The organism is Microbacterium sp. CCNWLW41, from assembly GCF_037083505.1.
On record NZ_JBAOJP010000001.1, the window covers coordinates 286968 to 513848 of the forward strand.

Genomic DNA, 226881 nt, shown 5'->3' on the forward strand with positions numbered 1-226881 from the left:
TGTAGCGGATCGCCTCGTCGTCGCCCTCGAGCCGGGCCAGCCGGAGCATCTCGCGCCAGTACGACATGTTGTGCGACGGCATCCGCACCCGAGTCGGCGGCACCGAGAAGGGCTCGTCGAAGCAGGCCGGCCGCCGGACGCCGGCGATGTGGAGGGCCCAGTACGTCCGCACACACTTCTCGCAGCGTCCGCAGTTGCGCGACAGCCGCTCTCCCTGCCAGCACACCCGCAGCAGGGCCAGGACGTCCGGCTCGGTGGCGACCACCTTCGCCTTGGCGGTGCGGCTCAGCGCCGCTCCGTCGTGAGAGATCCGCATCGTGCCCGACGACAGGAACTGATCGGTCACCGGATTCGACCCCCACGGGACCACCAGGCGGAAGTACGGCGCGCTGCTGCCGATGAGCCCGACGCCGAACTCCGGGGCGAAGAGCTGCAGGGCGGCCGCGATCGCCAGGCCGTGCACCATCTCCCAGTCCTGGCCCAGGTCGCGCAGATTCGTCGAGACGGTGCGCAGCTCCAGGCCCAGCGCCTCCGCGGCGCGGCCGGCTCGAAGGCTCGCCCCCTCGAACTCGGCGGCCCGGTCCAGCGCGACGTCGAACCCGTGAACGAGCAGCAGTGCGCCCAGCGGCTCGGTGCGCCACCCGGCCAGGCCGCGCGTGTGCCGGATCGCGGTGCATGAGGAGTCCAGGCCGCCGGAGTAGGCGGCGATGGCGCGCGCGGAGCGATCCGGCTCGGCGTCCACCACCTCGTCGACCGTGAAGGTGACCGTGTCGTACACGTCGGGCAGCCAGGAGTGCAGCGCCGCCTGCCACTCGTCGAGGTTGCTCAGCAGCGTCCGGCTCACCGCGCCGTGCACGTGCACCGCACCGCCGCGGGCCATCCAGTGCAGGAGCGAGCCCAGCACGTACACGTCCGCCAGACGCGCGTCGAGCGGCCGGCCGTCGAGCTCGCGGAACCACAGCGTGAACGGTGATCCGCCGCTCTCGAGGGTCGCCGAGCGGAACCCGGTGAGCGCCTGACTCTCATCCGGGAGGATGTGCCCCTGCACGGTCGCGTCCGCCATGCCGTTCCCCTTCGAACCGAACCCCGCCCTGATTGAGACTACAACCGGCCCCATCCGCGACGTCGCACGGCGCGGGGGCCGTCGGTACAGTGAAGCGTGGTCCACATCGTCCAGCTCGCGCCCTTCATCGGGCCGGGAGCGGGCGTTCCGGGGGTCGCTCACAATCTCGACCGCCAGTTCCGGACGCTCGGCCATCAGGTCGAGAGCTTCACGTTCGCCACCGCCCGCCGCGGCAGACCGGATCCGTTCCGCGCCCGGGGGCGCTGGAGCGCTCGGGCGCTGCAGTCGTGGCGCACGCTCTGGTTCAGCACGGTCGGCACCCGCAGGGCGCGGGCGTTCCTCGCCGCGCGCCCCGACGCCGTCTCGCTCTGCCACAGCAAGGTGGTCGCGGGCGACGTCTACGTCAACCACGGCATCCTGCTCGCCGCCATGCACGCCCACGGATCGGGGATCGGCGGCTTCGTGCGCGACCCCACCCACCTGTTCAGCTTCGTCCGCGACCGCGCGCGGCTGCGCTCGGACACCCATCGCGTGGTCGTGTGCCTGACCGAGGACGAGGTCTCGACCCTCACCCGCACGTTCGGGCGGGTGCGCCCCCGCACCGTCGTGATCCCCAACGGCGTGGATCTGGAGCGGTTCCGTCCGCCGACCCCGCAGGAGCGCCGGGCCGCCCGCGAGCGGCTCCGGCTGGACGCCGAGCACCGTGTGGCGCTGTTCGTCGGGCACGAGTTCGAGCGCAAGGGCCTCCGGCTGGCGATGGAGGCGCTCGTGCACGCCACGACCGTGCTGCTGCTCGTCGTCGGCGGCACCCGCTCGATGGTCGCGCGGGCCCAGCGCGAGGCGGACGAGCTGGGGGTGGCCGACCGCGTTCTGCTGCTCGGCCAGCAGTCCAACCTCGCGCCGTACCTCGCCGCCGCGGATCTGTTCGTGCTCCCCAGCTCGTACGAGTCGAGCGGCCTGGTGTTCCTCGAGGCGCTCGCCAGCGGCCTGCCGGTCGTCGCGACACGCGTGGGGATCGCGCCCGAAGTCGTCGAGGACGGCCGAAACGGCTGGCTCGTCGACCGGGATCCGCTCGAACTCGCGCGGCGGCTGGAGCAGGTGGCCGCCGCCGAGCCGGGGAGCTTCACGGCGGCCGCCCGCCGCAGTGCCGAGCCGTTCGGCTGGCGCGCGATCGCGGAGCGGTACGTCGCACTGCTCGAGGACGTGCGCGCCGAGCGGGATGCAGAGGCGGCGCGATGACCGACCGCCCGCTGCAGATCCTCCACGTGGTGCGCACCCGCAGCTTCGCCGGCGTGGAGCAGTTCGTGCGGCGCCTCGCGATCGCCCAGGCAGGCGCCGGGCATCGCGTCGCGGTGATCGGGGGCGACCCCGCGCAGATGGCCCTCGCGCTGCACGCCGCGGGCGTCGGCTTCACGGCGTCGGGAAGCGGCATCCGCGACATCCTCCTCATCCGCCGCAGCGCGCGGGGCGCCGATGTCGTCGCGACGCACATGACCGCGGCGGATGCCGCCGCCGCGACAGCCCTCCTCGGCCGGGATGCTGCCCTCGTCGCGACCCGCCACTTCACGCGGCGACGCGGCAGTCGCGCCCCCCGGCCGGTGTATCCGGCGATCGAACGCCGCATCGACGCCGAGATCGCGATCAGCGAGGCCGTCGCGCGCTCGATCGGGATCCCGAGCACCGTGGTGCACTCGGGTGTCGCGGATGCCGCGGCGCCGGCTGACGCCACGCGATCCCGCACGGTCCTCATGGCGCAGCGGCTGCAGCCCGAGAAGCGCACGCGGATCGGCCTCGCGGCCTTCGCCGCGTCGGGCCTGGCGGACGACGGGTGGCGCCTGCAGATCGCCGGCGCGGGACCGGAGCTGGCGCTGCTCGAGGAGGATGCGGCGTCGCTCGGCGTGGACGGTGCGGTCGACCTCCTGGGATTCCGGGACGACGTCGCACAGCTCTATCGGCGGGCCGGGCTGTTCCTGGCCCCCTGTCCGGTCGAAGGCCTCGGGCTGTCGCTGCTGGAGGCGATGGCGACGGGGCTTCCCGCGGTGGCCGCGGACGCGGGCGGGCATTCCGAGATCCTCGCAGGTCTCGATCCGCGCGCGCTGTTCCCGCCGGACGACATCGCCGCCGCGGCGCGGTCGCTGCGTGACCTCGCCGACGACGAGGCCGCGCGGGCGGCCCTGGGTGCCGCCGGACGCGAGCGGCAGCGCGCCGAGTTCTCGATCGCCGCGCAGCTCGCCGGCACGGATGCCGTGTACCGTCGCGCGATCGCCGCGCGGCGGGGCGGCGACGCGGAGCGGCGGCAGCGCCGATGACCGACCTCGTGGTGGTGTCGCTGGAAGCATGGGACGAGGTGTGGCGCCGCAACCAGCACCTGGTCTCGCGCCTGCTCGACGGTGACCCCGCACTGCGCGTGCTGTTCGTCGAGCCGCCCGCGGATCCCCTCCACGACCTCGCGTCGCGGCGCCGGCCCTCGCGCCCGTTCGGCCCCCGCGCGGCCGGCTACGACGGGCGTCTGCTGCGCGTGCGACCTCTGAAGGCGCTGCCGCGACGACTGGACCGGCGCGCCGATCAGCGCCTCGCGCGCACCGTGCACCGGGCCGCCGGAAAGGCGGGGATGCGGCGCCCGCTGCTGTGGCTCAACGATCCGCGCGCCGCCGACCTCGCCCGGGCGACCGGCTGGCCGACGCTCTACGACCTGACCGACGACTGGCTGGCCGCCGAGCGGCCGGGGGCGGAGCTGGACCGCATCCGCCGCGGCGAGGAGTGGCTGCTGCGCAACGCCGCCGCGGTCGTCGCGTGCTCGGAGGAGCTGGTGCGACGCAAGGCATCGGCACGGGTCGGCATCGACCTCATCCCGAACGCCGTCGACGTGGCCGCGTACCGCGTGCCGCGGCCGCGACCGACCGACCTCCCGGCCGTCGCCGCGGTCTACGTCGGCACGCTCCACCGCGACCGGCTCGACCTCGACGTGTGCGTGGCGACCGCGCGACTCGTCGCCGGCCGCGGCAGCGTCGTGCTGGTCGGCCCCGACGCCCTGGATCCCTCCGACGCCGCACGGCTGCGCGCCGCCGGTGTGCTGCTCCTCGGCCCGCGCCGGCGCGAGGACGTCGTCGCCTATCTGCAGCACGCCGACGTGCTGCTGGTGCCGCACGTCGTCAGCCCGTTCACCGACAGCCTCGACCCCATCAAGCTGTACGAGTACGCGGCGGCCGGCCGCCCGGTCGTCGCCACGCCGGTGGCCGGGTTCCGGGATGTCTCGGATTCGCGGGTGCGGCTGGCGGAGGCATCCGCGTTCCCCGCCGCGGTCGCGTCGCTGATGCCCGCGGTGAGCCGCTTCCCCGACGGGGCAGAGGGGGATGCCCCGGATTGGGACGACCGCGCTGCCGCCATGCGCTCCGTGATCGACCGGATGCCGCCGCGCTGACGCCCGGTCGGCTGCGACGCCGTCACATCCGATCGAGCACGGTCTCCAGCTGCCGCCACGACCACGACCAGTCGCGCTCCTCGGCGCGCGCGCGAGCCGCCTCGGCCAACGCCGCCCGCCGCGCGCCGTCGCCGATCAGCCCGCGCAGGGCGACGGCGAGCGCCCCCGGGTCGTCGGGCGGGACGAGGATCCCGGCATCCCCCATCGCCTCGGGAATCCCGCCGATGCGGCTGGCGATGACCGGCAGCCCGGTCGCGAGCGCCTCACCGACCGTGAGCGGCGACGGGTCGGGCCAGCGGGACGGGACCACGAAGACGTCCGCAGTGCGCAGCAGGGCGGGAAGCTCCGCGCGGGGCACGAAGGTCTGGAAGCGCACCGCGGCGGCGGACGCCTCGGCGAGCCGGCGGAGCTCCCGCTCGTGGTCGCTGAGCGGGGCATCCGCCGCGAACCCCGGTCGTCCGACGATCACCACCTCGAGGCCCGCGGCGTCCAGCCGCTGCACCGCCTGCAGGAGGACGTCGGCGCCCTTGTCGGGGATCACGCGGCCCATGAACATGACGCGGACAGCCCCCTCGTGCCGGACTCCGTCGGGCTGGAACTGCGCGGTGTCGACGCCGTTGCCGATGACGTGGACGAGCCCGTGCAGCGCGCGAGGCAGACGCTCGCGGGTACGGTCGGCGAGCGACTCGCTCACGCACACGATCGCCGCGGCGGAGCCCAGCATCCGCCCCGCCTCACGGCGCGAGTACGTGCGCAGCAGGTCGTTGTGCGCGTAGAGCACCACCCGGTGCGGCGTGTCGCGCAGCAGCCGCACGAGGATGGGGGCGTTGTGCGCGAGGACGACCGACGCCGGCTGCACCCCCACGGCGTCGGCGATCGGTCGGTAGTACGCGGCGACAGCGGTGCGCGGCATCCCGAGGCGTCCGCGCAGCGCATCCGCGTACCGCGCGCGGCGGTCGGGGGCGCGCGCGCCGGTGTACTCGATCACATCCGCGCTGTCGTAGCGCGGATGCCACGTCGAGCGGTCCACGACGACCCGGTGTCGCGGCGCGCCGGCCTGCAGCGCCGCGCCGGCCAGCCCGTGCACCACCGTCGGGATGGCCGACCCGGTCAGCGGCGAGAAGTGGTCGCCGGGGGTGATGGCGTGGATCAGGCTGCGTTCCACTGCAATCCTCCGGGCCGGTCGAAGAGCGACCACTCGAGCGTAGCGGGGCCGTTCCCGGCAGCCCGCCTGATGCGACCGTGCGGGGCTGTCGTGCGGAAACGGCTGAGGCGCCGGGAACGAGTCCCGGCGCCTCAGGCGCTGTCGTGACTGAGCCTTACGCGGGCTCGTAGAACGGCGGCGTGCAGGTCGGCGCGCCGGTCGGGAACGGGATCCGCGACGAGCACGGCGGGAACGCGTCGATGTGCACGGGGCCGGCGACGACCGGAGTGTGGTCGTTGTCGGTGAGCGTGCAGGTGCCGCCCGTCGTGTCGACGGAGTGTCCCCACGTGACCGTCAGGGTGACGTCTTCCTCGGTGTTCGCGCTGTTGTTCGAGTTCGCGTACACGAAGATCGTCACCGTGGCGCCACCCGCGATCGGCGAGCAGTACGCCGGCGAGATGCAGCGGACGTCGAAATCGAGGTCGCCCACGGTCGTGATCTCGACATCGGTGATGTAGATGATCTGATCGTCGGTGTTGGTGATCTGGATCGGGAAGGCGTACGCCTTGTCGGTGTCTAGTCCGGGACAGTTGGCGTAGACGCCGGCACAGCCCTGGTTGCTGGCACCGGGCAGCTTGCACGCCTGTCCGATCACGACGTCGGGCGGCGAGCCCGAGATCGCGAAGGCCGGAGCCGGTGCGGCGATGGCGATGGCGGGAACCGCCCACGCCATGGCCTTGGTCACGGTCCGGCGGCTGACGCCGGACTTCTGCGGTTCGAGTTCGTCCATGTTCCCCAGTCCCTCCCAGAGCTGGTGCCGCCGGATTCCGACGTCGATATTCCCCTATTTATGGCGAGGCCCTGGGCCCCCCCAGCACCAGGCTTATCCCTTCCGGCGACGGACAGACCCCATCTCCTCGCGGAAGGCGATGGGGGGATCGTATCGCATCATCCCGTTCCGCGCACACCCCATACCAGGTCATGACGCGAATTGCGCCTGCCCCACGCCGTCGCGACCCGAGCCTGCGCCCGGTGCGCCCGGATAGGATGCGGAAGGCCTGCGATCCGAGCGCGCAGGCGGAAGGTCGTCATGACAGCCCCCGAGCCTCCCACCCGGCTGCTGCCGCAGCTGCGCTCGCTGCTGGAGCTCGCCGACGCGCGCCCGGCCGGCTGGGCGGCATCCACCGTCGGCGCATCCCTCGTCCTCGCGGTCCTCGACAGCCTCGGGATCGCGGCGATGATCCCGCTCACCCAGCTCATCGCCGGAGCCGACACCGACACCGGCGCACTGGGCTGGATCTCGGGAGTGACGGGCATGTCGACGCCGCAGGAGCTCATCCCTCTCGTCGCCGGCGCCGTCGCCGTCCTCTTCATCGGCAAGAGCGTCGCGGCGCTCCTGTTCCGCTGGTGGCTGCTCGGGCGCACGACGCGCGTCTCCGCGACGCTCTCGCGCGGGATGTTCCGGCGGTACGTGCTCGCCCCGTACGCCGACCACCGCACGCGGCGCCTCAGTGAGGTGTACCGCAACATCTCCACCAGCACGGCACAGGCCACGGGCGTGCTGCTGGCCACCATCAGCATGTGCACGGATCTGATGATGCTCATCGCCATCACCGCCGTGCTGGCGTGGACCGCGCCGGTCGTGACGATCGTGACCGTCGTGATCTTCGGGGGGTTCGTCGTCGGGCTGCAGCGGATCTTCCGCAAGCGCCAATCGCAGCTCGGCGAAGTCACCAGCGAGGCGGCCCTCGAGGCGTGGCAGTACCTGATGCCGGGACTCGACGGGTTCCGCGAGGCGCGGCTCACGTCGAGCTCGGAGAGGTTCGTGGACGGCTTCTACCAGGCGCGCCTGCGAGGCGCGAACGCCAGTCGCACGATGGGCATCCTCGGCGAAGCGCCCCGCTACGTGCTCGAGATCGGCTTCGTGGTGATGATCGGCGGCGTCTCCCTCGTGCTCTTCGCCACAGGAGAGCCGGGCGATGCCCTGACCGTTCTCGGCGTCTTCGCGGCCGCGGCGGTCCGTGCCCTGCCCACCCTGAACCGCGTCAGCTCCAACATGGCGACGATCCGCACGGGCCACGTGGGACTCGAGATCGTCCTGAACTCCACGGCCGAGCTCGACCAGCGCGGCGCCCACGTCGAGACGCCGATCGACGACACTCCCTACCGGGGCGACATCGAGCTGCGGAACCTCTCCTTCCGTTACGCGGATTCCGCCACCGACGTGCTCACCGACCTGTCGCTGACGATCCGCGAGAACGCGACGACCGCCTTCGTCGGCTCCAGCGGCGCCGGCAAGAGCACGCTGCTGGACCTCGTGCTCGCCCTGCAGGATCCGACGTCGGGCACCATCGAGTGCGGCGGGCGCTCGATCTTCGCCGACCGCGCCGCGTGGTACGCCGGTCTCGGCGTCGTGCCGCAGGACGTCTTCCTGGTCAACGACACGATGCGGTCGAACATCGCGTTCGGCGTCCCGGCCGATCGCATCGACGACGAGCGCATCGCCGAGGTCATCCGGATGGCGCAGCTCGGCGAGCTCATCGACGCCCTGCCCGACGGCCTCGACACGGTCGTGGGCGAGCGGGGCGTGCGGCTGTCGGGCGGCCAGCGCCAGCGCCTCGGACTCGCGCGCGCGCTCTACCGTCGCCCGCGGGTGCTGGTGCTCGACGAGGCGACCTCGGCGCTCGACAACGCCACCGAGTACGAGATCGCCGAGACCCTCCGAGGCCTTCAGGGCAGCATGACGATCCTCATCGTCGCGCACCGGCTCTCCACTGTCCGGGGCGCCGACACGCTCGTCTTCCTCAAGGACGGCCACATCGAAGCCACCGGCACCTTCACCGAGGTGCGAGACGCCAGCACCGAGTTCGCCCGACTGGTGGCGCTCGGCGAGCTGAACTGACGCCTACGGGTCGAGGCGCGCGAACGCCGGCAGCGAGGCGACCCGGTACCGCTCGAACGGCTTGCGCGCGAACGGCGCGGCCGCCGCGGTGAGGAACGGATGCCGCATCCGCCGCCGCCAGCGACCCAGCTCGCCGTCCCAGTCGCGGTCCCGCGCATGACCGGAGACGGTGCGCTTCTCTGCCATCTGGGCCTCGGTGCGCACCCAGCTCAAATGCAGGATCGACTGATCGCGGCGGATCACCCGGTGGACGGGCGTCGTCGCCGGGCGCGCGGGATCGGTGTTCCACGGCGCCACGTCGACGCGGTACACCGGCACCCCCGCCGCCTGGCGGGCATGGCTCAGCGTGGTTCCGGCCCGCACCGCGACGGGGCCGGGGTAGCTCGACTGCGTGGACCAGAATCGACCGCACGTCTCCAGGAAGCGCCCCGACCGGGCGCGGGCGTAGAGCACGCGCGCGGGATACTCCACGGCCGACGCGGCGCGCTCGTCGGCCGTCTCGATCGCGGCGAGGAACGCGCCGGGGTCAGCGACGACCTCGTCGGTGTCGAGCTGCAGCACCCAGTCGGCCCCCTCGGACGCGGCATCCAGCGCATCCTGCCGCTGCGCGGTCTCGGCCCACATCGCCATGAGCTCGGGGTTGCTGAAGCGGCCGGGGCGCAGGACGACCTTGCCGTCCGGGTCGGCGGCGGCGATGCGCGACAGCGACTCGGCGGTGGAGAGCGGATGCCCCGACCACGACAGGCCGTCCGCGTCGTACGAGACGACGATCCGGTCGACGAGCCCGTAGAACGAGCCGATGCTCTCGCCGATCCACGCGGGATCGCCGGCGAGCACGTACGCGTGGATCTTCACGATGCCCGCGTCTGGGCGCGCACGGCACCCACGCTCGCCACGAGGCCGGCGACGGTGCCGCCGACCCCGATCGCGGCGCGGCGGCATCCTCCCGCGACGCCCTTGAGCTTCGCGCGCCAACTCGGCCGCTTCAGCGCGGTCACGGCGCCGCGCAGGTCGCGACCCGCGGCGCGGAGCGCGGTGCCGAGGTAGCGGCGGAAGACGGGGGCGCGGTAGCCGAGCGTCGTGGCCAGCAGCACCACGTGGTTGCGGGCGCCGTAGTACCGGTAGCGGGAGTCGAAGCGCACGCCCTTGGCGTACTGCCCGGCGACGTGCCGCACGACCGCCCGAGGTGCGAACACAACGCGCCACCCGGCGCGCCCCAGCCGCAGCGGCATGTCGGCGTCCTCGCGCAGGCAGGTGCCGGGATAGAAGTCGTGCACACCGCCGACCTTGCGTGCGGCATCCAGCCGGTAGGACATGTTCGCGCCCAGCATGTGATCCGTCTCGACGACCCGGCCGGGATCCGCGGCGAAGTAGCCCGTCAGCCGGCCGTCGGGCAGCAGGAGTCCGATCTGGCCGATGCCCTCCTCGGCCTCGTCGGGCTGCCCGTTCAGGGCACGCCCGCCCACCGCTGCGACCGTCGGGTCGTCGTAGGGGCGCAGGAGCTCCTCGAGCCACTCCGGGAAGGCGTACGCGTCATCGTCGATGAAGGCCACGACGTCGGCATCCACGCCGTCGATGCCGATCGCGCGCGACGTCGCGAGCGTGCCGGCGCCGTGGTCGTTGCGGCGGTACTCGACGCCCTCGAAGTCGGCGACCACTGCCCGCGTGAGCTCGTCGGGCGAGGCGTCCACGACGATCGTCCGCGCGGGCTTCACGGTCTGAGCGGCCAGATGCTCCAGGCACGTGCGCACGTGGTCGGGTCGCCGGTAGGTGGCGACGACGACCACCGCTCGCAGGTCTGTCATTCGGCGATCTTCCCAACGCGGTCCGAGGCGACCTGATCGCCGCCGAGCACCCATTCAACTAGATTCGTGGGCGGATGCGCACCGTCCGCGTCCCCCGATCCTCCGGAGGCACCGCATCGCATCGCATCGACGCCTGAGCATCGCCACCATCGCGACCGACGCGCCGATGGGCGCGCAGGTGTACCAGGAGCAGGTGGCCGGGCGCGCCCAGGCCGCGTTGGATGCCACCGCGGACGTGCCCTGGGCCGTCCGGCGCGTCATCGTGCGATCCCTGCGGTCACCGCTCGCGGGGACGCGCCGGCTCCCGCTCGCCCGGGTGACCCGCGCCGACCCCCGCGTGCGCCGCGCGATCGGCCGCGTGCTCTTCGGCGCGGGCGACGTCACCCACCGGATGAACCTCGAGCTCCCGCCTGCGCCGGGTGCCGACGTCGTCACGCTGCACGACGTGGTGGCCTGGCGGTTCCCCGACGAGTCCGCCCCGGTGCCGGCCGCTCCCGAGGAGCTTCGACGGGCGGCCGCGGTCATCTGCGTCTCGGCGTTCACGGCGCAGGAGGCGCGCGACCTGCTCGGCCTGTCGGACGTCCACGTCATCCCGAACGGGGTCGACGAGCGCTTCTTCGACGCCGTGCCGTTGTCGGCGGGCGAGCTGACCGGGCTGGGACTGCCGGAACGGTTCGTGCTCCACGCCGGGGGCGCCGCGCAGCGCAAGAACCTCGACGCCCTCGCGGCCGCGTGGCCTGCCGTGCGGCGGGAGCGGCCGGGACTGAGCCTGGTCCTCAGCGGGCCGCCGCACCCGCGGCGCAGCGCCCTGTTCGCGGGACTCGAGGGTACGGTCCTGGCGGGGCGCCTGGCCGACGCTGTCATGCCCCGCGTGCTGGCGAGCGCGCAGGCCGTCGTCGTCCCGTCCACGTACGAGGGGTTCGGGCTTCCCGCCCTCGAGGCGATGGCCGCCCGCGTTCCGGTGGTGGCCGCGGCGACCAGCTCGCTTCCCGAGGTCGTCGGCGAGGGCGGTCTGCTGGTGGCGCCGGAGGGGCCGGCCATCGCCGACGGGCTCCTCGCAGTGACCTCGGGCGACGCCGACGTCGAGCGCATGGTCGAGGTCGCACGCGCCCGGGCCGCCGACTTCACGTGGGAGCGCTGCGTCGCCGCCCATGCCCGGGTGTGGGCCCGCGTGGGCTGAGGCATCCGATGCTCGCATTCATCACCTCGCTGCGGCACCCCCGCAACAGCACCGATTACGCCCGCGTGGAGGCGCTCCTCGCCGAGACGCTCGCATCGGTGTCGCGCCAGACCGCCCCGTACAGCGTCTGGGTGGTCGGCAACCGGCGACCGACGCGGCTGGCACCGGACGTGCACTGGGTGCAGGTCGACTTCGAGGCCCCCAGCACCCTCGGCGGGCCGCGCACCGGAGTCGCGGCGGTGCTGCGCGACAAGGGCTCCAAGCTCGCCGCCGGACTGCTCGCCGCCCGCGGAAGCTCGCCCGATCACGTGATGTTCCTCGATGCGGACGACCTCGTCTCGCGACGCCTCGCCCAGCTCTCGGCGGAGCAGCCGGATGCCCCCGGGTGGCGGATCGAGCACGGGTACCGCTGGGCCGGCGACCGCGGGGCCCTCCGCCGTCAGCCCGACTTCCACCGCCACTGCGGCAGCGGCTGCGTGGTCCGCACCGATCTGTACGATCTGCCGCGCGACCTGGACGCGGGGGCATCGCAGGCGGAGCTCGAGGACCGGCTGGGCGACCGTCTCGAGCGGTGGTTCGGATCGCACCTGCATGTCGCCGACGACCTCGCCGCGGCGGGCCACCCGCTCGCGCCGGTTCCGTTCGCTGGCGCGCTGTACCGGGTCGGCACGGGCGAGAACCACTCCGGCGTCTCGCTCGGCGGGCTCGGCCGCCCCGTCTCGAAGCGACTCGCGGCGGAGTTCGGCATCGCGGCGACCCCGCTCCGCCCCGGTCCGGTCGCTCGTGCGGTGCTGCCCAGCCGGCGCGCCGTCGTGGAGCGTCTCCCCTGGCGACGCTGAGCGGCGTCAGCCGGAGAGCAGCGCACCCAGCGGGAAGCGGCGCAGCCCCGGCACCTCGTCGTCCAGCCGCCCGATCGCGCGCACCAGGCCGTCAGCGAGGTGCGTCACCGTCTCGGCATCGGCCGACCATGCGGCTCCGGCGAGCTCGGCGGGTGCCATGGCGTCGTCCCAGGCGACCTGCCGCGTGCGGCCGGGCGTCACCACCGACTCGTAGTCGCGGAACTTGAAGTCTCCGCCGCCGAGGGGCGGGTCGAGGGTCGTCCACACCGCGGGGATGCCGAAGGCGTCCGCGGTCACCAGGCCGTGCAGCGACGTCGTGACGACGACCCGGCACGCCGCGATCTCCCGCACCGTGCGGCGGGCGCTCTGGTGCACGTTCACGACGCGCGAGCCGGGGGTCGCGGCCGCCACGGCGGCGAACCCCGCGTGGGAGCGATGATGGCCGTGCGGCACGAAGCCCACGTCCCATCGGGGCGCCGGTCGCCGTGTGCGGCGCGACACCAGCAGCCCGGGGTCGCCGAAAGCGGTCTCGCCGGTGGCGCCGATCAGGTCGCGGGTGAGCGCGCCGCGCACCGCCAGCACGCGCGCGTGCGGCAGCGCATGCGGCGCGTCGCTCATCAGCCCGCTCCCCCACACGACGCCGTCGAACTCGGGCGGGAGGAACTCCAGGACGCTTCCGACGCCGGCGAGACGCGCGTGCTGCGGCATCCGATGCACGGGCACCACGCCGTAGGCGGGAAGGAGCCACGGCGTGAGGTCGTCGCCGAAGTTCGGGTGGCCGTCCCACCAGTACGCCGGCACGACGCGGCCGTGCCGCCACACCTCCGGGACGAGGGCCGCCTGCGCCAGCCGCCGCGCCGCGCGCAGGCGCCGCGGCCAAGGATCGTGATAGCTCACCGCTGGGCTCCCGTCTTCGCGTCGACGATCTCGTCGAACAGCGCGGCGTAGGCGCGAGCCACCGCCGGCCACGCGAACTCGCCCACGCGCGCGTGGCCCGCCGCCGCCAGACGCGTCCGCAGCGCCTCGTCGGCGACCACGCGCCGCAGCGCGCCGGCAAGCTCGGCCCGGTCCAGCGGATCGACCAGCAGCGCATCCCGCTCGTCGTGGACGAACTCGACGGCGCCGCCGCGACTCGTCATCACCAGCGCGGTGCCGGCACGCCAGGCCTCCAGCGCCACGATTCCGAACGACTCGGCGCGGCTCGGCACCACGACCGCCAGCGCGCCGGCCATGCTCTGCGCCACCGCCGCGGGGTCGAGCGCTCCGAGCAGCGTCACCCGGTCGGCGACCCCGCGCGCCGCCGCAAGAGCGACGAGGTCACCGCGCTCCGGCCCGTCGCCGCCGATGATCAGCTGGACGGCGGGGTCCAGACCGGCATCGGCGAAGGCCTCGATGAGCAGGTCGAAGCCCTTCATCCGGCCCAGGCGTCCGACCCCGAGCAGGTACGCACCGCTGAGCGGCTGCCGTCCCGACGCGGGCGGGAGCGGGTCGACGCCGTTGCGCACGATCCGGCCGTCCAGCCGGCCCAGTCCGTAGTGGCGCCGGAGATCGTCGAGCACGTAGTCCGACGGCGCCGTGACCGACGCCGCCTCCCCGATCGCCCGGCGCAGTCCGTCGCGCAGCTGGCGGGAACGCTGGAACGCCCCGCGATCGTCGGCGAGCGTCTCGCCGTGCGAGGTCACCACCAGCGGGGTCCCCGTCCTGCGGGCCAGCCGGGCACCGTACAGCCCGTTCGGCCCGAAGCACTGGATGTTCAGGAGGTCGGGGCGGAAGGCCCGGTGCGCCCCGGCCCACGCCCGGCGCGCGGCTCCGCCCTCGCGGGCGAAGCGCGCCATGGCGGCGACGGAGCGCGCGGGCAGCGGCGTCGGCAGGTGGCGGATGCGGATGCCGTCCCGGTCGACCACGCCCAGAGCCTCACCGCGATCCACGGTCCAGACCTCCGCCGTCCACCCGCTGTCGCGCAGCGCCCGCGCCACGCGATCGACGTGCGTCTCGACACCCCCGACGTACGGCGCGAACGACGACGAGATCAGCGCGACTCGGCGGGCGGCTCGCGGCATCGAGCCGGTCAGCTCCGCCCCGCGCGACGGCGCGGCTCGCCCTGCGGGGTCCCGTCGATCCCGGCGATGAACGACTCGAAGTCCTGGTTCGCCGTGTCGGCGGAGGCCGGGGAGGAGGCATCCCCCTCACCCGCGGACGCCGCCGGTGCGGCGGACTTGGCGGCTGCCGACCGCTTCTTGGACGCCGGGCGCGCCGGACCGGCCTCGGCGGCCGGCGTCTCGGCGGCGGGCGCAGCCGTCGCAGCGGGCTCGGCCGATGTGGCATCCGTCCCGCCCCGCGAGCGGGTGCCGTCGTAGCCCTTGCGGTAGTCGTAGTACGGCGACGCGTCGGCGCCCTTGAGCGGCGCGCGGTTGAGCACGATGCCCAGCAGTCGACCGGACGCCTTGGCGAGGGCGTCCTCGGCCCTGGTGACGAGGTCGTACGTCGTCTTCCCGAGCCCGACGACGAGGATCGCGCCGTCGGCCTGATGAGCCAGCACCGCGCTGTCGGTGACGGGGAGCAGCGGCGGGGCGTCGACGATGACCATGGCGTGCTGGGCGAGGTCGTTCAGGACCGTGCGCATCTTCGCCGAGCCGAGCACCTCGCTGGGGTTCGGCGGAACGCTGCCCGCGGTGAGCACGACGAGGTTCTCGGAGACCGGCGTGCGGTGCATCACGTCGATGAGGTCCGCGCGGCCGGCGAGCACGTCGGTGAGCCCGGCGCCGTCGGGCAGCCCGAAGGTCTTCGCCACGGTCGAGCGCCGCAGGTCGCCGTCGACGAGCACGACGGGCCGCCCGCTCTCGGCGAGCGCCACCGCGATGTTCGCCGCGACCATCGACTTGCCATCGCCCGGCAGCGGGCTGGTCACGACGATCGTGCGGGGCGGATCGTCGACGTCCATGAACTGCAGGTTGGTCCGCAGCGACCGGAACGCCTCCGACACCGCGAACTGGGTGCCCTTCGCGTTCGGCTCGGCGCGCGCGACGATGCGCGACTCACGGGTGAGGCCGTCGGCGATCGGGATCGTGCCGACCACCGGCGCGCCCACGCGCGCCTCGATGTCGTCGTTGATGCGGATCCTGCGGTCCGACACGGTACGCACGAGCGCGAACGCCACGCCGAACCCGAAGCCGAGCACGCCGCCCACGACCAGCGCGGTGTTCACGTCGGGGAAGATCGGGCTCGTCGGCTTGCCGGCTGCTTCGTAGGCGACCACCGTCACGGCGGAGGAGCCGTCCGACCCGTCGCCGAGCACGTCGTCGGCGACGACGGCGAGGGAGCCGATCCACGCGGACGCCAGCTCGCTGGCCTCGTCGGGGGTGGCGGCCTGCGCGTTCACCTTGAGGATCGAGGTGCTGGTCGGGTTGGTCACCGTGATCCGGTTGATCACCGCGGCCGGAGTGGTGCTCAGTCCCAGCTCGTCGATCGCACCCTGGGCCACGCGCTCGGATTGCGCGAGGTCCAGGAACGTCGGCACCTTGGCGCGCGCCGCGGAGTCCTCCGCGACGGAGATGGTCGTGGTCGATCCGCCCTCGATGGCCACGGTCGTCTTCAGCAGGCCGCTCGCCGACCCCTCGTAGACGGGAGTCTGGATGAGCGTCCAGGCGTACCCCGTGCCGAGACCGATCAGGGTGATGAGCACGATCGCGAGCCAATGGCGCCGCAATCCGCGCATGTAGTCACGCAGTTCCATCGGCGCCTTCCCCCCACGTCTTCCCGGTCCGAGCGGGCACCGCCTGCCGGCCGCTCGGACGGATGCTCCATGCTAAGTCATCCGCCCGTCTGGCGTCCGACCCTTCTGAGGCGAGCAGCGCCTGCGCCCCGAGACAGATCCCGGCGACCACGAAGGGCACCGACACCTGAGCCGCCACCCAGAAGAGGTCGAACTGCGCCTGCACGATACGACTGAGCACCGCGGCGACCGCGAGCGTGCCGAAGACGGGATCCACCCGCCAGAGCACGACGATGAACCCCGCCCACATCACCAGGAACGCCAGGAGCCCGACCACGCCCGCGGAGGCGACCACCTCCAGCTCGGCCTGCGGCGGCTGGAAGAGCGCCCACTCATGGACGTACCAGTAGCGAAGGCCGTGTCCGAAGATCGGCGAGTGCTTCCACAGCGCGTAGACCTGCTGCATCCACTCGATCCGCACGTAGAACGAGTTGAACCGGTTCCCCGTCTCGATCTGGTCGATGACCATCGAGACCACGAACCACACGGCCGGCAGCACGAGCAGCAGGATCAGCCGCGAGCGCCGCGAGGCGCCACGCCGCAGCGTCACGACGAGGACGGCGACGACCAGCCCGATGATCGCCTGCCGGGACTGGGTGAGCACGACCGCGGTCGTGAGCGTCCAGAACGCCAGCCGCGCCGCGCCGTCGGACCAGCCCGCCCAGCGCGGGTTCACCAGCGCCACCACCGCGCCGATCGCCAGGAGGTCACCCGCGGCGTTCTTGTGCATCGGCAGCGGCCACTTGGGCGCGATTCCCACGAACTGTCCCTGCGCGAATGTGAGGACGGCCGTGACGAGCACGCCGACGGCCACCACGAGCATCGCGCCGATCAGCAGCCCGAAGGCGGCGCGTGCGAGCCCGGCTCTGCCCAGCGCCCATCCCACGAGCAGTGCGCCCGAGATGAGCAGCCACGCGTGGAACCACTCCACCGTGTTCTGCGGGAACGGGTTGACGATCACCGTCAGCAGCGTCGCGAACTGGTAGACGAGGTTCAGCGCGAGGAGCTGCTTCATGGGCCGGCTCAGCGGATAGGTCCCGAACAGCACCGCCGAGCCGAACGCCGCTGCCAGCGCCACGTCGGACACCGTCAGATCGGTCCCGCCGAGTCCGACGCGCTGCACGACGATGAGGCCCGGCGTGGCCAGCAGCGCGATCGCGAGCGGGAGCCGGGGCATGAGCGAGACGCCGATCACCAGGAGACCGATGATCACGGCCGAGATCACGCCGTCGCGCAGGCCTCGATCGAGCACCAGGTAGCTGCTGAGCGCCGCTCCGAAGGCGAGCAGGACGAACCGCCACGCCGCCGGCCACCAGCGGCCGAGCATGTCGCGGATTCGTTGCGTGCGCTCCGAAACCTGGACCACGGTCCTCCCGATCGTCGATTCAGTATCGCACTCGATCAGGGGACCAGCTGGGCGGGTTCAGCGGATGCCGCGACCGCCACCCATCCGGCGACGACGAGCAGCAGCATCCCGAGCATCACGCCGATGGCGATGCCGCCGCGGCGGGAGGGGATCGCCTGCGTGGCGCACCCGAACGCCAGGGCCACCAGCGGCAGCACGCCGTACCCCGTGCGGAAGGCGACGTGCCAGCCGAACGTCACCTGCACGAGCCAGGCCGCGACCGAGACCGCCCCGACTACGACCAAGAGCAGCACGGCACCGGGAGCGCAGTCGCGCCGCGCGCGCACGGCGAGCAAGACGCCGCCGGCTGCGATTGCCAGTCCGAGCACGACCACGACGGCGTCGATCCACCAGGGCGCCGAGATCGAGTTGCGCAGGTACTCCGTCGGGAGGAAGAGGTAGGTCAGCGCCGACCGCGCCAGGTGCAGCGGGCCGAGGGCACCCTGTCCGAACTCGTACCCGGCCTGCTCGACGCCGGCCTGGCCGGTCAGATCGCCGTAGAGCAGGAGGTTTCGCACGATCCACCAGCCGCACGCGGCGAGCACGACCGCGCCCGCGGTGAGCGCCATGACGATCCGGCGCCGCACCAGCAGCAGGACGAGCACGATCGCGACCAGCGGCGCGATGCTCAGCTTCGTGAGGATCGCCGCCGAGCCGAGGGCGCCCAGCAGCAGTCCCCACGCCCATGGACGGGGAGCGGGGTGCGACGGATCGACGAAGGGCAGCGCCGCCCACAGCAGCACGAACGCCCACACCAGGGTCCACGTGTCGTTCTGCACCGAACCCGCAATGACGGCGAACATCGGATTCAGCGCGATGAAGGCGGTGCCGGTCAGTATCACCATGGGACGGCCCGGGATGCTGCGCGCCAGGATCCCCGCCGTCAGCAGGGTCAGCGCGACGGCACCCGCGACCCCGAGCAGCCGGACCGCGAGGAATGCGGCATCCGCATCGCCGACCACGCGCACGAGGACCGCGGCGAGCGCGTAGTAGAGCGGCGTCTGCTGGCCCTGGTACGACACCCCGGGGTCTCCGAGCACCGGAGGTCCGAGGTGCTCGGCGTAGAAGAGGACGTTCGACCAGTGCGCCGGCTCGTCGTAGGGCAGCCCCGCCGGCACCACGAGGGCCGCCGTCATCGCGAGGAGGCCGGCCACGACCGCGAGGACGCCGATCGCGATCGCGGTGGCGCGCGCGGGCATCATGCCTCCCCGTCCTCGACCAGCAGCCGCTGCTGCAGCAGCGCGTCGACGAACGCCGACACCTCGGCCTCGACCGTCGCGGGGTCTCCGACGACCTCTTCCGCCAGCGCCGCCACCAGGCCGGAGCGCGGCACGGCGAGGGCATGCGTCCAGATCAGCGCGGCCGTGCCCTCGAGTACCCGGATCGGGCCGTCCGGCAGCTGCGCGATGAACAGCTTGCCTTCGTACGCGGTGGCCGCCACGCGAGGGCCGACGCGCATCACGGCCGGACCCGCCGTCGCACGCCTGCCACGAGCTCGCGCACCGCGCGCACGGGGCGCATCGCCGTCGCGCGCAGCACCTCGGCACGCGTGGGGCTGCGTCCGAGCTGATGCGTGAGTCGCTCGACGTTGGCCAGCGGTGCGCGCACCACGATGCCGAGCGCCTCCGGCAGCGTGCGGGCCGCCCGCACGCGCGCCCACCATTCCCCCGTGCGCGTGCTGCCCTGGGTGATGCCCTTCCACAGGCGGTAGTCGCGCTCGCCGCGATACCGCTCGAGATCGCCGGTCGCCGCGGCGAAGGCCACGCGCGCGTCGAGTCGCTCCACCAGCGCCGACACCTCCGAGCGATCCAGCCCCGGCCGGTCGACCCAGGTGGCGATCGCCCGGGCCGCCCTGCGGGAGCGCACGTCGTTGAGCACCAGGAGCACCGCCTGACCGGTCAGGGAGGGGACGGCGCCGTCGGTCCCCGCGAAATCGCGCGTGCCGTGGTCGCGCCAGAGCTCGTCGAACGCCGCCTCGGGGTCGAGCCGGATGCCGGGGAACATGCGATGAAGGTCCAGGTACCCCCAGTCGGGATGGCGATAGGTCTGCGCGTGGCCGAACGGGGACCCGTAGCGGAACGAGCTGTACACCACCCAGCCGTGCCGCACGAGCTCGTCGTGCAACCGGGGCACGTGGGTGGGTCGCGCCATGACGTCGATGTCGGTCCCCGGCGCCTCTCGCACCCGCAGCGACGTGTCGACGGCGTTCCCCTTGATGTGGAGCAGGTCCGCCCCGGCATCCGATGCGATCACCTGCACGGCCGCGCGTCCGAGCAGCAGCCGCACCGCGAGCGGCACCGAAATCTCGGCCGCCTCGGACTGCTTCACCGTCACACTCTATCCAGCGCCTCGCGCGCCGCCGGAGGGCGATCCGGCGGCGGGATCCTCACGCCCGTCGAAGCCCTCGAGCGCCGTCCATGCCGGGTCGAGCTGGTATGCGTCCCACCCGTCGTCCATCCGCGCGTGGAACCTCGGCATGACCACGTGCGCATCATCGTGGATCGCGTCGGTGACGTAGCCGCCCCAGTACGAGAACGTCGAGTTGGTCCCGATCAGCGTGGGGGCCGAGGCGATCGCCAGGAAGTTCCCGACCGGGTCGCGCTCGGCGTACGAGACCTCCTGCGCCGCGGCGCACAGCATCCCACCCAGATGGTCCCGGCACCACTGCGGATCGTCCGAGACCACGAGGATGGCGGAAGCCGGCCCGATCTCGGCGAGCGCCTCGCGGACGAAGCCCTCGATGTCCATGCCGTACATCGCCCGGAAGCCGTCGTAGGCGTAGTAGTCGCCCCGCCGGACGTTGACGGCGACGGGCGCCGGGGGTGTCGTCGGGATGCCGGGGGCCAGCACCTCGCGGACGAACCGCTGCAGCGCCTCGCGCGTGAAGTCGGTGCCGAAGCGCTGAAGCGCGGCGCCGCCCTTCCATTCGCGTCGATCGTGGAAGCGGAGATCCTGCGTGCGGATCGTGAGTGCGGACAGCGCGGGGAACCGCTCCAGCCAGGGAGTCATGCCCGGAACCTCGAGCACGAGCGTCGGGCGGCCTTCGGCGGTGCGCTGATGGGCGGCGAGCCAGAGGTACAGCCAGTTGCCGAAGCGCATGCCGCCCGGGGTGGCGATCACGGTGCGGTCGCCCCGGCGGAACCGGTCCACGACGTCCGCCGTCGTCCGCCGCGCACGCCAGCGGACATGGGCGATGGCCCTCCGCAGCGGCCGGGACGCCCGCCACACCGACTGCTTGACTGCACCCATCCGGTTCGTCCTCCCGTCTACACTATGCAGGACTCGCCGCGGGAGTCGCGCGAGGCGGGAGCAACCGGGGAGGACGCGTGGACTCGCGGTCGGTCAGCGTCATCATCCCGACGAACCGCGACGGCCGGTACCTGCGCGAGACGGTGGCCTCCGTGCGCGCGCAGACCGCGCCGGTGGGTGAGATCGTGCTCGTCGACGACGGCGCTCCTGCTCCGGGCCTGGCCGCCATCGCGGCGGAACTGGGCGTGACGTACGTGCGACAGGATGCCTCGGGCCTTTCCGTCGCCCGCAACACCGGCGTCGCGGCCGCGCACGGCGACTGGATCGCGTTCCTCGACGACGACGACGTGTGGCATCCCGAGCGCATCCGGAGCCAGCTCGATGCGCTCGCCGCGGCTCCGGAGGCCATCGCCGCATACACCGGCGGGTGGTACATGGACGCCGAAGGGCGGCCGTTCGGCGCGGGGTGGCCCGCGCCCGCGGCATCCGCTCGTGACATGCTCTCGGGCGCGGTGACCTTCCCCCGCATCACGACCCTGCTGATCAGCCGCAGCGCGTACACGGGCGTCGGCGGATGCCGCTCCGAGATGGAGCCCGCCGAAGACAACGAGCTCATCCTGCGGCTGCTGCAGCGCGGGGAGTTCGCCGCCGTCGACCGGCAGCTCGTCGGCTACCGCCGGCACAGCGCCAACGTCACCAACCGCGGGCTGCCGGGGAGGAAGGCCGCCGTGCGCGGCCTGCGCGGGCAGCTTCGCGCCGCGCGGCGCGGTGACCGCGAGCTGGCGACCCTGCTCAGGCAGAATCTCCGGCGCTATCGGCGTCATGCCGCGGCGGAGAACCTCGGCGAGCTCGCCGCGGCCGCGCGGGCAGGACGCGGGCGCTATGTCGCCGCGCTGTCCTGGTGGGCGGTCGGGAGCGCGCCGCTCGAGTCGGCCGAGGCGGTCGTGCTCCGGGTGCGCGGCCGCAAGGCGTCCGCGTGAGCGGCCGTCAGGTCCAGGAAGATCTCCAGCGGGATTCGCTGAGCGCACTCGGCGGCCTGCTCGAAGCGGGGCGTCCCGTGGCGCTGGTCGACTTCCCGCTGCACGACAACGCCGGCGACTCACTCATCTACCTGGGTGAGCGCGCCTACCTGCGACGGCTCGGCCTGCCGTTGCGCTACCAGACGACGGCCGGGAGATACCGGCCGGCCGATCTCTCGGCGCTGCACCCCGACGGGCCGATCCTCCTCCACGGCGGCGGGAACTTCGGCGACCGGTGGGCGCTGTTCCAGCACTTCCGCGAGCGGGTGATCGCCGACTTCCCCGGCCGTCGCATCGTCCAGCTTCCGCAGAGCATCGAGATGACCCCCGGCACCGCGGAGCGCGTGCGCGCCGCCTACCTCGCACATCCTGACCTCACGGTGCTCCTGCGGGACACGCGCAGCATGAGACGCGCCGCGGAGCTGCTCCCCGGTGTGAACGCGGTGTACTGCCCCGACCTCGCGTTCGGATACGAGCCGAGCAGGGCGCAGCGCCCGCGCGTCGACGTCCTGGAGCTGCGCCGCCGCGACGGCGAATCGACGGGTGAGACGCTCGTCGACTCCGTCGGGTCGTGGTCGCGGCGCACCGTCGACTGGAACTACTCGCCGCTCGAGAGGGCGACGTGGAGCCTCGCCAAGGCACCCGGGTCGGTGGCCAAACGCGTTCCCGCGACGATGCCCCGGTTCTACCGCGCGCTGGTCGACCCCGGGTACGCGCTGGCCGCCCGAACGCTTGTGCGCGCCGCCGAGCGCACCCTGCTGCAGGGCCGGGTGGTCGTCACCGACCGGCTTCACGCGGCCGTGCTCGCCACCATCCTCGGAAGACCGGTCGTGGCCAGAGACAATGCCAACGGCAAGCTGGCGGCCGCCTTCGGCGACTACCTGGCTCGGTTCCCGACGGTCCGGTTCGCCCGCAGCGCCGCCGACGCCGCCGCCGCCGTGGACGAACTGCTGCGCCGCGCCGGCTGATCCGCCGGATGCCGGCTACGTCGGGAGACGCCGCATCGTGCGCTCGAGCAGTGTCCGCTGCCACGCGGACAGGCCCGCCGATCGGGCCGTGAGGCGTTCGCGGAGCTCGCGGCCCGCGGCCTCGCTCTCGGGCGAGTCCGCGCCGAGGGCCGGAAGCCAGGTCGTGTCGAGATCGAGCGTCGTCCGCACGAACTCGCGGTAGGACTGCGCGAGTCTCGCATCGGCACTGACCTGTCGCGTGTACTCGCCCGACACCGACACCTGACCGGCGTGGCGCCGGTAGGCGAGGGCGGGCAGGGCCATCCGCCGCATCGGCACGCCGGCGGTCGCCGCGCGCAGCCAGAGGTCGTAGTCCTCGGCGAGGACGTCGCGGTAGCCGCCGGCCCGCTCGACCGCTCGCCGCGTGGCGAGCATCGTCGGATGCATCACCACGCACATGACGGCCAGGTGCAGGGGGAGCGCCGCGGTGGCGATCCCGACGGGCGCCGACGGCGACACCCGCAGCGGCGACGTGCGGAACCGCACGACGGACGAGAACAGGATGCCGCTGCGCCCTTCTCGGAGCGCCGCCGACTGCACGGCGAACCGCCACGGCAGGCAGATGTCATCGGCATCCATGCGTGCCACGAGTCGGCTGTCGGTGCGATCGGTCAGCTCGCGCAGCGCCGCGCCGACCCCGAGCGGGCGATCGCTGCGGATCAGCCGGACGCGCCGGTCCCGGATCCGCTCGATCACGCTCACCGTCGCGTCGGTGGACGCGTCGTCCCAGATCACGAGCTCCGCGTCGCGCGGCAGGGCCCGCAGGGTCGAGGCCACCGCATGGCTCACCGTGGCCTGGCCGTTGCGTACCGGCATGAGTACCGACAGTTCAGGCACTCGGCGGCCGATCTCCCCCGGCGGGACGCGGAGCATCGCCCGCGTCGCCGTCTGCAGCGATGTCGGTCGCAGAGGCTTCCGCCGCGCCGGGCGCCTCGACCACCGGGGCCGGGACGGGTGCCCGACTGGAGGGCACCCGCTTCGCCCACGTGATGCACGGCCGCTCCACGGTGACGAAGAGCAGCAGGCCGACCCCGAGCACCGCGGCGAAGCCGACGGTCCACAGCAGGATGAGCAGCAGCACGCCTTCGGGCACGCGGAGGAACTTCTGCAGGAACTCCGAGGCGTACCAGAGGGTCGGCTGGTGGATGAGGAAGAGGCTGTACGACCGGTAGCCGAGCCAGGACACCGGCCGCCATGCGAACGCCACCCCGAACGGGCGCACTGTGAGCACGAGGACGATGAGTCCGCCGAACAGCACCGACAGCCCGAAGTCGCGGATGGGCAGCACCGTCCCGCGGAAGAAGGGCTCGGTGGCGACGAAGTAGGCCGCGACCATGACGGCGAGCACCGCGACGGCGTGCGGCGGTCGCACGCGGCCGGCGACGCGGAAGCCCACCACCGCGGCGAGCATGCCGAAGGCGAACTCGGTCAGCCGGCCGAGGCCCGAGGCGGCCCAGAGGAACACGACGGAGAATCCGGCGTCCCCCAGGAAGAGGTCGACGCCGATGCGGAAGAGCACCGATACGACGATGGCGCCCACGATCGCGCGCAGCCCCCACCGGGCGGCGGCGAGCATCACCAGCGGGAAGAGCAGGTACAGCTGCATCTCGAGGGCCATCGTCCACAGGCTGCCGTTGATCGTCGACCAGTACTGAGGGAAGAACATGTGCGTGAAGGTGACGTGGCTCAGCACGTCGCCGATGCTCGGCCACGGCTGCCACGAGGCCTCGCGACCGAGCGCCTTCATCATCACGACCAGCGCCTGCGGCAGCAGGATCGCGTACGCGAGAGCGGCGTAGTAGGGCAGCACGATCCGGCGCAGGCGCCGATTCAGGTACGGCCGCGTCCGGAATCGCCCGAGGCGCGACGGATCACGGGCGAACGGCAGGAACAGCACGAAGCCCGTCAGGACCACGAAGAAGTCCGGACGGATGTTCTGGGCCACCACGGTGGAGATCACCGGGATGTCCGGCGCCCCCGCGAACTGCCACGAGTGGAACGCGAACACCAGCAGGAACGCCAACGCGCGCAGGCCGTCGATGGCCGCGATGCGCTCCGTTCGCTCCCCAGCAGGTGCGGATGTCACCGCACCAGCGTAGAGCACCGGTTTTTCGCGCCTGTTTCCGTCCGGGAAGGGCGGGATCGGCACGGGTCCGCCCTCGCCTACACTGCGAGGATGACCGCGATGCTTCACGTCAGCGCCATCGGCACGACGGTCGCTATCGACCTGTCGAGGCTCGACGCCGGCGACGCCGACGCGGTGCGGGCGGCGTGGGCGGATGCCGCCACCGACCCCGCCGACGAGCCCGCGGCGATCGTGGTCCCCCGCGCGGGGATCCGCACCCGCATGCTGCAGGCGCTGTCGCAGCAGGTCACGCGCGCCGCGATCGACGCCCGGCGGAGGGATCTGTGGATGCTGCACGCGGCGGGGATCGCGTCACCCGAGGGAGACGTCGTCGCCTTGGTCGGGCCGTCCGGGCGCGGGAAGACGACCGCATCGCGTCGGCTGGGGCAGCACTACGGCTACGTCTCCGATGAGACGATCGGCATCGCACGCGACGGCGGGGTGGTCGCCTACCGCAAGCCGCTGTCGATCATCGAGGAGCCGTTCGCCCCCAAGGTGGAGCGCTCCGCGTCGTCGGTCGGACTCGGTCCGATCCCCGGCGAGCTGCGCGTGCGCGCCATCGTCCTGCTCCACCGGGACGCCGCACACGACGGCGCCCCCGCTGTCCGCCGGGTCGAGCTGGCGGATGCGCTCGACGACCTCGTGACCCAGTCCAGCCACCTCGCCGAGCGCCCCGACTCGCTGCGGTTCATCGCCGCGGTCGCGGAGGCGACCGGCGGCATCCGCGCCGTGCGCTACCGCGAGGCCGGCGACCTGTCCGAGATCGTGCCCGGTCTCTTCGCCGGCGCAGCGGCCGCACCGGTGGTCGCCCCGGCCATAGTGCGGGAGCCGGCGGGTCCCCCGTCCATCCCGGGCGGCTCCCCCGGCGAGGTCCTCTTCTCGCGTGCGGCGTGCGTCGACGAGCTCGAGCTCGCGGGCGCCGACCGCATCGCCGTGCTGACGAGTGACGCGGTCGGCCGCGGCACCGTGCGCGTCCTGGACGGGATCGCGCCGACACTGTGGGCCGCGGCATCCGGCGTCCCCCTCGATGCGCTCGTCGCGGCCGCCACCGCGGCGCACGGCGCCCCCGACGGCGCCGATGCCAGCGCACTCGTGCGGGCGGCGGTGGACCGGCTCGTGGTCGAGGGGCTGCTGAAGGTCTCTACTGCAGCGCGGACGTGAGCCGCGCCAGGTTGTCGAGGATGGTGGAGCGCAGCGGCTGCTTCTCCCACTCCTCCAGCGTGAGCTCACGCGACTGCGACCGGTACATGTCCTCGACGCCGCGCATCTGACGCACGAACTCCTCGCCGCGCACCAGCATCGAGATCTCCATGTTGAGACCGAACGAGCGCATGTCCATGTTGCTCGAGCCGATGATGGCGACCTCGTCGTCGATGGTGAGGCTCTTGGTGTGCAGGATGTACGGCCTCTTGTACATCCAGATCTTCACGCCGGCACGCAGCAGCGCCTCGTAGTAGCTGCGCTGCGCGTGGTACACGATCGCCTGGTCGCCCTCCTCCGACACGAACAGCTCGACGTGGATGCCGCGCTGGCACGCCGTCGTGATCGCCAGCAGCAGCGCCTCGTCGGGCACGAAGTACGGGCTGACCACGATGATCTTGCGCTGCGCCGCGTAGAGCAGACCCGCGAACAGCTTGAGGTTGTTCTGGAACTCGAACCCGGGGCCCGACGGCACGATCTGGCAGTCGAGGTCCCCCGGACCGCTCCTGACGTCGAAGAGGTCGACGTCGTCGGTGAGCACCTCGTCGGTCTCGCTGTACCAGTCGCTCAGGAAGACGGCGTTGACGGATGCCACGACCGGGCCCTCGATGCGCGCCATCAGGTCGACCCAGTGAAGGCCGCGCCGGATGTTCTTGCGCAGGTTGTAGGTCGAGTCGGTCACGTTCTGCGAGCCGGTGAACGCGACCCGTCCGTCGACGACGACGAGCTTGCGGTGGTTGCGCAGGTCGGGTCGCTGATACTTGCCCTTCAGCGGCTGGACCGGGAGCATGAGGCGCCAGTGCGCCCCCATCGCGTCCAGGCGCTTGATCGTCTGCCGGTACTTCGGCTTGCCGCGGTTGGCCCAGTGGTCCAGCAGCACCCGCACCGGCACGCCGCGCGCCGCGACCTCCTCGAGCGCGCGGAAGAAGTTGTCAGTCGACTCGTCCGCCTGGAGGATGTAGAACTCGACGTGCACGTACCTCTCGGCCGCGCGGATCGCGTCGGCCATGGCATCCAGGCTCTCCTGGTAGTCGGAGATGATCTGCGCGGAGTTGTCGCCCGCGAGCGGCATCGCGCCGAGGTTGCGGTTGAGCGTGACCAGCGACGTGAACCACGACGGGGCGTGCGGGCGCAGCGTGCCGAAGTCCAGCGAGGCGCTGGTGTCGTGGATGTACTCGTTGATGCGCTCCTGCTTGCGCCGGCGTTTGCGCGGTAGCCGGGGGTTGCCGATCAGCAGGAACAGGAACACACCGATGATCGGAATGAAGTAGATCGCGAGGAGCCATGCCATCGCCGCGGTCGGACGCCGGTTGCGCGGCACGATGATGATCGCCGCGATGCGGATCGTCAGATCGAGCAGGAGGACGAGCACCGCCCACCACGTCGCATCGAACGTGATGGTGATCATCGGCGGAGGCCTCTCGCATCGCGGTCGGGACGGGTGAGGCCAGCGTATCGGGGGCCGGACGACAAGCCGTGCATCGGCAGTGGCGGCGGACGGGCCGGCCGCGACGGGTGCGGTCGCCGCATGTGCGAGGATCGCACCGTGACCGGAAGCGTACGCGCCCATCGCGCCGGAGAGCCCAGCCGGTGAGGGCGCCGTCCTACACGTCTCCGCTGCGCCGCCGAGTGCGAGCGGCCGGCGCATTCGCGAGCGCGGCGGCTCGTCCTCGGATGTGGCGGACCGGCCGGTTCGTGTCCGCCTACTGGTGGGAGGACGTGCAGAACTTCGGCGACGGCCTGACGTCGTGGCTCCTTCCTCACTACGGCTTCCTCCCGGTCCGGCAGCTCCTCCCGCGGGCCAGGCTCGTCGGCGTCGGCAGCCTGCTGCAGCGCCTCGACGCCGGCTACACGGGCGCGATCTGGGGCGCGGGCGCCATCCGCGACGACCCTCGCCCGCTGCCCGAGGCGCACGTGCTGGCCGTGCGGGGACGCCACAGCGCCGACGTGATCGGCGCCCGCGGCGCCTTCGCGCTCGGCGACCCCGGCGTGCTCGTCAGCCGCATCGCCCGGCGGCCACGGGTGCGGTGGGACGTCGGGATCGTCCCGCACTACACGCACCGGGACAGCTCGGTGATCGCCGCGCTGCAGCGCCGGGGCGGCGAGGCGGTGCGGGTGATCGACGTGCGCCGGAGCGCAGCGGCGGCGACACGCGAGATCGCCGCGTGCTCGGTCGTGCTCACGTCATCGCTGCACGGCCTGATCGTGGCCGACTCCTACGGGATCCCCGCCGCGTGGACGTCGCTGGAGCCGCCGCTCAACGGCGGCGACTTCAAGTTCCACGACTACGAGAGCGTCATCTCGCCGGGGACCAGCCGCTTCCTCGCCGTAGATCACGACACGACGGTCGAGTCGCTGCGTCGCCACGCGCGCCCGGCTGATGCCGGCATCGTCGCGGGCGTGGGCGACGCGCTCGAGCGGGCCCTCGGCGGCCTGGACGAGGCGATCGGGCCGCTGCCCCGGTTCCCGTTCGAGCTGGCGGGGGTCCGCCCGCGGGCGGCGGCGAACTCCTGACGCGGTGACGCGCCGAGCGGGCTCAGCGCGTCAGTGGTCGGCGGGGGCGCCGGTCGGAGCCGGCGGCAGTCCGCGCTTGGCGCGCTCCTGCGCCTCCACCTTGGCGTACAGACGCCGCTCGTTGCGGTCCGCGCGCATCGCGCTGCGCATGACGTAGAAGAAGATCAGCGAGACGACGACGGTCGGCAGGAGCGTCCACAGCACCGCGACCCAGTAATCCATGCCATCCAGGATACGCCGTCCCCCGCGGCCTCCTGCCGCCGGCCGACCGGGGCTCCTCCCCAGGCCTGTGCGCAGGCGGCACCGGCGCGGAGTTTCCTCGAACGGCGGATCCGGCTCCTGCCCGTCTGCGCGTCCCGCGAGAGTCGTCCGCATGACCCCCGCAACAGTCGTCAAGGCCGCCGACGCGGCGCAGTTCCTGTCGTTCGTTCCCCTCATGCTGGGCTACCACCCTTCCGAGAGCCTCGTCGTGATCCCGTTCCAGGGCGCCCGCAGCCTGGGCGCCATGCGATTCGATCTGCCTGCCGGGGGCGAGACCGACGGCGTCGCCGCCACCGTCATCGGCCTGGCATGCCGCCTTCCCGAGGCCGACGCCGTCGCCGCGATCGCGTACACCGGCGCACGGTTCGAAGACCGCGACAGGATGCCGCACCGCGAGCTCTTGGACGCCCTCGACCGCCGCGCGCATGCCTGCGGGCTGCGCGTCACCGACCTGCTGTGCGTGGCCGCCGACGGCTGGGGCTCGGCGCTCGACTCCCACCTCCCTGCGTCCGGACGGCCGCTGTCGGATCTCGAGGGCGCCGGCACGCAGCTGCAGGGGATGCGTGCGGCGGACGGCGATCAGGCGAGCGGCGCCGAGCTGCCGGAGTGTCCACCGGGCGAGCAGGAGCGGGTGGCGCGCGCGCTGACGGCGCTCGACGACGCGGTCGAGGTGCTGTGCGGGCCGGATGCCGTCGCCGGCGGTCGCCTCCGCGGAGCGCCCGGGGTGTCGACGGCACCCCTCCCGGAGGCGGCGCACGCACCCGAGGCGGCGCCCGCACGCGACGATCGCGCTCCGGCGGCCGGGCACGCGTGCGACCTCGGGCCGGTGCCCGGCCCGATCTTCGGCGACGCCGACGAGGGCGACCCGGCGCCGGAGTCGAACCCCCGGATCGACCCGCGCGCCCTCGGCACCGCATGCCGGCTCGACGACCTGCCGGGCCTCTTCGAGGACGCGCTCGAATAGCGGCCCGCAGGGCGCGACGCCTACGACTCCGCGGCCCTGGTGTGGTGCCTCGCACGGCCGTCGCTGCGGGATGTCGCGCTCGTGCAGTGGAGCGGGAACCTCGCCGACGGGGATGAGGCGCTGGACGCCCAGCTGCGGTGGGAGTCCGGCGAGGAGTACCCGGCGCACCTCGCGATGCGGATGTGGGGGGAGGGCGACACTCCCGACGTCGCCCGCCTGGAGGTGGCGCTGGAGGTGTGCCGTCACGCCGCGGCCGTGGCCCCGCGCGAGGCGCGACCCGGTGCGCTCGCCATGTGCGCGTGGCTGTCGTGGGCACTCGGCCGGTCTACGCACGCCGCGGCGTACGCGGGGATGGCGTGCGAGATCGAGCCGGAGCACGGCCTGTCGCAGATCGTGCTGTCGTTCGTGCAGGCCGGGCATCTGCCCGACTGGGCGTTCCGCCGTGGCGCACCCCGATGACGACGGCGACGCGACGCGCCGAGACCCGACGGATCTACTTGACCAGCGGGAAGAGGATCGTCTCGCGGATGCCGAGCCCCGTGATCGCCATCAGCAGGCGGTCGATGCCCATGCCCATGCCACCGGTGGGCGGCATGCCGTGCTCGAGGGCGCGCAGGAACTCCTCGTCGATGCGCATCGCCTCGAGGTCGCCGCGCGCCGCGAGCTTGGCCTGCTCCACGAACCGCTCGCGCTGGATGACCGGGTCGACGAGTTCGGAGTACCCGGTGGCCAGCTCGAAGCCGCGCGTGTAGAGGTCCCACTTCTCGACCACGCCGGGGATCGAGCGGTGCTCGCGCACGAGGGGGCTGGTGTCGAGCGGGAAGTCCATGACGAACGTGGGGCGGTCCAGACCCGGCTTGACGAAGTGCTCCCACAGCTCCTCGACGAGCTTGCCGTGGATGGCGTGCGGCGGAAGGTCGACGCCCTCCGCCTCGGCGAGCGCGACGAGCTCAGCGAACGACGTCTCGGGGGTGATGCTGCGCCCCGCCGCCTCCGACAGCGAGTCGTACATCGACAGGCGGTCCCACTGGCCGCCCAGGTCGTACTCCGTCCCGTCCGCCCAGGTCACGGTCGTCGAGCCGGCCACCGCCACCGCGGCGTTCTGGATGAGCTCCTGCGTCAGGTCGGCGATCCCGTTGTAGTCGCTGTACGCCTGGTAGGCCTCGAGCATCGCGAACTCGGGGCTGTGCGTGGAGTCCGCGCCCTCGTTGCGGAAGTTGCGGTTGATCTCGTACACGCGGTCGATGCCGCCGACGACGGCGCGCTTGAGGAACAGCTCCGGCGCGATGCGCAGGTACAGGTCGGTGTCGAACGCGTTGGAGTGGGTGATGAACGGGCGAGCGGATGCCCCGCCGTGCTGCACCTGCAGCATCGGCGTCTCGACCTCGAGGAAGCCGTGCGACCCGAACGTCTCCCGCAGACTGGCGTTCACCTTCGCGCGCGCCACCACGGTGTCGCGCGCACGGTCGCGCACGATGAGATCGAGGAAGCGGCTGCGCACGCGCGTCTCCTCGCTGAGCTCGGAGTGCAGGTTCGGAAGCGGCAGCACGGCCTTGGACGCCACGCGCCACTCCGACACCATGATCGACAGCTCACCCCGCCGGCTCGAGATGACCTCGCCCGACACGAAGACGTGGTCTCCGAGGTCGACGAGCTCCTTCCACGCCTGCAGGGACTCGTCACCGACGGCGGCGAGCGAGACCATCGCCTGGATGCGGCTGCCGTCGCCGGACTGGAGCGTCGCGAAGCACAGCTTGCCGGTGTTGCGGCTGAAGACGATACGACCCGCAACGGCTGCCGTGACGCCGGTCTCGGCACCCGCCTCGAGGTCGCCGAAGCGCTCGCGGAGCGCGGGGATGGTGTCGGTGATCGGAAGGCTCACCGGGTACGCGCCGCCCGAGGCATCCGTCCGCTCGGCGATCAGTCGCTCGCGCTTGGCCAGCCGCACGGCCTTCTGCTCGAAGACTTCGGCTTCGGTCGGCTCGGCGGTCTCGGCGGGCGAGGTCGTGTCGGTCACGGATGGGCTCCTCGGTGGGGATGTTCGCCGCAGAACGCGGACTCCCAAGTCTATCGAGCGCCACCTCCGCCCTGTCCGAGCGTGCCTCACGGCGGTGACGGGCCCCGCGGACGCCTGCCGCCCGCTCCCGCCCCCGTCTCAGCCCAGGTAGATGTCCGCGTTGTCGATGAAGCGGTGACCGGCCACCGTCGCGGCGATGAGCGCGACCGCCGGCCCGCTGCTGCCTTCGTCGACGGGGAGGAAGGTCGACGGGTCGACCACGCTGAGGTACTCGAGGCGGATGCGCTGCTCCCCCATGAGCGCCGACTGCGCGGCCGCGATGCAGGCGTCCACGCCCCGGTCGGCGTTCGCGGCGGCGGCGTCGAGGGCGGCGGGGAGCAGGGCCGCCGCGGCGAGGTCGCGCGGCTCGAGCATGCCCATGCGCGTGGACACCGGCAGCCCGTCGTCGCCTCGCACCGTCTCGACGGTCGCGACGTCGACGTCGAAGTAGAGGTCGCGGATCATGCGGCGCACCAGGAACACCCGCTGCCGGTCGCGCTCGCCGTAGACGGCGACGTCCGGCTGCACGAGGTGGAAGAGCTTCGCCTCGACGGTGAGGAGCCCGTCGAAGTAGAAGGGGCGCGCACGCCCTTCGTAGCGCAGGCCCAGGTCGCCGGCGCTGACCTTCGTCGTGGCGGACCCGTTCGGCAGCAGCTCGGACGCGTCCGGGGCGAACACGATCTCGACGCCGAGCGAGCGCAGCAGCTCGCCGTCCTCGTCGGGCGTGCGGGGGTAGGCGGCATACTCGGCCGGAGTGGCGAAGCGGAGCGGATTGACGAACACCGAGACCACGACGACGTCGGCGACCTCGCGCGCACGGTGGACGAGATCGATGTGCCCGTCGTGGAGGGAGCCGATGGTGGAGATGAGCGCGACGCGCGCTTCCGGTCTGGCGGCGCGGACCTCGGCCATCCGGGCGCGCAGCCCGTCGACGGTGCTGATCATCCTTGGATCGTAGCGGGGGGCTCGTCCACGGGACCGGACCCGGCCTCCGCGAGGGCGTGGTCGATCGTCGTGTGCGCGAGCGAGTACAGGTAGGACCCCGGCTGCGGGATCCCCGCCTGGGCGAGGAGCGCCGCCGCCTGGCGGACGATGGACCGGGAGAAGTCCCGGGCGGTCGCGATCGCCTCCCCGTACGCCGGCCGCGCCTGTTCCTCGACCACCACCGGCTCGCAGCCGAGTTCGACCGCCAGCGCCTGTGCGATGGGAAGCACGGGCCCGGGCGCCGTCACCGCGGCGTACGAGCTCGACAGCGCACGGAGGTCCATGGTTGTCCCGGTGAACTCGATCGCGGGGTGCACCGCGAGCGGGATCGCGCCCTTCGCGACGGCGGGAGTGAGGACGGCCGTGCCCCAGCTCGGGTCGGTGTGCAGCACCAGCTGCCCCGGCTGCCACGCGCCGATCTCGGCGAGACCGGCGACGAGCCCCTCGAGCTGGTCGTGGGGCACCGCGATGATGACGAGCTCGCTGCGGCGGACGACCTCCGTCGCATCCAGGACGGGCACGCCCGGGAGGACCGCCTCGACCCGCTCCGGATCGGAGCCCGCGGTGATCCCGACGACCGCATGCCCGACGCCGCCCAGGGCGGCGCCCACCACCGGCCCGACCTGCCCGGCGCCGATGATCCCGACGCCGAGCCTTCCGTCTCTCGCCCTCACGCGTCCCCCTCTCCGGCGTGGGGCGTCATCGCCGGCGTGGGCGGCGCGTCCGCCTCGTCCTGGGCCCAGCGGTGCGTGCGATCGGCGAGGGCCGCGCGCACCGTGCCTCGTGCGACGTCGTCGAAGAGCGTCAGCGCGCTGTCGCGGTCGACGGCGGCGAGGAAGGGCGACACCGGACCGGCGACGACATGCGCCCGCACGTTGGTCACGCGCGTGGCGCGGTCGAGCGGCCCCTGGTACAGTCCGAAGCTCTGCAGCCGCGCCAGCGGCAGGATGACGAGCCGGCGCCACACGACGCCCCGCCGCATCAGCAGCACGTCGCCGGTGAGGCGGAAGCCGTTCCGGCGATACGACAGCGGCCTGATCCACCAGGCACGCCGGGGGGTGTTCGTGAAGGTGTCGTCCTCGCCGGGCCCGAACATGCCCTCCTGTACGACGAGCGCCCTCTCGTCGTCGGGGAGCGACGGCTGCAGCAGCCGCAGCACGCGCTCGACGTCCGCCGCCGTGCCGACCGGCAGCACCGTGGTGAATTGGTCCGTCGACGACTCCGTGACGCTGCGGCCGGTCAGGCGGTTGATGCGGACGGTCCACCAGCCGGCGGGGCGCCAGAGGATCGGCTGCGTCACCTCCACGGCGTGCACGCGTCCAGGCGGGACGATCTCGGTGATGGTGGTGAAGAGCCCGAAGGTGATGCGCACCCCGTCGGGGGTGGGTGCGATCGAGTACCGCAGGGAGCGGACGATGGAGCGCACCCAGTAGGCGCCGATGCCGATGATCGCCGGCACGAAGGCGAAGAGCAGCCACGTCACGCCCTGGCTGACGCCGACCATGACCGCGATGACCGCGAGCACCAGCACGAGCGTGGACATGCTGACGACGTGGGATGCCACAAGCCGGCCGAGCGGGATGTTCACGACCGACTCGACCTCGGCCACCGGGGCCTCCGGCCCCTCGATCATGCCCGTCAGCTCGCGTCCGACCCGCTGCCCGAGGGATGCCGCCCTGCCCTCGTGGCGGGGATCCGCCGGCGGGCTCGCCGCGGCGAGCCGGCGCCCCGAGGCCAGGCGGAGGATGTCGGCGCGGACGGCCTCGGCGTTCGCGGTCGACAGGTACTCGAGCTTGACGTTGGCATCCGTCCCCGCCCCGACCACCTCCAGCTTCGCCATGCCCAGGAGACGGGCGATCATCGGGCGCGTCAGGTTGACGCCCTGCACGCGATCCAGCGGCGCGCGCCGCTGCGTGCGGAACAGGATGCCGCTGCGCACCTCGACGTCGTCCTCGGTGATCCGGAAGGTGTGGAACCGCCACGACGTGTAGAACACCGCCACGACGACGATGAGAACGGCGAGCACCGCGAGGCCGGCCATCACGTAGAGGTTGTTCGCGATGATGAAGTCGATCGGGTCGCCGCCGGCGCCCTCCCACTCCCCCACCTCGGACTCGATGTCGGGGGCGAGCCAGGGCAGGAAGACGAAGACGAGCCGGTCGCGCAGGTTCGCCAGCACGATGCCGATGACGACGATGAGGAACAGCCCGCCCCGCAGGAGCGGCGTGAGCGGATGCAGCCGGTGCCATTCGCCGTCGCTCAGGGGCGAGCGGACCAGCTGCGGCGGCGGCGCACTGGGCCCGACGGAGGTCATAGGCCCGTGCGCCGGCTCTCGGCGACCTGCACCAGGTGGTCGCGGAGCGTCTCGGCGGTCGACTGCTCCAGACCGGGGATCGTCACGCCGGTGGCCGCGGCCGCGGTGACGAACTTCAGCTGCGCGATGCCGAAGCCCCGGTCGAGCGGACCGTGGGTGATGTCGATGAGCTGCATGCGGCCGTACGGCACGGCCACGAAGCGCTGCCATAGGATGCCGCGGCGGAAGACCAGGTCGTCCTCGCGCAGCTGGTACCCGATCGAGCGGGCCTGCCGCGGCAGGATCGCGAGCGTCCACCCGAGGATCACCGTCATGATCGCCCCGGGGATCCACGCCCAGAGCTGGTGCATGAGCAGCGTCAGGACCAGGGTGGCGGCGATCACGATCAGGAGGAACGAGCCCGACGAGATGTACTGCACCTTGACGTACTTCGGCGAGATCTGGTGCCAGACGCCCTCCGCGAGGACGAGGCGGTTCTCCGAGCGCGGCTCGACGATCCGGTCGTAGGTCCCCGCCTCAGTGGCCGTGGATGCGGGGCTCGAGTCCGGGGTCGTCGCCTCCGGGCTGTTCGTCATCGTCGTCCTTCCGGATCGTGCACAGGTGCTCCGCGACCAGACCGGCGACGACCAGCAGGGCGCCGCACACGGTCGTCGCGATGACCGTTCCCAACGAGCCTAGCGACGGCGGGACGGGCCGGGTCGCGAGGAAGATCCACAGGCCCGCGCCGAGCCCGCCGATGACGGCGCCGACGATGCTGGACGCCTTGGCGAGCATCGCGATGCGCACCGCGCGGAACGGATTCACCGCGGTCGTCGATCCGCCGTGCGTCGCCCGGCGGATCGGCACCGCCAGCGCCACGACCACCGCGCCGAGCAGCAGGAGCAGGATCGGCAGGGTGACGGCGGGGGTGAACGTCGGGCGGCCCGCCGACGTCAGCAGCTGGTCCAGGAGGAAGCCGGCCGCCACGCCGAGGGCGGCGGCGAGGAGCAGGACGCCCGCGCTCGTGCGCCTCATCGCGCCGCCTCGTCGGTCGATCGCCGGTTCGCCCCCCGCAGCCGACCGAGAGCCTCGTCCACGCGACCGGTGCCCGGCAGTATCGCGTCGGGGTCCACGGCGAGCCACGGCCCGAGCACGAACTCGCGCTCGGCCGCCCGGGGGTGGGGGAGCAGGAGCCGCGGGTCGTCGCTGACCAGGTCGCCGTAGGCGATCAGGTCGAGGTCGAGCGTGCGGTCCTCCCACCCGGGCTCGTTCGCGGATCGCCGCCCGGATCGCGTGCGGCCGTGCCGCTCCTCGATGGCGTGGAGGTAGCCCAGCAGCACCGAGGGCGCCAGGCGCGTGGTGAGGATCGCCACCGCGTTCAGGTACGCCGGGGCCGCGGCATCCGGCCCGTCCTGCTTCACCGCGACCGTCTCGATGGGTTCGGACACCCGCACGGCGCCGACGAGCGGCACGCGCGCGAGCTCCTTGATCGCCGTGGACATCGTCTCTGCGCGATCGCCGAGGTTGGCGCCGAGAGCGACGACGGCTTCGACGGCATCGCGGCGGCGGCGCGCGGTGTCGCCCTCGAAGCCCTGCGCGAGGCGGCGGCTCACGGTGCCACCGCCCGAGGGGCATCGTCCGGTCGCGCGCGGCGGATCGTCACCGACACGTCTGAGAACGGCACCGGGATCGGCGCCTGAGGCTTGTGGATCGTCACGGACACCATCTTCACGAGGTCGTAGGCGAGCAGGTCGTCGGCGATCCGCGCGGCGACGCTCTCGAGGAGGTTGAAGGGCTCGCCCGCCACGATCGCGGCGATGCGCTCGGCGGCGTCGCCGTAGTGCACCGTGTCGGTGACGTCATCGGATGCCGCAGCCGCCGCCGTGCTCAGGTACAGCGTGGCGTCGACCACGAACTCCTGGCCCTGACGCCGCTCCTCGGGGAGCACCCCGTGGTACCCGAAGGCGCGGACGCCTGTCAGGGTGATCTCGTCGACGAAGTCCATCGGATCCCTTCCCGCCAGCCGCGCGCCACGACGAGAGCATCGCGGGTCGCGGCGACATCGTGCACGCGCACGGCCCACACCCCCGCCTCGGCGGCCAGGGCGCTGGTGACCGCGGTGGCGAGGTCGCGGCGGGCCTCGTCGACGTCGGCGGGGTCGACCTCGAGCGCCTCCGCGAGGAACCGCTTGCGGCTCGTTCCCACCAGCAGCCGGGGTCCGAGACCGACGAGCCGGTCGAGGTCGTGCAGCACGGCCCAGTTCTGCGCGCCCTTCTTGCCGAACCCGACTCCGGGATCGAGGATCACGCGCGACGGGGCGATGCCGGCGGATGCCGCGGCCTCGACCCGCCCCCGGAGCTCGCGCACGACCTCGTCGACGACGTTCTCGTACTGCGCGCGCGCGTACATGTCGGCCGAGTGGCCGCGCCAGTGGCCGAGCGCGACGTCGGCATCCGTCGGCGCGGCCGCGGCGAGGAGGTCGGGGTCGGCGAGGCCACCGGAGACGTCGTTGACGATGCGGGCGCCGGCCTCGACGGCGGCCACGGCCGTCGACGCGTTCATGGTGTCGATGCTCACCACGGCACCCGCCTCGGCGAGCGCGCGCACGACCGGGAGGACGCGGTCCTGCTCCACCCGCGGGTCGACGCGCTCGGCACCGGGACGGGTGGACTCACCGCCGACGTCGAGGATGTCGGCGCCCTGTGCGCGCAGCAGCAGGCCGTGGGCGACGGCGGCCTCGGCATCCGCATATCGTCCGCCGTCGCTGAACGAGTCGGGCGTGACGTTCACGATGCCCATGATGAGCGTCGTCATCCGCGCGCCCCTGATCTCGCCGCGCCCATCAGCGCGACCAGCTCGGCGCGGGCGGCAGGCTCGGCGAGCTCGCCGCGCGCGGCGATCGTGACGGTCGAGGCATCCGGCTGTCGTCCACCGCGCATCGTCACGCATTCGTGGGTCGCCTCGAGCACGACCAGCACCCCGCGCGCATCGAGGGACGCGGCGATCACGTCGGCGATCTGCTCGCCGAGGCGCTCCTGCACCTGCGGCCGAGACGACAGGATGTCGACGACCTTCGGCAGCGCACCGAGCCCGACCACCTGCTCGCCGGGGAGGTACGCCAGGTGTGCGTGGCCGCGGAAGGGCAGCAGGTGATGCTCGCAGACTGATCGGAACAGGATGTCGCGGAGCATGACGGCGCCGGACGGGAGCGTGTCGGGTGCCGGTCCGCGGGTCACCGAGATGGTGTGCGCGAGCGGGGCGGAGGCATCCTCTCCGACGCCCGAGAAGAACTCCGCGTAGGCGTCGGAGACGCGCGTCGGGGTCAGCTTCAGCCCGGGGCGCTCGGGGTCCTCACCGATCGCCTCGAGCAGTTCACGCACGAGCGCGGCGACGCGCTCACGATCGACGGCCACGGGCCGAGCCTACGCGGTCGCGGGCCGCGCCTGCCCGCTGGGGCGACGCTTGGGCGCCTTCTCGGCCGCCGGCTGCTCGGCCTCGACGCTCGCAGCGAGGCCGGCCTCGTCGCGGCGGTGCGGCACGTCCACCGGCGGCAGCGACGACGGCGGCCGCTGCTCGCTGGAGAGCCACTGCGGGCGCGGAGGGAGGCGCTTGACGTCCTTGAAGATCTCGGCGAGCTCGATGTGGTCCAGCGTCTCCTTCTCGAGGAGCGCCAGCGCCAGCGTGTCGAGCACGTCGCGGTTGTCGTTGATCACCTGGTAGGCCTCGTTGTGGGCCTGCTCGATGAGGTCGCGCACCTGCGCGTCCACCCGCTCGGCGATGCGCTCCGAGAAGTCGCGCCCGTGACCCATGTCGCGGCCCATGAAGACCTCGCCCGAGGACTGACCCAGCTTGACCGGTCCGATGTCGCCGGTCATGCCGTACTCGGTGACCATCTTGCGGGCGATGCTGGTCGCCTTCTCGATGTCGTTCGATGCGCCGGTGGTCGGGTCGTGGAAGACGATCTCCTCGGCGACGCGGCCGCCCATCGCGTACGCGAGCTGGTCCTGCAGCTCGTTGCGCGTGACGGAGTACTTGTCGTCCAGCGGCAGCACCATCGTGTAGCCGAGTGCCTTCCCGCGGGGCAGGATCGTGACCTTCGTCACCGGGTCGGTGTGGTTCATCGCCGCCGCCGCGAGGGCGTGGCCGCCCTCGTGGTAGGCCGTGATGAGCTTCTCCTTGTCCTTCATGACGCGCGTGCGGCGCTGAGGGCCGGCCAGCACGCGGTCGATCGCCTCGTCGAGCGCGCGGTTGTCGATGAGCTGCGCGTTCGAGCGGGCGGTGAGGAGGGCGGCCTCGTTGAGGACGTTGGCGAGGTCGGCGCCGGTGAAACCGGGCGTCTTGCGGGCGACGACCTCGAGGTCGACGCCGTCGGCGAGGGGCTTGCCGCGGCCGTGCACCTCGAGGATCTTGGCGCGACCCTTGAAGTCGGGCGCGTCGACGCCGATCTGACGATCGAAGCGGCCGGGGCGCAGAAGGGCCGGGTCGAGGATGTCGGGGCGGTTGGTGGCCGCGATCACGATGACGTTGACCTTGGGGTCGAAGCCGTCCATCTCGACGAGCATCTGGTTGAGCGTCTGCTCGCGCTCGTCGTGACCGCCGCCCATGCCGGCGCCGCGGTGGCGGCCGACCGCGTCGATCTCGTCGATGAAGATGATGGCCGGGGAGTTGTCCTTGGCGGTGTTGAACAGGTCGCGCACGCGGCTGGCGCCGACGCCGACGAACATCTCGACGAAGTCCGAACCCGAGATCGAGTAGAACGGCACCCCCGCCTCACCCGCGACGGCGCGGGCGAGGAGCGTCTTGCCGGTTCCGGGAGGGCCGTACAGCAGCACGCCCTTCGGGATGCGGGCGCCGACGGCCTGGAACTTCGACGGGTCCTTCAGGAAGTCCTTGATCTCCTCGAGCTCCTCGATGGCCTCGTCGGAGCCGGCGACGTCCTGGAAGGTGACCTGCGGCATCTCCTTGGTCACGAGCTTGGCGCGCGACTTGCCGAACTGCATGACCTTGCTGCCGCCGCCCTGAGCGCTGGAGAGCAGGAACCAGAAGAGCAGGCCCAGAAGGAGGATCGGCAGGAGCAGCGAGATGAAGCCGTCGAACCAGGTCGCGCGCGGGACGGCGTCGTTGAAGCCGTCCTCGGGCTCGGCCGCGTTGATCGCCTCGACGACCTCGTCGGCGCGCGCGGAGACGTAGTAGAACTGCACGTCACTCGCGCCGTCGTACTCCTTCGACAGCGTCATGTCGACGCGCTGATCGCCGTCGGTGTTGACGACCTCCGCGACGGTGTCACCGGCGAGGAGCTCGAGCCCCTCCTGCGTGGAGATCTGCTTCGCGCCGTTCAGGCTCGAGATGAGCGAGAAACCCACGATGAGAAAGACCCCGATCAGCAGGACGTAGAAGAGCGGATTGCGTGTGATCTTCTTGAAGTCCATGGTGCGGGCGAGAGCCCGACCCCTTTCGTCGACGTTCCGCCGCAGACGGAAAGGGCCCGTCGACGGTTGAATCAGGGTATCGCGGGCTTCCTAGGCGCTGACTGTGCATTCGCCCCGGGCGTAATCGGCGGGGGCGTCAGGAATAGACGTGCGGGGCCAGCACTGCGACGTCGCGGAGGTTGCGGTACCGCTCGGCGTAGTCGAGGCCGTAGCCGACGACGAACTCGGTCGGGATGTCGAAGCCGACGTACTTGCAGCGCACCTCGACCTTGGCCGCCTCGGGCTTGCGCAGCAGGGCGAAGACCTCGACGGATGCCGCGCCGCGGGCCGCGAAGTTCTCCAGCAGCCAGCTGAGGGTCAGGCCGGAGTCGATGATGTCCTCGACGATGAGCACGTGCTTGCCGAGGATGTCGGTGTCGAGGTCCTTGCGGATCTGCACGACGCCGCTGGACTTCGTGCCGGCACCGTAGGACGACACGGCCATCCAGTCCATCGGCGCGAGCATCTTCAGTGCCCGCGAGAAGTCGGCCATGACCATGACGGCGCCCTTGAGGACGCCCACCAGCAGGAGGTCCTTGCCCTCGTAGTCCTCGGCGACCCGGGCGGCGACCTCCTCGAGCTTGGCCTGGATCTCCTCCTCGGTGACGAGGACTTCCGTGATCTCGCTGGAGACGTCTGCCGCACGCATGCGACGAGTCTACGGGGCGGGGGCGGCCGAGCCGCGAACGGTCTGAGGGCTTACGACGAGGACCTCGACGACCTCCGCCATCTCGGGTCTCGTCCTGACCCAGGTGACCTCGATGTACCACTGGTCGCCGTCCACCTCGCGCCGGAAGCCGTCGGCGATGCGGTCCTCGCCCTCGGTCTCGCGGACGCGGGCCTGGCGCCACCCGTCGGACTCCAGTGACGCCGCGATCGCCGCGGCGGCGTCGGCGGAGGCATCCGTCTGCGGAGCCAGGTTGACGCTCTCGCGCGCCTGCCACCAGGCGGGATCGGATGCCGCAGCTGATCCCTCACTCGGGCCGAAGCGCGGCTCGGACTCGCTGAAGCCCGAGGCGGGAGCGAGGTCGTCGGGGATCAGCGCGACGGTGTCCTCGAGAAGCCGATCGGCCTCAGCGTGGTACTCGTCGAGCCGGCTTTCTGGCGTCATGCTGCATCCTCCGAGGGCGAGTGCGAAGAAGACCGCGGCGACGGCGGCGAGGAGTCGGCGCATGCCTCAGTCGACCTCCGTGTAGACCGGCTCGTAGTCGTCGCGGTCGATGCCGTCGATCACGATGGGGCGGCCACCGGCGACGACGATCTCGTCGTCGGCGAACACCTCGGCATCGCCGCCGGTGATGACCGCCACGATGTTCTCGAACGCCGTCGACCCGGGCGTGTAGAGCGAGCTGTGGCTGTCGATGGCGCTGGGCGTGCCGTTGCCCGGGACGTTGTAGTCCTCGATGTCGTCGCTGTCGGCGCGAGCGGCGTCGATCACGCCCGTCTCCAGCCGGATCACGCCGTCGGCGGTCAGGGTGGACTGCCCGTGCAGCGCGTGGAGATCGCCCTCGCCCCCCTGGATGAGCCCCACGACCATGTCGTTGCGGCTCATCATCGCGTAGTGGGGCACGTCTGAAGTATGCGGGAAGTCGGCGACGCCCGAGACGCCGTCGCCCATGCCCGCCGCGGCGACGTACAGCACGCGGTCGGCGCGGAGGCCGGCGGCTTCGGCGAGGCCGACCGTCGCCCCGCCGTAGCTGTGCCCGAGCACCGTCGTGGTCGCGCCCGCCGGGACCACGATTCCCGCGGTGAAGTCCCGCAGGCGCGGAGCGAGGGCGTGCGAGTACGACGTGCTCATGGCCTCGGGGATGGACTGCGGGAACGCGCCACCGGCCCACTGGAACACCGCCGACGTGCGACCGGCCGCCGCCTGCAGGTCGGCCGCGCGGGCGTCTCCGAACGCGGTCATGTCCGAGCCGGTGCCGGGAACCGAGACGGCGACGGACGTGACCCACGCCGGGATGTCACCGGTGACCGGGTCGAGCGGGCCGTGATACGTGGCGATCGCCTGACGCGCCGGGTCGAAGACCACGACGCGGGCGCCGATCTCGGTGCGGCTCGCACCGGACGCGTCGATGACCTGGATCTCCTGCGTGAGGAGGCCCTCGTACGCGTCGATGAGGCGCTGCTGCTTGGCGATGAGCGCCCCGTACGCCTGCTCGACGGCGTCGCGGCTGTGATACGCGCGGCCGAGCGCCGCGTCGCGGGCGGCTTGCAGCCGTTCGATCTCGGCGCGCCGGGCGGCGATCTCGTCCTCGATGTTCAGGCGGTTCGCGGCGACGCGGTCGCCGATGGGGACCCCGTCGAGGTTGCCGATGACGTGCGGGGCGCCGGCGATCAGCGCTTCCCGCTCGGCGTGACTGAGGCTGTCCCACACCTGCCGCACGAGACCCGGATCGCCGAGCGCGGCGATCTGCTCCGCCGTCACGGCGTCCGTGTCGCCCGCCCACAGCGCGGTCGCCGCCACGAACCCGCCCCTGCCCACCGCGCCGTCGTGCGTGAGCTCGGTGATGAGCGGGATCGCCGCGAGCCGGGCGGCCGTGTCGTCGTCGAGCCGGTCCCGCTCCTCGCGCAGAGCGTTGTACGCGGCGCGCGACGACCGGTAGTCGTCGATCGCGGCCTGCCAGCTGTGGAGCAGCGACGGGTCGTCGAGGTACAGCCACGACGGCAGCACGTCGTCCCAGTCCAGTGCCCACCCGACCACGAACTCCGACGCCGCATCGAGAGCCGCCTCCCGCCGCGAGCCGATCGCCGCGTGGTCGGCCGCGGCCCGCTGGAGCGCGGCTTCCGCGCGGCGCTGGAGGTCGGCGACGGCGTCGGCGTAGCCGTCGAGCACGCCCGCCGCCTCGTCGGCCGCGTCGGCGACGGCCGTGAACCGCCCCTGGGCGACCGTGACGCGCGGCCGCAGCGCGTCGACACTCCGAGCCGTCACGGCGGCGAGCGCCGCGAGCGCCGCGCGGGTGGACGCGCTCTGGTCCCGTTCGACGGCCGCGCGGCCCCGGAAGAGCCCGGCGAGGTCGCGGATGGCGTCGACGCTTCCTTCGCCGGGATCGGCGGCGAGGCCCGGGAGGCTCATGCGCCGGCCCCCGCCATCCGGGCATCCAGGGCGCGCAGCTCGGTGTGCACGGTGTCGACGTCCGCCGACAGCTCCGCCGCAACCCCGGCCAGCGCGCTCATGGCCTGGCGGATCAGTGCGTCGACGTCGCCGACCGCGGACGCCACGACGCCCGAGCCGACGGCGGCGAGCGACGGGCAGAACGGGTCGACCGGGGCGACTCCCGCCTGCGTGAGGTGCGAGGTCGCCGCGGCGAAGTCGGAGTCTTCGAATTCGACGTCGGCCATGTCCCGACACACGCTAGCGGCGTCGGGTCCACCGGCCGACGGGGACAATTCCCCATGTCCGCAGGCGTAGCGCCGGCCCCGCGATCGCGGCGTCAGCGGGCGGTGAACTCTATCCGGCCGCCCACGCGGCGGGCGCGGCATCCGGGCAGATCGATCGAGCCCTGACCCGTCCAGTCGGTCACGAGCCGTGCGACCTCGAGGGTCTGGGTGCGCGTCAGGCTCTCGTGGAACTCGCTGGACACGACATGGCGGATGATGCGGTGGCGGAGAGCGGCGGGATTCGCGGCGAGGGCCGCGGCCGAGACCGAGATGCCGGCCTCCGCATGCTCGACGAGGTCTTCGATGGTCTCGTCGATCATCTCGTCGAAGGCCTCCGCGTCCTCGCGCAGCTGGGCCGCGGTGCGCGCGAGCGCCTCGGCGATGCCCGGCCCGAGCTCGGCCTCCAGCACCGGCAGCACCGTCCGGCGCACGCGCACCCGCGCGTAGCGGGCGTCGGCATTGTGCGGGTCGTGCCAGGGCGTGAGCCCCGCGGCCGCGCAGGCCGCGTGCGTGGTGGCCCGCCGCACGCCCAGCAGCGGGCGCAGGAGCGCGACGCCGTCGAGGTCCGCCGCATCCGCCATCCCCTGCAGACTCGTGGCCCCGGCACCCCGCGCGAGGCCCAGCAGCACCGTCTCGGCCTGGTCGTCGAGCGTGTGACCGGTGAGGATGGCCGTGGCCCCCGCCGCGCGGGCGTGGGCGCGCAGCGCGCCGTAGCGCGCGTCGCGGGCAGCCGCCTCCGGCCCGCCCGCGTCTCCGACCTCGACCCGGGTGACGTGCGCCCCGAGCCCGAGCGCCTCGGCCTGCCGGGCCGCGGCGGCCGCGGCATCCGCCGATCCGTCCTGAAGCCGGTGGTCCACGATGACCGCGGCCACCCGCAGCCCGAGCTTCGGCGCCTCGAACGCCGTCGCGGCGGCCAGCGCGAGCGAGTCGGCCCCGCCGGACAGCGCCACGATCACCGTCGAGCCCTGCGCGAGGCCGGTGAGGGCGCGGCGGACCGCCAGTCGCACCTCGGCGACGGCGGGGTCGAGTCCGGGTCGGCGGTCGGTCACGCGACCCACGGTACCGGCCGAGGCCGCGCGCCCTCGCGAGGATCCGTGCGTCGCGGGGGTGCGCACCGGCGTGTCGCCCGGATTCGCGACGACGTTGAGCAGTTAGGGACCGGCCGAGCACCGGAACTAGGCTTGTCGCGGCAATCCACAGTCTTCGAAGGAGCACCGCTATGGGCGCGTACGACGCCGTCATCGAGATCCCGCGCAACAGCAAGATCAAGTACGAGGTCGACCACGGCACGGGCCGGGTGTTCCTCGACCGCATCCTCTACACGCCGATGGGCTACCCGACCAACTACGGCTTCTTCGAGAACACCCTCGGCGAGGACGGCGACCCGCTCGACGTGCTCGTGCTGCTCGACCACGACCTGGCCCCCGGCATCCTCGCGCAGGTGCGCCCCGTCGGCGTGCTCAAGATGAGCGACGAGGCCGGCGGCGACGACAAGGTCGTGGCCGTGCTCGCCAAGGACCCGCGCTGGGCGCACATCCAGGACGTCGCCGACATCCCGGAGTACACCCAGAAGGAGATCACGCACTTCTTCGAGCACTACAAGGATCTCGAGCCCGGCAAGTGGGTCAAGGTCGACGAGTGGGCGGACGCGGCCGAGGCCGAGCGGCTCGTCGACGAGGCCTTCGCACGGTTCGCCGAGCACGAGGGCCAGACCAAGACCCAGGGTGAGGGCGTCGCGCCGAACACGCTCTGACCTGTGCACATGCGGAGAGCGGATGCCGAGGCATCCGCTCTCCGTCGTTCTGGGGGGTCTGCGGTTCAGACCGAGATGCCGCGGTCGGCCATGAAGTAGATCGGGTTGACGGGGTAGCCGTTCCAGTACGTCTCGAAGTGGAGGTGGCAGCCGAACGAGTTGCCGGTGTTGCCCTCGCTCGCGATGAGCTGCCCCGCGCCGACCCATTGGCCGACGCCGACGAAGATGCCGCCCGAGCGGATGTGGGCATAGCCGGTGCCGATGCCGCCGCCGTGGTCGATCTTGATGTAGTTGCCGTAGCCGCCGTTCCAGCCCGCGTAGACGACGCGTCCTGCGGATGCCGCGTAGATGCCGGCCCCGCACCCGGCGGCGAGGTCGACGCCGTAGTGGAATCCGCTGGAGCAGTAGCTGTTGCCGCACTGCACGGTGCGCGGGCCGTATCCGGAGCTGCGCCATCCGGAGGACGGGCGAGCCCATCCGCTTCCGATGACCGCGCCGCCGCCGCCGCCGCCACCACCACCGCCGCCGCCGCCGCCCCCGCCTCCGGCGGCCGCCTGCTCGCGGGCGATGCGCTCGGCCTCGGCGCGCGCGGCTGCGGCCGCGGCGGCGCGGGCTGCTTCCTCCGCCGCCTTGCGCACGCGCTCGCCCTCTTCGTACTGGGCGACCGTCTTGGCGGTGGTGTCCTGGAGGGCGGCCAGCTGCGCCTCGAGCTCGCCGCGCTTGGCGTTCTGTGCGTCGAGGGCGGCCTGAGCCTCGTCGGCGGCCTTCTGGGCTGCCGCCATCTTCTCTTCGGCGATCTTCTGCAGGCGGTCGCGCTCGGTGCGCTGCACGGCGGCCTGGTCGCTGAGGCTCTGTGCCGAATCCCGTGCCGTGACGGCCTGGGCGTACACCGCCTGGTTGCGCTGGACGAGCTTGTCCATCGTGCCCAGGCGCGCGAGCAGATCGTCGGCCGAGGAGGCCGACCCGGCGAAGAAGAGCTCGAGCGACGTGTCGTCGCCGCCGTTGCGGTACAGCTGCGCGGCGACGCGTCCGGCCTTGTTGGTGGCGTCCAGCGCAGCCGCCGCCTGCTCGTCGGCCTGCTGCTGGAGCTGGTCGGCGCGGAGGGCCGCATCGAAGTACTCCTGCTGCGCCACGTAGAACTCGTCGGCCAGCTGCTGCGCGATCTGCCGCTTCGAGGCGACATCGGCCTCGAGCCCGGCGATCAGGTTCTGGATGTTGACGATCTCGGCGGCCTTCGCGGCCTCGTTCGCCCTGGCCGCGGCCACGTCGTCCCACGAGGGGTAGTCGGCGGCGAACGCGGGGCTCACCAGCGGCCCGAGCACTGCGCCGCCTGCGCTGAGCGCGGCGACGCCGAGGATGCCGAGTCCGAGCGCGGTGCGGCGGTTCATCGAGGGCCACAGGCGACGCTGCTCGAGCGTAGTGGGAGCGCAGCCGCAGTCGTCGACGGCATCGTCGGATGAGGCTTTCGCGGTGACTTCGTCGAGCTGCACCGGACCCTCCCCTCGCGGCGTCACTCTTTTCACACTAGCAACATCGGTAACATGCGCAAACCCCCACCTGCGCACGTCCGCCGCCGCTTCGGGCAGCGGTCACTGCGCAAGTCTCCGCCTCCGCCGCACGTTCCACAAGAGCGGCGCGCCCTCGATTCGCGTTTTGCCCGGCGATTACGTATGCTTGGTCCTCGGCAGTGAGCCCCCAAGGTTCACCCGGCCCCATCGTTTAGCGGCCTAGGACGCCGCCCTTTCACGGCGGTAGCACGGGTTCGAATCCCGTTGGGGTCACTACCCACAAAATTCAAAAAGCATGGCCCTGTAGCGCAGTTGGTTAGCGTGCCGCCCTGTCACGGCGGAGGTCGCGGGTTCAAGTCCCGTCAGGGTCGCTCCGAGCGACGGGCCCTTTTCTCGAAGAGGGCCTTTCGTCTAGGACGCGGCAGGTCTTGCAAGAGAAACCACCGTGCGGCTCTGTAGCTCAGTTGGTAGAGCGTTCGACTGAAAATCGAAAGGTCACCGGATCGATGCCGGTCGGAGCCACAAGGGTGATCGTTACAGTCACCCCAGGAACCCTCGCGTAGCTTCTACATCGCGGGGGTTTCGCTTTTCCCGCAGCCGGGCCGACGTCAGGAGCTGCGAGTCGCCCACAGCATCCCTCTTTCGATGATCGTGCGAACGCTGACGTCGCGGAGGACCGACAGGCTGTGGCCGGGAGTCGCGACGAAGACGCGGCCCTGCCCCCACTCGCGCGTCCACACGGCCGGCGAGGTGATGGGGCGCTGCCAGGGGTGATACGGCTGGACGGAGTGCGTGGTCGTGGCCAGCACGTCGTTGAGGTCGTCGCTCAGCACCCAGTACTGCTCGGTGCGAAGGGTGAAGTCCTCCACGCCGGCCATGATCTCGTGCGAGCGCCCGAGCTCGGTGAGATCCACGGTGTAGCAGAGGAAGTTGTCGCGCTCGTCACCTTCGCGCGCATCGGGGTGCTTGGACGGATGGGTGGCGAACTGACCGCCGATCAGCTGCAGGTAGTCGGAGCTGTCGCGATACGAGTCGGCGATGCCGCCGTGCCACCCGGCCAGTCCCGTGCCCCGCTCGACGGCGCCGCGCAGGCCTTTGAGCGCGTCGGCCGAGATCTCGGACATCGTCACGCACTGCACGATCAGGTCGGTGCGGTCCATCTCGTCGCGGTCGGCGTAGACCTCGTTGGACTCCTCGATGCGCACGTCGAACCCCCGCTGCTCGAGGAAGGGCAGGAACATCTCGGTCGCCTCGACGGGTCGGTGACCTTCCCATCCCCCGCGCACGATCAAGGCGCGGCGTCCCTCGCGAGTCGTCGTCATCGACCTCATCCCTCCGCATCGACGGGTGCTACGCCGTCACAATGCCAGCCGACGGAAACGAAACGGATGAAGTTTGCGCAAAATGGTTGCATGACCGATGGCGCACGAGTGACCCTCAGCGCGGTGGCCCAGCGCGCGGGGGTGAGCATCGCCACGGCGTCGCGGGCGCTGCGCGCGCGCGGCGAGATGTCCGCCGATACGCGAGCGAGGGTCTTCCGCGCGGCCGCCGAGCTCGGCTATCCCGGCACCGGCGCAGGGAGGGGCCGACCGCGCCGCGGCACCGCGTTGATGTTCGACCTCGTGCTCGGGCACTTCCACGACCCGTACACCGAGGAGATCACCGCCGGCGCCCGCACCACCGCCTCGTCGCTCGGCTACGACCTCGTCCTGACAGCTGAGCGGGACGACCCGGCCGACGACTGGCCCGAACGCATCCGCTCCCGCGGCTCCGCCGGCGTCGTCACCGGTCTCATCACCCCCACGAGCGCGCAGATCGTCGCGATGCAGCGTGCCGGCATCCCCCTGGTGCTGATGGAGCCGCCGTCCGAGGCGTCGAGGCCCCTGCCGAGCGTCCGCACGACCGACCGGGCAGGAGGCTCGGCGGCCGCCGAGCACCTCATCTCGCGGGGAGCCCGTCGCTTCGTCGTCATCGGCGGCGCCCCCTCCTACCGCTACGGCCGAGCGCGCGTCGAGGGGTTCACCGCCACCCTGGGCGAGCTCGCGCCCCAGGCGCCGTGCGTGCGTACGAGCGCGGACTGGAGCGCGTGGGACGCTCGCCGCGCGTGTGCACGGGCGCTGTCGGAGCTCGGCGGCGAGGGGCCGGTGGGGATCTTCGCCTGCTCGGACGAGATGGCCGCCGGCGCCTATCGGGCCGTCGCCGACAGCAGGCTCACCATCCCCCGCGACGTGCTCGTGGTCGGCTTCGACGATGTTCGAGGCGCACGGTGGCTGCATCCGTCCCTCACGACGATCCGCCAGCCGATCCGCGAGATGGCGGCGACCGCGGTGCGGCTCCTCGCCCGCTCCGCAGCGGGCGAAGAGGTGGCACCCGATGCGATCGTCATGCCGACCGAGCTCGTCGAGCGCGGCTCGACCCGCGCCGCGATCTAGAGATCGGCGCAGCTACGCCGGGCGCACCGGGAAGTACACGGAGTAGCGCTCGTCGACCACCTCGTGCAACGGCACGAACCGGATCGCCTGCGGCTGCCCCACGCTGCGATGGCGCACGAGCCACTGGGTCCACTGCCGCTCGTCGTCGGGGGCGAGCATCGTGGCCGGGTCGCCGGGATCGCCGATGAGCGACACCTCGCGATCGACCAGGCCCGCCAGGACCGTCGGGCCCTCCACGAAGGCGACCGTCGACGGCTCGTCCGGGATCGGAACCGTCCGCACGGCGAAGGGGAACTCCACGGCGATCTCGGTCTCGCCCCCGGGATGATCGATCTCGAGCCACCGGTCGGCATGGCGCCAGGACGCCTCGGTGTGCACGCGGGGCGCGGCCGATATCCACGCCGGCACGCGCAGACGCACCCGGTTCGCGCTCCCCGTGACGGTGACGCGCACGCGCAGCGCGCGCGGACGATGGCGGTCGCCGCCGGGTCCGGCATTGGCGTCGGGGCCGACGTACCGCGCGTCGTCGAGGAGGACGATGTCGATGCGCGCGTCGCGCTCGGGGATTTCGGCTCGGACAGGCACGTACTGCGCCACCGTCACGGCGGCGCCCGGTCCGGCGTACACCGCTGACTGCGCATGACGGGTGTGCGCCTGGACGAGCGTGCCGTGGCAGCACCAGAAGTCCTCGGTGGGGCTGCCCCACTCCTTGCGCGCGCCGCCTTCGAGCGGGAGGAAGTACGCCACCATGCCGGTGCGCGGGTTCTGCTGGGCGAGCAGGCCGTTGTGCAGGTTGGTCTCGATGTAGTCCAGCGCCTCGACGTCTCCGGTCCAGCGGAAGATCACGTCCGCCAGCCGGATCATGTTGTACACCGAGCAGTGCTCCTGGGTCTTCGGCCCCCGACGGGCGGCGAAAGCGAAGGGCGGCGTCCAGATCTCACCCGAGGTCTGGCCGCCGGTGCAGAAGGTGCCGCGCTCGACGACCGCCGACCGCCAGTAGGCGGTAACGACCTCGCGCCACCGCTCGTCGCCGGTGACCTCGTACGCGCGAGCGGCTCCGAGCACCTCGGGAATCGTGGTGTTGGCGTGCATGTTGGTGAGCACGTCCTCTCCGGCCCGAAGCGGGTCGAAGAGGGTGCCGTGCCAGTAGCGGTCGAGCAGGTCCCGGTACCGCTCGTCGCCGGTGGCCTCGAGGAGATCGGCCCAGACCTCCAGCATCCCGCCGGTCTCGACCTCCAGGATCTGCTGGAATCTCCCGGGGTCGAACCCGCGCGCCCACCGTGCGATCGCCCCCGCCGCGCGGTGCGCGATCCCCAGCGCGCGCTCATCACCCACATCGCGCCACACGTCGACCAGTCCCATCAGCGTCTTGTGGATCGCGTACTGGGGCGCCCACGTCTCGCGACCCTCACCCAGTCGCCGCAGGAACGACTCGGGGGTGGCGAACACCCACTCGCCGCCGTTCTCGTCCTGGCACCGCTCCAGCCCCGCCACCACGTTCTCGAGGCGACCGCGCAGCAGCGGGTCGCCCGTGGTGGCGACCTCGCGCGCCGCGGCCGACATCCAGTGCCCGAGGAAGTGCCCGCGCAGGAGCGACCCCGGGGTCTCCCAGCCCCAGTGGCGATCGAGGCCGCGGTCGGCGAGGTCGGCGCGCGACGGATGCAGGTGCCACGCCTGATCGGTGACCCCGGCCTCGAGAAGGTGATTCTGCAGCAGATTCCGCTCGGTCAGTGACGCGACGTACTCGCGGTTGAGGCGTCGGCGGTTCTCGAACGTTCCGGACGTGAGCCGGATTCGGCCGGGCTCGAGGGCGGTGGCGGACGGAGCGGGCGAGCCAGAGGCGTCGGCGGCAGTGCGGGGCGCGGCCGAGCGGTGCGCGGCAGGGTTCGCAGTCACGGTTTCTCCTCGGTGAGATCGATCTCTGACTGTACTCCTCTGCACCTCGACCACCACAATGGTCCGTATGAGCGAACTTCGCGTGGTCCACCTGTCATCCGCCGACGTGTCGCTGGTGGTGGCCCAGCACGGGGACGAGCTGCCGGCGATCGTGCACTGGGGCGCACCCCTGGAGGTATCCGGCGACGACCTGCGCACACTCGCCACCATCGACGATCGGCCCGGATTATCGGCGGATTCCGACGTACCGTACCGACCGAGCGTGCTCCCGGAGCACTCGCGCGGCTGGTTCGGACGACCCGGGCTGAGCGTGCACCGCGGGGGTCGCGCATGGTCTCCGCGCTTCCGCGCCGCGCCGATTCATGTGGCGGGAACCGCGGCCGCCGTCGGCGCGACCTCGCTCGGAGCGGCGGGCATCACCGTCGAGGCGAGCGACGAGTGGGCCGGCATCGCGGTCACCCTGGAGATCGATCTCACTGCTGGCGGCCTGCTGCGCACACGTGTAGGGGTGCGCAACACCGGCACCGGAGCGGGCGAGGTGGACGTCGTCGAAGCGCTGCTCGCACTCCCGGTGCCCCTGCGTGCGAGCGAGATCCTCGACTTCAGCGGCAGATGGGCTCACGAGCGCATTCCGCAGCGTCACCCCGTGGTCCGCGGCACCCACGCGCGGGTCTCGCGCCGCGGCCGCACGGGCCTGGACGCCACCACCGTCGTCGCCCTCGGCGTGCCGGGATTCGCCGCCGACACCGGTGAGACATGGCTCTGTCACGTGGGGTTCAGCGGCGACCACGAGCACGCCGTGGAGCGCACGGACGGCTTCCTGGCGTTCCGCGGCGGCGAACTGCTCCTTCCCGGGGAGGTGCGCCTGAAGGCCGGTGACCAGTACGTGTCCCCGTGGATCTTCGGCGCCTACGGCGACGGGTGGGACGCGGCATCCGCTCGGTTCCACGCCTACCTGCGGGAGCGCAATCGCGCCGGCACGCGTCCGCGACCGGTCACCCTGAACGTGTGGGAGGCGGTGTACTTCGATCAGGATGCCGCAACCCTCACCGAGCTGGCCGAACAGGGCGCCGCCCTCGGCGTCGAACGGTTCGTGCTGGACGACGGCTGGTTCCGCGGGCGACGGGACGACCGCGCCGGCCTCGGCGACTGGGAGCCGGATCCGCACGCGTGGCCGGACGGGCTCCGGCCCCTCGCCGATCGGGTGCGCTCGCTGGGGATGGAGTTCGGGCTGTGGGTCGAGCCCGAGATGATCAACGAGGACTCCGACCTCGCCCGCGCCCATCCCGACTGGATCCTCCGCGCCCGCGACACCCTGCCCGCACGCTACCGCTTCCAGCAGGTGCTGGACCTCACCAATCCCGACGCGTACGCGCACATCCTCGGCCGGCTGGACGCCCTCGTCACCGAGATCGGCGTGAGCTATCTGAAATGGGACCACAACCGCGATCTCGTCGACGCCGGGCATCCGGCCACCGGCGCCCCGGCGGTCCACGAGCAGACTCTGGCGGTGTACCGGCTCCTCGACGAGCTGCGGCACCGGCATCCACAGCTCGAGATCGAGAGCTGCGCGTCGGGCGGAGGGCGGGTCGACCTCGGCATCCTCGAGCGCACCGACCGCATCCATCCCTCCGACAGTCACGACCCCGTCGACCGTTTCCACATCCTCGGCTGGACGGGCCTGCTCGTGCCGCCGGAGATGATGGGATCGCACGTGGCCTCGGCGGTCTCGAGCACCACCGGACGCACCTCCACGCTCGCGTATCGCTGTGCCGTGGCGTTCCTCGGGCACTTCGGCATCGAGTGGGACATCCGCGAGCTGACCGACGACGAGCGGGAGGTGCTCTCGACGTGGATCGCGCGCTGGCGTCGTCACCGCGACCTCATCTCCACCGGACGAGCCGTGTCGGGCTCGAGCGACCTCGCCGCCCCGTCGCTGCGGGGCGTCGTGTCGCCCACCGGCGACGAGGCGATCTACACCGTCGTCACGCCGGCCACCAGCGCCGACGCGATGGCGCACCTGCGTCTTCCCAGGCTGGACCCGAGCCGCCGCTACCGGCTGAGGGCGAGCGCGCCCGAGTCGCTGGGTCCGCCCTGGCAGGTGCCGGCCTGGCTCGACGCGGCGACGCTCGACGGCGACGACGACGCCGCGGCGCCCGTGCTCAGCGGGGCCGCGCTCGGGATCGTGGGGCTCGACTTCCCCGTCTTCCACCCCGAGCGCGCGGCCGTCCTGCACGTCGAGGTGGTCGACTGAAGGGCGTCAGCGCGGCGGTGCCCCGCGCCAGCGCGTGATCGCCTCGGCGACGGCGTGGTCGCCCGCTCCCCGCGCCGCTTCGGCGGCGTGTGCGGATGCCGCGGCGAAGACGTCGTCGAGGCGCACCGACTCACCGGACCGAGCCGAGGCGAGGGCGGCCTCGACCATCGCGAGGCTCCAGATGTTGGCCCGCACTTCGCCGGAGGGGGTCGGGCCGCCGTCCAGCGCGGCGACGAACTCGGCCAGCGCGGCATCGAGCCCTTCGTCCCCGTCCCCGACCGGCACCGTCCGCGGCTCTCCGTCGCGACCCTGGGCGCTCACCCCGGCTTCGCCGTCCCACGTCACCGAGCCGGCGGCGGCGCTCGCGCGCCACGATCCGTTCCACGAGGTCGTCAGGCCGTCGGCGCACCAGCTGCCCGAGTAGGAGAAGCGGGCGCCGTCGTCGAAGCGGAACACCGCTTCTGCCGCCGCGCCCCCGCGGTACCAGCTCCACGGCGGCGAGAACTCGTCGCAGTACACCGTGACGGGGTCGGCGCCGAGCACGTATCGCGCCTGATCGAAGGTGTGGATGGCCATGTCGATGAGGAGGGGCGATTCCATCTCGTCCCGGAATCCGCCGAAGCGCGGGTTCTGGAAGAACAGCGCTGTCAGCTGCGCCGCGCCCCCGGCGGCGGCCACCTCGTCGCGGAAGGCGCGGATGCCGGCGGAGTACCGCCGGGACTGGCTGGTGGCGAGCAGCACACCGGTGAGCTCGCTCACCGCGGCGAGCGCGAGCGCGTCCGACACCGTCGGAGTGACGGGCTTCTCGCTGAGCACCGGGACGCCCTGCCGAAGGGCGGCTTCGCTGACCGCGCGGTGCGCCTCGGGGATGGTGACGTTCAGCAGCATCCCCGGGTGTCCTGCCGCCGCGAAGGCCTCGTCGACCGACGCGACGCACGGGATGTCCCATCCGCGCTCGCCAGCGGCCGCACGTGCGGTCTCTACCGACACGTCCACGATCGCGCTCACGCGGAGGTCGTCGCGGCGGGCGACGGTGTCGAGCCACGCGCGTCCCATCCCGCCGGCGCCGACGACGACGACGTCCCTCATGCGAGCACTCCGCCGTCCCACTCGCGGGGCGTGTCGAACTCGCCGGCGCGGTGCATCGTGAGGCGCGGGACGACGCGGGGGCGCACCTGCCTGGCCCACGCCGCCGCGTTGGCGAGCACCCGCTGGATCTCTGGCTGGTGGTAGACGGGGTACTCCTGGTCGCCGGGCGAGAAGTAGAAGATGCGCCCGTGACCGCGCGAGAACGTCATGCCCGAGCGGAAGACCTCTCCGCCGGTGAACGTGGAGACGAACACCAGCTCGTCGGGGACGGGCACGTCGAAGAACTCGCCGTACATCTCCTGCGAGGGGATCACGATCGGATGCGGGACGCCGACGGCGATCGGATGCGTCGGCGCGACCGTCCACACCAGCTCGCGGTCGTCCGCCTGCCGCCAGCGCAGCGAGCACGTCGTGCCCATGAGGCGGATGAAGATCTTCGAGAAATGGCCCGAGTGCAGCACGACGAGCCCCATCCCGGCGAGGACGTGACGCTGGACGCGCTCGACCACGGCGTCGTCGACCGCGTCGTGGCGCAGATGACCCCACCAGAACAGCACGTCGGTCGCTTCGAGTCGCTCCTCGGTCAGGCCGTGCTCGGGGTCGTCGAGCGTGGCGGTCTCGACGACCGCGTCGTCCGGCAGCAGCCGGCGGAGTCCCGCCGCGATCGTGCCGTGCATGGTGTCGGGGTACAGCCGCTGCGTCGTCTCGTCGTGCTTCTCGTGGTGATTCTCGCCCCACACGAGCACGCGGATCCCTGGGTCCGGTGCTGATGTCGTCCGTCCTGATGTCACTGCGCTGACCTTCCTTCCGTGCCGTCCTCAGCCCACGCGGTCCGGCCCGCCCGGGCGAGGAGGATGCACCGGTCTCCGGACAGACGCACCCGCGCCTCGACGGGCCGATCGGCGGCCGACGGCCCCGCCGAGAGCATCACGACACCGGGGTCGACGGCCAGGCGGCCATCGGCGCCGGTGGCGGCCAGCCGTGCCGCCTCGAGGGTGAAGCGCACGGTGCGCCGCTGCCCGGCAGGCACGTGGATGCGGGCGAACCCGACCAGCTGCACGTCGGGGCGCACCACGGACGACGACGGGAAGGATGCGTAGAGCTGAACGACCTCGATGCAGTCCTCGCCGCCGTTGCCGACGGTCACCGCCACCTCGGCTGCTCCCGTCGTGGGGACGATGAGCGGCGTGGAGAGGTCCTCATAGGCGATCCGACCGGGAGTGAGGCCGAAGCCGAACGGGTACAGCGGGGTGGGGTCGGCCACCGTGATGCCCGCATTGTGCCGGCCCAGAGGCGGCTGCAGGTAGGTGCCGGCGGCGGCGGGCGACCGCGGGATCTGCACCGGCAGCCTTCCGCTCGGGGCCACACGCCCCGAGAGGACCCCGGCGACGGCGGCGGCCCCCTCGGCTCCGGGGAAGAACGCCTGCACGATCATGCCCGCCGCGCCGTAGTCACCGAGGGCGTACGGCCGCCCCGACACGACGACGAGCGCGGTCGGTGTGCCCGTCGCGAGGACCGCCCGCACGAGTTGGTCCTGGCGGCCGGGCAGTCGCAGATCGTCGGCGTCGCATCCCTCGCCAGAGGTGCCGACGCCGAAGAGCCCCGCCACGTCGCCGACGACGAGGATCACCGCATCGCTGTCGCGGGCCAGGTCCACGGCCTGCGCGATCCGGGCGTTCTCGTCGCCCACGATCGCGCACCCGGGCTCGGTGACGACGACGGATGCCTCGAACTCGGCGCGCACCGCCTCGTCGATCGTGGGGATCGCGATGCCGGGGTCGTGTCCGGGGTACTTGGTGAGGACGTGGTTGGGGAAGGCGTAGCAGCCGAGCAGGCTGCGGTACTCGGCGGCGGCCGGGCCGATGAGGCCGATCTGCGCCCCCGGCCGCAGCGGCACCGTGCCGTCGTCCTTGAGCAGGACGATCGATTCCTCGGCCAGCCGCGACGACAGCGCGCGATTGCGGTCGCCGTCCAGGCATACCTGTTCCGCACCGTCCGGGACGATCGCCCCGCCGTCGAGGAGTCCCGCCTCGATCTTGTGGCGCAGGTGCCGGACGGCGGCACGGTCGATGTCACTCTCGTCCACCAGCCCCTCGCGCACCAGACGCGGCAGGGCGGCGTATGCCACCGTCGAGGGCAGCTCGACATCCACGCCCGCCCGGAGGGCCAGCGCACCGGCGGCCGCGGCGTCGGCGGCGACCCGGTGCATCGACACCAGGAACGGCACGGCCCAGTAGTCGGCGACCACCGTGCCGTCGAAACCCCACTCGGTACGCAGCACGCCGTCCAGCAGCTCGCGGTTGGCGGTGCTCGGCATGCCGTCGACGTCGGTGTACGAGGTCATGACGCTGCGGGCCCCGCCCTGCCGGAGCGCCGTTTCGAACGGGGGCAGCACCGTGTCGGCGAATTCGCGCGGGCCCATGCTGACCGGAGCGTGGTTGCGGGCTCCGCGCGAGGCGGCATACCCGGCGAAGTGCTTGAGGGTGGCGATGACGCCGGCGCTCTCGAGCCCCGCGACGTAGGCCGCACCGATCTGACCGACGACGTACGGGTCCTCGCCGAGGGTCTCCTCGACGCGGCCCCAGCGGTAGTCGCGCACGACGTCCAGGACCGGGGCGAGTCCCTGGTGCACGCCGATCGCACGCATGTCCTCGCCGATGGCGCGAGCCATCTCGCGCACCAGATCTTCGTCGAAGCTCGCGGCCCACGCGAGCGGGGTGGGGAAGGCGGTGGCGCCGAACGCGGCGAGACCGGTGAGGCACTCCTCGTGCACCAGCGCCGGAATGCCGAGCCGCTGCTGCGCGATCACCTTCCGCTGCAGCTCGCGCAGCCGGGCCACGCCCTCGGGCACGGTCACCGGCGCCGTGCCGTACACGCGGGTCAGCTGACCCAGGCCGTGGGTGAAGGGGTCACCGGCGTCGGAGGCGTCGGCGTCGCCCTCGAGCTTGGGGGCGAAGGCGTCGGCGGAATCGGTGAGCCACACCGACCCCAGCTGCGCGACCTTCTCTTCCAGAGTCAGTTCGTCGACGAGTGCCTGGGCGCGCTCTCGCGCGCTCAGCGTCGTATCGCGCCACCGACCCTCGTCGACGACGCCTGCGTTCACGCTCATCAGCCCTTGAACGCTCCGTCCATGATCCCGGCGACCATGCGACGGCCGACGAAGAAGAAGACGATCAGCAGCGGCAGGGTGGCCATGAACGACCCGCCCATCGTCAGCGCCAGGTCGATCGTACGGTTGGCCTGCAGCTGCTTCAGCACGATCTGGACCGTGAACAGCTCGGGCGACTTCAGCACGATGAACGGCCACATGAAGTCGTTCCACACCGCCGTGAAGGTGATGAGCCCGAGCACGAACGCCGCCGGACGCACGACGGGGAAGCCGATGCGCCAGAAGATCTGCCAGCTGTTGGCCCCGTCGATGCGCGCGGCCTGCATGAGCTCGTCGTTCAGCGTCGTGGCCATGTGCTGACGCATCCAGAAGATGCCGAAGGCGCTCGCCAGCCCCGGAACGATGATCGCCTGCAGCGTGTCGACCCAGTCGAGCCACGAGATGATCAGGTACTGCGGGATCACACTGAGCTGCGCCGGCACCGTCATGGTGAGCAGCACGATCAGGAACAGTGCGTTGCGGCCAGGGAACTGCAGTTTGGCGAAGGCGAAGCCGGCCAGTGCGCACAGCAGCGAGGCGATCACCGCGATCGACAGCGACACGATCACGCTGTTGAGCAGCGATTGGAAGAACGGCACGGTGTCGAAGACCTTGCCGGCGATTTCGAAGAAGTTGAACCCGGGGTAGAGGCGCGGGGGGATCGAGGTGACCGCCGAGGCCCCCACCGACGCGATGACGAACATGTAGTACAGCGGGAAGACGCTGACGAGCACCGCGATGATGAGCATCAGGTAGACGGGCCACGACACGCGGCCTGCCCGGGCCCCGCGCCCGGGGCGACGCTTCTGCGGACGAGTGAGCGCCTCCTGGCCCGCCTGCGGGACCGCCTGATCGATGACGTCGGACATCAGCGCGCCTTCCGGGTGCGAGTGGTCAGGTAGAAGTTGATGAGCGACACGACGACGACGATGAGGAACAGTGCGACGCCGATCGCCGAGCCGTAGCCGAACTCGAACTGCCCGAAGCCCTGCTCGTAGAGGAACAGCGCGAGGGTCTGGCACTGGCGTCCGCCACCGCAGGTGAGCCCGGACTCGGGTGCCACGAGAAGCGGCTCGGTGAAGATCTGCAGCCCGCCGATCGTCGACATGATGACGGTGAAGATGATGATCGGGCGCAGAGACGGGATGGTGAGGTGGATGAACTGCTGCCATCCGGATGCCCCGTCGACCGAGGCCGCCTCGTACATCTCCCGCGGGAGCGCCTGGAGCCCCGCGAGGTAGAGCAGCGTGTTGTAGCCGAACCAGCGCCACATCACCATCGACGAGATGACGATCCACGACCCGACCTGCGAGGACAGGAAATTGACCGCGGGGATGCCGAAGATGCCGAGCACCCAGTTGATGAGGCCGAAGTTGCGGTCGAAGATCTGGGCGAAGACGAGCGCGGTGGCCGCCACGGAGGTGATGTAGGGCACCAGCAGGGCCATGCGGAAGAAGTTCGCCCACTTGAGCATGGCGTGGTTGAGCAGGTGGGCGAGCCCGAGCGCCAGCAGGAGCTGCGGGATCGTGGAGATGAGGAAGATGCCGAACGTGTTCACGAACGCGTTCCAGAAGCGGGGGTCCTGGAACAGCCGCTCGAAGTTGGCGAGTCCGACGAAGGTCTGCTCGCCGATGGGGTTCCAGTCGAACAGCGCCACGTAGAAGGTGAAGACGAGCGGGAACAGCCCGAAGATCGCGAAGATGACGAAGAACGGCGCGATATAGACGTACGGCGCGATGCGCTCGCCGAAGCTCTGCCGGATGCGCGACGGCGGTCGGTCAGCTCGGCGGGTCTTGCGCACGGAGATGAGGGTGGCGGTTTCGGTCGCGGGAGCGGTGACGGTCATCTTCCTCTGCCTCGGTCGGGACGGTGGCCCGGGCGCGCCGGGCCACCGTCTGTCGAAGGGGGTCAGCCCCCGATGGCTGCTTTCGCGCTGTCGAGGCCTGTCTGCCAGGCATCCTCGGGCGCGACGTTGCCCGCCTGCATGTCCACGAGCGCGTTCAGCAGCGCACCGCCGATAGCACTGGTGTCGGGACCGTTGTAGAACGACTGGAAGTTCATCACCGAGTCGCTCATGATCTGACCGATCGGAGAGTCGCCGTAGAACGGGTCGGTGTAGCTCTTGACCTCGTCGCTCTCGAGCGCCGCCTCGGCCGCGGGGAAGGTGCCCGTCTCGGCGAAGTGCTCGGTCTGACCCTCGGGCGACAGCATCGTCTCGATGTACTGCCAGGCCGCCTCTTTGTTCTCAGCACGGGCGGGGATGGCGATGACGCTGCCGCCCCAGTTGCCGCCGACGCCGGGGATCGAGGCGATGCGCCACTTGCCCTCGGTGTCGGGGGCGTCGTTCTTGAGGCCCGAGAGGATCCAGGACGGCGCCGTGGTGACGGCGAACGCGCCGTTGGCCTTGCCGGGCGCCCAGCCCGAGGACCATGCCGGGATGTCGGCGCTGATACCGGCCTCGTAGGCGCGCACCGCGACGTCGAAGGCTTCCTCGACCTCGGGGTTGGTGTCGTAGACGAGCTCCCCTTCAGGCGTGTAGTACTTCTCGCTCACCTGGTTCACCGTGGAGAAGAAGACCGAGGTCTCGACGTTGTCGACGAACGGCTCGCCGGTGGCCTCGGTGTACCGCTCGCCCATGGCGATGAAGTCATCCCACGTCGACCACATCTCCGCCACCTCCGCCGGGTCGGTGGGCAGGCCCGCCTGCTCGAAAAGGTCCGCGCGGTAGGCGAAGGCCAGGCCGCCGACGTCGGTCGGGATGCCGATGATCGATCCGTCCTCGGCGGTGGCTCCCTCGATGGCCCAGTCGAGGTATCCGTCGCCGATGTCGTCCCCGCCGAGCGTGCGCAGGTCGACGAAGTTGCCGGGGTTCTCGACGAACTTCGGCAGGTCGTCGTTCTGGATCATGACCAGGTCGGGCACCCGACCGCCTGCCAGGGCGGCCGTCAGCGCGGTCGCCGTCTCGGTGGTGCTGCCGACCTCCGAGAGCTTGACCTTCGCGTCGGGGTTCTTCTCGAGGTACCGGTCGACCGAGTCCTTCTGACCGATTCCGGTGAATGACCAGAACTCGAACTCGGCGTTCGGGTCTCCGGCCTCGGAGCCGGAGCCGGAGCCTCCTGAGCATCCTGAGATCAGCAGCGCGAGTGCGCCGACGGCGGCGATGGGCAGGGCCAGTTTGCGACGATTCACAACTGCTCCTCTTCCTTGGGGGACATGTGAGTGCGGGAGATGACGGAATCTCACCGTGCGAGAGATCGTTCTCTCGTCCGCGAGCCACAGTAGCGATGCAACGTTGAAAAGCGCAAGCCTGCTCACGGAAAGCGCTTCTCAGAGACGCTCGGTGCCGTTCCACGGCGCGGCTGTCAGAACGCAGCACGTCCCGAGCACGCGTACGTGCAATGATCGACGTGATCGTGAGATCGATCTACGGCGAATGTGCATTTCTTCGGAGGGGAAGCCATGGCCCGACCCACCATCGTCGACGTCGCCCAGGCGGCGGGCGTCTCACGCGCCACCGCCGCTCGCGTGCTCGCCGGGGCGACGAACGTCGACCCGGCGATGACGGAGGCCGTAGCGCGCGAGGCTCGGCGACTGGGCTACGAGACCAACTTCGCCGCACGGGTGCTGCGCGGCGGAAGGGCCGGCTCGATCGGCCTGGTCATCGCCTTCGACGAGCTCGGCAGTCTCAGTGGCACGTTCTTCACGGCCGTGCTCAAGGGGGCGGCGAAGGGCCTGTCGGCCGGCGAGGTGCAGCCGGTTCTGCTTCCCGCCGATCATGAGGACCTCGATCGGATCCCGCGGTTCCTGCGCTCGGGAGCACTCGACGGCGTGATCGTCATCCTGCAGCACGAGATCACCCATCTCGTCGAGAGCCTCGCCCAGTCGCCGATCCCGGTCGCCTGGGTGGGCAGACCGCACGCCGACATCGGCCCCGACCCGATCGTGATCGACTCCGACAACTACGGGGGCGGCGTCCTCGCCGCGCGTGCGCTCGTCGAGCGCGGGCGGCGTTCGATCGGCATCATCACCGGTCCGCTCGATCTCGAGCAGGCTCGCGAGCGGACGCGCGGATGGACGGACGAACTCGCCCGTCACGGCATCCAGCCCGGCCCGATCGTCCACGGCGACTTCACGCTCGACAGCGGCACCGCGGCGATGGCGCGTCTGCTTCAGCGCGACCCCGATCTCGACGGGGTCTTCGCGTCGTCCGACCTGATGGCCGCCGGTGCGATGCGCGTCCTGCAGGCGGCGGGTCGTCGCGTGCCGACGGACGTGTCGGTCGTCGGCTTCGACGACGTGCTCATCGCGAGCACGTCCGACCCCCCGCTCACGACGGTCCGGCAGCCCTTGGAAGAGATGGGCCGCGCGGCGGCCGACACGCTCCTCGCCACCATCCGGGGACTGCCTGCCGAGAAGGAGCAGCTGCTGCCCACGTCGCTCGTCCGTCGCGAGTCGCTCTGAGATGCCCGTCCCGCCGCACAAGGTGCTCATCAGCACGGATGCCGCGAACGAGGTCGACGACCAGTTCGCCGTCGTGCATGCTCTGCTCTCGCCCGTCCTCGACGTGCGGGGGATCCTGCCGGCTCACTTCGGACGAGAGGGCAGCTGCGCCGAGTCCCGCGCCGAGGTGGACCTCCTGCACTCGCTGCTCGGAGCCGCCGGGCACCGTGTCGTCGCCGACGGCGCGGACGCGGCGCTCCCGGATGAGCGGACGCCGCGCCCGTCGGCGGCCTCGGCCCTGATCCGGCACGAGGCGCGATCCGACGACCGGCGCCTGCGCATCGCGGTGCTGGGGCCGCTCACCGATGTCGCGTCTGCGCTGCTCGAGGATCCGGCACTCGTAGACGCTGACCCCCTGATCGTGTGGATCGGCGGCCCGCCGTACGAGGGCGTCGTCGGGTACTCACCCGAGTTCAACCTGTCGAACGACGTCGCCGCGGCGAACGTGGTGATGGCCTCCGGCGTCGAGGTATGGCAGCTTCCGATGCCCGTCTACACGATGATCGGGGTCGGGCACGCGGAGCTCGTCGAACGCCTCGGCGGTACGGGGGCGCTCGCGGACTACTTGGTCGAGCGTGTCATCGCCTTCAACGCGCAGGTCGACTACGGTCCCATGGACTTCCGCTCGCTCGGCGACAGCCCGGCCATAGGCGCGCTAATCAATCCGCTCGGCGCTCGGTGGAGCCTCCGCCCGCCGCCGCGGTTCAGCGCCGACGGCGAGGTGATCGGCACCATCGACGCCTCACGTCGCATCCGCGTGTGCGAGGCCGTCGACACCCGCTGGCTCATCGAGGACATGTTCGCCAAGCTGCGGGCCTTCGGCCGTCGCGAGACACCCGATTGATCGTTCCGCCAGCCCCCTTCTCGCGCCTGGATCGATGATGCGGGCGGGATGACGGGGAGCGGCCGAGGGACGAGGTCGATTCGCGTCACCGCCGAACGCGGTAGCCGAGGTACACAGCCCCGTTGCCGAAGCGGCGCTCGTCGATCAGCTCGAGGTCGAGTCGCAGCCCCTCGTCGAGGAATCGGATGCCGCCGCCGACCACGGCCGGCGACACCACGACGTGCACCTCGTCGAGGATGCCGGCGCGCGCGGCCGCCGAGGCGAGCCGCCCGCCGCCGATCGCGACGGGTGCGGGCGAGGCATCCGCCATCCGTCGCACCTCGGCCACGTCGAAGTCCGGCCGCAGCGCGGTGCGGCTCGTCGTGACCGCGTCGAGCGTGCGTGAGTACACGATCTTGTCGCTCCCGCGCCACTCGAGCGCGAACGCGCGCTCCGGCGGCGACAGCTCGTCGAGGTCGAGCTCGTCCCACACCTTCATCACGTCGTAGACCCTGCGGCCGTACAGGTGCGTGCGGGCGGGCGCGACGAGGTCGTTGACGAACGAGTGCACTTCCTCATCGGGCACGGCCCAGTCCCAGCGGCCGTCCGGACCGGCGATGTAGCCGTCGAGCGAGGCGGAGTTGAAATACACGAGCGAGCCCACGAGTCGGCACGCTACTCGCCGCCGATCGGCGGCGTCACCCCCCGGGGAGAGGTCGTCGCTCTTGTCAGGACTATTGAACATACGCACAAAGCCCGGCTAGGTTGTCGGAAGGCGCTTGCCGAAGACAGGACGACGAGGTCGCATCTCCTCCCCGTGACGACCTCGCCGGGGTCCTCTTCGGCGTGCAACGGCGCGTCACGGGAGTCTGTCGAACGAAGGAGTTGACGTGGTGAGAACCACCCCCCATCCGCCTCGATCCCCGCGGCGCGCCGTCGCCACCACCGTCGGGTGCGTCGTGCTGACGTCGCTGGTGCTGCCGCCCGCCGCGGCACATGCCGGGGCTGCCGCTCCGCCCGCCCATTCCAGCGCGCCACGGGCTGCCGGCTCCGGAGACCCGGCCGCGTTCACCCCGGCGACCGCGATCGAACCGCGGCCAGGCGTCTACGGCACGTTCACCGACACCTATCGTCAGAACGTCTCCGCGAACGACACCCCGCAGGCCAATCCCGCCATCGGGGTGTTGACGCCCATGCTCGACTACTTCAACCCGGGCTCCTCATGGAACGACGGGACGGTGCTGAACGCGCAGCTCCACGCCGAGAACATCGGCATCGTCGAGGACATCACCCGGAACCGCACCGACGCCGAGTCCGACCAGGCGTGGATCGATGACCGCCGCCACCAGAGCTACTCGCTGATCGCGGGCCTCGGTGAGGACGCTGAGGAGTTCGCGTCGCTGACCGGCGCCGGCACGACGATCACGGACGTGCCGGCCGATGCGCTCACCGTCCGCTACAGCGACGAGGGCAACGCCAACGGCGTCTGGGCCGACGCCGACTCGCCCCTCGGCTCCGCCGTGCGCCTCGTGAACACGCTGCGCGGCCCGTACGCGTCGGGCAACCACGCGAAGTTCCACTACCAGTACATGCGGCCCTTCCGCTGGAGCTCCGACGTGGAGGTCGTGCCCGAGCTCGTCGTGCGCCTCGTGCCCGAGGCCGACGCCGCCTCCGACGGCGGGTTCCCGAGCGGCCACACCAATGCCGCCTTCATCGCGGGTCTCGCGCTCGCCTCTTCGGCGCCGGAGCACTACGACGAGTTGCTCATGACGGCTGCCGACCTCGGACGCACGCGGGTCGTCTCGGGCATGCATTCGCCGCTGGACGTGATCGGCGGCCGCATCCTCGCGACAGGCCTCGCCGGCGCGACGCTGGCCGACCCGGAGAACTCCGCGCTCATCGCCCAGGCGCGGACCGACACCCGCGAGCTGCTCGATCTGACGCCGCAGCTCGACGCCGACCGCGAGGCGTACCAGGCGGAGCTCGCGCGCTATCACGACCTGACGACCTTCGGGCTCACCCCGGTCGGCGCCTCGGGCGAGCCCGTGCACGTGCCGGCGGGTGCGGAATCGCTGCTTCGCTCCCGGTTCCCGTATCTGAGTGACGATCAGCTGCGCTGGGTGCTGTACTCGACCGCCGTCGACTCGTCGCTGCCGCTCGTGGGCGACGCCGAAGGATGGGGGCGCATCGACCTCTACTCGGCCGTCCACGGCTTCGGCACGCTCGACCGCGATGTGAGCGTGACGATGGATGCCGCGGCCGGCAGCACCGCCGCCGCCGATGTGTGGCTCAACGACATCGACGGCGCGGGCGGGCTGACGAAGCACGGCACCGGCAGCCTCACCCTGGCCGGAGAGAACTCGTTCGCGGGCGGCGTGCTCGTGGCGGGCGGCGACGTGGTCGCGACGCTCGCCGAGTCGCTCGGCGCGGGCGCGGTCGAGGTGCGCGCCGGCGCGCTGGTCGACACCGCCGCAGAGACGGTCCAGGTGGCGGACGCGTACGTCCAGGGACGCGACGCGACCCTGCGGCTCACCCAGGAGACCGCGTCCGCACCGGCGCTCGCCGTCGAGGGGACGGCGCGCTACGCGGGCACGCTCGAGGTCGACGTGGCGGGCCTCGGCGCGTCGGCGGACGGCGTGCGCGTCATCGAGCACGACCGGTCCAACGGACGGTTCGCGTCGGTGGCCGTGACCGGGGGCGCCGAGGGCATCCAGTACACCGTGGACTACCGCAAGGACGGGGTGTACGTGGTGGCCGTCGCACCGCGCGGACAGGCTGACGCTACTCCGGGCGCCGCGCCGGCAGCCGCCGGTGAGCCCGGTCTGCCGCGCGCAGTGCGGTTGATCGCGTAGCTCCGCGCCTCACCGCGGCAGCTCCCACAGGAGCCGGCCCCGCCCCCGTTCGCGCCGGAGGCGGGGCCGCTCCGGTTCGGCCGGCCCGTCGGCGTGGGGGAGGTGCTCGACCGGGCGCCGGATCAGGGCTCGAGCGTGACGTCGACCTGGATCTCGGCCGCGAGACGCTCGAGCTCGGCCGTCAGAGCGTCCAGGTCGACGGATGCCGGAACCCGGGCGACGACCGACGCCTCGAAGAGCCGGCCGCCGTACATCGCCGCGTCGGTCGTCGTGGTGGTGAGACGGTCGATCGAGACGTCGTGGCGGTGAAGGACCGCGGAGATGTCGCGCACGATCCCGGGATGGTCGTTGCCGATGACCTTCAGGTGCAGCAGTCGCGCCGCCCCCGCCGGCGGCTCGGCCGATCCGGGGTGCACCGTGACCTCGAGCAGGCCGTCGAGGACGGCGAGCGCCTCGCGCAGCTCGGTGGCGCGCTCGGGCGCGACGGAGACCTCGATGATGCCCGCGAATGCGCCCGCCAGCTCGGCGAGCTGGCTGTTCTCCCAGTTGCCGCCGTGGTCGTCCACGACGTCGGCGACCGCGGCCACGAGTCCGACGCGGTCGTCGCCGACCACGGTGAGCACGAGCGTCGTCATGCGTTCACTGTAGCCAGCCGGGGTCGCCGGGTGCAGAGGAGTTGCGGGGCGCACTCCGGGACCGCCGCGCCTCAGGCGGGGCGGAGCTCGTCGGTCACGGGGAACGGCAGGCGGAAGCGCTCCGGGTCCGCGCCGACAGCCGACGCCGCCCCGTACTCGTCGGCGACCACGGTGACGCCGCGGGAGCTCGCCTCGGCGATCCGTACCGGACGCTCGGTGCCGTCGGGCAGGCGCAGCGTCCACCGGTCCGCGAGGTAGCCGATGCCGAGCTCCTCGAGGAGCTCCTCGGCAACGAGCCAGTCCAGTGGCCCTTCGGCACCCGCCGGTGTGCGCTCGCGCCCGAGCAGGTCGAAGACGCGGAAGCCCTCGCCGTGCGGCAGCATCCATCCCAGCAGCTCGCCGTCGGCGCGACGATGTTCGATCCAGTCGGCAGGCAGCACGACATCCGAGCGTAGCGAGCGCATCCGCCCGGCGTCACGCCGGTTCCCCACAACCCGCGGTTCCATCGGGCGGCGGTCGCGGCATCCCGATACGATCGGCGTCGAGAGTCGTGCGTGGGGACGCGCGGCGCGGACTCCTGGGGGAGTCGCATGGCCACATTCGGTACCGGTCCCGCCCGTCCGTCGGCGCGGGTTCGTCGTCGGCGCCTGTTCGCAGGCGTCGCCGGCGCCGTCGTCGTGCTCGCCGCCGTCGGCGGCACGATCGCGGCCGTGAGCTTCGCGCGCGCCGGCGCAGAGGCTCGCGCGACCCAGGCAGCGGCACCGCCGACGGCGCCGAGCCCCGAGGCGACGCCGGAGCCGACCCCGCTGACGCCCGAGCACGAGCTGCTCGCCACCACCTCCGACCCCGCGGCGTGCGTCGTCAGCTTCACAGGGGAGGGCGTCGCCGACGCCCCGATGCTGCAGACGCAGGGGGCGCTCTACGCCGACCTGCCGATCCCCGCGCGCGAGGGCCTCGTCTTCGCCGGGTGGTATGCAAACCCCGAGGATGCGGCGGCGCTCGCCATCCCCGGCCGCATCAACGGCTCGGAGACCGTGGTGTGCACAGATCGGCGCGCGACGCTGCACGGCGCGTGGATGAGCCCGGAGCAGAACGCGGCAGCGGATTCCCGCATCCCGATCCTGATGTACCACCAGTTCACCGCGAAGCCCGAGGGCGAGAGCGGGTGGCTGCGCGGCAACTACGCCTACATCGCCGATTTCGACGCCCACATGAACCACATCGCGACGACCGGGTTCTACCTGCCGACGTGGGACGAGCTCTCGGCGTTCATCGACGGGCGCCTGTTCCTGCCGCCGCACTCGGTGATCGTGACCGACGACGACTGCGACATGACGTGGCTGCAGATGGCTGTTCCGATCGTGGTCGAGAAAAAGGTGCTGACCACCGCCTTCTGCATCACCATCGACGGGACGGGTCCCTCGCCCTCCCCCTACGTGCAGCAGCGATCGCACACGCACGACATGCACCGTGCGGGCGACGACGGCGACGGCCGCATCGTGAACCTCTCGGTGCCGGAGATCGTCGCCGACATGGAGACCTCGGCGGCGGTGCTGGGCGTGAAGCAGGTGATGGCCTACCCCTTCGGCCACTACGACGACACCGCGAAAGAGGGGCTGCGCCAGGCCGGCTTCGAGATGGCGCGGACCATCGAGCCGGGCTTCGTCACGATCGGCACCGACAAGCTCGCCCTTCCGACGGTGCGCATCAACTACGACATGGGCCTGGACGCCCTCGTCGGCCTCATCGGGTAGCGGGCGACCGGCGCCTCCGGCCGGGCCGCCGCTAGAGCTCGCCGGGCGCCGTGGCCTGCGCGTCCAGCTCGTCGACGAAGCGCCGCGCAGGGCTGGGCGCGACTCCGGGCCTGCGGGGCGCGTAGACGACCAGAGAGTGGAACACGAACCGCACGAAGAACGCCACCACGAGCGTGATGGCCGTGGCCACCACGGCGGAGAAATGCCACGACTCGACCATCAGCGCGATGATCGGGATGCGGATGAGCGCCTCGGCGTTGTTGAAGGTGAACGACTTCGCGAAGCGCACCCAGCCGCCCGACGCCTGGTCGCGCATGTCATGGAAGACGAAGCGCTCGAGCAGCAGGAAGTTGCCGATGATCGTCACCTCGGCGGCGACGATCGCCGCGATGATGTAGTCGACCCCGAGTCCGGTGAGCGCCCACACGATCGCCACGTTGGCGACAGCCCCCAGCCCGCCGATGACGGCGAAGAGCGACATCTTGCCGAAGCGCAGCGCGGTGAGCTGGGTGAGGAAGTGCACGCCCTGCCGGATGGACGCCTTGGACTCGCCGGCATGGCGGTCGGCGAAGTCGAACGGCACCTCCGCGATGCGCATCGGACGCCGCGCGAGGATCTCGAGCAGGATCTTGAAGCCGCGCGGTCGCAGCAGCGCCTGATCGACGCTTCGCCGGTCGATCAGGAAGAAGCCGGTCATGGGATCGCTGACCTCGCGCAGGCGGACGGGGAACATCGCGCGCGTGAGGGCGGTCGAGGCCTTGGAGACCAGTACGCGCGTGCGGTCGGCGAGGCCGTGGGCGGTGCCGCCCCCTGCGTACCGCGACGCGATGACGACATCGACGTCGCCGTGCGAGAAGCGCTCCCACATCTCGGGGATCTTCTCGGGCGGATGCTGCAGATCGCCGTCTATGACGAGGCACGCGTCGGCCGCCGCCTCGGCGAGCCCCTGGATCACGGCACCGCCGAGACCGCCGGTGGGCCTGTCGCGATGGATGAGCCTGACCGGCACGGGAGCGGATGCCGCCACCGTGCGGATCACGTCGGGCGTGGCATCCGTGCTGTCGTCCACGAAGAGGATCTCGGCTTCGACGCCGCCGGGCACCTCGCCGATCGCGGCCGCGATGCGACGCACGAGCTCCGTGACGTTCGGAGCCTCGTTGTACGTCGGGACGATGATCGACAGCTGCATTGCCGCATATCCTCCCATGCGCCGGTGATCGCGCGTCACCTCTCCCCCGGACGGATGCCGCAACCGCGGCTGGGCCGGCCCCGCATGCGGCGCCCACCCAGGATTCCCGGGGGAGAATGGAACGATGACCTCCCCCACGACCATCACCATGTTCGGCGCGGACTGGTGCCGCGACTGCGTCCGCACGAAGAAGCAGCTCGACGAGCTGGGCGTCTCGTACACGTACGTCGACCTCGTCGCCGACCCGTCCGCCGCCGACGTCGCGCGTGACATCTCCGGCCGCACCAACATCCCCGTCGTGGTCTACCCCGACGCCTCGCACCACGTCGAGCCGTCCAACTCCGACGTCGAGGCGAAGCTCCGCGAGCTGTCCCTCATCTGACACGGATCGACGCACGGGCCTGACGGCGCGACGCCGCTCCTCATTAGGCTGAGGCCGTGAGCGTCGAACGCAACACCCGGGCGATCGAGGGGTCGGTGGTCACCGACTTCCAGGACCGCATGAGCTACGGCGGGTACCTCGAACTCGCCACGCTGCTGTCGGCGCAACGTCCCCTCAGCGACCCCGAGCACCACGATGAGCTGCTGTTCATCGTGCAGCACCAGACCACCGAGCTGTGGCTGAAGCTCGTGCTGCACGAGCTCGGCGCCGCCTGCCGGCTGCTGCGCGAGGATCAGCTCGCCCCCGCGCTCAAGTGCATCGCCCGGGTGAAGCACATCCAGAAGACCCTCACCGAGCAGTGGTCGGTGCTTGCGACGCTCACACCCGCCGAGTACGGCCAGTTCCGGGGCGTGCTGGGCAACGCGAGCGGCTTCCAGTCGGCGCAGTACCGCGCGGTGGAGTTCACCCTCGGCAACAAGAACGCCGGCATGCTGCGGGTCTTCGAGTCCGACCCCGGCGCCCACGCGCTCGTGAAGGCGGCGCTGGAGGCGCCGAGCCTCTACGACGAGTTCCTGCGGCTCCTGGCCCGCTCGGGCTACCCCGTCCCCGCCGCGCTCCTCGACCGCGACGTGACCACCGCCTGGACCTACTCGCCCGAGCTCGTGCCGGTCTTCGTCGACATCTACCGCGACCCCCGCGCGCACTGGGCGGCGTACGAGACGTGCGAGGAGCTGGTCGACCTCGAGGACAACTTCCAGCTCTGGCGGTTCCGCCACCTCAAGACCGTCGAGCGGATCATCGGCCTGAAGACCGGGACCGGCGGCTCCAGCGGTGTGCCGTTCCTGCAGCGCGCGCTCGACCTCACGTTCTTCCCCGAGCTGTACGCGGTGCGGACGGAGCTGTGATGAACCACGATCCTCATGCGCTCCGCGCCCTCCTGGGCGACGACGCCGGACTCTGCCACCGGGCGATCACCGGAGAGCACGGCGTCTCACTGCCCCCGTTCACCGATCACCACGTGCACCTGCACCTCGTCGACGAGAGCCGCCTCGCGTCGGGCGGGATCGCGGGCGTCGTGGACCTCGGCGGCGATCCGGTGGCCCTCGCCCGCCGCGAGAACCACAGCATTCCCCGCGTGGCATACGCCGGTGCGTTCCTGACCGCCCCCGGCGGCTACCCCGTCGGCCGGTCCTGGGCGCCGGCCGAGATCGCCCGCGAGATCAGCGATCCCTCCACCCACCCCGGCGTTCCCGGGAGCGCCGCCACCGCGGTCGACGAGCAGGCCTCGTTCGGGGCATCCGTCATCAAGGCGTCGCTCAACAGCGCTGCCGGGCCCGTGCTCGATCCGGCGACGCTGTCCGCCGTCGTCGAGGTGGCCCGCGACCGCGGGCTGCCCGTGATCGCCCACGCCGAGGGCGAGGGGATGCCACGGCTCGCGTTCGAGGCCGGAGTGAGCGGCTTCGCCCATACGCCGTTCAGCGAGTACGTCGGGCGCGCCTTCATCGCCCACGCCGCCGCGGCCGGTCACGTGTGGATCTCGACACTGGCCATCCACCGGGACGACGCCGAGGCGGCGGAGTTCGCGCGGGTGAATCTGGCGGGCTTCGCCGCGGCCGGCGGACGCGTGCTCTACGGCACGGACCTCGGCAACGGGGAGCAGCCGGTGGGGGTGAACGCCGAGGAGGTCTCGGCGCTGGACCGGGCCGGTGTGCGCGGAGCGGCGCTGATCCGCGCGATGTCCGACCCGTGGCCGTTCGCCGAGCCGCCGTCGGGCGTCCGCACGTTCGTCCCGGGTCCGCCGCCCGGCCAGCTCGACGAGGTCGCCGAGTGGCTGCGCGGCGCGACCGTCGTCCCCACCGAGGAGCTCGTCCATGACGACCACTGATCCCGTCGCGCCGTCGGACCCGGCCTCTTCCGGGTTCGGGGCGCACGACGGACGTTCGGGGCGCGTGCCGCACGCCCCGACCGTGCGGGACGCGCCCCGAACCCCCGGTCGTGCCGGGACCGGCGCGGTGGCGGACCTCGAAACGGATGCCGCGGCCCTCGACGCGGCCGATCCCCTGCGGACGCACCGCGAAGGGTTCGTCGGAGCCGAGTCGTCGCTGGTCTACTTCGACGGCAATTCGCTCGGCCGGCCGCTGCGGGCGACCGTCGACCGGCTCGCGGCGTTCACGCGCGACGAATGGGGCGGCCGGCTCATCCGAGGGTGGGACGAGTCCTGGATGCACCTCCCCTTCGAGATCGGCGACGCCGTCGGGCGCGCCGCGATCGGCGCGGCCCCGGGGCAGACCGTCATCGGCGACTCGACCACCGTGATGCTGTACAAGCTCCTGCGCGCGGCGTTCGACGCCGCGGTGGCGGCCGACCCCGGCAGAGTCGAGATCGTCGTCGACCGCGACAACTTCCCCACCGACCGGTACCTCGTCGAGGGCATCGCCGCCGAGCGCGGCGGCCGGGTGCGCTGGATCGAGGTCGACCTCGCGTCGGGCGTGACGGCCGAGGCCCTGCGGGCGGCGGTCGGGCCCGAGACGGCGGTCGTGCTTCTCTCGCACGTCGCGTACCGCTCGGGATATCTGGCGGATGCCCCGGCTCTCACCCGCATCGCCCACGACGCCGGCGCGCTCATCGTGTGGGACCTGTGCCACTCGGCCGGCTCCGTCCCCGTCGAGGCGGACGCCTGGGGATTCGACGTCGCGGTCGGCTGCACGTACAAGTACCTCAACGGCGGTCCCGGCTCGCCGGCGTTCGCCTACGTGGCGACGCGGCTGCAGGATCGCCTCGCCCAGCCGATCCACGGTTGGATGGGCACCGCCGACGTGTTCGCCATGGGACCGCAGTACCGGCCGGCCGCGGGCATGCGGCGATTCCTGTCGGGCACGCCGCCCATCGTCGGCATGCTGGCGATGCAGGACACCCTGGCCCTCATCGAGAAGGTGGGGATCGAGGCCGTCCGGTCGAAGTCGGTCGCGCTGACCGAGTTCGCCGTGCGCGCCGCCGACGAGGTGCTCTCTCCGCTCGGCGTCGAGATCGCGTCTCCTCGCGACCCGAACCTCCGCGGCGGGCACGTGACGCTGTCCCACCCGCGGATGCGCGCGGTGACCGCCCGGCTGTGGACCGAGGACGTCATCCCCGACTACCGCGACCCCGGCGGCCTGCGCGTCGGCCTGTCGCCGCTGTCGACCTCATTCGCCGAGACGCTCGCGGGTCTGCGAGCCGTCGAGGCCGCCGTCCGGGCCGAGGCCTGACCCGGCGCGCGGGGCCCGCCGCCGTCTCCCGCCACGCGGAGGCAGCGGCGAGACCGCGTGCCAGGCAGGGTGAGACTGCGTCCTGTCGCTGGGTCGACGTGACGTAGGATGCCCGAGACGGACGCCCCCGCGCACCGTCACCCGCTGCGTCGAAGGAGAGCACATGGCCGGCAGCGCCCCCGCCGAGGCGGAGACGACGGGTGACGCCCCGGGTGCGACGCCGGCGGCGCTCCCCGCCGCCGAGCGCGCCGCCCTCGACGAGGCGATCGCCCGTCTGGAGGACGGCTCGCGCGTGTGGGCCGCGCTCACCCTCGACCAGCGGGCACGACTGCTCGGCCGCGTGCGCGACGCCGTCGGAGCGGCCGCCGAGGACTGGGCCGACATCGCCACGACCTCGAAGGGCCTGGAGCCGGGGCATCCGCTGTCCGCGGAGGAATGGCTCGGCGGTCCGTACGCGATCATCAGCCTCCTCGACGCCCTGCGCGAGACGCTGCAGACACTGTCGACGGGCGGGAACCCGCTCGACGGCGTGAGGCTCGACACGGCTCCGGGCGGGCGCCTCCGCGCGCACACCTTCCCGCTCAACGGCACCGAGCGTCTCCTCCTGTCCGGCTTCACCGGCGAGGTGTGGTTCCAACCGGGGGTGACGGCCGCCGACGCCCGGCGCGAGGCGGGGCTCGCCCAGCTGACGCCCACCGAGCCTGCGGGCGTCGGGCTCGTCCTCGGCGCCGGGAACGTGGCCTCGATCCCGGCCGCCGACGTGCTGTACGAGCTCGTCGCCGCCAACCGCGTCGCGCTGCTGAAGCTCAATCCCACCCAGGACACCCTCCTGCCGGTCTTCGAGCAGGCCCTCGCGCCGCTCATCGAGCCCGGCTTCCTGCGCATCGTGCGCGGCGGCGCCGCGACCGGCGCCTACCTGACGTCGCACCCGGGCATCGCGCACGTGCACATCACCGGATCCGCCGGCACGTTCGACGCGATCGTGTGGGGCGATCCGGCACGCCCGGCGAGCGACTCGGACGCCGGTGCCGGGACGACGGCGGCGGCGCAGAAGGGCGAACCGTCGCTCACCGTGCCGATCACGGCGGAGCTCGGCGGGGTGTCGCCCATCATCGTGGTGCCCGGACGCTGGTCGGCCGCCGACCTGAGATACCAGGCCCAGCACGTCGCGACGATGCGCCTGGTCAACGCCGGCCACAACTGCATCGCCGGGCAGGTGGTGATCCTGAGCGCGGACTGGCCCCAGCGAGAGGAGTTCCTGCGCGAGCTCCACGCCGCCTACACCGCCGCCCCCGTGCGCCCGGTGTGGTATCCCCGCAGCGACGAGCGGCTCGCGGCCGCGGCATCCGACTATCCCGACGCGGTGTGGAGCGCGGACGGCACCCGCGCCCTCGTCGAGGTCGGGCCGCACGCCGATGCCACCGCGATCGAGACCGTCGAGTACTTCGCGCCCGTCCTCGGGGTCGTGGAGGTGAGAGGAACCGGGCAGGAGTTCCTCGACGCCGCGGTCGCCCACGCCAACGAGAAGCTGACCGGGACCCTCGGCGCCAACGTGCTCATCGACCCCGCGACCGAGGAGGCCCTCGGGGACGGCTTCGAGCGCGCCATCGCCGACCTCCGCTACGGCGACATCGCGATCAACACATGGACGGCGTTCAACTTCCTCACCGCGCGTCTCACGTGGGGCGGGTTCCCGGGCGCCACGCTCGCCGACGTCTCGAGCGGAATCGGGATCGTGCACAACGCGCTGCTGCTGGACCGGGTGGAGCGCTCGATCGGCCGCGGTCCGTTCCGTCCCTTCCCCCGATCGATGGGCGACACCCTGCGGCGGGTGCGCCTGGCCAGGCGCACGGTGCTGCCCACGCCGCCGTGGTTCGTGAGCTCGCGCACCGGCGCCGAGGTCAGCGCCGGCCTCACGCGCTACCTGATCGACGGCCGGGTCCCCGGGCTCGTGAGGACGCTCGCGAAGGCCATGCGGGCGTGACCGGGGCGGTGGCCACCCCGCGCCGGCGGGCAGCCCGGCGGTGGGACGTCGGCGCCTTCGGCCGCGACGGGCTGGAAGCGGACTACGTCGTCGTCGGCGCCGGTTCCGCCGGTGCCGCGCTGGCCGCACGGCTGAGCGAGGATCCGTCGGCCTCGGTGCTGCTGCTCGAGGCCGGTGGGCCCGACAGGGCGATCGAGCTGCACGTGCCGGCGGCGTTCTCGCGACTGTTCCGCGGCCCGTACGACTGGAGCTACGACACCGTGCCGCAGCCCGGGCTCGACGGCCGCACCGTCTACTGGCCGCGCGGCAAGACGCTCGGCGGCTCGTCGTCGCTCAACGCGCTCATGTGGATCCGTGGGTTCGCGGCGGACTACGACGAATGGGCGGATGCCGCCGGCCCGACCTGGTCGTGGGACGCGCTGGTCCCCTACTTCCGGCGCGTCGAGCGCACGACCGACCCGGCCGATCCGTCGCAGGGCACCGACGGCGCACAGCCCGTCGAGCCCCAGCGCGACCCGCGACCCCACACGGCGGCGTTTCTGGCGGCGGCCGCCGAGGCGGGGCATCAGCTCACTCCTCCCAACCTGCCCGCCGGTCAGGGCTTCTCGCAGACGATGGTGACCCAGCGCCGCGGTGCACGCGCGTCGACCGCCGACGCGTACCTGCGGCCGGCCGCCGCGCGCCGCAACCTGCGGGTGCTGACCGGTGCGCTGGTGCGCCGCGTCACGTTCGGCGCCCGTGGTGCCGGCGACGAGCGGCGCGCGAGCGGCGTGTACCTCGACATCGGCGGCGTGACGCGTCACGTGCGGGCGCGGCGCGAGGTCGTGCTGTGCGCCGGCGCGATCAACACGCCGCAGCTGCTGATGCTGAGCGGGATCGGGCCGGCCGATCACCTCGCCGAGCACGGGATCGGCGTCGTCGTCGACGCGCCGGGCGTCGGCGCGAATCTGCAGGACCACCTCGTGGCCGGCCTCGCCCCCGCCGTCGACGCCGGCACGTTGCACGACGCCGATCGCGTCGCCGAGCTGGTGAAGTACGTCACGCGGCGGCGAGGGATGCTGACCTCCAACGTCGCCGAAGCGTACGGGTTCGTGCGGACGGAGGTCGCCGAGCGGTCCGGCACCCCCGAGGGGCTGCCCGACATCGAGCTCATCTTCGCGGCGGTGCCCTACATCGGCGAGGGGCTCGTGCCCTCACCCGGCCACGGCATCACCGTCGGCGCGATCCTGCTGCGTCCGCGCAGCCGCGGGACGATCCGCCTCGCGTCGGGCGATCCCGCCGACAAGCCGCTCATCGACCCCGCGTACCTGTCGGATCCGGATGGCATCGACGAGGCCACGATGCTCGCGGGCCTGGCGGAGTGCGAGCGGCTCCTCGACACCGACGCGCTGCGCGCCGTCACGACGGGCGGCTGGGTGCAGCCCGAGGGCGGCGAGCGCATGACCGCCGCCGAGCGCGCCGAGCTGTCGCTCCGCCGCTACTCCCATACGCTCTACCACCCGGTCGGGACGGCGCGGATGGGGACGGATGCCGCCTCCGTCGTCGACCCCGCGCTCCGCGTCCGCGGGGTCACGGGCCTGCGTGTGGCCGACGCATCCGTCATGCCCACCGTCATCCGCGGCCACACCAACGCCCCCGCGATCGTCATCGGCGAGGTCGCCGCCGACCTGCTGCGCGGCCGCCGCTGACCCGTCCCCCGCCCTGCGACCCGCGCCGCGGCCCTGCCACCCTGCGGCCCCCGCGCCCGTTCGTTTCGCCGGAAACACCGCATCCGTGGCGAGACACCACGCTGCGTCGCGGTGTCTCGTCGCGGATGTGGTGTTCACCCTGGGATGCCGAGGGCGCGACGACCCCGCCGACGGAAGCGCGGGGAAGCGCGGGGGACGACAGAACCCCCCGCCCCATCAGGGGCGAGGGGTTCTGGCTGCGGGTCAGCGGCCGCCGCGGCGGTTGGTGCCGTTGGGGCGGACGACCGAGCCGACCATGAGCTTGCCGGTGCCGGCCGAGGAGGCGCGGCGGCCGGGCGTGCGCGGGTTGCCGGCGGGCTGAGCCGACCGGGTGTGACCGGCGCTCTGGTCGTGGCGCTGGTGCGCGGCCTTGTCGCGTGCCGCGGCGGCATCGCGGCGCGGCGCGCCGGTGCGCTGACCGGCGGCGACAGGAGCACCCTGACCGGAGCCCCGGCGACGACGACCGCCGCCCGAACCCGAGCCACCCGAACCCGAGCCGCCCGAGCGGGTGCCGGCATCCGTGTCGCGTGCGTCACGAGCCGCGCGCTTGCGCTGCGCGTTCGCACCCTGGCTGGTGCCGCGCGGGGTCTCGGCGACCGGAACGGGCTTGACGTACGGTGCGACCTGGCCGACGAGCTCGACGACCTCGGGCGAGGAGGCCGTCACGGCGACGGGCTCGACCGAGATCGCGGCCTTGCGCAGCAGCTGCGACACGTCGCGCCGCTGCTCGGGGAGCACGAGGGTGACGACGGCGCCCTCGGCACCGGCGCGGGCGGTGCGGCCGGAGCGGTGCAGGTACGCCTTGTGCTCGGTCGGCGGGTCGACGTGGATGACGAGCTCGACGTCGTCGACGTGCACGCCGCGGGCGGCGACGTCCGTCGCGACGAGCACCTTGACGCTGCCCGCCGAGAACGCCGCGAGGTTGCGGTCGCGGGCGGCCTGCGACAGGTTGCCGTGCAGGTCGACGGCGGGGATGCCCTCGCCGGTCAGCTGCTTCGCGAGCTTCTTGGCCTGGTGCTTGGTGCGCATGAACAGGATGCGCCGGCCGGTGCCGGAGGCGAGCGCCTTGACGACGTCCTTCTTGGCGTCGGCGTCGGCCAGCGTGAAGACGTGGTGCGTCATCGCGGCGACGGGCGAGTGCGCCTCGTCGACGGAGTGCAGCACCTCGTTCTGCAGGAAGCGGTTCACGAGCTTGTCGACCCCGTTGTCGAGGGTCGCGCTGAACAGCAGCCGCTGGCCGCCGGCCGGCGTGGCGTTCAGGATGCGCGTGACGCCCGGCAGGAAGCCGAGGTCGGCCATGTGGTCCGCCTCGTCGATGACGGTCATCTCGACCGCGTCGAGGCGCACGAAGCCCTGCTTCATGAGGTCCTCGAGGCGACCAGGGCACGCCACGACGATGTCGACACCGGCGTTGAGGGCGTTCACCTGGCGGTTCTGGTTCACGCCGCCGAAGATCGTGGTGGTCGTGAGGCCGTACGCCTTGGCGAGCGGGGCGAGGACCGCGTCGATCTGGGTCGCGAGCTCGCGCGTCGGCGCGAGCACGAGGCCGAGCGGGCGGCCCTTGCGGCGGTTGCCGCCGGCGAGCTTGCCGCCCAGGCGCGCGGCCATGGGGATCGAGAAGGCCAGGGTCTTGCCCGAGCCGGTCTTGCCGCGGCCGAGCACGTCGCGGCCAGAGAGGGTGTCGGGGAGCGTGTCGACCTGGATCGGGAACGCGGTGGTCTTGCCGTCGGCGGCCAGCGCGTCGACGAGGGGCTGCGGCACGCCGAGCGCGCCGAAGGAGGTTTCAGTCATGGATGGTTACATCTCCGGGCACAGTGGTGCCCTGTCGGTGGCCGGGGGCGGATCTCGCCCACGGGTCGCCGTACGAATGTCATCACCGGCATCGCGCGGGGCGCGGCGGCGGAAAGGAAGCGTTCTACGACGCGAGAAGCGCATCGGAGCGCTGCAAGGCTACCCACCCTACCAGTGCGCACCTGAGCGTTGCCCGCCGCCCGGAGGCAGGGCTATGCGGCGCCGGACTCGCGCGCGGGTTCCGTCGTGTCGATGTCGGCGGCGACGGATGCCTCGCCCGCGGCCTCGTCCTCGACCGCGGCGTCGTCATGCTCGTCGCGCGGATCATCGACCTCGACGGCGCCGTGCCCGTCGTGCGCGTCGGCCGCGAACCGATCGGTGGCGGCGCGCAGGGCGGCGGCGATGCCGGGCTCGGACGCCGCGTGCGCGGCATCCGGAACCATCGTGAACTCGGCCTCGGGCCACGCGCGGTGAAGGTCCCACGCCGTCATCGCGGGCGTGCACAGGTCGTACCGACCCTGCACGATCACGGCGGGGATGTGCCGGACGCGCTCGACGCCCGCGATGAGCTGGCCCTCGTCGAACCAGCCGCCGTGGAGGAAGTAGTGGTTCTCGATGCGTGCGAACGCGACGGCCGCGCGCGGCTCGGTCATCGACTCGATCAGTGCGGGATCGGGAAGAAGGGTGAGGTTCGCGGCCTCCCAGCGCGACCAGGCGATCGCGGCGGGCACGTGCACCTCGGGGTCCGGGTCGGTGAGGCGGCGGTGATAGGCCTGCATCATCTGCGACCGCTCGAGGATCGGGATGGGGGCGACGAAGTCCTCCCACAGATCCGGGACGATCGACGCGGCGCCACCCTCGTAGAACCACTCCAGCTCGTGGCGGCGCAGCGTGAAGATGCCGCGCAGCACGATCTCGCTGACCGCGCGCGGGTGCGCCTGGGTGTAGGCGAGAGCCAGCGCGCTGCCCCACGAGCCGCCGAAGACCTGCCACTTGGCGATGCCGAGGTTGCGGCGCAGCAGCTCGATGTCGGCCACGAGGTGCCACGTCGTGTTGTGCCGCAGGTCGGCGTGCGGGTCGCTCGCATGCGGGGTCGACCGGCCGCAGCCGCGCTGGTCGATGAGGATGATGCGGTAGCGCTCCGGGTCGAAGAAGCGACGGTGCCACGCGGATGCCCCGGCCCCCGGGCCGCCGTGCAGGAACACCACGGGCTTGCCGTCGGGGTTGCCGCACTGCTCGTAGTAGATGCGGTTCCCCTCGCCGGCGATCAGGGTGCCGGTGTCGTAGGGCTCGATGGCGGGGTAGAGGATCTCGTCGAGGTGCTCGTTCACAGACTTCCCCCGGCGACGCCGAAGGTGTCGCAGGCGGACGGACCGCTCTGGTAGCCCGTCTCGAACCACCGCTGCCGCTGCTCGCTGGACCCGTGGGTCCAGCTCTCGGGGTTCACCATGCCGCCGGTTTCCTGCTGGATGTGGTCGTCGCCCACCGTCCCCGCGGCGTTGATCGCGTCGGCGATCTGCTGCTGCGTCGGCGCCTTCAGATACGGCACCCCGTTGTCGTCCTCCAGCTCGGTCATGTCGCCGACCCAGGCCCCGGCGAAGCAGTCCGCCTGCAGCTCGGTGCGCACGCCGTTGCTGTCGGGACCCGTGCCGTTGTTCGGATGCTGCTCCATGACGCCGGTGATGTACTGGACGTGATGCCCGTACTCGTGCGCGAGCACGTACAGCTGGGCGAGGTCGCCCGCGGAGGCGTCGAACTGCTGGCGCAGCAGGCCGAAGAAGGTCGGGTCGATGTAGACGGTCTCCTCGGGCGGGCAGTAGAACGGTCCGGTCTGGTTGGAGGCCGTGCCGCACTGCGTGCCGGTCTGCCCGTCGACGATGACGAGCTGGGGCGCCCGGTAGCCCTGCACCTGCGTCTCCCAGTACTCGTCGAGCACGACGCTGCCCGCTGCGAGACGGCAGGCGTCGTCACGGTTGGCGTCGGCTCCGGTCTCGCACTGCTGGATCTCGGACTCCGCGCCCGATCCGGTCTGCGGTGCGGGCACGAGGCCCGACAGGTCCTGACCGGTGAACAGCTGGAACAGCAGCACCGCGATCGCGCCGATACCGGCGATGCCGCCGCCGGCGACCGCCGCCCCGGCTCCCCGACGCCTCGCCCGGTTCCCCCCGACGTTGGCGTTCTCATTGAACGTCATGGCAGTCACGGTACCCCGATGCACGCCTTCCGCCGAGGAGCCTCCCCGTATCCCCGCGAAAGGGTAAAATGCCGCGGGCATAGGCTCGAGCCATGACGAACACGCCCAGGACCGTGACCATCACCGGCGGCGGCGGACAGATCGGCTACGCCCTCATGTTCCGCATCGCCGCGGGCGACATGCTCGGCCCCGACGTGCCGATCCGCCTGCGCCTGCTCGAGATCCCGCAGGGGATGCGCTCGGCCGAGGGTGCGGCGCTCGAACTGCAGGACTGCGCGTTCCCGCTGCTGCGCGAGGTCGACATCGCCGACGATCCCCTCACCGCGTTCGACGGCACGCACATCGCGATGCTCGTGGGCGCCCGGCCCCGTTCGGCCGGCATGGAGCGCGGGGACCTCCTCGCGGCGAACGCCGGCATCTTCGGCCCCCAGGGGGCGGCGATCGGCGCGGTCGCCGACGACGACGTCCGGGTCGTCGTGGTGGGCAACCCCGCGAACACCAACGCGCTCATCGCGGCGGCGTCCGCCGGTCCGGACGTGCCCGTGGAGCGCTTCAGCGCGCTCACCCGCCTCGACCACAACCGGGCCGTGGGTCAGCTCGCCGAGACGCTCCGGATCGGGGCCGGCGAGATCGAGGACGTCGCCATCTGGGGCAACCACTCGGCGACGCAGTTCCCCGACGTCTCGCACGCGACCGTGCCGCCGGCGGAGGGATCGGGAGGACGGATGCCGCTCCTCGAGGTGCTCGCCGAGCGCCTCGGCGGCCGCGACGCGGCGACGTCGTGGCTCGACGAGGTCTTCATTCCGCGCGTCGCCAAGCGCGGCGCGGAGATCATCGAGGTCCGCGGCTCGTCGTCGGTCGCGTCCGCCGCCAACGCCGCGATCGACCACGTGCGCGATGAGCAGCAGGGGACGCGCGGGGGCTGGACGTCGGCGGCCGTGGTCTCCCGCGGCGAGTACGGCGTGCCGGAGGGGATCGTGTGCTCGTTCCCGGTGACCTCGCGGGGGGACGGCTACGAGGTGGTGGAGGGGCTCGACCTCGACGAGCGCGCACGGGGCCGGCTCGCGGCATCCGTCGACGAACTGGTCGCCGAGCGCGACGCGGTGCGGGAGCTCGGCGCACTCTGACGCCCGGCGGCAGTCGCTGCGGCCTGCGCTGGCCGAGCTCGACGCGGATCGGCTCAGCCTCGAGCTGCGGCTCGGGAACCAGGCCTGACGCCGCCGGGTGAGACAATGGGGCGAGCGAAGGGGCCCCCATGACTGACACGACGAAGACGCCGGATGCCGCGCGCACGCACGCCGCCGCGACCGCGCAGTCCGTCGGCGCCGACACCGCGCCGCTGCACCTCCCCCACCCCGCCGCCGAGTGCCCGAAGTGCTTCACCGAGCTGCAGCAGGACCGCAACTGGTGGCTGGCCCAGCCCGCCGGCTCGCGCCTGGTGGGACTGGTGATCTCCCGCGACGACATGCCCTCCGTCGTCGAGCAGCGCAACGATCTCACGCGTTTCGGTGTGCCGATCGAGGGCTTCCGCCACCCGGCGCCCGAGACCCTCGAGTCGTGGGAGGAGCGGCTGGTGCGCCTCTTCGGCACGCTCGTGCGGGGCGACGTGCTCGTCGTCGCCAACGTGCACGCGCTCGGTCGCGACATCGACGAGGAGACCCGCACGGTCGCCGAGCTCCACCGCCGCGGCGTGGTGGTAAAGGTCGTCAGCCATGGCGGACGCCACCTCTACGACGCGGGGCGCTGAGCCGACGCTGCGGCGCGCCGCTTGCGGGATCGCCGGGCGGGCGGATCAGGCGTCGTCGTCCGCGTTCCCGCTCACGCCGTTGCGCGAGTCCTCGCGCTCGATGTCGAGCAGCGGGAGGTCGTCGCGGGTGACGAGGCGCGCGGCGATCGCGTGCTCGACGAGGCGCACCCGGCGGTTGGTGGCGTAGGAGCGCACCCCGCCGCGCATGCCGGGCACGCCGATCTTGTCGAGCTTGTCGCACACGTTGTCGAGCTTGCGGTTGAAGCGGGTCAGCGTCCAGCCCAGGCGCTCGGCTGCCTGCGCCGAGGTGGGCAGCTCGCTCATGCCCGTCCCGTCGCGTCGCAGCACCGGCTCGGCGAGAGCCAGGATCATGACGCGCTGACTGTGGGTGAGCGGCACCTCGCCGATGGTGCTGAGGCCCTCGTCGTCGGCCGGGGGCTGCGACTCGCGGAACGTCGGCTCCGACGCGTGGATCGTGAGCTCGTACGTCGTCGGACCGGCGCTGAAGATGACGGATGTCGCGGCGAAGACGAGCGGGAGGCGCGCACCGGGTGCGAGCCAGGCCTGCACCCGCCCACCGGAGTCGGTGACGGTGGCCGACAGCCGCGATCCGACGTTCGACAGCAGCCACAGGCCGTCGACGTTCTGGATGGTGAGGAAGTTGCGATGCAGGAAGAGGTTGTCGTCGATGGCGAGGTCGCCCTCGCGGCCCACCGTGAACACCGTGTCGGGCTCGACCGAGAACTCCTCGCCGGCGAACTCGACGGTGAGCGCGTCGGCTTCCGCGACGGTCATGGCGTGCACCCCCTGGTCTTCTCGGGATCCTGCTGCTGCGTGCCGTTGGCGCGGACGAGCGTGACGTCGACGCAGGTCTGACCCGATGCGGCGGCGGGCACGGTGATCTCAGCGGTCTCGACCGTCTCGACGACGGGCGTGCTGTCGGCGAGGTCGACGATCTCGACGATGTAGAAGTCGCCGTCCTGCGGATCGGCGTTGGTCCACGTGAATCTCACGCCGTCCTCGACCGGCGTGCCCGTGACCTGCTCGACCGGCGGGACGATCGCCGCGATCGGGTCCTGCGGGCGCGACGAGGCCGTCGGCTCGCTCGTGGACGGGCCCGTCCCGGAGAGCAGGCCGGGAAGCGAAACCGCCACGATCACCGCGACGATGACGAGGGCGACGGCGCCGAGCCCGATCCACAGCCCGGTGCGCGGACGCCGGGGCGCGGCATCCGTGCCCGTCACCTCCTCCGGCGCGGCGACGGTCTCGAACGCGGTCGGCGCCGGCACGGGGACGGATGCCGCGGGCGGTGCCGCCGGTGCCCGCAGGATCGTCTCGTCGGGAAGCGCCTCCCCCGGGCTCCGGCGGCGGACGGTCTGCTCGAAGGCCGCCGCGGGCGTCGCGCGCAGCACCGTCTCGGTGTCGATCGCAGCCGGTTCGAACACCGGGGCGTATCCGGCGCTCGGCGCCGTCTTCGCCGAGGGGCGGGTCGCCCCCGCGGCGGGCGCGGTCTCGGGGCTGATGCTGACGACGCCGCGCACCCGCGTCAGTCCGTCGTCCTCGTCGGCCTCGATGTCTTCGGGAAGCTGGTCGTCGAGGATGTCGATCGGCGTCACCGAGTGCGACAGCTCGATCTGGACGGTCTGCAGAGCGCGGGCGAAGGCGAGCGCGTTCTCGTGCCGATCGGCCGGGTTCTTGGCCATCGCCCGCTCGAGCGCGCGCTGCAGCGACGCCGGTACATCAGCGCGGCCGAGGGCGGGCAGCGGCTGGGACTCGATGCGATGGATGAGCTCGGCGGCGCCGTTGCGCTGACCGGGCAGCTCGAACGGCGAGCGGCCGGCGAGCAGGGTGTACACGGTGGCCCCGAGCGCCCAGACGTCCGAACGCGGATCGCTGCGGGGTACGTCCGCGAACGACTCCGGCGGCGACCACGGGATGGACAGTCCCGCCGATTCGGCGGCGGCGCTCGTCGTCGAGGCGATGCCGAAGTCGGTCAGCGCCGGCCGGTTGTACTCCGTCACCAGGATGTTGGCCGGCTTGATGTCGCGGTGGAGCACCCCCGCGCGGTGCGCGGTCTCGACCGCCGCCGCGACCTGCACCCCGACCCGCAGCGACTCCGCGATCGAGAACGCCTCCCGCCGGTACCGCACCTGGAGGTTGGGCCGCGGGCAGTACTCCATGACGAGGTACGGCCGGCCGTCGCCGGCGACGCCCGCCTGGTAGATCGTGACGATCGCCGGGTGGGTCGAGAGCATCGCCATGACGTTGGCCTCGGCGGTGAACTCCTCGACCGACCCGCTGGACATGCGCTCGGTGAGCAGCACCTTGACCGCGACGCGCCGCTTCGGCAGCTGCTGCTCGTACAGGTACACGTCGGCGAAGCCGCCGGAGCCGAGCAGGTCGACGTACGTGAAGCCGGGGAGGTCCGGCGGCGCCATGGGCGCGCGCTTGGCGCTCACGACGGCGCCTCGATGTGGACCGTCACGCCGTCGCCGAGGTCGAGCACGTCGCCCGGGACGACGACGGTCCCCTCACCCGGGTGCAGCCGCACCGGATCGGCGCCGGACCGCAGCAGCGTCGTGCCGTTGGTCGTGCGCAGGTCGGTCGCGACGATGCTCTCGCCCTCGACCCGCAGCTCGACGTGGCTGCGGGAGATGTCCTGCTGCGGGCTGTCGACGGCGACGAGGTGGGGCAGGTCGGTGCCGCTGACGCGGGTCGAGCGCGGACGGCGGCCGATGACGACGGTGCGGTCGAGCGCGACGACCTGGCCGGTCGAGAGCCGCACGCGGCCGGGCGCGGGCGGACGGGGCGGGGCCAGCGGCGCCGGGGCCGAATCGGCCGGGAGAGCGGATGCCGCGCCCGCCGCGTCCTCGGACGCACCGGCGCGCAGCGCCCGCGCCTGGGCGAGGGAGATGGTGGCGCCGTCGTGGTCGCCGATCACGGTCGCAGGGACGCCCGGGACGGGGGCCGGGATGCCCGGCACGGGCGCGGGGACGCCGGGCACGCCCGCGGTGGCGTCGCGGGGCGAACCCTGCTCGTCGAGGGGTCGCAGCACGGTGGCGCCGACCTCGGCGTCGAAGCCCGCGGCGTCGTCGGAGTCGTCAGGCTGGGCGCCGGCGGTGTCCGGTGCACCGGGGGGCACCGCGACGGGGTGCAGCGCGGAGTCGAAGGGCAGCAGCGTCTCGGCGTCCGCCACCGACGGCACGGAGCTCGAGTCGATCAGCATGCCCGATGCCGCCGCGACAGCGGGGGGCGCGGCGCGCCGCGGGCCCGGAGCCGGCGCGGCGGGCTCCTCCTCGGCGTCGGGGCCCGGCTCGGCCGGATCGTCCTGGCCCTCGGGCTCGTCACGGCGGCCGGCAACGGGCGCGTCGGCGGCAAGCCGAGGCTCGTCGGCGGGAGCGGGCGCGGCGGTGGGAGCCGGCGCCTCGATGGGAGCCGGCGCGTCGGCGGGGGCCGGCGCGTCGGCGGGGGCCGGCGCGTCGGCGGCCGCGGCCGCGACGGAGCGCACGGGCGCGGCATCCCAGACGATGGTTCCGGCGAGAACGATGCCGTCGGCGATCTCGAACTCGGCGGGCGCGGCATCCGGCTCGGACGAGGTGAGCGTGACGCGCTGGACCGCGGGGATCACGCGCTCGGTCCACGTCGTGACACCGGCGCCCGACACGCGCTCGGCCGCTCCCGCGGCCACCTCGAACGCGAAGTCGCCGCGCACGGCGACGCGGACGCTCTCGCCCTCCACGAGCGCGACGGCGAAGCCGGGGATGGCGGTGAGCGAGGCGCCGTACGCGCCCGTGAGCGCCTCGATGACGCCGCCGAGGCCGCGCCCGTCGGCGAGGAGCGACCGGATCCGCCCGAGCAGCGCCGCCGAGGCGCCCGCTTCGAGCGCGGCGAACCCGCGCGTCGTGACGGCGACCGGCGTGGCGCCGGGTGCGTACAGCGTCGGCATCAGAGACCTCCTGTGACCGCTGCGCGCGGCAGCGTGTCTCCGTCGATGTCGACGACGGGAGCGGTGGGGGCGCTCACCGGCACCGTATCGTGTTCGACCGACCGGTTCGCGCGGCTGCGCACCGAGAGCGCATCGACGACGATGGCCGTGATGTTGTCGCGCCCGCCGCGCACCATGGCCTCGTGCACGAGCCGCGTGGCCGCCGCCTGCGGATCGGGCTCGGCGAGGAGGATGCCGTGGATCGCGTCCTTCTCGAGCTCGCCCGAGAGCCCGTCGGAGCAGACCAGGATGCGGTCGCCGTCTTCGGCGGGGATGAGCCAGTAGTCCGGATCGGCGTCGCTGCCGGCGCCGATCGCGCGCGTGATGACGTTGCGACGCGCATCGCGCTGCGCGGCGTCGGCGGCGAGCTCGCCGCTGTCCACGAGCTCCTGCACGACCGAGTGGTCCACGCTCACCTGCTCGAGCCGGCCGTCGCTGAGGCGGTAGGTGCGCGAGTCGCCCAGGTTGACCGCCAGCCAGTACCCCTCGCCGTCGACGTCGGCGACGACAACGCCGGCCAGCGTGGTGCCGGCGCCCGCGCCCCCGCCCGCCGGAAGCGCGGCGACGCGGCGGCGAGCGGTCGCCACGGCGGTGTGGACGTCGTCGATGGCGAGGCTCTCGCGGCCCACGAGCGCGGCGAACTCGTGGATCACCGTCGCGCTGGCGATCTCGCCCGCGTTGTGTCCGCCCATGCCGTCGGCGACGAGGAACAGCGGGGCGGCGGCGAGGTACGAGTCCTCGTTGATCCGCCGTCGCAGCCCGGGATCGGTCGCCGCCCCGAAGGCCAGCGTGATCGGGGTCGCCGCGGCGGTCATCGGCTTGCTCCCACCGTGATGCGGCGATCGCCGAGCTCGAGGCTGTCACCCGCACGGAGGGACGTGGGCAGGCCGGGCACGAGCGGGATGCGGCTGCCGTCGCGCACGAGCGTGGTGCCGTTCGTCGAATGACGGTCGGCGATCCACGCGCCTGCGACGTCGCCGCCGATCTCGAAATGCGTCTTCGACAGGGACAGCGTCTCGTCGCGCACCGCGATCGCGACGGCGCCCTGCTCGGACGCGGGGTTGCGGCCGTACAGAGTCCGGCCGTAGACGGCCATCCGCGTGCCGTCGTCCCACGTGAGGACCGCGATCACGGGGGCATCGGCGTACAGGGCGGCGCGCTGCGCGGGCGGCGGCACGGCCGCGCGGGTGGCGTCCACGTCGTCGGCGGGTGCCCACGCCAGCACCGTCGTACCCGCGGCCGCCACGGCCGGCTGCGGCGCGGGGCGCGCGTCGGTCGTCACCGCCGGTGAGAGCCGGCGTGGGACGGCCGCGCCGAACGGCTCTGTGGTCGTCGCGGCGGGGAACGGCGTCGTGACGCTCGGGAACGCGTCGACGGGCTCCGCACGCGTGGCGGCCGGCTGCGCGGGCGCTGCCTCCTCGCCGCGGAACAGCCACGACAGATCGGCGACCGGCCCGGTCGGCTGATGGGCGGTGGACAGCGGGGGCGCCGCGGAGCGGTCGGCGGTCGCCGACGGCCACACCGGCGCAGCGGACGCGGTGGCGGGCGGCCATCCCGGCACGGCGGACGCGGACGGCCATCCCGGCGTGGCGGATGCGGTCGCCGGCGGCCAGGCGGGCGAGGCCGTCGCGGTGCGGTCGAGCAGTGGGCTCGCCGGCGCCGGCATCGGCAGCGCGGGTGCCGGCGGGACGGGGCTCGGGATGCCGGCGGCCGCCGGCGCTCCGGTCGGCCGGCGGGAGGCGGCCGAGCCGACGGCGCGGGCTGCGCGCACGTCGACGACGACCGCGCCGGAGGCCATGTCGTGCCAGCCCTGCCGGCGCGCAGACGCGTCGAACAGCGGGGTGAAGTAGCCGACGACGATCGATCCGGCCAGCCCGAAGACGATGTTGCGCCACACGGCGCGCCAGAAGCCGATCGGCTCCCCCGAGCCCGCGTCCGCCAGCCGCAGGCCGAGCAGACGCTGTCCGATGGAGCCGTGCCCGCCCTGCATCCCGGAGTAGACCAGCCACCACCCGAGGAGCAGCAGAACCAGGCCCGACCAGGCGAAGAGCATGACCGCCGCGAGCTCGTCGGGCTGCAGCGCGCGCGCGAGGGCGACCGTGACACCGGCCACGATGCCGACGATCACGCCGGCGACGAGATACGCGAGGGCGATGTCGATCGCGAACGCCCCGACGCGGCGGCCGATGGTGCCCGAGGGGGCGTCGCCGGGCGGACTCACGGTCATTCGGACTCCTGTGCGGGGCGGGCGGAGTGCTCCGATGCACCCCGCGTCTTGTCGGCACGGCGGCGGGATGCGCGCGTCGACGGCCTGTCGGCGGCGGTCGCCGTCGGGTCGTCCGCCGTCGCGGCCGCCGGCCCGGAGGATGCCGCCGCCTCCGGCGGACGCGACGCGGTGCGCGGCACCCGCGCAGGCAGCTCGAACCGCGTGCCCTCCAGGAGCGAGCGGACGCTGAGCCGCGCCCGCAGGCGCTGCCACAGCGATCTTCCGCTGCCCATGCCGCCGACGATCTCGTCGACCTGCGTCCAGAACGCCTCGATGTCATCGGGCGTCGGCTCGACCGGGCCGAACACCTGGGCATCGGCCCGCGTGGCGAGCGTCGCCACGCGCGGCTCCGCCAGCGCCGCCGTGAGCACACCCGCGTCCTCTTGACGGGTCGATCCGGCGCGCACCGGAGCGCCGTAGTCGGACGCCCTGTCGACGAGCTCGTCCCAGCCGCCCGAGATGCGGTCCGCGGCGCGAGCGGCCTCGCGGCGCTGACGGCGGCGGGCCGCCTTCAGCGCACCGATGACGATGAACGGGGCGAGCAGCACGGCGAGGATGCCGAGCACGCCGACGCCGATGGTGACGATGGTCCACAGCAGCGCCGCATCGAACCCGTTCTCGTCCTCGGACCCGCGGTCGTCGGCGACGGTGGGCGGCAGGTCCACCTGCTCCTGCGGCGGAGGCGGCGGCTGCAGCACCTGCGGCTTGGGGTCGGCCTTGGGCTTGGTCGTCTGGTCGCTCGGGACCTGGTCGTCGGGCGGGGTGGGATCGAACGGCACCCAGCCGGCGTCCTCGAACGCGACCTCGACCCAGGCGTGCAGGGTGTCGCCGGTGGCCGTGAAGGAGCCCTCCGCCGCTTCGTCCTCCGCGGGGTAGAAGCCCATGACGACCCGCGCGGGGATGCCGAGCTGACCGGCCAGCAGCGCCATCGCCGTCGCATACTGCTCATCGTCGCCGACCATCTGCTGCGATCCCAGGAGCGTCTGGATGCGCTCGGCGCCGTGGCCCGCCCGCGAGAGAGGCTGGCCCGCGAGGCCGTGGCTGAAGTAGCCGCCCTCCGAGAGCATCTGCTGAAGTGCGCGGGCCTGCTCGACGGGCGTCTCGGCCTCTGCGACGGCCTCCGCCGCGATCTCGGCGAGGGACTCGGGCACGCCCTCCTGCTTGGGCATCTTCAGCGGCGCGAAGGACTGGTCGCCCAGCTGCTCGTCGCTCGGGACCTCGGGGATGACGGCCTGGAGGGTGTACTCGTCACCCTCTTGCAGACCGGCGGTCACCACACCGGTCGTGGTCGACTCGTTGTAGTGCGCGGTGCGGCGGAGGTCGTCGGCCCGGTCGCCGTCGAACGTGACGCTGCGGACGGCGCCGGCCTCCGGCATCCACACTCCCTCCAGCGCGCCGATCTCGACGTGGACCGTCGCCGGCGTGCCCTCGACGTCGGCGGACATGTTCGTGCGAGCAGGCGTGAACGCGCTGGAGCTGCCGGTGCCCGAGTCGGACACGTTGTAGACGGTGCCGTTGTAGGCGTCCATGGTCGCCAGGCGCACGCGCGCACCTTCCGGCAGACCGCGCGCGGTGAAGAGCGCCTCGTCGGGGTGGTCGCGCACGTACGCGCGGAACGACTGCAGGGGACTCGGGAACTCGCGGATGTCGAACGGCGGGATCACGACGTCGCGCAGCACGTACCGGGGGGAGGAGGGTGCGGCGAAAGCGCTGGTGGCCACGCCGACGAGCGCGGCGATCGCGATCACCGCCGCTCCCATCAGCAGCCGGCGGACGCCGGCGCCCCGCGCTGCCGAGCCCTCGCCCACCGAGATCGCCGCCGTCTGGGGCTGCCACGCCTGTCGCACGGCGAGCCACGCCACGGCCACCAGGCCGAAGACCACGCCCTGGATGACCGGCACGATGGGCTCGGAGGTGCCCAGCGCGATCTCGATCGCGAGGAAGGCGGCGGCCGGGATGAGCGCCCACGCGGCGCTGCGCAGGCGCAGCGCCAGCGATGCCGTCAGGACTGCGGCGACGAGCGCGAGGAGGAACGGCACGATGAGGTGTCCGCCGTCGGTCGCCACGGGTGCGACCGTGGTCAGCAGCTGCTTCCACGACATGAACGTGCCGAGCCCGAGGAGGCGGATCGTCTCCAGGGTGGGGATGACGCCGGCGACGGTGGTGTGCGGCAGGGCGAGGGCGCCGCCGAACAGGAAGTACACCACGACGGTCGCGGCCGCGATGAGCAGGATGCCCCACCGCAAGGCGCGGCCCAGCACCGCCAGCGACATGCCGAGGACGAGTCCGCCCAGCGCCGCCACAAGGTACAGCGGACTGTCGAAGGTCGGCTGGAACCCGATGATCGGCACCAGCAGGAGGGCGAGCACCGCCCCGAGGTCGAGCACCCAGCGGCGCACCGGGAGCGCCTCGGCCTCCGGCCGCGCGGTTCGCGACGCCGGCGCGGCGACCGGTGCGGCGACCGGCTCCGGGCGCTCCGCGCGGGAGCGGCGGGGGCGCAGGGGCGCGGGGGCGGTCATGCGAGCACCTTCCGCAGCGCGTTCGGCAGCTGCTCGAGCGCTCCGAGCGTCACGACGTCGGCATCGCCGATGCGGCGCAGTGTCGGCGATGCCGCGGCGGAGGCCGCCACGACGGCGAGCGCGCGCGCGCCGAACGGCAGGCGACTGCACGCGGTGCGCAGGTCGCCGGTGTCGACCCGGCTGCCGCATACCAGCACGACGACGCTCGCCAGCGGCAGCGTCGCGGCGACCGACCCGGCGAGCTCGACGATGCTGCCGGCCCGGGGCTTGGACTTCTCCAGCGCCGAGAGCGAGTCGAGGAACTGCTTGCCCGTTCCGGACGGCAGCGCCCGCTCCTGCACCCGCACCTCGACGCGGTGGGAGTCGCGGAGGGCACGCAGGCCCAGCGACCCGGCTGCCGAGATCGCGAGCTCGAACTCCTCGTCGTCGCGGTAGTCGGCGGGGCTCGTGGACAGGCCGATGACGAAGTGCGAGCGACGGGTCTCCTCGTACTGGCGGACCATCATGCGGCCGGTGCGCGCCGTCGACTTCCAGTGCACGTGGCGCAGGTCGTCGCCGGGCTGGTACTCGCGCAGGGCGTGGAACGAGACGTCGTCGGGCGAGAGATCGGTGGCGGGAAGCCCCTCGAGGTCGCGGAGGAAGCCCAGCGACTGGCCGTCGAAGAGCACGGTCCGCGGATGGACGAAGAGGTCGACGGGCTCGTCGCGGCGGTGCACGCGCTCGAACAGCCCGAGCGGATCGCCGCGCACGACGCTGACCGGACCGACCTTCACCACCGCCCGGCGGGAGGTGGGGATGGCGAAAAGCTCCTCGGCGGACTGACCGGCCGCGAGCCGGTCGACGTCGAAGACGCCACGGCCGTTGCCCACGGGCAGCAGTACGCGCGACGGCAGGATCGCGCGGGACCCCGTGTTGGCGAGCGTCAGCGCCCCCACGGCGCGCTCCCCGACGACGACCCGCGTGCGGTTGAGGTCGAGCGACACGTCGTACGCGGTGCGGCCGATGAGGAACAGCAGGCACAGCACGAGCACGGCGGCGACCACGACGGCCGCCACGGTCAGCTCCCACCATCCGAGCGCCTGCCCCGCGATCCACAGTGCGACGGCGCCGGCGATCAGCACCCAGGCGGCGGGGCGCACGACCCCGAAGACGCGGCCGAGCGCCGCACCGGCGGGCCGCAGCACCGCGAGCGCCAGCTCGCCATACTGCGCCCGCCGATCCTCCGCGGCCGTCGCCTGCCCGAGTGCCTCCGTCGCCATCAGGCCGCGGACCTCGCCTGCGGCGCGGCGACGGCGTCGAGCACGCGCGCGACGACCGCCTCGGCCGTCGTGCCGGCGAACTCGGCCTCGGGGTCGAGCACGATGCGGTGGGTCCACACCGGAGCCACGAGCGCCTTGATGTCATCGGGCAGCACGAAGTGGCGGCCCTGCGCCGCGGCGTACACCTTGGCGACGCGGATCATCGCCAGCGAGCCGCGCACCGAGACGCCCAGGCGTGTGGCCGGGTCGTTGCGGGTGGCCTCGGCGAGCTGCGCGGTGTACCGGAGCACGGCGGGGTCGACGTGCACCGTGCCGGCGAGGTCGGCCATGTCGGCGACGGCGCCCGTGGTGATGATCGCCGGCAGGTGCGCCGACGGGTTGCGGTCGGCCGCACCGGCGAGGATGCGCTCGGCCACCGCGAGGTCGGGGTACCCGATCGAGGTCTTCACGAGGAAGCGGTCGAGCTGCGCCTCGGGGAGCTTGTAGGTGCCCGCCTGCTCGATGGGGTTCTGCGTCGCGATGACCAGGAAGGGGCGGCCCACATCGTGCGCGACGCCGTCGACCGTGACCCGCGACTCCTCCATGACCTCCAGCAGCGCCGACTGGGTCTTCGGCGACGCGCGGTTGATCTCGTCCGCGAGGACGATCGAGGCGAAGACCGGACCGCGGTGGAACTCGAAGCGGTGCGAGGCCTGGTCGTAGATCGTGACGCCCGTCACGTCCGAGGGGAGCAGGTCGGGCGTGAACTGGATGCGGCTGCTCGTGCCCTGCACGGTGGCGGCCAGCGCCTTCGCAAGGCTCGTCTTGCCGGTGCCCGGGGCATCCTCGAGCAGCACGTGGCCCTCGGCGAGCATCGCAGAGAGCACCAGTCCCACGACCTCGCGCTTGCCCATCAGGGCCTGGTCGACGTTGTCGACCAGGCGTGAGAAGGTGCCCTGGAACCAGGCCGCCTGTTCGGGGGTCATCGTCATGTTCGTCTCGTTCTCTCGTTGCGTGAAGTGGTGATGGCGGATGCCGCGGCTAGTACCAGTTCATCGGCGCGGCGTCGCCCCAGCCCACGATGGTCACCCAGACGCGGGCGCCGGGGTAGCCGTGGTAGCAGTTCGCTCGGGCCCGGCCGTTCTCCGGCACCCACGTCGTGCTGCCGCCACCCCACGAGCTGTTGCCGTCGTTGCAGCGCAGCGCGTAGTTGCCGGCCGGGAAGTTCGTCACGTCGACAGCCATATAGGCGCACGATGCCGACCCGCAGTCGCTCCAGCTCCCCGACGCGCCCTTGACCGTCTGCGCGGTCGGCCGCGGACGATCGACGGTGGTGGCGGCATCCGAGACGACGTTGCTCCACTGGCCTTCGGCGTCCTGCGCGCGGGCGTCGATCGTGTGGCGCTCGCTGTAGCCGTAGTTGTTCGTGCGCGAGCCGTTGTTCGCCACGTTCTGCCAGCCGCCGCCGTCGATGCGGATCTGCATCTGCGTGATCTTGCGACCGTTCTCGGCGGGTGCGCTCCATTGGAAGGTGATGCTCGTGCCGTCGCGCGTCGCCGAGACACCGGGGTTGCGCACCGGTCCGTACGGGACCGCTCCGTTCGACTGTGCCGACGGGTCGCCGTTGTAGCGCACGCCGTCCATCGCGGTGTACGCCCGCAGACGCACGGTGTACGTCGTGCCGTTGCTGACGCCGCCGATCGTGCGGCCGCTGAACGCCTGCCATCCGCCGCCGTTGAGCGAGTACTCGTACTGCAGTTCACCGGCGTTCGCGCCGTTTCCGGGAGCGGGCGTGAACGTCACGTCGATGGTGCTGTCGCCGCGCGGGGTCGTCGCCTGCACGTTCGTCGGGGCGCCCGGCACGCCGAAGGCGCGGCGCGGAGCGGAGGACGCGCCCCACTCGCCCCAGCCGGCCTTGTTCGAGGCGCGGACGCGGAACGTGTAGTCCGTCGTCGAGGTGGTGACGTTGACGGCCTGGCGGGTCTGCGAACCGGGGATGCCGGTGATCGTCCGCACGACGGACGAGCCCTGCATCACCTGCAGCTCGTAGCCCGAGATGGCATCGCCGTTGTCGGCGGGCGGGTTCCACACGACCTCGAGCTGCGCCTGGTCGCCGACCGGGTCGAGGCGGTTGACCGAGGGCGCACCGGGCGCGTCGGGCGCGCGGGCCGGGATCTCGCTCACCGACCACGGGCTCCAGCTCGACGGCTCGGGCGCGCGGTTGTGCGCCTGCACGCGCACCTGGTACGCGACGCCGTTCTGCAGTCCGTCCCACACCAGCGAGTTGCCGACGACGTCGGTCTTCTGGCTGATCCCCGACGGCGGAGCCGGCGAGATCTCGAGCGAGTACTTCTCGACCGGCGAACCGGGCGTGGTGGGGGTGACCCACGAGACAGTGAGGCTCTGGTCGCCGAACTGCAGCGCGGGGGCCGCCGGGGTGTCGGGCCGTGCGTCGGGACGCGCGGTCTCAGACGGTGCCGACGGGTCGGACGGGCCGACGCGGTTCTCGGCGACGACGACGAAGTTGTACTCGACGTTGTTGGTCAGGCCGTCGAGCGTGCACGTCGTCGCGAGGCACTCCTTCTCGTAGTTTCCTGCGGTGGAGCTCACGAGGTAGCGCTCGATCTCGGCGCCGTTGTTCGCCGGCGGCGTCCACGACAGCACGACGGTGCGATCCTGCACGCTCGAGACGACCGGGGTCCCCGGTGCGTCGGGCTTGCCCTGCACCGTCAGGCGGATGCGCCCCTCGACCTCGCGGTCGGGGTCGCCGGTCGCATCCTGCACGCGGTAGCGGACGACCATCGTGCCGAAGAACTCGGCGTCGGGAGTGACCCGGACCTCACTGCCCGACACCTCCGCGTCGCCCTGGCCGGTCTCCATGACCGCCGTGGTGATCTTCAGGGGCGTCTCGGGGAACGGGTTGACGTCGTTGCCGAGCACGGGCACCGAGACGGTCTTGCCCTGGTGCGCCTCGTCGACGATGTCGTCGTTCGCGGTCGGCAGCTCGCGCGTCGATGCGATGACACGCACGCTGACGGAGCCCTCGATGGGATCGGTCGTGCCGTCGGTGATGCGCAGCTCGATCGTCGCGGCGGTTCCCTTCTTGGTGTCGGCCGCCGCGCTCACGCGCAGCTCGCCCCGTTCGATCTGCGCCGACATGCCGCTCGGCGACCCGCCGACGATCTCGAACCGCAGCTTGTCGGCGTCCTCGGGGTCGGGGTCGGTCGTGAGGCCCGCGAGGTCGAGCACCGCCGCGTCCTCGCCGGGCGCGACGTCCATCTGCCCGTTGACGAACGTCGGCTGCTGGTTCTCGGGCGGCAGCACCGTGATCGGCAGCGTCAGCGTCGCCTTGCGGCCCTCGGGGTCGTCGGGACCCGATCCGTCGGTCACCTCGAAGGTGATCGCGTCGGGGCCGAAGTAGCCCGCGGAGGAGGTGTAGACGAGCGTCGTCTGGTCCTTCACCAGAGACGAGCCGTCGCTGTGGGCCGCGGTGACCTTCGCCGCCTCGGTGATGATGACGGGGCCCCCGCCTGCGGCGCGCACGTGCTCGTCCAGCGAGAGCTCGACCGTCTCGCCGCTCTTGACCTCGACCGGCTTCACGCTCACGAGCGTGGGCGGCAGCGACGACAGCGCGGGGATGTGGATGAAGGCGGATGCCTCGTTCCCGTCGCGGTCGGTGATGGTGTAGCCGGCGAGGCGACCGCGGTCGCCGAGCGTGATGCGCACGGTGCCGTCCGAGAGGACGCGCGAGTCAGCGTCGTCGACGGTGAGCTCGAGGTCGTCCACCGTGCCGTCCGGATCCTCGTCGTTCGCGAGCACTTCGAGGTCGACGACGCCGTCCTCGACGTCGGCGGCGCGGACGTAGTCGTCCCGCGCGATCGGCCGCTGCAGCGGGACGTCCTCGGCGACGGTGATCTGCAGCACCGCCTTCGACTCGGCGCCGCGCGCGTCGCGGATCGTGTACTGGAGCGACGTCTCCACCGGCTCGGAGGGCGATGTGACGACCACCCGGTTGCCGTCCACCTTCGCCTTGAGACCCGAGACGTCGGGGAGGATCAGGCCGTCGCGGACGAGGCCGAACTCATCGCCGTCCGGGTCGGAGTCGTTCGCGAGCACGGGCACGGCGACGGCGCGCCCCGGACGCATCACGACGGCGTCCTTGACGGCGTACGGCGCCTGGTTGACGCCCTCTGGCGGGGCGATGCCGACGCGGATGGACGCTGTGGCCTCGGCGCCGAGGCGGTCGCGCACGCGGTAGGTGAAGGTGTCGACCCCCGCGGTCTCGTCGAACGCCTCGTAGATGAGGTAGTCCGAGCCGGTCTCGACGACGCGGCCCTTGCCGGGCGACGACGCCAGGCCCATGAGCTCGACGGAGTCGCCGTCGGAGTCGATGCCGTCCAGCGGCACGGCGATACGGACGCGGCTGCCGCCGAGCACGCGGGCCGTCAGGTCGCGCGGGCGCGGGGCGGCGTTGGTGTCGGCGTCCACCGGCAGCACCTGGATGGTGATGTAGCCGGCGTCCTTCTGACCCGTGCTGTCCACCGCCTCGTACGTGGCGTACACCGTGCCCGGCTCGTCCGAGGCTCGGAAGCGGACGGTGTCCTGCGAGACGAAGATCTCGCCGTCCTCGGGCTCGACCAGGGGCGGGACGAGGTCGGGCGCGACATGGATGGTGTCGCCGTTGGGGTGGTAGTCGTTGTCGAGCACGGGGATCGTCACGACGTCGCCGGCGCGCACCACGACCTGGTCGTCGTTGGCCACGGGCGGTCGCAGCTGCGACGGCGCCGGGATCGGGATGACGATGACGTCGCCCTCGGCGGACTTGGATCCGTTGGAGATGCGGTACGAGATCCGCACCTGCTCCGAGAGCGCGGCCTGGTCGCTGATGCGGAGCGTCTCGTGATTGAGCACGGCCACCGCGATGCCTGAGTTCGGCTCGACCGTGACGGACTGCACGACGAGGATGCCGCCGGAGGGGTCGGAGTCGTTCGTGAGCACGTTCACGAGCACCTCCCCGCCGCTCGGCAGAAGGGCGACGTCGCGCACCGCGACGGGCGGGAGGTCGGTCTCGCCCTCGGCAAGCACGTCGACGCGCACGATGCCCGGCACGCCCGCGGCGCCCGCCGCGACCATGTACTGCACGTAGTAGGTGCCCGGAGCCGAGGAGCGGAAGGTGAAGGTCTTGTTGGCGTAGTCCGGAACGATGTCGGCGCCCGACACCGGATCGACCCGGGCGAGGCGCAGCGGCTCGCGGCCGGCGCCGACGTCGTTGGCCAGCGGCGCGACGGTCGCGGTCTGCCCCGCGCGCACGGCGATGTAGTCGGCGTTGGTGACCGGGTCGATCGACCCGACCGGTCGCACGTCGAAGCGGATGATGCCCACGGCGACGTCGGAGCCGTCGGACACCGTGATCTCGACGTCCTTGCGACCCTGCGTGCCGCCGACGGCACGATAGGTGATGCGGCCGTCGGACGTGTAGTCGGCCTCGTCCCCTTCGGCGGGGGTGACCGAGCCGAGGAAGATGTCGTCACCGTCGGGGTCGATCCAGTCGGGCAGCACGTTGTAGGTGATCGTGCCGCCGGCCTCGACGGCCACCGTCGTGACCCGCTTCTGCTCGGGAGCCGCGTTGACGTCCCAGCCGCGCACCGCGAGGGAGACCCGCGCGGTGTCGGTGCCGCCGCGGCCGTCCGAGACCTCGTAGGTGAAGGATGCCGACCCGGAGGCGTCCTCGGGTACGGCGATCTGCAGCGAACGGCCGTTGTCGATCGACTGCACCTCGCCGACCGAGGGACCGCCCTCCAGCACCCGCGCGGTCAGCACGTCGCCGTCGGGGTCGCTGTCGTTGTCCATGATGGGCAGGATCGTGGTGCGCCCGGGTCGCACGCCGAGGTCGTCGTCATTCGCGTCGGGCGGGGTGTTGACCTCGGACCGCTCCGGCAGGACCGTCTCGGTGGTCTCCTCGGTCGTCTGCTCGGTGTCTTCGGTCTCGCCCTCCGGCGGGGTGATCTCGTCCCAGTTGTCGACGCGCTGCATGTCTTCCGCGGCCATCCAGGTGGCGCCGCCGATGATGTCGTTGAGCACCACGACGTCGCGGTTGACGCGGAACTTCAGCAGGGACGTCGGCTCGACGCCCTCGATGTCGACGGCGAGGTCGTCCGCCTCACCCGCGCAGTCGCGCACGAAGCGGCCGGAACCCGTCCATGCCGCGTAGCCGCAGCCCTCGAGCCACACCGGCTCCGCGGGCGCGCCCTCGCCGCCCGCGGGGATCGCGGTCGGCTCCGAGCCGTCGAGGGGCACGCGAAGGAACGCGGACTCGGTCGACAGCGAGACGGCGTCCGCCGCGGCGGACGGCTGCTGTAACACGGCGCTGCGACCGCCCTCGACGAGGGTCTCGCGACCGTCCACGATGACCGTGCCGGTCGCCGCGTCGAGCACCACGGGCTTGTCGGCGACGGCCGTGACCGTCAGCTCCGCCTTCTCGTCGACGCCGGGAAGGCCCGTCCGCACCGGCTCCTCCGGGGTGTCGTCGGTCCCCAGGCGGATGGTGATGAGCTCGGCGGTCTCGGAGGATGCCGCGTAGACGACGCCGTCCACGCCGACCGCGACGTCCGCTCCCTTGCCGGCATTGGCTACGGGGTCGGAGCCCTCGATCTGGAAGGTGCCCGCGCCCTCCACGGGGAGCGCCCAGATGTCTCCTGACGCGCGGTCGAGGATGGCGACGGTAGACCCGCCCAGGGCGACCTCGGCGTCGCCCGGCAGGCTTGCGGCCCCCGCGAGGGCGACCATGCCGGGGTCGATCACGCTGACGGCGGAGTTCGCCCTGTCGACGAGGAGGACGTCCGAGCCGGACTGCAGGATGTCGTAGTCGTCGCTCGTGGTGCGCAGCCCGCCGTCCAGCACCTGCGACTCGTGGTTGAAGTGGCCGACCATGAGGCTCGACTGCTTCGTGACCCAGACACCGCCGTCGTGGAGGTCGACCTCGGTGGTGGGAACGCCCTGGTAGACGAAGGCGAGGGTGGTCAGCGTGACCGCGGCGGCCGTGACGGCGCCTGCGGACGCGAATGCGCGCGGGCGCGCACGAAGCCATGCGAAAGACCTCATCGAACCTCGGCCTCCTCCGGGGTGTCGTGCGTCTTTACGTGGCGTCGGGACCCGACGTGGGGCATCGGGCGCTCACACAGAAGACCTGGGGATGATTCAGCCTAACCCGAGCCACCACGGGGATGGGACGGGCAGTGCCATCGTGTCGATGCTAATCGCCCAGGTCAGAGGCTAACGATGGGGACAATCACCCACCCTCCGGCGGACTCAGCGTGCGGCGGCGACGTACTCGCGCAGATGGTGGGCGGTGAGGGTGTCCGCGGACGCGACGAGGTCGGCGGGCGTCCCTTCGAACACGATCGCGCCGCCGTCGTGCCCGGCACCAGGGCCGAGATCGATGATCCAGTCCGCGTGGGCCATCACCGCCTGGTGGTGCTCGATGACGATGACGCTGTTGCCGGCCTCGACGAGGCGGTCGAGCATCCCGAGCATGTTCTCGACGTCGGCCAGGTGCAGGCCCGTCGTCGGCTCGTCGAGCACGTAGATCGCGCCCTTCTTCGCCATCGAGATGGCGAGCTTGAGCCGCTGCCGCTCGCCGCCCGACAGCGTGTTGAGCGCCTGCCCGAGGGTGAGGTAGCCGAGCCCCACGTCGATCATGCGGGTCAGGGTGGTGTGGGCGGGACCCTTGGAGAAGAAGACGGATGCCTCCGCCGCCGACATCGCCAGCACCTCGGCGATGTTCTTCCCGTCGAGGGTGAACTCCAGCACCTCGTCGCTGAAGCCGGTGCCGTCGCACAGCTCGCACAGCGTCTCGACCGTCTGGGTGAACCCGAGATTGGTGATGATGACGCCGAGACCCCGGCACGCCGGGCAGGCGCCTTCGGAGTTCGCGCTGAACAGGGCGGGCTTGACGCCGTTGGCCTTGGCGAAGGCCGAGCGGATCGTGTCGAGGATGCCGGTGTAGGTCGCCGGACTCGACCGTCGGTTGCCCTTGATGGGCGACTGGTCGACGACCACGACGTCGTCGAACGCCGGGACGTTGCCGTGGATGAGCGACGACTTGCCCGAGCCGGCGACCCCCGTGACGACCGTCAGGATGCCGAGCGGGATGTCGACGTCGACGTCCTTCAGGTTGTGCTGGGTCGCCCCCCGGATCTCGAGCGCGCCCTTCGCCGGCCGGGTCGTCGCCTTCAGGCGCGCGCGGTCGTCGAGGTGGCGCCCGGTGATGGTGCCCGAGGCGCGCAGACCGGCGACGTCGCCCTCGTACTGCACCTCGCCGCCCGCGCGGCCGGCTCCGGGGCCGAGGTCGACGACGTGGTCGGCGATCTCGATGACCTCGGGCTTGTGCTCCACGACCAGGACGGTGTTCCCCTTGTCGCGCAGCTGCTGCAGCAGACGGTTCATCCGGGCGATGTCGTGGGGGTGCAGACCCGCGGTGGGCTCGTCGAAGACGTAGCTGATGTCGGTGAGAGGCGAGCCCAGGTGCCGGATCATCTTGGTGCGCTGTGCCTCGCCGCCCGACAGCGTGCCCGAGGCGCGGTCCAGCGAGAGATAGCCGAGGCCGATGTCGATGAACGAGGCGATGGTCTGGCGCAGTCCCGCGATGAGCGGGGCGACCGACGGATCGTCGACCGTGTCGAGCCACGTCGCCAGATCGGTGATCTGCATGGCCGCGGCATCCGCGATGCTGGTCCCGTCGATCTTCGACGAGCGGGCGCCCTCGTTGAGCCGGGTGCCTCCGCAGCCGGGGCACGGCATGAACTTCACGGCGCGATCCACGAACGCGCGGATGTGCGGCTGCAGCGAGTCGCGGTCCTTCTGCAGCATCGACTTGGTGATCTTGGGCACCAGGCCCTCGTAGGTCATGTTGATGCCGGCGATCTTGACCTTCGTCGGCTCCTTGTGGAGGAAGTCGGCGAGCTCCTGCTCGGTGTAGTCCTGGATCGGCTTGGCGGGGTCGACGAACCCGGACTCGGTGAACCCCTTCACCATCCACCCGTCGACGCTGTAGCCCGGGATCTTCAGGGCCCCGTCGGCGAGCGACTTCGTCTTGTCGTAGAGCTCGTCCAGGTCGACGTCGCTGACCTCGCCCAGGCCCTCGCAGCGCGGGCACATGCCGCCCGTGATCTCGAATGACCGGCGCTCCTTGACCTTCTTGCCGCCCTTCTCGAGGGTGATGGCACCGGCGCCCGACACGGACGGGATGTTGAACGAGAAGGCCTGCGGCGAGCCGACGTGCGGCACGCCGATGCGGCTGAACAGCAGGCGCAGCATCGCGTGCGCGTCCGTCGCGGTGCCCACCGTCGAGCGGGCGTTGGAGCCCATGCGCTCCTGGTCGACGATGATCGCCGGGCTGACGTTCTCGAGCGCGTCGACCTCGGGTCGGCTCAGCTGTCCCATGAACTGCTGCACGAAGGTCGGATACGTCTCGTTGATGAGGCGCTGCGACTCGCTCGCGATGGTGCCGAAGACGAGCGAGGACTTGCCCGAGCCGCTGACGCCGGTGAAGACGGTGAGCCGCCGCTTGGGGATCTCGACCGACACGTTCTTGAGGTTGTTCTCTCGCGCGCCGACCACCCGGATGACCTCGTGCGAGTCAGCGATATGGGATGCCATGCGCACGAGTATGCCGGGCGACCCGGACACCCCGCTTCCTCGATCCTGCTCGGTCCCGGGTCGCCACCGGGTTCGGGGCGCGTCGCGACCGTTCGGGGCGCGCGGCGTGCGCCCCGAATGCGCGGCGTGCGCCCCGAACCCGGAAAGGACGGGAGACGGATGCCGCCGCTCAGGTGGCCGCGCCCTGGCCCCTCTTCCGGGTTTGGGGCGCGTCGCGACCGTTCGGGGCGCGCTGCGTGCGCCCCGAACGTCCGGGGTGCGCCCCAAACCCGGGAGAACGGGCGCCCGGACGCCCGGTCGGCTACGGGATCGGGAAGAGCACCGTCGCCCCTGACGGGACCGCCGACGTGACGATGCGGGTGTCGAAGGTCGCCAGCAGCGCGTCGTTCGAGGCCGCGAGGTGCAGCAGGTAGGTGTCGGTCACCTGCGAGCTGGCCAGCAGCCGCTCGGTGTGGACGGAGCTGTCGAGCAGGCTGACGGTGTCGGGGAGGAACGCATGGTCCTCTCGCGCGGCGAGGCTCGCGAGGCTGGCCAGCACGACCGGCGCCGGCTGGCTGTTGGAGTACTTCGGGTGGCTCACGACCCGGACGACGCCGTTCTGCACCAGCGGGCAGGTGTGCCACGGCGCGCCGCCGCGCGACGCGAACCAGCGGTGCGCGCGCTCGTGGTGCACGTGCAGGGGGTCGATGAGCGCGATCACCGCGTTCACGTCGAGCAGGTGGCGGGTCACGCGGAGTCGTCCCGCAGCTCGTTGACGTCGTCCAGGGTGGCGCGTCCCGCCCCGGGCGGCGTGGGCAGGAGCACGATGCCGTTGCGGGTGCCGCCGTGGCGCTGCCGCTCGGTCAGCGTCGCCCGGGCCAGCTGCGACACGGCCTCGCCGAGCGTGATGCCCCGCGCGTCCGCGAATTGCTTCGCCGCGGCGAGCACGTCGTCGTCGATCGTGAGAGTGGTGCGCATGCATCGATCATCATGCATCACGCATCATGCGTCAACGGGCGGCCCGCCAGCACCCTTCTACGTGGTGGTGTGCGCCGTCAGGAGGGCCCCGAAACCGGTCTCAGTTGCCGCCGGTGGGGTGGACCCCGGAAGCGACGCGGCAGATTCGCGGCTGCCGGGTCACCAGCCGGGAGGGACCACGGACGCGCTGCCGAGTATCTCTTCGAGGGCATCGGCGGCATTCCGCTGGGTACACCACACGTCGACGAAGAATGCGAGACCGGGCTGCCGGAATGCCCGCGCCATCAGTGCCCAGTTCCGCGCGCCGTCGTCGCCCTCCAGCGCGCGGGCCGAGAGGATGCGGTTGGACGGCGGACCGTAGCCGAGGTACCCGTCCTCCCCTGCCGCGGCGACCTCCTCCTCAGGCCAGCCGACCCACCACGCGACGAGCCGGTCTGTCGCGACTTCGTCGTCGGGCGCCGCGCGGTCGGTCTCGTCAAGGCGCATCTGCTGGAAGTCGACGGTGCAGTCCCCGTCAGAGGACGTGTAACCCCAGGCTCCCCCGTCGTCAGGCGTGGTGAGTGTCCACGCGCCTTCGACGAGCGCGGAGTCCTGCCAGACGGACTCGTCGGGCACATGTCCGGCGGTCGCCTCGAAGTCGACAGGATCGTCGGGGCGTCGGACGTCGACGGTCAGCTCGTCGAGCAGCAGGTTCGCCGCCGCGATGGCGTCCGCGCCTTCGGGACACTCGATCCTCATCGATAGCTCGGTGTCGGCGGTCGCCAGCACGCGCGTCGAATGGACGAGAGCATGTTCGCCCGTCCCCTCCCGAGTGGCGGCGATGGAGTGGAACTGCAGCCGCGACGGCGTACCCGAGATGCTCGCCGTGCTCTCGAAGACGAGATCGCCGAAGGACGTGGGATCCACCTTGCTGAACACAGCCAGTGCGGCGTCCGACGCGGTCAGATCGTCGCTGTCGTCGACGTCGTGATCTTGGATCAGGAGGATGTCGCATCCGGTCGACGTCTGCGTGTAGTTCCACAGTCCCTCGTCCTGACTTCCGGTCGACAGCACGTAGGTGTAGCCGCCGCCCCACAGGCGTGTGTGATTCCACCCCACGCGCCATGGCCCCGAGCGCAGGCCGTCACCGGCGGCGAACGTCACGACCTCAGGCAGTTCGGACGACGTGCGCCATGCCGCCGTGCCGGCCGAAGGGCTCGGTGAGGGTGACGGCGGCGCCGTCGCGTCCGGATCGACGACACGAATCGGCGTGCATCCACATAGCAGCATGCATGCTGCGACGGCGGCCCCCAGAGCGCGCCGCGCCCCACTCCCCATGACCGGATGATGGCCCCGGGCCGACCCGCTGTCAAGGTCCTCCACGCGCCCCGAATGGGCGTCCCCGCCGCGGGGGTGGCCTACGCCCGCCAGCACCCCGCGACGTGGTCGTCGACCATGCCGGCCGATTGCATGAGCGCGTACATCGTGGTCGGCCCCACGAACCGGAACCCGCGCTTGCGCAGCGCCTTGCTGAGCGCGTCGGACGCGGCGGTCGTGGCGGGCACGTCCGCGAAGGTGAGGGGACGGCGGTGGGATGCCGGTGCGAACGACCACATGAACTCGTCGAGCTCCCCCGGCGCGAGGTCGGCGACCAGGCGGGCGTTGGAGATCGTGGCCTCGATCTTGGCGCGGTTGCGGATGATGCCGGCATCCGTCATCAACCGCGCGACGTCACCCTCGCCGAATGCGGCCACGACCTCGGGCTCGAAGCCGGCGAACACCTCGCGGAATCGCGGTCGCTTGCGCAGGATCGTGATCCACGACAGGCCGGCCTGGAACCCCTCGAGGCTCATCTTCTCGAACAGCGCGCGGTCGCCGTGGAGCGCGACGCCCCACTCCTCGTCGTGGTAGCGGGCGTACTCGAGGTCGTCGCCGACCCACGCGCAGCGCGCGCGGCCGTCGGCGCCGAGGCGGACGTCGGTACTCACCGCGCCAGCCTAGGGCCGGCCTGGACTGTCAAGCCCCTCTGGGGAGAACGGTGCCGCACGTAACGTGGCGGCCATGACTGATCTCACCGGAAAGAAGGTCGCGTTCCTCGCGACGAACGGATACGAAGACAGTGAGCTCACCTCCCCCTGGGAGGCCGTCACCTCTGCCGGCGCTACCGCCGTGATGGTGGCACCGGAGGGCGGCGAGATCGAGGGCAAGAACGGACACCGGCAGTCGGTGGACCTCTCGGCGTCGCAGGCGGACGCCGCCGAGTACGACGCGCTCGTGCTTCCCGGCGGCGTCGTGAACGCCGACCACCTGCGGATGGACGTGGACGCCGTCGCGTTCGGCCGGGCGTTCTTCGAGCAGCACAAGCCTGTCGGCGTGATCTGCCATGGCGGCTGGCTGCTCGTCGAGGCCGACGTCGTCGGCGGTCGAACGCTGACGAGCTATCCGAGCCTCAAGACCGACCTGCGCAACGCGGGTGCGACGTGGGTGGACGAGGAGGTCGTGGTCGACCAGGGACTCGTGTCGAGCCGGACGCCCGACGACCTGCCGGCCTTCAACGCCAAGGTCGTCGAAGAGATCGCCGAAGGCACGCACTCGGGCCAGACCGTCTGACCCCCGGCACGGGCCGCCGCTGCACGGGCAGTCGTGCGGCGGCGCCCGCGGGATGGCGTACCCCGGAGGGGATCGCGGGGTCGCGGCATCCGTTCGCCACCCGGTCGTCATCCCGCGATTGCCCGAGCGGGCCGCACGTCGCTTACGGTGGAATGTCGGGCGGCCACCGCTCGCCCCGGCGGGAGGGAACAGCATGAGGATCGTCGCGTCATCGGATTGGCGGGACGCCGTCCCCTTCGAGACCCCGGTCCTCGTCGCAGACGTCGTTCCTGGCGAGCCGACGCGGTGCTTCACGTGCGGGGCGGATTCCGCGCCGCTTGCGCGCACCGAGCTGTGGGCCTTCAAGCACCGCCACCCCAAGAACCACGACGGCTACGTGCGGTTCTACTGCGCCGCACACGTCCCGCAGGCGCAGCGCCGGCCGGAGCCGGCCACGACGCCGGCGACCCGCGCACGGGCGTCGCGCCCCGCAGCCGAGCGGCGCCCCGCCAAGCCCGTCATCCCGGAACGGCAGCGCGCGATGTGCCCGAACTGCTTCGTCGAGGTGTCGGCGACGGGCGAGTGCGGCATCTGCGGCTGGTCGGCCGACTGAGGCCCCGGGCTACTTCTTCTTGAGGGACTTCTCCGGCACCGGCGCCTCGCCGGACGCCGCGAGCGCGCGGTAGTACTCCCGCGCCTCGTCCTGGCGCTTGCGCTCGGCCCCCGACGCGATCGGCGCGCGCACATGCTCGGGGGCGAAGCCGAAGGCGTCCACGAGATCCTGAGCGTGCGGACGCAGCCGCGCGGCGAGCCGGTCGATGTAGCGCGAGACGGATGCCGCGCGCTGCGTCGACAGCCTCCCGTTGATGAGGTACCACGCGAGGTGCTTCTCGATCAGGTGCAGGCCGAAGAGATCGCGCAGCCACCGCAGGACGTGCTTCGTGCCCTCGTCGGAGACGCGGTTCACGCCGTCGGTGAACGCCTCCCACTGCAGCAGCTCGGCGTGCGCCCGAGCAGCCTCGATGAGCTCGGCCTGGTGACTGTTGAACAGGGCCGCGGCCTCGGACTGCGGCAGCTTGGACGCGGGGCGCAGGGCCGCGGCCACGTCGGCCACCATCTGCTGCACGCGCCCGGCGAGCAGCTCGTGCTGCTGGTCGGCCCGCAGGCCCAGCTCCACCGAGCGTGCGGTGGAGCCGAAGTCGGCCACCGCCTGACCCAGCTGCCGCAGGCCCGCGCCGTGGAACAGCTTGCCCGCGGTCTGCCCGACGGCGAAGCGGGCGAGGGTCGCGGCATCCGCTCCCTTGAACTGCTTGGCGTAGTCGGCCAGCAGCCGCTTGCCGACCAGCTGGAGCAGGACGTTGTTGTCGCCCTCGAACGTCACGTAGACGTCGAGGTCCTGGTGCAGCCCCACCATGCGGTTCTCGGCGAGGAAGCCCGAGCCGCCGCACGCCTCGCGGGCCTCCTGGATGGTGTCCAGCGCGTTCCACGTCGACAGCGGCTTGAGCGCCGCGGCCAGCGTCTCGAGGTCCTCGCGCTCCTCGGGGGTGTCGTGGCGGCCCGAGAAGACGCCGTCGAACTTCTTCAGCAGCTCGTCGTGGCTGAAGAACTGCGCGTAGTTCTGGGCGAGCAGGGGCAGCAGGCGCCGCTGGTGCTTTCCGTAGTCCAGCAGCACGACCTCTTCGGTGCCGGTGCCCGAGTCGAACTGCCGGCGCTGGTTCGCGTACGTCAGGGCGATGTACAGGGCGAGCGCGGTGCCGGTCGTCGCGGCGCCGTCCAGCGACACGCGGCCCTGCACGAGCGCGCCGAGCATGGTGAAGAAGCGGCGGCCGGGGCTCGGGATCTCGGACGTGTACGAGCCGTCGGCCGCGACCTGCCCGTAGCGGTCGAGCAGGTTGAAGCGAGGCACCCGGACGTGGTCGAACGCGAGCCGGCCGTTGTCGATGCCGTTCAGGCCGCCCTTGACGCCGTCGTCCTCGCTGACGATGCCGGGGAGCATGTTGCCCTCGTCGTCGCGGATCGGCACGAAGAAGCAGTGCACGCCGTAGTTGACGCCGCCCGTGATGAGCTGCGCGAAAACCGTCGCGGCTCTGCCGTGCAGCGCGGCGTTGCCGAGGTAGTCCTTGTACGCGCCGCGGAACGGCGTGTGGATCACGAACTCCTCGGCGGCGGGGTCGTAGGTGGCCGTCGTGCCGATGGCGGCGACGTCCGAGCCGTGGCCGGTCTCGGTCATCGCGAACGCGCCCGGCAGCGACATGTCGATGACGCCGGGCAGCCACTCCTCGTGGTGCTTCTCGGTGCCCAGCTGGAAGATCGCGGACCCGAAGAGGCCCCACTGCACGCCCGACTTGATCTGAAGGCTCGGGTCGGCGAGCACGAGCTCCTGGAAGCCGGCGATGTTGGCGCCGTTGTCGTTCAGGCCGCCGAACTTCTCGGGCATCGCGCGGCGCGAGCCGCCGTGCTCGACGAGCAGGTGCAGCTGCGTCAGGACGCGCTCGCGGTGCTCGGCCATCGGCAGGCCGTCGATGCGCCAGAACGCCGGGTCCTTGATCATCTCGCGGGCCTCGCGGCGGGTCTCGCCCCATGTGCCCAGCAGCAGATCGGTGACGGCGGCGACGTCGATGCGGGGCTCGGATGCCTCAGCCGCCGTGTGCGGCGCGGTGGGGGCGCCGCCGGCGGGCGTGCGCTTGCTGGTGGCGGGCTTCTTGGTGCGGACGGCGGCGTCGGCCATGTGCATCACCTCTCGGTGCAATGGACAGGAGCAAGTTCTCTCCGACCGTAGGACTCCCACAAGCGGTCATCAAAGCCGCTGGTGGATGTCTACAATCCGAGGGCCAGGCGTCGCGCGCCCGGGTTGTGCGAGACGCACAGGTGCGTGCCGGTCGCAGGCCTCCCCCCTCGGGCCGGGGAGTCCTAGGCTCGTCGGCATGACGCCTCCGCCGACCGCCATCACGACGGCCTTCATCCCGGTGCACGACCCTCGCGCCGGGGCGCTCTGGTACGCCGACGCGTTCGAGCTCGACGTCGTCGAGTCGTCGGACGCGTCGAGCGTCGTGGCCGGCTCGCATGGCCAGGTGACCCTGATGGGGCCGGCGAGCGGCATCCACACCGCGCCCGGCCTGCGCTGGGCTACCTGCAACTTCCGCGTCGACGACCTCGCGGTGGCCCGCGAGCGCCTCGCCCGACTCGGCGCGCACCCGGGCGACGTGCTCGGGGATCCGGCGCGGTGCCTGTTCTTCACGGCGACCGACCCCGACGGCAACACCCTCCTCGTCACCGACCGCTGAGGCAGCCGGTCGACGCGTGGGACCCGGGAGTGTCGGGAGCGGCGGCGACAATGGACCGGATGGCCGACCGCATCGTGACGCTGGAGCCGTGGGGACCCGACGACCTGCCGTTGCTCGAGCGCGCCAACACGCCGGAGATGACCGCGTACCTCGGCGGCCCCGAGACGCCGGCCGAGCTCGAGGAGCGCCACGCACGGTATCTGCGCCTGACCGCGGAGGGCACCGCGGCGATGTACCGCATCGAGGCCGACGGGGTGGCTGTCGGCGGCATCGGGTACTGGCCGGTCGAGCACGACGGCGCGCCGGCGTGGGAGACCGGATGGAACGTGTTCCCCGAATGGCAGAGACACGGCCTCGCGCGGGCGGCGCTGCGGCTCGTCGTCCGCGAGGTCGCACGGCGCGGTGACCGCGAACTGCTCGTGGCATACCCGGGCGTCGACAATCCCGCCTCGAATGCGCTGTGCCGCTCTGCCGGATTCGAGCATCGCGGCACCGGCACCGGGCCCTGGCGCGGCGGCGAGCTGGCCTTCAACGTCTGGGTGCTCGACATGTCTCCCCTCGACCTCGCCGGCCGTGTGCCCGACGTCGACGAGACGTTCGCTTCGCCCGCTCTGGACGCGGAGCGCTGGTGGCCGTTCTACACGCCGCACTGGTCGTCGCGGGATGCCGCGGCCGCGCGGTGGCGCGTCGACCACGGCGCGCTCGAGCTGCGGATCGACGCCGACACCGCACCCTGGGCGCCCGACCTCGACGGCGACCTGCGCGTCTCGCATCTGCAGACCGGGCAGTTCTCGGGACCTCTCGGCAGCGAGATGGGGCAGCATCGCTTCCGCCCTGGGCTCAGGGTGCGCCAGGAGCAGCCGCAGCACCGGCTGTGGCTCGTGCACCACGGCGTCATCGAGGTGCGGCTCGCCGCGCTCCGGCATCCGGACGTGATGGTGGCGTTCTGGCCGATCGGCTTCGAGCAGCGCCCAGACGACTGCGGCGAGATCTGCATCGCCGAGATCTTCGGCAGCGAGATCGACGAGGGTGGAGGCTGGGTCGGCGTCGGGATCAAGCCCCAGAACGACCCCCGGCTTCGCGAGGACTTCGAGAAGATTCGCGTCGACGGCGACCTCACCGAGTTCCACGACTACGCGGTGGAGTGGACGGGTGACCGGCTGCGCTTCTTCGTCGATGGGCGCTGGGTCAAGACGGCGGCGCAGTCCATCGACTACCCGGTGCAGCTCATGCTCGACGTCTACGAGTTCCCGCGGGCCGACGGCACGCGCGACGCCGCGGCGCTCCCCCACGCGCTGCGCGTGCAGCGGGTGCGGTCCTTCCCGCCGGCCTGAAACCGGCTCGCGCCGCGTGCATCCGCGGGCCTGACACGACCGAAGCGCGTGACTCGCGTCAGAAGAGCCCGACGATCCGGCCGTCGTCGTCGACGTCGATGCTGTTCGCCGCCGGCACGGCGGGCAGGCCGGGCATGGTCATGATGTCGCCGCACACCATGACGACGAACCGGGCGCCGGCCGCGAGGCGCACCTCGCGGATGTCGACGGCGTGGCCGGTCGGGGCCCCGCGCAGCTTCGGGTCGGTCGAGAAGGAGTACTGCGTCTTGGCGACGCACACCGGGTAGCCCCCGTACCCCTCGTCCTGCAGGCGCTTGATCTGGGCGCGCACCGCCGTCGATGCGGTGACCTCGGACGCCCCGTAGATCCGCGTCGCGATCGCCGTCATCTTCTGCCACAGCGTCGCGTCGTCGGGATACGTGAAGTGCAGAGCGGATGCCTCGGCGCGCGGCTCCTCGCAGATCCGCACGACCTCGCGGGCGAGGTCCTCGGCCCCGGCGCCGCCCTCGGCGAAGTGCCTCGCGGCGACCGCCTTCGCCCCGACCGCCTCGGCGGCGGCGATGAGCGCCGCGATCTCGGCATCCGTGTCCTCCGCGCGATGGTTGATCGCGACGACCGCGGGGATGCCCCACGTGTCGCGCACCGTCTCGAGGTGCCGGACGAGGTTGGCCGTGCCGCGCCGGAGCGCCGCCACGTTCTCGTGCGGCAGGTCCGCGACCTCGACGCCGCCGTGGTACTTCATCGCGCGCACGGTGGCGACGACGACGGCAGCGTCCGGCCGGAGGCCCGTGGTGCGGCAGAGGATGTCGACGAACTTCTCGGCGCCGAGATCCGCGCCGAAGCCGGCCTCGGTGACGACGTAGTCCGCCAGTCGCAGCGCCGAATCCGTCGCGAGGTACGAGTTGCAGCCGTGCGCGATGTTGGCGAACGGTCCGCCGTGCACGAAGGCGGGCGTGTGCTCGAGCGTCTGCACCAGGTTGGGCGCGAGCGCGTCGCGCAGCACCGCGGCCATGGCGCCGTGCGCTTGCAGGTCGCGCGCGCGGATCGCACGGCGGTCGCGCGTGTAGGCGACGACGATCTCACCGAGCCGTTCCTTGAGGTCGGCGAGGTCGGTGGCCAGGCAGAAGATCGCCATCACCTCGCTGGCCACGACGATGTCGAACCCCGCCTCGCGCGGGTAGCCGTTGGAGGGTCCGCCGAGCCCCACGACGGTGTCGCGCAGGGCTCGGTCGTTCACGTCGAGCACGCGGCGCCAGGTCACGCGGCGCACGTCGATGCCGAGCTCGTTGCCGTGGTGCACGTGGTTGTCGATGAGCGCGGCGAGCAGATTCGTGGCGATGGCGATGGCCGAGAAGTCGCCCGTGAAGTGGAGGTTGATGTCTTCCATCGGCACGACCTGGGCGTATCCGCCGCCGGCGGCGCCGCCCTTCATGCCGAACACCGGACCGAGGGCCGGCTCGCGCAGGCAGATCATGGCGCGCTCGCCGATCCGGGTGAGCGCGTCGCCCAGGCCCACGGTCGTGGTCGTCTTGCCCTCGCCGGCCGGCGTCGGCGACACGGCGGTCATCAGGACGAGGCGGCCGCGGGGCTTGTCGCGCAGCGTGCGCAGGTGCCGCAGCGACACCTTCGCCTTGTACCGGCCGTACGGCTCGAGCTCGTCGTCGGGGATGCCGAGGCCCTCGGCGATCCGGCCGATCGGCCAGAGGTCGGCCTGCTGTGCGATCTCGATGTTGCTCGTGGCCACGTCGCTCCCCGTCGGCGGGCGCCGTCGCCCGCTCCTGCGCGTCAGGCTACCGCGGGGCGCCCCCCGCGCCGAGAAACCGCGATCTCGCCGAGTCCCCGGGCTGCCGCGGGCCCCCACCCCCTAGCCGAGAAACCGCGATGTCGGCGAGTAACCCCGCTGTCGGCGCCGAGGACGTGGTTCTTCGACGAGAAACCGCGATGTCGGCGAGAACGCGATGTCGGCGAGAAACCCCGGGCTGCCGCGGCCCCCACCCCCTCGCCGAGATACCGCGATGTCGGCGAGTAACCCCGCTGTCGGCGCCGACAACGTGGCTGTTCGACGAGATCGCGGTTCGTCGGCGGGAACGGGAGGGGGCAGGAGGGGGCAGGAGGGGGCAGGAGGGATACGGGGCTGAGGGGGTGGGGCCGGCGGGGGACGAGGCCTACGGTGGGGGCATGCCCGATCGAGTCGTGCGCAGGGCCGCCGTCGACGACGCCGATCTCGTCGCCGAGCTGCTCCACGCCTTCAACACCGAGTTCGACACCCCGTCCCCGGGCGCGCCCGCGCTGGCCGAGCGGCTGCGTGAGCTGCTGGCCGAGCCGCACACGTTCGCGCTGCTCGGCGGCGACCCCGCGGTCGGCGTCGCGCTCGTGACGCTGCGTTCCAACGTCTGGTACCCCGGACCGGTCGCGCTGCTCGACGAGATGTACGTCGCGCCGCATGCGCGCGGGGCCGGCATCGGCGGCGCGATCGTCGACCGTCTCGTGGCGGAGTGCCGCCGGGGCGGGGTCTCGGCGATCGAGATCAACGTCGACGAGGGCGACGTCGACGCGCAGCGCTTCTACGAGCGCCATGGATTCCTCGGGGCGGACCCCGACACCGGTGAACGGGCCTTCTACTTCTCGCAGGAGCTCTGACCCGCACGGCCCGCCGCAGCGCCCGGTGCGAGCCGCGCCGCGCGGACCTCGGCGACGTTGACGGATGCCGCCCGCCGACGCCGCGGTCGCACCGGCCTAGCCCGCCAGGAGCTCCAGCGCCGCGGCCGCGACCGCCTCGGCGTCGTCACCGGTCGCCAGGAGGCGGTTGGGTCCGACGACGACCAGCACCTCGACGGAGCGCGCACTGCTCTTCTCGTGCGCGAAGCGGTAGGCGGCATCCGCCCCCGGCATGGTGATCGGCGTGGCCTCCGCGACCGCGAGCTGGGCGTCGGAGGGCGCACCGACGCCCGCCTGCAGGTAGAGCTCGGCGGTGCGCGCCGAGCCGCTGGAGAGGTCGTACCAGGGGCACCACTGGGCGACGCCCGCCGCGATGATGATGTCCCACGCGGCGCCTTCGGGGACGTTGTCACCGGGGAATCCCCGCTCGGGCGCGGTCATCCCCGCCGCGGCGGTGACGGCGGGTTCGAAGGCGTCGCAGGCCGGCAGGTCCCACCAGTCCTCGGCCGGCGCCGTCGGGGTGCCGGCGAACTCCTCCTGCTCATGCGCGAAGACCGACTGGATCGCGGTGTCGACCGCCGCGGTCAGGAGCTCCGTCTCCTCCGGTGAAGCCGTCTCCCGCTGCTGGAGCTGCGGCGCCTCGGCGAGCACCCACATGCCGGAGCGGATCTCGCCGCGCCCGCAGATGCCCCACTCGTAGCAGGAGTAGGCCTCGCGCGCTGCGACGAGCTCAGCCGGAACGGCCCCGACCGGCGCGACCACGACCGCCAGCCGCTCGATCTGCGACGTCTCCGCCACCCAGAGGCAGGCCAGTCCGCCCAGCTGTGCGAGCGAGCCCGAGGGGTCGGGCATGACGCCGCGCAGATAGCTCTGCTCCCGCACGGTGGGCTCCTCCCCGTCGAAGACGTCGGCGAGCACGTCGGCCGGAAGGATGCGCGCGCAGTCTCCGTCGAAGGGCACCGCGGCCTGCGCGGGCTCCGGAGTCGGCGTCGGCGTGGCGCTGGGCCGTGGCTCGACGGTGGACGGCGACTGCGTCGCCGCCGGGGTGCCCGCACAGCCGGTCAGCAGGGCAGCGACGGCGATCAGGGCGGCGACGGCGAGGCGAGGAGTCGTCATGTCGCTCACGGTAGTGCACGCCCGACCGCGGGATCGGTCGCCCTCATAACGGATCGAGAACGGATGCATTCCCTCATCGGAATGCGGTCGGCGGAGGGGACGGATGCCGCCACCCGATGCGCTGGGACGAGCGTCGGCCGCCGCCCTACGCGGCCTCGCGGATGACGCCGAGCACGGCCTCGCCGTACGCCTCGCGCTTCTTCGCGCCGATGCCCGCGACCCCGTCGAGGTCGGCGAGCGATCCGGGCCGCCGCTCGGCGAGAGCCCGCAGCGTCGCATCGCCGAACACGATGTACGCCGGCACGCCGAGGTCCTTCGCGACGCCGGCCCGCCAGGCGCGCAGCGCCTCGAACACGCCGACATCGGCCGGGTTGAGGCTGTCGGGCGCGTTGGTCTTGCGCACCCGGGCGACGCCGCCGGAGCGTCCCATCACATCGCGACGCAGCGGCACCGGGGTCTCGCCGCGCAGGACGCCGGCGGCAGGCTCACCGAGGGCGAGGGTGCCGTATTCGCCGCGGGCGACCAGGATGCCGCGCGCCAGCAGCTGACGGACCACGCTGCGCCAGTCCTGCTCGCTGAGGTCGGCGCCCAGCCCGTAGGTCGACAGGGCGTCGTGCCCCTGCTGGCGGATGCGGTCGTTCTGGGCGCCGCGAAGGATGTCGATGAGATGTCCCGCGCCGAAGGCCTGACCGCGCTCGCGCTGCAGGCGCACGATCGTCGAGAGCAGCTTCTGCGCGGGGACGAGACCGTCCCACGTCTCGGGAGCCTCGAGGCAGGTGTCGCAGTTGCCGCACGGCTGGGAGGGCTCGCCGAAGTACGCGAGCAGGTTCTGGCGGCGGCATCCGACCGTCTCGCACAGGCCGAGCATCGCGTCGAGGTGCTGGCCCAGCCGGGTCTTGAACGCCCGATCGCCGGGCGACTGGTCGATCATGCGGCGCTGCTGCACGACGTCGCCGAGCCCGTAGGCCATCCAGGCGACGGATGCCTCGCAGTCACGGCCGGCCCGACCCGTCTCCTGGTAGTAGCCCTCGACCGACTTCGGCAGGTCGATGTGGGCGACGAAGCGGACGTCGGGCTTGTCGATGCCCATGCCGAACGCGATGGTGGCGACCATGACCACGCCGTCCTCGCGCAGGAACCGCGACTGGTTCGCGCTGCGCGTCTCGGCCGGCAGGCCCGCGTGGTACGGCAGCGCGTCGACGCCCTGCGCGGAGAGGAACTCGGCCGTCTGCTCCACCGACTTGCGGCTGAGCGCGTAGACGATGCCGGCGGCACCGGCGCCCTGGGAGCGGATGAAGGCGACGAGCTGACGGCGCGGGTCGGACTTCGCCTCGATGCGGTACTGGATGTTCGGGCGGTCGAAGCTCGCCACGAAGTGGCGCGCGCGGGGCAGCTGCAGCCGCTCGGTCATCTCGCGATGCGTGGCAGGGGTCGCCGTCGCGGTCAGCGCGAGACGCGGGACGCCGGGGAACCGCTCGGCGAGCGCGCCCAGCGCGAGGTAGTCGGGCCGGAAGTCGTGGCCCCACTGCGACACGCAGTGGGCCTCGTCGATCGCGATCACGCTCAGCCGGCCCCGGGCGAGGAAGCGCAGCGTCGTCTCGGTGTTGAGCCGCTCCGGGGCGACGTACAGCAGGTCGAGCTCGCCCGCGAGGAAGGCGCGTTCGACCGCCGCCCGCTCCGCGGGCGCCTGGGTCGAGTTGAGGTAGGCCGCCCGGACGCCGTTGGCGACGAGGGCGTCGACCTGGTCGTGCATGAGCGCGATGAGCGGGCTGACGACGAGGCCGGTGCCGGGGCGCACGAGCGCGGGCACCTGGTAGCAGACGCTCTTGCCGCCGCCCGTGGGCATCAGCACGACGGCGTCCCCGCCGGCGATCACGTGGTCGACGATGGCGTCCTGCTCGCCGCGGAAGGCGTCGTAGCCGTACACCTCGCGCAGCACGGCGCGCGCGTCGGTGCCGGTGAAGTCCCGGCGGGGCCCCGCGTCGGCGAAGGGATCGATCGGCGCCGACCCGGCCGCGAGGGGGTCGGACGGAGGCATCCACCCGTCCTCCGGGGGCGCCCAGGAGTCGTCCGGCGGAGGCGCGACCTCGTCGGCCTCCCACGCGAGATCGGCGTACGGGTCGCCCTGCGGGATCGTCATCGCTTCCAGGGTAACCGCGGCCCCCGACGCGGGACCGCCCGCCCGCGGATGCGGCGGGAACCGGTGCCGGCCGTCGCACCCGGCGTGACCTGTGGAGGAAGCCGCGTCAGCACCACTTCGCGGCGAGGGCCGTGACCACCGTGAGGTTGCGGTTGGTCGCGACCCCCAGCAGCTTCGCCGCGTTCAGCGGGTCGACGGACCCCGCCTGGTATCCCGGACCCAGGAGGGCGTGCGCGGCCCGCCCGCGCACGACCATCTCGCCCTCGGCCGACGCGAGCGCCTCGATCCGCGCCACCGCGTCCGCCGGCGGCTCGTCCTTCAACAGGTACACGTAGTGCCGCTCCAGCCCGGGACGCTCGGCGCTCAGCGCCGTGGCGTCCCGGGCGATCTCGGCGAGCTCCGCCGTCGTGAACACGATCGCGGGGACCTCGAAGCCGCGGTCGGCCGCGAACGCCCGCTCGAGGACCGCCTCGATCTTCGCGCGCGAGCGCATCGGCGTCGTGAAGCGCACGTTGCCGGTGTTGATGTGGGTCTCGACATCGGTGAATCCGACGCCCTCGACGACGCGGCGGATGTCGTCCTTCGGGAACTTCCGGTTCGCGCCGAGGTTGATCGCCCGCAGGAAGGCCACGTAGGTGGGCATGACGTCATCATTCCGGATGCCGGCGACACCCGGCATCCGTTATCGTCGTCGTCATGCAATGCCGGTGAGCCGCTTCCGTCACCCTGCCGCCCGCTGCGATCCGCGCGGGCGCATGATCCGGATGCCGCGACACGGCGTCCACGAAAGGCATCGCATGTTCCCCTCCTCCTCCCTGCCGCTGCGCGGCAGGACCGCCCTCGTCACCGGCGTCTCACGCCGGCGCGGCATCGGGTTCGCCGTCGCGTCGCAGCTCGCGCGCCTCGGCGCCGACGTCTTCATCCACCACTTCCGCCCGCACGACACCGTCCTGCCGTGGGGCGGCGACGACCTGGACGCGGTGCGCGACGCGCTGCGTGCCGAGCTCACCCCCGGCGCCCTGCTCGGCGACCTCGGCGCGGACCTGCGGGACGCGGCATCCGTTCCCCGTGTCATCGAGGCGGCCCGCGCACTGACCGGCCGGCTCGACATCCTCGTGTGCAACCACGCGCAGTCCGGCGACGACGGGTCGATCCTCGACATGACCGCGGACCGGCTCGACGGGTTCTGGCAGGCCAACGCGCGCTCGACGATCCTGCTGACCCGCGAGTTCGCCGCCCTCCACGCCGTCGACGGACCGGGTGCGCGACCCGGCGAGCGCATCGAGCGGCGCGGACCGTTCGCCGAGCCCACCGGCCGGGTGTTCTGGATGACCTCCGGCCAGATCCACGGCCCGCTGCGCGGCGAGGTCGCCTATGCCGCGAGCAAGGCCGTGCTGGCGGGCATCACGAAGACGGTGGCGGCGGAGCTGCTCGAGCTCGGCATCATCCTCAACACGATCGACCCCGGCCCCGTCAACACCGGCTACCTCGACCCGGAGACGACCGACCGGCCGCTCGACGAGATCGAGGCCTGGATGCGCTCGACGCCCTTCGGCCGCTACGGCGAGCCGGCCGACCCGGCGCGCCTGATCGGCTGGCTCGCGAGCCCCGACGGCGCGTGGGTCGTGGGGCAGGTGCTCTCCACGGACGGCGGGCTCGGGCTCGGCTGACGACGGGCTCGTCGACGACGCCTCGGCGCGTCGGCTACAGCCGCACGACCTCGGTGATGCGTACGACGGCCGTCCCCGCCTCCTCCGAGGCGGGCAGGTCCACCACACCGCGGATGCGCCAGTCGTGGTCGCCGGCCGGGTCGTCGACGGTCTGCTCGACGCGCCAGAGACCGGATGCCGCGGCATCCGTCTCATCCACCGTCACCAGGCGCGGCGACCGCGCGGCGCCGCCCGTCAGGATCTCGTCGTGCTCGTCGAAGTACGCGTCGAGCGCGGCCGGCCAGTCGACGTCGGGATCGAGCTCGACGAGCTCGTCGTCGCGCTGCAGCGCGGCCAGCTGCACGCGCCGGAACAGCTCGTTGCGCACCAGCACGAGGAAGGCGCGGCGGTTGGTGAGCACCGACGGCGGCGCGGGCGGGACGACCGGCGCGGCGGGGTCGTCGACGGGATTGACCAGCGCCTCCCACTCGTCCACGAGGCTGGAGTCGACCTGCCGCACCACCTCGCCGAGCCACGCGACGAGGTCGTGCAGATCCTCGGTCTGCGCCTCGGCGGGCACCGTCTGCCGGATGGCGCGATAGGCGTCCGAGAGGTAGCGCAGGACGAGGCCCTCGCTGCGGGCCAGCTGGTACTGCGAGATGAGCTCCGAGAACGACAGCGCGCGCTCGAACATGTCGCGCACGACGGACTTCGGCGACAGCGCGAAGTCGCGCACCCACGGCTGGCTCGCCGCGAACACCTCGTACGCCTGGGTCAGCAGCTCCTCGAGCGGCTTGGGGTACGTGACCTCCTCGAGCAGCGCCATGCGCTCGTCGTACTCGATCCCGTCCTGCTTCATCGCGGCCACCGCCTCGCCGCGCGCCTTGAACTCCTGCTGCGCGAGGATCGGCCTCGGGTCGTCGAGCGTCGCCTCGATGACGCTGACCACGTCCAGCGCGTAGTGCCCCGTCCCGGCGGCACCGGCGGTGTCCTCCGGGTCGAGGAGCTCGATCGCAGCGAGCGCGAACGGCGACAGCGGCTGGTTGAGTGCGAAGTTCGGCTGCAGATCGACGGTGAGACGGATGCCGGGCGCCGCGGCATCCGCTCCGCTGCGGTCGACCTGGACGACGCCGGCGGTGACGAGCGTGCGGAAGATCGCGATCGCCCGCCGGGCGAGCTCGTAGCGCCGGGCGCGGGGCTCGTGGTTGTCGAACACGAGCGAGCGGACGTGCTCGAACACGTCGCCGCCGCGCGCGATCACGTTGATGAGCATCGCCGCGGTGAGCTGGAGGTGCGGCACGAGGGGTTCGGGTTCGGCGTCGACGAGCCGCTCGAACGAGCCGATGCCCCAGTTCACGACGCCGGTCGGCGCCTTCTTCCGCACGATCTTCTTGCGCTTCGCGGGGTCGTCGCCCGCCTTGCGCAGCGCAGCCTCGTTCTCGATCTCCCACTCCGGCGCCATCACGACGACGGTTCCGGATGTGTCGAACCCGGCGCGGCCGGCGCGACCGGCGACCTGGTGGAACTCGCGTGCCGACAGCTGCCGCATGCGGGTGCCGTCGAACTTCGACAGCGCCGTGATGAGCACGGTGCGGATCGGCACGTTGATCCCGACGCCCAGGGTGTCGGTGCCGCAGATGACCCGGAGGAGGCCGCGCTGCGCGAGGGTCTCGACGAGGCGGCGGTAGCGCGGCAGCATGCCGGCGTGGTGCACGCCGATGCCCGCGCGGACGTAGCGCGAGAGGGTGCGCCCGAAGGCCGTCGTGAACCGGAAGCCGCCGATGGCCTCGGCGATGGCGTCGCGCTGCTCGCGGCTCACGATCTTGATGGACGACAGCGCCTGCGCGCGCTCCATCGCGGCGGCCTGCGAGAAGTGCACGACGTACACCGGGGACTCGCCGGTCTGCAGCAGCTCCTCGACGGTCTCGTGGATGGGCGTGCGGGCGTACGAGAAGTGCAGCGGCACGGGGCGCTCCACGCCGGTGATGCGCGACACCGTGCGGCCGGTGCGGCGCTCGAGGTCCTCGGCGATCGCCGTGACGTCGCCGAGCGTGGCCGACATGAGCACGAACTGCGCCCTCGGCAGCAGGAGCAGGGGCACCTGCCACGCCCAGCCGCGCTCGGGGTCGCCGTAGTAGTGGAACTCGTCCATCACGACCTGGTCGACGGCGGCGTCGGCACCCTGCCGCAGCGCGAGGTTCGCGAGGATCTCCGCGGTGCAGCACACGATGGGAGCGTCGGGATTCACCGACGAGTCGCCGGTGACCATGCCGACGTTCGCCGCGCCGAAGATGTCGACGAGCGCGAAGAACTTCTCGCTCACCAGCGCCTTGATCGGGGCGGTGTAGTAGGTGCGACCGCCGCGGGCGACGCACGCGGCGTGCGCGGCGACGGCGACCAGCGACTTGCCGGTCCCGGTCGGCGTCGACAGGATCACGTGCGAGCCCGACACGATCTCGATGACGGCCTCGTCCTGCGCGGGGTACAGCGCGAAGCCCCGATCGCCCGCCCACTCCACGAACGCGTCGTACAGGGCGTCGGCGTCCGGGCCGTCGGGGGATCCGGATGCCTCGGCCGCGGCCGCGATCGTCTCGAGTAGCGTCACCCGATCGAGTCTGCCCGACGTTGCCGCCGGCGCGGGCCGCTCCCGTCCCGACGGCAGGGGCGGGACGGATGCCGCGGGCCGCGGCATCCGTCACCGTCATCAGCCCGCGAGCACGGCCTGGATCACCTGGGTGTACGCGGTGTACCCCGCGTAGGTCGGGTGGAGGAAGCCGGCCGGATCGTTCACCGGGTCCAGTCCGAACCAGGGATCGCTCGGCGCGCCGGGCACCAGCTGCACGCCGTGCCCGAGGAACGCCTCGACGACATCGGCGTAGACCACGTTCGCACCGTTCGCGGCGGCCAGCGCCACCGCTGCCTGGATCACGGCGTTGAGGGCGTCCGTGGCTGTGTTGACGGCCTGGGCGAGGGCGGCCAGCGCCAAGCACTGCTCGACCGGTGCGACCAGCGCGCACGCCTGCACATCGACCGGCTCGAGCAGGTGCGGGTAACCGGTGACGACGATGGTGGCGTTGGGCGCGCGCTGCGCGATCTCGCCGATCAGCATCGCGAGCGGTTGAACGAGGCCGGGCGCGTCGTCGATGACGGTCTGAACCGCCATCAGGCACGCATTGAGGTCGCCGCCGGCAGGAACCGCCGCGCACTGCGCGTACACCGCATCGAGACCGAGATCGTTCGCGCCCACGGTGAGCGTGACGAGGGTGGTGCCGCGGTTCACCTGCGACAGCTGGGCCCAGGTCTCTTCGATCGTGGCGCCGGAGCAGCCCGGGTTGCGGAGCAGATTGATCCTCGGCACATCGTCGAGCTGGGCGGCGTAGCCCCCGTCGGTGCGAACGCACGAGTCCAGGGGGACTCCTCCGCCCTGGCCCGCCGCGATGGAGTCGCCGAGAGCCACGTACTTCGCGACCGGCTGCGGCGGCGCGGCCGTCGCGCTTGCCGCTCCCGCTCCCATCAGGCCGATTCCGAGTGCCATCGCCGCGACCGCGGCGAGAATGCGTCGTTTCATGATTCCCCTTCGAATCCCCAGCGTTCGGATCGATTCCCCCGTGAATCGGCTGCTGCCTCGTCGCCGTCTTCTCGCCCGAGGGACGCCGCAGTTGATGCCGACGATAGACCCGCGGCATCCGTCCCGCCAGAGGCCCCCGCGCGCGCTGGCGGAATCACGCGCACGACACGTACGTTGAAGGGAACGACGGAAGGAATCCGAGTGACCGACACCGAACAGATCACCGTGACCCGCAACGACGAGGAGCACCGCTACGAGGTGCACGTCGGAGACGTCCTCGCCGGCTTCACGACGTTCCGCATCGACTCCCGCGGGCGCCTGCTCTTCCCGCACACCGAGGTCGACCCGGCGTTCCGCGGACGCGGACTCGCGCAGGCGGTCGTGTCGGAGGCGATGACGGATGCCGCGCGCCGCGGCGAGACCGTCGTGCCGCACTGCCCTGTCGTGGCCAAGCACCTGCGCGAGAACGAGGTCCCCGGGCTCACGATCGAGTGGCCCGGCCAGCCGCACCCCGAGTGAGCGGACCAGGGCGATGACCCGCCTCGACGCCTCGTCGACCGCCGGCGGCCTCCGTCCGGACGCGATGGAGGTGGCATCCGCCGTCGAATGCTCCGGCCCGCGCACGCTGCTCCTCGAGTCGAGGGAGGTCCCGCTCGGGGGCGTCCGCGCCATGTCGGTGCATCGCTCGCTGCCGCAGCGCGACCTGCCGCTGGTCGGCGCCTGGTGCTTCCTCGACCGGTTCGGTCCGCAGGACGCCCGCATGCGGGTGGAGCCGCATCCGCACATCGGGCTGCAGACGGTGACGTGGCCGTACCTCGGCGATGTGCGCCACCGCGACTCGGTGGGCAGCGACGTCGTCGTCCGCCGCGGTGCGCTCAACCTCATGACCAGCGGCGCGGGCATCTCCCACTCCGAGTACTCCGTCGGCGACGGCCCCACCCCGCTCGACGCGCTGCAGCTGTGGATCGCTCTGCCGGAGTCCCGCCGCCACGGCGCGCCGGCGTTCGAGCAGCACGACGTGCTGCCCGACGTCGAGCTTCCGGCGCTCCTCGGCTCCCCGGGCGCGGCGACCGTCGTGCTCGGCGAGCTCGCCGGGGTCGCGTCGCCGGCCACCGTGTACACGCCGATCGTCGGGGCGGAGCTGCGCATCCCGCCCGGCGCGACGGTCCGCGTTCCCCTGCAGGCGGCGTGGGAGCACGCGCTCATCGCCGTGGCGGGCGAGGCCGAGGTGGCGTCCGCCGTCGGCGACGGGACCGGCACCGCCGTCGTCCTGGACACCGAGCACCTGCTGTACCTCGGAACCCAGCGCGACGACGTCGTGCTGTCGAGCGCGGCCGGCGCGACGCTCTTCCTGCTCGGCGGCGAGCCGTTCGAGGACGACGTCGTGATGTGGTGGAACTTCGTCGGCCGCTCGCACGAAGAGATCGTCGAGGCGCGCGAGGCGTGGGAGGCCGGCTCGGAGCGGTTCGGCCGGGTCGTCGACCACGGCGACGAGCGCATCCCCGCCCCGCCGCTGCCCGCCGTGAGGCTCACGCGGCGTCGGCGACGGCTCTAGCCCCTTCGGCCTCGGCATCGCCTGCCGTGCACAGCGTCGGAGGTTTTCGCCGACACGCCGGGGCGAGGCATCCGTCGCCCGGCGCGCCGCCCGAAGCCTCCGATTCTGTGCACGCGTCGCGGCGACCCCGCCCCGGCACGCGAAGAGGCGCCCGGGCCGCAGCCCGGACGCCTCTTCGGTGTGGAACGGTTACGGCACGTCGACCGAGACGACCGTGCGCACCTGCGAGTCGCCGTAGCGCACGACACCCAGGTAGCTCCCGCTCTCGAGGCCCGACCACGACAGCTGGAACTGCGTCGGCGTGGCCTCGGTCACCGGCAGCGGGTTCGGGGTCGCGGTGAGCGATCCGAGTCCGTCCGGGGTGACGAGAGCCGAGGTGGCCTGCCAGGTAAAGGGGTCCGTGTACGAATACACGTGCGCCTCGATGAGGTAGTAGCCCGCGGTCGGCGCCACGATCTGGACGGCCTCGTCGGCCGAGGCCGACGCGGACTGCCAGTTCTCGTAGTAGCGCAGATCGGTGGGGCCCACCACACGGTAGACCGTGAGGTCGAGATCGGACCCGGTGTCGTCGGACGAGTCGAGCGCGAAGCGCGCCAGCTCGGTCCCGGCGGCCACCTGGACCAGCTCGTAGGTGTACCCGTCGTCCTCGGCCCCGGTGGCCTCGGTGCCGTCGATCAGCACGTCCTCGCGAGCGAGGCCGGCCAGGTTCAGCGGGAGGTCGCCCGTGATGCCCGGCGTGATCTCGATGTCGACGCTGCCGTCGGCACCCTCACCCTCGACCTGCGCGGGAGCGGCGGCCGTCACCGGGAACACCGCGATCGGCGATCGCACCTCGGTCTCGCCCGACGTCCAGGTGAGGAAGCCGGTGGCCCACTGCTCGACCGGGGCGTCGCCCTTCGCGAAGGAGACCGTGAACGACTGCGTCTCGCCCGCCGCGCCGAAGGTCAGCGTGCTCGGCTCGACGGTCACGTTCATGCCGGGGACGGATGCCTCGGCGGTGAACGTGCCGGCCTGCGTCGCGGTGACCGTGCGGGTCACCGTCTGCGGGCCGGGGAGGGTGCCGATGCCGAACGACGCCAGGTTCAGGTCGCTGGGATCGGTGGGCTCGATCTCGCCGAAGAGGTCCTCGCCGAGCGCGCCCTCGAGGTACCCCGCCCAGTCCGCGGGACCGTTGAGGTACAGCAGCCCGGGCTCGAAGTACTTCGTCGGGTCGACGTGGCCGGCACCCTGCGCGAACGGGTCGGTGCTGTCGGTGCCGTCGGCCTTGACCGTGTTGTACGCGGTCGTCATGAGCGCGGACTTGATCTCGGCCGGCGTGGCCGTCGGGCGCTCACCGAGGTACAGCGCGCCGAGACCGGCGACGTGCGGCGACGACATCGACGTGCCCGACTTGAAGCCGAACGTCGGCGCCTCGGTCGGACCGTTGTGGGTGGCGGCGACGATCGCGACACCCGGAGCCGAGACGTCGGGCTTGATGACGTCGGCGCCGTCGGCGAGCATCGGACCGCGGCTCGAGAAGCCCGCGACCTGCGGGGTCGGGGTCTCCTTGCCGGTGATGTTGTCACCCACGAGGGTCGCCGTGGCGTCCGCGGTGCTGCGCACGTAGTCCAGCAGCGCCGTGCGGTGCTGCGCGTCGATGTGCACGGTGGGGACCGAGTGGAAGTCGTTGTCGAGCGAGCCCGGGGTCACGTTCACGAGGATCATGCCCGTGCCGCCGGCAGCGGCGACCTCCTGCGACTTCTCGACGCGAGCGTTCGTGCCGCGGTCGCAGACCACGATCTTGCCGGCGACCTTGGCCGGGTCGAGCGTGCCGAGGAAGCACAGAGCCGCCTCGTTGGGAGCGGCGCCCGCCTTGGCGACGTCGCCCGAGTACACGACCGGACCGGTCAGGCTCTCGCCGAACGGCACGGTCACCGAGGCGCCGGCGGCCTGGAAGCCGTTCGGCAGCGTGACGGTGCCCTCGTACGTCGGGATGGTGGATGCCGCGACCGTGGTGTACCACGGCGACGCGTGGTCGGCCGTGGCGGCACCGGGGCCGCTGTTGCCCGCGCTCACCGCGACGAACACGCCGGCGGCCGCCGCGTTGAAGAACGAGATGTCCTCCGGCTGGAGCACGGTGGTGGCCGAGCCGCCGCCGATCGAGTAGTTGATCACGTCCACGCCGTCGGCGACTGCCGTGTCGATCGCGGCGAGCAGGTCGCTCAGCGCGCAGATGTCGTCGCTGGTGACGAGGTCGTCCGGACCCACGTAGCAGGCCTTGTACGACGCGACCTTCGCGGCCGGGGCGACACCCGAGACGTCGCCGAAGCCGACGCCCTCGACCGACGCCTCGACACCGAAGTTGCCGGCCGCCGTGCTCGCGGTGTGCGAGCCGTGGCCGTCACCGTCGCGCGGCGACAGGTAGTCGTAGCTGAAGTCGAAGCCCGTCGCCGCGGCGCCGTCGGCGAAGAACTGCGCGCCGATGAGCTTGGTGCTGTAGAGGTCCTTCGTCCAGCCCTGGTCGGACGCGTCCACGCGCCGGGCGCGGTACGCGTTGCCGTCGGACTTCTTGAAGACGACGTTGTCGCCGTTGATGTACGGCTTGCCCGTTCCGGGCTTGCCGATGAGCTTGTCGCCGGCGAACGACGGGTTCTCCGGGGCGATGCCGGTGTCGACCACGCCGACGACGACGCCCTTGCCGGCCTCGGCGACGCCGCCGACGGCATCCCACACTCCGCCGGTTCCGGCGTCACCCGAGCCGAGTCCGAGGAACTCGGTGGACGGGACGGCGTCGGGGTGGCGGATCTCGTCGGGGTACACCCCGAGCACGTTCTTGTCGCTCTGCAGCTTCGCGACCTGAGCGCCGTCGAGGTCGGCGGTGAACCCGTTCAAGGTCACCTGGTACGTCGTGGCGGGCGTGACGCCCGCCTCGGCGGCGACCTCCTGCTGCTCCTTCTTGAGGTGCGCGATGTACTTCTGCGAGTTCGCGGAGTGCGCGTCCAGCTGCCTCCCGGTCTCGGGCTTCGTGCGCTGGATGCCGGCCTGGCCGCCGTCGTACGTCGCCAGTGGTGCGTCCTTCAGCATGACGATGTAGCGGCCGGAGGGCGCATCGATCGGAACGGGGGTTCTCACCTCCTCCGGCGCCGCGCCGAAGCTGGCTGTGGCAGTGCCCGTGAACAGTGCGGCGAGTGTGACGACCGCGGCTGCTCTGACGGAGGATCGACCCATCGTGGCCTCCATATTGGTTTTCGTGGGGAGTCGCTGCGCCACTTCGTCGGGGCGCAGCGACCTCAAACCTAACTCTCGGTTGATTCTCGGTTAATGAGAGCTCTGTGAGAATCGAGAGGCCTACCGCCGATAGGCTGGGCAGGTGGCTGAGCCGACCCGACTTTCGACGAGCGTTCTGCTCACGTGCGCGGCCATCGGTGTTGCGACGGGTGTTCTGCAGGCCGGCGCCGGGGCCATCAGCGGGTTCGTCTCGGCGGGCGCGCCGATCCTGTACGGGCTCGTGCTCGGGGTGCACGTCCTTCCGGGCGTGGTGGCGCAGGAGCTGCTCCGGCGTCCGTGGGTCGCGCTGATCACGCACCTCATCGCGGCGCTCGTCGCCAGCGCCGTCGTTCCGCTGTGGATCGGCCGGTACATCGGCACCGCCCTGCTCGTCGGCGCGCTGCAGGAGCTGGTCGCCGCCACGTCGCGCTACAAGCGCTGGGAGCCCTGGCGGTTCTTCCTTTCGGCGGTGATCGTGGGCGCCGTGATCGCTGTGGCGATCTGGTTCGCCGCGGACGTGTCGCGGTTCCCGCTCTGGGGCCAGGTCGTCTACGTCGCGCTCTTCATCGTCGGTCCGGTGGCATGGACCGCCGTGGGGCTCGGGATCGGCGCGGCGCTCCGCCGCGCCGGCGTGGCGCGCCGAAGCCGAGCCTGACGTCGTCCGCGCGCGCGAGCTCGCTTCGCCGCCACCCCGGACGCGGGGTAGGTTAGGGAAGGCTAAGTTTCCACCACGATCGGATGCCCGTGTCCACTGCCGCGCCGCTGCTGCGGGTGCGCGAGCTCGGCGTCACCCACGACGGCGAGACCGCCCCGGCGCCGGCATCCGTGTCGTTCGACGTCTCACCGGGTGAGGTCGTGCTGCTCCTCGGTCCCAGCGGCTCGGGCAAGTCGACGCTCACGCTCGCGCTGAACGGGCTCATCCCCCACACGGTGCCCGCCGACGTCACGGGATCCGTCGAGGTCGGCGGCCTCGACACGCGGCACACCGCGGTCGCCGAGCTCAGCACCCGCGTCGGCATGGTCTTCCAGGATCCGGACGCGCAGCTGGTCACCGGAACGGTTCTCGACGAGGTCGCGTTCGGTCCGGAGAACCTGCGGATGCCGGTGCCCGACGTCCTCGCCCGCGCCGAGGCCGCCCTGCGCCGCGTGGGGCTGTGGGAGCGCCGCTCCGAGAACCCCGACCGGCTGTCGGGCGGCGGACGTCAGCGGCTGGCGATCGCCTGCGCCCTCGCGATGGGCTCGCCGCTGCTCGTGCTGGACGAGCCGACCGCGAACCTCGACCCCGCCGGGATCGAAGAGGTCTACGCCGCCCTGGCCGAGCTCGTGCCCGCCGGGGATCGGGCCATCCTGCTCGTCGAGCACAACCTCGATGCCGCGGTCGGATTCGTCGACCGGGTGGTCGTGCTCGATCACGACGGGCGGCTCTTCGCCGACGGCACCGTCGACGAGGTCCTCCGCGGCCGCGCCGAGGAGCTGCAGCGGATGGGTGTCTGGCTGCCCGTGTCCACGATCGCCGCGCTGCGTCTCCGCCGCGCCGGCTTCGCGCTCGAGCCGCTTCCGCTCACCCCCGACGAGCTGCGCGCCGCCCTCGACGCCGAGCCCGCGCCCGCCCCCGCAGCATCCGCGTCTCCCCCCGCACCGGCCCCCGCGGGATCCGGGTCTCCCCCCGCACCGGCCCCCGCGGCATCCGGAATTCGGACAATCGCGCAGATTCCGGATGCCACGCCCGCCGCAGTCCGGAAAACCGCTGATTCTCCGAATTCCGGACCGGCCGCAGGCAAGCCACCCGGCCCGCTCATCCGCGTGCGCGGCCTTACGCTGCGCCGCGGCCGCACCGAGGTGCTCCACGACATCGACCTCGATGTTCCGCGCGGCGCGTTCGTCGCGGTCGTCGGGGCGAACGGCGCGGGCAAGACCAGCCTCATCCAGGCGATGGCGGGCGTCGTCGCGCCGCCGAAGGGCACCGTGCACGTCGACGGGGTCGACGTCGGTCGCGCCGACGCCCGCACCCTGAGCCGGCGCATCGGCTTCGTGTTCCAGAACCCCGAGCACCAGTTCATCGCGCACACGGTCTTCGACGAGATCGCGCACGGCCTGCGGCTGCAGCGCCTGCCCGAGGAGGAGGTGCGGACGCGCACGACGGCTCTCCTGGATCGATTCGGGCTCGCCTCGAAGGCGGCGAGCCACCCGTTCCTGCTGTCGGGCGGCCAGAAGCGGCGGCTCTCGGTGGGCACGGCGCTCGTCGCCGGGGCCCCCGTGCTCGTGCTCGACGAGCCCACCTTCGGCCAGGACCGTGCACGGGCGGAGGAGCTGCTGTCGCTGCTGTCGGAGCTGAACGCCGAGGGCACCACGATCCTGGTAGTGAGCCACGACATGCAGCTGGTCACCGACTACGCCGACCGCACCGTCGTGATGACCGGCGGCCGCGTGCTCGCCGAGGGCTTGACCGCCGAGGTGTTCGCCGACGACGCCCTCATCACCGGCGCCGGCCTGCGCCCGCCGCCGCTGCGCCGTGCGCTGCGGAACGTCGTGCGCCACCCCGAGCTCGCCCGCATCGCACGTCTGGCCGATCTCCCCGGCAGCCGGGCGGCCCTCCCGCGCTCCGAGCCCGACGGGGCGCCCGCCCAGCTCCCGAACGGCGCCGCGTCTGCCGAGCTTCCGAACGACGCGTCGAGGTCGCCCGAGGTCGCCGATCCCGACCACTCCGCCGCGAATGGTCAGGAACTCGGCCCGCACGCGGCACCCGCCCCGCACGCCGCGGGAGGTGCGCTGTGACCGACACCGGGCCCCTGACCGTGGCGACGGCGTCGCGCAGCGCGGTCGATCCGTACGCGCGGCGGGTCGAGGCATCCGCTGTCCGCTTCCTCTACGGCCTCAACCCGCTCGCCAAGCTCGCTGCACCACTGCCCGCCGCCGCGCTGCTGGTCTTCGTGCGGGACGCCGCGACCCCTGCGGCCTTCCTCGCGCTCGCGTACGCCGTGCTGCTGGTGGGCGTCTCATTCACGCGGCGCCTGGCGGCGATCCTGTTCCTCGTGCTGCCGCTCGGTGCCCTGATCATCGGTTTCGGGTTCGCGCTGTGGACGGACGCGTCGCGCGTCGACCAGTCCTGGGTGGCGTGGCAGCTGGGCGGCTGGACGATGTACGGCGGAGCCCTCGCCGTCGGCTTCGCCACCGGGCTCCGGCTGTCGGCCATCCTCGCGCTCACCCTGATCACCGGCCTGTCGACGACGGGTCCCGACCTCGTGCGCGCCACGGTGCAGCAGCTGCGGGTGCCCTACCGGATCGGCTACACCGCGCTCGCGGCGTTCCGGTTCCTGCCCCGTTTCGGGTACGAGCTCGACGTGATCCGTCAGGCGCATCGCGTGCGCGGTGCGCACGGCGGACGGGGGCCGTTCGTCGCGGTCGCGCGGTGGTTCGGCTACATCGTGCCGCTTCTGGCCGGAGCGATCCGCCACGCCGAGAGGGTCGCGCTCGCGATGGATGCCCGCGCCTTCGGGGCGCACCCCGACCGCACCGAGCGGTACACCGTGCCGTGGCGGGCGCGCGACACCGTCTTCACGCTGGCCTTCTGGGCGGTCTCCGCGGCTCTGCTCGCCGCCACCTTCCCGTGGGGTCTGGCCTGACCTCGAGCGGGCCTCCGCCCGGGAGCGACGGATGCCGGAGACCCGGTGCCTCCGCAGAGGGCCGGGTCGTGGCATCCGTCAGCGCTTGCCGACGATCTGGCGCGAGACGATGTCGCGCATGATCTCGTTCGTGCCGCCGTAGATGCGGTGCACGCGGGCATCGAGATAGGCGCGGGCGATCGGGTACTCGGTGATGTAGCCGTAGCCGCCGTGCAGCTGCACGCCGACATCGAGGAGCTCGGCCTCGCGGTCGGTCGTCCAGAACTTGACCTTCGCGGCCTCCTCGGCGGTGAGCTTCTCATCCCGGTAGAGCATCATCGCGCGGTCGACGTAGGCCCACATGACGTCGACGGTGGTGGCCATGTCGGCGAGCTTGAAGCGGGTGTTCTGGAAGTCGGCGATGCGCTCGCCGAACGCCTCACGGCTGAGCACGTAGTCGCGGGTCCACACGAACGCGGCCTCGCCCGCTGCCGCCGCCGCGACGCCGATCGACAGGCGCTCGAGCGGCAGGTTCATCATGAGCTGGATGAAGCCGAGGCCCTCCTTGCCGCCGATGAGGTTCTCTTCGGGAACGAAGACGTCGGTGAACGACAGCTCGGCGGTGTCCCAGCCGTGGAAGCCCATCTTCTCGAGCTTCTTGCCGTGGTCGAAGCCCGTCATGCCGTCCTCGAGGATCAGCAGGCTGAAGGCATCCGGCCGGTTGCCCTCACCCGTCTTGACGAAGGTGACCACCATGTCGGCGGTCTTGCCCGACGAGATGAAGGTCTTCGCACCGTTGACGATGTAGCCGCCCTCGACGCGCTTGGCGGTGGTCTTGATGCCGCGGAGGTCCGAGCCGGCGCCGGGCTCGGTCATCGCGAGGGCGCCGAGGATCTCGCCGGTCGCCATGCCCGGCAGCCACTTCTCCTTCTGCTCCTGCGTGCCCATGTGCACGATGTAGGGCACGGCCAGGTCGTCCTGGATGCCGAGGGCGCCGGCCAGCGAGCCGAGGCCCGCGCCGATCGTCTCTTCGAGCACGATCGAGCGGAAGCGGTAGTCCTGCAGCATGCCGGCGCCACCGAACTCCTCGGGCACCGACAGGCCGATGATCCCGGCCTCGCCCGCCGCCAGCATGGTGGCGCGGTCGATCTCGCCGTCGCGGTCCCACTGCCGGCGCTTCTCGTCCGAGGCGTAGCGCTTGATGAACTCCTTGACGACGTCGCGGAAGGCGTCGTGGTCCTCGTCGTAGATATCCCGCTCCATGGCAGGCGAACCTCTCTCTTCGTCGAGCCGGCGTCCCGTCGCGGCCCCGGTACCCCGATCCTACGCCGCGCCCGCGACATCCAGTCTCACCTGATGTGGAATCGAGTTCCTTCATCACGGATGCCGCGCCCGCTCACTGCGCGTAGTCCGGCGCGGGGGCGAGGGCGAAGAAGGCCTCCAGCGACGTCCACCCGCCGTCGTGGTACGCCTTGGCGAGTTCGGGCCCGATGTAGCGCAGGTGCCAGGGCTCCGGCAGGTACCCGGTCACCTCGGTCGCGCCCTCGACGTAGCGCACGATCCACCCGTGCTCCCACGCGTGCGCAGCGACCCACTGCCCCTGCGGCGTCGCAGCGAGGTCGTCGAGTGTGCCGCAGGCGCCGGCGCACGCGACGACGTCGGCCCCGAGGCCCAGCTGGTGCTCGCTGTACCCGGGCCGCGCACTGACCTGATCGGCACGGTCGCCACGCTCTGCGAAATGCCGCCCGTAGGTCTGCTGCTGCGTCTGGTATGAGCGGAACCCGCTCTCCAGGGCGATCTCGCCGACGCCAGCCGTGCGCGCCGCATTGACGAGCGAGGTGAGAGCGGATGCCGCCTCCGTGCGCAGGGCGCCTCCCTCGATGTTGCGCACGCCGTCGGGCAGCACAAGGCCGCCGGGGCGATAGTCGATCGGAGACGCGGGGCGCAGCTTGTCGACGACGGCCCAGATGCGCGACGAGTCGCCGAGGTCCACGCACGGCGCACGGCCGTCGACCACTGCCGAGCGGAACGCCTCGCCGCCGCCCGCGGCGACGATCGCCTGCTCGTCGGCGCCCGAGCGGAGCGCGGTGAGGAACTCGGGCAGAGCGCAGAGGTCTGCGGCCAGCGGCGACTGCTCCACGGCGGGCACGGGGAGCTGCTCGATCTCACGCGCCTCCAGCGTGGTGGTGAGCGCAGCCTCGACCTCTGCCGGCGGGGCGGGCGGCAGCATCGCGGCCGTCATCGCCGCCGAGCCGAGCAGCAGTGCCGCACCTGCGGCGAGGCCCGCCACCGCGGCGACGCGGCCCGTGAGCCGCCGGGGACGCGCGTGCCGGACCGGCTGCGCGTCCTCGCCGACGGCGAGGATCTCGGCGCCGCGGGCGGCCCGCCGCTCACTCGTCACCGGGCGGCTATGGCGCGCGACGCGCCCGCCCGGTCGCGCTCGCAGCGAGGGAACCGGATGCGTCGCTGCCGTGTCGGGCGCGGCCGCCGCAGGGGAGGTGGTGCGAGGCGCGGACGCGGGGGATGCGGTGTGAGGCGCGGACGCGGGGGAGGCCGTGCAGGCCGCGGCAGCGGGTGCAGGTGCGGCGGACGCGGCGTCCGGTGCGACCGCGGCGGACTCCTCCCGGGCGCGCCGCGCCGCCTCATCGCGCATCGCTCGGGCAGCGCGACGAGTCTCGGGAACGGCTCGGGGGGTGGCGAGCCGGCCAGGCTCCGTCACGCCTGCCATTCTGACCTGGACGGAGCATCGGCGCACGCTTTCCCGCCATGTTCGACACGCCGCCCCGGCGTCTTGACGCGCTTTCGAATTTTTGTTCTCATGGGTGAATGCGTTGGCAGGGTCAGGAGCTGGGTGTGGCGGATGCCGCGGCCCTGCCCGGCCTCGAGCAGCTCAACAGCCTCGTGCGCTCGCTCACCACGCCCGAGTTCGCCGGCGTGACCTTCCACGAGGTGCTCTGCAAGTCGGCGCTCAACCATGTGCCGATGGCGTCCGCGATGCCGTTCGACTGGACCGTGAACCCGTACCGCGGATGCAGTCACTCGTGCGTGTACTGCCTGCATCCCGACACGCAGGTTCTGATGGCCGACGGGCGCAGCAAGCGCATCGGTGACGTTCGCGCGGGTGACGAGGTCGTCGGCACCCGTCGGGAGGGCGCCTACCGCAGATACGTCCGCGCGACAGTCTCCGCACAGTGGGAGACGCGCAAGCGCGCGTATCGTGTGACGCTCGCCGACGGCACCGTGCTCGTGGCGAGCGGTGACCACCGCTTCCTCACCGAACGCGGCTGGAAGCACGTGCAGCCCGCACCGAAGGGGGCGCCGCAGCGACCGCACCTCACGACGAACAACAAGCTCCTGGGCTTCGGCCTCGGCGGCACCTCGTCCCCCGCGCTTCCGACGGATGCGTACCAGTCGGGCTATCTCTGCGGCATGATCCGCGGTGACGCGATGATGCTCAGACGGTCGTACCCGCGAAGCAACGGGCGAGGGACCTATGTGGCACATGGATTCCGGCTCGCTCTGGGGGATTCTGAGGCGCTGGACCGCTCCCGCGGCTACCTCGAGGCGGCAGGCGTGCGGACGACCCTCCGCAGATTCTCGGCCGCGACGGCAGAACGCCGCGAGATGAACGCCATCTTCACTTCACGCGGGTCGGATGACGACGCGATCACAGAACTGATCGGGTGGCCGCTTGACCCGTCGCCAGAGTGGTCTCGGGGGTTCCTTGCCGGCGTCTTCGACGCCGAGGGGAGCTGCAGCCGGGGAGTGCTGCGGATCACCAATCGCGACCCCCGGATCCTGTCTGCGATCTGCGGCGCCCTCGACGCGCACGGCTTCCCCCATGTGCAGGAGCCGCCCCGCGCGAATGGCGTGAGCGCCGTGCGGCTGCTCGGCGGGCTCCCCGCCCGGCGCCGGTTCTTCGAGCTCACCCAGCGCGCGATCACCCGCAAACTGTCCCTCATCGGCGACGCCGTCACGTCCGCCGCACCACTGCGGGTGGTCTCCATCGAAGACCTCGGCGAGACGATCGACATGGTCGACATCACGACATCGACGGGTGACTTCATCGCGAACGGGGTGATCAGCCACAACTGCTTCGCCCGGGGCACGCACGAGTACCTCGACCTCGACGCCGGGCGGGACTTCGACACGCAGGTCGTCGTGAAGATCAACGTCGCCGACGTGCTCGAGAAGGAACTGCGGCGGGGCAGCTGGCAGCGCCAGCCGGTGATGCTCGGCACCAACACCGACCCCTACCAGCGCGCCGAGGGCCGCTACCAGCTCATGCCGGGCATCGTGTCGGCGCTCGCCGAGTCGGGCACGCCGTTCTCGATCCTCACGAAGGGCACGCTGCTGCGGCGCGATCTGCCGATGCTGACGGATGCCGCGGCCCACGTGCCCGTCACGCTGGCCATGTCGATCGCGGTGTTCGACGACGAGCTGCAGCACCTGATCGAGCCGGGCACGCCGAGCGCCTCCGCCCGGCTGCAGACGGTCCGCGCGGCCGCCGACGCGGGCTTCCGCGTCACGGTGTTCCTGATGCCGATCATCCCGCACCTGACCGACTCGACAGCAGCGATCGACCACGCGCTGTCCCGCATCAAAGAGGCCGGCGCGATCCGGGTGGTCTACGGCGCGCTGCACCTCCGGCCGGGCGCGAAGCAGTGGTTCATGCAGTGGCTCGAGCAGCGGCATCCGGAACTCGTGCCGTCGTATCGAGGGATGTACCCCGGCGTGACCGCGAATGCGCCGAAGGCGTACCGTGCATGGCTGGCGCAGCGCGTGCGGCCGCTCCTGCGCGCGCACCGGCTCGACGGGCGCGCCGAGGAGGAGCACGGGCGCGGGGCGCCGGTGGCAGGACTCGCCGACCGCGCCGACGCACGCGCCGCTCCGATCGTCACGACCTCACGCGGGCGTGCCGCCGCCGCGAGCGCGAGGAACACGACGGCGAGGAGCGCGACGCTCGGCGCCGAGGCATCCGGCCGGCTCTTCTGACGGCGAGCCCGCCCTCAGCCGGCCAGCGTCACGCGCACGGCCGCGGCGTACGCGACGTACCCCGCGCTGTTGGGGTGGAAGGCGTTCCTGCTGCTGAGCCACCGGAAGTCGTTGATCCACGGGGCGGTGCTGCCGATGCCGTGTCCGGCGAAGTCGTCCTCGACGTCGACGAAGCGGGCGCCGTTGGCGACGGTCACCTGCTCGATGACGTCGTTCAGGACGACGGTCTGGTCGTTCACCTCGTCCGCCCACGTGTACTTGGGGTTGACGCCCGAGGAGTTCTCCCAGAACAGCAGCGGGTACCCGGTCACCACGATGCGCGCAGTCGCGGCCTTGGTGCGGATCGCCCCGATCACGTTCGCGATGCTGGCCTTGAAGGCGTCCGAGGTCGCGATCGCGGACCCCGCGGCGATCTTCGAGGAGCAGGTCGAGGTGACCAGGACGAAGCAGTTCTGCATGACGTCGGCGAACCCGACGTCGTTGCCGCCGACGGTCACCGTGACGATGCTCGCGTCGGCGGGGATGCCGGCGACCTGCGTCAGCACCGCGGACGTGTTGGCGCCCGAGCAGGCGAGGAAGGCGACGAGCCGCTTGTCGGGATCGGCGTCGAGCAGCTTCGGGTAGCTCTTCGAGCTGCGGTAGCAGGAGCTGTCGAGATAGCTGTCGGCGCCCACGCCGGCGGCGAACGAGTCGCCCACCGCCGCGTACGCGGGCTCGACGGTGCCCCCGCCGCCTCCGCCGCCCCCGCCGCCTCCGCCGCCTCCGCCGTTGCCGCCGCCGGGCTTGTCGGGCTTCGCGGCCGCGACCGGCGCGGCCCAGCCCGCCTCAGCGGGGGCCGCGACGGCGAGCAGGCATGCCACCGCCAGCGCGGCGACCACCGCAATGACGGCGCGCAGCCGGCGCCGCGAATCCTCGTGCGTCCGCACGCGTGTGATCGAGACGTCCATCGGAATACCCCCAGTGCTCTCGACCCCCCAGTCGACTCGACGCCTTCGTCGATGGTCACAGCAATACCACAGCGGCCATCGGGGCGGAAGGGCCCCGCTGCGACGGGGCTCAGACTCCCACCGGCACGGAGCGTGCCGCGCCGGCGGGGAGCGGTGCCGGCTCAGGTCGTCCCTGGGCGATCGGCGGGGCCGATGGCGCGGCGGCGACGGCCGGTGCGGCGAGGTGCGCCAGCACCGCGTCGAGCACGACGTCTGCCGCGAGCAGCCGGTTGTGCCCGAGTCCGCGCGTCTCCAGAAGACGGGCACCGGGATGCGCCGCCGCGATGCGCTGCGCCTCCGCGAAGGGCACGAGGCGGTCTTCACGGTCGTGGGCGATCAGCAGCGGCACCGTGGCCGGCACGGGCCGCTGCACGCTCGACAGCCACGCGAACGGGTCGGGCTCACCCGGGAAGTACCGGCTCGCGAACAGCTCCTTCATCCGGAGCGACACGGCATCGGAGTAGCCGAGGCCCGCCTGGAACTGCGTGAGCAGCGCAGCGGCGTCCGCCGGCGCGGCGATGGTGACCACCCGCGATGCCCGGATGCCTCCCGCGGCGCCGATCAGCGTGGCGAGCCCGCCGAACGAGTGCCCGATCATGGCCTCGAACCCGCCGTGGCGCTCCTGGAGGGCCGCGAAGACGTGGAGCCAGTCCACGAGGTACGTGCGCCGCCCGGCCGAGTTCCCGTGGGCCGGCGCGTCGAACGCGACGACACGGTAATCCTCGGCGACGAGCTCGCGGATGAGCGGCGCGAACTGGCTGGCGCGCGCATCCCAGCCGTGCGCGAGCAGCACGACCCGGTTTCCGCCGCCCCACTCGTACGTCTCGACCTCGGCACCGCGCCGATCTACGCCCGCGACCGTGACACGACCGCGTCGGGCGCGGGACATCGTCGGCTCGTGGTCGGGGTGAACGGGCCGCGGTCTGGCGACGCGGCCGAAGAGCGGCATCGCGACGGCGGCGCCCCACCGGGGCGAGAGGGCGCCTGCGGCGCGGACGGACGTGCCGGCGACGGCGGCTGCGATATCCATGATGCTCCGATCCGAAGAATACGAACGGTCGTACTTATGAATACGAACGATCGTACGGTAACCTCGAGGCATGGCACAACCCCCCGTCGACCGCCGCCGCCTGCGCGGCGACGAGTCGCGGCGTGCCGTGCTGTCACACGCGGTCGACACGGCGACGGTCGAGGGTCTCGACGGCCTCACGATCGGCCGGCTGGCGGATGCCTCGGGGCACAGCAAGAGCGGCATCGCCACGCTCTTCGGGTCCAAGGAGCAGCTGCAGCTGGCCGTCGTCGCGGCGGCGCGAGAGGTCTTCATCGATCGGGTGGTGGCGCCCGCCCGTGCCAGGACACCGCGCGGGCTCGTCCGGGTCTGCGCGCTCCTCACCGACTGGGTCTCCTACTCGCGCGACCGCGTGTTCAGCGGCGGGTGCTTCTTCGCGGCGACGTCCGTCGAGTTCGATGCCAAGCCGGGTGCCGTGCGGGACGCCGTCATCGCCGCCTCGGGCCAGTGGGAGGAATACCTCACCGCGAGCATCGAGCACGCGATGGCCGCCGGCGAGCTGCCGCTGCTCGACGATGCGCGCCAGCTGACGTTCGAGCTGGTGTCGTTCCTCGAGGCCGCCAACACCCGCTCCCTGCTGCACGCGAGCGATGAGCCGTACCGCCGCGCCGAGGTCGCCGTCCGCGCCCGGCTGACGGCGCTCGGCGGTGACCCCGCGCTCGTCAACGCGATCGGCGCAGCCTCCACGACCTGAGCCGCATCCGCGCCGCGCGCCCCTGGCGCGGACCGGATGCGCGGAGGACGATGTCGGGATGGCGCGCTTCCTGCTGTCGGCGATGCCGTTCACCGGGCACGTGACCCCGCTGCGGGCGATCGCGCACGCGCTCGTGGGGCGCGGGCACGACGTGCGGTTCTACACCGGCTCGGCCTTCCGGTCCGCGGTGGCGGCATCCGGCGCGGTCCTCGTGCCATGGCGCAGCGCTCCGGACTTCGACGAGAACGATCTGCGCGCGTCGTTCCCGCGACTGGAGGGCAGGAAGGGCATCAGGCAGGTCTTCGTGAACCTCGAGGACGTCATGATCGGCACGGCCCCCGCGCAGGTGGAGGATCTGCAGGCGGAGTGGGACCGGGAGCCGTGGGATGTCGTCGTCGCAGACGAGACCTCGGTCGGCGTCGCGCTCTTCGCGGAGCGGACCGGATGCCCCTGGGCCACGGTCGCCGTGCTGCCGCTGAGCCTGCCGAGCCGGCAGGGCGCCCCCAGCGGCCTGGGCGTCGCGCCGGGGCGCAATCCCCTCACGCGCGCGAGGGATGCCGCCCTCCGCGCAGTCGCGCCGCTGCTGATGCGTCCCCTCGCCGCACCGCTCGCCCGCGCGCGCGACGCCGTAGGCCTGCCGGCGGACGCGACGCCGTTCGCGGCAGCGGCGTACTCGCCCGAGCGCATCCTCGCCAGCGGCGCGCCACTGCTCGACTTCGCCCGCGCGCGGCCCGGCCACTTGGACTTCGTGGGACTGCTCGCGGCGCCGGCATCCGATCCCGGCCCGCTGCCGGGCTGGTGGGGCGACCTCGACGGTCGCACGGTGGTGCACGTGACACAGGGGACGCAGAACATCGATCCGGCCGACCTCATCCGGCCGGCGCTGGAGGCGCTCGCGCACCGCAACCTGCTCATCGTGGTGTCGACCGGGGTGCGCGGACGCGACAGGCTGCCGTTCCCGGTGCCGGGGAACGCCCGGGTCGCGGGATTCCTCCCCTACGACCGGCTGCTCCCGCGCACCGACGTCGTGATCACGAACGGCGGATGGGGCGGCACCCTTACCGCGCTCAGCCACGGCGTCCCGCTCGTGGTCGCGGGCGGCGATCTCGACAAGCCGGAGGTTGCCGCCCGCGTCGCATGGACGGGAGCAGGCGTCGATCTGCGCACCGGCACGCCGACCGCCGGGCAGATCGCGCGTGCCTACGAGCGCGTCACGACCGACCCCGCGGTGAGGGATGCCGCAAGCCGCGTGGGCGCACAGCTGCGGTCGCTCGGCGGAGCCGCCGGAGCCGCTCGGCTGCTCGAGGCCTTCACGCTGCGCGGCTGACCGCCCCTGCGGCCGGCGCGCCCCTCGCCGTCAGCGGCGCCCGCTGTCGAAGAGGGGATCGCCCGGCCGCGCCTCGTCGAACGGCGCGTCGATGTCGGCGCGCTCGAGCAGCTCGGCGAGCCGTGCGCGACGGGAGCGGGTCACGAGGGTGACGACGAGGCCGCTGCGCCCGGCGCGGCCGGTGCGGCCGGCGCGGTGCAGGTACGTCTTGTACTCGTCCGGCGGATCGGCCTGCACCACGAGGTCGATGTCGTCGACGTGGATGCCGCGGGCCGCGACATCCGTCGCCACCAGCACGTCGATGCGCCCCGACGTGAGCTTCTCGAGGTTTCGGGTGCGCCGAGCCTGATCGAGATCGCCGTGCAGCGCGAGGGCCCGGATGCCGGCCTCGTCGAGCTGCGCCGCGACCATCTCGGCGTACGCGCGGGTGCGCGTGAACACGAGCGCCTTCCCGGCCGCGCCGACGAGCGACCGCAGGATCTCGGGCTTGTCGCGGTGGTCGATCACGAGCACGCGATGGTCGATGGTGCCGGAGCGCTGCGTCTCGCCCGCCACCTCGAACACGGCGGCCTCGGCGAGGAACTCGCGCACGAGCGTCTGCACCTGTCCGTCCAGCGTCGCCGAGAACAGCAGCCGCTGCGCCTCCCGCGGCGTGCGGCGCATCAGGCGCTGCACCGGCTCGAGGAAGCCCAGTTCGCACATGTGATCGGCTTCGTCGAGCACGGCGACGCGCACCTGCGACAGGTCGAGGGCGCGGGACTCGACGAGGTCCTCGATACGGCCGGGCGTGCCGATGACGATGTCGATGCCCTTCTTGAGCGCGCCGAGCTGCCGCGCCTTGGGCACGCCGCCGTAGATCTGCGTCGTGAAGAGGCCGACGCTGCGCGCGATCGGCTGGATCGTGGCATCGATCTGCAGCGCCAGCTCCCTCGTCGGCGCGAGGACCAGCGCGCGCGGCGGCCGGCCGAAGTCGCGCTTCTGCCCGGCCTGCGAGCGCAGCACGCTCTCGACGAGCGGCGCACCGAAGGCGATGGTCTTGCCCGAGCCGGTGCGCCCGCGCGCGAGCACGTCCCGGCCGTCCAGGATCGCGGGGATCGTCGCGGCCTGGATGGGGAACGGATGCCGCGCCCCGAGCTCGCCGATGGCCTTGACGATGTTCTGCCCCAGGCCGAGGTCGGCGAACGTGGCGCCTTCGACCTCGGTGGGCGAGACCGCCGCGGCGTCGAGCCGCTCGTGCACCACGTCCTGGCGGGTCGTCCGATCGGCGCGACCGGCGTCCCGGCGCGGCGCGGCATCGCGGCCGGGGCGCGCATCGCGGCCGGCGCGCGTGTCACGGCCGGGGCGCGGGTCGCGGCCGGCTGCGGCATCCCGTCGCGGCTCTGCGGGGCGCGCTCGCTCATCGCGGGAGTGGCTCCGGATGGAGCGCGCCTCGTCGCGCCCCGCCCGCTCCTGCTCCGTCCAGCGACGCTTCGCGGGCGCCGGCCCGGCGTCGTCGCGGTGGCCGCGGTGCCCCGGGCTGCGGCTGCCGGGCTTCCCCGTCGACGATTCACCGGGACGCCGCTTCGCGTCGTCGCCGTCACGCGATCCGCCGGCGCGGTACTTCGGGTTGTAGCGCGGGTCGAAGTTCTTGGCCGCACGCCCCCCGCCGGGCTTCTTGTTCTTGGGCATCCGGTTCCTTACTGTGCGGTTTCGGCGGGCACCCGCAGCGCCGTCGGCGCGGGGTGGGCGGGGTGCGCCCAGCGTACTCGCGGCCGTCCGGCGACCCCTCCGATACCGCCTTCCGGGGGATCGGCGCAAGTTCTGGTCAGCGCTTGCCGGGCTCGGCAGGTTAGTGTTACCACAGGCGGCTTGCCGCTCAACAGCCTGGGAGGGCTGTTCCTGGGGAGTAGTCGTCGTATACCGATGGGCCCCGGACCGGGGATTCTATGGGGGGACGACCGGCACCGGGCTCACGCACCGAACCGATCGTGAGTCTCGAATGTCTCCCACGACCCTTTGCGATGCACCAAGTGCCCCACCGGACCAGGACGGCGCCGTGATGTCGGCGGCCACCGCCACTCTCTCACATGTCGCGGCGGACACGGCGCCGGTGCAGGCGACGCGGCGTGACATCGTCGTGCCCGCCGTCAGCACGACGACCCGCCGGACGAGCGCCACGCCGTCGATCGTCTCGACGACCGCGCCGGCCGCGCTGCGGAGCGCGCGCCCGGCCGCAGAGACCGCGCTCATCGCGCACCGCGTCGGCAAGCTGGCCGTGCTGTCGCTCCCCGTCGGCGTGCTGGTGTCCGTTCTGACGACCAGCGACGCGACGTGGTGGCACCTCCACTTCTCGCAGCTCGGCACCCATTCCGACCTGTCGGGACGCACCTTCAACTCGATCGTGATCTTCTCGGGGTTCTTCCTCGCCGCCTACGGCGTGTTCCTCTCCCTCGCCCTGCCGGCCGGCATCGGCCGCCGCGCAGCGCGCGCGTTCCGCGGCTCGGTGGTCTCCGCGGGGCTCCACCTCACCGCCGTCGGCCTCGTGCCGATCCCGGTGAGCGCAGTGGTGCACGACGTCATCGCGAGCGGGCTCGGCCTGTCGTTCCTCGCGACGGTGGCCACGGGCCTGGCGATCCCCGGACGCAGCCGGCGATTCCGCCGGGCCACCGTCTTCTGCGTGGGCCTGCTCGCGGCCGGCATGGTCGTGCTCGCCGCGGGCTTCATCACGCTCGCGCTCTTCGAGTTCGTCGCCTTCGTCTCGATGGGCGTCTGGCTCCTCTCGCTGCCGCGCGCCCTGGCCCACCGGGTGACGCCCGCGCCGGCGGCCGAGCAGGTGAGGCCTCCGGCCGGAGCGCCCCGAGAATGGATGCCATGGCAGAACCCGTGGCCCACCCCATCACCGTCGCGATCGAACGACGCATCGACCCTTCCCGCACCGTCGAGGCCACGAGCTGGATGCAGGCCGGCACCGATCTCGCCGCGGGCTTCCCTGGCTTCCTCGGGTCGGGCTGGGTCCGCGCCGGCGAGGCCAGCGACCTCTGGTACATGCTGTACCGGTTCCGCGACATCCCGACCCTCGAGGGGTGGGAGGACTCCCCGCAGCGCTCATGGTGGCTCGACTCCGGCCGTGCCTTCGCGAGCGAGGTCAGGGTCGAGCGCCGCACCGGCATCGAGGGGTGGTTCGACGCTCCGTTCGCCACGCACGTCGAGCCCCGGCATCCGGATCGTCCCTCGTCACCGGCCACCGGTCCGGTGCAGCAGCCCATCCCGGCCGCTCCTCCGCGCTGGAAGCAGGCGGTCACGATCTGGCTCGGCTTCTTCCCCACGAACCTCCTCGCGTCGTGGCTCCTCGGCTTCGTCCCGGGCTTCACGGAGTAGCCGCTGATCCTGCGCGTGCTACTGGCGACGCTGCTGCTGACGCCGGTGATGACGTACGCGGTGCTCCCGTGGGTGACACGGATGCTGCGCCCCTGGCTGCAGCGGGGCGCCTGAGGCCCCCGGCTCAGCGATTGCTCGCCGAGCAGGTCGCCTGCTCGGCCGTCGACCCGGTGATGTTCTCGGAGAGGACGACGGGCTCCTCGACCGGGTCGGGCGCGCTCGTGACGCCGGTGCTGGGGCTCGGCGACGGGTCGGTCGTCTCGGGCGGGGCGACCTCGATCACGCCGCCGTTCGACCCGGCGTCGCCTGACACCTGGAGGGGCCGGTTGGCCGCCAGGGCGTCCCACAGTCCCTGCGCCGCAGCGTGGTCGGGGACGACCCGGTTGCGATCGTAGGGGTCCTCCAGCACCGGGTACTGCACGAACACGACCTGATCCAGGGGCACGTCCTTGCCCGCGAGCGCGAGTTGCACGATGCGCAACGGGTCCGCGAGCGACTCGGTCGGCGTGATGTTGTCGGCGGCGGTGGCGGCGAGCCGGAACAGCGTGGCCGGGTTCGCGAGGACCTCCTCGCTCGTCAGCTTCCGCACCAGGCGCGACATGTACTGCTGCTGGTTGCCGATGCGCGCCAGGTCGCTCTGATCGCCCACGCCGTGCCGCGTGCGCAGGAACTGCAGCGCCTCGAAGCCCGCGATGGTCCGCGGCCCCGGCGGCCAGTCGATCCCGGTGAACGGGTCGCGCATCCCGTCGTTGCCGATGCAGACCTCGACCCCGCCGATGGCGGAGGTGATCGCCACGACGCCGCCGAAGCTGACCTTCGCGGCGAACTGGATGTTCTGCTGCGTCAGGTTCGACACGGTCTTCGTCACGCACGCGAGCCCGCCCAGGCGGTACACCGTGTTGATCTGCAGCTTGGGGATCTCGTCGGTCGTCGAGCCGTCCGCTTGTGTGCACGACGGGACGGGCGTCATGAGATCGCGCGGGAACGACACCACCGTCACCCGTCGCGGGTCGTCCGAGACGTGGACGAGCACGTTCACGTCGTTGAGCTCGTTCATCGAGTCCGGCCCGGTGCACCGCGGCCCGATCGCGGCGACGAGCTCGGGCTCGCATTCGTCCGTGCCGACGACGAGCAGGTCGAACGGCCCCTCGATGGGGCCCATCTCGGGCGGCGGCAGCGGCGTCTGGTCCTGCAGGACCACGGCGTCCTCGGCGAAGCTCGCGCTGAGGTCGTAGAGGAAGTATGCGACGACGGCTCCGCCGGCGACGAGGAGCGCCGTCGCCGTGACGCCCGCGATGGTCAGCGCCTGGCCCAGGGGGGTCGGCGAGGTCAGCGGTGCGTGACGCGCGACTGTCCGCCGCTTCGAAGCCCCCCAACGCGACAACGGGATCACCCCTTCCCCCGCGCCCTTGCGATCCTGTCATCCTCCCACCGCTGCGCGCGGGCAGGGAGAACCGTCACCGAATCTTGACGCGCCGGGCGACCCACGCGACCCGTGCCGGTCGTACCCTGACCTCGTGAGCACCGTGAACACCTCGCCGCGTGATGCCGCAGCACCCACGCCCGGTCGCCGGGCGGAATCCGAGGCCGTCTACGCCGCCCTCGGCGCGGGAGTGGTCGGCGCCGTCTACGGCTTCTTGGTCGGCATGTTCGCTCCCGATCTTCAGCTGGCCGGGCAGGCGGACTCGTTCGCCGTCTGGGCGGCGGCCGGCGCGACAGTCGTCGCCGCCGTCGCATCGACGGCCGAGTACTGGCGTGCGCGCCACCGGCCCGGACAGGAGTGGCGGCAGTCCCTGCCGTCGTGGAAGTTCATCGTGAACACGGTCTCGGTCGTGATCGTGCATGCGGCCCTCGCGTTCGTCGCCGTGTACGCGCTGTACCGCGTGCTCGCGATGGGCTTCATCGGGCTGCCGATCGTCACCTTCTGGGCCGTGGTGCTGATGTCCGTGACCCTCGGCCTCACGACCTGGGTCGTCTTCCTGTCGGTGTCGGCGATGACCACCCAGCGCATGTCGACGCTGCTGTTGGCGTTCATCGCGATCGGCACGCTCACCGCGATGGTGACGACCCCCGATCCGCGCTGGTGGACGATCCACTTCAGCCACCTCGGCACCTTCGAGGACGACCTGTCGAGCTGGGTCTTCAACGGCACCCTGATCGCGGCGGGCCTGCTCGTGACGACGTTCGCGGTCTACATCGCCAACGACATGCGCGCACTCGCGGCGGCGGGGGTCCTCGAGAACCCCCGCGCGCCGCGGACCGTGCCGGTGCTCTTCGTGATCATGGGCATCATGCTCGCGTGCGTCGGCGTGTTTCCCGTCGACGTGAATCTCGCGCTGCACAACATCTCGGCCTCGGGCATGGCGGCGATGTTCCTCGTGCTGCTGATCGGGGGCCCCAGATTCTTCCGAGGGATGCCGCGCACCTACTTCGTGGCCTCATGGGCGTTCCTGGCCGCGATGGCGGCATCGGTGATCCTCTTCATCCCGGCCATCGGGTTCTTCTCACTCACCGCCTTCGAGATCATCGTCTTCGCGCTGGTCTTCGGCTGGATCGCCGTCTTCATCCGCTTCCTCGGCGTCGCCGGTCGGCAGGACTGACGCCCTGTCGCCGGGCGCTGCGCGGCGGGACAATGTCCGCAATGGACGCGTCCGTCATGGAACTGGAGATCGGGCCCGGTTCGGAGCCGGGCTCGTACGTCACCCGTGTGCTCCACTCCGTCGGCGGGGGTGAGCCGACCGCGAGCTTCCGGCTCGACGTGGACGAGCTCCTCGACCGCCGGCCGCTGCTGGAGGCGAGCGTCCTGGCGTCGGCGGTGCCGGCCCGCCGGGTGATGGCGGACAGCGAGGCGATCGTCCAGGACGTCGGCCGCCGCCTCTTCGACGCGGCGTTCACCGGTGACGTCGCCACCGCGTACCGCACCAGCATGGCGGTCGCCTCGGAACGCGGTCTCAGCGTGCAGGTCTCGCTGCGGCTGACCGCTCCGGGACTGGCCGCGCTGCCGTGGGAGACGCTGTACGACCCCGTCACCGAGCGCTATCTGTGCCGCAAGGATCCGCTGGTGCGCAACGTTCCCTCGCCGCACGTCCCCGCTCTGCAGGTGACGCGGCCGCTCCGGGTGCTCGGCATGATCTCGTCGCCGCGGGGTCTCGTCGCCCTGGATGTGGACCTCGAGCGCTCACGGCTCGAGGAGGCGCTGCGCGCTCACCTCGAGGACGGCCGCGTCGAGCTGCACTGGCTCGACGAGGTCACGTGGGACGCGCTGCACGCGAAGCTGCTCGAATCCGCCTGGCACGTCCTCCACTTCGTCGGCCATGGGACGTACGACAGCGCGACGGATGAGGGGGTGCTGGCGTTCGTGGGACGCGACGGGCGGCCGGACTACGTCACGGCCTCCGCCCTCGCCGATCTGCTCGACGAGGCCGAGCCGACACCACCGCTGGTGGTGCTCAACTCGTGTCAGTCCGGGGCCAGCGGACCCACCGACCTGTTCTCGGGCACCGCGGCCGCTCTCGCGCGCAGCGGCATCCGTGCGGTCGCCGCGATGCAGTTCCCGATCAGCGATCCCGCGGCGCTCGCGTTCGCGCGCGGGTTCTACACGGCCCTGGCCCATGACCGCGGCGTCGACGAGGCCGTCCGCAGCGGCCGGATCGGCATCCTCGGCGGCGGACGCGGGACGCTCGAGTGGGTCACACCGGTGCTGTACCTGCGAGGCGACGGCCACCTGTTCGATCTCGTCGGCCCGGCGGCCGGCCCGCCGCCGGAGCCGCGCTCGCCCACCCCGCCTGACGACGACGCCTCCCCGACGGCCGGCTCGGGAACGGACACGCAGCGGGATGCCGTGCCCGACGCCGAATCCGCCCGCGGGGCGTCCGCCTTGCGACGATGGGCGATCGGCGGCGCCGCCGCGGCCCTCGCGATCGCCGCGGGCGCGGCGATCTACGCCGCGACGACGATGGCCGAGGGCGGCGGCGGCACCGCCGGCACCGACGAGGGCGGAACCGGGGGCTCCGCCAGCACCGCCCGCCTCGCCGTCCCGCTCGACATCGAGTGGGTCGACACGGGCCTGTACTGCCTCCTCGGCGACGAGTTCGTCATCGAGGTGACCGGGCGCGGTTGGCTCGACGAGACGGCCGAGTCGCAGATCGGGCCGGAGGGCCTCGTCGACGACGCATCCACCGACACGCGCGTCCTCGCCGAGGCGGGCACCGGCGCCGTCATCGGCACGCTCAGCACCACGCCCGAGGTCTTCGCCGTCGGCGCGGGCACCACCTACGAGTGCCCGGCGCAGGGCGACCTCATGCTCGGGATCAACGACACCGACCTGGCCGACAACAGCGGCGAGTTCGCCGCGTTCGTCACGCTCAACCAATAGGACGGACCGGACGCCGCGGCCATCCCCCGGGCGTCAGTCCGCGTCGCGACGCCACGTGAGGGTGACGGTGAAGTTCGCCTGCACCGCGGTCGACGCGATGACGGCGCCGAGGTCGGCCGACAGCTGCAGCCCGAACTCGACCCTCACCTCGGTCGGCGGATTCGGGCCGGACCGCACGGCGTCGAGGACGGCGACGGCGGCCGGCTGTGCTCGCTGCACCACGCTCTCGAACGACTCGCTCGCCCGGGTGACGACGGCCTCGGTGCGACCGCCGCCACGGAAGACGGGGCCGGGCGGGGCATCCGTCTCGGGAGCGTTCGAGGCGACGACGATGGAGCCGCCGTCGCCCAACGGGAACTCGACAAGCTGCGTGACCATGGCACCCGCGCCTCCCCCGGCGGCCGGCTCGCCTGCCGTGGTGGGAGTCTCCCGCAGGCGGCGACGCGGTGCAACGGGCAGGGCGCCGGGTCCAGCAACGGTTCCCCGAGCGGCGTTACAGTTGGGCCCAGCCGGCACGAGGAGGAGTCATGGCGAACACCGATCGGGATCTCGAGCCCGGAGGCGAGGTCGACCTCGCGATCGAGCGCGCGCTCGAGGAAGCGAACCTGCGTGCCGGTGATGCGACGAGCACGTCGACGGCCTACATCCTCGAGGACCGCGAGGTGTCCGCCGCGGAGGCGGGCGGCGCGGACGCTGACGGCGACTGAGGGCCGACCGCACGGCGACATAGGGCGACGGTTGTCAAGACCGCCGTGCGCCGGGCGTCGCGTCGTACGCTCCGAGGAGGCCCCGCCGCACCTGGGAGGTTCGCACGATCGTGGGACGAACGACTGATCCGGTCCTCCGCGACCCCTCGCCGGATGAGCAGACGCTGACGGCCGGCGACGAACGTGAGCGTCGGTCACTCATCGCGCCAGGCCTCCCCCGCGACCGGTGGTGCGCAGAGGCCCTCGCCGAGGCGGTGAGCATCCCGGACCTCGGGCGCGACATCCCGGCCACCATCGACTGGTGCGTGCGGGTCGGACGTGAGGCCCCCGCCGCGGGCGACGGACGCACGACGGAGCTGTGGGACCTCCTCGCGGCGACCGCGGCGCGCGATGTCGCAGCGGCCCGCGTCCTGGAACCCCACCTCGATGCGCTGAGCATCCTTCGGCAGGCCGGCACCGATCTCGCCTCCGACGCCGATCCGTGGCGGGTCCGGGATATCGGGGTGGATGAGTCCTCGTCGTGGGGCGTCTTCGCGGCGGAAGGGCCGGGAATGCGCGTGGACGCGGGCGAGACGTCCTCGGGGTGGCGGCTCACCGGCACCAAGCCGTGGTGCTCCCTCGCGGCGCACCTGTCCCACGCCCTGGTGACGGCCTTCGTCGGCGAGGAGCGCCGTCTGTTCACGGTCGCGCTGCGCGAGCCGGAGGTGCACCCGCACGAAGGACCTTGGGTGGCGCGCGGCCTGCCCGACATCGTCAGCGCGCCCGTCGACTTCGACGGGGCCCGCGCGGTCCCGGTCGGCGCCGCCGGCTGGTACCTCTCGCGCCCGGGTTTCGCGTGGGGCGGGATGTCGGTCGCCGCCTGCTGGTGGGGCGGTGCGCGCGGGATCGCCGACGCCGTTCGCGCGGCGGCGTCGTCGGAGCGCGCCGACCAGATCGCCCTCGTCCACCTCGGGCGAGCGGATGCCGCGCTCTGGGGCGCCCGCGCCGCGCTGCGGGAGGCAGCCGCCCTGATCGACGGCGGGTCCGTCACGGACCCCCGGCTGCTGGCCGAGCGCGTCCGCACGACCGTCGTCGGCGCCGCGACCACCGTTCTCGCCGAGGCCGATTCGGCCCTCGGCCCGGTCCCGCTGGTGTCGGATGCCGCATACGCACGCAGGGTGGCCGACCTCCACCTGTACCTCCGGCAGCACCACGGGCTGCGGGATGCCGCACGGCTGGGACGCCTCGCGATCGAGGGCGAGCGCGACTGATGGCGCCGTTCAGCCACCTCGACGACGGCACCGCCGAGTCGGTCTGGCGCGACGAGCTGGCGCGCCGCACGTTCCGTCGACTCGACGATTCGTTCGAGCAGCTCGTCGTGGTCGCCGCGCATCCCGACGACGAGACCCTCGGCGCGGGTGGGCTCCTCGCCCGCGCCGCCCGGCGGGGAGCGCGGATCGTCGTGGTGATCGCGACCGACGGCGAGGCATCCCACCCGGAATCCCCCACGCACGACCAGGCGACGCTCGCGCGCTTACGCCGCGAGGAGGTGGGCCGGGCCGTCGGGCTGCTGGCGCCCGACGCCGAGGTCACCTTCCTCGGCCTGCCGGACGGCGGCCTCGACCGGGTCGAGGGCGAACTCGGCGAGCGCCTCGGCGCCGTCCTCGACGAGGTGCCGGCCGTGGACCCGCATCGGGTGGTCGTCGCCGCTCCGTGGGCGAAGGACCGCCACCGCGACCACCGGATCGCCGCCGAGGTCACCGCGGCGATCGCCGCCCGTCGCGGATTCACGCTGCTCGGGTATCCGGTGTGGGCGTGGCACTGGGGCACACCGGCGGACGTGCCCTGGGAACGGCTGGTCGCACTCGCCCTCGACGACGGCGAGCGCCGCGCGAAGCGGCAGGCACTGGCGTCGCACACCACCCAGACGGCGCCGCTGTCCGATCTGCCCGGCGACGAGGTGCTCCTGCACGCCGGCATGCTGGAGCACTTCGACCGCGACGTCGAGCTCTTCGTGGTCGAACCGGGCGCCTTCGAGCAGCCCCAGGAGAGTCTCGACGCCCGCTGGTTCGACGACTTCTACCGGCGCAACGGCGACGACCCGTGGGGATTCGAGTCGCGGTGGTACGAGCGGCGCAAGCGGGCGGTGCTGATGGCGACGCTGCCGACCGCCCAGCTGGGCGACGTCTTCGAGATCGGCTGCTCCACCGGCATGCTCACCCGCGAGCTCGCCGACCGCGCGAGACACGTGATCGCGATGGATGCCGCGGCCGCCGCCCTCCAGACGGCCCGCGCCCGCCTCGGCGACGGTGCGCGGGTGTCGCTCCGCCGCGGTAGCGTCCCGGCGGACTGGCCGGAGGGCCGTTTCGACACGATCGTCCTGTCAGAGGTCGGCTACTACCTCTCTCCGTCGGACCTGCAGCGCACGATCGCGCTGATCGAGGGGTCGCTCGCCGACGACGGCCGGCTGGTCGCCTGTCACTGGCGTCACCCGGTCGCCGCGTATCCGCAGGCGGGCGACGACGTGCACGAGGCGCTCCATCGCGTCGCGGCGTGGGACGCGATCGTCCGCCACGAGGAGCGCGACTTCGTGCTGGAGGTCTTCGCCCGGCGTCCCGCGCGCTCGGTGGCCGAGGCCGAGGGGCTCGTATGAGCCGCCGGCAGGCCGACGTCATGGTCGTGGTCGTCCCGGTCCGCGACGAAGAGCTGCTGCTCGAGGCATCCCTGTCGGCCCTCGCCGTCGCCGTCGACCGCGGGTCGGCGGCCGGCATCAGGACCGAGGTGCGCATCGTGCTGGATCGGTGCACGGATGCCTCCGCCGACGTCGCCGCGCAGTTCGCGTTCCCCACGCTCGTCTCGACCGCCGGCCGGGTGGGCGCCGCCCGCGCCGCCGGCATCGCCCACGCGTTGAAGGCGCTCGCGGGCGTCCCGCTCGAGCGGGTGTGGATCGCCAGCACCGACGCCGATTCGCGGGTGCCCGCAGGGTGGCTCACGCACTTCCGCGAGATCTCGCGGATCGCGGACCTGTGCGTCGGCACCGTACGACCCGACTTCGATGACCTGTCGGTCGCGCAGCGCGCCCTCTGGCTGCGCACCCACACGCGCGGCCGACCCAACGGGCACGTCCACGGCGCGAACCTCGGGCTGAGCGCGCGCACCTATCTCGACGCCGGCGGGTTCGCGCCGCTCGGTGAGCACGAGGACGTGGACCTCGTCACGCGGTGCCGCAACCGCGACGCGCGTATCGTCGCCAGCGACGAGGCCGAGGTCATCACGTCCGGCCGCCTGACCGGCCGGACGCCCGGTGGGTATGCCGGGTACCTGCGCCAGCAGGCGACAGATCTCGCACGCGACGCCTCGGAATAGACGGTCGCGTCGACCGGAACCGGAACAACAGTGAAGGAGCTGTCATGGACGAATCGCCGACAGGCCCATCGGAACGGATCTCCACCACCGACTTCCGCCGGGCGAAGAAGACGGCGGATTGGCCGGTCACGCCTTTCGGTCCCGAGGCCGTCTTCACCGCCGCGTCGTTCTCACAGGCAGCGGAGCTCATCGCGCCGATCGTCGCCGCCGCCGAACGGTACGGGGTCCACCCGGACGTCGACCTGCGCCCGGAAGGGGTCGTCGTGCGCATCCCGGCAGACGACGACGGCATCCCCGCGGCGGCGATCGCGTTCGCGGCGGAGGTATCCGAGGCGGCCGCGGAGCTCCGGCTGGCCGCCGAACCCTCGCGCGTGCAATCCATCGGCGTATACGTCGCCCAGAACTCACGGGCCGACGTCCGTCCGTTCTTCCTGGCCGCGCTGGGCTACTCCGCGTGGGGCGACACGGATGCCGTCGACCCGCTGCGCCGCGGACCCCAGCTCGCCTTCAACCCGATCGCCGGCGACGTCGCGGCGCGAGGCCGCACGCACTTCGACGTCTATGTGCCCGCCGACCAGGCGCAGGCGCGAGTGGACGCCGCCCTCGCCGCCGGAGGGAGACTGGCCGACGACACCCACGCTCCGGCGTGGTGGTCGCTCGCCTCGCCCGACAACCACGGCGTGGACATCGCCGCCTGGGCTGACGCACCTCGCTGACACGACGACGCGGCGGGGGCTACGTTGGGCACAGTCGTCCCTCAAGGCTTCGGAGGCCCGACCATGAGCGTTCCCCTGACCACCGAGGCGCTTGACGCCGCCATCGCAGCGGAGTCGTTCACCGGTGTGCTCACGATCGATGAGGGAGACACCCGCACGCTCGAGCGCTGCGAGGGATTCGCGCACCGCGCGCTCGGGGTGCGCAACACGCCGAGCACCCGCATCTCGGCCGCGAGCGGAAGCAAGGGCTTCACCGCGCTCGTGATCATGCGACTCGTCGAGGACGGCATGCTCGGCCTCGCCGATCCCGTACGTCCCCTGCTCGGTGACGACCTGCCGCTGATCGACGACAGGGTCACCGTCGAGCACCTCCTCACGCACACCTCCGGTATCGGCGACTACCTCGACGAGGAGGGCGACGGAGAGATCGACGACTACATCTTCTCCCTGCCGCTGCATCTGCTCGCCGAGACGGAGGGGTTCCTCCCCGCCCTCGACGGCTTCCCGCAGAAGTTCCCGCCCGGCGAGCGCTTCTCCTACTGCAACGGCGGCTACGTGGTGCTCGCGCTTCTCGCCGAGCGCGTCAGCGGCCGCGGCTTCCACGACCTGGTCCACACGGAAGTCTGCGACCGGGCGGGGCTCACCGGCTCCGCCTTCCTCCGCTCCGACGACCTCCCGGGCGATGCCGCGCTCGGCTACCTGGACGGGGAGGGCGACCGCACCAACGTGCTGCACCTCCCGGTACGCGGCAACGGCGACGGCGGCATGTACTTCACCGCCGATGACCTGCACCGATTCTGGAACGCACTCCTGGACGGCAGGATCGTGACGCCTGACACGCTCGCCGAGATGACCCGTCCTCGCCTCGATGTGCCGTCGGAGCACAAGCGGTACGGGATGGGGCTGTGGCTGGGCCGCCGCAATTCGTCGCTGATCCTCGAAGGCTACGACGCCGGCGCGTCGTTCCGCTCCACGCACATCCCGGAGACCCGCACGACGGTGACGGTGCTGGGCAACAGCTCGGAGGGCGCCTGGCCGGTGATCTACGCCCTCGCCGATGCCATGGACGGAACCGTCCGGGGCAGGTTCCCCGACGAGAACTAGCGCGCCCGAGTCCGAACAACAGGGATCGGCTCGGGAGGTATCGGAGGCACTTCTGTACAACGTTGCAAATTTCTCTTGACCTTCACTTGCCCGGGACATCACGATGGGCGGGTAGGGAATTTACGACGTTGTAAACCGCACACGCGGAGCTTCGTCGCCGCTCCGCCGGCGGTTCATCCCTCCCGGCGGGCAAGGCTCCCGCATGACGCCATGCGGGAGGTCACACGAGAGGAAATCAAAGGTGATGTGGACAGATCAAGGGCGGGGCTCTGAGAAGCGCTCCCGTCGTGTGTGGGTGGCGATGGCCACTGCGGCCGCGTTGGGAGTGTCTACCCTCCTCACGGCGCAGCCGGCCGCCGCCGCCGAAGACCCGTGGGTCGCCGAGATCGACAACGTCGTCCCAGACGTCTACCGGTTCACGGTTCCCAACTCGGCGATTCAGCCGGCGACCGGCATCGCGGGCTCGGTGGTGGCGGTCGAAGGCAACTTCGCGCCGGGCAAGACCTGGACGACCCTGAACATGGGGTCCGGCGGAGGCAACTGGACCTCGACCATCGGCCCGCTCGAGCCGGGTCTGTACTACTACCAGTACTCGGCACGACCGTCGTGGGGTGAGGACGCCATTGCGTTCCGCAACCCCGCCAGCGCTCAGGAGGTGACGTCGAAGCCGACGTGGAACACGCTGTTCGTCGACGGCCCGGGCGCCGAGTGGCTCGCGGACGAACCCGCGGGCGGGAGTCTCGAGGAGCTCAGCTACGACAGCTCCGTCGCGGGCGCCGAGCGGTCGGCCCTCGTGTGGACGCCCCCGGGTTACGACGAGAACCGCGCGGAGCCGTACCCGGTGCTCTACCTCCTCCAGGACGAGGGTCAGAGCTATCGCGAATGGGTCGAGCTCGGGCGGCTGAAGCAGATCCTCGACAATCTGACGGTCGACGGGGACGCCGAGCCGATGGTCGTCGTGATGGGCGACGGCGAGACGGATGAGATCCGCGGTGAGGTGGTCAAGAACCTGCTCCCGGCTGCGGAGGGGGCGTTCAACATCTCGGGCGACGCCGATGACCGCGCGATCGCCGGTATCGGGCGTGGCGCCGAGCAGGCTCTCAGCCTCCTGGTCAGCGCCACGGGCGAGTTCTCGAACGTGGGCTCCTTCTCGGGTGACCTCGAGCAGAACGTGGGCAAGGGCAAGGCGCGGCAGATCAACGACGCGACCGACCTCATCCGCCTGTACGTCGGGAACGTCACCGACCCGAACTACAACCCGACGGTGGCCCTCGCCGACAAGCTCGGTGCCGCGGGCGTCGAGTTCCAGTCGGACGGCTCCGACCCCGAGACCGGCGGCACCTGGGACACCTGGCAGAAGAACCTGCACGACTTCGCGCAGCGGGTGTTCCAGGCCCCGGGCGACACCGGTCCGAGTGAAGGCCACCTCCCGCTCGAGCCGCACTCGCTCCCGGCCCCGGGCACCACTCCGACGCCGTGGATCGACGAGAACGGCGTCGTGACCTTCGAGACCGGGACGGAGTTCGCCGACGCGAACAACGTGACGGTGTGGGGCAACTTCGGCCCTGCCGGCAGCTGGCCGCGCACGCCCATGACCAAGCAGGACGACGGCCGCTGGCGCCTGACGATGCCGGTCGAGGCGGGCTCGTACTACTACAAGTTCGTGGTCGAAGGTGTCGACCACAAGGACGAGACGAACCCGACGACGGTGTTCTCCGAGCCCAACTGGAGCACGTTCCAGGTGCCCGGTGACGAGACGCTGCGCGGCGAGTACACGACCCCGGTCGCGCCCGAGCTGCGCGGCAACGTCGAGGTCATGAGCTACACGAGCACGGCGAACGGCAACCCCGAGCGCTCCGCGTACGTGTGGACGCCCCCGGGCTACGACGCCGAGCGTGAAGAGCCCTACCCGGTGTTCTACCTCCAGCACGGCGGCGGACAGACGTGGACGGACTGGATCGAGGTCGGCTTCGCCGCCCAGATCCTGGACAACCACTACGCCAAGGGCAACATCGTGCCGATGGTGGTCGTCATGGCCAACGGCAACGGCGTGAACTTCCCCAACGAGATCACGCAGCGCATCACCGTGGCAGCCGAGGCCCAGTACAACGTCAGCAGCGAGGGTGAAGACCGGGCCCTCGCGGGACTGTCGATGGGCTCCGGTGCGACTCTCACCACGCTGTGGGCGCACCCGGGTGAGTTCGCGTACATCAGCGGGATGTCGGCGTTCGGCAGCGTTCCCGCCGGCGCCGACGTCGCAGCGATCAACGAAGGCACCAAGCTGCTGCGCATCTACTCCGGTGACGTCCAGGACTTCACCTATGGAGCGACGCTGAGCCTGATCAGCAGCATGACCAACCGCGGTGTCGAGCATGAGTTCGCACCGATCATCCCCGGCCCGCACAGCTGGGACGTGTGGCAGAAGTCGTTGATCGACCTGCTGCCGCGCCTGTTCCAGGGCTGACGCCTCGGGCTCGATCGGGTGACACGACGGCCCGTGAGGGCGAGAACCGCATTCTCGCCCTCACGGGTCACCGGCTTCGCACAGCAGGCGGATCGGACTTCACGCGCAGACGCGAACCCGGCGGCCCTCGTAGCCGACGACGTCACCGAGGCGGAGCTGGCGCCCCCTGCGTCGGTCGACCTCGCCGTTCACCGTCACGGCGCCGTCGATGATCGCCTCCTTCACCTCTCCTCCGGAGTCGAGGAGCCCGGCGAACTTCAGGAACTGCCCGAGACGGATCGCCTCCCCGCCGATCGAGACGTCGTCGATGCGAGCCGGGTTGGTCATCCCCGAATCGTAGCCGCTGCTCCCGCCGGCTCTTCAACCGGGGCGGTCGCCCGGTCGGACCCGCGACTCAGCCGTCGCCGCGGGTGCGATCCCCGTCGTCTTCGCGCCGGTCCGGATCATGCGCGTCCCCGGTCTCGTTCTCGCGCTCGAGCGGCGCTGAGGTCTCCGCAGTCGCGGTGTCCGCCTCCTCGTCCGGCGCCGCGGCAGGCTCCGCGGGGACATCGTCGGATGCCTCGGCCTCGCCGGTCTCGTCCGAACTCGGCGTCGCCTCCGCCGGCGCAGCAGCCGACTCCGACACCTCGATGTCGGGACCCTGCTCGATCACCGGCACCTCGCCCTCGCCGTCGGCCCCGGCATCCCCGGGCTCACCGGCATTCGCCGGCTCAGCGGCATCCGCAGGCTCCACGTCCACCGGCTCACCGGCATCCGCGGTATCCACGTCCACCGGCTCCACGTCCACCGGCTCCACGTCCACCGGCTCGACGTTCGCCTGCGCGGGCTCCACGTCGTGTGCCGCACCGGCGGGCGCCGGCGTGGCATCCGACACCTCGATGTCGGGCCCTTCCTCGATGACGGGCACCGCGATCTCCGAGGTATCGGTCGACACCGCGCCCGCGGACTCGCGCAGACGGCGCTGGCGTCGCGTCTCGAATGCCGCCGCGGCGGCGGCAGCGGCACCGGCTCCGGCAGCGCTCTCACCCGCGGCCATCTCGGCGCTGCCATCGGCCTCGCCCGCCGCAGCGCCCGCGCCGACGAGCGCCGGCACCGCCGCGGCATCCGTGCCGCCGGCGGGACCCTCGCCGTCCGGCCCGGGACCGCCGTCACGTCCGCGGCGGCGCTCGGCCCGCCGTTCCTTCGCGCCCTCGACGAGGTTGTAGAGCGTGGGCAGCACGAGGAGCGTCAGCACCGTCGACGACACCAGGCCGCCGATCACGACGATCGCGAGCGGCTGCGAGATGAAACCGCCCTGGCCGGTGATGCCGAGGGCCATCGGAGTGAGGGCGAAGATCGTCGCGAGCGCGGTCATGAGGATCGGCCGCAGACGGCGCGAGCCGCCGGCGATCGTGGCGTCGTGGGCCGACAGCCCCTTCTCGCGGTACTGGTTGACGAGATCGACGAGCACGATCGCGTTCGTGACGACGATGCCGATGAGCATCAGCACGCCGATGAGCGATGCGACCCCGAGCGGCACACCCGTGATGATCTGCAGCAGGATGGCGCCGGTCGCCGCGAACGGCACCGAGATCAGCAGCAGCAGCGGCTGGCGCAGCGACTTGAACGTCGCGACCATCACGATGTAGACGATGAGGATCGCGGCCAGAAGCGCCAGGCCGAGCTGCGTGAAGGCGTCCTGCTGCTGCGTCACCACGCCGCCGAGGGATGCGTCGGCGGATGCCGGCAGGTCGGCGTCTTCCAGCGCGGTCGTGACCGCGGCCGAGGCGCTCGCGAGGTCGTCGGTCGACGGCGTCACCGTCACCGTCGAGGTGCGCCGGCCGCCTTCGGTCGTGATGGAGGTCGGGCCTTCGCTCTCTTCGACGGTCGCCACCTCCTCGAGGGGGATGGGTCCGGTGGCGCTCGGCACCTGGAGCTGACGCAGCTCGTCCAGCGACGCGGGCGTCTCGGACGCCGCGAGGTACACGGTCAGCGACGTGCCGTCGATCTCGACCGAGCCGATCGACTGCGGCTGCATCGTGTTCGACACCAGCGCGCCGACGGCGACCTCCGAGAGGCCCAGCTCGGCGGCCCGCTCGCGGTCCACCGTCACGGCGATGTACGGCAGCGACGCCGAGAGGTTGCTCGAGACCTGGCCGACGCCTTCGGCTGCGTCGACGGCCTCGACGACGGCATCCGTCGCCGTCTGCAGCGTGTCGGCGTCGGGCGCCGTCACATCGATCTCGATGTCGCTCGATCCGAACCCGCCGCCCGCCGTCGAGACGGTGATCTCGCCGGCGTCGTCGAGATCGGCGACCGCCGCCTGCACCTCTTCGCGCAGGGCGACCTGGTCGACACCGGGGTCGGTGGTGATCGAGTAGGTGATGCCGCTGCCGCCGCCCGAGAAGGCGTCGCGCAGCGCCGAGCCGCTGGAGCCGATCGACACCTGGACGGTCTCGACGCCCTCGATGCCGAGGAGCACCTCCTCGACCTCCTCGGCGGCCGCGCTCTCGGCCTCGAGCGAGGGCGCCGGGCCGATCTCCTGCGTCATGGTGAACGTGTTCTGGCCGGAGTCGCCCAGGAAGTTCGTCTTCATGAAGGGCGCCGCGGCGATCGTCGCGGCGAGCACGAGCAGCGCGAGTCCCAGCGTCACCCACGAGTGCTTCAGCGTCCAGCGCAGGATCGGCAGGTACGACTTCTGCAGGCGGCTGGGCGGCGCCGCAGGGTCCTCCGGGTCGATCGCGACGCCGCGCTCGTCGAGGATCGGCTTGCCGGGCTTGAGGAACCAGTACGCCAGCACCGGCACGATCGTGAGCGCGACGAACAGCGACGCGGTCATTGCGATGGTGACGGTCAGCGCGAAGGGGCGGAAGAGCTCGCCGGTGACGTCGCCGACGAAGGCGATGGGCAGGAACACCGCGACGGTCGTGATCGTCGACGCCGTGATGGCCGAGGCGACCTCGCGCACGCCGCGGAGGATCGCCCTGCGCTTGTCGGCGTCGCCGACGTAGTGGCGCTTGATGTTCTCGATGACGACGATCGAGTCGTCCACGACGCGTCCGATGGCGATCGTGAGCGCGCCGAGCGTGAGGATGTTCAGCGAGTACCCGAATGCCTGGATGCCCACGAACGTGATGAGCACGCTGGTGGGGATGGAGATCGCGGCGACGAGCGTCGAGCGCACCGACAGCAGGAAGACGAAGATCACGAGCACCGCGAAGACGAGGCCGAGCAGGCCCTCCTTCGCCAGCGTGTCGATCGACTCCTGGATGTACGGCGCCTGGTCGAAGACGACGGTGAACTGCGCACCGCCCAGCGACTCCTCGAGGTCGGGCAGGATCGCCAGCACCCCCCGCGAGACGTCGACGGTGTTGGCCGCCGGGAGCTTGGTGACGGCGATCGTGACCGCGGGCTCGCCGTTCACGCGCGAGACCGTCGTGACCGGGTCGGCCTCCTCGGCGACCGTCGCGACGTCTGCGATCGTCGTCGCCCCCGCCAGCGCCTGTTCCGGCGTCGACGGCACCAGCGGCAGCGCCGCGATCTCGTCGACCGTCGTGATCTTGGCGCCCGTCTGCACGGTGAGCGTCTCGTCGCCCTCGGTGATCTCGCCGCCGGGGAACAGCACGCCGTTCTGCTCGAGCGCGTCGCTGATCGCCTGCTGCGTGAACCCGGCGGCCGCGAGCGCCGCCTGGTCGGGCGTGATGGTGATCCGCTGGCCGACGCCGCCGACGATCTGCGCCGCGTTCACGCCCGCCACGTCCTCGAGGTCGGGGATGACGGATGCCTCCAGCTGCGACTGGATCGCCTCCTCGTCGTCGTAGCCGGTCACGGCCAGCTGGATGACGGGGAAGTCGTCGATGCTCGCCGAGATGACGTTCGGCTCGACGCTCTCGGGAAGCTGGCTCTTGATGCGGTTGATCGCCTGCGTCATCTTCTGCTCGGCGGTGGCGAGATCCGTGCCGTAGGTGAAGGACGCCTGCACGATCGAGGCGTTGGTGGTGCTGGTCGCCGTCGAGGTCTCGAGCCCCGGCACGCCCTGGATGGCGTTTTCGATCGGCACCGAGACGTCGTTGCTCACGACCTCGGGCGACGCGCCCGGGTAGGTCGACACCACGATGAGGGCGGGGAACTCGATCGAGGGGATGAGCTCCTGCTTGAGATTCGTCAGCGCCAGGCCGCCGAAGATGGCGGCGACGATCGTGATCAGCGCGATGAGCGCGCGGTTCTTGAGGCTCAGGACGGCGAGGTTGGACACAGGTGCCTTCGCTGGGTGAAGTGGTGCGACGGATGATCTCGATACGGTCCCCGTTTCGCGCGGAACCGCACTCGATCCGGCGGCAGGAGCCGGCACGATACGAAGATGTATCGGGTGTCAGTATTTCATGCAGCTCTCATGTGAGCGCCCTGAGTGCCGGTCGACGGGTCACGCCGCCGCGGAGCCGAGCAGCAGCCCGAGCCCGGCGGCGACCGCGGCGAGCGCGAGCGTGCCGAAGAGGTTGAGCGCGGCATCCCGCCACCGCCGCCGCTCGGCGAGCAGCACCGTCTCGACCGACACCGTGCTGAAGGTGGTGTACCCGCCCAGCAGCCCCGCACCGAGGGCGAGCGACAGCCCGGGCGCCACCGCCGCGCCGAGCCCCGTGAGCACGCCGAGCGCGAATGACCCCGAGACGTTGACGATCAGGATGCCGACCGGGAACCGCGCGCCCGCGGCGGGCGTGACGAGGCGGTCGACGAGGTAGCGAAGGCCCGCCCCGACGCCCCCGGCCGCGGCGACCACCAGCAGCAGGGGACTCATTCGGCGTCCTCGGGTGCCTCGATGCGGCCGGGGGCGTCGGCGATCCGGCGTCCGAGGAAGAGGCCGACGACGGCTGCCACGACGCCGGCGGTGACGGATGCCGCGGCCAGCGCCGAAGCGAGCCACGGCGTCGCCGCCCACGCGGCCGTCGCCACCGCGAATGCGCTGTAGGTCGTGAACCCGCCGAGCACGCCCGTGCCGAGGAACCCGCGGAGCAGCGGACGCCGCCCGTCGAGCCATCCGACGACGATGCCCAGGAGCAGCGAGCCGGCCGCGTTGATGCCGAGCGTCACCCACGGCACGGCGGCGGGGTCGCCGACCGGCAGGACGATCGCGGCCCGGGCCAGCACGCCGACCGCCCCGCCCGCCACGGTGACCGCGAGCACGCGGACATCGACGGGCTGGGGCATCCACTCACGCTACTTCAGCGACGTCCTCCGGCTCGGTATCGCTGCGGACCGGGCGCAGCAGCGACCGGATCGCCGACTCGGGCGTCTTGGACAGGTCCAGGAGGTTGCCCTCGCGGTAGCGGACGAAGACGCGGGGATCGATGTACGACCCGCGGGCGACCGCCGGGGTGTTGCCGAGGGCCTCCGCGGTGGCGCGCACCGCGAGCACCTCGGCGCGCTTGAGGTCGGTCTTGGTGTCGACGGTGCCGATGTGCGCGAGCGCTTCGGCGGCGAGGATCGTGCCGCGGAGCGTGCGGAAGTCCTTGGCGGTGAACTTGCCGCCGGTGAGCGACCGCACGTAGGCGTTGACCTCGGCGGGGGTGAGCGGCACGCGGCGCCCGGCGCGGTTGAACGCCAGCAGCGGTGAGCGCGGGCGCCCGGGCACGAGCAGCTCGATCGCCGCCGCCAGGTCGGCGTCGTCGATCTCGAGGTACTGCAGCTTGCCGCTCTTGCCCGGGAACGTGAGGGTGACGACGGTGCCCTCGACGGAGGCATCCCGTCGATGCAGGGTCGTGAGCCCCCGGCTGCCGTTCTGCGCGAGGTAGCGCTCGGATCCGATGCGGGGTGCGGCGTTGTCGAGCAGCCGGAAGGCGACGGCGAGCACCCGCTCGCGATCGAGGTCGTCCCGGCGGATCGAGGTGGTGACGCGTGCGCGGGCGCGGGGCAGCGCCTCGGCGAGCGCGAGAGCGCGGGCGAACTTGCCCCGGTCGCGGCCGGCCGTCCAGGCGGGGTGATAGATGTACTGCCGGCGCCCGGCGTCGTCGGTCCCCACCGCCTGGATGTGGCCGTCGTCGCGGACGCTGATCCAGACGTCCTGCCAGGCCGGCGGGATGACCAGCGCCCGGATCCGCTCCAGGTGCCGCTGCCCGGGCGTGCGGCCCTTCGCGTCGAGATACCGGAAGCCCGACCCGGCTCGCAGACGCCGGAAGCCGGGGTCGTGGAAGGGGCGCACACGCGTGAGCTTCGGCATGTGCTCAGTCTCCCTCGACCGCCGGGCCGGCCGGCGCATTGCCCGGTCGGCCCGGCGACCACATCGTCAGTGGTTCCGGATCATCTCGACGAGCTCGGACTTCTTCTTGCCCGAGTAGCCCGAGAGGCCGAGCTCCTTCGCGCGCTTGCGCAGCTCGGGCACGGTCCGGTCGTCGTAGTTCTTCGCCTGGGCGCCGCGGCGTCCGACCGTCTTGCGGCCCTGGTTGGCCGCCGCGTTCGAGATGCGCGCCGCCTTCTCCTTGGACGCTCCGTCCTTGCGGAGCTCCTCGTACAGCTCGGGATCCTTGAGGTTGGATCCGCGTCCTCGAGGCATCGCTTCCTCCTTCCCTCGCCGCATCGCTCGGATGCGGACGTGCTGGCCGCCCGCTCAGAGCGGCTTTCCCCCGGTGACCGGGACGATGGCGCCGGAGGTGTACGACGACACGTCCGAGGCGAGATACACGTACGCGCCCGCGAGCTCCGCGGGCTGACCGGCGCGGCCCAGCGGCGTGTCCTGCCCGAACGACGCGAGGCGCTCCTCGTCCCAGCCGGTGGCGGGGATGAGCGGCGTCCAGATCGGACCGGGCGCCACGCCGTTGATGCGGATGCCCTTGGGCCCCAGCTCCTCGGCCAGCGCCTTCACGAGCGCGACCTGAGCGGCCTTGGTCATCGCGTAGTCGACGAGGCCCGGCGAGGGGTTGAACGCCTGCACCGACGTGGTGAGGATGATCGAGGCGCCCGGCTTCAGGTGCGGCACGGCGGCACGGAGTGTGAAGATCTGCGCGAAGAGGTTGGTGCGGAACACCCGCTCCATCTCCGCGGTCTCGAGCGTCTCGATGCCGTCGCGGTCCTTCTGGTACGCCGCGTTGAGGACGAGGACGTCGAGTCCCCCGAGCTCTTGGACGGTGCGCTCGACGATGTCGGCGCAGAACCGCTCCTCGCGAAGGTCGCCGGGAAGGGTCAGCGCCCGCCGGCCCGCGTCGGCGACGACGCGTGCGGTGTCCTGCGCGTCCTCTTCCTCCTCGGGCATGTAGACCAGCGCCACGTCGGCGCCCTCGCGGGCGAAGGCGACGGCGACCGCGCGGCCGATGCCGGAGTCGCCCCCGGTGATCAGCGTGCGGCGGTCGGTCAGGCGCTGGGCGCCCCGATACGACTCCTCGCCGTGATCGGGTTCGGGACGCGTCTTGCCGGTGAGCCCCGGCTGGTCCTGCTGCTGAGCCGGGAAGCCTTCGTCGTGGTGCGCGGTCGTGGGGTCCTGGGGCGCCGATGAACTCATACCCGCACGCTAGGGCCGCGCGTGCGCGCGTTCACGGGGGTTGACTTCCCCGGCGGACGGCCTTAACACGAGGCCTTGCGACTATCACCGGCGCCGACACGCCGTCAACCCCCTGCGAAGGAGCGGTCACCAGTGCCACTGTGAGACCGTGCCCACAAGGCATCCGTTGCATCCCCTTGCACCGGACACGCAGAAGGAGAAGATCTCATGAACCTCGCCTTGATCATCATCATCGTCGTCGCGATCATCCTTGCGATCGTGGGCGGTCTGAACTCCGCGCTGAACTGGCTGCTGTGGGTGGCCATCATCGTCGGTGTCATCGCGCTGATCGTGTGGTTGTTCCGAGTGATCAGCGGGAACCGCAGGGCCTGACCCGACCCACTGAGCTGTAGACGGCGGATGCCGCGGCCAGAGCTGGCCGCGGCATCCGCCTGTCTACGGGGTCCGCGCGGGACTACAGGTTCGCCTCCGCGTACACGCGGAGCGCGTCGCGGACGAACTCCGCACCGTGTGTGCCGCCCGAGCTCGTCGCGTAGTTCGCGCCGAAGCGCGGGTCGGCGACGTACATCTCCCCGAGCCCCAGAACGTAGCCCCTGACGTCGCCACCGGGCGTCGCGGCGGGCGTGCCGGGCACGCCCGTCAGCCACTGGACGTGGCGCTTCGCGAGCGCCTGCGCCACGTCACTGTCGGGCGCGATGCCGGACTCCGCCGCGGCGATCCAGTCGCGGCCGAGGTCGGAGACGCGCTGCTGCCACGCGGCCTTCTCCTGCGCGCTCATCGAGCGCCACCACCGGTCGCTGTCGGCGTAGGCCTGCGTGCCCCAGCGCTCTACGACCTCGTCCTTGTACTGCGTGTGGTCGAAGCCGTCGAACATGTTCTCTGCCATCAGTCGTTCACCTCCTCTCAATGCGCTGATCGTGCTCTCAACCGACGCGATCTGCCGCGTCAGCCGGTCCTGCTCCTGCCGCAGCCACGCGAGGTGAGTCTCCAGCGCGTGCGCTTCGGACGCCTCGCGATCGAGCACCTCTCCGATCTGCGGCAGCCCCAGTCCGAGCTCGCGCAGCAGCAGGATGCGCTGCAGGCGCACGAGCGCGGCCTGGTCGTAGTGGCGGTAGCCGTTGTGGCCCACGCTCGACGGCGCGAGCAGCCCGATGTCGTCGTAGTGACGCAGCGTTCTGCTGGTCGTTCCGGCGAGCTTGGCGATCTGCTGGATCGACCACTCGTGATCCGTCATGACCTCTTCCCCTCTCTCGTGCCGTCCCTGATCACGGTAAAGGTTGACGCTGCGTCAAGGTCAAGCCGAATGATCGCTGTAGTTTCTTGACACGATCGCGATATATCGTGTTATTCTTCAGACACGCGATATATCGCGAATACCCCAGACAGGCAGGAGAAGCAGCCATGACCCTGGAGAAGTGGATCATCCACCCGGGCGAGACGCGCGTCATCGACATCGAAGCCGTTCGCTCGCTCAAGATCGGCCTCGTCGGCGGACAGGTCGACGTCGTCGCCCACGACGAGCCGGGCATCCGGATCGAGGTGCACGACGTCACCGTCAAGGACCTCCGCATCGAGGTCACCGAGGACCAGGTCGAGATCGACCACCCGCAGCTGCGCTGGGACAACTTCCTCGAGGTGTTCCGCAACTTCGGCGCCGGCGGTCCCAAGGCCGAGATCAGCGTCGCCGTGCCCCGCGACGTCGCGCTCACCCTGGGCGTGGTCAGCGCGAGCGCCCTCGTCACCGGCCTCCAGGCCGGCGCCGCACTGAACACCGTCTCCGGCGACATCCTGGTCGACGGCCTCACCGGCGACCTCTCGGTCAACGCCGTCTCGGGCGACGTCCAGGTGCGCGGGCTTGTCGGCGGCCTCAACGCCAACAGCGTCTCGGGCGACGTCGCGGCGACCGGCTCGCTGCGCAAGGCCACCGTCGACACCGTGTCGGGCTCCGTGCTGGTCGACTCCACCGGCGAGATCCACTCCGTCGGTCTCAACACCGTCAGCGGCAGCTCCACCGTGCGGCTGGACGAGGGCTACCCGGCCAACTACGTCATCCGCAGCGTCAGCGGCCGCGTGCAGATCGACGGCGTCGTGCGCTCCGGCCAGGGCACCGGCCCGACGACCAACTACGCAGGTTCGGTGGGCGAGCTGAGCGGCAACTTCGCCGACGTGCGGGCCCACAGCGTCTCGGGCGACATCACCGTGCTCCGCCGCGCGGCCGCCCAGATGACGGATGCCCCGGCCGCGGCCTCCGTCGGCACAACGCCGGCCGCTCAGGCTCCCGTCGCGGGCTCCGAGGCTCCGGCCGAGGCGTACGGCGGCGACAGCACCGCGGACACCCCGTTCGGAACCGACCGGCAGGCCGAGGCCGGCGCCGACCGGGAGGAGCTGTGATGGCCCCGGTCTTCTCCCACGGCGACCTGCGCCTGTACCTGCTGAACCTGCTCGATGAAGGGCCCCGCCACGGCTACGACATCATGCAGGCCCTGTCGGACCGCACCGGAGGCACCTACACCCCGAGCGCCGGCACGATCTATCCGCGACTGGCGAAGCTCGAAGAGGAGGGCCTCGTGACGAAGTCCGTCGACGGCCGCAAGACCGTCTACTCGATCACCGAGGCAGGCCACGCCGAGGTGCAGGCCCGCGCCGGCGAGCTCGAGGGCATCGAGGCGGGTCTCGCCGACTCGGTGCGGCTCATCGCCGACGAGGTGCGCGGCAGCGTCCGCGAGGCCATGAAGAGCCTGCGGGCGGATCTCGCCGCCGCTTCCCGCGAGGAGCGCGAGACCACGCCGCAGCGTCCGCGCGAGGACGACCCGCGCGTCCGCAGCCGTGAGCAGGTGCAGCGGCTCGACGCGCTCGTGAACGAGTTCCGCGCGAACCTTCGCGGTGACGTCCGCGTCCATGTCGCCCGTGGCGGCGAGCTCGCCTCCACGGTGGTGGACCAGGTCGCCGGCGAGCTCGACCGCATCGCCCGCGACGTGACACGCGCGCTGCGAGGCTGAGCCGCGGCATCCGCTGAACGCGAGAGGGTGGGCCCCCGTCCCGGGAGCCCACCCTCTCGTCGTGCGTGCGCCCCGATCAGCGCCGCGCGAACGCCACCGCCGCCGGGCCGCCGTCGACGCCGCCGACGCGCAGGATCGCGTCGTCGCCGTCGCGCTCGACCACCAGGTCGCCCGACAGCACGCGGGAGCGGTCGAAGTCCACGCTGTCACGGCCGAGCCGGTGGTCGCCGGTCCCGTCGAGGAAGACGATGCGCTCCGACGGCGTCCACCACTCCCGCATCCAGCGCCCATCGGACGACTGCGGACTCTCGCGGCGGATCGTGGTCTCGGACGCCTCGGCCACCGCCCGGTTCCAGTCGCCGAACCCGCGCAGCGACTCCTGCTGCAGTTCCGGGATGATCCCCTCCGCGGTGGGCCCCACGTTCAGCAGCAGCCGGCCGCCCTTGGCCACGACGTCGATCCAGTGCTTGGCCAGACTGGTCGAGTCCAGGATCTCCTTGGGCGACTCGAGCTGGTTGTATCCGAACGACCACCCCAGGCCGCGGTTGTTCTCCCAGACCTCCTTGGCCTCGTTCTCGCGTCCGGCCGAGTACTCCGTGGTCGCGAAGTCGGAATGCGTATCGCCCCACCGGTCGTTGACGACGCCCTCGGGATTCGCCTCGTAGTACTGCGCGAACAGCTCGTACAGCCCGTCCTTGCCGAAATGCTTGCCGGCGTCGGGCCAGTTGATGTCGTTCCACAGCACGTCGGGGCGATAGCGGTCGATGAGATCGCGTACGTGGGCGAGCGCGTAGTAGTTGTACGCGGCGTCGTTGGGACGAATCGAGTGCACCTCCGGGCCCGACCGGTGAGGCGGCAGATCGCTCACCGACCAATCGAGCCCGCCCGAGTAGTAGACGCCGAACCGCATCCCCTTCGCGCGGACCGCGTCCGCGATCGCGCCGATCAGGTCGCGCTGCGGGCCGCGCCGGACGGTGTTGCGCGAAGCCGTCCCGGGGGCGTCCCACAACGCGATGCCGTCATGGTGCTTCGTGGTCGGTACGACGTACTCCGCCCCCGCGTGGGCGAACAGCTCCGCCCACGCCCCCGGATCGAAGCGCTCGGCCTTCCACTGGTCGAGGAAGTCGTCGTACGGTGCATCTCCGTGGACGGTGCGGTGATGCTCCTGTGCCGGGCTGCCGTCGATCCGGATGGTGTTGAAGTACCACTCCGCGTACGGGTTGTGGGCGAACCACTGGTCGTCCGGCACCTCGCCGAGCGCGCCGATCGGCTCGGCCCACGCGGGCACGGAGTACGCGCCCCAGTGGATGAAGACTCCGAACTTCGCCTTCGCGAACCATTCGGGCAGCGGGCGCGACAGGTCGTCCCAGCTCTCATCGGTCACGGCATCCTCGACTTTCATCCGATGTATCGTCCTCAATCTTGGACATATCGGGAAAGCGAGTCAACAGCGCGGCCTAAACATCCGCTCTTTCGACGATGGCCCGGCGGTGGACCGACGGGCGTCAGGCGGGCCAGATCTCCTCGTCGTCGGGCACCGGTTCGCCCAGCGGCACCACCAGGATCGGGCGGTGCTGCCGATGCGCGAGGCGGGCGCCGACCGAGCCGGTGAAGAACTCGCGGACCGACTCACCGAACCCGCGCTTGCGGGTGCCGACCACGAGCAGCCGGGCGTCGATCTCATCCGCCAGGTGCTTGAGCGCCATCGCCGGGTCGCCGACGAGCTGGCGCACGGTCCAGTCCACGCCGGAGTCGGCGAGGACGGCTGCCGCGGCATCCTGGACGCTCGTCAGGTCGCCCTCGCCGCCGGTGATGTTCATGTCGATGGGCGCCGAGTGGACGTAGCCGTCGGGGTCCTCGTAGGTGACGAAGCGGGTGACGTCGACGTGGACGACCGCCAGCGGCGCCCGGAGGAGCTTCGCGTACCGAGCGGCCTCTTTGAGGACCCGCGGCGACTGGTCGGGGATCACTCCCGCGATCACCGCCCCGTGCAGGCTCGCGTTGCTGCTGTCGTCGACTTCGGGCTCGGATGCCTCGTCGGTCATACGTCCGTGCTCCTCCCGCACCACTGGGGCCGGAACCGCCGGGGTGCGGGGGCTCCGTGTTATCCTGAATGCTACTCTTACCGGCTCGAAGCCGGATTCGTGAATGCCCGGGTTGCGCGGCGGAAAGCCCGCAGAAAAGCCCGCGACTCTAAATGAGGGGGTCTCGCATGGGGCGTGGCCGTCAGAAGGCGAAGCACACCAAGATCGCCCGAGAGCTGAAGTACGACACGTACAGCGTGAACTACTCGGCGCTCGAGCGCGAGCTCGGTCACCACAGCGAAGACGAGTACGTCGACAAGTGGGCGGACCAGTACAACGACGAGGACGAGGACGAGACCTCGCCCGTCTCGTCGTCGCAAGCCTGAGCGCTCGTGCGAGGCGGTCACGCCTCACCGCGCTCTGAGACGACCCCGCGCGCTGCGGTGCGCGGGGTTCGTCGTGCTCGGGGCCGATCCGGGCGCGGTCACCACGTGCCGTGGCGCCGGGACCAGTCGTCTTCGACGGTGTGCCGCCGCGCCGCCACCGCGCCCGCCGGGATGGCGGCGGCGACGACGCACGCGAGCACGATGAGGGGGCCGGTCCACGAACCGGTCGCGTCGTGCAGCAGGCCGATGCCCACCGGGAACAGCGCGGCGATCGCGTAGCCGCCGCTCTGCACGAACCCGCTGAGAGCGACCGCGCCCTCGTGCGTGCGCGTGCGCAGCCCCACGAGCACGAGGACCACCGGGAACAGCAGCGGCGCGAGCCCGATCAGCACGACCCACAGCCATGGTGCCGCCGCCGGCGCGAACAGCAGGCCCGCGATGCCGGCGAAGCCGGTGACGACGGCGACGCCGAAGAGCGCGCGGGTCGCGTTCAGACGTGTCACCAGCAGCGGCACGACGAGGGATGCCGGCAGCCCCATGAACCCGAAGAGCGAGAGCAGCGCGCCCGCCGTGGCGGGGGTGACGCCCGCGATCTCGACGAGCATCTTCGGCATCCACGCGAACGAGGTATAGGCGATCGTGCTCGAGACGGCGAACGCGACCAGCAGCGCCCACGCCAGCGGAATGCGCCACATCCGCCCGAACACGCGAGGACTCGCCTGCTCGATGTCGTCGTCGGCTCCGTCGGCATGGCGGCGCAGCGCAAGTGCGATCCACGGGATCGTCGCGATGAGGGCGAAGACCGCCCACAGTCCCAGCGAGACGTGCCAGTCCGTGGCATCCGCCACCGGCACCGCGACGAGGGCGGGCAGGAACGTCGACACCGCCATCGTCGTGGAGAACACCGTCGTCATGAGCCCGATGCGGTCGGGGAAGTAGCGCTTCACGAGCGGCGGCAGCAGGATGTTGCCCGTCCCGACGGCCGCGAAGACGAACGCCGTGCCGGCCAGCAGCAGCCCCGAGCTGGGCGCGAGGGTGCGCGCGACGAGGCCGACCGCCACGACCGCCATCGCCACCACGGCGAGCCGCTCGAGCCCGAACCGGCGCTCGAGCGCCGGGGTGAGCAGGCCGAACACGGCGAAGCACACCGGCGGGGCGGTGCCGATCAGGCCGATCACCGCGGCCGGCAGCGCGAAGTCCGCCGAGATGTGGTCGAAGAGCGGCGACAGCGAGGCCACGGCCGACCGCAGCGAGAACGCGAACAGCACGATGCCGACGAGGGCGAGGGTTCGCCCCTGCCAGAGCGGGCGGGCAGGGGACGATGTCACTCGTACAACCCTAGAGCCGGCGCCGATGCCCTCGGCGCGCCGGCCGACGGGCTCAGCTCTCCTGGGAGCCCTCCACCCACGCGAGATACTCGTCGGTGACGGTGCCGGTGATGTACCGGCCGTCGAAGCAGCTCATGTCGAGATCCTCGACGTCGGACCCCTCGAGGATCGCGGCCTTCAGGTCGTCGACCTCCTGGTAGACCACGAAGTCCGCGCCCAGCTCCTGCGCGATCTCGGGGATCGTCCGGCCGTGCGCGACCAGCTCGTGCCGCGAGGGCATGTTGATGCCGTAGACGTGCGGGTAGCGCACCGGCGGCGCCGCCGAGGCGAACGTGACGCTCTTGGCACCGGCATCCCGCGCCATCTGGATGATCTCCTTCGACGTCGTGCCGCGCACGATGGAGTCGTCGATGAGGAGCACGTTCTTGCCCTTGAACTCGGTCGACATGGCGTTGAGCTTCTGCCGCACGCTCTTCTTGCGCACCGCCTGCCCCGGCATGATGAACGTCCGCCCGATGTACCGGTTCTTGTAGAAGCCCTCGCGGTACTCCACGCCCAGCTTGCGCGCGACCTGCATCGCCGCCGGCCGCGAGGAGTCGGGAATGGGCATGACCACGTCGATCGCCTCGCGCGGCGTGTACTTCGCGATGGTGTCGGCGAGGCGGTCTCCCATGCGCAGGCGCGCCTCGTACACCGAGATGCCGTTCATGACCGAGTCCGGACGCGCGAGGTACACGTACTCGAACGAGCACGGCACCAGCTGCGGGTCGCTCGCGCACTGGCGGGTGTGAAGGTTGCCTTCGAGGTCGATGAAGACCGCTTCGCCCGGGTCGACGTCGCGCACGACCTCGAACTCGCCGTTCTCCAGCACCAGCGACTCACTCGTGACGACCCACTCGTAGTGGCCGTCCGCGTTCTTGCGCGTGCCGAGGATGAGGGGACGGATGCCGAACGGATCGCGGAACGCCAGCAGACCGTACCCCGCGATCAGCGCGATCGCCGCGTACGATCCCTCGACGCGCTCGTGCACGCGCGTGACCGCCTGGAACACCTGCTCGGGGTCGAGCTCGAGTCCCGAGATCGAGGACTGCAGCTCGTTGGCCAGCACGTTCACCAGCAGCTCGGTGTCGGAGCTGGTGTTGAGGTGGCGGCGGTCCTTGTGGAACAGCTCCTCGGTCAGCTCGCGCGTGTTGGTGAGGTTGCCGTTGTGCACCATGACGATGCCGTACGGCGCGTTGACGTAGAAGGGCTGCGCCTCCTCCTCATTCGACGCGGTGCCCTTGGTCGCGTAGCGCACATGGCCGAGGCCGATCTCACCGAGGAGCGCGCGCATGTCGCGGGTGCGGAACGACTCGCGCACCTGGCCCCGCGTCTTGTGCATGTGCACGACCCCATGACGCTCGGCCGTGGCGATGCCGGTGGAGTCCTGACCGCGGTGCTGCAGGAGGAGGAGGGAGTCGTAGATCTCCTGATTGACGGACCCGCGGCCCACCATCCCGACGATTCCGCACATGGGTGTTGCCTGCTCCGTAAGGTCGTGCGACTCAGCGGGCCGTGTGGCTCGCGTGCGCCTGGTGGTCTGAATAGGCGCCGACGAGACGCACCGCGCCGCCGTCGACTCCCTTTGCGCCCTGCTCCCACTCGCCGTCCGGCCGGGCGCCGCCGCGGACGACGCCGACCTGCCAGGTCGCGATGCCGCCGAGGGAGAGAGCGGATGCCGCCGCCTCGGCCTTGTCGGCCGCCACGACGGCGAGGAAGCCGATGCCGAGGTTCCAGGTGCCCTCGGTCGACTCGAGGTCGAGGTCGCCCAGGTCGGCGAGGACGCGGAAGACAGGGGAGGGCGACCACGTCGAGCGGTCGACCTCGACCCACGTGCCCTGCGGCAGCACGCGGGCGAGGTTCGCCGCGATGCCGCCGCCGGTGACATGGCTGAGCGCGTGCACGCGGTCGCCGTGATCGGCGATGAGCCGCAGGAGCGGCTTGGTGTACAGGCGCGTCGGCTCGAGGAGGGCCTCGCCCCACGTCGCGCCGAAGTCGGCGGCGTTGTCGCCGTACTGCACGCCGGCGCCGGTGACGATGTGGCGCACCAGCGAGTAGCCGTTGGAGTGCAGGCCCGAGCTCGCGAGCGCCAGCACCACGTCGCCTTCGCGCACCCGCTCGGCGCCGAGCACGCGGTCGGCCTCGACAACACCGGTCGCGGCGCCCGCGACGTCGTAGTCGTTGACGCCGAGCAGCCCGGGGTGCTCCGCCGTCTCGCCGCCGACCAGGGCGGTGCCCGTCTCGGCGCAGCCGGCGGCGATGCCGCGGACGATGTCGGCGATGCGCTCGGGGAACACCTTGCCGCAGGCGATGTAGTCGGTCATGAACAGCGGCTTGGCCCCGACGACGACGATGTCGTCGACGACCATGCCGACGAGGTCCTGGCCGATCGTGTCGTGCTTGTCGATCGCCTGCGCGATGGCGACCTTGGTGCCGACGCCGTCGGTGCTGGTGGCCAGCAGCGGCTTGTCGTACGCCTTGAACGCGCTGGCGTCGAAGAGCCCGGCGAAGCCGCCGACGCCTCCGAGCACCTCGGGTCCGTGCGTGCGGCGGACGGCCGACTTCATCAGCTCCACGGCGAGGTCGCCGGCGGCGGTGTCGACGCCCGCAGCGACGTACGGGTTCACCGGCTGTTCGGGGCGTGAAGGGGCGTCGCGTTCGGAGGAGGCCACGGCTACCAGCCTACCGGCGGCGTGGCTGGGCGGATGCCGGGGTTACGGGTCGCTCCCCCGGCGCCGATCGGCACCCTGATCGTTGCCCGCGCCCCGGTCCCGACGTCGCCGGGCGGATCTATGATGTCCGCATGGGCGGCACCGGTGCACCGGAGTGGCTGATCCGCGAAGACGCAGGTCAGCCGGTTCTTCTCGCCCTCTATCTGCGCCAGGTGCTCGGCATCCGCTCTCCCGAGGAGCTGCCCCATCTGCGCGGAATCCCCCTGCGCGCCAACGACCGGTCCGACGAGGCGCAGGCGACGCTCGAACGCCAGTGGCGAGAGTTCTGGGCGATGACCGTCGAACCGCAGGCGCACCCGTCGCCGGTTCCGCTCCAGCTCGTCGACGGGTTCGACATGGCGCTCGCCCTGCCGGTCGAGGGCTGCGACGACCTGCGGCACGCGTTCACGCCCCATGCCGCCGACGCCATGGCCTTCGCGAAGGCCGCCCACGAGCGCTACCGCAAAGAGGCGTCGCACAGCACCGGCACCGCCTACCGGGCGTATGCGGGCGCCATCGCCGAGCACGAGCGGCAGGTGGGCCGCCGGGCGCACTCGTTCGAACTCAATGTCCAGGTGCTGCCGCTGAATCAGCGGGGCGTGTGGTGGATCGGCTCCCTCACGATCGCCGTCACCGACGGCCTGCGCGGCGACGTCGCCGCCTTCGACGCGGCGATCCACCCGATCATCGCCGAGCTGGCCTGAAGAGCCCGAGCTCAGCGGCGATCGTCGTCTGCGCCGGACTGCGGGTCGACCTGCACCGACGCGTGGTCGACCGAGACCTCGTGCGTGTGACGGCGGGACCGGCGGTCGAGGAGCAGCGCGACCAGGGCGCCGAGCACGATGCCGACGGGCGCGCAGATGAGCGCCAGGAAGCCGAAGACCTGGGTCTGCGAGTACTCCACACCGGTGTTCGGGCTCACCTGCGACGTGCCGTCGAAGGCGAAGGTGAGGATCATCGCGACCAGCAGGCCCAGCGCGGCGCCGGCGATGAGGAAGACCGAGATCTTCGGGGCCCGCCGCACGCGCAGCGTCTCGACGCGGTCCTGGCTGTGCTCGGGCATGTCTCCATTATCCCTTCGGCCGGCGGCCGCTCGGGCCGTCGGGCCGGTCGGTCTCGATGTCCTCGGCGTCCCGCACCCACTGCGGCACGTCGTCGGTGACCGGAGAGACGAGGTCGTCGCTGAGGCTCGTGGCGTGCTCCGCGATGACCGAGCGACCGCGGCTGCCCACCACGCGGTCGAGCACGATGACGACGAGGCCCGCGACGAGGAGCCCGAACCCGACGCAGATGACGGCGAAGACGCCGAACACGCGCAGGTAGCCCGAGGCGCCCGTGGAGAGCGGGCCGCCCGGCTCCTCGGACACGGCGGCCGCCGCGGTGAGGACGCCCGCCGTCACCAGGCCGAGGACGATGCCCGAGATCATGATCCGCCCGATGCGCGGGGCGCGACGGACCCCGACGGACTCCCACTCCTCGTGGATGACGTGCTCGTCGGGGTCGTCGTCGCCGGCTGCGCCGGTGCGCGCGCGGATCATGGTGCCATTGTCCCACCGCGGGACGGGCGCGTCTCGGGGTCCTCGCCCCGGCTCAGGGGCGCAGCGGCAGCAGGTGGGAGATGTCGGCGCGGGTGCCCGAGGCGACGATGCGGCCGGCGGAGGAGGCATCCGCCCAGTGCTCCGCCCCCGTCGCCACTGCGATCCAGGTCGCGGGATCGGTCTCGACGACGTTCGGTGGGGTTCCGCGGGTGTGCCGTGGCCCCTCGACCACCTGCACCGCGCCGAACGGAGGCACGCGCACCTCGACCGAGTTGCCCGGCGCCTTCTCGGCGAGCAGCTGCAGCAGGTAGCGCACGGCCGTGGCGCGGTCGGTGCGGGAGGCGGGGACGGATGCCGCGCCCGCCGCCGCGACGGCCTGCAGGGCCGCGCGGCCGTCGTCGGTGGAGATCTTGCGGGCCACGACCCCACGCTACGCGTGTCGCGTGCGGGCGCAATCCTCGACGACCCGAAACGCGGCGGAGCGCCGTCGGTAGGCTGGACGGCGTGAAGATCCTGGTTCTCGGCTCGGGCGCGCGGGAGCACGCCATCATCCTCGCGCTGCGGTCCGAGGAGGCCGAGCACGAGATCTTCGCCGCCCCCGGCAACGCCGGCATCGCGCAGGACGCCCAGCTCGTATCGCTCGACGCGAACGACCCGGTCGCCGTCACCGACTTCGCGATCGAGAACGACATCGCGCTCGTCGTGATCGGCCCGGAGGCTCCGCTGGTCGCCGGGGTGGCCGATGCGGTGCGCGAACGCGGCATCCCGACGTTCGGGCCCGGCAAGGCGGCCGCGCAGCTGGAGGGCTCGAAGGCCTTCGCCAAGCGCATCATGGAGGCGGCGGGCGTGCCGACCGGCCGCGCGGTGCGGGCGTACTCGCGCGCCGAGGTCGAGGCCGCGTTGGACGAGCTCGGCGCTCCGCACGTGGTCAAGGCGGACGGACTGGCCGCCGGCAAGGGGGTCATCGTCACGTCCGACCGCGACGAGGCGCTCGCCCACGCCGACCAGTACCTCCCCTCGGGCCCGGTGCTCGTCGAGGAGTACCTGGACGGTCCCGAGGTGTCGCTCTTCTTCCTCAGCGACGGCGACCACGTGCTGCCGCTGAGCCCCGCGCAGGATTACAAGCGCCTCCTCGATGGCGACGAGGGACCGAACACCGGCGGCATGGGCGCGTACTCGCCGCTGCCGTGGCTCGACGGCAGGTTCGGCAGCGAGCGGGAGTTCGTCGACCTCGTGACCCGCGACATCGCCGAACCGGTCATCCGCCAGCTGGATGCCGAGGGCACGCCGTTCATCGGGCTGCTCTACGCCGGCCTCATCCTCACCGACGGCGGCGTGAAGGTCATCGAGTTCAACGCCCGGTTCGGCGACCCCGAGACGCAGGTGGTGCTCCCCCGGCTCGTCGACCCGCTGTCGGAGCTGCTGCTGGCTGCGGCATCCGGCACCCTCGAGGACTCCCCCCGTCCGGCGTTCGCCACCGACGTGTCCGTCACCGTGGTGGTGGCCAGCGAGGGCTACCCCGCCGCGCCGGTGACCGGCCGCGAGCTCACGGGGCTGCGCGAGGCGTCGGCGGTGCCGGGCGTCCACCTCGCACACGCCGCCACGGCCGAGACCGACGGCGGGCTCGTGGCCACCGGCGGCCGCGTGCTCAACGTGGTCGGGATCGGGACGACGTTCATGGAGGCGCGCGAGCGCGTCTACCGTGCGCTCGGCCAGATCGAGCTCGAGGGCGGGCAGCACCGCACCGACATCGCCGCCCGGGTCGCCGAAGGGCTCTGACCCGGCCGCGGCCCCGCATCGGCCGAAAGGACGAGGCCGGTCGGTCCCGACGGCCGATGTGCCGCGGCATCCGTCACCGCCACCATGGCGGCATGACGACCTCCACCTCCCTCCCACGCACCCGGCGGCGCGCGCCCGAGTGGCTCGTGCCCGCGGGCCTCATCGCCCTGAGCCTCGTGCCGGTCGCGGCCGGCTCGGCGCGCCTCACGCAGCTCGCGACCTCCGCCGGCGTGACCGCCGACAACGTCCGGTTCTTCGACGCGCCGGTGCCGATCGTCGCGCACATCGTCGGCTCGACCGTGTTCCTGGTGCTGGGCGCGCTGCAGTTCGCGCCGTCGCTGCGGCGCCGGCGCTGGCACCGCGTGGCCGGGCGCATCGTCGCGCCGGCCGGGCTGGTGTCGGCGCTGTCGGCGCTGTGGATGACGGTGTCGTACCAGATGCCGGCCGCGGTGACGGGGCCGGGGCTCGCCGCCGTGCGCATGGTGCTCGGCGTCACGATGGCGGCGGCGATCGTGGCCGCCTTCGTCGCGATCCGCCGCGGCGACGTCGGCACGCACCGCGCGTGGATGACGCGCGCGTACGCGATCGGCCTCGGCGCCGGCACGCAGGTCGTCGTGTTCCTCCCGTTCACGCTGCTGATCGGGGCGCCCACGCCTGTCGGCTACACACTTCTCATGACCGCGGGGTGGGTGATCAACCTCGTGGTCGCCGAGATCGTCATCCGCCTACGGGCCCGCACCGGCGCGCGGCGGACGGGGGCTCGGGCCACGGCGGCGCCGACCGGCGCCCGCCTATCATGAGGGCATGACGAGCCCGGTCCGCGCGCTCTGGGACGCGCCCGCGGCGACTCCGGCACCGCCCCGGCGCGTGTGGCGCGACGGGGTGCTCGTCGCGGTGATCCCCGTGCTCGCCGTGGTGGAGGCATCCGTGCGCCCCGACGTGCCCTCGCGCTGGGTGTGGGCCGTCGTGCTCGCCGCCCTCGCGCCCACGCTGCTGTCGCGGCGCACGCGCCCGTTCACGATGCTCGCGATCGCCTTCGCCGTCGGCACCGGGGTCGGCTTCATCGTCGGCGGCGATCCGCAGCTGTATACGACCGCCTACTTCCTGATCCTGCTGTACGCGGTGTTCCGCTGGGGCTCCGGGCGGGCGATGCTCGCGGGCGGTGCGCTCGTGGCCGCCGGCATGACGCTCACCGCCGCCGGGTCGGCCCCATCGTTGCCCGACGCGGTGGGCGGCGCCGCCGTCGCGGTCACCACGGCAACGCTCGGACTCGCGATGCGCTGGCGTCGGCGGGCACGCAGCCGCGAGCTCGAACAGGTGCGGCTGCTCGAGCGCGAGCAGCTCGCGCGCGATCTGCACGACACCGTCACGCACCATGTCTCGGCGATCGCGATCCAGGCGCAGGCCGGCACCGCCGTGGCCGCGACCGATCCGGGCGCGACCGCGCAGGTGCTCCAGGCGATCGAGGCCGAGGCCTCGCAGACGCTGCGCGAGATGCGCGCCATGGTGGGCGTGCTCCGCGCGGACGCGCCGGTGGCGCCCGCACCCGGCCTCGCCGGGATCGCGGACCTGGCGCAGACGGATGCGGCCGGCCCGGCCGTCGCCGTGCACCTCGACGGCGACCTCGACACGGTGCCCCCGGCGGTGGGCGCCGCGGTGTTCCGCCTGGCCCAGGAAGCGGTGACGAACGCGCGGCGACACGCCCGCGACGCGACCCGCGTCGAGGTCGGCGTCGACGTCGACGCGGCGGGGGTGCGGCTGTCGGTCCGTGACGACGGCGGGAGCACGGCATCCGCGACTCCCGGATTCGGGATCACGGGCATGCGCGAGCGGGCCGCGCTCCTCGGCGGCACGTGCGAGGCCGGCCCGGCGCCGGGCGGCGGGTGGGCCGTCACGGCGACGCTCCCGCGCAGGGGGTGGGGATCATGACCGTGCGCGTGCTCGTCGCCGACGATCAGGACCTCGTGCGCACCGGACTGCGCATGATCCTCGACGTGCAGCCCGACATCGAGGTGGTGGGCGAGGCCGCCGACGGCCGCGAGGCCGTCGCGCTCACGCGGAGCCTGCGCCCCGACGTGTGCCTGTTCGACATCCGCATGCCGGTGATGGACGGCCTGGAGGCGACGCGCACGGTGGCGGGTCCGGACGTCGCCGACCCGACGCCCGTCGTCGTGATCACGACCTTCGACCTCGACGAGTACGTCTACGCCGCCCTCCGCGCGGGCGCCCGCGGCTTCCTGCTGAAGGACGCCGGTCCGGTCCTGCTCGCCGAGGCCGTGCGCGCGGCCGCGCGCGGCGACGCGCTCATCGATCCGAACGTCACCGTCCGCCTCATCGAGACGTTCGCCGGCGCGGCGCCGACGCCTCCGCCTCCGCCGTCCAGCCCCCTCACCGACCGCGAGGAGGCGGTGCTCGCCGGTGTCGCCCGCGGGCTCGGCAACAGCGAGATCGGCGACGAGCTGCACGTCTCCCTCAGCACCGTGAAGACCCACCTGGGAAGCATCATGGCCAAGCTGGGCGCGCGCAACCGCGTCGAGCTCGCGATCTGGGCGCACGAACGCGGCCGGTCGCGCGACTGAGCCCCAGCGTCAGTCCCGCGCCGGCCGCGCCGCCGCGCCCGCTGATCACACCGCCGCCCGCTGCTGCAGCAGCGGGCACTCGAAGGGATCGCGCTCCCCCAGTCCGACACGGTTGATGTACCGCGTGACGATGCGGTACGACTCGAGCAGGCCGGTCTCGGTGTAGTGCACGCCGTGGGCCTGGCAGTAGTCCTTGATCATGCCCGACGCCCTCCGCAGGTGCGGCCGGGGCATCGAGGGGAAGAGGTGGTGCTCGATCTGGTAGTTGAGCCCGCCCATGGCGACGTCGAGCAGGCGGTTCCCGCGGATGTTGCGGCTCATCAGCACCTGCCGGCGCAGGAAGTCGAGCTTGACGGATGCCGGCACCAACGGCATGCCCTTGTGGTTCGGCGCGAACGACAGCCCCATGTAGACGCCGAAGATCCCCAGCTGGACGGCGAGGAACACCGCGGCGATCCCCGGCGAGAGCACGATGAAGACGAGGGCGAGGTATCCCCCGATCCGCAGCGCCAGGAAAGAGCTCTCCACCGCCCGGTGGCGCAACGGCTCGCGCGAGAGCACCCGCCGCACGCTCGACGCGTGCAGCGACAGCCCTTCGAGCAGGAGGATCGGGTAGAAGAAGACGCCCTGGTGCGCCATCACCCAGCCGAGCACCGGGCCGTACCGGCGAGCGCGGCGGTCGACCTGGTCGGGGGTGACCGACACGACCGGCAGCTCGATGTCGGGATCGGAGCCGATCTTGTTGGGGTTGGCGTGGTGGCGGGTGTGCTTGTGCTGCCACCACCCGTAGCTCATCCCGACGAGGAGGTTGCCGAGGATGAGCGACGTCCAGTCGTTCCAGCGGCCCGAGACGAAGATCTGCCGGTGCGCCGCGTCGTGGCCGAGCATCGCGATCTGCGTGAACAGGATCGCGAGCGCCGCGGCGGTGAACAGCTGCCACCAGGTGTCCCCGATGAGGACGAAGGCGGCGACCGCCGCCGCCAGCACCACCACGGCCGCGATGAGCTTCGTCCAGTAGTAGCCGTAGCGGCGGTGCATCAGCCCGCTCGCGGCCACGATCTTCGCCAGCCCGGTGAAGTCGTTGGGCGGCCGGTCGGTCCGGGCAGCAGTCGCCCGGATGCCGGTGGTGGGTTGTCCGGTCATGTCATCGACCCCGATCCTCGAGCCGCACCGATGCGGCGGCGACGTCGGGGTCCAGGACGTCCTGGCCACAGGCTACGCCCATTGCGCCGCCCGCGGGGGCCGCTTGCGGGCACTTCACAGGCACGATGCCGAGTACACCGGCGGACGAAAGGACGGACGCCGGCGTCGCTGGCTGGGGAGACGAGCGACGCCGGCGTCCGGATGACGCTGGGCTCTGTTTCGATGGGGCCCGAGCGTCCGGAAAACCCGAGCTGGGGGACTCAGGTCTGACGACGTATGAAGCGCATCAGCCAGGCGATCACCGCGATGACGATGATGACGAGGCCGATCCACAGCAGGAACTGGACCGCTTCGACGAGCACGCCCAGCAGCAGCAGGACGATTCCGACGATGAGCAGGGTCACTGCGAGTCCGGTCATGCAAGCCATCCTCCGCGGCCGTCTCCCGCGGGCCAACCTCTTGACAACCGTGCCCTCGCGGGTTTAGCCCGGGTCGGGCTCCGCGATAATGGGCGGGTGACGGACACGAATCCCACCCCGCTCGAACTCCCCGGCTGGCGCCACGTCTACTCGGGCAAAGTGCGGGACCTGTACGTCCCCGGCGACGCGGCCGAGGGCGCGCCCGCCGGGCGCATGCTCGTCGTCGCCAGCGACCGCGTCAGCGCCTTCGACCATGTGCTCTCGCCCGGCATCCCCGGCAAGGGGACGCTGCTGACCACGCTCAGCCTGTGGTGGTTCGACCGCCTCGCGGGAGCGGACGGCGGGCGCGGCATCCCGAACCATCTCGCGGCCTCGCACACGCTCACGCTCGGCGGCGACGGCGAGGCGAACACGCGCGACGACCTGCAGAACCTCATCCCGGATGCCGTCATCGGCCGGGCCATGGTCGTGAAGAGCCTCGACATGCTGCCCATCGAGTGCGTGGTGCGGGGCTACCTCACCGGGTCGGGCTGGGCCGAGTACCGCGAGAGCGGCACGGTGTGCGGCATCGCGCTCCCGGACGGGCTGTCCAACGGCGACCGGCTGCCGGAGCCGATCTACACCCCCGCCTACAAGGCCCCCTTGGGCGAGCACGACGAGAACATCTCGTTCGAGCGCACCGTCGAGCTCGTCGGCGGCGAGCGCGCGAGCGAGCTGCGCGACCTGTCGCTCGAGATCTACGCGCGCGCCGCCGCGACCGCCGAGGCGCACGGCGTGATCCTCGCCGACACGAAGTTCGAGTTCGGCCTCGACGAGAACGGCGTGCTGACCCTCGCCGACGAGGTGCTCACGAGCGACTCGTCGCGGTACTGGGATGCCGAGGCCTGGGCGTCGGGCACCACGCCCGCGGAGCGCATGGCGAGCTTCGACAAGCAGATCGTGCGCGACTGGCTCGCCGCGAACTGGGCGCCGCCGCGCGACGATGAGCCGCCGGCTCTGCCCGCCGACATCGTCGAGCGCACCGCCGACCGCTACCGCGAGCTTCTCGAGCGCCTCACCGCCGCCTGACGCCCGGCGCGGCATCCGCCCGTCACGCGTTCTTCATCGCCTTCAGCCGCGCCAGCAGCGTCGGACCGGTCCGATCGAGCATCGATCCGCCGACGAGGATGCCGCCGATCAGGACCGCCGTCCCCAGCACGAGGCCGACCGCGCATGCGATCCAGCTGAGCGCCGCGTCGTCGGTGAAGAACCCGATGATCCCGAGGATGCCGGCGGGCGCCGACAGCGCGACGGCGATCAGCCAGATGCCGAAGAACGCCATGCCCTGCAGGAACGTGGTGCCGGGCACCCGCTCGAACGGGTTGTCGCCGGATGCCGCGACCGGCACGACGAGCTGCGCCGACGTGAGCGCACAGACGCCGTAGCAGGTGAAGAGGATGCCGACCGACATGCCCAGGATGCCGGGGAACCGGCTCCACTCGCCCGAGAAGACGAAGGGGATGATCGCGGCGAGCAGCACGAGCGGCAGGGCGACCGCCGCAGCGGCGAGGCTGCGCCCCAGCCGGTCCGCCCGGCCCGGCGCGCCGGTGGCGAGCTCGGTCCCGAACGCGGTGCCGTCGTACGAGATGTCGGCGTACACGACGATGCCGATCACGATCGCGATGATCGGGCCCGAGAACGACAGCGCCACGAGCGGCTCGCCGTCACGGGCGTAGAACCACAGCAGCACCGGCACCAGGGGCGCCCCGACCAGCTGGCGGAGGTAGCGGGGGTCGCGCGTCCAGTACGTCAGCGCCCGCGCGAAGACGGCACCCGCGGCGCCGGTCGGCACGCGGCCGAACCATCCGATCGACCCCGCGCGCACCGCGGCGGCCGACGTGTGCCGCGGGCGGACCAGCGAGCGTCCGAGAGCTGCGCGCCACAGCAGCCACAGCAGGCCGAGTGTCGCGAGGGCGATCAGCAGCCGGGCGCCCGCGCCGGCGGGGTCGCCCGCCGCGGCGGCGGCCGGCACGGCCCATGCCGCGCCGAGGGGCGTCCAGCCGAGGATCGGCACCAGCTCGGCGAGCGTGTCGGCGTTCACCGCGAACCCGGTCGCCACACCGGCGATGATGGGTCCCGCGAGGATCAGCGGGATGAGGATGACGGTGCCCGACACCTCCCGGAACCGGCGCCCGCTCCCGAGCCCGGCCGCGAGGGTCGCGACCGCGCGCGACGCGACGACGGCCGTGAGGACCGCGACCGGCGTGCTCACGATCCATGCGGCGACGGCCGCCGGCCAGTGCGCCCAGGTCGCGACCGTCGCAACCGCTGCCACCGAGGTGATGATGCCCGGGATGCCGGTGACCGCCGCCACCGCCAGCGCGACCATCATGCGCGACAGCGACATGGGGAACACCACCAGGCGGTCGGGGTCGAGCGTCGTGTCGACGCCGAAGGCGAGGAGGGGGATCAGCGCCCACCCGAGGGTCACGAGTGATCCGGCGCCCACGATGACGGCGGAGGCCGGCGCGAGACCCGCGAACCCGAGCAGCACCAGTCCGACGACGATGGCCACCAGCAGTCCGAGTCCGTACAGCGCGCCGAAGACGAAGCCGACGAGCTGCCAGGGGCTGCGCGCGAGCTGGTTGCCCAGCACGCGGAAGCGCAGCCTCAGGAGCGTCGCAACCATTCCGGCCCTTCCGTGTGGCGCCGCCCGCCGACGAGCTCGACGAAGCGGTCCTGGAGCGACTGCCCCGCCCGCACGTCCTCGACGCTTCCGGCCACGAGGAGGCGGCCGGCGGCGACGATCGCCACGTGGTCGCACATGCGCTGCACGAGGTCCATGGAGTGGCTCGAGATGATGACCGTTCCGCCACCGGCGACGTACCCGGTGAGGATGTCCTGGATGTTGGCCGCCGAGACGGGATCGACGGACTCGAACGGCTCGTCCAGCACCAGGAGGCGCGGAGCGTGGACGAGGGCGCAGGCGAGCGCGATCTTCTTGGTCATGCCCGCCGAGTAGTCGACGACCATCGTGCCCGCGGCATCCGTCATGTCCATCAGCGCCAGCAGATCGGCGGTGCGCTGCGCGATCTCGTCGTGCGGCAGGCCGAACAGGAGCCCGTTGTAGGTGACGAGCTGCTCGCCGGTCAGGCGGTCGAAGAGCTTCACCCCGTCGGCGAGGTTGCCGAGCATGCGCTTGGCCGCGACCGGCTGCTGCCACACGTCCATCCCGTGCACGATCGCCCGGCCGGCGTCGGGCGCGAGGAGGCCGGTCGCCATCGAGAGGGTCGTCGTCTTGCCCGCGCCGTTGGGCCCGACCAGCCCGTAGAACGACCCCGTCGGGACTCGCAGGCTCAGGTCGGCGACCGCGACCTTCTGCCCGAAGCGCTTGTGGAGCCCGACGAGCTCGAGGGCCGCGGTGTCCTCACCCGGGGTGGGGACGCGGTCGGCCGCGGGGGTCTCGGACGCGCGTGCGGAGGTGTCGGCGGGCGGGCCCGCGGGCGCGGGGGGATTCGCGGGATCGCTCACGTGTCTCCGTCGTTCGGCAGGGCGGGCCCAGGTGCGCGCCGGGCAGGATCCAGCCTCTCGGATGCCGCGCCCCCGGGCAACTCGCGGCGCCGGGCCGCTCGTGCGCGAGGCGGGTCATCCCCGCCGCTATCGTGATCCTCGCACCATCCCCCGAGCGCAAGGAGCGCGCATGCCTTTGTGGACCCTGCACGGCAACGGCCGTACCGTCGAACCCGGCACGGTCGTGAAGCCCGACGAGAGGCTGAACTGGCCCGCCACCGTCGCGATCGGCGCGCAGCACGTCATCGCGATGTTCGGCGCCACGTTCCTGGTGCCGGTGCTGACGGGCTTCCCCGTCTCGACGACGCTGCTCTTCTCGGGCCTCGGCACGCTGCTGTTCCTCCTCGTCACGAAGAACCGGCTCCCCAGCTACCTCGGGTCATCGTTCGCGTTCATCGCACCGGTGACCGCCGCGACCGCGTCGCAGGGCATGGGATCGGCCCTCGCCGGCATCGTCGCGGTCGGCGTCCTGCTCGCCGCCGTCGGCTTCGTCGTGCAGTTCGCGGGTCTGCGATGGATCGAGAGGCTCATGCCGCCGGTCGTCGCCGGTGCCATCGTCGCCCTCATCGGCTTCAACCTCGCGCCGGTCGCGTGGGACAGCTACCAGCAGGCCCCCGTCACGGCGACCATCACGCTCGTCGCCGTCATCCTGTTCAGCGTGCTGTTCCGCGGCTTCCTCGGTCGCATCTCGATCTTCCTCGGCGTGATCGTCGGCTATCTCGTCGCGCTCGTGCGCGGCGAGGTCGACTTCACGGCCGTGAACGACCTCGTCGCCGAGGGACAGTGGGTCGGTCTCCCGGTCTTCCACTTCCCCACGTTCGGCTCGCCGGGCACCTGGAGCGTCATCGCGATGTTCCTGCCGGTCGTCCTCGTGCTCATCGCCGAGAACGTCGGTCACGTGCGCGGCGTCGCGACGATGACCGACGCCTCCGTCAACCGGTACACCGGCCGGGCGCTCATCGCCGACGGCGCGGCCACCGTGCTCGCGGGCACCTTCGGCGGCTCTGGCACCACGACCTACGGCGAGAACATCGGAGTCATGGCCGCGACGCGCGTGTACTCGACGGCCGCGTACTGGGTGGCCGGCATCTTCGCCGTCCTGCTGTCGCTCTCGCCCGTCGTCGGAGCGGTGTTCAACTCGATCCCGGCGGGTGTGCTCGGCGGCGTCACGACCGCGCTCTACGGTCTCATCGGCATCATCGGCATCAAGATCTGGGTCGACAACCGCGTGGACTTCTCGCGCCCGGTGAACCAGTACACCGGCGCCGTGGCCCTCGTGATCGCGATCGCCGGCTTCACCATGCAGTGGGGCGAGTTCCAGCTCGGCGCCATCGTCATCGGCGCGGCGGCAGCGCTGCTGATCTACCACGTGGGCAACGCGATCGCCCGCTGGCGCAAGACCGGTGCCGACGACGGCGGCCCGATCCCCGCGGTCGGCCAGCTCGGCGGCGACCCCCAGTAGCCTGACGCTGCCTGCCGCCACCCCGGAGCCGGGAGGGCGCCGGGTGGCGGCATCCGTCGTCCAAGTCCCGGTTTGGGGCGCACCGCGGACGGTTGGGGCGTGTCGCGCACGCCCCGAGCGGTCGCGCGACGCCCCAAACCGTGGAGACGTCTGGGAATGAACGACGGATGCCGGGGGTTCTCATTCGTGTGAATACACAGGCCGAACGTCTCGCCGCCGATACCGCCATGGGGGCCGTCACGCTGCTCGTCGGCGACCTCGACGGCATGACCGCGTTCTACCGCGACGTCATCACCCTGCAGGTGCTCGCCGCGGACGGCGACGAGATCGTGCTCGGACGCGCGGGCCGGGCGGTGGTGGTTTTGAAGCACGAGCCGGCCCTCCGTCACGCGACCCCGGGCTCGGCGGGCCTGTTCCACACCGCGATCCTCTTCGAGACGCAGGAGGCCCTCGCCGCCGCGCTCTACAGCGTCGCCCGCCACGCACCGCACACCTTCACCGGCTCGGCCGATCACCTCGTCAGCCAGGCGTTCTATCTCACCGACCCGGAGGGCAACGGAATCGAGCTGTACTGGGACCGGGCCCGCACCGAGTGGTCGTGGACCCACGGTCAGATCGAGATGGCGACCCTGTACCTCGACCCGAACGCGTTCCTCCAGGAGCACCTCACGGAGCGCGCTGCGAGCGGCGCGACGGCACAGGAGGCGGCATCCGTCGGTCATGTGCACCTCTCGGTGGGCGACGTCGCGACCGCCCGGGCGTTCTACGTCGACGCGCTCGGCTTCGACGAGACGGCGGGTCTAGGCGACCAGGCGCTGTTCGTCAGCGCGGGCGGCTACCACCATCACATGGCGATGAACGTGTGGAACTCGCGCGGCGCCGGACCGCGGATGCCGGCCCTCGGCCTCGGCCGCGTGGACCTGACTCTGCCCGACGCCGACGCCCTCGGCGCGCTCGGCGCGCGCCTGCGGCATCACGGCCTCGACGTGCGCGACGACGGACGCACCGTGTCGTTCGACGACCCGTGGCGCAACCTGCTCCACGCGACGGTGCCCGGCCGAGGCTGACGCCGGCCCGCGACGCCGCGGACCGCCGAGCCGCTACACGGACCCCCGGACGACGAGCTCCGTCTCGAGGATCGTGACGTGACGCGGATGCCTCCCCGCGAGGAGGTCGATGAGCACCGAGGCCATGCGCTCCCCCTGCTGGAACGACGGCTGGCGCACCGTGGTCAGCTGCGGATTCACCGATGTCGCGACCGGGGAGTCGTCGAAGCCCATGATCGCGATGTCCTGCGGCACCCGGATGCCCGCCTGCGCGAGGACGGTGAGGACGCCTCGGGCCATGAGATCGCTCGCGACGAACACGGCGTCGGGCTGGGCGCCCGAGGCGAGGATGCGTCGCATCGCATCGGCGCCGCCGTCGGCCGTGAAGTTGCCGTCCTCCACCGCGACCTCGTCGAGACTCCATGCCGCCAGCGCCTCGCGGTACCCCTGCAGCCGGTCGACGCCGGCCGGCATGTCGCGGGGACCGGTGATCGTCGCGATCCGACGGCGCCCGCTCTCGATCAGGTAGACGGTCGCGTCGTAGGCGCCGCGCACGTTGTCGACGTCGACGTAGTAGTCGCGCTCCCGCTCGCGCACGGGCCGGCCGCCGTAGACGACCGGGACGACGCTGGCGATGCGGTCGATGAAGGTGTCGCTGGTGTGGTGCGAGACCACGATGGCGCCGTCCACCGCCCCGCTGCGCACGTAACTCGTCGTCTTGTCGCCGGGGTCGTCGCTCGCGATGAAGAGGTTGAGCACGTAGTCCGAGCGGCTCAGGCGCGAGTTGATGCCCGACACGATGGCCGCGAAGAACGGGTCGCCGAAGAAGCGGGTCGTGTCTTCAGGGACGATGAGCGCGACGGCGTGCGTCTTCTGGCTGGCGAGGGAGCGTGCCGCGCGGTTGGGGACGTAGTTGAGCTCGGCGATCGCCCGCTGGACGGACTCCAGCGCCTCGGGGCTGACGGCGGTCGAGCCGTTGACGACGCGCGACACGGTCGAACGCGACACCCCCGCCGCCGCGGCGACCTCCTCGATCGTGACCGCCGATCGCATGGTCTCGGTACCCATCGTGTCCCTCCTCCCGGATGCTACGGCACGCTGTGGACATCGGCGACGCGGCGACGTCGCGCGCCCCCGAGTGTTACGACGCGACGGACGCGGCCTCGGCGTACTCCGGCGCGAGCGCGCGGGCGGCGATGATGCGGCGGTACTCCCGCGCGCTGTCCTTCGGCGTGCGCTCCTGCGTGTCGTAGTCCACGCGCACGATGCCGAAGCGCTTCTCGTACCCCCACGCCCACTCGAAGTTGTCCAGGAGCGACCAGTAGAAGTATCCCCGCACATCGACGCCGGCCTCGGCCGCATCGAGGGTCGCACCCAGGTGCGCGCGGAGGAACTCCACCCGGTCGGCGTCGTGGACGCGCTTCTCGCCGTCCTCGATGACGAGCTCGTCGTCGTAGGCCGCACCGTTCTCGGTGACGTAGAGCACCGTGCCGGCCGGCTCGGCGTACTCGTCCCACACGCGGCGAAGCAGGGTGGTCAGGCCGTCGGGCTGGACCTCCCACTGCATCGGCGTGCGAGGAAGCCCGCGCTCGTGCCAGAAGATGCCCTCGTGCGACGGGAACGGCGAGCGACCGGGACGGTCGGTCGGCGCGTCTCCGCCGATCGGCGGGTCCACGGGCGCGCGACCTCCCACGTACTCGCCGTGGTAGTAGTTGACGCCGAGCGTGTCGAGGGGCGTCGCGATCGCCTCCAGGTCTCCCGGACGCACGGCGGCCTCCCAGGCGGCGACGGCCGCGGCATCCACCGTCCGGATGTCCTCGACGATGTCGGCCGGGTACTGGGCCCGGAAGATCGGGTCGAGGAACCAGCGGTTGAACTGGCCGTCGATGCGGCGCGCGGCGTCGAGGTCGGCGGGGTCGCCGGCGTCCACGGGGTCTGCCACCGTGAGGTTCAGCGTGATGCCGAGCTGCAGCGACTCGTCGCGCGCACGGAGCTCGCGCACGGCCTGTCCGTGGCCGAGCAGCAGGTGGTGCGCGGCGAGCACACCCTCCTCGACGCTGTAGTGGCCGGGCGCGTGCAGGCCCGCCGTGTAGCTGAGGAACGACGAGCACCACGGCTCGTTGAGCGTCGTCCACACGTCGACCCGGTCACCGAGCGCGTCGTGCATGTCCAGCGCATACTCGGTGAACCGGTCCGCGGTGTCGCGGTTCGCCCAGCCGCCCTTCTCCTGCAGAGCCTGCGGCAGGTCCCAGTGGTACAGCGTCAGCCACGGGAGGATGTCCGCCCCGAGCAGCTCGTCCACCAGGCGCTTGTAGAAGTCGACGCCCTTCTCGTTGACTTCGCCGCCGTCCGGCCGCACGCGCGACCACGACGTCGAGAAGCGGTACGTCTGCAGGCCGAGGTGCTTCATCAGTGCGACGTCATCGGGGTACCGGTGATAGTGGTCGCACGCCACGTCGCCGTTGTCGGCGTTGATGACCGCGCCCGGCACCCGGCAGAACGCGTCCCAGATCGAGTCGCGGCGGCCGTCCTCGTGGGCGGCGCCCTCGATCTGGAAGGCTGCGGTCGCGGCGCCGAACAGGAAGTTCCGGGGGAAGGCGCGCGGGGTCGGGGTCGTCATGAGGGGAAGGTCCTCTCTGGGGGCGTTTGATATCAGGATGTCGGGGCGGGTGGGCGGGCGGAAACCCTAGCCCTTGACGGCGCCGGCCATGATGCCGCTGACCAGCTGCTTGCCGGCGACGGCGAACAGCAGCAGGAGCGGGATGGTCGACAGCAGCACACCGGCGAGCACGATCGAGTAGTCGACGAAGTAGTTCGACTGCAGGAGCGAGAGGGCGACCGGAAGGGTGGGGTTCTGCCGGTCGAGCACGATGAACGGCCAGAAGAAGTTGTTCCAGGCGCCGACGAAGGTGAACAGGAACAGCATCGCTGCCGCCGGCCGCGCCGCGGTGACGCCGACCGTCCAGAACGTGCGGATCATCGACGCGCCGTCCACGCGCGCCGCCTCGATGAGCTCGTCGGGGACCGCCTGCTGCAGGTACTGCGTCATCCAGAAGACGCCGAAGGCGCTCGTGACCGCGGGGATGATGATCGCGCCGATCTGGCCGGTCCATCCGAGGTCTGCGAACAGGATGTACAGCGGCACGACGCCGAGCTGCATCGGCACCGCCATCGTCGCGACCACGAAGATGAGCAGGCCCTTGCTCCCGGGGAAGCGGAGCTTCGCGAACGCCCAGCCCGCCAGCGTCGAGGTGAGGACGACGGATGCCGCGATCAGCGTCGAGCTGTAGATCGAGTTCCACAGCGCGGGCCAGAAGTTCACCGCCGGGTCGCCGACGACGGATGCCGCGTTGGCCAGGAAGTTGCCGCCGGGGATCCACGACATGTTCGGGTCGTTGATGGTGGAGGCGTCGCCCGATCCGATGAGGAACGACCAGTAGTAGGGGAACACGGCGGCGAGCACGACGACGCCCAGTCCGGCGTAGACCCAGAAGCCCGGCCGGTAGCCGCGGATCTTCGTGGTGCGCTGGCGGCGGCCGCCGCGGGGCTCGTCGGGGCTCGCGATGCGCTGCTCAGCCAGCGCGATGGGAGGAGTGGTGCTCACCGGCCCAGTCCCTTCTTGTTCTTGCGCGTGACCCCGCGGCCGCCCTCGTCGGCCACCAGCCGACGGGTGACCAGGAGGTTGATGAGGCCGATGACGAGGATGATGAGGAACAGGATCCACGCCAGGGCCGCGGCGCGGCCGAAGTTCCACTCGCGCCAGCCGATGTTGTAGAGGAACAGCGTGATCGTCAGCCACTGCTGCGCCGGGCCGCCCTCGCCGGTGTTGTCGTACATGCGCGGCTCGTCGAAGATCTGCAGGCCGCCGATCGTCGAGGTGATGATCACGAAGATGAGGGTCGCCCGCAGCGACGGGACGGTGATGCTCCAGAACTGGCGGAACGCGCCGGCGCCGTCGACGGTGGCGGCCTCGTAGTAGTCGCGCGGGATCGCCTGCATCGCTGCGAGGAGGATCAGCGCGTTGTAGCCGGTCCAACGGAAGTTCACCATCGTCGCGATGGCGACGTGGCTCCAGAACGGGTCCTTGTGCCACATGATCGGCTCGAGGCCGAGATCGGTGAGGATGTTGTTCACCAGGCCGTGGTTGTCGCCGAACATGTTGCTGAAGATGAGCGCGACGGCGACGGGGGCCATGACGTAGGGCAGCAGGACGCTCATGCGCCAGAACGTCTTGGCGCGTATGTTGCGGTCGAGCATCGCCGCGATGAAGACCGCGAGGACGAGCTGCGGGATCGTGGACAGCAGGAAGATGCTGAACGTGTTGCGCAGCGCGGTCCAGAACTGCGGGTTGGAGAGGATCCAGACGTACTGGTCGAATCCGACGAACTCACCGGAGTTGCGGACGAGGTCCCACTCCTGGAACGAGATGACCGCGGTGTAGACGATCGGGAAGGCGCCGACGATCGCGAACAGGATGAAGAACGGCGAGATGTACAGGTAGGGCGAGACCTTCAGGTCCCAGCGGCTCAGCCGCTGGCCGAAGGTCAGCCGGCGCACGCGCTTCTCCTTCGGAGGCTGCGGGGGCGTCGCCTCCGGCGCGTGCGGGCGCGTGTCGGTTGCAGTCACGGGTTGCTCCAGGGCTCTGCGGACGGTGTGGGGGCGAGGTCGGTGCGTGCGGGCCCGGGGGGACGCCCGCACGCACCGGCCTTCTCAGAAGGCCTCGACCTCAGCGACCCACGTGTTCCAGGAGGTCTCCTGGTCCTCGAGGCCGTCGAAGACGCGGTTGACCGCGTTCTGGAGCGCGTCGTGGTACTTGAAGTAATCCGCGTCCTTGAACGGGGCGACCGTGACCGCCTCGGCACGGGCCGAGAGGATCTCGCCGGTGGGCGCCTCGTTGAAGAAGGCGTTCGTGGCGTCGGCGAGCTCGGAGCTCTCGAGCGCGTCGAGCTGGCTCGGGAAGGTGCCCGCGTTGGCGAATGCCTTCATCTGCTGCTCGGGAGCGGTGAGCCAGTCGGCCAGCGCGAGCGCCGCCTCGACGTTCTCGCCGTCGGCGGGGACGGTCAGGTACGACCCACCCCAGTTGCCGCCGCCGTTGGGGAAGACGTCCGCGATGTCCCAGCCGGTGACGTCGGGCGCGTTGCCCTCGATCACGCCGAGCATCCAGCCCGGGCACAGCATGGCGGCGAACTCGCCGTTGGCCATCGAGGCGAACCAGTCGTCGGACCACTGGCCCGAGTACGCGGAGTTGGGAACGGCGCGCTCGACGACGAGGTTGTACGCGTCCTGCACCTCGGGGTTCTCGGTCGCGATGACCGTGCCGTCCTCTTCGGTGTAGGTGTACTCGATCTGGTTCACGATGCCCTGGAGCACCGAGTTGGCCGAGTCGATCATCGGCTTGCCGGTGGCCGCCTTGTACTGGTCGGCGACGTCGAGGAAGTGCTCCCAGTCGCCGTCGAAGAGACCGGCCACGCCCTCGCGGTCGCTGGGGAGTCCCGCCGCGGCGAACAGGTCGGAGCGGTAGCAGATGCCCTGCGGGCCGATGTCGGTGCCGAAGCCGACCAGACGGCCGTCGGCGTCGGTCGCAGCGGCCTCCTTCCAGTCGAGCCAGCGGCCCTTGACGCTGTCGGGGGCCTCGGCGAGGAGGTCGGAGTACTGCATCGCCTCGGCGAACCAGTCGATCTCGACCGCCTCGATGTCGGCCAGGCCGCCCTTGCCGAGCTTGGCGAAGTAGTTCGCGCGGGCGTCGCCGGACTCGGCGGCGCGGTTGTGGACGATCTTCACGTTCGGGTTCTCGTCCATGTACTCCTGGAGGAGTTCATCGGTGTAGCCGAAGTCGTTGAAGGTGGCCACGGTCAGCGTGACCTCGCCGTCCTCGCCGCCGGCCTCGTCGTTGCTGCCGCCGGCGCAGCCGGCGAGGACGATGGCCGAGGCCGAGAATGCGGCGATTGCCACAGCGCTTCTGCGGAAGGCGCGTGCGTTCACTGTCACTCCTTTGTGTTGTCAGGTGGTGTGTTGCAGGACCGGCCAGGGCGGGTCCCGTGGCCGAGGTGATGTCATGGGAGCGTTCCCACCGATCGAGAGGAAACGCTATGGGATCGCTCTCACGAAGTCAAGGGAGCGCTCCCACAGCCGGATCACGGTTCGGTCACGGCGGATTCCAGATGCAGGGAAACGACCGATGCGGCGGCCCGTAGACTGGAGGCGACCCCTGCCCGCGACATCCGGCGTTCCGACTCCTCGCTGCGCTCGTCGCCCACGACCGATAGCTGCGGCCCCCGGCCGCCAGGAGGATCCCGATGCCCACGATCGTCGTCGACGTCATGCCCAAGGCCGAACTGCTGGACCCGCAGGGCAAGGCCGTCTCGGGCGCCTTCTCGCGACTCGGGATCAGCGATTTCAGCGCCGTGCGCATCGGCAAGCGCTTCGAGCTCACGGTCGACGGCGAGGTCACCGACGAGGTGCTCGCCGAGGCGAAGCGGGTCGCGGACGAGATCCTCTCGAACTCGGTGATCGAGGACGTCGTCGGCGTCGAGGTGGTCGAATGACCGCCCGCGTCGGGGTCATCACCTTCCCCGGCTCGCTCGACGACCGCGACGCGCAGCGCGCCATCCGCGTCGCCGGCGCCGAGCCGGTCGCGCTGTGGCACGGCTCGCACGACCTCGACGGCGTCGACGCGCTCGTGCTCCCCGGCGGCTTCAGCTACGGCGACTACCTGCGCGCCGGGGCCATCGCGGCCCTCGCCCCGATCATGTCGGAGGTGAAGGATGCCGCGGCCAAGGGCATGCCCATCCTCGGCATCTGCAACGGCTTCCAGATGCTCGTCGAGGCGCACCTGCTGCCGGGCGGCCTGATCCGCAACGCGCACCAGCAGTTCATCCGCCGGGACCAGCGCCTGCGCGTCGAGAACAACGACACCGCCTGGACGAGCGACTTCGCGACCGGCCAGGAGATCGTCATCCCGCTGAAGAACGCCGACGGCGGCTACATCGCGTCCGACTCCGAGCTCGACCGCCTCGAGGGCGAGGGCCTGGTGGCGTTCCGCTACCTCGGCGTGAACCCGAACGGGTCGCTGCGCGACATCGCCGGGCTCACCAACGAGCACGGCAACGTCGTGGGGCTCATGCCCCACCCCGAGCACGCCGTCGAGCCGGGGTTCGGCCCCGACACCTCGGCGGCCATGCGCTCCGGCGTGGACGGCCTGGCGTTCTTCACCTCGGCGATCGCCGCGGTGGTGGGCGCCGCCGCCTGAGCGGCGGCATCCGTTCTCAGACTGTTCCGGCCGGCGGCCAGACGCCGACGATGAGCGCCATGACGACGATCGTCACGAGCTCGTGCGCGATGTTCAGCACCGTGAGACTGGTCGGCCGCCCCTCGAAGGCGTCGTGCGTGATGAAGCGGGCGGCGGTGAATCCCGCCCACAGGATCACCCCCGTCGCCAGCGCCGCCCACAGGTAGCTGCCGCCGTAGAAGTGCCAGGCGATCGACGACGCGCCCGCCAGCACCCACGCGGTCACGAAGCTCACGATCACCGTCACGACGATCGGCACCACCGCGCTGGCGCCCGGCCGGTCCATGTCGACGTCTGCGAGCTTCGACCACCGTGTGCCGAACACCTTCGGCGTGTACCAGATCGTTCCGACGACCATGCTCGACGCCGTCGCGATCAGCACCGCCCAGTAGTTGATCTCGGGAACCATGTCGGCCTCCTCCGCCTGTTCGACGCGAGCGTATCGCCGGCGTGCCGCGCCGGGCGCGCACCTCGCCGGTAGCGTGGACAGGGTGACCAGTGGCATCCGGAACCTCATCGTCAGCGTCCCCACCGAGCAGCTCGCCGCAGACCTCGGCGACCTACCCGAGGGGGTCGAGCTGGTCGTGTGGCCGATGGACGCCGCCGCCCCGCGAGACCGCTTCGACATCGTCGTCCCCCCGTACATGTCGATGGCGCGGGTGCTGGAGCGGCTGGAGGGCGTCGACGTCGGGCTGGTGCAGGGCCAGTCGATCGGCTACGACGGCGTGGCGGACATCCTTCCGGACGGGCTGCCGTTCGCCAACGCCGCCTCGGTGCACGAGACCTCGACAGCGGAGCTGGCGGTCGGCCTCGCCCTCGCCGCCCAGCGGCACATCGACGCGTTCGCCGTCGACACGGCCGTCGGGCGCTGGCAGCCGGTGTTCGCCGACAGCCTCGCCGACCGCCGCGTGCTGCTGCTCGGCTACGGCGGCGTCGGCAAGGCCGTCGCGGCACGTCTCGAGCCGTTCGAGGTCGAGCTGACCCCCGTCGCGTCGCGGGCGCGAGAGGAGGACGGCGTCGCGGTGCACGGCATCGACGAGCTGCCGACGCTGCTCCCCCGCGCCGAGATCGTGGTCCTGACGCTGCCCGGCGGCGAGGCGACGCAGGGCCTCGTGGACGACGCGTTCCTGTCGGCGCTGCCCGACGGCGCGCTCATCGTCAACGTCGGCCGGGGCACGCTCGTCGACACCGACGCCCTCGTCGACCATGTGCGCCGCGGCAGGATCCGCGCCGCGCTGGACGTCACCGATCCCGAGCCGCTCCCCGCGGATCACCCGCTGTGGGGCCTTCCCGGGGTGCTCATCAGCCCCCACGTGGGCGGGGCATCCAGCGCCATGCGCCCCCGCGTCGCGAAGCTGGTGCGCACGCAGATCGAGCGCCTCGTCGCCGGCGAGCCCCCGCTCAACGTCGTACTGGGAGACTGACGGCCTGACTTCGTTCACGCGCCCGGGCGCACCAGACCCGTCTCGTAGGCGGCGACGACGGCCTGGACGCGGTCGCGCACCCCGAGCTTGGCCAGGAGCCGCGTGACGTGGGCCTTGACGGTCGCCTCGCTGAGGTGGAGCTCGCGGCCGATCTCGAGGTTGGACCGGCCGCGCGCGATGAGCAGCCAGATCTCCTCCTCCCTCGGCGTCAGGTCTGCCGGGGGACGCGCGTCGGGCGGCGGCGCGCCCAGGTAGCGCTCGATCAGCCGGCGGGTGACTTCGGGCGCGAGCAGCGCCTCTCCGCCGGCGACGGTGCGGACGGCATCTACGAGGCGATCCGGCGGGGCGTCCTTGAGGAGGAATCCGGATGCCCCGGCCGCCAGCGCCCGGTACACGTACTCGTCCAGATCGAACGTGGTGAGCACGAGCACCCGTGGCGCCCGGGCCTCGGCGGAGATGAGGCCGGTGGCCTCGATGCCGTCCATCCCGGGCATGCGGATGTCCATGAGCACCACGTCGGGCGCCAGCACGCGCGCGGCGGTCACCGCCTCACGGCCGTCAGCCGCCTCGCCGACGACCGCGAGGTCCGCGGCCTCGAGCAGGCCCCTGATCCCGGAGCGCACGAGGGCGTGGTCGTCCGCGATGAGGACCCGGATCGGCGGGGGCGCTGCGCCCCGGTCGGCGCCGCCCGAGCCATCGCCGAAGACGGATCCGTCCCCCGTCATGCCCGGGCCGCCACGGGGATCGCCGCCTGCACGAGCCAGCCGCCGTCCGGGGTGCGGCGGGACTGGACGCGGCCGCCGTACAGGCGGACGCGCTCCTGCATCCCGGGGAGTCCCCGGCCGGCGCCGGGGACGGCGACCGACGCCCCGGAGCCGGGGGCAGGACCGTTCTGCACCGCCACCTCCAGCTCGCCGTCGGTCGCGCGCACCGTCACGGCGATGTCGGCGCCCGCGGCGTGCTTGCGCACGTTGGTCAGCGACTCCTGCACGATGCGGTACACCGTCAGCGCCACGCCGTCCGGGATGCCGTCGACTGAGGCATCCGTCGTCAGGGTGCAGCGGTGTCCGGCCGCCTGCGTCTCGGCGATGAGGTCGGGAAGGGCCGACAGCCCGGGCTGCGGCACGTAGGACGCCTCGTCTTCGCGGAGCACCTCGAGCAGGTGGCGCATCTCGTCGAGCGCGCCCTGCGCCGTCCGACGGGTGAGCTGCAGGTGCGTGCGCGCCCGGGCAGGATCGCGTTCCACGAACTGCTCTGCGGCGGCGGCTTGAAGGGCGACGATCGACAGCGAGTGGGCGACGATGTCGTGCAGCTCCCGGGCGATGCGGCGGCGCTCCGCTGCCGCGGCCTCGGCGGCGCGCTGCTCGGAGCTCGCGCGCGTGTGCTGCAGGGACAGCGCGCGGTGACGCACGATGCGGCCCGCCGCCCACGTCGAGCCGACGAAGAACACCAGGAACACTGCGCCCGCGGCCTCGATGCCGGTCGCGCCGAAGTACCCGAGCGCGTGCGCCCCGAGCATCGCCGCGACGGGCACGAGACCGAGCAGGACCGCGAGGGGCCACGGGCCGATGCGCTCGGCGACCGTGAAGGTGGCCACGAGGAGGCTCGGGAACGGGTTGAACGTCGCGTCCGGGCCGGCGACCGCGGCGTGGAGCACCAGCGCCGCCGCCACCACGAGCAGCACGGCCGCGGGGAAGCGACGCCGCACGGCCAGCGGAAGCGAGATGGCCAGGGCGAAGCCGAGCTGCGCGAGGGGATGAGCCGAGGGGACCAGGAGCGCCTCGAGCACCGCCCACGCCCCGATCCCGCCCGCGATCGCGAGGTCGAGCGGCGACGTCCACTGCCGCCAGCCGGACCGGCCGCGACCGGACGTGCGCGCCGGCGCGGGGGCGGCGTTCGGGGTCACGGTCCGATGCTAGAGGGCGATCCGGGCGCGCCCGTAGCGACGAAAGTCGACTCCTCCGTCGACCCGCGTCGCACGCGGACCCGCCGGAGGCCGCGTCGGAACAGCACCGTGCGGGAGGCGAGTCCTCGACCTCCGCACGATGTCGCCGCCGGTCGCTCCTCCGTAGCTTCGTCTCGTCGCACCGGATCCCCGCTCGCGACCTGGACCCGTCAGAAAGGCCGTCATGGCATCCGTCACCCTTCCTTCCCCCGCGACCTCCGCGACCGCCGCTCACCCGTATCCGCGCAACGGGCGGCTGATCGGCCGGATCGGCGCCCGCCTGGCCGGCGCCGCCGCGCTCGCCGCCGGCATCCTGTCGATCGTGATCGGAGTGCTGCAGTTCCTGTTCCCGCAGGACGAGGACCCCGCGATCGACCCGCGCACGCGAATCATCCTCGTCATGTTCACGGTGAGCCTGTGGGCGCTCGCCGTCCTGTTCCTGGGGCTGGCCCGCTACGCCCGGTCGAGCTGGGGAGCGTTCGTCGCCGCCACCGGCACCGTCCTTCTGACCCTCGGCACGGCGACGAGCGCCGCCAACGGCATCGACTTCGAGTGGTTCCCCCTCGTCGCCATGGCGGCCAACGCCCTCTGGCTCGTGGGCGTCATCGGCCTCACCGTCTCGCTCGTGCGCGCTCGGCAGATGAGCCTGTGGCTCGTGCTGCCGCTGCCCCTGGTGCAGGTGCTGCTGCTGTTCTTCTCGCAGACCGGCGGTGGCGTTCCGGCCGGCCTCTTCGTCTCGACGCTCGGGATCGTGCTGCTGGCAGGCGGCGCGCAGTCGCGCGCACGTCGCCGCGACCGTCGCTGACGGACCGTCGCCCCGCGGGGGCCGGGCCGCGAGGCCCGGTCCCCGCAGTCTCCACCAACGCGAGGGTCGAACGTCCCTTCTCTCGGTCGGGGCATTGGGGTATGACCGAGGGAAGGGACGGTGATGGCGGATGAAGAACGACTCGGGATCGAAGCGCGCGGCCACGGTGGAGCGTCTGGACGCCGCCACCTGCTGGGCGTACGTGCAGGGGGCCAAGCTCGGCCGGCTCGCCGTCGTGAACGCCGACGGCTCGCCGGACATCTTCCCCGTGAACCATCTGGCCCACGAGGGGGCGATCTACTTCCGCACGGCGCGGGACTCCAAGCTGCTGCACATCGCCCATCACCCGCTCGTCGCCTTCGAGGTCGACGGCGAGGCCGACGAGCACTACTGGAGCGTCGTCATCCGGGGGCGCGCGGAGCGGGTGACCCGCGACGACCAGATCCGCGACAGCGGGGTGCGCACACTCGTGTCGTGGAGCCCGACCGCCAAGTTCTTCGTCGTCAAGGTCACCGCGAACGCCGTGACGGGTCGGCGCTTCCCCGTGCACGCGGGTCGCAGCGGACGGCTGCTGGCCTTCGAGGGCGACCCCTCCCTCCCGGCCGCTGCCGATGCCCAGCGATCGGTGCGGGGCGACCGGCCCGAGCCGATCCCGCACTTCGGGCCGCGCCCGGGGGGCGACCACGGCCCGCCCGCCCCCGACGCGGGCCAGGACCGCTGACCGCGCGGGCGAAGACCCGTCCGAAGGTCAGGCGGTGAACACCGTGTGGACGTCGCCGACCACGGCGCGTCCGCCGAGCGCGGTGAGCTCCATCAGCACCGCGGTGCCGACGACGACGCCGCCGAGCGAGGCCACGAGTTCGTGCGCGGCGACCAGCGTCCCTCCGGTGGCCAGCACGTCGTCCACCAGCAGGACGCGCGCACGGTCGGCGATGTCGCCGTGCGCCTCGATCGTGGCGCTGCCGTACTCGAGGTCATAGGAGACGGATGCCGCCGGCAGCGGCAGCTTGCCCGCTTTGCGGATCGGCACCAGACCAACGCCGGCCTCCATCGCGACGGCACCCGCCAGCAGGAACCCTCGCGCCTCGACGCCCGCGACCACGTCGAACGACCCCTCGAAGGGCGCGATCATCGCGTGGATGACGGTGCGCAGGGCCGAGGCATCCGCCAGCAGCGGCGTGATGTCGCGGAACAGCACCCCCGGCTCGGGGTAGTCGGGGACGCTCCGGATCAGGGACTCGGCGCGGACGAGGGCTTCAGACGGCACCCGTTCACCCTACGCCGCGTGCCCGGGTGCCGAGGGAGGCGGCTGTGTAAGCGCTTGCAGTACACTGGCCCGATGACTTCCGCAGATACCGAAGAGCGAACGGATGCGTTCCTCGCCGCCGTGGGCGGCGAGTGGTGGCGCACCGCCATCATCTACCAGATCTACCCCCGCTCCTTCGCCGACGCGTCCGGCGACGGCATCGGCGACCTCCCGGGTGTCACGTCGCACCTCGACGATCTGCAGGACCTCGGCGTCGACGCCATCTGGCTGAGCCCGTTCCAGCGCTCTCCGCAGAAGGACGCCGGCTACGACGTCAGCGACTACTGCGACGTCGACCCCCTGTTCGGCACGCTGGCGGACTTCGACGCCATGCTCGCCGGCGCGCACGCCCGCGGCATCCGTGTCATCGTCGATCTGGTCCCCAATCACTCCTCCGACCAGCACGAATGGTTCCAGCAGGCGCTCCACGCGGCGCCGCACAGCGCCGAGCGCGCGCGCTACATGTTCCGCGACGGCCAGGGCGAGAACGGCGAGCTCCCGCCGAACAACTGGGAGTCGGTCTTCGGCGGCCCCGCCTGGACGCGCGTCATCGAGGCCGACGGCAAGCCGGGCCAGTGGTACCTCCACCTCTTCGACTCGTCGCAGCCCGACTTCGACTGGTCGAACGAGGAAGTGCGCGAGGAGTTCCGCCGCATCCTGCGCTTCTGGCTCGACCGGGGCGTCGACGGCTTCCGCGTGGACGTCGCCCACGGACTCGTCAAGGCCGAGGGTCTCCCGGACTACATCCCCGACCCCGAGGCCGGCTCGATGGGCGGCGAAGAGGAGAACGTGCCCTACTGGGGCCAGGACGCCGTGCACGAGGTCTACCGCGACTGGCGCAAGATCCTCGAGGAGTACCAGGGCGACCGGGCCCTCGCCGCCGAGGCGTGGCTGCCGACCGCCGAGCGCACCGCGCAGTGGGTGCGCCCCGACGAGATGCACCAGGCCTTCAACTTCCCCTACCTCTCGACCGAGTGGAACGCCGCGGACCTGCGCAAGGTCATCGACGTCTCGCTGCGGGCCTTCCCGGGCGTCGGCGCTCCGAGCACGTGGGTGCTGTCGAACCACGACGTCGTGCGCCACGCGTCGCGCCTCGCGCTGACCGCCGAGAACCCGCAGGGTCACGGCATCGGCCCCGAGTCCCCCGGCCAGCCGATCCCCGAGGTCGGCCTCGCCCGCGCCCGCGCCGCGACGACGCTCATGCTCGCGCTGCCCGGCTCGGCCTACCTGTACCAGGGCGAGGAGCTCGGCCTCCCCGAGGTCATCGACATCCCCGGCCACGCGCGCCAGGACCCGACGTGGTTCCGCACGAACGGCGAGCGGTACGGCCGTGACGGCTGTCGCGTTCCGATCCCGTGGACCGCGGATGCCCCGGCCTACGGTTTCAACGCCACGGGCGCGTCGTGGCTGCCCCAGCCCGCCGAGTGGGCACATCTCGCCCGCGACCGGCAGTCCGGCGTCGAGGGCTCGACCCTCGAGCTCTACCGGACGCTCCTCGCCGAGCGCCGCGCGCGCTCGCTCGGCGCCGGCTCGCTCGAGTGGATCGACGGCTACGGCGACGACGTGCTGGCGTTCCGCAACGGCGGGGTCACCGTCGTCGCGAACACCGGCTCCACGCCGATCGCGTTGCCGCCGGGTATCGTGATCGCGTCGAGCGGCCCCGTCGTGGGAGACCGGATCCCCGCCGACACCACCGTCTGGGTGACAGGCGACTGAGATCCGCGCACCCGGGCGTCGGGCGGGGTCAGCCCCCGCCTGACGGCCCGGGCGGAGCGGAAGCCGGCGCGGCACGAGCCCCGCGACCGGCAGCAAGGAGGACGACGTGGTCAGCATCGACGAGGTCGCCCGCGCGGCGGGCGTCTCGACGGCGACGGTCTCGCGCGCCCTCAGCGGGCGCGGCCACGTCTCGGCGGGCGCGAAGGCCAAGGTCGAGGCGGCCGCGAAGAGTCTCGGCTACGTCGTCTCGGCGTCGGCGTCCAGCCTCGCCTCGGGCCGCACGCGCAACATCGGCGTCCTGGTGCCGTTCCTGGACCGCTGGTTCTTCTCCACGGTGCTGAGCGGCATCGCCTCGGCCCTCATGCGACGCGGCTACGACATCACGCTGTACAGCCTCACGGCGGACCGCGACGAGCGGCACGACATCTTCGAGACCTTCCTGCGCCGCCAGCGCGTCGACGGCGTGATCGCGATCTCACTGGAGCTCGGCAAGGAGGAGACCGAGCGCCTCGTCGAGCTCGACCTGCCGGTCATCGCGATCGGCGGACCGAACCCGCTCCTGACCACGCTCACCGTCGACGACGTCGCGGTCGCGCGCCTGGCGACCGAGCACCTGCTGGCGCTCGGGCACCGCGAGATCGCGCACATCGGCGCCAGCCCCGAGTTCGACGTCGACTTCCACATCCCGACGCAGCGGCGGCAGGGCTTCGAGCAGGCGCTGGCGGATGCCGGCATCCCGGTGAAGCCGTCCCTGTACGAGCCCGCGGACTTCACGATCGAAGGCGGCTTCCGCGCCGCCAAGCAGCTGCTGGGCAAGCCCGGCGGGCGACCGACGGCGATCTTCGCGGCATCCGACGAGATGGCCATCGGGGCGCTGCTGGCCGCGCGCGACCTCGGCTACCGCGTGCCCGAGGACCTGTCGGTCATCGGCATCGACGGCCACGAGCTCGGCGAGTTCTTCCGCCTCACCACGGTCGATCAGTTCCCCCTCGGCCAGGGTGAGCGCGCCGCCGACGCGATCCTCGCCGCGCTGGAGCGGACCGATACCGGAACCCCGGCCCACCGGCCCGGCGAGCTGCCGTACGAGCTCATCGTCCGCGGCTCGACCGCGCGCCTGGCCGGCTGACGCGGGCGACGATCCCGGGGCGGCGCGGATAGGCTCGACGCCATGACCATCGACCTCGAGGCCCTCTACATCGACCTGCACCGGCATCCGGAACTGTCGTTCCAGGAGACGCGGACGGCCGGGGTCGTCACCCAGCACCTCGCGGACCTCGGCATCGAGTTCGAAGAGGGGATCGGCAAGACCGGCGTGGTCGCGTCGATCGTCAACGGCGACGGACCCGTCGTGTGGCTGCGCGCCGACATGGACGCCCTCCCCGTCCCCGAGCAGACCGGCCTCGAGTACGCCAGCACCGCGCGCGGAACCGACCCCGCCGGCAACGACGTTCCCGTCATGCACGCGTGCGGCCACGACATGCACGTCACCGCGCTCCTCGGCGCCCTGGAGCGCCTGGTCGCCACGAAGGACGAGTGGTCGGGGACGATCGTCGCCGTCTTCCAGCCGGCCGAGGAGTACGGCGCCGGCTCACAGGCCATGATCGCCGACGGCGTGCTCGACCGATTCCCGAAGCCCGACATCGTGCTCGGCCAGCACGTCACCCCGCTCCCGGCGGGCACGATCGGCGTGCGCAGCGGCACCCAGATGGCGGCATCCGACGGGCTCACCGTGACGCTCCTCGGCCGCGGCGGGCACGGATCGCGACCGCACTCGACGATCGACCCCGTCGTCATGGCGGCGGCCACGGTGATGCGCCTGCAGACGATCGTGTCGCGCGAGGTCGACCCGCGCGACGTCGCGGTGGTGACGGTGGGATCCATCCACGCGGGCCTGAAGAACAACATCATCCCCGCCGAGGCGAAGCTCGAGCTGAGCCTGCGCTACCCCGACGACGAGGCTCGCGCCCGCGTGCTCGAGAAGGTGGAGCGCGTCGTGCGCGCCGAGGCGCAGGCATCCGGTGCGGAGCAGCCGCCCACGATCGTCGTCGACCACTCGCTGCCACCCACGATCAACGACGTGCACGCCACGGCCCGCCTCGTGCTGGCCTTCGACGCCGCGTTCGGCGAGGGCACGGTCATCGACCCGGGCATGTTCACCGGCAGCGAGGACGTCTCGTGGTTCGCGCGCGAGGCCGGCGTGCCGCTGGTGTTCTGGTTCTGGGGCGGCGTCGACCCGGCCGCGTTCGCCGCGGCGCAGGCCGCCGGCACGATCGAGCGCGACATCCCGACGAACCACTCGCCGTTCTTCGCCCCCGTGCTGCAGCCGACGCTGAGCCGCGGCGTGGAGGCGCTCGTCGTCGCCGCCCGCGAGTTCCTGGAGTCGCCCGCCCGCTGATCGAGTAACCGCGATCTCGTCGAGTGACCACGTCCTCGGCGCCGACAGCGTGGTCACTCGGCGAGGACGCGATCACTCGGCGAGGACGCGGTCACTCGGCGGCCAGAGACCCCGGCAGCTCGCGGGCATCGACCAGCCGCTGGCCCGAGACGACGCCCGGCAGCCCGCGCGGCCCGAGCCGAGTGAACACGAGCAGCACCGACGCGATGACGAACACCACTTCGACGAGCCCCCACGCCCCCGGGAGCGCCGCGAGCACGAGGTAGCCGCCGATGCCGCCGAGGAACCGCAGGAAGCGGGCGAGCCCCACCGGCAGCTCACCGCCCGTGAAGCGCAGCTGCACGGCGTGATCGCCGACGGTGCGGCCGGTGGCGAGGGTCACCACCAGCCACACCGCGATCGTCGCCGCGTTGCCCACGGCGGCGGCGGCGCCGTCGCGCACGGCCGACTGCGCGCCGAGGAGCGCGAGCGCCAGCTGCACGGCGACCACCGTCGAGAGGTTCAGCACCCAGGCGGCGACGGCGTCGCAGACCATGCCCAGGAGCCGCCGGCCCCGGGTCACCGGCTGGGGCTCGCCGGCGTCCGGCAGCCGCGCGGATCCGCGCCACCGACGGGGCACGGCGAGGGCCAGCAGCGAGCCGATCACTGCGCCGAGCGTGTTCATCAGCAGGTCGTCGACGTCGAACACGCGGTAGGCGCACGGGTACAGACCCCAGACGCCGGTGAGCTGCGTGAGCTCGACGAACGCCGACAGCGCGAAGCCGGCGACCAGGGCGGCGCCCACTCCGCGCCCGCCGAACACCCGGAGGATGACGCCGAGGGGCACGAAGAGCACGACGTTGAGCAGCAGCTGCCGCACGGCCGGGTCGGCGGCCGCGCCGCCGCCCCGCCGGGCGATCGCGTCGCGCAGCTCGCCGGCGAGCGTCGTGGGGTCGAGGTTGACGCCGCCGCAGCGGATCGCGTCGGGGTCGGGCAGCGGCAGCAGCGTGTACGTCCAGATCGCCATGACGTAGACGAGAGCCGCCGCCCACAGCAGGAACCTGCCGACGCCGAACCCGCCACGCCGCCGGTAGCTCAGCGCCACGAACGGGACGAACAGCAGCACGCCGACGACCACACCGAGCGTGATCGCGAGCACGCCGAGGCGGATCTGCTCGTCCACGCATCGAGTGTCGCAGAGCGCGTCGGATGCCTCGCGGGCAGGCGTATGGATTCCGTGAGGATCGGCGGCCCGCCCCACCCGCGCGAGTAGCTTCTCCCGCTGTGACGAACGAACTCAGGGAGCCGGCGGTCGACGAGCCGCCGATGGCGAAGCGCCTCATCCTGGGCGGTCCCCTGGCCTCCAGCGACTCCGAGGAGCACCTGCTCCCCAAGAAGCGGGCGCTGCCGATCTTCGCCTCCGACGCGCTGTCATCGGTGGCGTACGCGCCGCAGGAGCTGCTGCTCATCCTCCTCACCGGCGGCCTGGCCTTCCTCGCGTTCGCCCCCTGGATCGCCGCCGCGGTCGTGCTGCTGCTGATCGTCGTCGTCGTCAGCTACCGGCAGCTCATCAAGGCGTACCCCTCCGGCGGCGGCGATTACGAGGTCGCGCGGAAGAACCTGGGCGAGGTGCCGGGTGTCGTCGTGGCCGCGGCGCTCCTGGTCGACTACGTCCTCACCGTGTCCGTCTCGGTCGCGTCGGGCGTCGACAACATCATCTCGGCGCTGCCGGGGCTCGACCCGTTCCGCGTGGAGCTGGCGGTCGGCTTCGTCATCCTCATCGTCGTCGTGAACCTCCGGGGCGTCCGCGAGGCCTCCACGGCGTTCGCCATCCCGACGTACGTGTTCATCGCCTCGGTGGGCGTCATGGTCGTCGTCGGCCTCTTCCGGACCCTGACCGGCGACGCGCCGCTGGCGGCCAGCGCGCAGTACGCCGTCGAGACGCAGAGCGTCACCCAGGCGGCGGTCATCCTCCTCGTGCTGCGGGCGTTCTCGAGCGGCTGCTCGGCGCTGACCGGCGTGGAGGCCGTCTCCAACGGCGTGCAGGCGTTCCGCAAGCCGAAGGTGCGCAACGCACAGACGACGCTCGCGCTGATGGGCGGGATCGCGATCCTGCTGTTCTCGGGACTCACCGCCCTGGCCCTGGTGTCGGGCGTCCACTACGCCGAGAACCCCTGCGACCTCATCGGCTTCGACTGCACGGCGGGCCCGCAGCCGAGCGTCATGGCCCAGGTGTCGTCGGCCGTGTTCGGAATGAACTCGATCCCGTTCTTCGTCATCCAGGCGGCGACCGCGCTCGTCCTGCTGCTCGCCGCCAACACCGCCTTCAACGGGTTCCCGCTGCTGGGCTCGGTGCTCGCGCGCGACGGCTACGCGCCCAAGGCCCTCAACACGCGCGGCGACCGCCTGGTCTACTCCAACGGCATGATCGTCCTCGGGCTGATCGCGATCGGCGTGCTGATCGTCTACCAGGCGAACCTCACGAACCTGATCCAGCTGTACATCATCGGCGTCTTCACCTCGTTCACCCTCGGCCAGATCGGCATGATCCGGCACTGGCGCCGGGGACTGCGCGAGATCCGGGCGCTGCCGCCGGAGCGACGCGACGACAGGACGGTCCGCGACGACCTCTTCAGCTATCGCAAGGGGCTCGTCATCAACTCGGCGGGCGCCGTGATGACGGCATCCGTGCTCATCATCGTGACGATCACGAAGTTCACCCACGGGGCGTGGCTGGTCTTCCTCGCGATCCCCGTGCTGTCGTTCCTCATGATCGGCGTGCACCGCTACTACCGCGATGTCGACCACGAGATCGCCATGGACGACCGGATCCACTTCGGCTCGTCGGGCGACGTCGCGCTCATCCTCGTCAACAAGCTGCAGAAGCCGGTCGTGAAGGCCGTCGACTACGCGCTGGCCGCCAAGCACGACAAGACCTTCGCGGTGCACGTCTCGGTGACGAAGGAGGACGCGGCGGCACTCGAACAGGAGTGGCAGGAGCATCGGATGCCGATCCCGCTGAAGATCATCGAGTCGCCGTATCGCACCTACGCGAGCCCGATCGCCGAGTTCGTCAAGAAGTACCGCGAGCAGCACGGGTCGTCCGTGGTCACGGTCTACCTGCCGCAGTACATCGTCGGGCACTGGTGGGAGACGCTGCTGCACAACCGCCGCGCCCGTCGCATCGCCCAGCAGCTCATGCTGGTCCACGGCGTCTCGATCACGCTCGTGCCGTGGCTGCTGGACTCGTCCGAGCTGATCTACGGCCGGCGCTCCCGCGCGCTTCCCGGCGACGACCGCGCGGGCCGGGGCAGCGCGTAGCCTTGAAGGGTGACCATCCCCGCATCTGCACCCTCGCCGGCTGCGCTCCTGGATGCCGAAGCCGTCCGCGCGGACTTCCCCATCCTCGGCGAGCGCGTCAACGGCCAGCGCCTGGTGTATCTCGACTCGGGTGCGACGAGCCAGAAGCCGCAGGCGGTCATCGATGCGGAGGTCGGCTTCCTCACGCGATCCAACTCGGCCGTGCACCGCGGCGCCCACACCCTCGCCGCCGAGGCGACCGAGCTCTTCGAGGACGCCCGCGCCACCGTCGCCGGCTTCGTCGGCGCGCGGCCGGAGCAGCTCGTCTGGACGAGCGGCGCCACCGCCGGCCTCAACCTCGCCGCCTACGCCATCGGCAACGCCTCGCTCGGCCGCGGGGTGCCCGAGAGCGTCCGCTTCGCGCTGCGCCCCGGCGATGAGATCGTCGTGACCGAGGCCGAGCACCACGCCAACCTGATCCCGTGGCAGGAGCTCGCCGCGCGCACCGGCGCCGTGCTCCGCCACATCCCCGTGCGCGACGACGGGACGCTCGACACGGATGCCGCGGCCGCCGTCATCGGCGGGCGGACGCGAGTCGTCGCCTTCACGCACGTCTCCAACGTGCTCGGCATCGTCAACCCCGTCGACGAGCTCGTCGCCCTCGCGCGTGAGGCCGGCGCGCTCACCGTCCTCGACGCATGCCAGTCCGCACCCCACCTGCCGCTGGACCTGGTCGCGCTAGGCGTCGACCTCGCGGTCTTCTCGGGCCACAAGATGCTCGGGCCCTACGGCGTCGGCGGGCTGTACGGGCGCTCCGAGGTGCTCGAGGCGCTGCCGCCCTTCCTCACCGGCGGGTCGATGATCACGACCGTCACGCTCGACGAGGCGGACTACCTGCCGCCCCCGCAGCGGTTCGAGGCCGGCACGCAGCCGGTGTCGCAGGCGATCGGCCTCGCCGCCGCCGTCCGCTACCTGCAGGCCATCGGCATGGACGCCGCCCACGCGCACGAGAAGGCCCTCGAGGCCCGCATGGCCGAGGGACTCCGCTCGATCCCGGGCGTGCGGCTCCTCGGCGACGCACCGGACGCGGAGCGGGTCGGACTGTGGTCGTTCGACGTCGACGGCGTGCACGCGCACGACGTGGGCCAGTTCCTCGACGCGCGCGGCGTCGCCGTGCGGGTCGGCCACCACTGCGCGCAGCCGCTGCACCGCCGCTTCGGCCTCACCGCCTCGGTGCGCGCCTCCACCGCCGTCTACAACACCGCCGACGACGTCGACGTGTTCCTCGATGCGCTGTCGGGCGTGCGCTCGTTCTTCGGAGCCGGCTCATGAGCGGGCTCGAGTCGCTGTACCAGGAGCTGATCCTCGACCACTCCAAGCGACCGCACGGCAAGGGCCTGGGCGACGAGACCGGGCGGGTCGCCTCGTCGTACCAGCGCAACCCCATCTGCGGCGATGAGATCACGCTGCGGGTCCGCCTGTCCGACGACGGCACCACGGTCGACGAGGTGACGTGGGACGGCGCCGGCTGCTCCATCTCGCAGGCGTCGGCGTCGATGCTCGCCGCGCTGGTCGAGGAGGAGGGACGGATGCCGCGGGCCGAGGCATCCGCTCTCATCGACGGCTTCCGCGAGGCGCTGCGCTCCCGCGGCGAGATCGCGCTCGACGAGGAGGTCTTCGGCGACGCCGCCGCCCTGTCGGGCGTCTCGAAGTTCACGGCGCGCGTCAAGTGCGCGATGCTCGCGTGGGTCGCGTTCGAGGACGCCGTCTCGCGCGCCTGACCCGACCCCTGGTGGCGCCGCGCGCGTGGTGCAAGACTTCGCACAGCCGCGTCTGCGGAGGGGTGGGCGCGGGACGGGACGAGGGAGGAAGTCCATGCGCAAGCCACTTTTGATCGGACTGGTGACGGGTCTGGCCGCGACGCTGGTGTTCGCGGGCGCCGCGCAGGCGGAGGACGGCGGGAGGCCGTTCACGGTCCCGCTGTCGGGTGCTGCCGAGGTGCCGGGGCCGGGTGATCCCGATGCGAGCGGAACGGCGTCGCTGCGGCTCAACCCGGGGCAGGGAGAGGTCTGCCTCGACATCGACTGGGCCGACGTCGACGGCACCGTCTTCGCCGGGCACATCCACGTGGGCACGGCGGATGCGGCAGGACCCGTGGTCGTCTCGCTGTTCTCCGGCGCGTTCACCGGCACCGACAGCGTCAGCGGCTGCGTGGCCGCCGACCGCGAGCTGATCCTCGCCATCATGCGCGATCCCGACGACTACTACGTCAACGTCCACAGCCTGCCCAGCTTCCCCGCCGGCGCTGTCCGCGGCCAGCTGGGGTAGCTCCCGGGCGGCCGATGGCGTGGGGCGGATGCCACCGCCCCACGCGCCGCGACCTGGGGACCTGCGACCACCGCGGCATCGCGGTCCCCGCGGTGGCGTTCGGATTCCGTGAGGACACCGGTCGTGGCACGGCTGCCGGGTCGTAGGGTGGCGGCATGGAGCGCGGCGGCGACGGAGTGCAGTCCCGGGAGGAGCCCGACGTCGGCGAGCCGCGCGGCCGCGGCGACCGGTTCACGCTGCCCCGCGTGAGCGGCGGGGTCCTGGGCCGGCGGCGCCGGCTGCTCGGCTTCGGCCTGGCGCTCGTGGGCGGGCCGCTGCTGACGTGGTTCCTGGTGGGCATCCGCAGCGACGAGACCATCACCAGCGACGTGCTCGCGTACCAGCTGCTGGTCGTGCTGGTCTCGCTCGTCGGCGGGATCTGGCCGGCGGTGTTCGCGGCCGTGATGTCGGCGCTGACCCTCAACTACTTCTTCGTCGAGCCGTACTACACCGCCTCGATCGCCGACCCCCGGAACGTCTGGGCGCTCGTGCTGTACGTCGTGATCGCGGTGCTCGTGAGCTTCGTCGTCGACCGGGCCGCTCGCGCGGCGCGGGCGGCGCACCGCGCGGAAGCGGAGGCGGAGCTGCTCGCGACCGTCGCCGGCAGCGTGCTGCGCGGCGACTCCGGGGTGCTCGCGCTCATCAGCCGCACCCGGGAGTCCCTCGGCCTCGCCGGCGTGCGCCTCGTCGACGCCGACGGCACCGTGCTCGCCACCGACGGCGAGCCGGTGCGCGACGGCCGGTTCGACGCGGTCACGGTCGGCCGGCGCAACGGCGGGCCGCCCGCGATGCTCGAGCTGCACGGCCACGTCCTGGACGCCTCGGAGCGACGCCTCATCGACGCGGTCAGGGCGCAGCTCTCGGCCGCCCTCGAGCACACCGACCTCACCCGCACGGCGCGGGAGGCCGATGCGCTGGCCGAGACCGACCAGGTGCGCAGCGCGCTGCTCTCGGCCGTGAGCCACGACCTGCGGCGTCCCCTCTCCGCCGCGGTCGCCGCCGTCGGCGGACTCCGCGCGGCGGGGGCGAACCTGTCGGCCGATGACCGCGAGGAGCTGATCGCGACGGCCGACGAATCCCTCGCGACGCTGTCGGCCCTGGTCACCGACCTCCTCGACGTGAGCCGGGTGCAGGCGGGGGTGCTCGCTGTGTCGCTGCAGCGAGTGGACAGCGCCGAGATCGTGCTCGCCGCCCTCGACGAGCTGAACGGGGGGCCCGAGCGGTTCGACCTCGCCCTGGACCCGGACCTGCCACCCCTGAAGGCAGACCCCGTGCTGCTGCAGCGGGTGCTGGTGAACGTACTCGCCAACGCCGCCCGCCATGCGCCCGCCGGCTCGCTCGTGCGCGTGTCGTCGCGACGCTTCGGCCGGACCGCCGAGATCCGCGTCCTCGACCACGGCGCCGGCATCCCTCCCGAGCGCCGCGACGACATGTTCACGCCGTTCCAGCGCCTCGGCGACACCGACAACACCGCCGGCCTCGGCCTCGGACTGGCGCTGTCGAAGGGATTCGCGGAGGGCATGGGCGGTACGCTCGCGCCGGAGGACACCCCCGGGGGCGGCCTCACGATGGTCATCTCGCTCCCCGTGGCCGACGATCACGTCCCGGAAGGAGCCGCTGCGTGAAGGTCCTCATCGCCGACGACGACCCCCAGCTGGTGAGGGCGCTGCGGATCACCCTCGCCGCGCACGGCTACGAGGTCATCGCCGCGCCCGACGGCGCTGCCGCGATCGCGCTGGCTGCGAAGGAGCACCCCGACATCGTGATGGTGGACCTCGGGATGCCGCGCCTCGACGGTGTGCAGGTGATCCAGGCGCTGCGGGGATGGACCGCCGCCCCGATCATCGTGGTGTCCGGCCGGACCGGCTCCGGCGACAAGGTCGACGCACTCGATGCCGGAGCCGACGACTACGTCACCAAGCCGTTCCAGGTCGACGAGCTGCTGGCGCGACTGCGGGCGCTCTCGCGACGCGCGGGCGCGGCATCCGGTGCCCCCGTCGTCACGTTCGGGGACGTCGTGGTCGACCTCTCCACCAAGTCGGTGACCCGCTCCGGCGAGCGCGTGCACCTCACCCCCACCGAGTGGCGCATCCTCGAGTTCCTCGTACGCAACCCCGGTTCGCTCGTGACGCGGCAGACGCTGCTCAAGGACATCTGGGGCACCGAGCAGGTCGCCGACACCGGCTATCTGCGCCTGTACATGTCGCAGCTGCGCAAGAAGCTCGAGGCCGACCCCGGCCACCCCGCGCACCTGCTCACCGAGTCGGGCATGGGCTACCGGCTGCTCGCCGACCCGGCCTGAGCCCTCGCGTCGACGACCGACGGCTTATTCGGGTTTGGGGCGCGCCGCGGACCGTCGGGGCGTGCCGCGCGCGCCCCGAACGGTCGCGCGGCGCCCCAAACCCCGGAGACTTCGCGTCAAGCGGCGGGGCGCCTGGTCAGCCGAGGCCCTGGCGCTCGGCGCGGGCGTCGGGCGCGGCATCCCCCGACACCGGCTTCGACGAGAGGCCGACGGAGCCTCCCGACGCCCCACCCGAAAGGGCGGCCGAGACCGCGACCGACTCGTCGACGTCGGGGTACTGCGGACGCAGCTGCACCGCGTGCGGCTCCCGCTTGTCGCGCTTGGCCTTGCGTGCGGAGTAGGCGAGGTTGAGCGCCTCGACGAAGATCGCGAAGGCCATCGGGCCGTAGATGAAGGCCTTGTCGATCTTGATCTCGAAGCCCTCCGCCACGAGGAAGACACCGATGAGCAGCAGGAACGACAGCGCGAGCATCTTCACCGTGGGGTGCTTGTTGACGAACGCGAAGATGAAGCGCGAGGCGAACAGCATGATGCCGAACGACAGCACGACGACGGTGATGATCACGACGAGGTTCTCGGTCATACCGACCGCGGTGATCACGGAGTCCAGCGAGAAGACGAGGTCGAGCAGCAGGATCTGCAGCAGCACCGACCCGAACGTGATCGTCTTGCGTCCGACGCCGCCGTGCTCCTCCTCGGCGCCCTCCAGCTTGTGGTGGATCTCGGTGACCGCCTTGTAGACGAGGAAGAGGCCACCGGCGATGAGGATGAGGTCCTTCCACGAGAAGCCCATCTCGCCGACGAAGAACACGTCGTTCTTCAGCGTGATGATCCACCCGGCGAACAGCACCAGGACCACGCGCATCACCATCGCCAGGGTCAGGCCGAGGTTGCGCGCCTTCGCCTGCTGCTCCTTGGGCAGCTTGGACGCGAGGATCGAGATGAAGATGACGTTGTCGACGCCGAGGACGATCTCGAGCACGAACAGCGTGATGAACACGGCGATGAGATCGGGCGTGAATGCGAAGGAGAAGTCCACGTCACGATCGTAGGCGGCGGTGACCGACATCCCGGCCGAACTCGGCCGGACGACGGAGCGGGACGGATGCCGCGGCATCCGTCCCGCTCGTGCGCGGGGTGGTCAGACCCCGGCGAGCACGCCCTCGAGACGGGCGTAGCTGGCTTCCATGCCGTCGGTCATGCCGGTGGCGAGCACCATGTCGCGGGTCTGCGAGTCCGGATACTCGATGAGGACCGTGATGAGGGTCACGCCGTCCTCCTCCTCGAGGGTCAGGTCGTTGAGCGTCGACGGGTAGTCCGTCCCCGTCATGTGCTCGGTCGTGACCGCGCGGCGCGGCGGCTCCGACAGGAGGGTCTCGCCGTCGAACCCGAAGCGCTCGCCCGGAGCGCCCTCGACGGGCTCCCACTCGTAGCGGTAGCGTCCGCCGACCGACGGGTCGACCTCGCACACCGACATGCGCCACCCGTCGGGGCCGAGCATCCACTTCTGGAGCAGCTCGGGCTCCTGGTGCGCGCGCCACACCAGGTCGATCGGGCCCTCGATGAGACGCGTGATGCGCACGTGGGTGTCGTCGAGGATCTCGGTCTGCGTGCCCTTGCCGGCCGCGTACTCGCGCAGGCCCGCGAGCACCTTGTCGAGCTGGTTGATCGCCATCGTCGAGCCCTCGACCGCGCCCATCGCGACCACCTGCTCCAGCGCCTGCGCCGAGTCGAAGTGGGTGGTGTTCACCAGCCGGGAGCCGGTGGGCGTCTGCTCGAACGTGAACACCATGCGCGAGGTCGGCATCTCGGCCAGCACCTCGCCCTGCTCATCGGCGAACGAGTCGAGCGCCGAGAACGTGCGGGGCCCGTCGATCTCGAGGAACTCCCACACCCCGTGGAACTGCTCGCCCTTGGGGCTGGTCATGTGGTACCGCGCCCGGCCCCCGGCGGTGAGGTCGAACTCGGTGAAGGTGGCGGGGTACCCGGGCGGGCCCCAGAACCGCTCGAGCTGGCGCGGATCGGTGAAGGCGCTCCACAGCCGGTCGACGGGAGCCGCGAAGTCGGCCGTCAGCGTCATGGTGAGCGCTTCGGCGTCGGTGGTGACATCGGTGACGGGCATCGTCATTCTCCTTCGTTGCGGGGGTCGTTCTTCTTCGTGCGTTCTTCGGTGGTGCGCGGGGCGCCGGCGGGGCCGACAGGGCCGGCAGGTTCTGCCAGCAGGGCGTCGAGCCGGTCGATGCGAGCGCGCCACAGGTCCTCGTAGCGGGCCAGCAGTGCGCGGGCGCGGGCGATCATCGTGGGATCCGCCCGGACGAGGCGCTCGCGCCCCTCGGCCCGCTTGACGATGAGCCCCGCGGCCTCGAGCACGCCGACGTGCTTCTGCACGGCCGCGAAGGACATGTCGTACTCGCGTGCCAGCGCCGAGACGGAGTGCTCGCCGTCGATCGTGCGACGCAGGATGTCGCGCCTCGTGGCCGCGGCCAGCGCGTGGAACACGCGGTCGATCTCGTCATCGCTGAGCTCAATTCCTACAACCATTTGGTTGTAGGTTACGGTGGGGCGCGGCATCCGTCAACCCCTTTCTCGAACGCGACCCCCGCGATCGACCGGCATCCGTCACCCCGTGTTGCGCCGAACTAGACTGGACCGGTCCGGCATCCCCCGAATCCTGGAGTTGAGCCGCGTGACCACCCCCTCCCAGGCCGCTGTCGCCGACACCGTCGAGAACGCCGCCACCACTCCGGAGAAGGAGCAGCCGTACGCGGCGCTCGGCCTCAAGGACGACGAGTACGCGCAGATCCGCGAGATCCTCGGCCGCCGCCCCACGTCGGGCGAGCTGGCCATGTACTCCGTGATGTGGTCGGAGCACTGCTCCTACAAGTCCTCGAAGATCTACCTGCGCCAGTTCGGCCAGAAGGTCTCGGACGAGATGAAGGAACGGCTCATGGTCGGCATGGGCCAGAACGCCGGCGTCGTCGACATCGGCGAGGGCTGGGCGGTCACCTTCAAGGTCGAGTCGCACAACCACCCGAGCTACATCGAGCCCTTCCAGGGCGCCGCGACCGGCGTCGGCGGCATCGTGCGCGACATCATCTCGATGGGCGCGCGCCCGGTCGCCGTGATGGACCAGCTGCGCTTCGGCGCCATCGACAACCCCGACACCGCTCGCGTGGTGCACGGCGTCGTCTCCGGCATCTCGTTCTACGGCAACTGCCTCGGCCTGCCCAACATCGGCGGCGAGACCGTGTTCGACGCGGTCTACCAGGGCAACCCGCTCGTCAACGCCCTCGCGGTGGGCGTGCTCCGCCACGAGGACCTCAAGCTCGCCAACGCGTCCGGCGCCGGCAACAAGGTCGTGCTCTTCGGCGCCCGCACCGGCGGCGACGGCATCGGCGGGGCATCCATCCTCGCCTCCGACACCTTCGCCGACGGCGGTCCCACCAAGCGCCCCGCGGTGCAGGTCGGCGACCCGTTCGCCGAGAAGGTGCTCATCGAGTGCTGCCTCGAGCTGTACCAGGGCGAGCTCGTCGAGGCCATCCAGGACCTCGGCGCGGCCGGCATCTCGTGCGCGACGTCGGAGCTCGCCGCCAACGGCGGCTCGGGCATGCGCGTCGACCTCGAGAAGGTGCTGCTGCGCGACCCCACGCTCACGCCCGAGGAGATCCTCATGAGCGAGAGCCAGGAGCGCATGATGGCGATCGTCTCGCCGGAGAAGCTCGACGCGTTCCTCGCCGTCACGGCCAAGTGGGACGTCGAGACGTCGGTGCTCGGCGAGGTGACCGGCGACGGACGCCTGCAGATCTTCTGGCACGGCGAGCAGATCGTCGACGTCGACCCGTCGACCGTCGCGGTGGACGGCCCGGTGTACGAGCGTCCCGTGGCCTACCCGACCTGGATCGATGCGCTCCGCGACGACTCCGCCTCCGCACTGCCGCGCTCGAGCGACGCCGACACGCTGCGCGAGCAGTTCACGACCCTCGTCGCGAGCCCCAACCTCGCCGACACGTCGTGGGTGACCAACCAGTACGACTACTACGTCATGGGCAACACGGCGCTGTCGTTCCCCGACGACGCCGGCATGATCCGCGTCGACGAGCACTCCGGCCTCGGCTTCGCGATCGCGACCGACTGCAACGGGCGCTACTGCCAGCTCGACCCGTACCAGGGCGCGAAGCTCGCCCTCGCCGAGGCGTACCGCAACGTCGCCGTCACGGGCGCGCAGCCCACCGCGGTGACCGACTGCCTCAACTTCGGCAGCCCCGAGAACCCCGAGGTCATGTGGCAGTTCTCGCAGTCGGTCGAGGGATTGTCGGACGGATGCCTCGAACTCGGCGTCCCCGTCACGGGCGGCAACGTCTCGTTCTACAACCAGACCGGCGACCAGCCGATCTTCCCGACCCCCGTCGTGGGCGTGCTCGGGATCATCGACGACGTCGCGCGCCGCATCCCGTCGGGGTGGCAGGACGCCGGCGAGAACATCTACCTGCTCGGCGTCACCGCCACCGAGCTCTCGGGCTCGCAGTGGGCCGGGACCATCCACGGCCACCTCGGCGGTCGCCCGCCGGCCGTCGACCTCGCGCAGGAGAAGAAGCTCGCCGACCTGCTCCACGCGGCCGGGCAGCAGTCGCTCGTCTCGTCGGCGCACGACCTGTCGTCGGGCGGCCTCGCGCAGGCCCTCGCCGAGGCCGTCATGCGCTTCGGCGTCGGCGCGCGCGTGTGGCTGAACGAGATCCAGGAGCGCGACGGGGTGGATGCCGCGACCGCGCTCTTCTCGGAGTCGACCGGCCGCGTCATCGTGAGCGTGCCGCGCGAGGACGACGTGAAGTTCCGCGGGCTCTGCGAGGGCCGCGGCTACCCGGTGCTGCGCATCGGCGTGACCGACTCCGCGGCCGACGGCGACGAGCCGGCGCTCGAGGTGCAGGGCCTGTTCACGGTGCCTCTGGCCGAGCTGCGCGGGCTGTCGACCTCGACCCTCCCCGACGCCTTCGGCCCGATCGTCACCGAGCACACGGCCTGACCGGGCTGAACTCCACCCCAACTCCCCGGTTTGGGGCGCACCGCGTGCGTTCGGGGCGCGCCGGACGCGCCCCGAACGGACGGGATGCGCCCCGAACGCGACGCGTCCCACCCTGAACCCACAAGTAGGATGAGTCGCATGGCGGCGGACGACGACGAGTACAGCGGTTTCAACGACACGCGGCAGCGTCGCGTCAAGATCATCGCGTGGGTGACGATCGTCGCCCTCATCCTCGTCGGCGGCGGCGCCACCGTCTTCGCCCTGCTCTTCGGCTGACGGAGCGCCCGACCGCGCACAGCAGACTCCCGGCGACAACCGCGCTATATCGCGACTAGCATGGCACCGTGGAGACGATCCTCCTCGTCATGTCGTCCTGGTGGTGGGTCGCCCCGGCAGCCGCAGGCGCCGGAGCGGCGACATACGCCGGGTTGACGACGCGCACCCGTCGCGCGCGTCGTCTCGAACTCGACGCCGCGCGGCACGAGGAGTCGCAGGCCTACCGGGCGCTCGTCGCGGCGAAGGCGCGCGTGCGGACCGCTCAGGCCGAGGCGCTCACGACGAAGTCCGCCGGTCCGGTGCGCGCGTACGACGCCCGGCGCGCGCTGCAGGCCGCGAAGCAGGCGGAGAGAAACGCGTCGCTCGAGCTGCGGGCGAGCCGGTCCCGCGTGAAGGCGGGCTACTCGCAGTATCGGGCCGCCGCCGCGCACGACCCGCTGCCGATCGAGCGGCTGTGCGCCGTGCACGACGCGGTCAACGCGCGCTGGCTCGCGTACGAGACCGACGTCGACAAGGCGCTGGCTCATCCGCAGATGACCGATACGCGGCATCCGGCCACCGTCGCCTTCCTCCTCGCACAGCGCGAGGCGCTCTCGAAGCGGCCGATGCTGCGCGACCGCGTGACGCCGCAGCAGTTCGCCGAGTACCGCGTCGCGGTGCGCGACCTGGAGGCCGCGTTCGACGAGGCCGAGCGCCAGGCCGGCGTGCCCGGCGCGGCGCGCGCGACGTCGCCCGCCGCGGCCACGGCCGCGAGCATCAGCGCGGCGGCCACCGCCATCGCCGAGCTGGCCGACCGGCTGCCGTCGCTGCTGGCGAAGCTCCCGCAGCCCCGGCAGGGCGAGCCGCCCGCTGGCAGGGTGCCCTGAGGAGAGAGCGGCGGTCGACGGCGGCCGTTAGCATGACAGGGTGGAGCCGTTCTTCGAGTTCCTGCGCGACTTCTGGTGGCTGGCTTTCCCAGCGTTCGGCCTTCTTGCCGCCGTCGGAAACGCGTGGGAGCAGAGCGCGAGACGCCGGCATAAGCGGCGGCTCGAGATGATGCACGCCAAGGCCGAGCTCAAGGCGGCACAGGCGGCGGCCCGCGGCAAGGCGGTGCCGGCGGCATCCCTCCCCTCCGTCACCGGTCCCACCGCCGTCGCCGAAGCGGGCCCGGCCGGCCGCGAGACCCAGGCAACCCAGCTCGAGCGGCTCTTCGCGACCCACGACTCGGTCACCTCGCGATGGCTGGAGTACGAGCTCGACGTCGCGAAGATCATCGCCTTCCCGGCGATGAGCGACGGCCGTCAACCGCTGACGGCCGCGTTCCTGCGCGCCAAGCGCATCGCCGACGGGCTGCGCCCCGCGTCGTCGAAGGCGCGGCTGACGAGAGACCAGCTCGCCGAGTACCGCAACGCCGTGGCCGACTTCGAGGTCGCCTTCGACGTCGCCGAACGCGACGCGCGGCGCCTGCGCGACTCGAGCTTCACCGAGATGGAGCGCAAGCGGCTCGACACGGCGAAGAAGCTGCTGACCGTGGCGATCGACGAGGCCGCCACTCCCGCGGAGCGCCAGCTGGCGTACCGCCGTGTGCGTGAAGAGCTCGACGGGCTCATCTCGCTCTCGGATGAGGCGATCGAGGTGCTCGAGAACAAGGTCATGCTCGAGCTCGGCCCGACGACCGCGGCGCCTGCGCCCGCGACCTCCGGTCCCGCGTCCGATGCCCCGGCCTCGCCGCCGACGACGACACCGACGGCGTCGCCAGCGGCGTCACCGGCCGCCCCGGCCTCGCCGGTCGCCGAGCCGCTTCCCGCGCCCACCCCGCAGCGCCCCAGCTCCACGCCGCCGGCCACGTGGCCGGTGCCCTCGCGCGGCCACGGCGACGCCCCCGGACGCGTGGTGCACCCGAAGCCGCACCGCTGAGGCTCAGCGGCCGAGCTCGGGGTGCGCGTCGATCCATGCGTCGATCCGCGCGAACCAGTCGAACAGCCAGACGGCGCGCGCGTCGATGCCCTCCGGCACGTCCGCGCGGGGGACGCGCCAGGCGCACATGGTGACGCCCTTGTCCATCGGCAGCTCCCGCCAGATGTCGCGGAGCGTCGCCAGGCGGTCGAGACCGGTGTGGGCGATGAAGACGACGTCCGCGGTCGGCGCCGCGTCCAGCGCCGCGTGGATGCCGCCCGGCTGCGGCGCCATCACGTGGAGGAGCGCCTCGGCGCGCACGGCCAGACTCTCGCGCCCGGCATCGCGCAGCCGCTTGATGCGCGCCAGCCGGCGACCCGGGGTCACGTTGCCGCCCTCGGGGAAGATGACGAAGGTGTCGTCCGGCCCGAGATCCTCGGCCAGCTGGGCGAGCGCCCGCTCCACCTCCATCCCGCCGCCGCGGGGCGCGCGGTCGAAGCCGGTGGGCACGATGAACCGCGACGGCACGCGGTGCAGCAGGATGTCGATCGCGGGATCCCACTGCAGCGTGTACTTCAGGACGATCCGGGGGCGCCGGCCGGCCTCGTTCAAGAGGGTGTGGATCAGGATGAAGGAGTCGCCCGGTCCCCCGTGCCGGCTCGCGACGATGAGCGGCGTGCCCGGCGCGAAGAGGGCGTCGAAGGCGTCGGGGCCGGCGGCCGCCCCCGAGATGAGGCCCGCGGCCGGATCGCCGGTGGCGGCATCCGGCAGCGCGTCGTCGGAGCCGGTGGTCGAGATGGTCAGGCGCAGGACGCTCCCGAAGATGCGGAAGAGGACGCGCAGCCCCCACGCGCCGAGGCGATAGTGCGCGGTCACGAACCCCGGCCGTCGCAGCGCATAGCCGAAGCCCGACCCGACCCATAAGCCGAACAGCGCCACGACCATCACGGCGTCCCACAGCAGGTACACCGTGATCAGCCACAGCATGCGGGGCAGCCGGAACCGGCCGGGGACCAGCGAGGTCAGCGCCAGCCCCACGAGCAGCCACAGCGGGGTGAGCGCCAGCATGAGAACCGCCGCCACGATCACCAGCGGTGCGAGAAGGATGCGTCGCAGCCACGTCGGCGGGAGCCGCATCACGCACCGCCGGGGATGAGCCCGCTCACGCGGAGGAACTCGCGGCTGGCCTCGTAGGCGCGGTCGATCCGCCCCCGCACGGTGTCCATGCGCCGGTACGACAGGAGCGTGTCGTCGCGGTCCGTCCCGCCGCTGGGCAGCACGTGGAGGGTGACGCCCTCGGGGATGGTGGCCATGTCGCGCGCATACCGATGCCGGCGCGCGACCTCGAAGGCCACCCGGGCCGTGTCGACGGCGGACTGGGGCGCCTCGAGCGGCGCCTCGACGCGGCCCACCTGCAGCACGAAGACGGTGCGGGCGCCCACTTCGACGGCGTGGGAGATCGGGATGGAGTTGACGATGCCGCCGTCGATGAAGTGCTCGTCGCCGATGCGGGTGGGCGGCAGCAGGCCGGGCACGGATGCCGAGGCCAGCACGGCGTCGATGAGCGGCCCGGAGTCGAACACCTGCTCGGCGGCGCGCTCGATGCTCGCGGCGACGACGCGCAGGCGCACCGGCAGGTCCTCGAACCTCGTGTCCGCCCCGAGCGCCCGCTCGAGCAGCCGCCGCAGCGGCGTCGGCGAGTTCAGATGCGTCCTCGTCCTCACGAGGCGCGTGAACTGGGCGAACAGCGAGTCCCCGTACACGGCGCTCGCCTCGGGCGACGTCCACGCGTCGAGCAGGCGCTCGATCACGGCGGGCCGCGGGTCGCTGGCCACGAGCGCGCCGTTGATCGCGCCGATGGAGGTGCCGACGACGAGGTCGGGACGGATGCCGGACTCCAGCAGGGCACGCAGCATGCCGATCTGCACGGCACCTCGGACCCCGCCGCCGCCCAGGACGAACGCCACCGTCATGCCCACACCCTAGTGCGGGGCGCGGTGGCGTTCGCCCTCCGGACGTCAGCCGGTCAGGAGGTCAGGAGGTCAGGCCGTCGACCCACTCCTGGTTGTCGGCGATCCACTGCTCGACGATGGGACCGTAGTCGTCGCCGTCGTACTCGTTGAACATCGCGTCCTCGAGCGAGTACAGCAGGTCGCTGGGCATCTCGAAGTCCGAGATCCACTCGCTCACCTCGGGGAAGTCCTCGCCGAAGGCGGTCGAGGAGACCGAGTGGATGCCCTCGGCCTCGCCGAGAAGGCCCTGCGGGTCCTCGAGGTCCTTGATGGGGAACGCGCTGTACGCCCAGTGCGGGCGCCACAGCGTCACGACGATGTTCTCGCCGGCATCGGTGGCCGACTGGAGCTCCGCGAGCATCGCGGGCGTCGACGACTCGATGAGCGTCATGTCCTCCAGGCCGTAGCCCGGCACGACCTCGTCGCCGGTGATGCGCATCAGGCCGGAACCCGGCTCGATGCCGACGATCTCGTTGCCGAACTCCTCGGCGTTCGCGGCGAGCTCCTCGAGCGAGTCGATGGGCGCGTCCTCGTTCACGGCGATGGTGAGCGAGGCCTCGTCGTTCCAGACGCCGAGGTCGACGAGGTCGTCGCCGTACTGCTCCATGTAGTCCGCGTGGGTGGTGGGCAGCCAGGTGTCGAGCACGAGGTCGAAATCGCCCTGCGCCAGGCCGGCGTATACCGGCGCGACGTCGGCGTAAGTGAGCTCGACGTCATACCCCTTCTCGGTGAGGATGGCCTCCCACAGGTAGGACGCGGCGATGCCCTCGTCCCAGCCGTTGAAGACGGCGAGCTCGATCGCGCGGTCGGCGGCCTCACCCGAGCCGCCCCCGTCCGCGGCGTCGGCTCCGCTGTCTCCGGCGCAGCCGGCGAGCACGAGCGTGCTCGCGCCGAGAAGCGCTGCTCCGGCAGCGAGGTGCTTCTTCTTCATCATGTCGACTTCCTCTCCACTCGTGGTTGCTGTGTCACGAGTCGGTCTTGGTCTGGCGCGCGAATCTCGCGCGCCTCCGGCGGGCTGACGGTCCCGCCCGGTCGATGGGCGGACGGACGACGTCCGTCCGGGTGGGTCAGGCGGTGCCGACGGGGACGCCGGGCTCCGGCGCCGTCGCGCTCCGCGTCGCGCCGTCGTCCGACCCGGCGCCGTCCTGCGATGCCGCGGCGACACCACGGCGGCGCGTCCGGGGCACGGTCGGCGTGGCGAAGGCGGAGGTCAGCCGATCGAGGATCATCGCGATGATCACGATCGAGATGCCCGCCTCGAACCCCAGCCCGACGTTGATGCGGCCGATGGCCCGGGTGATCTCGCCGCCCAGCCCGCCGGCTCCGACGATGCCCGCGATGACGACCATCGACAGGCTGAGCATGATGATCTGGTTGACGCCGGCCATGATGCTGGGGCGTGCGAGCGGGAGCTGGATCTGACGCAGGATGCGCGCGGGGCTTGCGCCGAAGGCGTGGCCGGCTTCGACGACCTCCTGGTCGACGCCGCGGATCCCCAGCTCCGTCAGGCGGACGCCGGGAGCCAGGGCGAACAGGATCGTCGCGATCATGCCCGGCACCGCTCCGACGCCGAAGAAGATGATGGCGGGGATGAGGTAGACGAAGGCCGGCATCGTCTGGAGGAAGTCCAGGACCGGCCGCACCGCGCGCGAGACGTGCTCGTTTCCGGCGGCCCAGATGCCCACCGGCACGCTGATCGCGGTCGCGATGGCGGATGCCACGAGCACGAGCGCGAGGGTGTCCATGGCGTTGTCCCACTGATCCACCAGCACGATGAGGAGGAGTCCCAGCGCGGTGCCGATCGCGAGCTTCGCGCCCTTGACCCAGAACGCCAGCGCGGCGAACACCGCGATGATCACCCAGAACGGAGGCGTGACGAGAAGCCACGCCAAGCCGTCGTACACGGTGCCGAGAGCGACCGCGACGGCGTCGAAGAACCAGCCGAACGTGTCGCCGAGGAAGTCCACGAAGGCCTCGATCCAGGCCCCGAGGGGCAGTCGCAGAGTCTGCATCAGCGGGATCCCTCCGTCGTGATCGCCTCGGGGACGGCGACGCCCGCATCGGATGCCGCGTCGATGACCTCGAGGGTCTGGGTGATCTCGGCCACCGGCACGGTGGCGGGGGCCTCGATCACGGGGTTCTCCCGCGTGACGGCGGGGACGTTGCCGAGCGCCGCCAGCAGCGTCACGCGCGGGATGGTGCCGACGAGCCTGCCGCCGTCGTCGACGACGGCCACCGGGACCGGGCTCTCGACGGAACGCTCGACGACGCCGGTCAGCGCATCGTCGACGTGCACCACGGGGTGCGTGCGCGTCGCCAGCGTGCGCAGATCGGTGCGGCCGTCCTTCACCGCGCGGATGACCGCGCGGTCGGTGACGGTGCCGAGGAAGCGCCGGTTCTCGACGACCGCGACGGCGCCCACCTGCAGGTCGCGCATGACGCGCAGCGCGCCGCGGACGCCGGCGGTGACGGGGATCGTGGCGGCCGGCGGCGCCATGACGGAGCCTGCCGTCAGCACGCGGGCGCGATCGACGTCCTGCACGAACTGCGCGACGTAGTCGTTGGCCGGATCGGTGAGGATCTCCTCGGGCGTGCCGTTCTGGACGATGCGGCCGTCCCTCATGACGGCGATGCGGTCGCCGAGGAACATGGCCTCGTTGAGGTCGTGGGTGATGAAGACGATGGTGCGTCCCAGCTCGCGCTGCAGCTCGACGAGCTGCTCCTGCATCTCGCGGCGGATGAGCGGGTCCAGCGCAGAGAACGCCTCGTCCATCAGCAGGATGTCGGTGCCCGAGGTGAGCGCGCGGGCGAGGCCGACGCGCTGGCGCATGCCGCCCGACAGCTCGTCCGGCATCGCCTCGGCCCGGTCCTGGAGCCCGACCTTCTCGAGGATCTCGTGCGCCCGTGCACGACGCTCGTCGCGGGGGACGCCCTGGATCTCGAGGGCATACGCGGCGTTGTCGAGCACGGAGAGGTGCGGCAGCAGCGCGAAGTGCTGGAACACCATCGACACCGACCGCTGTCGGATGGAGCGCAGCGACTTCGCAGAGGCCCTCGTGACGCTCTGGCCCTGCACCAGCACGTCGCCCGCGGTGGGCGGCAGCAGGCCGTTGAGCATGCGGATGATGGTGGACTTGCCCGAGCCGGACAGGCCCATGATCACGAAGATCTCGCCCGGCTGGACGGTGAAGCTCGCGTCGATGACCGCGGCGGAGCCGGCGTCGGCCACATCGGCGCGGGTGGCCCCGGCGCGCAGCCGCCGCATCGCGTCACGGGGGTTGCGTCCGAAGACCTTGTAGAGGTTCTTCGCCTCGATGGCAGGCGGAAGTGTCACTGTGCACCTCGGCAGCTCCGGTGCAGGAAGCTGCATCGGTCGCGCCCGGGTGGCGGCCGCTCGGGCGGGCGGATGTCGGATCCGCCCCACGGCCGCCGACCGTACGCCCTCCGGTCTGACGCGCACTGGGGCATCACCGGAGACCGCGGACTGGTCGGGTAGCGGCCCGCGAAGGGCCTCATCCACCGTTTCACGGCTCACCGGTCGCTTCAAATTGGACATCGTCGCCGGGTGCTCGCTAGCCGCGCGCGCGTGATATCACCGCCACGGGCACCGGCATCCGGGTCTTGACATGCCGCCCTGTATGCTGGTTACTTAGTCAAGTAGGTAACCAATGAAGTCGAGGCGGGCGTGATCGAAGACGGACGGGCGATCTTCCTCCAGATCGCCGAGAGCGTGGAGGACTCGATCATCGACGGCAGCCTGGCCGAAGAGGCGCAGGCTCCCTCGACGAACGGGCTCGCCACGTTCTACCGCATCAACCCCGCCACCGCAGCGAAGGGGATCGCGATGCTCGCCGACAAGGGAGTGCTCTACAAACGGCGCGGCATCGGCATGTTCGTGGCACCGGGCGCGCGGGAGCTCCTCCTGCGGGAGCGCCGCGCGGCGTTCGCCGACCGGTTCGTCGACCCGCTGCTGGCCGAGGCCGGCAGGCTCGGGCTCGGCCCGGACGACCTCGCAGGACTGATCCGCGAGCGCGCCGCCGCGCAGCTCGCCACCATCACGGAAGGGACAGCACGATGACGACCGGGACGCACGTCATCGAGGTGAAGAATCTCACCAAGCGCTATCGCGACGTCGTCGCGGTGGACGACGTGAGCTTCACGATCGAGAAGGACACCATCTACGGCCTGCTCGGGCGCAACGGCGCGGGCAAGACGACGGTCATGTCGATCCTCACGGCGCAGAACTTCGCGACGTCCGGCGACGTGCGCGTGTTCGGCATGCAGCCGTACGAGAACGCCAAGGTGCTCTCGCGCATGTGCTTCGTGCGCGAGAGCCAGAAGTATCCCGACGACGCGCTGCCGCGGCACGCCTTCGAGACCGCACGCCTCTTCTTCCCGAACTGGGACCAGGAGCTGGCGGAACAGCTGGTGGACGACTTCCAGCTGCCGGTGAAGACGCGGATCAAGAAGCTTTCGCGCGGTCAGCTGTCGGCGGTCGGGGTGATCATCGGCCTCGCCTCGCGGGCCGAGATCACGTTCTTCGACGAGCCGTACCTGGGCCTGGACGCCGTCGCCCGCCAGATCTTCTACGACCGCCTCCTCGAGGACTACACCGAGCACCCGCGCACCGTGATCCTCTCGAGCCACCTGATCGACGAGGTGTCGAACCTCATCGAGCGCGTGCTGGTGATCGACCGCGGCCGGATCGTGATGGACGAGGAGACGGATGCCGTCCGCAACCGCGCCGCGAACATCGTGGGCGACGCGAGCGCTGTCGACGCGTTCGTCGCCGGGCGCCAGGTGATCCACCGCGAGAGCCTCGGGAATGTGGCATCCGTCACCGTCCTCGGCGCACTCACGCTCGCCGACCGCGAGCGGCTCGCCGCGACGGGTCTGGACGTGGCTCCGGTGTCGCTGCAGCAGCTGATCGTCCGCACCACACAGCACGCGACGTCGGGCGCCGCGGCGTCCGAGGAAGGAGCACTGCGATGAACCGCACCGTCAATGTCGTGCGCATGCAGCTGATCAACAAGCAGACCTTCGTCTGGGTCCCGTTGATCGTGCTCGGCGCGGCGTTCGCGATGTCGATCGCGATCTACGCGATCCTCAGCTCCTCGGGCCTTCCGGGCCCGTTCTACGGCGGCGGCTCGCAGGCTCCGCTGTGGGTGCTGCTGTTCGTGGGGATCGCGTCGCTGACGCTGACGTTCCCCTTCTCGCAGGCGATGAGCGTCACCAGGAGGGAGTTCTTCCTCGGCACGATGCTGGCCGCGGCGATCTGCGCCGCGCTGCTGGGCTCGGTGTTCGCCGTGGGCGGCATGATCGAGGAGGCGACGAACGGCTGGGGCCTGAACGGGTACTTCTTCGCCCTGGACTGGGTGGTCGAGGACGGCCCGCTGGGCGCGGCGTTCTTCTACTTCGTGATGGCGATGCTCATCTTCATGCTGGGCTTCTGGTCGGCGACCGTGTACAAGCGGTTCGGTCCGCTGATCCTGACGGTCATCTGGGTCGGCGTCGGCCTCGTGCTGCTGCTCGCCGTGTGGGCGATCACCCGCTTCGAGGTCTGGGGAGACGTCGTCTCGACGCTCGTGCAGCTCGGTGCCACGGGACTGGCGGCGTGGGGGCTCCTGCTCACCGTCGTGCTGGGCGGGCTGTCGTACCTCACTCTGCGTCGCACCGTCCCGTAGCAGGAGGGAGAGCGGATGCCGCCACCCGGCGTGGTCGCGCCGGGTGGCGGCGTCCGTCGTTCGCGGCGATGCGGTCAGCGGCTGTCGGCGACCTCGGTGTGGTGGCGGATCACCTCGGCCACCACGAAGTTGAACCACTTCTCGGCGAAGGCGGGGTCGAGGTCGGCCTGTTCGGCGAGGCTGCGCAGGCGCGCCACCTGCTGCTCCTCGCGCGCGGGGTCGGATGCCGGCATGCCGTGGTCGGCCTTGAGGTGACCGACCTGCTTCGTCGCCTTGAAGCGCTCCGCGAGCATGTACATCAGGGCGGCGTCGATGTTGTCGATGCTGCTGCGCAGCCGGGCCAGCGTCGCCGCGGGATCTTCGGTCATCAGGGGTCCTCCTCGCCCCTCGACGATACCCGAGGGCACCCGGCGCGCCCGCCGCCGATGACGTCACGCGATCGGCGTGAAGTCACCGTCGATCGCTCGTTCCCGCCGTCGGCGCGGGCCTAGAGTGTGACCATGACCGAGTCCTCGCCCTCTCTCGGCGCCACCGACGCACCGGCTGCCTCCCCTGCGCCCGCCGCGGCGCAGACGGACGGCCACGCGACCCGGCGGCCCGTCACCCCCGTGTCCGCCGAGGATCAGCAGCCCGTGTTCACCGGCGAGGCCCCCGCCGGGAAGACGTTCTGGGCGAATCTCAACAGCCCGTTCACCCTCGGCCTGCTCATCACCCTCGGCGGCCTCGCCGCGCTCGCGCTGGGCCTGGCCTTCTGGAACCTGTCGACGATCATCATCTACATCGTCTTCGCCCTGTTCGCCGCCCTGGGTCTGGACCCGGTCGTGCGCTGGTTCGGCCGGCACAAGGTGTCGCGGCCGTGGGCGATCGTGATCGTCTACACCGCGTTCGCGCTGGTGCTCGCGGCGGTCCTGCTGCTGGTGGTCCCGGCGCTCGTCGGGCAGCTCACCGCGTTCTTCCAGGACCTCCCGACGACCGTCGACGACTTCCAGCAGTCCGACTTCTACGCGTGGCTCACCACGACGTTCGGCGCGCAGGTCGGCGCGATCACCGACCAGGTCGAGCAGTTCCTCACCAATCCGGCGAACATCGCCGCGATCGGCGGCGGCGTGCTGAACTTCGCGGTCAACGTCGGGACGACGATCTCGGGCCTCATCATCGTGCTGGTGCTCAGCCTCTACTTCCTCGCCGGGCTCCCGGCCATGAAGGTCGCGTTCATCCGGTTCGCGCCCGCCCGCAACCGGGGGAAGGCCGGCGTCCTCACCGAGCAGATCACCGACTCCA

The 226881-nt window shown here is 71.9% G+C and carries 201 protein-coding genes, 3 tRNA genes and 1 pseudogene (2 of these 205 running past the window's edge); 88 read left to right on the forward strand and 117 right to left on the reverse strand.

The window, feature by feature from the left end; all coding sequences use genetic code 11:
* A protein-coding gene (locus V6R91_RS01190; protein ID WP_336393768.1) for a hypothetical protein crosses the window boundary here: on the reverse strand, nt 1-1063 show its 5' portion. It extends 119 nt beyond the left edge of the window; the window shows 1063 of its 1182 coding nt (coding positions 1-1063); the start codon lies at nt 1061-1063; its stop codon lies beyond the left edge, outside the window.
* Between the two features lie 96 nt (nt 1064-1159).
* Between V6R91_RS01190 and V6R91_RS01195 the strand changes: the two genes are divergently transcribed.
* Genes V6R91_RS01195 through V6R91_RS01205 form a run of 3 tightly spaced genes read left to right on the forward strand, consistent with a single transcriptional unit; the run spans nt 1160 to nt 4484 of the window.
* Nucleotides 1160-2302, forward strand: coding sequence for a glycosyltransferase family 4 protein (locus V6R91_RS01195; RefSeq protein WP_336393769.1), 1143 nt, complete (start codon nt 1160-1162; stop codon nt 2300-2302).
* Complete coding sequence (locus V6R91_RS01200; protein WP_336393770.1) at nt 2299-3372, forward strand: glycosyltransferase family 4 protein; 1074 nt, start codon at nt 2299-2301, stop codon at nt 3370-3372. Before V6R91_RS01195 ends, V6R91_RS01200 begins: the two co-directional genes overlap by 4 nt.
* Nucleotides 3369-4484, forward strand: coding sequence for a glycosyltransferase (locus V6R91_RS01205; RefSeq protein WP_336393771.1), 1116 nt, complete (start codon nt 3369-3371; stop codon nt 4482-4484). The genes V6R91_RS01200 and V6R91_RS01205 overlap by 4 nt, the downstream gene beginning before the upstream one ends.
* A gap of 22 nt (nt 4485-4506) precedes the next feature.
* On the opposite strand, the gene V6R91_RS01210 is transcribed toward V6R91_RS01205, so the two are convergent.
* Nucleotides 4507-5649, reverse strand: a complete 1143-nt coding sequence (locus tag V6R91_RS01210; RefSeq protein ID WP_336393772.1) for a glycosyltransferase family 4 protein — start codon at nt 5647-5649, stop codon at nt 4507-4509.
* A gap of 154 nt (nt 5650-5803) precedes the next feature.
* On the reverse strand, nt 5804-6418 hold the full coding sequence (locus tag V6R91_RS01215; protein ID WP_336393773.1) for a hypothetical protein: 615 nt from the start codon (nt 6416-6418) through the stop codon (nt 5804-5806).
* 300 nt (nt 6419-6718) lie between these two features.
* Between V6R91_RS01215 and V6R91_RS01220 the strand changes: the two genes are divergently transcribed.
* Complete coding sequence (locus tag V6R91_RS01220) at nt 6719-8530, forward strand: ABC transporter ATP-binding protein (RefSeq protein ID WP_336393774.1); 1812 nt, start codon at nt 6719-6721, stop codon at nt 8528-8530.
* 3 nt (nt 8531-8533) lie between these two features.
* On the opposite strand, the gene V6R91_RS01225 is transcribed toward V6R91_RS01220, so the two are convergent.
* Nucleotides 8534-9385 (reverse strand): hypothetical protein, encoded by an 852-nt coding sequence (locus tag V6R91_RS01225; RefSeq protein ID WP_336393775.1) that lies wholly within the window; start codon nt 9383-9385, stop codon nt 8534-8536.
* A complete protein-coding gene (locus V6R91_RS01230; protein ID WP_336393776.1) occupies nt 9382-10335 on the reverse strand; it encodes a glycosyltransferase family 2 protein in 954 nt (317 codons plus the stop codon). Before V6R91_RS01230 ends, V6R91_RS01225 begins: the two co-directional genes overlap by 4 nt.
* 166 nt (nt 10336-10501) lie before the next feature.
* On the opposite strand from V6R91_RS01230, the gene V6R91_RS01235 reads away from it, so the two are divergent.
* Both V6R91_RS01235 and V6R91_RS01240 read left to right on the forward strand, forming a co-directional pair.
* Complete coding sequence (locus V6R91_RS01235; RefSeq protein WP_336393777.1) at nt 10502-11515, forward strand: glycosyltransferase; 1014 nt, start codon at nt 10502-10504, stop codon at nt 11513-11515.
* Between the two features lie 8 nt (nt 11516-11523).
* On the forward strand, nt 11524-12354 hold the full coding sequence (locus V6R91_RS01240; protein WP_336393778.1) for a hypothetical protein: 831 nt from the start codon (nt 11524-11526) through the stop codon (nt 12352-12354).
* Nucleotides 12355-12360: 6 nt separating this feature from the next.
* Here V6R91_RS01240 and V6R91_RS01245 read toward each other — a convergent pair whose 3' ends face one another.
* The 8 genes from V6R91_RS01245 to V6R91_RS01280 form a co-directional block, all read right to left on the reverse strand.
* Nucleotides 12361-13251, reverse strand: coding sequence for a polysaccharide pyruvyl transferase family protein (locus V6R91_RS01245; RefSeq protein ID WP_336393779.1), 891 nt, complete (start codon nt 13249-13251; stop codon nt 12361-12363).
* A complete protein-coding gene (locus tag V6R91_RS01250; RefSeq protein WP_336393780.1) occupies nt 13248-14414 on the reverse strand; it encodes a glycosyltransferase family 4 protein in 1167 nt (388 codons plus the stop codon). The genes V6R91_RS01245 and V6R91_RS01250 overlap by 4 nt, the downstream gene beginning before the upstream one ends.
* 8 nt (nt 14415-14422) lie before the next feature.
* Nucleotides 14423-16087 (reverse strand): polysaccharide biosynthesis tyrosine autokinase, encoded by a 1665-nt coding sequence (locus V6R91_RS01255; protein ID WP_336393781.1) that lies wholly within the window; start codon nt 16085-16087, stop codon nt 14423-14425.
* Entirely contained in the window at nt 16074-17453 is a 1380-nt protein-coding gene (locus V6R91_RS01260; RefSeq protein ID WP_336393782.1) for an O-antigen ligase family protein, read from the reverse strand. Before V6R91_RS01260 ends, V6R91_RS01255 begins: the two co-directional genes overlap by 14 nt.
* A gap of 74 nt (nt 17454-17527) precedes the next feature.
* Complete coding sequence (locus V6R91_RS01265; RefSeq protein WP_336393783.1) at nt 17528-18733, reverse strand: hypothetical protein; 1206 nt, start codon at nt 18731-18733, stop codon at nt 17528-17530.
* Nucleotides 18730-18990: a PqqD family protein gene (locus V6R91_RS01270; protein ID WP_336395015.1), complete on the reverse strand. Its 261-nt coding sequence runs from the start codon at nt 18988-18990 to the stop codon at nt 18730-18732. The genes V6R91_RS01265 and V6R91_RS01270 overlap by 4 nt, the downstream gene beginning before the upstream one ends.
* On the reverse strand, nt 18990-19859 hold the full coding sequence (locus tag V6R91_RS01275) for a 2-nitropropane dioxygenase (RefSeq protein WP_336393784.1): 870 nt from the start codon (nt 19857-19859) through the stop codon (nt 18990-18992). The genes V6R91_RS01270 and V6R91_RS01275 overlap by 1 nt, the downstream gene beginning before the upstream one ends.
* Before the next feature lie 9 nt (nt 19860-19868).
* Complete coding sequence (locus V6R91_RS01280; RefSeq protein WP_336393785.1) at nt 19869-20780, reverse strand: alpha-1,2-fucosyltransferase; 912 nt, start codon at nt 20778-20780, stop codon at nt 19869-19871.
* Nucleotides 20781-20857: 77 nt separating this feature from the next.
* Here V6R91_RS01280 and V6R91_RS01285 point away from each other — a divergent pair, with 77 nt between their 5' ends.
* Together V6R91_RS01285 and V6R91_RS01290 are read left to right on the forward strand one after the other, a co-directional pair.
* Nucleotides 20858-21760, forward strand: a complete 903-nt coding sequence (locus V6R91_RS01285; RefSeq protein ID WP_336393786.1) for a glycosyltransferase family 2 protein — start codon at nt 20858-20860, stop codon at nt 21758-21760.
* Complete coding sequence (locus V6R91_RS01290; protein WP_336393787.1) at nt 21757-22767, forward strand: polysaccharide pyruvyl transferase family protein; 1011 nt, start codon at nt 21757-21759, stop codon at nt 22765-22767. The genes V6R91_RS01285 and V6R91_RS01290 overlap by 4 nt, the downstream gene beginning before the upstream one ends.
* Before the next feature lie 15 nt (nt 22768-22782).
* Here the strand turns inward: V6R91_RS01290 and V6R91_RS01295 are convergent, their stop codons facing one another.
* Together V6R91_RS01295 and V6R91_RS01300 are read right to left on the reverse strand one after the other, a co-directional pair.
* Complete coding sequence (locus V6R91_RS01295) at nt 22783-23622, reverse strand: glycosyltransferase family 2 protein (protein ID WP_336393788.1); 840 nt, start codon at nt 23620-23622, stop codon at nt 22783-22785.
* A 13-nt stretch (nt 23623-23635) separates the two neighbouring features.
* Nucleotides 23636-24892: an acyltransferase family protein gene (locus tag V6R91_RS01300; protein ID WP_336393789.1), complete on the reverse strand. Its 1257-nt coding sequence runs from the start codon at nt 24890-24892 to the stop codon at nt 23636-23638.
* A gap of 90 nt (nt 24893-24982) precedes the next feature.
* On the opposite strand from V6R91_RS01300, the gene V6R91_RS01305 reads away from it, so the two are divergent.
* Nucleotides 24983-26092 carry a hypothetical protein gene (locus V6R91_RS01305; protein WP_336393790.1) on the forward strand — a complete coding sequence of 370 codons (1110 nt, stop codon included), beginning with the start codon at nt 24983-24985 and terminating at the stop codon, nt 26090-26092.
* Here the strand turns inward: V6R91_RS01305 and cls are convergent.
* Nucleotides 26073-27539, reverse strand: coding sequence for a cardiolipin synthase (gene cls / locus V6R91_RS01310; RefSeq protein WP_336393791.1), 1467 nt, complete (start codon nt 27537-27539; stop codon nt 26073-26075). The two genes, V6R91_RS01305 and cls, sit on opposite strands and share 20 nt — an antisense overlap.
* Before the next feature lie 266 nt (nt 27540-27805).
* On the opposite strand from cls, the gene V6R91_RS01315 reads away from it, so the two are divergent.
* Nucleotides 27806-28645: a polysaccharide pyruvyl transferase family protein gene (locus V6R91_RS01315; RefSeq protein WP_336393792.1), complete on the forward strand. Its 840-nt coding sequence runs from the start codon at nt 27806-27808 to the stop codon at nt 28643-28645.
* A gap of 30 nt (nt 28646-28675) precedes the next feature.
* Here V6R91_RS01315 and V6R91_RS01320 read toward each other — a convergent pair whose 3' ends face one another.
* Complete coding sequence (locus V6R91_RS01320; protein ID WP_336393793.1) at nt 28676-28867, reverse strand: hypothetical protein; 192 nt, start codon at nt 28865-28867, stop codon at nt 28676-28678.
* A 151-nt stretch (nt 28868-29018) separates the two neighbouring features.
* Between V6R91_RS01320 and V6R91_RS01325 the strand changes: the two genes are divergently transcribed.
* On the forward strand, nt 29019-29870 hold the full coding sequence (locus V6R91_RS01325; RefSeq protein WP_336393794.1) for a DUF4192 family protein: 852 nt from the start codon (nt 29019-29021) through the stop codon (nt 29868-29870).
* A gap of 39 nt (nt 29871-29909) precedes the next feature.
* Complete coding sequence (locus V6R91_RS01330) at nt 29910-30329, forward strand: hypothetical protein (protein ID WP_336393795.1); 420 nt, start codon at nt 29910-29912, stop codon at nt 30327-30329.
* A gap of 34 nt (nt 30330-30363) precedes the next feature.
* Here the strand turns inward: V6R91_RS01330 and lysS are convergent, their stop codons facing one another.
* The 16 genes from lysS to tilS form a co-directional block, all read right to left on the reverse strand.
* The gene (gene lysS, locus V6R91_RS01335) at nt 30364-31887 is read right to left on the reverse strand and encodes a lysine--tRNA ligase (RefSeq protein ID WP_336393796.1); all 1524 of its coding nucleotides are present in this window, start codon (nt 31885-31887) and stop codon (nt 30364-30366) included.
* A gap of 138 nt (nt 31888-32025) precedes the next feature.
* Entirely contained in the window at nt 32026-32871 is an 846-nt protein-coding gene (gene panC, locus V6R91_RS01340; protein WP_336393797.1) for a pantoate--beta-alanine ligase, read from the reverse strand.
* Nucleotides 32868-33584, reverse strand: coding sequence for a DUF2520 domain-containing protein (locus tag V6R91_RS01345; protein ID WP_336393798.1), 717 nt, complete (start codon nt 33582-33584; stop codon nt 32868-32870). Before V6R91_RS01345 ends, panC begins: the two co-directional genes overlap by 4 nt.
* Nucleotides 33581-35224 (reverse strand): PH domain-containing protein, encoded by a 1644-nt coding sequence (locus V6R91_RS01350; RefSeq protein ID WP_336393799.1) that lies wholly within the window; start codon nt 35222-35224, stop codon nt 33581-33583. Before V6R91_RS01350 ends, V6R91_RS01345 begins: the two co-directional genes overlap by 4 nt.
* Nucleotides 35221-35799: a PH domain-containing protein gene (locus V6R91_RS01355; RefSeq protein ID WP_336393800.1), complete on the reverse strand. Its 579-nt coding sequence runs from the start codon at nt 35797-35799 to the stop codon at nt 35221-35223. The genes V6R91_RS01350 and V6R91_RS01355 overlap by 4 nt, the downstream gene beginning before the upstream one ends.
* Nucleotides 35741-36238: a DUF3180 domain-containing protein gene (locus V6R91_RS01360; protein ID WP_336393801.1), complete on the reverse strand. Its 498-nt coding sequence runs from the start codon at nt 36236-36238 to the stop codon at nt 35741-35743. The genes V6R91_RS01355 and V6R91_RS01360 overlap by 59 nt, the downstream gene beginning before the upstream one ends.
* Nucleotides 36235-36816: a 2-amino-4-hydroxy-6-hydroxymethyldihydropteridine diphosphokinase gene (gene folK, locus V6R91_RS01365; protein WP_336393802.1), complete on the reverse strand. Its 582-nt coding sequence runs from the start codon at nt 36814-36816 to the stop codon at nt 36235-36237. The genes V6R91_RS01360 and folK overlap by 4 nt, the downstream gene beginning before the upstream one ends.
* Nucleotides 36813-37208, reverse strand: coding sequence for a dihydroneopterin aldolase (folB, locus tag V6R91_RS01370; RefSeq protein ID WP_336393803.1), 396 nt, complete (start codon nt 37206-37208; stop codon nt 36813-36815). Before folB ends, folK begins: the two co-directional genes overlap by 4 nt.
* Nucleotides 37181-38017 carry a dihydropteroate synthase gene (gene folP / locus V6R91_RS01375; RefSeq protein ID WP_336393804.1) on the reverse strand — a complete coding sequence of 279 codons (837 nt, stop codon included), beginning with the start codon at nt 38015-38017 and terminating at the stop codon, nt 37181-37183. Before folP ends, folB begins: the two co-directional genes overlap by 28 nt.
* Nucleotides 38014-38616: a GTP cyclohydrolase I gene (folE, locus tag V6R91_RS01380; RefSeq protein WP_336393805.1), complete on the reverse strand. Its 603-nt coding sequence runs from the start codon at nt 38614-38616 to the stop codon at nt 38014-38016. Before folE ends, folP begins: the two co-directional genes overlap by 4 nt.
* Before the next feature lie 9 nt (nt 38617-38625).
* Nucleotides 38626-40632, reverse strand: coding sequence for an ATP-dependent zinc metalloprotease FtsH (ftsH, locus tag V6R91_RS01385; RefSeq protein ID WP_336393806.1), 2007 nt, complete (start codon nt 40630-40632; stop codon nt 38626-38628).
* A gap of 136 nt (nt 40633-40768) precedes the next feature.
* On the reverse strand, nt 40769-41320 hold the full coding sequence (gene hpt, locus V6R91_RS01390; RefSeq protein WP_336393807.1) for a hypoxanthine phosphoribosyltransferase: 552 nt from the start codon (nt 41318-41320) through the stop codon (nt 40769-40771).
* Nucleotides 41321-41329: 9 nt separating this feature from the next.
* On the reverse strand, nt 41330-41782 hold the full coding sequence (locus V6R91_RS01395) for a hypothetical protein (protein ID WP_336393808.1): 453 nt from the start codon (nt 41780-41782) through the stop codon (nt 41330-41332).
* 66 nt (nt 41783-41848) lie between these two features.
* Nucleotides 41849-43747, reverse strand: a complete 1899-nt coding sequence (locus V6R91_RS01400; RefSeq protein ID WP_336393809.1) for a hypothetical protein — start codon at nt 43745-43747, stop codon at nt 41849-41851.
* Nucleotides 43744-44013, reverse strand: coding sequence for a hypothetical protein (locus tag V6R91_RS01405; protein ID WP_336393810.1), 270 nt, complete (start codon nt 44011-44013; stop codon nt 43744-43746). Before V6R91_RS01405 ends, V6R91_RS01400 begins: the two co-directional genes overlap by 4 nt.
* A gap of 92 nt (nt 44014-44105) precedes the next feature.
* Nucleotides 44106-45101: a tRNA lysidine(34) synthetase TilS gene (gene tilS, locus V6R91_RS01410; protein WP_336393811.1), complete on the reverse strand. Its 996-nt coding sequence runs from the start codon at nt 45099-45101 to the stop codon at nt 44106-44108.
* Nucleotides 45102-45271: 170 nt separating this feature from the next.
* Here tilS and ppa point away from each other — a divergent pair, with 170 nt between their 5' ends.
* Nucleotides 45272-45805 (forward strand): inorganic diphosphatase, encoded by a 534-nt coding sequence (gene ppa, locus V6R91_RS01415; protein ID WP_336393812.1) that lies wholly within the window; start codon nt 45272-45274, stop codon nt 45803-45805.
* Nucleotides 45806-45870: 65 nt separating this feature from the next.
* On the opposite strand, the gene V6R91_RS01420 is transcribed toward ppa, so the two are convergent.
* Entirely contained in the window at nt 45871-47295 is a 1425-nt protein-coding gene (locus tag V6R91_RS01420; RefSeq protein ID WP_336393813.1) for a M23 family metallopeptidase, read from the reverse strand.
* A 218-nt stretch (nt 47296-47513) separates the two neighbouring features.
* On the opposite strand from V6R91_RS01420, the gene V6R91_RS01425 reads away from it, so the two are divergent.
* The 3 genes from V6R91_RS01425 (at nt 47514) to V6R91_RS01435 (ending at nt 47835) form a co-directional block, all read left to right on the forward strand.
* Nucleotides 47514-47586: transfer RNA gene (locus tag V6R91_RS01425), tRNA-Glu, on the forward strand.
* Between the two features lie 24 nt (nt 47587-47610).
* Nucleotides 47611-47684: transfer RNA gene (locus V6R91_RS01430), tRNA-Asp, on the forward strand.
* A 78-nt stretch (nt 47685-47762) separates the two neighbouring features.
* Nucleotides 47763-47835: transfer RNA gene (locus V6R91_RS01435), tRNA-Phe, on the forward strand.
* 86 nt (nt 47836-47921) lie between these two features.
* Here the strand turns inward: V6R91_RS01435 and V6R91_RS01440 are convergent.
* The gene (locus tag V6R91_RS01440) at nt 47922-48635 is read right to left on the reverse strand and encodes a ThuA domain-containing protein (RefSeq protein ID WP_336393814.1); all 714 of its coding nucleotides are present in this window, start codon (nt 48633-48635) and stop codon (nt 47922-47924) included.
* Nucleotides 48636-48725: 90 nt separating this feature from the next.
* On the opposite strand from V6R91_RS01440, the gene V6R91_RS01445 reads away from it, so the two are divergent.
* Nucleotides 48726-49745, forward strand: a complete 1020-nt coding sequence (locus tag V6R91_RS01445) for a LacI family DNA-binding transcriptional regulator (protein WP_336393815.1) — start codon at nt 48726-48728, stop codon at nt 49743-49745.
* Between the two features lie 12 nt (nt 49746-49757).
* On the opposite strand, the gene V6R91_RS01450 is transcribed toward V6R91_RS01445, so the two are convergent.
* A complete protein-coding gene (locus V6R91_RS01450; RefSeq protein ID WP_336393816.1) occupies nt 49758-51641 on the reverse strand; it encodes a beta-L-arabinofuranosidase domain-containing protein in 1884 nt (627 codons plus the stop codon).
* A gap of 67 nt (nt 51642-51708) precedes the next feature.
* Between V6R91_RS01450 and V6R91_RS01455 the strand changes: the two genes are divergently transcribed.
* Nucleotides 51709-53895 carry an alpha-galactosidase gene (locus V6R91_RS01455; RefSeq protein ID WP_336393817.1) on the forward strand — a complete coding sequence of 729 codons (2187 nt, stop codon included), beginning with the start codon at nt 51709-51711 and terminating at the stop codon, nt 53893-53895.
* Between the two features lie 6 nt (nt 53896-53901).
* Here V6R91_RS01455 and V6R91_RS01460 read toward each other — a convergent pair whose 3' ends face one another.
* From V6R91_RS01460 to V6R91_RS01485, 6 genes are all read right to left on the reverse strand, one after another.
* The gene (locus V6R91_RS01460; RefSeq protein ID WP_336393818.1) at nt 53902-54984 is read right to left on the reverse strand and encodes a Gfo/Idh/MocA family protein; all 1083 of its coding nucleotides are present in this window, start codon (nt 54982-54984) and stop codon (nt 53902-53904) included.
* A complete protein-coding gene (locus V6R91_RS01465) occupies nt 54981-55736 on the reverse strand; it encodes a ThuA domain-containing protein (RefSeq protein WP_336395016.1) in 756 nt (251 codons plus the stop codon). Before V6R91_RS01465 ends, V6R91_RS01460 begins: the two co-directional genes overlap by 4 nt.
* A gap of 35 nt (nt 55737-55771) precedes the next feature.
* Nucleotides 55772-58093 (reverse strand): beta-glucosidase family protein, encoded by a 2322-nt coding sequence (locus V6R91_RS01470; RefSeq protein WP_336393819.1) that lies wholly within the window; start codon nt 58091-58093, stop codon nt 55772-55774.
* A complete protein-coding gene (locus tag V6R91_RS01475; protein ID WP_336393820.1) occupies nt 58093-59001 on the reverse strand; it encodes a carbohydrate ABC transporter permease in 909 nt (302 codons plus the stop codon). The genes V6R91_RS01470 and V6R91_RS01475 overlap by 1 nt, the downstream gene beginning before the upstream one ends.
* A complete protein-coding gene (locus tag V6R91_RS01480) occupies nt 59001-59978 on the reverse strand; it encodes a carbohydrate ABC transporter permease (RefSeq protein ID WP_336393821.1) in 978 nt (325 codons plus the stop codon). Before V6R91_RS01480 ends, V6R91_RS01475 begins: the two co-directional genes overlap by 1 nt.
* A gap of 62 nt (nt 59979-60040) precedes the next feature.
* Entirely contained in the window at nt 60041-61321 is a 1281-nt protein-coding gene (locus V6R91_RS01485) for an ABC transporter substrate-binding protein (RefSeq protein ID WP_336393822.1), read from the reverse strand.
* Between the two features lie 270 nt (nt 61322-61591).
* Here V6R91_RS01485 and V6R91_RS01490 point away from each other — a divergent pair, with 270 nt between their 5' ends.
* Complete coding sequence (locus tag V6R91_RS01490) at nt 61592-62593, forward strand: LacI family DNA-binding transcriptional regulator (RefSeq protein WP_336393823.1); 1002 nt, start codon at nt 61592-61594, stop codon at nt 62591-62593.
* Between the two features lies 1 nt (nt 62594).
* Nucleotides 62595-63476 carry a nucleoside hydrolase gene (locus tag V6R91_RS01495; RefSeq protein WP_336393824.1) on the forward strand — a complete coding sequence of 294 codons (882 nt, stop codon included), beginning with the start codon at nt 62595-62597 and terminating at the stop codon, nt 63474-63476.
* Nucleotides 63477-63561: 85 nt separating this feature from the next.
* Here the strand turns inward: V6R91_RS01495 and V6R91_RS01500 are convergent, their stop codons facing one another.
* Nucleotides 63562-64119: a dihydrofolate reductase family protein gene (locus tag V6R91_RS01500; RefSeq protein WP_336393825.1), complete on the reverse strand. Its 558-nt coding sequence runs from the start codon at nt 64117-64119 to the stop codon at nt 63562-63564.
* A gap of 226 nt (nt 64120-64345) precedes the next feature.
* Here V6R91_RS01500 and V6R91_RS01505 point away from each other — a divergent pair, with 226 nt between their 5' ends.
* Nucleotides 64346-66307, forward strand: a complete 1962-nt coding sequence (locus V6R91_RS01505; protein WP_336393826.1) for an acid phosphatase — start codon at nt 64346-64348, stop codon at nt 66305-66307.
* 122 nt (nt 66308-66429) lie between these two features.
* Here V6R91_RS01505 and V6R91_RS01510 read toward each other — a convergent pair whose 3' ends face one another.
* Nucleotides 66430-66942, reverse strand: a complete 513-nt coding sequence (locus V6R91_RS01510; RefSeq protein WP_336393827.1) for a glycine cleavage system protein R — start codon at nt 66940-66942, stop codon at nt 66430-66432.
* Nucleotides 66943-67013: 71 nt separating this feature from the next.
* Complete coding sequence (locus V6R91_RS01515; protein ID WP_336393828.1) at nt 67014-67382, reverse strand: hypothetical protein; 369 nt, start codon at nt 67380-67382, stop codon at nt 67014-67016.
* Between the two features lie 150 nt (nt 67383-67532).
* Here V6R91_RS01515 and V6R91_RS01520 point away from each other — a divergent pair, with 150 nt between their 5' ends.
* Nucleotides 67533-68696: a xylanase gene (locus V6R91_RS01520; RefSeq protein WP_336393829.1), complete on the forward strand. Its 1164-nt coding sequence runs from the start codon at nt 67533-67535 to the stop codon at nt 68694-68696.
* A gap of 31 nt (nt 68697-68727) precedes the next feature.
* Here V6R91_RS01520 and V6R91_RS01525 read toward each other — a convergent pair whose 3' ends face one another.
* Nucleotides 68728-69885: a glycosyltransferase family 2 protein gene (locus V6R91_RS01525; RefSeq protein WP_336393830.1), complete on the reverse strand. Its 1158-nt coding sequence runs from the start codon at nt 69883-69885 to the stop codon at nt 68728-68730.
* A gap of 124 nt (nt 69886-70009) precedes the next feature.
* Here V6R91_RS01525 and V6R91_RS01530 point away from each other — a divergent pair, with 124 nt between their 5' ends.
* From V6R91_RS01530 to V6R91_RS01555, 6 genes are all read left to right on the forward strand, one after another.
* Nucleotides 70010-70267: a glutaredoxin family protein gene (locus V6R91_RS01530; protein ID WP_336393831.1), complete on the forward strand. Its 258-nt coding sequence runs from the start codon at nt 70010-70012 to the stop codon at nt 70265-70267.
* A gap of 56 nt (nt 70268-70323) precedes the next feature.
* The gene (gene kynA / locus V6R91_RS01535) at nt 70324-71172 is read left to right on the forward strand and encodes a tryptophan 2,3-dioxygenase (RefSeq protein WP_336393832.1); all 849 of its coding nucleotides are present in this window, start codon (nt 70324-70326) and stop codon (nt 71170-71172) included.
* The gene (locus tag V6R91_RS01540) at nt 71172-72152 is read left to right on the forward strand and encodes a hypothetical protein (protein WP_336393833.1); all 981 of its coding nucleotides are present in this window, start codon (nt 71172-71174) and stop codon (nt 72150-72152) included. Before kynA ends, V6R91_RS01540 begins: the two co-directional genes overlap by 1 nt.
* Entirely contained in the window at nt 72139-73512 is a 1374-nt protein-coding gene (locus tag V6R91_RS01545; RefSeq protein ID WP_336393834.1) for a kynureninase, read from the forward strand. The genes V6R91_RS01540 and V6R91_RS01545 overlap by 14 nt, the downstream gene beginning before the upstream one ends.
* 163 nt (nt 73513-73675) lie before the next feature.
* Nucleotides 73676-75496 carry an aldehyde dehydrogenase family protein gene (locus V6R91_RS01550; RefSeq protein WP_336393835.1) on the forward strand — a complete coding sequence of 607 codons (1821 nt, stop codon included), beginning with the start codon at nt 73676-73678 and terminating at the stop codon, nt 75494-75496.
* Between the two features lie 71 nt (nt 75497-75567).
* Complete coding sequence (locus tag V6R91_RS01555) at nt 75568-77184, forward strand: GMC family oxidoreductase (protein WP_442928101.1); 1617 nt, start codon at nt 75568-75570, stop codon at nt 77182-77184.
* Between the two features lie 243 nt (nt 77185-77427).
* Here the strand turns inward: V6R91_RS01555 and V6R91_RS01560 are convergent, their stop codons facing one another.
* From V6R91_RS01560 to ypfJ, 3 genes are all read right to left on the reverse strand, one after another.
* Nucleotides 77428-79014, reverse strand: a complete 1587-nt coding sequence (locus V6R91_RS01560) for a DEAD/DEAH box helicase (RefSeq protein ID WP_336393837.1) — start codon at nt 79012-79014, stop codon at nt 77428-77430.
* A gap of 212 nt (nt 79015-79226) precedes the next feature.
* A complete protein-coding gene (gene pip, locus V6R91_RS01565; RefSeq protein WP_336393838.1) occupies nt 79227-80345 on the reverse strand; it encodes a prolyl aminopeptidase in 1119 nt (372 codons plus the stop codon).
* Nucleotides 80342-81208: a KPN_02809 family neutral zinc metallopeptidase gene (gene ypfJ, locus V6R91_RS01570; RefSeq protein WP_336393839.1), complete on the reverse strand. Its 867-nt coding sequence runs from the start codon at nt 81206-81208 to the stop codon at nt 80342-80344. Before ypfJ ends, pip begins: the two co-directional genes overlap by 4 nt.
* A 92-nt stretch (nt 81209-81300) precedes the next feature.
* Between ypfJ and V6R91_RS01575 the strand changes: the two genes are divergently transcribed.
* Nucleotides 81301-82335 carry a malate dehydrogenase gene (locus V6R91_RS01575; protein ID WP_336393840.1) on the forward strand — a complete coding sequence of 345 codons (1035 nt, stop codon included), beginning with the start codon at nt 81301-81303 and terminating at the stop codon, nt 82333-82335.
* A 128-nt stretch (nt 82336-82463) separates the two neighbouring features.
* The gene (locus tag V6R91_RS01580) at nt 82464-82955 is read left to right on the forward strand and encodes a recombinase family protein (RefSeq protein WP_336393841.1); all 492 of its coding nucleotides are present in this window, start codon (nt 82464-82466) and stop codon (nt 82953-82955) included.
* Nucleotides 82956-83000: 45 nt separating this feature from the next.
* On the opposite strand, the gene V6R91_RS01585 is transcribed toward V6R91_RS01580, so the two are convergent.
* The 14 genes from V6R91_RS01585 to V6R91_RS01650 all read right to left on the reverse strand — a co-directional run bounded on the left by V6R91_RS01585 (nt 83001) and on the right by V6R91_RS01650 (nt 105544).
* A complete protein-coding gene (locus V6R91_RS01585) occupies nt 83001-83750 on the reverse strand; it encodes a hypothetical protein (RefSeq protein ID WP_336393842.1) in 750 nt (249 codons plus the stop codon).
* The gene (locus V6R91_RS01590; RefSeq protein WP_336393843.1) at nt 83747-85414 is read right to left on the reverse strand and encodes a serine/threonine-protein kinase; all 1668 of its coding nucleotides are present in this window, start codon (nt 85412-85414) and stop codon (nt 83747-83749) included. The genes V6R91_RS01585 and V6R91_RS01590 overlap by 4 nt, the downstream gene beginning before the upstream one ends.
* Complete coding sequence (locus V6R91_RS01595; protein ID WP_336393844.1) at nt 85411-86901, reverse strand: FHA domain-containing protein; 1491 nt, start codon at nt 86899-86901, stop codon at nt 85411-85413. The genes V6R91_RS01590 and V6R91_RS01595 overlap by 4 nt, the downstream gene beginning before the upstream one ends.
* Complete coding sequence (locus tag V6R91_RS01600; RefSeq protein WP_336393845.1) at nt 86901-87755, reverse strand: PP2C family protein-serine/threonine phosphatase; 855 nt, start codon at nt 87753-87755, stop codon at nt 86901-86903. The genes V6R91_RS01595 and V6R91_RS01600 overlap by 1 nt, the downstream gene beginning before the upstream one ends.
* Nucleotides 87752-89167, reverse strand: a complete 1416-nt coding sequence (locus V6R91_RS01605) for an RDD family protein (protein WP_336393846.1) — start codon at nt 89165-89167, stop codon at nt 87752-87754. The genes V6R91_RS01600 and V6R91_RS01605 overlap by 4 nt, the downstream gene beginning before the upstream one ends.
* A complete protein-coding gene (locus V6R91_RS01610) occupies nt 89164-91725 on the reverse strand; it encodes a transglutaminase-like domain-containing protein (protein ID WP_336393847.1) in 2562 nt (853 codons plus the stop codon). The genes V6R91_RS01605 and V6R91_RS01610 overlap by 4 nt, the downstream gene beginning before the upstream one ends.
* On the reverse strand, nt 91722-92984 hold the full coding sequence (locus V6R91_RS01615) for a DUF58 domain-containing protein (protein WP_336393848.1): 1263 nt from the start codon (nt 92982-92984) through the stop codon (nt 91722-91724). Before V6R91_RS01615 ends, V6R91_RS01610 begins: the two co-directional genes overlap by 4 nt.
* Entirely contained in the window at nt 92984-93955 is a 972-nt protein-coding gene (locus tag V6R91_RS01620; RefSeq protein WP_336393849.1) for an AAA family ATPase, read from the reverse strand. The genes V6R91_RS01615 and V6R91_RS01620 overlap by 1 nt, the downstream gene beginning before the upstream one ends.
* A 49-nt stretch (nt 93956-94004) precedes the next feature.
* Nucleotides 94005-100064 (reverse strand): Ig-like domain-containing protein, encoded by a 6060-nt coding sequence (locus tag V6R91_RS01625; protein ID WP_336393850.1) that lies wholly within the window; start codon nt 100062-100064, stop codon nt 94005-94007.
* A 207-nt stretch (nt 100065-100271) separates the two neighbouring features.
* The gene (locus V6R91_RS01630; RefSeq protein ID WP_336393851.1) at nt 100272-102620 is read right to left on the reverse strand and encodes an excinuclease ABC subunit UvrA; all 2349 of its coding nucleotides are present in this window, start codon (nt 102618-102620) and stop codon (nt 100272-100274) included.
* A 301-nt stretch (nt 102621-102921) separates the two neighbouring features.
* Nucleotides 102922-103350, reverse strand: coding sequence for a TA system VapC family ribonuclease toxin (locus V6R91_RS01635; protein WP_336393852.1), 429 nt, complete (start codon nt 103348-103350; stop codon nt 102922-102924).
* Complete coding sequence (locus tag V6R91_RS01640) at nt 103347-103577, reverse strand: hypothetical protein (RefSeq protein ID WP_336393853.1); 231 nt, start codon at nt 103575-103577, stop codon at nt 103347-103349. The genes V6R91_RS01635 and V6R91_RS01640 overlap by 4 nt, the downstream gene beginning before the upstream one ends.
* Nucleotides 103578-103736: 159 nt before the next feature.
* Nucleotides 103737-104894, reverse strand: coding sequence for a hypothetical protein (locus V6R91_RS01645; protein ID WP_336393854.1), 1158 nt, complete (start codon nt 104892-104894; stop codon nt 103737-103739).
* A gap of 80 nt (nt 104895-104974) precedes the next feature.
* Complete coding sequence (locus V6R91_RS01650) at nt 104975-105544, reverse strand: DNA-3-methyladenine glycosylase I (protein WP_336393855.1); 570 nt, start codon at nt 105542-105544, stop codon at nt 104975-104977.
* A gap of 73 nt (nt 105545-105617) precedes the next feature.
* On the opposite strand from V6R91_RS01650, the gene V6R91_RS01655 reads away from it, so the two are divergent.
* A complete protein-coding gene (locus V6R91_RS01655; RefSeq protein ID WP_336393856.1) occupies nt 105618-106166 on the forward strand; it encodes a type 1 glutamine amidotransferase domain-containing protein in 549 nt (182 codons plus the stop codon).
* A gap of 193 nt (nt 106167-106359) precedes the next feature.
* Nucleotides 106360-106758, forward strand: coding sequence for a glucose-6-phosphate dehydrogenase (locus V6R91_RS01660; RefSeq protein WP_336393857.1), 399 nt, complete (start codon nt 106360-106362; stop codon nt 106756-106758).
* Between the two features lie 9 nt (nt 106759-106767).
* Here V6R91_RS01660 and V6R91_RS01665 read toward each other — a convergent pair whose 3' ends face one another.
* Nucleotides 106768-108873 (reverse strand): acyl-CoA dehydrogenase family protein, encoded by a 2106-nt coding sequence (locus V6R91_RS01665; protein ID WP_336393858.1) that lies wholly within the window; start codon nt 108871-108873, stop codon nt 106768-106770.
* 196 nt (nt 108874-109069) lie between these two features.
* Between V6R91_RS01665 and V6R91_RS01670 the strand changes: the two genes are divergently transcribed.
* On the forward strand, nt 109070-109429 hold the full coding sequence (locus tag V6R91_RS01670) for a VOC family protein (protein ID WP_336393859.1): 360 nt from the start codon (nt 109070-109072) through the stop codon (nt 109427-109429).
* A gap of 59 nt (nt 109430-109488) precedes the next feature.
* On the forward strand, nt 109489-110763 hold the full coding sequence (locus tag V6R91_RS01675; protein WP_336393860.1) for a GNAT family N-acetyltransferase: 1275 nt from the start codon (nt 109489-109491) through the stop codon (nt 110761-110763).
* A 58-nt stretch (nt 110764-110821) separates the two neighbouring features.
* On the opposite strand, the gene V6R91_RS01680 is transcribed toward V6R91_RS01675, so the two are convergent.
* Nucleotides 110822-112507 (reverse strand): formate--tetrahydrofolate ligase, encoded by a 1686-nt coding sequence (locus V6R91_RS01680; protein WP_336393861.1) that lies wholly within the window; start codon nt 112505-112507, stop codon nt 110822-110824.
* A 434-nt stretch (nt 112508-112941) separates the two neighbouring features.
* Between V6R91_RS01680 and V6R91_RS01685 the strand changes: the two genes are divergently transcribed.
* Nucleotides 112942-113403 (forward strand): GNAT family N-acetyltransferase, encoded by a 462-nt coding sequence (locus V6R91_RS01685; protein ID WP_336393862.1) that lies wholly within the window; start codon nt 112942-112944, stop codon nt 113401-113403.
* 96 nt (nt 113404-113499) lie between these two features.
* On the opposite strand, the gene V6R91_RS01690 is transcribed toward V6R91_RS01685, so the two are convergent.
* The 3 genes from V6R91_RS01690 to V6R91_RS01700 form a co-directional block, all read right to left on the reverse strand.
* Entirely contained in the window at nt 113500-114537 is a 1038-nt protein-coding gene (locus tag V6R91_RS01690; RefSeq protein WP_336393863.1) for a hypothetical protein, read from the reverse strand.
* A 145-nt stretch (nt 114538-114682) separates the two neighbouring features.
* The gene (gene recQ, locus V6R91_RS01695; protein WP_336393864.1) at nt 114683-116677 is read right to left on the reverse strand and encodes a DNA helicase RecQ; all 1995 of its coding nucleotides are present in this window, start codon (nt 116675-116677) and stop codon (nt 114683-114685) included.
* Nucleotides 116678-116783: 106 nt separating this feature from the next.
* A complete protein-coding gene (locus V6R91_RS01700) occupies nt 116784-117320 on the reverse strand; it encodes a DUF1697 domain-containing protein (RefSeq protein WP_336393865.1) in 537 nt (178 codons plus the stop codon).
* A 154-nt stretch (nt 117321-117474) separates the two neighbouring features.
* Between V6R91_RS01700 and V6R91_RS01705 the strand changes: the two genes are divergently transcribed.
* Nucleotides 117475-118347, forward strand: a complete 873-nt coding sequence (locus V6R91_RS01705; protein ID WP_336393866.1) for an SDR family oxidoreductase — start codon at nt 117475-117477, stop codon at nt 118345-118347.
* 34 nt (nt 118348-118381) lie between these two features.
* On the opposite strand, the gene V6R91_RS01710 is transcribed toward V6R91_RS01705, so the two are convergent.
* Both V6R91_RS01710 and V6R91_RS01715 read right to left on the reverse strand, forming a co-directional pair.
* The gene (locus V6R91_RS01710; RefSeq protein ID WP_442928082.1) at nt 118382-120931 is read right to left on the reverse strand and encodes a DEAD/DEAH box helicase; all 2550 of its coding nucleotides are present in this window, start codon (nt 120929-120931) and stop codon (nt 118382-118384) included.
* A 99-nt stretch (nt 120932-121030) separates the two neighbouring features.
* A complete protein-coding gene (locus V6R91_RS01715) occupies nt 121031-121894 on the reverse strand; it encodes an SGNH/GDSL hydrolase family protein (protein ID WP_336393867.1) in 864 nt (287 codons plus the stop codon).
* Between the two features lie 201 nt (nt 121895-122095).
* Here V6R91_RS01715 and V6R91_RS01720 point away from each other — a divergent pair, with 201 nt between their 5' ends.
* Together V6R91_RS01720 and V6R91_RS01725 are read left to right on the forward strand one after the other, a co-directional pair.
* Nucleotides 122096-122413: a GNAT family N-acetyltransferase gene (locus tag V6R91_RS01720; protein ID WP_336393868.1), complete on the forward strand. Its 318-nt coding sequence runs from the start codon at nt 122096-122098 to the stop codon at nt 122411-122413.
* 13 nt (nt 122414-122426) lie between these two features.
* A complete protein-coding gene (locus V6R91_RS01725; protein WP_442928083.1) occupies nt 122427-123449 on the forward strand; it encodes a pirin family protein in 1023 nt (340 codons plus the stop codon).
* A gap of 189 nt (nt 123450-123638) precedes the next feature.
* Here V6R91_RS01725 and V6R91_RS01730 read toward each other — a convergent pair whose 3' ends face one another.
* Entirely contained in the window at nt 123639-126656 is a 3018-nt protein-coding gene (locus V6R91_RS01730) for a S8 family serine peptidase (RefSeq protein ID WP_336393869.1), read from the reverse strand.
* Nucleotides 126657-126798: 142 nt separating this feature from the next.
* Here V6R91_RS01730 and V6R91_RS01735 point away from each other — a divergent pair, with 142 nt between their 5' ends.
* From V6R91_RS01735 to V6R91_RS01745, 3 genes are all read left to right on the forward strand, one after another.
* Nucleotides 126799-127350: an ECF transporter S component gene (locus V6R91_RS01735; RefSeq protein ID WP_336393870.1), complete on the forward strand. Its 552-nt coding sequence runs from the start codon at nt 126799-126801 to the stop codon at nt 127348-127350.
* Between the two features lie 83 nt (nt 127351-127433).
* Nucleotides 127434-129470 carry an ABC transporter ATP-binding protein gene (locus V6R91_RS01740; RefSeq protein ID WP_336393871.1) on the forward strand — a complete coding sequence of 679 codons (2037 nt, stop codon included), beginning with the start codon at nt 127434-127436 and terminating at the stop codon, nt 129468-129470.
* Entirely contained in the window at nt 129467-130318 is an 852-nt protein-coding gene (locus V6R91_RS01745) for an energy-coupling factor transporter transmembrane component T (RefSeq protein ID WP_336393872.1), read from the forward strand. Before V6R91_RS01740 ends, V6R91_RS01745 begins: the two co-directional genes overlap by 4 nt.
* Nucleotides 130319-130396: 78 nt before the next feature.
* On the opposite strand, the gene V6R91_RS01750 is transcribed toward V6R91_RS01745, so the two are convergent.
* Entirely contained in the window at nt 130397-131560 is a 1164-nt protein-coding gene (locus tag V6R91_RS01750) for an acyl-CoA dehydrogenase family protein (RefSeq protein ID WP_336393873.1), read from the reverse strand.
* A 133-nt stretch (nt 131561-131693) separates the two neighbouring features.
* The gene (locus V6R91_RS01755; protein ID WP_336393874.1) at nt 131694-132698 is read right to left on the reverse strand and encodes a M15 family metallopeptidase; all 1005 of its coding nucleotides are present in this window, start codon (nt 132696-132698) and stop codon (nt 131694-131696) included.
* 425 nt (nt 132699-133123) lie between these two features.
* On the opposite strand from V6R91_RS01755, the gene V6R91_RS01760 reads away from it, so the two are divergent.
* Nucleotides 133124-135292, forward strand: coding sequence for an intein-containing Rv2578c family radical SAM protein (locus tag V6R91_RS01760; protein WP_336393875.1), 2169 nt, complete (start codon nt 133124-133126; stop codon nt 135290-135292).
* Nucleotides 135293-135306: 14 nt separating this feature from the next.
* Here the strand turns inward: V6R91_RS01760 and V6R91_RS01765 are convergent, their stop codons facing one another.
* Together V6R91_RS01765 and V6R91_RS01770 are read right to left on the reverse strand one after the other, a co-directional pair.
* Nucleotides 135307-136239 (reverse strand): SGNH/GDSL hydrolase family protein, encoded by a 933-nt coding sequence (locus tag V6R91_RS01765; RefSeq protein ID WP_336393876.1) that lies wholly within the window; start codon nt 136237-136239, stop codon nt 135307-135309.
* 109 nt (nt 136240-136348) lie between these two features.
* Nucleotides 136349-137308 (reverse strand): alpha/beta fold hydrolase, encoded by a 960-nt coding sequence (locus V6R91_RS01770; RefSeq protein ID WP_336393877.1) that lies wholly within the window; start codon nt 137306-137308, stop codon nt 136349-136351.
* A 70-nt stretch (nt 137309-137378) separates the two neighbouring features.
* On the opposite strand from V6R91_RS01770, the gene V6R91_RS01775 reads away from it, so the two are divergent.
* On the forward strand, nt 137379-138041 hold the full coding sequence (locus V6R91_RS01775) for a TetR/AcrR family transcriptional regulator (RefSeq protein WP_336393878.1): 663 nt from the start codon (nt 137379-137381) through the stop codon (nt 138039-138041).
* A gap of 58 nt (nt 138042-138099) precedes the next feature.
* On the forward strand, nt 138100-139368 hold the full coding sequence (locus V6R91_RS01780) for a glycosyltransferase (RefSeq protein WP_336393879.1): 1269 nt from the start codon (nt 138100-138102) through the stop codon (nt 139366-139368).
* Nucleotides 139369-139398: 30 nt separating this feature from the next.
* Here the strand turns inward: V6R91_RS01780 and V6R91_RS01785 are convergent, their stop codons facing one another.
* The gene (locus V6R91_RS01785) at nt 139399-141036 is read right to left on the reverse strand and encodes a DEAD/DEAH box helicase (RefSeq protein WP_336393880.1); all 1638 of its coding nucleotides are present in this window, start codon (nt 141034-141036) and stop codon (nt 139399-139401) included.
* 1182 nt (nt 141037-142218) lie between these two features.
* On the opposite strand from V6R91_RS01785, the gene V6R91_RS01790 reads away from it, so the two are divergent.
* Nucleotides 142219-142725 carry an antibiotic biosynthesis monooxygenase gene (locus V6R91_RS01790; RefSeq protein ID WP_442928084.1) on the forward strand — a complete coding sequence of 169 codons (507 nt, stop codon included), beginning with the start codon at nt 142219-142221 and terminating at the stop codon, nt 142723-142725.
* 124 nt (nt 142726-142849) lie between these two features.
* Here V6R91_RS01790 and V6R91_RS01795 read toward each other — a convergent pair whose 3' ends face one another.
* Nucleotides 142850-144109, reverse strand: coding sequence for an LCP family protein (locus V6R91_RS01795; RefSeq protein WP_336393881.1), 1260 nt, complete (start codon nt 144107-144109; stop codon nt 142850-142852).
* 133 nt (nt 144110-144242) lie between these two features.
* On the opposite strand from V6R91_RS01795, the gene V6R91_RS01800 reads away from it, so the two are divergent.
* Nucleotides 144243-145325: a DUF998 domain-containing protein gene (locus V6R91_RS01800; protein WP_336393882.1), complete on the forward strand. Its 1083-nt coding sequence runs from the start codon at nt 144243-144245 to the stop codon at nt 145323-145325.
* A 41-nt stretch (nt 145326-145366) separates the two neighbouring features.
* Nucleotides 145367-147100, forward strand: coding sequence for a CHAT domain-containing protein (locus tag V6R91_RS01805; RefSeq protein ID WP_336393883.1), 1734 nt, complete (start codon nt 145367-145369; stop codon nt 147098-147100).
* A gap of 33 nt (nt 147101-147133) precedes the next feature.
* On the opposite strand, the gene V6R91_RS01810 is transcribed toward V6R91_RS01805, so the two are convergent.
* Nucleotides 147134-147478, reverse strand: coding sequence for a CU044_2847 family protein (locus V6R91_RS01810; RefSeq protein ID WP_336393884.1), 345 nt, complete (start codon nt 147476-147478; stop codon nt 147134-147136).
* A 149-nt stretch (nt 147479-147627) separates the two neighbouring features.
* On the opposite strand from V6R91_RS01810, the gene V6R91_RS01815 reads away from it, so the two are divergent.
* The 7 genes from V6R91_RS01815 to V6R91_RS01845 all read left to right on the forward strand — a co-directional run bounded on the left by V6R91_RS01815 (nt 147628) and on the right by V6R91_RS01845 (nt 155436).
* On the forward strand, nt 147628-147807 hold the full coding sequence (locus tag V6R91_RS01815; protein ID WP_336393885.1) for a hypothetical protein: 180 nt from the start codon (nt 147628-147630) through the stop codon (nt 147805-147807).
* 110 nt (nt 147808-147917) lie between these two features.
* The gene (locus V6R91_RS01820) at nt 147918-149057 is read left to right on the forward strand and encodes an acyl-CoA dehydrogenase (RefSeq protein WP_336393886.1); all 1140 of its coding nucleotides are present in this window, start codon (nt 147918-147920) and stop codon (nt 149055-149057) included.
* Nucleotides 149057-150439 (forward strand): bifunctional PIG-L family deacetylase/class I SAM-dependent methyltransferase, encoded by a 1383-nt coding sequence (locus tag V6R91_RS01825; RefSeq protein WP_336393887.1) that lies wholly within the window; start codon nt 149057-149059, stop codon nt 150437-150439. Before V6R91_RS01820 ends, V6R91_RS01825 begins: the two co-directional genes overlap by 1 nt.
* A complete protein-coding gene (locus V6R91_RS01830) occupies nt 150436-151152 on the forward strand; it encodes a glycosyltransferase (RefSeq protein ID WP_336393888.1) in 717 nt (238 codons plus the stop codon). The genes V6R91_RS01825 and V6R91_RS01830 overlap by 4 nt, the downstream gene beginning before the upstream one ends.
* A 44-nt stretch (nt 151153-151196) precedes the next feature.
* Nucleotides 151197-151868 carry a VOC family protein gene (locus V6R91_RS01835; RefSeq protein WP_336393889.1) on the forward strand — a complete coding sequence of 224 codons (672 nt, stop codon included), beginning with the start codon at nt 151197-151199 and terminating at the stop codon, nt 151866-151868.
* 63 nt (nt 151869-151931) lie between these two features.
* Entirely contained in the window at nt 151932-152972 is a 1041-nt protein-coding gene (locus V6R91_RS01840; RefSeq protein WP_336393890.1) for a serine hydrolase domain-containing protein, read from the forward strand.
* A 301-nt stretch (nt 152973-153273) separates the two neighbouring features.
* Nucleotides 153274-155436, forward strand: a complete 2163-nt coding sequence (locus V6R91_RS01845; RefSeq protein WP_336393891.1) for an alpha/beta hydrolase-fold protein — start codon at nt 153274-153276, stop codon at nt 155434-155436.
* A 99-nt stretch (nt 155437-155535) separates the two neighbouring features.
* Here V6R91_RS01845 and V6R91_RS01850 read toward each other — a convergent pair whose 3' ends face one another.
* The 7 genes from V6R91_RS01850 to V6R91_RS01880 all read right to left on the reverse strand — a co-directional run bounded on the left by V6R91_RS01850 (nt 155536) and on the right by V6R91_RS01880 (nt 162904).
* Complete coding sequence (locus tag V6R91_RS01850) at nt 155536-155763, reverse strand: RNA-binding S4 domain-containing protein (RefSeq protein ID WP_336393892.1); 228 nt, start codon at nt 155761-155763, stop codon at nt 155536-155538.
* A 67-nt stretch (nt 155764-155830) separates the two neighbouring features.
* A complete protein-coding gene (locus tag V6R91_RS01855) occupies nt 155831-159670 on the reverse strand; it encodes an efflux RND transporter permease subunit (RefSeq protein ID WP_442928085.1) in 3840 nt (1279 codons plus the stop codon).
* Between the two features lie 168 nt (nt 159671-159838).
* Entirely contained in the window at nt 159839-160210 is a 372-nt protein-coding gene (locus V6R91_RS01860; protein WP_336393893.1) for a fluoride efflux transporter FluC, read from the reverse strand.
* Nucleotides 160207-160620, reverse strand: coding sequence for a CrcB family protein (locus tag V6R91_RS01865; RefSeq protein ID WP_336393894.1), 414 nt, complete (start codon nt 160618-160620; stop codon nt 160207-160209). The genes V6R91_RS01860 and V6R91_RS01865 overlap by 4 nt, the downstream gene beginning before the upstream one ends.
* Nucleotides 160621-160624: 4 nt before the next feature.
* Nucleotides 160625-161629: a DNA topoisomerase IB gene (locus V6R91_RS01870; RefSeq protein ID WP_336393895.1), complete on the reverse strand. Its 1005-nt coding sequence runs from the start codon at nt 161627-161629 to the stop codon at nt 160625-160627.
* Nucleotides 161630-161695: 66 nt separating this feature from the next.
* Nucleotides 161696-161962: a DUF7218 family protein gene (locus V6R91_RS01875; RefSeq protein ID WP_336393896.1), complete on the reverse strand. Its 267-nt coding sequence runs from the start codon at nt 161960-161962 to the stop codon at nt 161696-161698.
* Between the two features lie 54 nt (nt 161963-162016).
* The gene (locus V6R91_RS01880) at nt 162017-162904 is read right to left on the reverse strand and encodes an SDR family oxidoreductase (protein ID WP_336393897.1); all 888 of its coding nucleotides are present in this window, start codon (nt 162902-162904) and stop codon (nt 162017-162019) included.
* A gap of 207 nt (nt 162905-163111) precedes the next feature.
* Between V6R91_RS01880 and V6R91_RS01885 the strand changes: the two genes are divergently transcribed.
* Complete coding sequence (locus V6R91_RS01885) at nt 163112-163276, forward strand: hypothetical protein (protein ID WP_336393898.1); 165 nt, start codon at nt 163112-163114, stop codon at nt 163274-163276.
* Between the two features lie 82 nt (nt 163277-163358).
* On the opposite strand, the gene V6R91_RS01890 is transcribed toward V6R91_RS01885, so the two are convergent.
* The gene (locus V6R91_RS01890; RefSeq protein ID WP_336393899.1) at nt 163359-164138 is read right to left on the reverse strand and encodes a MerR family transcriptional regulator; all 780 of its coding nucleotides are present in this window, start codon (nt 164136-164138) and stop codon (nt 163359-163361) included.
* A gap of 167 nt (nt 164139-164305) precedes the next feature.
* Between V6R91_RS01890 and V6R91_RS01895 the strand changes: the two genes are divergently transcribed.
* Nucleotides 164306-165295 carry a DUF4097 family beta strand repeat-containing protein gene (locus tag V6R91_RS01895; RefSeq protein ID WP_336393900.1) on the forward strand — a complete coding sequence of 330 codons (990 nt, stop codon included), beginning with the start codon at nt 164306-164308 and terminating at the stop codon, nt 165293-165295.
* On the forward strand, nt 165295-165903 hold the full coding sequence (locus V6R91_RS01900; RefSeq protein ID WP_336393901.1) for a PadR family transcriptional regulator: 609 nt from the start codon (nt 165295-165297) through the stop codon (nt 165901-165903). Before V6R91_RS01895 ends, V6R91_RS01900 begins: the two co-directional genes overlap by 1 nt.
* A 76-nt stretch (nt 165904-165979) precedes the next feature.
* Here V6R91_RS01900 and V6R91_RS01905 read toward each other — a convergent pair whose 3' ends face one another.
* The gene (locus V6R91_RS01905) at nt 165980-167305 is read right to left on the reverse strand and encodes an alpha-L-fucosidase (protein WP_336393902.1); all 1326 of its coding nucleotides are present in this window, start codon (nt 167303-167305) and stop codon (nt 165980-165982) included.
* 103 nt (nt 167306-167408) lie between these two features.
* Nucleotides 167409-167948: a universal stress protein gene (locus tag V6R91_RS01910; protein ID WP_336393903.1), complete on the reverse strand. Its 540-nt coding sequence runs from the start codon at nt 167946-167948 to the stop codon at nt 167409-167411.
* A gap of 167 nt (nt 167949-168115) precedes the next feature.
* Between V6R91_RS01910 and V6R91_RS01915 the strand changes: the two genes are divergently transcribed.
* Nucleotides 168116-168313, forward strand: coding sequence for a DUF3073 domain-containing protein (locus tag V6R91_RS01915; RefSeq protein ID WP_194397108.1), 198 nt, complete (start codon nt 168116-168118; stop codon nt 168311-168313).
* Between the two features lie 98 nt (nt 168314-168411).
* Here the strand turns inward: V6R91_RS01915 and V6R91_RS01920 are convergent, their stop codons facing one another.
* The 3 genes from V6R91_RS01920 to purM are packed head-to-tail and all read right to left on the reverse strand — an operon-like array spanning nt 168412 to nt 172352.
* Nucleotides 168412-169641, reverse strand: coding sequence for an MFS transporter (locus V6R91_RS01920; protein ID WP_336393904.1), 1230 nt, complete (start codon nt 169639-169641; stop codon nt 168412-168414).
* A 52-nt stretch (nt 169642-169693) separates the two neighbouring features.
* Nucleotides 169694-171154, reverse strand: a complete 1461-nt coding sequence (purF, locus tag V6R91_RS01925) for an amidophosphoribosyltransferase (protein WP_336393905.1) — start codon at nt 171152-171154, stop codon at nt 169694-169696.
* Between the two features lie 31 nt (nt 171155-171185).
* The gene (gene purM / locus V6R91_RS01930) at nt 171186-172352 is read right to left on the reverse strand and encodes a phosphoribosylformylglycinamidine cyclo-ligase (protein WP_336393906.1); all 1167 of its coding nucleotides are present in this window, start codon (nt 172350-172352) and stop codon (nt 171186-171188) included.
* A gap of 131 nt (nt 172353-172483) precedes the next feature.
* On the opposite strand from purM, the gene V6R91_RS01935 reads away from it, so the two are divergent.
* A complete protein-coding gene (locus tag V6R91_RS01935; protein WP_336393907.1) occupies nt 172484-173095 on the forward strand; it encodes a zinc-binding alcohol dehydrogenase in 612 nt (203 codons plus the stop codon).
* Nucleotides 173096-173106: 11 nt separating this feature from the next.
* Here the strand turns inward: V6R91_RS01935 and V6R91_RS01940 are convergent, their stop codons facing one another.
* From V6R91_RS01940 to V6R91_RS01950, 3 genes are read right to left on the reverse strand one after another with little or no spacing between them, the layout of a single operon-like run.
* On the reverse strand, nt 173107-173454 hold the full coding sequence (locus V6R91_RS01940) for a DUF6232 family protein (RefSeq protein WP_336393908.1): 348 nt from the start codon (nt 173452-173454) through the stop codon (nt 173107-173109).
* A 7-nt stretch (nt 173455-173461) separates the two neighbouring features.
* On the reverse strand, nt 173462-173929 hold the full coding sequence (locus V6R91_RS01945) for a hypothetical protein (RefSeq protein ID WP_336393909.1): 468 nt from the start codon (nt 173927-173929) through the stop codon (nt 173462-173464).
* A 52-nt stretch (nt 173930-173981) separates the two neighbouring features.
* On the reverse strand, nt 173982-174350 hold the full coding sequence (locus V6R91_RS01950; RefSeq protein WP_336393910.1) for a sterol carrier family protein: 369 nt from the start codon (nt 174348-174350) through the stop codon (nt 173982-173984).
* Nucleotides 174351-174433: 83 nt separating this feature from the next.
* Here V6R91_RS01950 and purD point away from each other — a divergent pair, with 83 nt between their 5' ends.
* From purD to V6R91_RS01970, 4 genes are all read left to right on the forward strand, one after another.
* A complete protein-coding gene (purD, locus tag V6R91_RS01955) occupies nt 174434-175708 on the forward strand; it encodes a phosphoribosylamine--glycine ligase (protein ID WP_336393911.1) in 1275 nt (424 codons plus the stop codon).
* A 92-nt stretch (nt 175709-175800) separates the two neighbouring features.
* Nucleotides 175801-176508, forward strand: coding sequence for a DUF2306 domain-containing protein (locus tag V6R91_RS01960; protein ID WP_336393912.1), 708 nt, complete (start codon nt 175801-175803; stop codon nt 176506-176508).
* A gap of 4 nt (nt 176509-176512) precedes the next feature.
* Nucleotides 176513-177637 carry a histidine kinase gene (locus tag V6R91_RS01965; protein ID WP_336393913.1) on the forward strand — a complete coding sequence of 375 codons (1125 nt, stop codon included), beginning with the start codon at nt 176513-176515 and terminating at the stop codon, nt 177635-177637.
* Nucleotides 177634-178287, forward strand: coding sequence for a response regulator transcription factor (locus tag V6R91_RS01970; RefSeq protein ID WP_336393914.1), 654 nt, complete (start codon nt 177634-177636; stop codon nt 178285-178287). The genes V6R91_RS01965 and V6R91_RS01970 overlap by 4 nt, the downstream gene beginning before the upstream one ends.
* Nucleotides 178288-178332: 45 nt before the next feature.
* Here the strand turns inward: V6R91_RS01970 and V6R91_RS01975 are convergent, their stop codons facing one another.
* Both V6R91_RS01975 and V6R91_RS01980 read right to left on the reverse strand, forming a co-directional pair.
* Nucleotides 178333-179430 carry a fatty acid desaturase family protein gene (locus V6R91_RS01975; RefSeq protein WP_336393915.1) on the reverse strand — a complete coding sequence of 366 codons (1098 nt, stop codon included), beginning with the start codon at nt 179428-179430 and terminating at the stop codon, nt 178333-178335.
* A 260-nt stretch (nt 179431-179690) separates the two neighbouring features.
* The gene (locus V6R91_RS01980; RefSeq protein ID WP_336393916.1) at nt 179691-179849 is read right to left on the reverse strand and encodes a hypothetical protein; all 159 of its coding nucleotides are present in this window, start codon (nt 179847-179849) and stop codon (nt 179691-179693) included.
* A 96-nt stretch (nt 179850-179945) separates the two neighbouring features.
* Between V6R91_RS01980 and V6R91_RS01985 the strand changes: the two genes are divergently transcribed.
* Nucleotides 179946-180917 carry a phosphoribosylaminoimidazolesuccinocarboxamide synthase gene (locus V6R91_RS01985; protein WP_336393917.1) on the forward strand — a complete coding sequence of 324 codons (972 nt, stop codon included), beginning with the start codon at nt 179946-179948 and terminating at the stop codon, nt 180915-180917.
* A gap of 22 nt (nt 180918-180939) precedes the next feature.
* On the opposite strand, the gene V6R91_RS01990 is transcribed toward V6R91_RS01985, so the two are convergent.
* Both V6R91_RS01990 and V6R91_RS01995 read right to left on the reverse strand, forming a co-directional pair.
* The gene (locus tag V6R91_RS01990) at nt 180940-182517 is read right to left on the reverse strand and encodes a hypothetical protein (protein ID WP_336393918.1); all 1578 of its coding nucleotides are present in this window, start codon (nt 182515-182517) and stop codon (nt 180940-180942) included.
* Entirely contained in the window at nt 182499-183359 is an 861-nt protein-coding gene (locus V6R91_RS01995; RefSeq protein ID WP_442928086.1) for an ABC transporter ATP-binding protein, read from the reverse strand. Before V6R91_RS01995 ends, V6R91_RS01990 begins: the two co-directional genes overlap by 19 nt.
* 169 nt (nt 183360-183528) lie before the next feature.
* Here V6R91_RS01995 and V6R91_RS02000 point away from each other — a divergent pair, with 169 nt between their 5' ends.
* Both V6R91_RS02000 and V6R91_RS02005 read left to right on the forward strand, forming a co-directional pair.
* Nucleotides 183529-184860 (forward strand): uracil-xanthine permease family protein, encoded by a 1332-nt coding sequence (locus V6R91_RS02000; RefSeq protein ID WP_336393919.1) that lies wholly within the window; start codon nt 183529-183531, stop codon nt 184858-184860.
* 227 nt (nt 184861-185087) lie between these two features.
* Nucleotides 185088-185927, forward strand: coding sequence for a VOC family protein (locus tag V6R91_RS02005; RefSeq protein WP_336393920.1), 840 nt, complete (start codon nt 185088-185090; stop codon nt 185925-185927).
* A 33-nt stretch (nt 185928-185960) separates the two neighbouring features.
* Here the strand turns inward: V6R91_RS02005 and V6R91_RS02010 are convergent, their stop codons facing one another.
* The 5 genes from V6R91_RS02010 to V6R91_RS02030 form a co-directional block, all read right to left on the reverse strand.
* Nucleotides 185961-186974: a LacI family DNA-binding transcriptional regulator gene (locus V6R91_RS02010; RefSeq protein WP_336393921.1), complete on the reverse strand. Its 1014-nt coding sequence runs from the start codon at nt 186972-186974 to the stop codon at nt 185961-185963.
* A gap of 73 nt (nt 186975-187047) precedes the next feature.
* The gene (locus V6R91_RS02015) at nt 187048-188526 is read right to left on the reverse strand and encodes a glycoside hydrolase family 1 protein (RefSeq protein WP_336393922.1); all 1479 of its coding nucleotides are present in this window, start codon (nt 188524-188526) and stop codon (nt 187048-187050) included.
* 66 nt (nt 188527-188592) lie between these two features.
* Nucleotides 188593-189510 carry a carbohydrate ABC transporter permease gene (locus V6R91_RS02020; protein ID WP_378879451.1) on the reverse strand — a complete coding sequence of 306 codons (918 nt, stop codon included), beginning with the start codon at nt 189508-189510 and terminating at the stop codon, nt 188593-188595.
* Nucleotides 189507-190532 (reverse strand): carbohydrate ABC transporter permease, encoded by a 1026-nt coding sequence (locus V6R91_RS02025; protein ID WP_442928087.1) that lies wholly within the window; start codon nt 190530-190532, stop codon nt 189507-189509. The genes V6R91_RS02020 and V6R91_RS02025 overlap by 4 nt, the downstream gene beginning before the upstream one ends.
* Nucleotides 190533-190616: 84 nt before the next feature.
* Nucleotides 190617-191888 (reverse strand): ABC transporter substrate-binding protein, encoded by a 1272-nt coding sequence (locus V6R91_RS02030; RefSeq protein ID WP_336393923.1) that lies wholly within the window; start codon nt 191886-191888, stop codon nt 190617-190619.
* A 314-nt stretch (nt 191889-192202) separates the two neighbouring features.
* Here V6R91_RS02030 and purS point away from each other — a divergent pair, with 314 nt between their 5' ends.
* Complete coding sequence (gene purS / locus V6R91_RS02035) at nt 192203-192451, forward strand: phosphoribosylformylglycinamidine synthase subunit PurS (protein ID WP_336393924.1); 249 nt, start codon at nt 192203-192205, stop codon at nt 192449-192451.
* Nucleotides 192448-193155, forward strand: coding sequence for a phosphoribosylformylglycinamidine synthase subunit PurQ (gene purQ / locus V6R91_RS02040; RefSeq protein WP_336393925.1), 708 nt, complete (start codon nt 192448-192450; stop codon nt 193153-193155). Before purS ends, purQ begins: the two co-directional genes overlap by 4 nt.
* A 16-nt stretch (nt 193156-193171) precedes the next feature.
* Here purQ and V6R91_RS02045 read toward each other — a convergent pair whose 3' ends face one another.
* Nucleotides 193172-193603 (reverse strand): DUF1761 domain-containing protein, encoded by a 432-nt coding sequence (locus V6R91_RS02045; protein WP_336393926.1) that lies wholly within the window; start codon nt 193601-193603, stop codon nt 193172-193174.
* 82 nt (nt 193604-193685) lie between these two features.
* Here V6R91_RS02045 and V6R91_RS02050 point away from each other — a divergent pair, with 82 nt between their 5' ends.
* On the forward strand, nt 193686-194618 hold the full coding sequence (locus V6R91_RS02050) for a 2-hydroxyacid dehydrogenase (protein WP_336393927.1): 933 nt from the start codon (nt 193686-193688) through the stop codon (nt 194616-194618).
* A gap of 14 nt (nt 194619-194632) precedes the next feature.
* Here V6R91_RS02050 and V6R91_RS02055 read toward each other — a convergent pair whose 3' ends face one another.
* A complete protein-coding gene (locus V6R91_RS02055; protein WP_336393928.1) occupies nt 194633-195343 on the reverse strand; it encodes a response regulator transcription factor in 711 nt (236 codons plus the stop codon).
* Nucleotides 195340-196524, reverse strand: a complete 1185-nt coding sequence (locus V6R91_RS02060) for a sensor histidine kinase (protein ID WP_336393929.1) — start codon at nt 196522-196524, stop codon at nt 195340-195342. Before V6R91_RS02060 ends, V6R91_RS02055 begins: the two co-directional genes overlap by 4 nt.
* A gap of 223 nt (nt 196525-196747) precedes the next feature.
* On the opposite strand from V6R91_RS02060, the gene V6R91_RS02065 reads away from it, so the two are divergent.
* Together V6R91_RS02065 and V6R91_RS02070 are read left to right on the forward strand one after the other, a co-directional pair.
* Entirely contained in the window at nt 196748-197368 is a 621-nt protein-coding gene (locus V6R91_RS02065) for a hypothetical protein (protein WP_336393930.1), read from the forward strand.
* Between the two features lie 130 nt (nt 197369-197498).
* Nucleotides 197499-198089: a pyridoxamine 5'-phosphate oxidase family protein gene (locus tag V6R91_RS02070; RefSeq protein ID WP_336393931.1), complete on the forward strand. Its 591-nt coding sequence runs from the start codon at nt 197499-197501 to the stop codon at nt 198087-198089.
* Nucleotides 198090-198116: 27 nt separating this feature from the next.
* On the opposite strand, the gene V6R91_RS02075 is transcribed toward V6R91_RS02070, so the two are convergent.
* The gene (locus tag V6R91_RS02075; protein ID WP_336393932.1) at nt 198117-198635 is read right to left on the reverse strand and encodes an adenine phosphoribosyltransferase; all 519 of its coding nucleotides are present in this window, start codon (nt 198633-198635) and stop codon (nt 198117-198119) included.
* Nucleotides 198636-198707: 72 nt separating this feature from the next.
* On the opposite strand from V6R91_RS02075, the gene V6R91_RS02080 reads away from it, so the two are divergent.
* From V6R91_RS02080 to V6R91_RS02090, 3 genes are all read left to right on the forward strand, one after another.
* Nucleotides 198708-200390: a glycoside hydrolase family 13 protein gene (locus V6R91_RS02080; protein ID WP_336393933.1), complete on the forward strand. Its 1683-nt coding sequence runs from the start codon at nt 198708-198710 to the stop codon at nt 200388-200390.
* A 106-nt stretch (nt 200391-200496) separates the two neighbouring features.
* The gene (locus V6R91_RS02085; protein WP_336393934.1) at nt 200497-201516 is read left to right on the forward strand and encodes a LacI family DNA-binding transcriptional regulator; all 1020 of its coding nucleotides are present in this window, start codon (nt 200497-200499) and stop codon (nt 201514-201516) included.
* A 42-nt stretch (nt 201517-201558) separates the two neighbouring features.
* Nucleotides 201559-202785 (forward strand): amidohydrolase, encoded by a 1227-nt coding sequence (locus V6R91_RS02090; protein ID WP_336393935.1) that lies wholly within the window; start codon nt 201559-201561, stop codon nt 202783-202785.
* 91 nt (nt 202786-202876) lie between these two features.
* Here the strand turns inward: V6R91_RS02090 and V6R91_RS02095 are convergent, their stop codons facing one another.
* Nucleotides 202877-203947, reverse strand: coding sequence for a VanZ family protein (locus V6R91_RS02095; protein ID WP_336393936.1), 1071 nt, complete (start codon nt 203945-203947; stop codon nt 202877-202879).
* Between the two features lie 143 nt (nt 203948-204090).
* Between V6R91_RS02095 and V6R91_RS02100 the strand changes: the two genes are divergently transcribed.
* The 6 genes and pseudogenes from V6R91_RS02100 to V6R91_RS02125 all read left to right on the forward strand — a co-directional run bounded on the left by V6R91_RS02100 (nt 204091) and on the right by V6R91_RS02125 (nt 210733).
* Nucleotides 204091-206085: an APC family permease gene (locus V6R91_RS02100; RefSeq protein WP_336395022.1), complete on the forward strand. Its 1995-nt coding sequence runs from the start codon at nt 204091-204093 to the stop codon at nt 206083-206085.
* A gap of 9 nt (nt 206086-206094) precedes the next feature.
* Nucleotides 206095-207396, forward strand: coding sequence for an aminotransferase class V-fold PLP-dependent enzyme (locus tag V6R91_RS02105; RefSeq protein WP_336393937.1), 1302 nt, complete (start codon nt 206095-206097; stop codon nt 207394-207396).
* A complete protein-coding gene (gene sufU, locus V6R91_RS02110) occupies nt 207393-207845 on the forward strand; it encodes a Fe-S cluster assembly sulfur transfer protein SufU (protein WP_336393938.1) in 453 nt (150 codons plus the stop codon). The genes V6R91_RS02105 and sufU overlap by 4 nt, the downstream gene beginning before the upstream one ends.
* 94 nt (nt 207846-207939) lie before the next feature.
* Entirely contained in the window at nt 207940-208392 is a 453-nt protein-coding gene (locus V6R91_RS02115) for a CHRD domain-containing protein (protein WP_336393939.1), read from the forward strand.
* Between the two features lie 221 nt (nt 208393-208613).
* A pseudogene (locus V6R91_RS02120) lies at nt 208614-210056 on the forward strand (sensor histidine kinase); the annotation flags it as partial.
* Complete coding sequence (locus V6R91_RS02125) at nt 210053-210733, forward strand: response regulator (protein ID WP_336393941.1); 681 nt, start codon at nt 210053-210055, stop codon at nt 210731-210733. The pseudogene V6R91_RS02120 and the gene V6R91_RS02125, both read left to right, overlap by 4 nt.
* A 136-nt stretch (nt 210734-210869) precedes the next feature.
* On the opposite strand, the gene V6R91_RS02130 is transcribed toward V6R91_RS02125, so the two are convergent.
* The 3 genes from V6R91_RS02130 to V6R91_RS02140 all read right to left on the reverse strand — a co-directional run bounded on the left by V6R91_RS02130 (nt 210870) and on the right by V6R91_RS02140 (nt 213274).
* Nucleotides 210870-211772 carry a TerC family protein gene (locus V6R91_RS02130; RefSeq protein ID WP_336393942.1) on the reverse strand — a complete coding sequence of 301 codons (903 nt, stop codon included), beginning with the start codon at nt 211770-211772 and terminating at the stop codon, nt 210870-210872.
* 102 nt (nt 211773-211874) lie between these two features.
* Nucleotides 211875-212855 carry an SRPBCC family protein gene (locus V6R91_RS02135; RefSeq protein WP_336393943.1) on the reverse strand — a complete coding sequence of 327 codons (981 nt, stop codon included), beginning with the start codon at nt 212853-212855 and terminating at the stop codon, nt 211875-211877.
* Between the two features lie 2 nt (nt 212856-212857).
* On the reverse strand, nt 212858-213274 hold the full coding sequence (locus V6R91_RS02140) for an ArsR/SmtB family transcription factor (RefSeq protein WP_336393944.1): 417 nt from the start codon (nt 213272-213274) through the stop codon (nt 212858-212860).
* A 145-nt stretch (nt 213275-213419) separates the two neighbouring features.
* On the opposite strand from V6R91_RS02140, the gene purL reads away from it, so the two are divergent.
* From purL to V6R91_RS02160, 4 genes are all read left to right on the forward strand, one after another.
* Nucleotides 213420-215753: a phosphoribosylformylglycinamidine synthase subunit PurL gene (gene purL, locus V6R91_RS02145; protein ID WP_336393945.1), complete on the forward strand. Its 2334-nt coding sequence runs from the start codon at nt 213420-213422 to the stop codon at nt 215751-215753.
* A 138-nt stretch (nt 215754-215891) separates the two neighbouring features.
* A complete protein-coding gene (locus tag V6R91_RS02150) occupies nt 215892-216029 on the forward strand; it encodes a hypothetical protein (RefSeq protein WP_192633022.1) in 138 nt (45 codons plus the stop codon).
* Between the two features lie 68 nt (nt 216030-216097).
* A complete protein-coding gene (locus V6R91_RS02155; protein ID WP_336393946.1) occupies nt 216098-216895 on the forward strand; it encodes a hypothetical protein in 798 nt (265 codons plus the stop codon).
* A gap of 40 nt (nt 216896-216935) precedes the next feature.
* On the forward strand, nt 216936-217925 hold the full coding sequence (locus V6R91_RS02160) for a hypothetical protein (protein ID WP_336393947.1): 990 nt from the start codon (nt 216936-216938) through the stop codon (nt 217923-217925).
* Between the two features lie 3 nt (nt 217926-217928).
* Here V6R91_RS02160 and V6R91_RS02165 read toward each other — a convergent pair whose 3' ends face one another.
* From V6R91_RS02165 to V6R91_RS02185, 5 genes are all read right to left on the reverse strand, one after another.
* Nucleotides 217929-219041, reverse strand: a complete 1113-nt coding sequence (locus V6R91_RS02165) for a 1-acyl-sn-glycerol-3-phosphate acyltransferase (RefSeq protein ID WP_336395023.1) — start codon at nt 219039-219041, stop codon at nt 217929-217931.
* Nucleotides 219041-219877: a patatin-like phospholipase family protein gene (locus V6R91_RS02170; protein WP_336393948.1), complete on the reverse strand. Its 837-nt coding sequence runs from the start codon at nt 219875-219877 to the stop codon at nt 219041-219043. The genes V6R91_RS02165 and V6R91_RS02170 overlap by 1 nt, the downstream gene beginning before the upstream one ends.
* Nucleotides 219878-219938: 61 nt before the next feature.
* A complete protein-coding gene (locus V6R91_RS02175; RefSeq protein ID WP_336393949.1) occupies nt 219939-220850 on the reverse strand; it encodes a glycine betaine ABC transporter substrate-binding protein in 912 nt (303 codons plus the stop codon).
* Nucleotides 220851-220983: 133 nt separating this feature from the next.
* The gene (locus tag V6R91_RS02180; RefSeq protein ID WP_336393950.1) at nt 220984-221928 is read right to left on the reverse strand and encodes an ABC transporter permease; all 945 of its coding nucleotides are present in this window, start codon (nt 221926-221928) and stop codon (nt 220984-220986) included.
* The gene (locus tag V6R91_RS02185) at nt 221928-223286 is read right to left on the reverse strand and encodes a quaternary amine ABC transporter ATP-binding protein (RefSeq protein WP_442928088.1); all 1359 of its coding nucleotides are present in this window, start codon (nt 223284-223286) and stop codon (nt 221928-221930) included. The genes V6R91_RS02180 and V6R91_RS02185 overlap by 1 nt, the downstream gene beginning before the upstream one ends.
* 315 nt (nt 223287-223601) lie before the next feature.
* On the opposite strand from V6R91_RS02185, the gene V6R91_RS02190 reads away from it, so the two are divergent.
* The 3 genes from V6R91_RS02190 to V6R91_RS02200 are packed head-to-tail and all read left to right on the forward strand — an operon-like array spanning nt 223602 to nt 225600.
* A complete protein-coding gene (locus V6R91_RS02190; RefSeq protein WP_336393952.1) occupies nt 223602-223994 on the forward strand; it encodes a GntR family transcriptional regulator in 393 nt (130 codons plus the stop codon).
* Complete coding sequence (locus V6R91_RS02195; protein ID WP_336393953.1) at nt 223991-224908, forward strand: ABC transporter ATP-binding protein; 918 nt, start codon at nt 223991-223993, stop codon at nt 224906-224908. Before V6R91_RS02190 ends, V6R91_RS02195 begins: the two co-directional genes overlap by 4 nt.
* Nucleotides 224905-225600 (forward strand): hypothetical protein, encoded by a 696-nt coding sequence (locus tag V6R91_RS02200; protein ID WP_336393954.1) that lies wholly within the window; start codon nt 224905-224907, stop codon nt 225598-225600. Before V6R91_RS02195 ends, V6R91_RS02200 begins: the two co-directional genes overlap by 4 nt.
* 74 nt (nt 225601-225674) lie before the next feature.
* On the opposite strand, the gene V6R91_RS02205 is transcribed toward V6R91_RS02200, so the two are convergent.
* Nucleotides 225675-225968: a chorismate mutase gene (locus V6R91_RS02205; protein WP_336393955.1), complete on the reverse strand. Its 294-nt coding sequence runs from the start codon at nt 225966-225968 to the stop codon at nt 225675-225677.
* Nucleotides 225969-226100: 132 nt separating this feature from the next.
* On the opposite strand from V6R91_RS02205, the gene V6R91_RS02210 reads away from it, so the two are divergent.
* Nucleotides 226101-226881: the 5' portion of an AI-2E family transporter gene (locus V6R91_RS02210; RefSeq protein WP_336393956.1), read on the forward strand. The gene runs 434 nt beyond the window's last position; the window shows 781 of its 1215 coding nt (coding positions 1-781); its start codon is at nt 226101-226103; its stop codon lies beyond the right edge, outside the window.

What these genes read in the sequence shown, in the direction of transcription:
- V6R91_RS01200 (WP_336393770.1), top strand. Translation starts at nt 2,299, where the DNA reads ATGACCGACCGCCCGCTGCAGATCCTCCACGTGGTGCGCACCCGCAGC.
- V6R91_RS01205 (WP_336393771.1), top strand. Translation starts at nt 3,369, where the DNA reads ATGACCGACCTCGTGGTGGTGTCGCTGGAAGCATGGGACGAGGTGTGG.
- V6R91_RS01215 (WP_336393773.1), bottom strand. Translation starts at nt 6,418, where the DNA reads ATGGACGAACTCGAACCGCAGAAGTCCGGCGTCAGCCGCCGGACCGTG.
- V6R91_RS01220 (WP_336393774.1), top strand. Translation starts at nt 6,719, where the DNA reads ATGACAGCCCCCGAGCCTCCCACCCGGCTGCTGCCGCAGCTGCGCTCG.
- V6R91_RS01230 (WP_336393776.1), bottom strand. Translation starts at nt 10,335, where the DNA reads ATGACAGACCTGCGAGCGGTGGTCGTCGTCGCCACCTACCGGCGACCC.
- V6R91_RS01235 (WP_336393777.1), top strand. Translation starts at nt 10,502, where the DNA reads ATGGGCGCGCAGGTGTACCAGGAGCAGGTGGCCGGGCGCGCCCAGGCC.
- V6R91_RS01240 (WP_336393778.1), top strand. Translation starts at nt 11,524, where the DNA reads ATGCTCGCATTCATCACCTCGCTGCGGCACCCCCGCAACAGCACCGAT.
- V6R91_RS01250 (WP_336393780.1), bottom strand. Translation starts at nt 14,414, where the DNA reads ATGCCGCGAGCCGCCCGCCGAGTCGCGCTGATCTCGTCGTCGTTCGCG.
- V6R91_RS01255 (WP_336393781.1), bottom strand. Translation starts at nt 16,087, where the DNA reads ATGGAACTGCGTGACTACATGCGCGGATTGCGGCGCCATTGGCTCGCG.
- V6R91_RS01260 (WP_336393782.1), bottom strand. Translation starts at nt 17,453, where the DNA reads ATGCTCGGCCGCTGGTGGCCGGCGGCGTGGCGGTTCGTCCTGCTCGCC.
- V6R91_RS01265 (WP_336393783.1), bottom strand. Translation starts at nt 18,733, where the DNA reads ATGATGCCCGCGCGCGCCACCGCGATCGCGATCGGCGTCCTCGCGGTC.
- V6R91_RS01270 (WP_336395015.1), bottom strand. Translation starts at nt 18,990, where the DNA reads ATGCGCGTCGGCCCTCGCGTGGCGGCCACCGCGTACGAAGGCAAGCTG.
- V6R91_RS01280 (WP_336393785.1), bottom strand. Translation starts at nt 20,780, where the DNA reads ATGGGTGCAGTCAAGCAGTCGGTGTGGCGGGCGTCCCGGCCGCTGCGG.
- V6R91_RS01295 (WP_336393788.1), bottom strand. Translation starts at nt 23,622, where the DNA reads ATGCCGGTACGCAACGGCCAGGCCACGGTGAGCCATGCGGTGGCCTCG.
- V6R91_RS01305 (WP_336393790.1), top strand. Translation starts at nt 24,983, where the DNA reads ATGACCGCGATGCTTCACGTCAGCGCCATCGGCACGACGGTCGCTATC.
- cls (WP_336393791.1), bottom strand. Translation starts at nt 27,539, where the DNA reads ATGATCACCATCACGTTCGATGCGACGTGGTGGGCGGTGCTCGTCCTC.
- V6R91_RS01315 (WP_336393792.1), top strand. Translation starts at nt 27,806, where the DNA reads ATGTGGCGGACCGGCCGGTTCGTGTCCGCCTACTGGTGGGAGGACGTG.
- V6R91_RS01320 (WP_336393793.1), bottom strand. Translation starts at nt 28,867, where the DNA reads ATGGATTACTGGGTCGCGGTGCTGTGGACGCTCCTGCCGACCGTCGTC.
- V6R91_RS01325 (WP_336393794.1), top strand. Translation starts at nt 29,019, where the DNA reads ATGACCCCCGCAACAGTCGTCAAGGCCGCCGACGCGGCGCAGTTCCTG.
- panC (WP_336393797.1), bottom strand. Translation starts at nt 32,871, where the DNA reads ATGATCAGCACCGTCGACGGGCTGCGCGCCCGGATGGCCGAGGTCCGC.
- V6R91_RS01350 (WP_336393799.1), bottom strand. Translation starts at nt 35,224, where the DNA reads ATGACCTCCGTCGGGCCCAGTGCGCCGCCGCCGCAGCTGGTCCGCTCG.
- V6R91_RS01355 (WP_336393800.1), bottom strand. Translation starts at nt 35,799, where the DNA reads ATGACGAACAGCCCGGAGGCGACGACCCCGGACTCGAGCCCCGCATCC.
- V6R91_RS01360 (WP_336393801.1), bottom strand. Translation starts at nt 36,238, where the DNA reads ATGAGGCGCACGAGCGCGGGCGTCCTGCTCCTCGCCGCCGCCCTCGGC.
- folB (WP_336393803.1), bottom strand. Translation starts at nt 37,208, where the DNA reads ATGGACTTCGTCGACGAGATCACCCTGACAGGCGTCCGCGCCTTCGGG.
- folP (WP_336393804.1), bottom strand. Translation starts at nt 38,017, where the DNA reads ATGACGACGCTCATCATGGGCATCGTGAACGTCACGCCCGACTCGTTC.
- ftsH (WP_336393806.1), bottom strand. Translation starts at nt 40,632, where the DNA reads ATGGACTTCAAGAAGATCACACGCAATCCGCTCTTCTACGTCCTGCTG.
- hpt (WP_336393807.1), bottom strand. Translation starts at nt 41,320, where the DNA reads ATGCGTGCGGCAGACGTCTCCAGCGAGATCACGGAAGTCCTCGTCACC.
- V6R91_RS01395 (WP_336393808.1), bottom strand. Translation starts at nt 41,782, where the DNA reads ATGACGCCAGAAAGCCGGCTCGACGAGTACCACGCTGAGGCCGATCGG.
- V6R91_RS01400 (WP_336393809.1), bottom strand. Translation starts at nt 43,747, where the DNA reads ATGAGCCTCCCGGGCCTCGCCGCCGATCCCGGCGAAGGAAGCGTCGAC.
- V6R91_RS01405 (WP_336393810.1), bottom strand. Translation starts at nt 44,013, where the DNA reads ATGGCCGACGTCGAATTCGAAGACTCCGACTTCGCCGCGGCGACCTCG.
- ppa (WP_336393812.1), top strand. Translation starts at nt 45,272, where the DNA reads ATGGGCGCGTACGACGCCGTCATCGAGATCCCGCGCAACAGCAAGATC.
- V6R91_RS01440 (WP_336393814.1), bottom strand. Translation starts at nt 48,635, where the DNA reads ATGACGACGACTCGCGAGGGACGCCGCGCCTTGATCGTGCGCGGGGGA.
- V6R91_RS01445 (WP_336393815.1), top strand. Translation starts at nt 48,726, where the DNA reads ATGACCGATGGCGCACGAGTGACCCTCAGCGCGGTGGCCCAGCGCGCG.
- V6R91_RS01455 (WP_336393817.1), top strand. Translation starts at nt 51,709, where the DNA reads ATGAGCGAACTTCGCGTGGTCCACCTGTCATCCGCCGACGTGTCGCTG.
- V6R91_RS01460 (WP_336393818.1), bottom strand. Translation starts at nt 54,984, where the DNA reads ATGAGGGACGTCGTCGTCGTCGGCGCCGGCGGGATGGGACGCGCGTGG.
- V6R91_RS01470 (WP_336393819.1), bottom strand. Translation starts at nt 58,093, where the DNA reads ATGAGCGTGAACGCAGGCGTCGTCGACGAGGGTCGGTGGCGCGATACG.
- V6R91_RS01475 (WP_336393820.1), bottom strand. Translation starts at nt 59,001, where the DNA reads ATGTCCGACGTCATCGATCAGGCGGTCCCGCAGGCGGGCCAGGAGGCG.
- V6R91_RS01480 (WP_336393821.1), bottom strand. Translation starts at nt 59,978, where the DNA reads ATGACCGTCACCGCTCCCGCGACCGAAACCGCCACCCTCATCTCCGTG.
- V6R91_RS01490 (WP_336393823.1), top strand. Translation starts at nt 61,592, where the DNA reads ATGGCCCGACCCACCATCGTCGACGTCGCCCAGGCGGCGGGCGTCTCA.
- V6R91_RS01495 (WP_336393824.1), top strand. Translation starts at nt 62,595, where the DNA reads ATGCCCGTCCCGCCGCACAAGGTGCTCATCAGCACGGATGCCGCGAAC.
- V6R91_RS01510 (WP_336393827.1), bottom strand. Translation starts at nt 66,942, where the DNA reads ATGACGACGCTCGTGCTCACCGTGGTCGGCGACGACCGCGTCGGACTC.
- V6R91_RS01520 (WP_336393829.1), top strand. Translation starts at nt 67,533, where the DNA reads ATGGCCACATTCGGTACCGGTCCCGCCCGTCCGTCGGCGCGGGTTCGT.
- V6R91_RS01525 (WP_336393830.1), bottom strand. Translation starts at nt 69,885, where the DNA reads ATGCAGCTGTCGATCATCGTCCCGACGTACAACGAGGCTCCGAACGTC.
- V6R91_RS01530 (WP_336393831.1), top strand. Translation starts at nt 70,010, where the DNA reads ATGACCTCCCCCACGACCATCACCATGTTCGGCGCGGACTGGTGCCGC.
- V6R91_RS01540 (WP_336393833.1), top strand. Translation starts at nt 71,172, where the DNA reads ATGAACCACGATCCTCATGCGCTCCGCGCCCTCCTGGGCGACGACGCC.
- V6R91_RS01545 (WP_336393834.1), top strand. Translation starts at nt 72,139, where the DNA reads ATGACGACCACTGATCCCGTCGCGCCGTCGGACCCGGCCTCTTCCGGG.
- V6R91_RS01550 (WP_336393835.1), top strand. Translation starts at nt 73,676, where the DNA reads ATGGCCGGCAGCGCCCCCGCCGAGGCGGAGACGACGGGTGACGCCCCG.
- V6R91_RS01560 (WP_336393837.1), bottom strand. Translation starts at nt 79,014, where the DNA reads ATGACTGAAACCTCCTTCGGCGCGCTCGGCGTGCCGCAGCCCCTCGTC.
- ypfJ (WP_336393839.1), bottom strand. Translation starts at nt 81,208, where the DNA reads ATGACGTTCAATGAGAACGCCAACGTCGGGGGGAACCGGGCGAGGCGT.
- V6R91_RS01575 (WP_336393840.1), top strand. Translation starts at nt 81,301, where the DNA reads ATGACGAACACGCCCAGGACCGTGACCATCACCGGCGGCGGCGGACAG.
- V6R91_RS01580 (WP_336393841.1), top strand. Translation starts at nt 82,464, where the DNA reads ATGACTGACACGACGAAGACGCCGGATGCCGCGCGCACGCACGCCGCC.
- V6R91_RS01585 (WP_336393842.1), bottom strand. Translation starts at nt 83,750, where the DNA reads ATGACCGTCGCGGAAGCCGACGCGCTCACCGTCGAGTTCGCCGGCGAG.
- V6R91_RS01595 (WP_336393844.1), bottom strand. Translation starts at nt 86,901, where the DNA reads ATGCCGACGCTGTACGCACCCGGCGCCACGCCGGTCGCCGTCACGACG.
- V6R91_RS01600 (WP_336393845.1), bottom strand. Translation starts at nt 87,755, where the DNA reads ATGACCGCCGCGGCGACCCCGATCACGCTGGCCTTCGGGGCGGCGACC.
- V6R91_RS01605 (WP_336393846.1), bottom strand. Translation starts at nt 89,167, where the DNA reads ATGACCGTGAGTCCGCCCGGCGACGCCCCCTCGGGCACCATCGGCCGC.
- V6R91_RS01610 (WP_336393847.1), bottom strand. Translation starts at nt 91,725, where the DNA reads ATGACCGCCCCCGCGCCCCTGCGCCCCCGCCGCTCCCGCGCGGAGCGC.
- V6R91_RS01615 (WP_336393848.1), bottom strand. Translation starts at nt 92,984, where the DNA reads ATGGCGACGGAGGCACTCGGGCAGGCGACGGCCGCGGAGGATCGGCGG.
- V6R91_RS01620 (WP_336393849.1), bottom strand. Translation starts at nt 93,955, where the DNA reads ATGACGATGACCCCCGAACAGGCGGCCTGGTTCCAGGGCACCTTCTCA.
- V6R91_RS01625 (WP_336393850.1), bottom strand. Translation starts at nt 100,064, where the DNA reads ATGAGGTCTTTCGCATGGCTTCGTGCGCGCCCGCGCGCATTCGCGTCC.
- V6R91_RS01630 (WP_336393851.1), bottom strand. Translation starts at nt 102,620, where the DNA reads ATGGCATCCCATATCGCTGACTCGCACGAGGTCATCCGGGTGGTCGGC.
- V6R91_RS01640 (WP_336393853.1), bottom strand. Translation starts at nt 103,577, where the DNA reads ATGCGCACCACTCTCACGATCGACGACGACGTGCTCGCCGCGGCGAAG.
- V6R91_RS01645 (WP_336393854.1), bottom strand. Translation starts at nt 104,894, where the DNA reads ATGGGGAGTGGGGCGCGGCGCGCTCTGGGGGCCGCCGTCGCAGCATGC.
- V6R91_RS01655 (WP_336393856.1), top strand. Translation starts at nt 105,618, where the DNA reads ATGACTGATCTCACCGGAAAGAAGGTCGCGTTCCTCGCGACGAACGGA.
- V6R91_RS01660 (WP_336393857.1), top strand. Translation starts at nt 106,360, where the DNA reads ATGAGGATCGTCGCGTCATCGGATTGGCGGGACGCCGTCCCCTTCGAG.
- V6R91_RS01665 (WP_336393858.1), bottom strand. Translation starts at nt 108,873, where the DNA reads ATGGCCGACGCCGCCGTCCGCACCAAGAAGCCCGCCACCAGCAAGCGC.
- V6R91_RS01670 (WP_336393859.1), top strand. Translation starts at nt 109,070, where the DNA reads ATGACGCCTCCGCCGACCGCCATCACGACGGCCTTCATCCCGGTGCAC.
- V6R91_RS01675 (WP_336393860.1), top strand. Translation starts at nt 109,489, where the DNA reads ATGGCCGACCGCATCGTGACGCTGGAGCCGTGGGGACCCGACGACCTG.
- V6R91_RS01685 (WP_336393862.1), top strand. Translation starts at nt 112,942, where the DNA reads ATGCCCGATCGAGTCGTGCGCAGGGCCGCCGTCGACGACGCCGATCTC.
- V6R91_RS01690 (WP_336393863.1), bottom strand. Translation starts at nt 114,537, where the DNA reads ATGACGACTCCTCGCCTCGCCGTCGCCGCCCTGATCGCCGTCGCTGCC.
- recQ (WP_336393864.1), bottom strand. Translation starts at nt 116,677, where the DNA reads ATGACGATCCCGCAGGGCGACCCGTACGCCGATCTCGCGTGGGAGGCC.
- V6R91_RS01700 (WP_336393865.1), bottom strand. Translation starts at nt 117,320, where the DNA reads ATGCCCACCTACGTGGCCTTCCTGCGGGCGATCAACCTCGGCGCGAAC.
- V6R91_RS01705 (WP_336393866.1), top strand. Translation starts at nt 117,475, where the DNA reads ATGTTCCCCTCCTCCTCCCTGCCGCTGCGCGGCAGGACCGCCCTCGTC.
- V6R91_RS01715 (WP_336393867.1), bottom strand. Translation starts at nt 121,894, where the DNA reads ATGAAACGACGCATTCTCGCCGCGGTCGCGGCGATGGCACTCGGAATC.
- V6R91_RS01725 (WP_442928083.1), top strand. Translation starts at nt 122,427, where the DNA reads ATGACCCGCCTCGACGCCTCGTCGACCGCCGGCGGCCTCCGTCCGGAC.
- V6R91_RS01730 (WP_336393869.1), bottom strand. Translation starts at nt 126,656, where the DNA reads ATGGGTCGATCCTCCGTCAGAGCAGCCGCGGTCGTCACACTCGCCGCA.
- V6R91_RS01740 (WP_336393871.1), top strand. Translation starts at nt 127,434, where the DNA reads ATGCCCGTGTCCACTGCCGCGCCGCTGCTGCGGGTGCGCGAGCTCGGC.
- V6R91_RS01750 (WP_336393873.1), bottom strand. Translation starts at nt 131,560, where the DNA reads ATGGAGCGGGATATCTACGACGAGGACCACGACGCCTTCCGCGACGTC.
- V6R91_RS01760 (WP_336393875.1), top strand. Translation starts at nt 133,124, where the DNA reads ATGCGTTGGCAGGGTCAGGAGCTGGGTGTGGCGGATGCCGCGGCCCTG.
- V6R91_RS01765 (WP_336393876.1), bottom strand. Translation starts at nt 136,239, where the DNA reads ATGGACGTCTCGATCACACGCGTGCGGACGCACGAGGATTCGCGGCGC.
- V6R91_RS01770 (WP_336393877.1), bottom strand. Translation starts at nt 137,308, where the DNA reads ATGGATATCGCAGCCGCCGTCGCCGGCACGTCCGTCCGCGCCGCAGGC.
- V6R91_RS01775 (WP_336393878.1), top strand. Translation starts at nt 137,379, where the DNA reads ATGGCACAACCCCCCGTCGACCGCCGCCGCCTGCGCGGCGACGAGTCG.
- V6R91_RS01780 (WP_336393879.1), top strand. Translation starts at nt 138,100, where the DNA reads ATGGCGCGCTTCCTGCTGTCGGCGATGCCGTTCACCGGGCACGTGACC.
- V6R91_RS01785 (WP_336393880.1), bottom strand. Translation starts at nt 141,036, where the DNA reads ATGCCCAAGAACAAGAAGCCCGGCGGGGGGCGTGCGGCCAAGAACTTC.
- V6R91_RS01790 (WP_442928084.1), top strand. Translation starts at nt 142,219, where the DNA reads ATGGCAGAACCCGTGGCCCACCCCATCACCGTCGCGATCGAACGACGC.
- V6R91_RS01805 (WP_336393883.1), top strand. Translation starts at nt 145,367, where the DNA reads ATGGACGCGTCCGTCATGGAACTGGAGATCGGGCCCGGTTCGGAGCCG.
- V6R91_RS01810 (WP_336393884.1), bottom strand. Translation starts at nt 147,478, where the DNA reads ATGGTCACGCAGCTTGTCGAGTTCCCGTTGGGCGACGGCGGCTCCATC.
- V6R91_RS01815 (WP_336393885.1), top strand. Translation starts at nt 147,628, where the DNA reads ATGGCGAACACCGATCGGGATCTCGAGCCCGGAGGCGAGGTCGACCTC.
- V6R91_RS01825 (WP_336393887.1), top strand. Translation starts at nt 149,057, where the DNA reads ATGGCGCCGTTCAGCCACCTCGACGACGGCACCGCCGAGTCGGTCTGG.
- V6R91_RS01830 (WP_336393888.1), top strand. Translation starts at nt 150,436, where the DNA reads ATGAGCCGCCGGCAGGCCGACGTCATGGTCGTGGTCGTCCCGGTCCGC.
- V6R91_RS01835 (WP_336393889.1), top strand. Translation starts at nt 151,197, where the DNA reads ATGGACGAATCGCCGACAGGCCCATCGGAACGGATCTCCACCACCGAC.
- V6R91_RS01840 (WP_336393890.1), top strand. Translation starts at nt 151,932, where the DNA reads ATGAGCGTTCCCCTGACCACCGAGGCGCTTGACGCCGCCATCGCAGCG.
- V6R91_RS01845 (WP_336393891.1), top strand. Translation starts at nt 153,274, where the DNA reads ATGGCCACTGCGGCCGCGTTGGGAGTGTCTACCCTCCTCACGGCGCAG.
- V6R91_RS01850 (WP_336393892.1), bottom strand. Translation starts at nt 155,763, where the DNA reads ATGACCAACCCGGCTCGCATCGACGACGTCTCGATCGGCGGGGAGGCG.
- V6R91_RS01860 (WP_336393893.1), bottom strand. Translation starts at nt 160,210, where the DNA reads ATGAGTCCCCTGCTGCTGGTGGTCGCCGCGGCCGGGGGCGTCGGGGCG.
- V6R91_RS01865 (WP_336393894.1), bottom strand. Translation starts at nt 160,620, where the DNA reads ATGCCCCAGCCCGTCGATGTCCGCGTGCTCGCGGTCACCGTGGCGGGC.
- V6R91_RS01870 (WP_336393895.1), bottom strand. Translation starts at nt 161,629, where the DNA reads ATGCCGAAGCTCACGCGTGTGCGCCCCTTCCACGACCCCGGCTTCCGG.
- V6R91_RS01875 (WP_336393896.1), bottom strand. Translation starts at nt 161,962, where the DNA reads ATGCCTCGAGGACGCGGATCCAACCTCAAGGATCCCGAGCTGTACGAG.
- V6R91_RS01880 (WP_336393897.1), bottom strand. Translation starts at nt 162,904, where the DNA reads ATGAGTTCATCGGCGCCCCAGGACCCCACGACCGCGCACCACGACGAA.
- V6R91_RS01885 (WP_336393898.1), top strand. Translation starts at nt 163,112, where the DNA reads ATGAACCTCGCCTTGATCATCATCATCGTCGTCGCGATCATCCTTGCG.
- V6R91_RS01890 (WP_336393899.1), bottom strand. Translation starts at nt 164,138, where the DNA reads ATGACGGATCACGAGTGGTCGATCCAGCAGATCGCCAAGCTCGCCGGA.
- V6R91_RS01895 (WP_336393900.1), top strand. Translation starts at nt 164,306, where the DNA reads ATGACCCTGGAGAAGTGGATCATCCACCCGGGCGAGACGCGCGTCATC.
- V6R91_RS01900 (WP_336393901.1), top strand. Translation starts at nt 165,295, where the DNA reads ATGGCCCCGGTCTTCTCCCACGGCGACCTGCGCCTGTACCTGCTGAAC.
- V6R91_RS01905 (WP_336393902.1), bottom strand. Translation starts at nt 167,305, where the DNA reads ATGAAAGTCGAGGATGCCGTGACCGATGAGAGCTGGGACGACCTGTCG.
- V6R91_RS01910 (WP_336393903.1), bottom strand. Translation starts at nt 167,948, where the DNA reads ATGACCGACGAGGCATCCGAGCCCGAAGTCGACGACAGCAGCAACGCG.
- V6R91_RS01915 (WP_194397108.1), top strand. Translation starts at nt 168,116, where the DNA reads ATGGGGCGTGGCCGTCAGAAGGCGAAGCACACCAAGATCGCCCGAGAG.
- purF (WP_336393905.1), bottom strand. Translation starts at nt 171,154, where the DNA reads ATGTGCGGAATCGTCGGGATGGTGGGCCGCGGGTCCGTCAATCAGGAG.
- V6R91_RS01935 (WP_336393907.1), top strand. Translation starts at nt 172,484, where the DNA reads ATGGGCGGCACCGGTGCACCGGAGTGGCTGATCCGCGAAGACGCAGGT.
- V6R91_RS01940 (WP_336393908.1), bottom strand. Translation starts at nt 173,454, where the DNA reads ATGCCCGAGCACAGCCAGGACCGCGTCGAGACGCTGCGCGTGCGGCGG.
- V6R91_RS01945 (WP_336393909.1), bottom strand. Translation starts at nt 173,929, where the DNA reads ATGATCCGCGCGCGCACCGGCGCAGCCGGCGACGACGACCCCGACGAG.
- V6R91_RS01960 (WP_336393912.1), top strand. Translation starts at nt 175,801, where the DNA reads ATGACGACCTCCACCTCCCTCCCACGCACCCGGCGGCGCGCGCCCGAG.
- V6R91_RS01965 (WP_336393913.1), top strand. Translation starts at nt 176,513, where the DNA reads ATGACGAGCCCGGTCCGCGCGCTCTGGGACGCGCCCGCGGCGACTCCG.
- V6R91_RS01970 (WP_336393914.1), top strand. Translation starts at nt 177,634, where the DNA reads ATGACCGTGCGCGTGCTCGTCGCCGACGATCAGGACCTCGTGCGCACC.
- V6R91_RS01975 (WP_336393915.1), bottom strand. Translation starts at nt 179,430, where the DNA reads ATGACCGGACAACCCACCACCGGCATCCGGGCGACTGCTGCCCGGACC.
- V6R91_RS01980 (WP_336393916.1), bottom strand. Translation starts at nt 179,849, where the DNA reads ATGACCGGACTCGCAGTGACCCTGCTCATCGTCGGAATCGTCCTGCTG.
- V6R91_RS01990 (WP_336393918.1), bottom strand. Translation starts at nt 182,517, where the DNA reads ATGGTTGCGACGCTCCTGAGGCTGCGCTTCCGCGTGCTGGGCAACCAG.
- V6R91_RS02000 (WP_336393919.1), top strand. Translation starts at nt 183,529, where the DNA reads ATGCCTTTGTGGACCCTGCACGGCAACGGCCGTACCGTCGAACCCGGC.
- V6R91_RS02005 (WP_336393920.1), top strand. Translation starts at nt 185,088, where the DNA reads ATGGGGGCCGTCACGCTGCTCGTCGGCGACCTCGACGGCATGACCGCG.
- V6R91_RS02010 (WP_336393921.1), bottom strand. Translation starts at nt 186,974, where the DNA reads ATGGGTACCGAGACCATGCGATCGGCGGTCACGATCGAGGAGGTCGCC.
- V6R91_RS02015 (WP_336393922.1), bottom strand. Translation starts at nt 188,526, where the DNA reads ATGACGACCCCGACCCCGCGCGCCTTCCCCCGGAACTTCCTGTTCGGC.
- purS (WP_336393924.1), top strand. Translation starts at nt 192,203, where the DNA reads ATGCCCACGATCGTCGTCGACGTCATGCCCAAGGCCGAACTGCTGGAC.
- purQ (WP_336393925.1), top strand. Translation starts at nt 192,448, where the DNA reads ATGACCGCCCGCGTCGGGGTCATCACCTTCCCCGGCTCGCTCGACGAC.
- V6R91_RS02045 (WP_336393926.1), bottom strand. Translation starts at nt 193,603, where the DNA reads ATGGTTCCCGAGATCAACTACTGGGCGGTGCTGATCGCGACGGCGTCG.
- V6R91_RS02055 (WP_336393928.1), bottom strand. Translation starts at nt 195,343, where the DNA reads ATGACGGGGGACGGATCCGTCTTCGGCGATGGCTCGGGCGGCGCCGAC.
- V6R91_RS02065 (WP_336393930.1), top strand. Translation starts at nt 196,748, where the DNA reads ATGGCATCCGTCACCCTTCCTTCCCCCGCGACCTCCGCGACCGCCGCT.
- V6R91_RS02070 (WP_336393931.1), top strand. Translation starts at nt 197,499, where the DNA reads ATGAAGAACGACTCGGGATCGAAGCGCGCGGCCACGGTGGAGCGTCTG.
- V6R91_RS02080 (WP_336393933.1), top strand. Translation starts at nt 198,708, where the DNA reads ATGACTTCCGCAGATACCGAAGAGCGAACGGATGCGTTCCTCGCCGCC.
- V6R91_RS02090 (WP_336393935.1), top strand. Translation starts at nt 201,559, where the DNA reads ATGACCATCGACCTCGAGGCCCTCTACATCGACCTGCACCGGCATCCG.
- V6R91_RS02100 (WP_336395022.1), top strand. Translation starts at nt 204,091, where the DNA reads ATGGCGAAGCGCCTCATCCTGGGCGGTCCCCTGGCCTCCAGCGACTCC.
- sufU (WP_336393938.1), top strand. Translation starts at nt 207,393, where the DNA reads ATGAGCGGGCTCGAGTCGCTGTACCAGGAGCTGATCCTCGACCACTCC.
- V6R91_RS02115 (WP_336393939.1), top strand. Translation starts at nt 207,940, where the DNA reads ATGCGCAAGCCACTTTTGATCGGACTGGTGACGGGTCTGGCCGCGACG.
- V6R91_RS02135 (WP_336393943.1), bottom strand. Translation starts at nt 212,855, where the DNA reads ATGCCCGTCACCGATGTCACCACCGACGCCGAAGCGCTCACCATGACG.
- V6R91_RS02140 (WP_336393944.1), bottom strand. Translation starts at nt 213,274, where the DNA reads ATGGTTGTAGGAATTGAGCTCAGCGATGACGAGATCGACCGCGTGTTC.
- V6R91_RS02150 (WP_192633022.1), top strand. Translation starts at nt 215,892, where the DNA reads ATGGCGGCGGACGACGACGAGTACAGCGGTTTCAACGACACGCGGCAG.
- V6R91_RS02165 (WP_336395023.1), bottom strand. Translation starts at nt 219,041, where the DNA reads ATGCGGCTCCCGCCGACGTGGCTGCGACGCATCCTTCTCGCACCGCTG.
- V6R91_RS02170 (WP_336393948.1), bottom strand. Translation starts at nt 219,877, where the DNA reads ATGACGGTGGCGTTCGTCCTGGGCGGCGGCGGGGTCCGAGGTGCCGTG.
- V6R91_RS02175 (WP_336393949.1), bottom strand. Translation starts at nt 220,850, where the DNA reads ATGATGAAGAAGAAGCACCTCGCTGCCGGAGCAGCGCTTCTCGGCGCG.
- V6R91_RS02180 (WP_336393950.1), bottom strand. Translation starts at nt 221,928, where the DNA reads ATGCAGACTCTGCGACTGCCCCTCGGGGCCTGGATCGAGGCCTTCGTG.
- V6R91_RS02185 (WP_442928088.1), bottom strand. Translation starts at nt 223,286, where the DNA reads ATGCAGCTTCCTGCACCGGAGCTGCCGAGGTGCACAGTGACACTTCCG.
- V6R91_RS02195 (WP_336393953.1), top strand. Translation starts at nt 223,991, where the DNA reads ATGACGACCGGGACGCACGTCATCGAGGTGAAGAATCTCACCAAGCGC.
- V6R91_RS02200 (WP_336393954.1), top strand. Translation starts at nt 224,905, where the DNA reads ATGAACCGCACCGTCAATGTCGTGCGCATGCAGCTGATCAACAAGCAG.
- V6R91_RS02205 (WP_336393955.1), bottom strand. Translation starts at nt 225,968, where the DNA reads ATGACCGAAGATCCCGCGGCGACGCTGGCCCGGCTGCGCAGCAGCATC.